The following is a 230,686-nucleotide window of genomic DNA, read 5'->3' as shown; positions in this document are numbered from 1 at the left end:
TAACTTACGGCGTAATATTTCACAAGGCTTAAGATTCTCAATCATCACCTGCATTATTTCACCTACTAGAGGCGCTGCTGGATCAAATGTATCAACACGGATTTTTTCTTTTGTTTGTTGATCAAACATAATGTGAAACAGATCGTCACCGTCGTGCCATACTCTAAATTCAGCACGTTGGCGGTAGTTAGTTGGCTCTGAGCTAAATACTTCTAATTGCTCCACACCAAAACGTTGAAACTGCGCACTAATACGCTGCTCTTTTTCACTTAACTGCGCTTGGTACTGTGTGGTATCTATTTTAATAACTGCCATTAACGCTACTACCTTATCTAAGATCTGTTTATCGGCGCTATTGTAGGGAGCGCTGCGTATTTGTCTAGTTTTGGCTAGCATTTATGCTGTTTTATTGAACATTGTACTTTAGTTTTTATTGTTATAGCCGATAATAAACTACGCACGCTTAGGAGACGAATCATGAAAATAGGTAATTATGGCTTTACGCCAAACAACAACATCAATAAATTCAATAATAAAGCTGATATACAGCAACCTACAATTACGTCTCCTCAAGATAGCTATCAACAACGAGGCCGAGAGTTGGCTGCAAAGGTGCTTGGCGATAAAATGGCTGAGCAGCTTGGATTACCTATCGCAGAAAAAAAAGCAGATAAACCACTATTTGATTTTGATGAAATAGTAAAAAACGTACTCGATTTTGTAAGTAGTGCTGTAAATAAAGCAAAAGCTAACGGCGCTGATGACGAAAAGCTCAAAGATATGCTAGGCGATGCGCGCAAAGGAGTCCAAATAGGGATTGATGACGCTGTTGATGAACTCAAAGGTACTGGCGTATTTAATGATGACATGGAAGAGGGCATTAATAAGTCCAAAGAGGGAATTTACAATGGGCTGGATAAGTTTGAAGAGTCGTTATTTAACCCACAACCTGCCAGCGTAAATATAAGCCAGGCTCAATATGTCAGTATGACTAGCAATGCAGAGTATAAATTCACTACCGCAGAAGGCGATGAGGTAAGTATTAGCTTTGCTGATGCATTTGAATCTCAATCGGCAAGTGGCTATCAGCAAAACAGTAATAGTGAGTCGTTTGCAAGCTCATCATCGCAATCTCGACAGGTATCATTTTCGATGTCGGTAAATGGTGACTTAAACGAGCAAGAGCAAGAAGCTATTAATGCGATGATGGAAGACTTACAAGATCTAAGTAAAACCTTTTTTGGTGGTGATTTAGATGAAGCATTTGAACAAGCGCAAGAGCTGAGTTTAGACAGCGATCAGCTGGTGGCTTTTTCTATGGATTTACGCCAAACAAAAACAATAGCAACAGTTAAAAGCTATGAAGAATATAAACCAGCACCAGAAAAACAAGTAGCAGAGGGGTTAGCCCCTTTTAATGACGACCTTAAAAATGCTTTTGAAAAAGCGGGTGAGCTTGGATTACAAAATCAGCTAGCTGGCATTCTCCAATGGTTAAATCAAGATCAGGAACAAATAGATAAGTTAGTAGATTATACAAAGTCTATGTTCGAAAACCTTAATCAGTTAAATTCAGCAGCCGACAGGCTTACTGATTTAGAAGCCACGCAAAGTTAAACTACTTTCTTTTATAAAAACCTCATGGCAAACTGCCGATCTTAAAGTAAAGTAGGAACGGTAGTTTGTCAGCGCATATAATGGTCTTTGATTCAGGTATTGGTGGAACTACTGTACTTGAACATATCAAGCAAAGTATCCCCAATGCTCAGTACAGCTATTTTATGGATAATGCATTACTACCTTATGGTGCTCAGTCCCAACAAACTATAATTAACCGATTATGTTCACTTATTCATTTCATCAAAGCCAACACGCTTAACGTCGATTTAATTGTAATAGCGTGTAACACCGCTTCTACATCTGCACTCAGCGCTGTTCGCCAAATTACGGATATTCCTATTGTAGGTGTTGTACCAGCAATAAAGCCTGCGGCAGAATTAACACGCTCAAATCATATTGGCTTGTTAGCCACACCGGCAACGGTCGCCAGTTCATACACAAAAACATTAATTGCTGAACATGCACGTAATGTAATCGTTAACCTTTATAGCAGTGTTGAATTAGTAACGTTAGCTGAGAAATGCTTTTTTACAGGCTCTTTCGATACAAATAAGTTGTATCAAGTACTTGATGAACTACATATAGATAAAACTATAGATGTACTTGTACTAGGGTGTACGCACTTTCCGATATTAGCAGGGCCGATTAGTCAGTACTTTGAAGGGAATGTAAAATTACTTGATTCAGGTGTAGCGATAGCAAATAGAGTCAACTTCCTACTTAACCAACTTAACTTATGTGTGGATAAACAAACAGACATAAAAAAGCCGCTGCAATATTATGCAACGGCTGATGTGTTTAGCAATAAGCTAGCGGTAAAGCTAGTTACACTGACTGATCCGTCTCAGTACGTAGAGCATTAGAATCATCTTCTTGTTTTTGTTTTGCTTCACGTACCTTTAAAGTACGTTGTTGGAACTCGCTATCGTTCAAGTTATCAATTGCATTGTCTGCATCAGCTTGCGCCATTTCAACAAAACCAAATCCACGACGTTTGCCAGTATTCTTATCCTTTAATAAACGAACATTGAATACTTTGCCTTGTTCTTCAAATAATGCACGAACCACACCTTCGTTTGCACGATAAGGAAGGTTACCAACATAAAGCGTTTTTGTTTTAACTTCAGCTTCTTCAGTCACATCAGATGATATTGCAGCAATAGCAATCGCACCTATTAATAAACCAGCACCAAATAGTAATGCAGGGTCTAAAGCTAAGCCGCCTAAAGCAAACTCAACAACAACAAAACCAACTACAGCAAGAATAACAGAGAAGATAAAAGATTTTTGATCGGGTAATTTCATTTTAGATCTACCAATAAACAGGAAATAAACATTAATTTAACATTGTGAACTTGCTATCTTAACGCCTAAATCAAACATAGCAATGATATTTGTATTAAATAATAAATAAGAGCATAAAAAAGCATCATCTTAGACGGGTTTTCATGTGGTTTTACGTGGTTTTGTTCTATTTTTGTTCGAACAGTAAAAAGATCTAAAAAAAGGGTTGATCTGTTTTCGGATCTCCCTATAATGCGACCCCACTGAGACGGGAAACGGCAACGCATAGCGAGGCACGAACTACTCAGAGAGTTAAATAAAACTTCGGTTTTAAATCTTCCAAAAGAAAGTTTAAAACTAAGTCTTGACTCGAAAAATAAAGGGTGTATTATTCGCATCCCTTGAGACGCTAAAGCGACTCAAAACGTTCTTTAACAATATAAAGCAATCATCTGTGTGGGCACTCGTACAGATTGAGTTCTAACAGCCAAGCTACTTCGTTCTTTATTGAGCAAGTAATGAGGCAAACAAATTAGAGTCTCAATTGAAACTGAGTGACCATATGTTATTAAAAGATTCAGCCTTGAGCTGTTTTGATTTCACTTTTTTAAAAGTGAAAATAATAACGCACAGTCAATTCGTTTTTGGCAACAAAAACAAAAATTCAGAATTCATTGAGCTGTCGAAAGACATAAAACTTTTTAATTGAAGAGTTTGATCATGGCTCAGATTGAACGCTGGCGGCAGGCCTAACACATGCAAGTCGAGCGGTAACAGAAAGTAGCTTGCTATTTTGCTGACGAGCGGCGGACGGGTGAGTAATGCTTGGGAACATGCCTTGAGGTGGGGGACAACAGTTGGAAACGACTGCTAATACCGCATAATGTCTACGGACCAAAGGGGGCTTCGGCTCTCGCCTTTAGATTGGCCCAAGTGGGATTAGCTAGTTGGTGAGGTAATGGCTCACCAAGGCGACGATCCCTAGCTGGTTTGAGAGGATGATCAGCCACACTGGGACTGAGACACGGCCCAGACTCCTACGGGAGGCAGCAGTGGGGAATATTGCACAATGGGCGCAAGCCTGATGCAGCCATGCCGCGTGTGTGAAGAAGGCCTTCGGGTTGTAAAGCACTTTCAGTCAGGAGGAAAGCGTGGTGGTTAATACCCATCATGTGTGACGTTACTGACAGAAGAAGCACCGGCTAACTCCGTGCCAGCAGCCGCGGTAATACGGAGGGTGCGAGCGTTAATCGGAATTACTGGGCGTAAAGCGTACGCAGGCGGTTTGTTAAGCGAGATGTGAAAGCCCCGGGCTCAACCTGGGAACTGCATTTCGAACTGGCAAACTAGAGTGTGATAGAGGGTGGTAGAATTTCAGGTGTAGCGGTGAAATGCGTAGAGATCTGAAGGAATACCGATGGCGAAGGCAGCCACCTGGGTCAACACTGACGCTCATGTACGAAAGCGTGGGGAGCAAACGGGATTAGATACCCCGGTAGTCCACGCCGTAAACGATGTCTACTAGAAGCTCGGAGCCTCGGCTCTGTTTTTCAAAGCTAACGCATTAAGTAGACCGCCTGGGGAGTACGGCCGCAAGGTTAAAACTCAAATGAATTGACGGGGGCCCGCACAAGCGGTGGAGCATGTGGTTTAATTCGATGCAACGCGAAGAACCTTACCTACACTTGACATACAGAGAACTTACCAGAGATGGTTTGGTGCCTTCGGGAACTCTGATACAGGTGCTGCATGGCTGTCGTCAGCTCGTGTTGTGAGATGTTGGGTTAAGTCCCGCAACGAGCGCAACCCCTATCCTTAGTTGCTAGCAGGTAATGCTGAGAACTCTAAGGAGACTGCCGGTGATAAACCGGAGGAAGGTGGGGACGACGTCAAGTCATCATGGCCCTTACGTGTAGGGCTACACACGTGCTACAATGGCGCATACAGAGTGCTGCGAACTCGCGAGAGTAAGCGAATCACTTAAAGTGCGTCGTAGTCCGGATTGGAGTCTGCAACTCGACTCCATGAAGTCGGAATCGCTAGTAATCGCGTATCAGAATGACGCGGTGAATACGTTCCCGGGCCTTGTACACACCGCCCGTCACACCATGGGAGTGGGTTGCTCCAGAAGTAGATAGTCTAACCCTCGGGAGGACGTTTACCACGGAGTGATTCATGACTGGGGTGAAGTCGTAACAAGGTAGCCCTAGGGGAACCTGGGGCTGGATCACCTCCTTATACGATTTAGAACTTATTTGTTCGTAGTGTCCACACAGATGATTGTTATTGTAAAGAGAACAACACTTATTGTTTTGGGTCTGTAGCTCAGCTGGTTAGAGCGCACCCCTGATAAGGGTGAGGTCGGTAGTTCAAATCTACTCAGACCCACCACTTCTTGTCTAATCAAGAAGATGGTTAAAACAGTAAGTACCAGCATATGTGGGGCTATAGCTCAGCTGGGAGAGCGCCTGCCTTGCACGCAGGAGGTCAGCAGTTCGATCCTGCTTAGCTCCACCACTTTTACTTCTTAAAAATAAATATTCTTTATCGGGCCATTAACCGCCTGAGAATAGAGTGTGTTTAATTTTGAGAGGTTTTTGTATCTCTTGCTCTTTAAAAATTTGGAAAAGCTGATAATAAAATTCTGATAGATACTTTGTATTTATCAAGAGTTTTCAAAAGTAAAAAAAGAATGGTAGCAGTACCATTCAGTGCCATTTAATTAACGTTTACGTTGATTGATTGGTATCTACTTTAGTATTCAATATTAACTTCTGGCGAAGTTAAACTGTCACACAACAAAGACCCGTTTGGGTTGTATGGTTAAGTGACTAAGCGTACACGGTGGATGCCTTGGCAGTTGGAGGCGATGAAGGACGTATTAACTTGCGATAAGCCTAGTCAAGCTAGTAAAAAGCGCTTGAGACTAGGATTTCCGAATGGGGAAACCCACCTGCTTGCAGGTATCGTTAACTGAATACATAGGTTAACGAGGCGAACGCGGAGAACTGAAACATCTAAGTACCCGTAGGAAAAGAAATCAACCGAGATTCCGAAAGTAGCGGCGAGCGAAATCGGAACAGCCCTTAAGCTTATTATGTGTTAATGGAAGGCTCTGGAAAGTGCCACGATACAGGGTGATAGTCCCGTACATGAAAAGACATTTTAAGTGAAATCGAGTAGGTCGGAGCACGTGAAACTTTGACTGAATATAGGTGGACCATCATCTAAGGCTAAATACTCCCAACTGACCGATAGTGAACCAGTACCGTGAGGGAAAGGCGAAAAGAACCCCTGTGAGGGGAGTGAAATAGAACCTGAAACCGTGTACGTACAAGCAGTAGGAGCCTACTTGTTGGGTGACTGCGTACCTTTTGTATAATGGGTCAGCGACTTATATTTTGTAGCGAGGTTAACCGAATAGGGTAGCCGTAGGGAAACCGAGTCTTAACTGGGCGACTAGTTGCAAGGTATAGACCCGAAACCCGGTGATCTAGCCATGGGCAGGTTGAAGGTTGAGTAACATCAACTGGAGGACCGAACCCACTAACGTTGAAAAGTTAGGGGATGACCTGTGGCTAGGAGTGAAAGGCTAATCAAACCGGGAGATAGCTGGTTCTCCCCGAAATCTATTTAGGTAGAGCCTCGGACGAATACTTACGGGGGTAGAGCACTGTTAAGGCTAGGGGGTCATCCCGACTTACCAACCCTTTGCAAACTCCGAATACCGTAAAGTAATATCCGGGAGACACACGGCGGGTGCTAACGTCCGTCGTGAAGAGGGAAACAACCCAGACCGCCAGCTAAGGTCCCAAAGTCATAGTTAAGTGGGAAACGATGTGGAAAGGCCCAGACAGCCAGGAGGTTGGCTTAGAAGCAGCCATCCTTTAAAGAAAGCGTAATAGCTCACTGGTCGAGTCGGTCTGCGCGGAAGATGTAACGGGGCTAAACTATGCACCGAAGCTGCGGATTCAGAATTTATTCTGAGTGGTAGGGGAGCGTTCTGTAAGCGGTTGAAGGTGTACCGGGAGGTATGCTGGACGTATCAGAAGTGCGAATGCTGACATGAGTAACGATAATGGGAGTGAAAAACTCCCACGCCGGAAGACCAAGGGTTCCTATCCCATGTTAATCAGGGTAGGGTAAGTCGACCCCTAAGGCGAGGCCGAAAGGCGTAGTCGATGGGAAACAGATTAATATTTCTGTACTCGATATAATTGCGATGGGGGGACGGAGCAGGCTAAACAAGCATGGCGTTGGTAGTCCATGTGAAAGTGAGTAGGTTGGCGACTTAGGTAAATCCGGGTTGCTATTAAGACTGAGACACGAGACGAGTCACTACGGTGATGAAGTTGTTGATGCCATACTTCCAGGAAAAGCCTCTAAGCTTCAGATTATATGGAATCGTACCCCAAACCGACACAGGTGGTCAGGTAGAGAATACTAAGGCGCTTGAGAGAACTCGGGTGAAGGAACTAGGCAAAATCGTACCGTAACTTCGGGAGAAGGTACGCTCCTATCTGTGATGAGACTTGCTCTCTAAGCGGACGGGAGCCGCAGTGACCAGGTGGCTGGGACTGTTTATTAAAAACACAGCACTGTGCAAAATCGCAAGATGACGTATACGGTGTGACACCTGCCCGGTGCCGGAAGGTTAATTGATGGGGTTATCCTTAGGGAGAAGCTCTTGATCGAAGCCCCGGTAAACGGCGGCCGTAACTATAACGGTCCTAAGGTAGCGAAATTCCTTGTCGGGTAAGTTCCGACCTGCACGAATGGTGTAACCATGGCCACGCTGTCTCCACCCGAGACTCAGTGAAATTGAAATCGCAGTGAAGATGCTGTGTACCCGCGGCTAGACGGAAAGACCCCGTGAACCTTTACTACAGCTTGGCACTGAACATTGAACCTACATGTGTAGGATAGGTGGGAGACTTTGAAGCAGCGACGCTAGTTGTTGTGGAGTCGTCCTTGAAATACCACCCTTGTAGTTTTGATGTTCTAACGTTGGCCCCTGAATCGGGGTTACGGACAGTGCCTGGTGGGTAGTTTGACTGGGGCGGTCTCCTCCTAAAGAGTAACGGAGGAGCACGAAGGTTGGCTAAGTACGGTCGGACATCGTACGGTTAGTGTAATGGTAGAAGCCAGCTTAACTGCGAGACAGACACGTCGAGCAGGTACGAAAGTAGGTCATAGTGATCCGGTGGTTCTGAATGGAAGGGCCATCGCTCAACGGATAAAAGGTACTCCGGGGATAACAGGCTGATACCGCCCAAGAGTTCATATCGACGGCGGTGTTTGGCACCTCGATGTCGGCTCATCACATCCTGGGGCTGAAGTCGGTCCCAAGGGTATGGCTGTTCGCCATTTAAAGTGGTACGCGAGCTGGGTTTAGAACGTCGTGAGACAGTTCGGTCCCTATCTGCCGTGGGCGTTTGAGAATTGAGAGGGGTTGCTCCTAGTACGAGAGGACCGGAGTGAACGAACCGCTGGTGTTCGGGTTGTCATGCCAATGGCATTGCCCGGTAGCTACGTTCGGAACTGATAAGCGCTGAAAGCATCTAAGCGCGAAGCAGGCCTCGAGATGAGTTCTCACTAGACTTTTAAAGTCTCTGAAGGGCCGTTGAAGACTACAACGTTGATAGGCAAGATGTGGAAGTGGTGTGAGCCATTAAGCTAACTTGTACTAATTACCCGTGAGGCTTAACCATACAACGCCAAACGCGTTTTATGTGATAGTGAAACAAGCGAAGAAGTTAATATAACTAAAGTAGAAATTACTTAGAAAGACTTAAAAAATATTATCAGATATTTTCCAAATTCAAGAGGTGACTCTTAGCGCGTAGCGTTAAAGTTGAGGCACCTTGCGCAAAGAAAATGGTAGCACTACGTGCTTGTCATTGATTCTTTGCACCTAATTTGCTTGGTGACAATAGCGTTTTGGACCCACCTGATTCCATGCCGAACTCAGTAGTGAAACGAAACAGCGCCGATGATAGTGTAGCATTTGCTATGTGAAAGTAGGACATTACCAGGCTTCAAATTGTAGAGAGCCCGACTAGAAATAGTCGGGCTTTTTTACGTCTGAAGAAAAGTGAAATTCGCGCAATTAATACACACTCATATCGCGACACAAAGATAGTGTAGCATTTCACTGTGACTTCCTACCGCTGTGGGCACTACGACATCCTACTGCGTAGCGCACCGACTTCAAATTGTAGAGAGCCCGACTAGAAATAGTCGGGCTTTTTTACATCTGCAGAAAAGTGATTTAGGTATTCCTCTAGAGCGAAGGACTTCTTGGTAAATAATTTATATCGATCAGCAATAATATTTAATCAATTTGAGGGATTAAATCTGACCCTAACTGCGTTAAAAACCTCAAATATGAAACAACTGAATAACGAATTTTTGCCCTTCTTTTATCGACTCCGCTTAGTTATTGCTCTAATCTCAATTTATAGTCTGTTCCATTATCTCGTTTATAAAATGTGACAGAGTTCGTTTAGGTAAAATTAGAATAATAAGGGCTTAATCATGAGTAAAGTTGAAAACCATCCGCATGGTATTTTTTGTTGGTCAGAGCTTTGTACGCACAATTGGAAAGACGGTAAGGCGTTTTATACATCATTATTTGATTGGGGGCATGACGATCAACCTATTGGAGAGAACATATACTACACCATGCTACAAAAGCAAGGTGATGATATCGCTGCAATGTACGAAATGCCTAAAGAGCAAATTAGTGCAGGTATCCCAAGTCATTGGTTGGCTTACATTGCCGTCGAGAATGTTGATGATTGTGCGCTAAAAGCAAAAGAACTGGGTGCTGAAGTTATTGCCGGCCCTCATGATGTTATGAATGCAGGTCGCATGCTTATGCTAAAAGATCCAGTAGGCGCAACTGTTGCACTATGGCAGGGGAATGAGCATACAGGTTGTAAGCACTTAGGTGAATTAAATACGCCTTATTGGCATGAGTTAGCAACAAGAGATAGTAAAGTAAGTCGAGACTTTTACTGTGCTTTACTAGGCTGGGAAAGCGAAATAAAGCCTATGGAAGGGATGGACTACATTTTATTTTTAGTCGATGGACAACCAATTGCCGGTATGCTTGAAATGACAAGTGAATGGCCCGATGATACCCCTGCTCATTGGATGATTTATTTTGCAGTAGAGAGTTGCGATGTAATTGTTAGCAAAGCCGCTAGCTTAGGTGGACAAGTATGTGTTCCTGCAACAGATATCCCCGATGTTGGTCGTTTTAGTGTTATATGCGACCCTCAAGGTGCTGCATTTTCGGTGATCGAATCTGTTATGGATGACGTTTAAACACAGTTACATTAGCTTTAGCGTTAATTTGCTCGCTAGTTTGATATAATACTCGTCAATTAAATCGTCAGAAAGTGCAGAGAACGCAATGGAATTTGAACAAGATAGTAATTTAACCCTCCCTTTATTTCTATTAGATGAATCATTAAGTAATAGAGACTTAGAGCAGCCTGATTTTGAAATATCAATTGGACTTGATGATGAGTCACTTGCTCAAATTTGCCAGAACCCAAGTGAAGATAGCAGTGTCGCTATTACTGTTAGCGGTTATGAGTTGCTTATAACTAATCCTCTGTACTTAGCTATATTAGATCAAGAGCACGATGCGCAGATAACATTAACGCATGGCCCTCTTTTAAGTATTGTTTTGAATACTGAAGGTCAGAATACATTCGTTTCTCCTCAAATGGATATGATGCCCACATTTGATTTAGGTGATGAGGACGACGAATGAGAAAAATACTAATAAGTACGATAGTACTCATTATTTTAAGTGGTTGTGCATATTTGGGAAATGCTCACTACGATGATCTTTTTGGACCTGAACAAACACAAGAGAGAATGGTGCCTCATACCACAGGTGCTGGTGCTGATTTTTTACAAAATGTAAAACCTGTACTCGATACCCGCTGCGTCGTTTGTCATGGTTGTTACGATGCACCATGTCAACTGAAGCTCTCATCCCCTGAAGGTATTGACCGGGGGGTGAGTAAAGAGCTTGTTTACGATGGAACTCGTTTATTGGCAACGACCCCAAGCCGTTTATTATTTGATGCAACTAATACTCAGCAATGGCGAGAAAAAAACTTTACGCCAGTGCTAAATGAGCGCGTGCAAAGTGAAGAAGCTAACTTAGCGGGCAGTGTGTTATTTAATAGCCTGGTGCTAAAGCAAAGCCATGAATTGCCAGTAAATGAAGTGCTAGATGATGAGTTCGACTTTTCGTTAGCGCGTTCGCAAACCTGCGCAACAATGGGTGAGTTTGATCAATTGGCAAATGATCAACCTCATGGCGGCATGCCTTATGGTTTACCTGGTGTTTCGCGTGAAGAGTTTAATCATTTACAGAACTGGCTTAAAGGTGGTGGTAAAATGTCACATATTCAGCCACCGAGTAAATATGATCAGAATAAAATAGCGGGCTGGGAAGCATTTTTAAATCAAGATAGCTTAAAGTATCAGTTATCAGCACGGTATATTTATGAGCATTGGTTTTTAGCACATATTTATTTTACTTCAGAAAACCCACAAAGCTTTTTCAAACTAGTTCGCTCAAGTACGCCTCCTGGTGAGGAAATAAAGTTAATTAACACGCGTCGCCCATACGATGACCCTAAAGTTAGCCGTGTTTATTATCGTTTTATGCAAGAGCGTACAACCATACTTTCTAAAACACATTTACCTCTTGAGCTTAATGAAGCTAAATTACTGCGTTTATATGAGCAGTTTATTGCACCAGATTATACGGTTACGCAAATGCCGAGTTATGAGGCTAAGGCAGCATCTAACCCTTTTAAAACTTTCGAAGTTATTCCAATTAATTCTAAGTATCAATTTATGCTTGATGAGGCAGAGTTAATTATTATGGGCTTTATAAAAGGGCCTGTTTGTCGTGGTCAGATTGCTTTAAATGTTATAAACGATCATTTTTGGGTGGCTTTTGCTGATCCTAATAAAGTAGCGACTCCGGCTGTAGGGGAAATGCTAATGCAACATGAAGAGGCATTAGAGCTTCCTGCCGCTGAGGAAAGTAATGCCTTACCCATTTCTAGCTGGGTTAAATATTCAGTTCGCGAGAAAAAGTATTTACAGGCGAAAGTAGAGTTGGCTAACAAAATGTTCAAAGGTGGTGAGCACCTTACAACAGACTTACTTTGGAAAGGTGATGGACATAATAAAAATGCGGCACTAACTATTTTCCGCCATTTTGATAGTGCAACTGTAGTTAAAGGTTTTATTGGTCAAGAGCCTAAAACCACCTGGATATTAGATTATGCTTTGTTTGAGCGTATTCACTATTTGCTTGTAGCAGGCTTTGATGTGTACGGAAATATAGGCCATCAATTAGTGACACGCCTATATATGGATTTTTTACGTTTAGAGGGAGAGCAAAACTTTTTAGCATTGTTACCTGAGGCTAAACGTAATCAAATCAAAAAGCAGTGGTATCGTAACTCACCACCTGACTTATCTAAGTTCTTTAAAAATAACCGAGAATTTAGTCAGCCAAGTGGTATTAACTATAAAACTGATGATCCACAGCATGAGCTATATACTTTGATGAAAGAAGCCTTAGCGCCAGTTTTAAGTGAAAGATACAACTACACTGAAGTACCAAAGCCGTTAAATGTAGTAAGTAACATGCCAGCAAAAGCGGTAAACTTGTTACCTCAGCTTTCCTTTGTACTTGTAAAGCAAAAAGATGATAGCCATAAGGGCTACACTATTATTCACCATAATGCGCACTACAATATTTCTAGTTTACTAAACGAAGATGGTCAACGTGCTTATGAAGAAGATACCGCGACTATTGTTCCTGGCTTTATCGGTGATTACCCCGCAGCTATTTGGTATTTAAATAACGAGCAGCAAGTAAATGCTTTTGCCGAGCAATTGCCTATGATGCAAATAGAAGCCGATTATGGTGCTTTGAAATCTAAGTTTGGTATTCGACGTACTCATCCACAGTTTTGGCAATACAGCGATATATTGCACGATACAGCTAAAAAGTATCGTGGGATAGAATATGGAATGTTCGATTATAATCGATTAGAGAATCGCTAATATAATTTTACTACTATGGCCCAGCTTGATGCTGGGCTTTTTTATTGGGTATTAATAATTCGCTTAATTATTTTGACTGATTCTTCGTTTTAAAAAATTAGTCTACACTTATATAAAAAACTGGTTTATACATGTTCAATATTATTAAAAGCGTGAGAACACGTTACCGATGGGCACTAATTGCAATAGCGCTATTAATAAGTGGCTCTGCTTTATTAATGCAGCATAGTTTTTCTGTTCAGAAGTTTGATGCAAAAATTATTAACATCGCTGGTAGCCAGCGTATGCTCTCACAGAAAATTGCTTGGCACAGTAATGCTATGCTTAACATCAGTAATTACTCGCCAGCTCATACTGAGTCACTTGAGAAGTCCCTCAATACATTTAAAAAGTCCCATCAAACATTATTAACTAAAAACTCTGATGACGAATACATTTACTTAAATCCAGCGTTAGTAGACTTATATTTTGGTGAAACGATAGGGTTAGATAAAGCGGTATTTGACTATATAGAACAAACAGAGCGGCTTTTGTATCAGCAAGGAGAGATAAACCACTCAGTATTTTCTATAAAGCATGTTGAAACGTTATTAACAAAGCTTGATAAGGCAGTGAGCTTATTTGAATCTCAAGCTGTTAAAAAAGTAAATTGGGTCGCCAACCTAGAGATACTATGCTGGTTATTGGCAATGACATTATTACTTATTGAGTTAAGATTTGTTTTTATACCAATGGAAAAAGAGGTTTCAGACACGCTTTTAGAGCTACAAAAACAAAAAGATTTTGTTTATCAAACAAGTCAAAATAAAGAACATTTTATTGCCAGAGCTAGTCACGAATTTAGAACACCTTTGCAGGGACTTATTATGTCTATTGAGGAGCTAGAGGTTTCTGATAAACAGCAAAGCGTTAAAACCCAAGCTAACTATTGCGCGCTTAGGTTAATAGCCATATTAGATGAATTACAAGACTTGCAGGCTTTAAGTGCAGGTAAATGGGTACCGCATTTAAATGACGAAAACCTTTTAGAGTCGTATAATAAAGTAGTAATAGCTTACAAGCATGCGTGTAAGCAAAAAGGCCTAAAACTAGTTAGCTCTTTAGATGAATCGTTAAATTGTGTATGTAAATTGGATCATCAACGTTTGCAGCACACACTTACAGAATTAATTAGTAATGCAATTAAGTTTACACAAAAAGGTGAAATTACTGTTTCAGCTAAGCTTTTAAATGATGAATTTCATTTAACAGTGAGTGACACTGGCAGTGGCTTTTCGAAGAAGATTACCAGTCTTGAATTTGACTCATTTAAACAAACCAATCACTTTCAAGGGTTAAGAACAGGCCTGACCCGGGTTCAATACGTTGTAAAAGCACTGCATGGTGAAATTACTTTTACAAATAATAAAACTCATGGTGCTTTGGTGTCTTTGTGTTTACCAGTAACAATAAGTAAAGCCCTCCTAACACCTCTTAAAGTAAACGACAAGCTAACGTGTTTAGTCGTTGAAGATAATCCATTAAACACCATGTTATTAACCCGCATACTTAGCTTATTAGGTTTAAGCTATGATTGCGCAGAAAATGGTAAAGTTGCGTGTGATATGGTGAGTGAAAATCAGTACGATATTGTTTTTATGGACCTAAACATGCCAGTAATGGATGGGTTTGAGGCTATTAAAAAAATACGTTCCGATCTTAATAAAGTAATGCCAATTATTGTTATAACAGCAAATACCTCACAAAATGATATAGAGCGAGTTTATGAATACGGAGCTAACCTCCATATTCATAAGCCAATAAGCCAGCAAGCAATTAAAGACGTATTAAATAGTATTAGCGTTGTTAGTGAAATAAATTAATTTTGCGGATAACAAGCTTGCTAAGCACTTTTAATATACGTTAACTTGCTGTTTTAAGGTTTATTAGGAAAAGTTAGTGCAGTCAATTACGCTTGAGCAATTTAATGGTTACTTACAAGGGCAAGGTAAAAGCCGTTACGATATATGCAACCTAGATTGGCAAGTAAACCTAGGAGAACATTGGTTACTTTTAGGTGCTAATGGAGCTGGTAAATCTGCACTGACAGCTGCGTTAATCGGTGAGGCTAAGTGCGAAAGTGGTAAGCGTATAAGTAGTATTAATAAGCTTATGCTCGTGTCTTCAGATTCGCATAAACAGTTACTAGCTCAAGAATTAGAGCATGAAAAGCACACCCTCGTTAAAGACCTTGTTTTTACAGGGCATAGTAATAATGATGAGTTATTAGCGCAGCTAATAGAGTTATTTAAATTTAGCTCATTACTAAATAGGCATTTTAGAGACCTTTCAACGGGTGAAACTCGTAAACTCCTACTTATAAAAGCACTCAGCTCCCATAGTGAGTTAGTCGTGCTTGATGAGCCATTTCATGGACTCGACGTACAATCTTGCCAGCAGCTCAATAAAATACTCATAGAACTTAGCCAAACTATTACTTTTGTTTTTGTACTAAACCGCCTAGACGAAATCCCTTCATTCATTACTCACTATGGCTATGTAAGCCAAGGTTGCTTGTTACATACTTTAGCAAAGCCAGACAGTGAGCAATTGAGTGATTTACTAAAACTACTTCATTTAGAACATACCTCATTGGATGTGCCATCTCCTGATACCGAACAAGAGCAAAAGGCATTCACCGGTAATACCTTAGTTAAATTGAGTAATGCTAAAGTTAGTTACAGTGATGTAAGCATATTCAAAAATCTCAATTGGACTATAGAAAAGCATCAGCATTGGCAGCTCAGTGGAGCGAACGGTTCAGGCAAAACATGCTTATTAAATTTAATAACAGGTGATAACCCACAGTGTTATAACAATGACATTGAAGTGTTCGGTTTTAAACGTGGGACAGGGGAGAGTATTTGGGATATAAAACAGCATATTGGTTTTATATCTAACGCGCTACATATGGATTACCGCGTAAGTATATCGGCTTTAAATACTGTTATTTCAGGATTTTACGATAGCATAGGTTTATATCAAAAACCGAGCGACGCACAAATTAATATTGCTCAACAGTGGCTGGCATTTATTGGTTTAAGTGATAAGCAAAATACCTCATTCACCCAGCTATCGTACGGCGATCAGCGTATGTTGTTAATTGTGCGGGCTATGGTAAAACATCCAACGTTACTTATTTTAGATGAACCTTGCTTAGGCTTAGATGAAGCAAACAGGCAACGTGTACTGCTACTAATAGAGAAAATTTGTGCTGCCAATACAAGTACAGTGATTTATGTAAATCATCATGCGGCAGACAAAATTAAAGGAATAGAGAATTACTTAAAAATGGAAGACTTTCATTAAAAGCTCAGAGAAAGGTTGAGTGGGAATTCACTCAACCCATTTTTATTTTAAAGACGAGTAACGCTAAAGCCTTTATCTCGAAGTTGTTTAAGTAACCCGTGTTTTTCAGGTAAATGCAAAGCGCCTACAGCAATAAATAGCTGCTCGTTTGCTAAACGCGGTGTGAGTTGTTTAACCCAATTATTATTACGGTTAGTTAGCATTACTTGCTCGCTAATTTCACCGTAATTACTGTCATCAAAACTCATGTTGTAGTAATCGGTTAGTGTGTCCATGTCACCGCTTTTCCACGCATTAACTAACTTGATAAAGTAAGTATTAATATCGGCTAGTTGCTCAAAGGTTTCTTCAATCATTTCATTGCTTAGTAGCGCCATACCATCAAACATTTGTAGTTGTTGCTCTAGGGTTTCAAGCTCGCCAATTTTAATATTATGCTCTTTAGCATAACTAAGCACTTGCTTGTCTATACCGGTTTTATCTGAATATCCTGCATTTTGAAATTCAATTTGCATCATAGTCACCATAACAGCCCAAGGCTTTAAGCCATTAAACATAGCAATATCAATCGACTTTTTAGCAAAGTAATCTTTTAGCTTGGTATAATTTTGCTTTGAAAGCTCAGTTTGCAGTGTTTTACCGTCACTTAGCATCATAAATGGCATTGAGCGCTGTTGCATTTCAAGTGGTGTAAGTTTGCTTATATCAACTTCAACAATCACTTCTTTGCTTGCGCTAATCGCATCGGTTACATTTTTAGGTAAGCCTTTCATGCTGGCATCACCAACGTGTACGGTGCCAAATAAGTAAGAGCTGACGCCATTTTTTTCTATTTTATATAAGGCAGGTGCTGCATAGCTGTTAAAGCTAAATGTTATAAGTAATGCCACAATAAAAAAGTGGCTAACACGGGTAAGAGCATTCATGGTTTGTCCTTAAAATCTCAAAATTAGTAGTGTAAATACTAACCTAAATTTACTTCAGAGGTAACGTTAATATAAACGTTAACGTATTGTTTTCGGTATTACTGGCCGTAATAGTAAAGCCATTTAAGTTACATAAGCTCTGTACAATTGATAATCCTAAACCATGGCGCTGATTATTAGTTCTAGATGAATCTAGCTGATAGAGCGGGTCAAAAATAGCAATTAGCTGTTCACCACTTAGTGGTTTATTTACTTTGTTACTAACAGAGATGATCATGTTTGTGCTGTTATTTACGGCAGTTAATTTAATTGGCGCCTCAGGAAGTCCATAAAATAGTGCGTTATCGATTAAGTTACACAAAATGGTATTTAAACTAAATTCGTCAGCATTAAGTGTAATCTCGTCACTTATTTCGTTATTTAAACGCGTTTTAATAGTTGGGTGTTTAAAGGTCAGCTCATCAATAATTTGATTTACTAAGTTATTTAGAATGATATTTTGCGCATTCAATTGCATTGTACTGCTACTTGAGCGCTGCAACAGTAATAGGTTGCTAACAATTGTTTTCATACGCTGTGAAATATTAAGTACATCACTGGTATAGGTGTCGCTAATACGTTTATCATCAGGGTAGCGAATAGCCACTTCTGAAAGGCTTATGAGTTCAGCTATTGGGGTTTTTAGCTCATGTGCAATATCGCTTGTTAGGCGTTTTTCATTACTATAGAGTTGCTGATTAACGGTAATAAACTTATTTAGTTCATTTCGTATGGGTTCTATTTCTTCTACTTTAAAGTCGCTTTCTATTGTTTGCGCAACACCGGTAATATCGAGTAACTTAATTTGATCGTTTAAATTGTGTAGCGGGTGTAGGCCTTTATTTACAATACGTGTCACTAAATAGCGCACCCCAAACACACCAAGCACACAGGTTAAAATAAAGACGACATCAATAATAATCAGTACTTTATTAAGTTCGGCTGTCGGCGCTGCGATTGCAAGCGTCATGGTATTAAAAACAGCAGAATGAGTGGGATTTCTATCATCTTTTTGGGCTACAAAGTGACTGATAAGTGCGCGGCCATCACGCCCGTTAGGAAGCTCGTAATCTATAATTTTAGATTCGTTTATCGGCATTTCTAAAAAAGGCAGGTTAGCATTTTCATAAAGCGCTAATGAGTCCGAGCGTTCAAACACATCACGGCCATGCCATAACTGGTAAAACTCCGTGGCATCGGCTGCTTCATACTCCGACATAAACTCACCAGCAAAATCAAATTCAACCACGTTGTTGTCATCTTCAACTAAGGTTTTTAAGTAGTTAGCTTTATTAGTTAAAGACTGATTGAACTGATCTTCCACCCAAGTATCAACACTTAAATCAACGGTTAAAAATATGGTGAATAAAATAACTGAGATCACAGCGCTAATATTATTAACGAGTTTACGTTTTATTGAGTGATTTTTATTTTGTTGTTGCGACATAACCAAATCCACGTTTATTTTTTATTGGGAGCTCGCCATCAAACTGTCTTACTTTTTTACGTATGGTTGAGATGTGTGCTTCAAGCGCATTCTTAGAGAGCATATCAAACTGACCTACCACCGCTTCACTTATAAGCTCAAGCCCCAATACTCGCTCTGGGGCGTTAAATAAGCATTCTATTATTTTATATTCATTGCGCGTGAGCTCAATGGCATGTTGCTTGTAGTGAAGAGTTTTAAGTGACAGATCTAATACGCAATCACCTACGGTAAGGGTATTTTGTTGATTTTGCAGTGAACCACGACGAAGTAATGCAAGGACACGAGCATGGAGTTCTTCAAACGAAAATGGCTTAGTTAAATAATCGTCAGCGCCTTTCATAAGGCCGTTAATTTTATCTTGAGGCTCACTTCGTGCCGATAAAATTAGCACACGGCTTTGGCTATTACTGCTGCGCAGTGCTTGTAAAATACTCATGCCATCAACGCTCGGTAACATTAAATCAAGTACGAGGAGGTCGTAGTTTCCACTTAGTGCCATACTCAGCCCTTCTGAGCCATCACCAGTTTCATCTACGGTAAAACCAAGGTTGCTAAGGCCAACTTGCAAGCTGCGTCTTAGTGCTTCAGAGTCTTCAATAACGAGGATTTTCATGTTTACTCGGTTTATAAAAATAGCCTTGTTACTTTAACAAGGCTTTATTATCAAGTCACTTGGTTAATGATACCAACCATTTGTATAAGCTAGATTACCTAAGTTCGCATGGGCCAGGGCTTTTTTTACTAATTGCTCATCGTTTTCACATGGCACAAGCTGGTTATTGCTATACGTATAGGTGGTTGCTGGTTTTTGTGGTTGTAACACCACCACTTTATTATCGTGCATGTAGGCAAAGTTTTTGTCGTATTGCATCATTGCGCGTTGTTTGTTGTCGCTAATTGGCTTTGATAAATCATGACCTATCATTGGGTGCTTACCACTTGCGCCAATTAAAGACAGTAGAGTAACAGGAATATCGAGCTGACTGGCTAGTTGGCTATCTCGTTTATGGGTAATACTTTTTCCAAAAATAACGGCCGGAATTTTAAAGTGATCAACCGGTACTAAATTTGAACCCGATACGCGCGAGTCGTGATCGGCAATAACTATAAATACAGTATCATCCCAGTAGCTCGATTTTTTAGCTTTTTCGATAAAGGTGCCTAGTGCGTAATCAGCATACTTGGCAGCATTATTACGGGTTTGTTTTTGTTTATCGTACAGCGTTATTTTATCGTCAGGAAAGTCATACGGGCTATGATTAGAGCTTGAAAATATAAGGCTAAAAAAGGGTTTGTTTTGATTTTTAAGCTTAGTAAGTTCTATATCGGCTTGGTCGTACAAGTCTTCGTCTGATGCGCCCCACGAGCCATTAAAGTCTATTTTTTTAAAGTTATTTGTATCTACGATACTTTTAAAACCGTTGCCTAAAAAGAAGCTGCGCATGTTATCAAAATGACTTTCGCCACCATAAATGAACTGCGTGTTGTAATTTTGCTTCGCTAAAAAATCAGCAATGGTAAAAAAGTCGCGTTGTGATTTATCAAGCTTAACAACTGCACGCGAAGGCGTTGGTGTAAACCCTGTAATTACTGCCTCAATTCCACGTACTGAACGTGTGCCCGTGGCGTATAAATTATCAAACCCCCAGCCTTGTTTATAAAGGGCGTCTATATTAGGTGTAAGCGGTAAACCGCCAAGCGTGCCTACATAACGAGCACCTAAACTTTCTTGTAAAATAATGACTAAATTTTTGGGTTTACCTGTATTACTTGCGCGATGAAACGTTTTTGTAGGGGCGGTTACATCGCTAAATGCGGCTTGCGTATTTTGCATGTTATTACGCACAATACTAAGTAATTCATCGGTGGGCATTTTACCGTAATAGTCTTGGCTCGATTGCTCATTAGAAAGTTGCTTAACTGCAAACGCGACGCTATAAAGTGAGTTAAGGGTTAAGTCGTTAAGTAAGTGATCAGTAGAAAACGAGACCATGGCGGGGTTAAGTGGTCTGTGCCCTAATGAGTTGCGGGCGCCAAAAATAGTTAAGCATACTAAAATAAGCGCTAAAATTGATTGATTTAAACCTGTTAGTGATGACTTGCTTTGCCATTGATTGTTAAATATTTTACTTGCAAATTTACAGCTTAAAATAAGTGCTATAACAGCAATAAATACTTCTAACTTATAGCCTGAAAAAATCATTTTTGAGACTTCTTTAGGATAAATTAAATATTCTATAAATAAGCGGTTAGGGCGTAAATCGTACTCGTTTATAAACGTAGGCGTAATCACTTCAAAAAAAACAAGTAAAGCAGACATCGTCACTAAATAAATTTTAATGAGGCCGCGTACTTTATTTTGCCACCCTACGCTTTGCATCAGTAAAGTAAGTAGTAATGCGGGCATAATAATGTAGCTTAGAGTGGCTATATCAACTCTTAAACCACCTATAAATATAGATAACCACGCATGCAATCCAAATACACGCTCCCCTTGCCATACACTTAATCCAAAGCGAGCAAGTGTTAAAAAGCTAAGTGCTAAAACAGCAAATACAACAAAAATCCATACAGGGCCAAGTGCATTTTGTATTTTAGGTATAAAAGTTAGCTTTATGCCCATAACACAGCCCACCAAATAAGAGCGGCAATTAGCATAGCTATAAACACGCTTGCAGAGGCTATATCTTTAGCTAGCCCCGAAAGCTCATGGTATTCACTGCCAATTCTATCAACTACAACCTCAACTGCCGTATTTACCAGCTCAGCAAACAATACAAAAAGCAGGCTAGCTATAAGCAGTAATTTATCCCTTAGTGCAATTTCTTGTAGCCACACAAACACACCGAGTAATGAAAACAGTGCTAGCTCTTGTTGAAACGCCGCTTCAAATCGACTCATCCATTTTAAGCCGTTAAAAGAATGGCTTAAGGTAAAAATAAGGCGCATTAAGCCTTGGCGTTTTATAACGGTTTTATTACTCATAGTTTTATTTCGCTTGGTGTTGTTTGGCAGTTAGCAAGTAAATCAAGTGATGCCTGATACGTTTTGCTTTTAATGCCAATTAAATTTAAAAGGGTGTGAAAAATATTGTTGTGTGAGCGCGCAGCGCGGGTGTCTAAATTAGCTAAACAGGTATTAGTAATGCGCTGATTATGCTCATCAGCCCACATATAAAGAGGAACGTGCGTTTGTGTGCTAGGTGCAAAGCTATACGGAAAACCATGTAAATAAGCACCGGCTTCGCCAAGTGATTCACCATGATCAGAGATATATAAAAACTGCTTATCTATGTTGTTTGGCAGCGCTTTTAATTGCTCAATTACCTGGGCGTTAACAAAGTCGCTGTACGCAATTGTGTTGTCGTAGGTATTAACTAATTCATCGAGTGAGCAGTTTTGAATGTCGCTTCTGTCGCACGTGGGCGTAAATTGCTTAAATTTTTCTGGGTAGCGTTTAAAGTAGGTTGGTCCGTGTGAGCCCATCATGTGTAGGACGATAACGGTATTAGCTTGGTTTAAATTAGCGAGTTTGCGCTTAAGTGGAGCAAGCAGTGCTTCATCAAAACAATATTTTCCATCGCAAAGCGCTGATGGGGTGGTTGGGATATCAATGTTAACAACACGGGTGCATACGTTTTTACAGCCGCTGTTGTTATCAACCCACAGTACGTCGCTGCCAGCTTGTTGTGCTAAGTCAACCAGGTTTTGTTGGTTGTCGGCTGTTAAACGATCAAAGTTATCTTGTGTTTGCAGTGAAAACATACACGGCACAGACACAGCAGTAGCGGTGCCACAAGACGCCACATTATTAAAATACGTCACATTATACTTTTGTGTATAAGGGTTGGTGTTGCGCTTATAACCTTGATAAGCAAAGTTTTCTGCTCGTGCGGTTTCGCCAACAACTATAACTGTTACACTGGTGGTATTAGGCGCAATTAGGGTAGGTGCTGCATCTATGTTTTTAAATTCCATATTGGTATACAGCAGCTGATCGCGCATATATTTATAACCGCTAGAGAGATACTGAAATGGGATGAGTTCTTTTTTCAAAATGCGGTTATTGCGGCCAGTGGCTGCGTAATCGGCGTAAAAGTTTACGACCACTAAAGCAATTAGTGAGCAGCACGCTACAATAAGTTTTATACGACTAATTGCTTCTTGGTGAGGGCGGGTAAAGTGTATTTTTACTTTGCTTAATATAAAAACAGGTAGCGCACAAAACAGTAGTAGAAAGCCTATGAGCTGCGGATTTAAATAGCTCAGTGCTTCGCTTGAATCTGTTTCGAACGTGTTTTGAATCATTGAATAGTCAAACACGACGCCGTAATTTAATGAGCCGTAAAGTACGGCACTCGAAATTATCAGTAAAAGGTAGTTAATTGGTTTTAGTAACCACCTAACCGACACTATTGAAAAGAAAATAATTAAAAGGCATAACAACAGCAGTGGCACTGAAAGTAAAAATAGCCATGAAAAAGATGCAAGGGAGGTGATGGCGCTAAACGAACCTTGAATAAAAGGAATGTTTATAACTAAACAGTAATAACAGGCAATCATCACTACAAAGGCATTTGCACTACAGTGAATGTAAAACCGCTTACTACGATTTGGCTTTTTTTGTGCTGGTGTTTGGCTAGTTATGTTCATATTTAGGCTCGTTTAAAATAACAACGCCATGCTATGCAACAACACTTAAGAGTCGCTTAAGAGAACCTACGCATTACCTGAAGGTGATAAATAATTTTATTTATAAAAATATTCTCAAAAATTAATCAAACCTTAAATAAGGGATATAAGAATAGTGAATTTCTGAGATTAAAATTAGAGCATAAAAAAACCACTACCAGCTTGTATAATGAATTTTAAAACCTGATAAATTGCCTTTTAGTCTTTTTGTTAGATTAACTTTGGTGTTGACTTAAAGGGCCTAGCGCGGTACTAATATAAAAAGAGAGCGAAGGAATAACCTTCGCGATAATTGAACAAAATTTGGTATTGATTACATGCTTACAAACGCACTTAACCTAGTCCTGATTATTATCGTGGTGATTATCCCCGCGAGGGCTTCGTAGTGCTTTAAAAACTTAAGCATTAAAAAAGCCCTCCGCACTTAACCGTTCGGAGGGCTTTTTAGTTTTAAGGGTAAAATTTGTAATTGGGTTGTCACTGAGGAATGAGGGTTTATTAATGACAGGCGCAGAACTAACAATCGACTTATTGGCCAAACACGGCGTAAATGAAGTATTTGGCTACCCGGGCGGAGCTATTATGCCAATTTACGATGCGCTGTATGGCGCGCCAGTCAAACACTACCTAACTCGCCATGAGCAAGGTGCAGGGTTTGCAGCTGTTGGTTATGCTCGTAGCACACGTAAATTAGGCGTATGTTTTGCAACATCGGGCCCAGGTGCAACTAATTTAATAACCGCTCTTGCTGATGCGATGATGGACTCAGTACCATTATTGGCGATCACCGGCCAAGTGCCTACTGCAGCTATTGGTTCAGATGCGTTTCAAGAAATAGATGTACTAGGTATGTCGCTTTCGTGTACTAAGCACAGCTACATGGTAGAACGAGCTGAAGACTTAGCAGAGATATTACAAGAAGCAATTCATTTAGCGCAAAGCGGCCGCCCAGGTCCTGTACTTGTCGATATCCCAAAAGATATTCAAATGGCTCAAGTCCCTTTTAAACCGTGGCTAGCAGCTGATGAATACTTACCAGAGTTAGATTTAAAGCAAGTTGCTATTGCTAATCAATTGTTGAGTGAGGCTAAACAGCCTGTAGCGTATGTAGGTGGTGGTGTACAAGCCGCTGATGCGCAAGACGAGCTAATGCAATTTTTAAATAAAACTCAGATGCCAGCTGTATCAACACTTAAAGCGCTGGGCAGTGTATTACCAGATTACGAACATTACTTAGGTATGTTGGGTATGCATGGTGGTCAAGCTGCTAATATCGCAGTGCAAGAATGTGATGTACTTGTATGTATAGGGGCACGCTTTGATGACCGCGTAACAGGCAACTTAGCTAAATTTGCAGCTAAAGCTAAAGTAATCCATTTAGATATAGATGCTGCTGAAGTTGGTAAGCGAAAACCTGCTAAGGCTTCATTAATTGCCGATTTAAAAACGTCGTTACCCGCACTTGAGTGCTTTGTAACACCTAAAGCTTGGTGTGACACAAATAAAGAAATGAATATTAAGCATGCGTGGCGTTACGACTACCCAGGTGAGAAGGTTTTTGCACCGTACTTATTAAACCAACTAAGCCAACGCATGCCAAAAACAGGGGTTGTGTGCTGCGATGTAGGTCAGCACCAAATGTGGGTAGCACAACACATGAAGTTTACTCATCCGAGTAATCATTTAAGCAGTGGTGGTGCAGGGACAATGGGCTTTGGTCTACCTGCGGCTATTGGTGCACAAGTAGCACGCCCTGATGACTTTGTTATCACTGTATCGGGCGATGGTTCTATAATGATGAATATTCAAGAGCTGGCCACTATTCGTCGTAACAATTTACCTGTAAAAATATTAATTTTAGATAACCAGCGTTTAGGGATGGTTCGCCAATGGCAAGAACTATTTTTTGAAGGGCGCTATTCTGAAACTAACCTGTCGGATAACCCAGACTTTGTGCAATTAGCTGCTGTATTTGGTATCCCAGGGCAAACAATTACTCACGCTAACCAAGTTGATGATGCGATAACTGCATTAGTTAACAGTAAAGGTCCGTACATAGTACATGCCTGTATTGATGATAAAGAAAATGTTTGGCCACTTGTACCACCTGGGGCTGCTAACGACGAAATGATGACGGAGAAAGCAAAATGAAACATAGCCTAACTATTGCATTAAAAAGCCAAAGTATAGCGATAGAGCGCTTTTTACGAGTGGTGCGTCATCGTGGTTTTGACCTTACGCATTTTCAGCTCAATATGGACGATGGTTTTTATAATGTAGACATGACGGTAGATAGTGATAAACCAATTCACCTTTTAACCAGCCAGTTAAATAAGCTGGTGGATGTCAAAGAAGTCACTTTACAAAATTTACAGCAACAACAGGCTGTGTAATTACGAACTGAAAAACAATTTACGAGTAACTGAATCACTCGGTTACTCACCAATTTTAGAATGAGGAATGCCCGCTTATTCTGCGGCAAAAACTGAGGTAACTATGGCTAAATTAAGAAGTGCAACAACAACTGAAGGGCGTAAACGCGCAGGCGCTCGTGCATTATGGCGCGCAACAGGTATGACCGACACCGATTTTGGTAAGCCGATTATTGCCGTAGTTAACTCGTTTACACAATTTGTACCAGGGCATGTTCACCTTAATCAGCTAAGTGAACTTATGGCTGAAACCATTACACAAGCCGGTGGCGTCCCTAAAGAATTTAATACTATTGCGATTGATGATGGTATTGCAATGGGTCACGGCGGCATGCTTTATTCGCTGCCTTCGCGCGACTTAATTGCTGACTCGGTTGAGTATATGGTAAATGGTCATTGTGCTGATGCGATGATTTGTATTTCAAACTGTGACAAAATTACTCCAGGAATGATGCTTGCAGCACTACGCTTAAATATTCCGGTAATATTTGTATCAGGCGGCCCAATGGAAGCAGGTAAAACTAAGCTTGCTAACATCGATATTAAACTTGATTTAGTAGATGCCATGGTTAAAGGCGCTGATGAATCGGTAAGTGATGCAGATTCAGAGCAAGTAGAGCGCTCTGCGTGTCCAACATGTGGCTCGTGTTCAGGCATGTTTACTGCAAACTCAATGAACTGTTTGCTAGAAGCGATTGGTTTAGCATTGCCAGGTAACGGCACGACGCTTGCGACTCATAAAGACCGTAAACAACTTTATGTTGAAGCGGGGGCTCGTATTGTTGATTTATGTCGTGAGTATTATCAAAAAGACAATCAAGATGTATTGCCACGTGCTATTGCTAACAAAACAGCCTTTATGAATGCAATGGTTGTTGATATTGCAATGGGTGGCTCGTCAAATACGGTATTGCATTTACTTGCTGCAGCGCAAGAAGCGGGCGTTGATTTTGATATGTCGCACATTGATGCGCTCTCTCGTAAAACACCATTTTTATGTAAAGTTGCACCAGCGACACCTGAATATCATATTGAAGATGTGCACCGCGCAGGCGGCATGATGGCAATCGTACGTGAACTTGGCAAAGCAGGCTTAGTTGATATGTCAGTGAATCATGTCGCTGGGTCAACTATGGCTGAGCTCGTTAAAAAATGGGATGCAACAGATCCTACTAACGAAGCAGCGCGCAAATTTTACCGTGCTGGCCCTGCGGGCATTCGTACCACTAAAGCAATGAGCCAAGAGTGTCGTTGGGACGAGGGCGATAACGACCGTGTTAATGGGTGTATCCGAAGTGTCGAACACGCTTTTCGTCAAGATGGTGGCTTAGCTGTACTTTCGGGTAATTTAGCAGTTGATGGCTGTATTGTTAAAAGCGCTGGCGTTGTTGATGAAATGCTACATTTTGAAGGTACTGCAGTCGTGTACGAGTCACAAGATGATTCTGTAGAGGGTATTTTAAACGATGAAGTAAAAGCCGGTGATATCGTGGTTATTCGTTACGAAGGCCCTAGAGGCGGCCCAGGTATGCAAGAAATGCTATACCCAACTAGCTACTTAAAATCAAAAGGACTAGCTGAAAAATGTGCACTTATTACTGATGGTCGCTTTTCTGGTGGTACTTCGGGTTTATCAATTGGTCATGTGTCACCAGAGGCGGCAAGTGGTGGTGCAATTGCTTATGTTGAAAATGGCGACAAAATCATTATTGATATCGCAACCCGTGAAATTACGTTAGCGTTAAGTGATGAAGAGCTTGAAGCACGTAAACAAAAACAATTAGCACGCGGAAAACTGGCTTACAAACCAGTTGATCGTGAGCGCTATGTATCGTCTGCTTTAAAGGCTTATGCATTACTTGCAACAAGTGCTGATAAAGGCGCAGTGCGTGACTTAGCTAAATTGGAGGCGCTTAGTTAATTATGGTCTCTCAAGAGCTCGATTATTTTCGCGCTATTATTCAAGCAAACATGGAGCCTTTGGCTAAAGTTACCGAGGTCAGCGAAATGGCTGAGCTCGGTGCTAAATTAGGTAACCATATTTGGTTAAAGCGTGAAGACCAACAGCCCGTGTATTCATTTAAATTACGCGGTGCGTATAACAAATTAAATAAATTACCTAAAGGCTCAGTGGTTATCACTGCTTCAGCGGGTAATCACGCTCAAGGGGTTGCACTAAGTGCTTCTCACTTAGGGCATCAAGCTACAATTGTAATGCCAGTAACAACGCCTGAAATAAAAGTAAGTGCGGTACGTGCGCTTGGCGGTGAAGTTGTGCTACATGGGCATCATTTTGATGCTGCAAAAGCACATGCGCTTGAGCTTACAGAGCAACGAAACGGTATATTTGTTCCACCATTTGATGACCCAGACGTCATTGTTGGTCAAGGTACTGTAGCACGTGAGCTTATGCAGCAATTAAACGAGCTCGATGCGGTGTTTATTCCTGTTGGCGGCGGCGGTTTACTTGCTGGGATGGCGGTTTATATTAAATCGCTGCGTCCAGATATAAAAGTAATTGGTGTAGAAGCCGACGAAAGTGCATGTTTACAAGCGGCACTTAAAGCAGGCAAACCGGTAGAGCTTGAGCGCGTTGGTAGTTTTGCTGATGGCGTAGCGGTTAAAATTATTGGCACTGAAACATTTCGCTTAGCGCAAAAGTTTTGTGATGAAGTTATAACCGTTACCAGCGACGAAATATGTGCTGCCATGCAGGATATTTTTGTATCTACCCGTGCAATAGCAGAGCCTTCAGGTGCACTTGCAACGGCAGGGCTTAAAAAGTGGAGCCAGCAGTCGGGGTTAAAAGGGTTACATTTAGCGGCTGTTTTATCCGGTGCTAATTTAAACTTTGATCGCCTGCGTTATGTTGCAGAGCGTACTGCGCTGGGTGAAAAAAACGAAGCGTTATTAGCGGTTACTATTAAAGAAGAAAAAGGCAGCTTTAAACAGTTTTGTGCTTCTTTAGGTGGCCGTGCTATTACTGAGTTTAACTACCGTTATGCAGGACCTGGTGAAGCACAAATATTTGTAGGTATTGCCCTGCGCCAAGGCGAGCAAGAGCTTAATGAGCTAAAGCAAGACTTAACAAATAATGACTACCAATTTTGCGATCTGTCGGATAACGAACTCGCTAAATTACATGTGCGCTATATGGTTGGCGGAAAAGCACCCGAGCAATTGCATGAGCGCTTACTTCGCTTTGAATTTCCAGAGTATCCAGGTGCGCTTGCACGCTTTTTAGATACTTTAGGTAGTAATTGGAACATTACCTTATTTCATTATCGTAATCACGGTGGTTCGATGGGGAATGTACTGGCAGCTTTTGCTATTGAGCCGAGTCAGTATGAGATGTTTAACGAGCACTTAAACCGTTTAGGTTACAGTGTACAAGATGAAACACAAAATCCGTGCTTTAGCCAATTTTTAACATCAAAACCGCAAGTAGAAAAAGTCGAAAAACTCGCCTCAGTATAATCCTTCTTTAAAGGCAGGCACCTAACTAGGGTGCTTGCTTTATCGCACGTTTTACATATAGTTACAGGTAATCGACATACTTTTTGAGGACACCTAGTTGCTATTTAAAGGATTAATCATTGGATTGTGCTTTTTTTGTAGCCATATCGCGGCGCAAGAATCAGTCACATTACAGCTAAAATGGACACATCAGTTTCAGTTTGCTGGCTACTATATGGCAAAGCAAAAAGGCTTTTATAATGAAGCGGGCCTTGATGTAACCATTAAGCAAGCTAATCCAATGCAACCTGATACCTTTGCTCCTGTCGCCAGTGGCGAAGCACAATTTGGTGTAGGGCACTCTGGTATTTTACAGCAACGTATAAATGGCCAACCTCTTGTTGCTATGGCTGCCTTATTGCAATTTTCACCTTATTGCTGGATGGTTAAAGACACGTCTGATATTTTTCATCCACGTGACTTTGTTAATAAACGTATCACTGCGGTAAGCAAAAATGATGGTACCGAACTACTTATTATGCTTAAACGCAGTGGCGTTGATGTGGATAAACTCAAAGTTTACGTTGGCGAAAATCCAGGCCAGGCTTGGATTGAAAACAAGCTAGATGCTATGCAAGTGTATGTTACTACAGAGCCTTATTATATGACTCAACAAGGCGTAGCTCATCGACTTGTTTGCCCACAGCGTTATGGTATGGACGTATATAGCGACATTTTATTTACCAGCGAAAACATGCTGAAGAAAAATCCTCAAACGGTCGAAAAATTCTACCAAGCGAGCCTAAAAGGATGGCGTTATGCAATGATGAACATGGATGAAGCCATTGCAGTCACCCAGCAAAACTATGCACCGGGTAAAAGCTTTTATCAGCTCGCTTTTGAGGCTGAAGTACTAAAAAGTTATATAACCCCACCCACCACCAGTTTAGGACATATGTCGATAGCAAAGTGGCGCTTAATTGCGGACTTATATGGCATACCGCAAAACGAATTTGACGAAGTAAAATCTCACTTTATTTATAAATACCAAGAACCTGAAAAGATGCAGTTATCGTGGATGCTCATGGCAGCTATTTTGGTAAGTATTATTTCAATACCTTTGTATTTACGGCTTATTTTTAGTAAAAATTAACTGCTTAGGTAATTCCCGAAACTGATATAATTAATTGTCTTTTTTATTTTTTAAGCTGTTATGACTTTAGCTGAGCAATTTTTAGCACTTGATTCACTTTTAATGCGTCATCGTCAGTATTGGCAGTGCACCGCATTTGATTTTGACACTATACCTTGGCCAGAGCTACAAGGCATACTTAGCGAACTAACTGATGATCAGGTAAGCGTTCTTGATAACGATCAAAACCAGCTATACCAATTTTTTAGCCAACATATAAGCCAACTTGATGAACTTGCAAAGTTATGCGAGTTACCTAGCACAGCCCACTCTCAAGCTGATTATCCATTTTGGATAAGTAACGGCATTAAAGGTCGTAAGTTTGCACAGTTACAAGATTTTGTATCTGCACTACCTAATACCAAACAACCTGTTTTAGAGTGGTGCGCGGGTAAAGGGCACTTAGGTCGAATGCTTGCGTTTAATGGCGCAAGTAATGTACATAGTATTGAACTGCAACAAAGCTTATGCGAGCAAGGACAAAAAAGTGCACAGCAACAAGGCTTAGCAATGCACTTTAGCCAAGCAGATGTATTAAAAGACGATATCACTCAATTTTTTAATACAGACATGCATGCTGTAGCGCTTCACGCATGCGGTGGCTTACACCAAGCATTTATGCGCCAAGCAAGTTTAGCGAAAGTACAGCAAATTAGCTTTTCACCTTGTTGCTACCATTTATTTACAGCTAATGAGTACCGTGCAATGAGTGAGGTTGCAAATAAAAGTGAGCTTAATCTAACGCATCGTGATTTAAAGCTCGCATTACAAGAAACTGTCACAGCGCCTTCTCGTCTGGAAAAAGTACGTAAAACAGAACTTGAGTGGCGACTTGGTTTTGATGCACTAAGAAAGTCGATCACTGGCGAGCAATATTACGTAAGCGTACCTTCGGTCAACAAAGCTATATTCTCAGATTCGTTTAAATCGTTTTGTGCATGGGCTGCAGATGAAAAGGCATTAAAATTACCTCAAGATACTGATTATATTAAGTATTTAGAGGTTGGGGTTGCTCGAAAAAAAATAACTGACCGAGTTGAACTGGTTCGACATGTGTTCAGAAGGGCAATTGAAGTTTGGCTTGTGCTCGATCGTGCTTTATATTTGCAACAGCAAGGTTATCAAGTAAGCGTTAAAACGTTTTGTGAAAAGCAGTTAACGCCTCGTAATATTTTGATTCTTGCTAATGTCCATTAAATTTCCGTCCTCGACTTAATAAGAGATGCAATGAGAAAGTTAAAAAATTTATTCGATAACAACAAACGTTGGGCTGCTCGTACAAGTGAAGCAGACCCTGAGTTTTTTAAAATTTTATCTATGCAACAAAATCCAGAGTATTTATGGATTGGTTGTTCAGACTCTCGTGTACCTGCAAATCAAATAGTTGATTTATTACCAGGCGAATTATTTGTACATCGTAACGTTGCTAACGTGGTTGTACACACTGACCATAACTGCTTATCGGTTATGCAGTACGCTGTAGAGGTTTTAAAAGTAAAACATATAATGGTAGTCGGTCACTATGGTTGTGGTGGCGTACAAGCCGTTTTAAACAATGCTAAATTTGGCTTTATTGATAATTGGCTACGCCATGTAGGAGATGTAAAAGAAAAGCATCTTGAACAACTTGACGCAATGCCAGAAAGCGAACGTTTAAGCCGCCTTATTGAGCTAAATGTAATTGAGCAAGTACGTAATGTGTGTCGTACTAACATTGTGCAAGATGCCTGGGAGCGCGGCCAAGAACTAAGCGTTCATGGTTGGGTTTATGGTTTAGAAAACGGCCATCTTCATGATTTAGAGTCTGTAGTAACGTGCGCGAGTGAGGAAACGCAAAGCTACAAAAAAGCAGTGCAACACGTATTTAAAAAAGTGGGTGAAAATAAATAAATCCATGACTAAAACGGCGGTGTTGATAGGTGCTACAGGCTTGGTCGGTAATGAGTTGCTCCATAAGTTACTTAATAGCGATCGTTATACAAAAGTAGTTACGTTAAGCCGTCGAGCTCTGCCTGTCACACATGCAAAGCTAGTTAATCACGTTATTGATTTTGAAAAATTAACTCAATATGTTGAGCTTTTTAAAGGTGATGTATTGTTTTCGTGTTTAGGCACAACCCGTAAACGAGCGGGCTCGATACACGCTCAGCGTAAAGTAGATTTTGATTATCAGTTTATAGCGGCGCAGTTAGCGGCATGTAATGGCGTTACGCATTATTGCTTAGTGTCATCAAGCGGGGCAAATACACACAGTAATAGTGCTTATTTGAAAATGAAGGGAGAGCTTGAGCAACATATTAAAGCACTCCCTTTTGATAAAATAAGTATTTTACAACCATCTTTATTATTGGGCGATCGTGAGCAATTTAGAGTGGCAGAAAAGATAGGCAGTATTATTTTTCCTGTTATTACACGATTTGCGTTTTTAAAGCGTTACAAACCAATAACTGGCGAACAAGTTGCGCAAAAAATGCTGAGTGTGAGTTTAGCTCAGCAGGCTAAGTTGTCTTATTATCTACTTGATGAGCTATTTGAATAAACTTGGTAAAACGCAAAAGGCAGCCTAAGCTGCCTTTTTTGTACATTAAATTAATTATTCAGCGTCAGTTTTAGCGCTAAGTTGTTGCTCAAGCAATGAAACTTTAGCTTCAAGTTCGGTTAACTTTTCGCGAGTACGAATAAGTACTTGGCTTTGCACATCAAATTCTTCACGGCTCACAAAGTCCATCTCAGCAAGCTTGTTTTGTAGAACTTGCTTTGTTTTACCTTCGAGTGTGTCTGCTAGGTTTTTTACGCCTTGTGGCATATTGCTAGTAATTTGCTTAGCAATTTCTTCAAGTTTTGCTGGGTTGATCATATTTGTCCCTTCGGCATTGCCTAAATGATAATAACTAATATTACCTTATACCCGCGGTATTTAACACATGATCATCTTTACCTTAATTAATTAAGGCAATTGCTATGCTCGCTGTAATGGTTACGTTAAAATTGCGCGTCTTTTAAATTTCTTTGGTCGTTATGAAACTCAATCCTAAACAAGATGAAGCCGTAAAATATATTAGTGGTCCCTGCTTAGTACTCGCGGGCGCAGGCTCTGGTAAAACCCGTGTTATTACGAATAAAATCGCTTATTTAGTGAAAAAATGTGAGTACAAAGCGCGAAATATAGCTGCCGTTACTTTTACTAATAAAGCAGCTAAAGAAATGCGTGAGCGAGTATTACAAACGCTCGGTAAACAAGACGCTAAAGGTTTATGGGTATCAACGTTTCACACGCTAGGTTTAGAAATAATAAAAAAAGAGCTAAGTACATTAGGGTTTAAACCCGGATTTTCGTTATTTGATGATCAAGATACCAATCAGCTTCTTAGTGAGCTCACCGAAGACGAACTAAAAAAAGACAAAGACTTACTTAAACTACTTAAAATGGAAATTGGTAGTTGGAAAAACGAATTAGTACTGCCAGAGCAAGCAATACGCGAAGCACGTGATGCGCAAAAAGCATTGTTTGCACAGTTGTATGCGCGATACCAAAATCAGCTACGTGCTTATAACGCACTGGATTTTGATGATTTAATTATGATCCCTACTTTGTTACTTACTAATAACGCCACATCTCGTGAGCGCTGGCAGCAACGCTTTAAATACTTGCTGGTGGATGAGTATCAAGATACCAATACAAGCCAATATCAACTTGTTAAATTGCTAGTGGGCGAGCGTGCCCGTTTTACTGTGGTAGGTGATGACGATCAATCAATTTACTCATGGCGTGGTGCTCGCCCGCAAAACTTAGTGCTACTAGGTAAAGACTACCCAGGGCTTAGACTTATAAAACTTGAGCAAAACTATCGAAGTGCAGGGCGAATACTAAAAGCGGCTAACATTTTAATTGCGAATAACCCACATGACATAGAGAAAAAGTTATTTAGTGAACTAGGTTATGGTGAGCCGATTAAAGTAATAGGGTGCCGCGATGAAGAGCATGAATCTGAGCGTGTGGTTGCTGAAATAATTTCACATAAATTTATGAAGCGTACCAGCTATAAAGACTACGCTATTTTATATCGTGGTAATCATCAAGCTCGTGGCTTTGAAAAATCACTTATGAGTAACCGTATCCCTTATAAAATTAGTGGCGGTATGTCTTTTTTCGCTCGCTCAGAAATTAAAGATATTATGGCGTATTTACGTCTGCTAGTTAATCAAGATGATGACAATGCTTTTTTACGTATCGTAAATACACCGCGACGCGAAATTGGTACGGTTACGCTTGAAAAGCTTGGCACATTAGCTAACGAAAAACATGCGAGCTTGTTTGCTACCTGTTTTGATAACGATTTAGGCTACAGACTAACAGGGCGTGGCTTTAATGCGCTTGCTGGGTTTGCACGCTGGGTGGTTGAGCTATCAGATAACGCAGTACGCGGTGATACGCTCGAAGCTGTTAAAGACTTAGTGCGTAATATTAATTACGAGGCATATTTGTACGAGTCATCACCAAGTGCTAAAGCCGCTGAAATGCGTATGAAAAACGTATCCGAGCTGTATCGTTGGATAACAGATATGTTGACCGGTGATGCCGACAACGAACCAATGACATTAGCCGAGGTTGTTAGCAAGCTAACCCTTCGCGATATGCTTGAGCGTAACGAAGAAGAAGATGAAACCGATGCAGTGCACTTATCAACATTACATGCATCAAAGGGCTTAGAGTATCCGTACGTATTTATGGTGGGTATGGAAGAGGGCTTACTTCCGCATCAGGTAAGTATTGATGAGGATAACGTAGATGAAGAACGTCGCTTAGCTTATGTTGGTATTACTCGTGCACAGCAGGAGTTAACACTTACTTATGCAAAAATACGTCGTCAATTTGGTGAAACCTCACAAACTGAATTAAGTCGATTTGTACAAGAGTTACCGCAGGATGATCTTGCGTTCGAAAACAAAAAGGCGCCAAATACCCAAGCAGAGCGCATGGAAAAAGGCCAAGCAAGAGTCGCTAACTTACGAGCGATGTTTAAAAAGCCTGAGTGATAGCTCAGGCTAATTTTATAAAGACTGGGTTGCTTGTACTTCAGGTAACTCAGAGCATACTAAAGCATGTTGTTTACCTACAAAAAATGCCAAACCGTGCTTGTCTAGTAAGGCCCTAAAATTGAGTATGGATGGGCCTTTAGCAATGACCTTCATTGCTTTGAGCTTTGTAATTGCAAGCACTCCCTGTAGCTGAAAATCGTAACTTTCTTGTTGTAAAACACGCTTACTAAAGGTCGAGCTAAGTAGTAAATAATCAAAATTAATATCGGTTAGTAAATTAAGCTCGCACCTGTCTTTAGCAAAATTGTTTAAACCAATTGAGTAACCAAGTTGTGATAGCGTTTTGAGGTTTTTTATTTGCGTTGCACATGCGTGGCGAATTTCTTGTTCATCAAATAATAAACAGAGTTGGCTTTGTCCTTGTTGTTTATTTAGCGTATCTGTAAATAAAACAAATTCGTGTTCCTCAAGTAGCAAACCAGAGCAAGGAACCAATGCCATAGCAACATTTGCAGTAATTGCTTGTGCATAGGCGCGTTGTAATAGTTGTAACTCTACTTGCAGATGCTGCTCTTTATCTGATGCAAACTTTTTCAAAATATCAAAGCTAGTAAAGCCAAGCATTGGGTGTTCACCAAATGCTTCAAATAAAGATTCAGACTGTTGTTGCTCATCAAGCGTAATTATTTCTGAGCTTCTAAAACTCATAGGTAATATATCAAGGTGATGTTGTGCTTTTAGAGTCTGCGCAGGTATTGATTGCGTTAATAGCGGATGAAATAACTCGTAACGATTTTTTCCTGAGTTTTTGGCGTGATACATGGCGGCATCGGCATCACGAATAATTTCATCTGTATGCGTATAGCTTTTCTTGGAGTAGGTTATCCCTATACTTGCGCCACTTTGTAAAGACTCACCTTTGAGATAAAAGGGTTTTTTCATTAAATCTATAATACGATTTGCAACATCTTCTGCTTGTTGAGGCTCAGTTAAATGGGTTAATAAAATAACAAATTCATCCCCGCCTAAACGTGCTAGTAAATCATGCTCGCGTATACATTGGGCAAATAACTCACTCACGTTAATTAAAAATTGATCGCCTGCATGGTGGCCAAGCTGATCGTTAATATCTTTAAATTTATCTAAATCGATAAACAAAACAGCAAAGTGGTGCTCAGGAAAACGTTGATAATGTTGTAGCGTTTTTTCGAGCTGAGTTAAAAATAGACTACGATTAGGCAAGCTCGTAAGTGAATCGTGATGTGCATCATGATAAAGCTGCAGCTCTATTTTTTTTCGCTCATCTATTTGCATTTGTAAGTGCAGATTAGTTTGACGCAATTCTTTGGTTTTTTCGTTTACTCTAAATTCGAGTTCTTGATGGCTTTTTGCAATTGCTTGATTGACGAGCTTTGTTTGTAAAACAGCTGCAATTTGATGCGATACAAAGGTAATTAACTCGCAATCATCTCGGCTGAAAATATGTTTGTTATCGTAGGCTTGGCAAACAATAAGGCCGATAACACCTTGAGCTGTTTTAAGTGGAGCGCCTAACCAGCTAGTGGCCATTTGCTCTTTTGGTACAGGTGCTGAACGTTGTACCACACCGCTTTCTATTAATTCTTTTGCTCTACATGGGTGTATTAGTTGTGTTTCTTCGGTGCTTATTACCAGTTCGCTATAACCTTTAGCAAAGCGTCTTGGCTGTGTATTTTCTTTAAATTCATCGACGCAATAAGGAAAACTAATCCACCCTGTTTCTTTATCATAAAGTGCAATATATAAGTTTTCTGCGTAGGTAATTGTTTTTATTATTTCGTGTATTTTAAAATAAGCGTCATCAAGGTTTTTAGCTTGTGTTGCTATCTCAGATATTTTAAATAGAATTTGTTGGCGTTGAAGTGCGCGTTTACGCTGCTCTATTTCAAGGTTTAGTGCATCGTTACTTTGAGTGAGTGCGCGGGTGCGAATTTTAACTTCTGACTCAAGAAGCTCTCGTTTTTTTACACGCTCTATTGCTGTTGCCAAATAAAGCGACATAAACTCAAGTAATTGTATTTGCTGTGAGCTATAGCCTTGTTTTGTATCGTAACTTTGAGCTGCTAATACACCGATAATATTGTGTTCTTGGTAAACAGGTACGCCTACCCAGTGTTCGGCAGGAGTGCCTAATGCTTTAAATAAACCTTCTGCTGCAGCATCTTGCATTTGCTGCTTGGTAAAACATGTGGTTTTACCCTGTTTAAATACATAACCCGTGGCGCCTTCATCAAAGCTATTTGATTGGTTAAGGGCGACGGCAATACCATCTTTTTCATCTGAAAAGTAAGAAAGTTCCAGTGATTGACTGTATTGATTTAGCAGCACCACATAAAAACTTTTACTAGGTACGTACTTTTGTAAAATATCATGGATGGCGGGGTATAGCAGGGTCAGCTCGGCCACAGTACTTGCCTGCTCTGATAATTGGATCAGGGCATTTTGTAAGTGATGTGATTGTTTGTATTTCTCGAGAAGCGCTCTAAGGCGTTTATTTTGATACGCCAATTTACTCGATACTGATAGTTTATCTTCCAATGATCTAACCGGCTATTTTTATTGTATAGTTATTAGCCTTATACTTTCACTTTTAGTGCTTATCGTCAAGTTGATATTCCTACTAAAGCAGTAGCTAGATACACTATTTTAGGCATTAAAAAAGGCTTACAGAAGTAAACCTTTTTTATATTTCAATCGAGCTTATTTAGATGTCATAAAGTCGATAGCAGCGCTAATCTCATCATCAGAACAATCCATACACGTGCCTTTTGGAGGCATAGCATTAAAGCCATTTAGCGCATGCTCAAGTAAAGTATCTTTACCTTTAGCAATACGTGGAGCCCAATCGTCAGCCGATTTAGGCGCGCCTAGTGCACCGGTGCCGTGACATGCAAAACATGCACCTTGATATACTTGCTCACCAGAACGAGGACCTGTAGGCACCGCTGCAACTGCAGCTTTATCGCCTTCAAGGTATACAGCACCAACCGGCGCGAGACGTGCTTTAATTGCATCTTCAGTCATAGAGTTATCATATGGCTGTGCGTATGCAGTGGTTGCTAGCAATAATAATGCTGCAGCTGTTAATTTTTTCATTTTGCCTTGCTCACTTCGATTTGAACGTGATCAATCACGATTAAAGATGACGGAAATTAAACCGATTATAACTCTCTGAGCCAATTTATAAAATGCTAAGAGCCGTTTTTATTAATAAAACTGACTACTTTTTGCGTTAACGCAATAAAATTTAATTATTTACTGTTTTTTGTTAAGCAATTTAATAAGCGTAATCAGTCATACAATTAACTTTTTAGATCCTAAGATCAAAATCAATTTATTGATAATACGCTACTAACTAGTTTTGCGATCCCTGCGTCGGCTTCAAGAATCGATTCTGCCAACATGTAAGCAGGGGTGGTAACTAACTTATTTGGTTCATCGATAACTACACCGTCAACCGCACAATCTATATGTTTAGCGCCTAATGTGCTTAGCGCTTGTGCTGTCTCTACATCGTTACCAATAGTAAGTGCGGCGTTATCGTAAATAAATGGGATCAATGCGGGTGCAATACACATATAACCTGCAGGCTTATTTGCTTTTGCAAATGATTTACAAGCATTAAGGACGTCCTGATTGATATTTGCTTTTGCGCCTTTAATTGCAAAATCGCATAAGTTTTTTGCAGCACCGAAACCGCCAGGTACAATTAATGCGTCAAACTGAGTCACGTCTAGTTCAATCAGTGATTTAATGTCACCTCGTGCAATGCGAGCAGCTTCTGTTAATACATTGCGTTTATCAGGCATTACTTCACCTGTTAAATGGTTAATGGTATGAAGTTGCTCAATATCTGGTGCAAAACACTGATACGTTGCGCCATTTTTGGCTATATGTAATAAAGTTAAAATTGCTTCATTAATTTCACTACCATCGTACACACCAGACCCTGCTAATATTACTGCTACGTTTTTCATGCTTTTGTGCCCCTAAAGTCTTTTTTATAAGTCGATCGGATGAAGTTTAACATGCTCAAAATTTCTCGCGAAAATAAATTTTTAGTACAAAAATCATTCGCAGTGCAAGTCGTCTTGCGGTTTATGCCATTTGCGATCACTTTGCCTTTAAAAAAATTATAAAGGATCGCTATGATCTTCGATCCATTGTGCTAGAATACTCCTCCGGTTATTTAAATGGACGCGAATAATCAAAGTGAATAACAACAGAAGCAGTCGTTAGAAAACCTTTTTCCACATTGGTTTAAAATAATAAAAAAAGAACCTCGTATTATCTTTTTTAAATTAAAACATATAGTTAAAGTATTTTCTAGGCATTTTATAATGCTTTGGAAGAATAGCTCGTGGCTGTTATCTACACACTTATCCACAGCTTGCTCTAGTTTTAATAACACGATAAACAGTAATTCACAGTCGTTTTATTTACTACCTTATGGCATGCTTATAATTACCTTAATTTTTTGCATTTAGGATCCAAATTCACCATGGCTCAGATCCCCGAAAACCCACTTATTTTAGTTGATGGCTCGTCATACTTATTTCGTGCTTATCATTCTCCGCCGCATTTAACTAATTCTAAAGGTGAGGCTACGGGCGCTATTTATGGCGTGATCAACATGCTTAAAAGCTTGATCAGACAATATGATCCCTCACACATGGTGGTTATATTTGATGCTAAAGGCAAAACGTTCCGTAACGATATGTATAGCGAATATAAGGCAAATCGCCCGCCGATGCCGGATGACTTACGTACGCAAATAGCACCAATACATAGCATTATCAAAGCGATGGGTTTTCCGCTAATTAGTATCGAAGGCGTTGAAGCTGATGATGTTATTGGCACATTTGCACGCATTGCAACTGAGCAAAAACGGCATGTCCTTGTCTCCACTGGTGATAAAGATATGGCGCAACTTGTAAATGAACACGTTACATTAATAAACACGATGACCGACAGTATTTCAGATCCTGTTACCGTAGTTGAAAAGTTTGGTGTAGGCCCCGAACTTATTATCGATTACTTGGCACTAATGGGCGATAAGGTCGATAATATCCCAGGTGTTGAAGGCTGTGGTCCAAAAACGGCCGTTAAGTGGTTAGAGAAATATGGCTCGTTGCAAGGTGTAATGGATCACGCAAGTGAGATTAAGGGTAAAATAGGTGAAAAGTTAGCTGCAGCTCTCGATCATCTGCCTTTAAGCTACGAGCTTGCAACAATTAAGTGCGATGTTGAAGTCGAATCAGATCTTGATACGTTCAAACTACAAGAGCCAAATAAAGACGAATTAATTGCACTATATGGTGAGTGCGAATTTCGTCGTTGGTTAGCTGAGTTACTAGATAACCCCAAAGATGCAGAAACACATTTAGCTGTACCTACCGAAGCCACTGAATTACCAAAAGTAGAAGATGCCCATTACGAAACTATTTTAACGCAAGCGCAATTTGATACGTTAATAGAGCAATTAAATAGTGCCGAGTTATTTGCATTTGATACAGAAACTACCAGCCTTGATTACATGAAAGCGCAATTAGTGGGTATGAGTTTTGCCGTAAAAGCGGGTGAAGCTGTGTATTTACCTCTAGCGCATGACTACCCGGGTGCGCCTGAGCAACTAAGTCTTGAATTTGTAATGCAAAAGCTAGGTCCAATTTTGGCCGATGAAAACAAAGCTAAAGTAGGGCAAAACCTTAAATACGACAAAAGTGTATTAGCGAATGCAGGTTTTGCGCTAAACGGTATTAAGTTTGACACCATGCTTGAGTCATACGTATTTAATAGTGTGGGTACACGCCACGATATGGACTCGCTAGCACTTAAATATCTAGGTCATAAAAATATTAGCTTTGAAGATATTGCTGGCAAAGGTAAAAAGCAACTTACCTTCAACCAAATTGAACTTGAAAAAGCTGCGCCTTACGCTGCAGAAGATGCCGATATTACTTTGCGCCTACATGAAGTGCTTTGGCCAAAAATAGCGGCTGATGAAAAGCTAAAATCGGTATTTGAAGATATAGAAATGCCACTTGTTAGTGTGATTTCTGATATTGAACGAACCGGCGTTGCAATAGATAGTAATATGCTTGCAGCACACAGTATGCGTTTAGGCGAGCGTTTAATTGAGCTTGAAAAAGAAGCATTTGAAATAGCAGGCGAACCATTTAATTTAAGCTCTCCTAAGCAACTACAAGTATTGTTGTTTGAAAAGCTTGGCCTGCCTATTATCAAAAAAACACCTAAAGGTGCACCTTCTACCGCAGAAGAAGTATTGCAAGAGCTTGCTCATGATTATCCACTACCTAAAGTAATCATAGAGCATCGTGGTTTATCAAAGCTTAAATCAACTTACACTGATAAATTACCATTAATGGTGAATGAGAAAACCCAGCGTGTACATACGTCATATCATCAGGCAATTACAGCAACGGGGCGCTTGAGTTCAACCGATCCTAATTTACAAAATATTCCTATTCGTTCAGAAGAAGGGCGTCGAATTCGTGAAGCGTTTATAGCTGCTGATGGTTATAAAATTGTCGCTGCCGATTACAGCCAAATTGAGCTGCGTATTATGGCGCATCTTTCACAAGACAAAGGTTTATTAAATGCATTTGCTAACGGCTTAGATGTACACAGTGCAACTGCCGCTGAAGTATTTGGTGTAGAGCTTGATGATGTAACTACCGATATGCGCCGCAAGGCAAAAGCAGTAAATTTTGGCTTAATTTACGGTATGTCGGCATTTGGTTTAGCACGTCAACTAGATGTGCCGCGCCAGGAAGCGCAGCATTACATAGATAAGTATTTTGAGCGTTTTCCAGGTGTATTAGAGTACATGGAAACAACACGCGAAAAAGCGGCTGAAAATGGCTATGTTGAAACAATATTTGGTCGCCGCCTACATTTGCCAGAAATAAACGCACGTAATGGCGCGCGCAGAAAAGGAGCCGAACGTGCTGCTATAAACGCACCAATGCAAGGTACTGCTGCTGATATTATTAAAAAGGCAATGCTGAGCGTTAACCGCTGGGTACACGAACAAGCGCCAAATACGATTAAGTTACTTATGCAAGTACACGATGAATTGGTATTTGAAATTAAAACAGACTGCGCACCAGAATACACAAAACATATTTGTGAGCTGATGTCGCAAGCTGCAGCGCTTGATGTGCCGCTTATTGTTGAAGCCGATGAAGGTGACAACTGGGAACAAGCTCATTAATGCAATTTGAGCATTTTAATTAAAGCGCCTTTTGGCGCTTTTTTTATGTTTAATAAAAATGGCGAATCACAGCTATTTAATTAGCTATATGCAAGCTTTAGTTAAAATAAGGTTAATTTAAGCAACTATTTGTATTAAATAGTTATATGTTCGTCAATTCGAGCTATTTTACAGGAATATGATTGTATTTTAATGCGTGCTTTTGCTAAAGTCCCGCCTGTCCTATCCTGTAGGACATCCTGTTGATGATGCATCTGAAAGGGTGCAACAAATTGATAGCTTCTCCCCAGTTTGCTATACCGGCCTACCAACTTGTTTGGTGGGCCGTTTTTTGTTTTATGCCTAAAAATCCTATCTAATTAATTCTTTTTTTGCGCTATACCAATTGTATTGTTCATTCGTCACTTCGAGGTGGTTTGGGTACATCGCAGGTGATACCATCGAAGTGCTATCATTTTTATTCTTTTCATTTTATTACTAAGGAGTGCGTTATGTTTAAAGCATTAGCTATTGCAGGTTTTTCTTTATCAAGTTTAGTTATTTCTAATGTTGCTCAGGCCAATTGGCAGCTAGTGAATGATAAAAGCCAACTAAGCTTTGTTTCAATTAAAAAAGATTCGATTGCTGAAGCTCACCATTTTACTAACCTTGAAGGTATGCTTTCTGATAAAGGTGAGTTTAGCGTTAATGTTGATTTAACATCAGCCGAAACTCTAATCCCTATTCGTAATGAGCGTTTAGCTACATTTTTATTCGAAGCGGCTAAATTCCCCAATGCTGTTTTAACTGCAAATTTAACTAAAGAGCTAAGTAATATCAAAAAGCCTGGTCAATATGTATTGAAGGGTATTAAAGCTGAGCTTGATTTTCATGGTAATAAAAAACCATTGGCAATTGATGTACTCGTTAACAGCACGCAAAGTGGTGATTTAACGGTATCATCATTAACACCTATTATTATTAATAGTGATGATTTTGGTGTAACCGAAGGCGTTAAAAAGCTGCAAGAGTTAGCGGGCTTGCCTTCAATTGCCACAGCTGTGCCTGTTACATTTGCAATAACACTTAAAAAACAGTGATTTCTTTAAGTGAGCTTAGCAAGCGATTAAGCGAGCCAAGCAAACCTTTTGATAGTTGGCAGCCTAACCATTGTGGGGAGCTGCCAATTGTTATTAATAATGAAGGGAAATGGTTTTACGATGGCAGCGAAATAACACGCCCAGCCATGGTGAAGCTGTTTGCTTCTGTATTGTGTAAAGAAGATGAGCAATTTTATTTAAAAACCCCTGTCGAAAAAATAACAATAACGGTTGAAGATGCGCCGTTTATTATTGTTGATTGGCGTTTTGAAAATACAGCGCAAGGGCAAGTGTTGTGTTGTATTGATAATTTAGCTAGGCAGTGGCTAGTGAGCGCTCAGCAGCCTTTGTATATAAAAGACTACAAAGGTTCAAAGGTGCCTTATTTAAAGCTACCGTATGGTTGTAGTGCGCGAGTTTCACGCAGTGTATTTTATCAGTGGGCTGAAAAAGCCGAGTCTGATAAGCTCGGCTATTTTATTAAATCTGCAGGAAAGCAGTTTTATTTATCGTAACGCCAGCGTTTAAGCCTCTGGGTTTGTTTCGTCAGTGATTGTTTCATCGGTAGGTGGTACAGCAATAACAGGGCCTAAAAACCATTCATCTAGCTTTTTAGCTACTTCTGGTAAACCGGTGCCTTTTAATGATGAAAACGCATGAACTGTAATATCCCCATCAAGCGTGCTTAATTCACGGCGAACTTGCAGTACTTGTGATTTACGAGGGCCTTGCTTTAGTTTGTCGGCTTTAGTTAATAGTGCCAATACTGGAATCTCACTACCAATTGCCCAGTTAATTAAATCACGGTCTAAATCTTTTAATGGATGACGAATATCCATTAAAATAACAATACCTTTTAAGCTTTGACGCTTTTGCAGATATTCACCTAACGACTTTTGCCATTTCTTTTTCATTTCGATTGGTACTTTAGCAAAGCCATAGCCTGGTAAATCGATAAGGCGCATATCGTCAACATCCGCTAAATCGAATGTATTGATTAGCTGAGTACGTCCAGGTGTTTTACTTGTACGTGCTAGCTTCTGATCGGTTAATGCATTTAATGCACTCGACTTACCTGCATTGGAGCGACCGGCAAACGCAACTTCAATTCCCGTATCAGCAGGTAATTTAGTAATGTCGGGAGCGCTTGTTACGAAAGACGCAGTATTATATTTGATACGAGATTTGAGCACAGGCTCTCCTAAAACTTAAAAAAATAACATTGAGTAAACCAAATTCACTCAGGGCGCGTATTTTATACTATAAAGGATGTATTAAAAAGCGTATTTAACCACCTAAAAACAGCACCTATGGTACATTTAAAACATGTTAAAGCTTAATCTAAGTCAAAACCCTGTAAATTATAAGCTTAATATGTGTAGAAAACGTGCCAGAGAATTTATTATCGTGTAGAATATATGTATTACAACATCACGATTGTAGATGATACAGGGTCGGAAACAGAGAATTCACCATGAAAAAAATAGCACTATCTTTAACAATATTGCTTGGTGCGTTGTCAGCAAGCAACGCAACAGCATTTGATGGCGATGTAAACGCAGGTAAAGAAAAATCAGCAACGTGTGCGGCTTGTCACGGCCCAGACGGTAATGCGCCGGTTAATATTTACCCTAAAATTGCAGGTCAACATCCAGATTATATCCTTAAGCAACTTCAGGATTTAAAATTAGGTATGACGTCAGGCGGCAAAGAAGGGCGTATGGATCCAGTAATGAGCGCTATGGCTATGCCACTTAGCGAGCAAGACATGAAAGATCTAGCTGCTTATTTTTCTTCAATGAACATGACTGAAGGTGCTACACCTAAAGATGTTGTTGAAGTTGGCGAAATGCTCTTTAAAGCAGGCGATGCGGAGCGTGGGATTCCATCATGTGCAGCATGTCATGGTCCACGTGGTAACGGTTCATCACTTGCTAAGTTTCCAAAAATTTCTTTTCAGCATCCTGGATATATCAAGTCTCAACTTGAAAAATTCCGTGATGGAACTCGTCACAATGACTTAAATGGCATGATGGGCGATATAGCGAAGAAATTAACAGATAAAGATATTGAAGTACTTTCTCAGTACTTAGGTGGTTTACACTAAAGTCGTATTTATTTAGCAATTAATAATAAATACACTACAATGTTTTACAAAAAGCAGCCCAGGCTGCTTTTTTTGTGTGCAAAATTAACGATATCACCCGTTTAAATGTAAGACATTGACCATGCGTGAGTGTGAGAAAAGTCTTCTTTTTATTTCTTATTTACCATTAACCCATTGTATTTTATTGTTTATTTTGTTTTGAAATGTAATAAGTATAATAAAAGTTATATAAACCAGTTGTAACAAAATCATTAACGAGTAAATTAACCACTGTCGCAAAAGAACAATAACAAAACGGAAACAAGCTATAAGGAAAGTGGCGCGGCATGACTACATAGCACAAGATTGGTGCTACTAAAGGAAATAATAAAAAAGTGTCAGGATGACCGAAAATAATAAATACTCATGGAAGTTTAATAACAAAAACAAAATGGAATGTAACAAGGAACGTAAAAATAATAACAATACGGACTGATAATAATAAAAATAATAAAGACTAAAAAAAGTCGAAGGGAGAAGTGTCCAGATAATGGCGCTCAGATTAGCAGGCGGTAGAGATGTTTTCTCTACCGCCTTTTTATTTGTCCTGTTACAATACCCACCGTTTAAAATTAGCGATTAATTAGCTAAGGCGCTTTTAAATGAGAAACCCAACCTCTATAGCGCAAACTGAATTCTTCTGGCTAGGCCAGCACTGCGATGCCCATTAATTTGCGCTTCGCTCAAAACCTCTTAAGTGAGATGATCAAGATATGAGTAGAACTAAAAAGTCACGCAAAAGCCCAGCAAACGGACCTGTTCGTTTAAGCCAAGATAAGCTTAAAGAAATGCGCGCATTAAAAGAGCAGCGAGTTAAAAAAACCAAAGGCGCAAAGCCGGGTTCTCGTAATGCGCCAGATTTACTAGATAGCGAAAGCCAAAATAGTAATCATGCGCCTAAAGATAAGCGTGTAGGCAGTAAAAAGCCTGTGCCGTTAATCGCAACCGCGCCTGAGCCTAAAGTTGAAATGAAACGCAACTTAAAGCCAACTATTGAGCTGAAAAAAGTAATCGAGCCTGAATTTACACCTGAACAAGAGCTAGAAGCACTTGAGAATGACGAACGTTTACTTAAACTAGTAGAGCGTCATGAAAAAGGTGAAATGCTAACAGGTAAAGATGCGAAGTACTTCAATAGTCGCATTGCCCGTCATCAGGCGTTATGTGAAATTCTTGGTATTGAAGATGAGGACGAAGACGAGTTTGAAGATGACCTTGAAAGCCAAGGCAATTCTGACTTCGATCAATACTTATCTGATGATTTAGCCAACGAATGGTTAGATGAAGACGACAAATAGTAAGGATAAATAATGAGTACCTCGGTAATTTTAGCCTTACTTTTAGGCGCTGCTATCATAGCTGGTTTGGCATTTTATGCGGGTCAGTTGCTGTATAAGTTAAATGCGCAAAAAAAGTTAATTGCTAAAACGCAGGCTGAACAAAAGCAAAAGCTTGAAAAGTCGCGTTTAAAGCGAAACGCAAAACTAGCCGATAGTATTCATTTAATCGCACGTGCAATGAATGAAGAGCAGTGTGAGTTTTCTGAAGGCTGTTTACGCATATGGGTACTTATCTCTCAGTATGCCTTTGAAAGCGAGCGTGATTTAACGACGCAGTATCCTGGTATTTATAAAATGTATCAGGTAGTTAAAGAAATGCCGACGCACGACGCACGTAAAAAATACTCTAAAAAAGAGATTTTTAAGCTGGATAAAGCTCGTTGGCAAGCTGAAAAAACACTTAAAGATGAAGTTAAAGCTGATTGCGCTAAAATTATCATCGAGTTTAAAGCCGCTCCAGGTAGCGATAAAGTCGTTTTTAATTAAAGCTACAACTTAAATACAAAAAGCAGACCTAGGTCTGTAATGCCGATCATTTAAGAATTAGTTAATAGCACTTGAACGATCTTCTAGGTATGTAAGAATCCGAATTCTTTTGTAGAATTCGGATTTTTTTATGCAACTTTCTAATGCTCTCGATATTATTAACAACATCAAACCTAATGACGTTGAAACACTCGCAGACTTACTCCCTTTATCTCTTATCGAAGAAGCCTATGCACTGACCGAAACCGTTACACTACGAAAAAGAAAACTAACCCTAGAATCGATGGCTTGGTTGTTGATCGGGATGGTTATTTATAATGACAAATCGATGGCCGATGTCGTTAATATGCTCGACATTGTTGACCGCGATGGTAAGCCATTTGTTGCGCCAAGCGCTTTAACTCAGCGTCGTAAAAACCTAGGTGAAGCCGCCATGAAAGCCTTATTTGAATGCACCCAAAGGCATTGGAATAATGACGCTAATCATCCTCATTGGAATGGGCTTACCTTGCTTGGTGTCGATGGTGTCGTTTGGCGTACGGATGACTCACCCCAAAACAATGAAGCCTTTACAAAACCGACTAATACACAATACCCACAGGTCAGAATGGTGTGTCAAATGGAGCTAAGCAGCCACCTAATCACGGGGAGTGCTTTTGATGATTACAAGGTCAATGAAATGGTGCTGGCTGAAAAGCTTATAGAAACCACACCCGATAACAGTCTCACTTTATTCGACAAAGGTTTCTATTCTTTAGGGCTTTTACATAAATGGCAAACAACTGGCAGTGAACGCCATTGGCTAATCCCCCTGAAAAAAAATGTGCAATATGAAGTTATTCAAACATTAGGGCGTAATGATAAATTAGTCCAACTTAGCAGCAACCCAAGAGCAAGAAAGATGTGGCCAACGCTGCCTAACACCTTAATCGCGAGGTTAGTGACTCGAAAAATAAAGGGGAAATCATATAGTGTGATGACATCTATGACAGATCCGATGCGATATCTATCAGCCGATATAGGTGATTTGTACAGTCACCGCTGGGAGATAGAGCTTGGTTATCGGGAACAAAAGCAATATATGCTGGGCAATCGATTAACATTAAGAAGTCGCTTACCAGCGCTTGTAAAGCAAGAGCTGTGGGGAGTGTTGCTTACTTATAATATGGTGCGATATCAGATGGTAAAAATGTGCCACACATTAAAAGGTGATTATTTACCGTACCAACTGAGTTTCAATGGTAGTTTAGCTCAAATAATGAGGTTGCTTGTTGGATTACCTTATTCAACACCTGGAGCCATACCACGTCAATTAAAATACTTTTATGCGATGGCAGAAAGCCTAATTCTAGAGCCTCGAAGGGATCGAGGTTTTCCTCGTGCAGTCAAGCCAAGACCACAGCGGTACGCTAGAAATAAAAAAGCCGCTCACCTTAAGTGAACGGCATTAGACCTAGGTCTGCTTTTTTTGTGCCGATGTATTTATTATCCATAGTTCAGGCTAAATCACTCTTGAAAAGCGCGTTGCGTTAATTTGTTTTTGTAAGTGAGCATCGAAGCACATACAAATAATACGAATGAATAAGTTACCGCGTGGTGTTACGCTAATTTTATTATCAATTATAGTTACTAGTTCATCTTTTATAAGTGGCGCCAGCGCTACTAATGCATCCTCAAAGTAGTCATTAAATATAAGCGCGTGTTTTTCACTAAATGCTTGTATATCTAACTCAAATTGACAAATGAGCTGCTTAATAGCATCAGCACGAATTACATCATCATGTGTTAAGTGCATGCCCTTATTAAGTGCACAGCCGCTTTGTGTTTCTACGCTGTGGTAATAATGCTTTAATTCTTTTTGATTTTGCAAAATGGCGGTGCCAATCTGCGAAATCGATGACACGCCTAAACCTAATAAATCACAATTTCCATGGGTTGTATAACCTTGAAAGTTACGATGTAACTTGCCTTCATTTTGCGCAACAGCTAGTTCGTTATCGGTTTTTGCAAAGTGGTCCATACCAATAAATTGATAGCCTGCCTGCGTCATCTGCTCCAGCGTATTTTTAAACATAGTGAGCTTATTATGTGCACTGGGTAAATCTACATCTTTAATTTTACGTTGTGCGGCAAAGCGCTCAGGTAAATGCGCGTAGTTAAACACTGATACACGATCAGGGCTTAGCTCAATAAGTTGCTCAATAGTTTGTTTAAAGCTTTGTGGTGTTTGCAGTGGCAGACCGTAAATCATATCTGCATTAATAGATTGAAATCCCAGCTCGCGAGCTTGTGTAATTAATTGCTTAACGGTATCTGCATTTTGCGGGCGATTAACAGCAAGTTGCACGTTATCGTTAAAGTCTTGAATCCCAAACGAGACGCGGTTAAAGCCAAGCATCCTTAAATCAACAAGCATATTATCGGCAAGTGAGCGTGGGTCTATTTCAATGCCGCGCTCTGTCGTGCGTGTAAAATTAAAGTGTTGTTCTAAAAGCTTAATTAAACGGGTCATTTGTTTTGCGGTTAAAAAGGTGGGAGTACCGCCACCTAAATGTAATTGCTCAACCGTGTAGCTTTTAAATAAAGGCGCTTGGGCAGTAATTTCTTTTGCTAAAAAGTCGAGATACGTATCTGCCTTAGATTGATGACGGGTAATTATTTTATTACAGCCACAGTAGTAGCAAAGCTGACTACAAAACGGGATGTGAATATATAAAGAAAGAGAGCGACTTGTTGACGATTCTATAGCGCTTAGTAGGTCTTGTTGCTGATATCCGTCACGCAGTGATAAAGCCGTGGGATAAGAGGTATAACGCGGACCAGACACATTATATTTGTTTATTAGGGTTTCATCCCATTGTGGAAGTTTAATCATCACGCGCACCTAAGTATTTATTTAGGAGGGATTATAAAAAAGTACTCAGGAAGGCGGTTTGATCTATAACAAAAAAGGTGCCGAAGCACCTTTTTTAATAAAATATCAATTAATACAGTCTAATTAATATGTAACAGTATGAGCATCTTTAAGGTATTGAAATAATTCTTTATAACCTTTACCTGGCTTTTCAGCTTTCGCTTCTTTTGCTGCATTACGAACTAATTGGCGCATTTGTTGACGATCAAGAGACGGAAACTGCTCAATAGTCTCATTGATAAGGTCATCACCTTGCTCAATTAAATCTGAACGTAATTGCTCAATTTTTTTGACCAATACTTCAGCTTGGTTATTTTTATTAAGCATCACATCGATAATCGCTTTAATATCATCAATGTTTTCTACAGTACGCAGTGTTTTAGCGATGTAATTTAAGTGGCGGCGATACGCGTCGCTTTTGTTACTTATTTTATCAGCAACAACCATCGCTTCTTTTAAATCGTCATTTAATGGCAGGCGTTCGCGCTGTTTTTTACCCATTTTGGCAATTTCAGTACCTAACTGATGAAACTCTTGCGCTTCGCGTTTAAGCTCCGTTCTTGATACATATTCAATTTCTTCTTCAATTTCAGCAGGCTTGCCTTTTTTCTTTGCCATGGGGTGCTCTTAAATAAAAATAACTTTTGCCATTATACATGAATATGATACTTAGGAATATTAGCTGATGTGATGCATTGAGTGTGTTAGCATTTAAATATAAGAAATGCGTGCATTATGCCTCTAAGGCTCAGGACTTAATTTATGAAAAGCCAACAAAACGATCCAATTTATTCTCAAATATCGCAAGTTAAAGATGCGGTAGCAGAAGTACTCGAACATGCTAAAAAATTAGGCGCTACAGCTGCAGAAGCTGCGATGTCTAGCACGTCTGGTTTATCGGTTAGTACACGAATGGGTGAAGTAGAAACCATTGAGTTCAACCAAGACGGCGGCTTAGGCATTAGTGTATATGTTGGTAATAATAAAGGCTCGGCGTCAACTGCTGATTTAAATCCAAAAACATTGCGCACGGTAGTCGAAAAAGCGATTGATATAGCCAAATTTACATCTGATGACCCATTTAACGGCGTTGCTGATAAAGAGTTACTTGAATTTAATCCTAAAGATTTAGATTTATATCATCCTTGGGATGTAAGTCCTGAGGAAGGCATTGAGCTTTGTCATGCTGCTGAGCAAGCTGCATTAAATGCAGATGAGCGCATTGTTAACTCTGATGGTGCGAGTTTTTCATCGCATCAGGGATTACGTGTTTATGGTAACAGCCACGGTTTAATTGCAGGCTTTCCACGTACTCGTCATAGTATTAGTACTATGGTAATAGGTAAAGATGGCGAACACATGCAGCGCGACTCTGCTTATACAGTTGCTCGCGATCAGGCTGGTTTAAATGATGCGGCGGCAGTGGGTCTTGAAGCGGCAGCTGAAACCTTAGCTAAATTAAACAGCCAAAAGTTAGGCACAATGAAAGTGCCTGTTATTTTTAGAGCAGATATTGCAAATTCATTGTTTGGTCACTTGGTGTCGGCAATTGGTGGTGGCGCGCTTTATCGTAAATCAAGTTTTTTACTTGATAGCTTAGGCACTCAGGTATTTAGTCATTGTGTGAATATTGCTGAGCGCCCACATATTTTAAAAGGGTTGGCATCGTCACCGTTTGATAGCGAAGGTGTTAAAACATTCGATAGAGAAATTATTCAAGGCGGCGAGTTACAAACCTATTTATTAGCAAGTTATGCCGCGCGTAAAATGAATATGACGCCAACAGGGCATGCAGGCGGTATACATAACTGGCTCGTTGAGCAAACTCATAACGATTTAACTGCACTATTAAAAACCATGGGTACTGGCTTATTAGTTACAGAGCTAATGGGGCAGGGCGTAAATACCGTAACGGGTGACTACTCTCGTGGTGCTGCAGGTTTTTGGGTTGAAAATGGTGAAATCCAATATCCGGTAAGTGAAATTACTATTGCTGGTAATTTAAAAGACATGTTTAAAGGTATTTCTGCCATTGGTGGTGATATAGAACGCCGTGGTGGTATTCAAACAGGCTCAGTACTAATAGAGCAAATGCAAATAGCCGGCGCGTAGTATTAATACGCAGTGTATACTTAGACCCAGAGTATTATCTCTGGGTCTAAGTGAGTTTTTACGAGGTGTAAAATGGCTAAAGATAGATATGCACCAAAACCGCTAACCGATATTATGGCGGGGTTAAATAATCGTTTATCGGCTTATGCAGGCAAAAGCCAAGCACTTGATACACAGCAAACCTTATTAAAAGATTTTTTAGGCCCTAAATTGGGTGATAAATGCCGAGTTAGTAATTACCGAGACGGCACGCTAATGATAGAGGCGGTATCTGCGCCTATCGCGCTTAGGCTTAATTATTTAAAAATGGATATGCTTTCACACTTTAGAGCAACTGGAATGGCAGAGCTTGGACAAATAAAAATAACTGCAAATCCTCAAGCAACTCAGCGATTAAGTACCGCGAATAAATCGGGCAGCCCTACAGTTACCAACTCACGGAAAATGAGTGAGCAAACCGCTAATTACTTAAATGCGATAGCGGCTTCTGCACCCCCTTCTTTAAAAGAAAAACTAGAGCGTTTAGCGCTTCACGGAAAAAATAAAAGTAAGTCTTAACTACCCACCATCTTGTTATTGGTGGGGCTAATTTGGCTGCTCACCGCATTCAAAATACTTTGTTACATATTCCATTTTATTGTTGGCTTAATGAGGTTTATGATACTGCGTGGGCTTTATATTGATCGAAAGCTCTTTGATACCCATTCCATTAAGTAAGAGCGTGTAGGCAGTGCTATTTTTACTCCTGCTATATTCAAGAATTTAATGGAGTTGGTATGTGATACCAACCTGCATAAGTCTTTGATCAATTTAACGAATTAAATTGTACTATAACGTCGTTAAAAATTTTTTATTTAGAGCAGCTAGATACAAAAACTTTTGCCTAGTTCTAGCGTGATTTTCTTAACGTTAAATAGACCCCATATATAAGCAGATTGGTATGATTCAATTCTAACTAACAAACGGAATAATTATGAATAAAGTAACAATGGCTGCTGCAAGTATCGCACTTGCGCTTGGCTTGGTAGGTTGTGGTGAAAAACAACAAGAAACTAAAGTAACCGACACTCCAGTAGTAACAGCACCCGCTGAAAAACCACTAGAGCTTGGTATTGAATTAGCTAATATGGATAGTTCAGTACGCGCACAAGACGATTTTTACTACCATGTAAATGGGCAGTGGTTAGCTAAAACTGAAATACCAGGTGATAAATCTAACTACGGTTCTTTTTCGCAGTTATATGATGAGTCGCAAAAAGCGATGAAAATAGCCCTTGAAAGTGCAGCCGCAAACAAAGCCGCTAAAAAAGGCAGTGATGAGTACAAAATTGGTGCATTTTATAAAAGCTATATGAATAAAGATGCGCGTAATGAGCTAGGTATTACGCCATTACAACCGTCATTAGATACAATTGATAGCGTTAAATCTAAAGCTGATTTAGTGGGTTTAATGGCTAAAATTCAAAAACAAGGCGGTACTTTACCGTTTGGTTGGTTTGTAAATAACGATGCTAAAAACTCGAGCGAGTATGCATTGTATTTATCTCAGTCGGGTCTTGGTTTACCAGATCGTGATTATTACTTAAATGATGACGAAAAATTCACTAAAATTCGTGCTTCTTACGAGCAATACATCACAGATGTTTTAGCAAAATCAGGCGTTAAAAATGCAGCAGAAGCTGCCAAGAGCGTACTTGCATTTGAAAAAACACTAGCTGATGCTCAGTGGAGCCGTGTGCAAAGCCGTGATGCAACTAAATCTTATAACAAGATGACAGTAGCAGACGCAAGCAAGTTGATGGGGGAGCTTGATTTAGCTGCATTCTTTAAAGATGCAGGCGTGAGTGCAAGTGATATTATTGTACGTCAACCAAGCTACTTAGAAGCACTTGCTACTATTTATAAAGATACTGATTTAGCGACGTGGAAAAACTACTTAAAATTTCATTTTGTAAGTGGTTATGCAGAGCTACTTAGCGAAGATTTAGTTAACCTTAACTTTGACTTTTACAGCACAACACTTCGTGGCGTAGAAGAACAAGCACCTCTTTGGAAGCAAGCGGTTGATGCATCTAACAGTGTACTAGGTGAGATTTTAGGTAAGGTATACGTTAAAGATAACTTCCCGCCAGAAGCTAAAGCACGCATGGAAGAGTTAGTTGATAACGTAATTAAAGGTTACGGTGTTGCTATCGAAAATCTTGAGTGGATGAGCCCTGAGACAAAGCTTGCAGCGAAAGAAAAGTTAGACAAATTTACGCCTAAGATTGGTTACCCAGACACGTGGAAAGATTACTCAGAGCTAGAGATTAACTCAGACGAGCTAGTAGGTAATTACATCCGTTATAGCGAATGGGCATACGCAGATATGATTGCTAAATTGGGTAAACCAGTTGATCGCTCTGAATGGCACATGACTCCGCAAACAGTCAATGCGTATTACAACCCAGTAAACAATGAAATTGTATTTCCAGCCGCTATATTACAACCACCATTCTTTAATTTAGAAGCGGATGATGCTGTAAACTACGGCGCAATTGGCGCGGTAATTGGGCATGAGCTTGGCCACGGTTTTGACGACCAAGGTGCTAAATACGACGGTGACGGTAACTTACGTAACTGGTGGAGTGAGACTGACCTTAAGCAATTTGAAGAGCGTACAGCGGCTCTAGTTGCACAGTATAACGAATATAAACCATTTGAAGATGCAAGTGTTAATGGTGAGCTAACGCTTGGCGAAAACATTGGTGACTTAGGTGGGTTAACCGTTGCGCATAAAGCGTATATGCTATCTTTAGGTGATAAAAAAGCACCCGTGATAGATGGTTACACAGGCGATCAACGTTTCTTTATGGGTTGGTCACAAATCTGGCGTCGTAACTACCGCGATGAAGAGTTACGTAATCGCTTATTAACAGACCCTCATTCACCAAGTCACTACCGTGTAATCGGTATCTTGTCGAACATGCCTGAGTTTTACGAAGCGTTTGACGTAAAAGAAGGTGATAAAATGTATATCAAACCAGAAGATCGCGTAAAAATCTGGTAATTGCATTGCTATAAATAACAAAAAACCAGTAAGTTTTTAGCTTACTGGTTTTTTTGTATCTTGAATTTTTTCATCGACTAAGCACGCGTGCATCCATTCTTCGTTACTCAGTATGTTTTTATAAAGCGCGAGTTGGTTTTGTGCTCGCTCTAAATTATGCTCTGCATGAGATACTTTAAAGTACACATCGTTATTTAAGTAATCAGTTAAAAAGCGCACACTTAACATGAGCGGCATTATTTTAGCGCCTAATAATAAGCTTTCTTGCTCTAGTATACTCATGCTATTTTTTAATGGCGTTACATAGCCTTTAACAATGGCTGAAAATATATCTTTTCGAATAACAACGTTGTGTAAGTTTGTTGAATCCTCGGCTTCGGGGGAGCTAAATGTACGTACCATGTCGCCAAAGTCATAAAGCCAAAATCCTGCCATGCAGGTGTCTAAATCAATAACTGCTTTTGCTTTGTGAGTTGTATTACAAAACAGCATATTATTTATTTTTGTATCGTTATGACACACTCTAAGGGGTATATGTTTAGCTACCTGACTAAGCTCAGTAATTAAATGCTGCTGCGTTAAGCAATACTCTATTTCACCATTGCAGTGCTTTACTCTATTAACTACGTTGTTAGTGATTGCGGTATTTAATTGCTCAAAGCGCATCGCTAAGTTATGAAAATCAGGAATTACAGTGTGTAGCTGTTGCGCATCAAAATCTTGTAATGCATGAGCAAATACGCCAAAGGCGTAAGCCGCTTGCTCGCTCTGCTGGGTATTTTTAACAACGTCTTCGCTGTAGCTATCGCTAATATAGTTAAGGACGCGATAATACGCATTATCAATTTTTATTAAGTGTTCGTCGCTTTGTGTCGCTATATGTTTGATTATTTCAAGCGGGTAATTATTTTGCAGTTGTTTAGCATTTAAATGCTGCTCAATTAGTTTTGCATTACTCACTAACTGAGCAGGGTTTTTAAATACCTCAGTATTTAGTTTTTGCACAATAAACTGTTTATCAATACTTGTAAGTAGCCATGTACTATTTATATGACCGCTACCAATCGCACTAACTTGAGTTAACTCAGGGGGCAGTGCTAACAGTTCGCTTAGCTTATTTTGTATTGAGATATTCATTGTGCTCACTTATGCCCTTTTTTTATGCGTATCGGGCAACTATTTTTTCGATAATTTCAGCATTCGCTTCAGGAAAATCAAAATTTTCTAATTCACTAATTGCTACCCATTCGCTAGGTTGCCCTTCAGCGCCATGTGCCTCACCGCTAAAGTTACTTACTACGTGTACATCTAATTTAACGCATTTATCGCCGTAGTCATGTTCAATCACCATCAATTGGCTAGAGCTGTGAATGGTTAGTCCAACTTCTTCAATAAGCTCGCGTTTAAGTGCAACAAACACACTTTCTCCAGCTTCAACTTTACCACCAGGAAATTCCCATAAACCGCCTTGATGTTGTTCATCTGCACGTTTACAAATGAATATAGCGTTATTTTTCTTAATAACACCAACAGCTACATGTACAATTTCTATAGTCATTACTTTAAAACTCCATAAAAAAAAGCGACGCTAGCGCCGCTTTTTAATAAGCTACTGACAATATTGGGTTATTTTAATTTACCGCAACACTGTTTGAATTTTTGACCTGATTTACAAGGACAAGGGTCATTACGACCTACTTTTGGTTCTGTACGAGCCATTACTGTCGCTGTTTCTGGCGCTTCGCCACCTACGTGCTCAGCTTCTTCATGTTGGTATTCGCGAGGAGCATTTTCACTTTTACGGTGTTGCTCTTCTACTTTTTCAACATCTTCTTCTGCGCGTACTTGTACTTTACTTAGAATGCTTACAACATCTACTTTCAAGTTTTCAAGCATTTCAGAGAACAGCTCAAACGATTCACGCTTGTACTCTTGCTTAGGATTCTTTTGCGCGTAACCACGTAAATGAATACCTTGGCGTAAATGATCCATTGCAGCAAGGTGATCTTTCCAATGCTGATCAAGGCTCTGAAGCATAATCGCTTTTTCGAATTGACGTAATACAGAATCGCCAACTTGCTCTTCTTTTTGCTTGTATGACTGCTCAACCGCCTGCTCAATACGCTCACGAAGCTTTTCTTCGTATAGTTTATTGTCATCTGCTAACCACTGAGTAATAGGTAACTCAATTAAGAAGTCTTGTTTTAAACGCTCTTCAAGGCCAGGAATATCCCACATTTCAGCAAGGCTTTGCGGTGCAATATACTGATCAATTGTATTGCTAAGTACGTCACCACGAATTGCAGTAATAGTTTCTGAAATATCGCCTTCTTCAAGTAGTTCGTTACGCTGAGAGTAAACAACACGACGTTGATCGTTTGCTACATCATCGTACTCAAGTAGTTGCTTACGTACATCAAAGTTACGTGCTTCTACTTTACGCTGTGCATTTTCAATCGCACGGTTAACCCATGGATGTTCAATTGCTTCACCGCGTTGCATACCGAGTTTACGCATCATGTTCGTCATGCGTTCACCGGCAAATATACGCATTAGCGCATCGTCCATCGATAAGTAAAAACGGCTTGAACCAGCATCACCTTGACGACCAGAACGACCACGTAATTGGTTGTCTATACGACGAGATTCGTGACGTTCAGTACCAATGATATGTAAACCGCCGGCATCAATTACTGCATCATGGCGAATTTTCCAAGCTGCTTTAATTTCAGCAATTTGCTCATCAGTTGGGTTTTCAAGTTTTTCAACTTCACTGTTCCAGTTACCACCTAACACGATATCGGTACCACGACCGGCCATGTTTGTTGCAATTGTTACTGTTCCTGGTAGGCCAGCATCTGAAACGATGTCAGCTTCTTGCGCATGAAATTTAGCATTAAGTACATTGTGCTTAATTTTTTCTTTGCGTAAAAACTGCGATAAATACTCAGAGCTTTCAATTGAAATAGTACCAACAAGCACCGGTTGTCCACGGTCTTGGCAGTCTTTAATATCAATTAAAATAGCTTCGTATTTTTCTTCTTGCGTTAGGTAAACTAAATCGGCGCGATCATCACGAATCATCGGTTTATTAGTTGGCATAACAACGGTATCAAGGCCGTAGATTGACTGAAATTCAAATGCTTCAGTATCGGCTGTACCTGTCATACCTGCTAACGTTTCGTATAAACGGAAGTAGTTTTGGAACGTAATAGAGGCAAGTGTTTGGTTCTCGTTTTGAATTTTTACACCTTCTTTTGCTTCAACAGCTTGGTGTAAACCTTCTGACCAACGACGACCTTCCATTGAACGACCAGTATGCTCATCGATAATAATTACTTCGTTTTCTTTTACAACGTAATCAACATCTTTTTGGTATAGCTTATGAGCACGAAGAGCGGCATAAACATGGCTTAGTAGCGTAATGCTTGCTGCTGAATAAAGCGAATCGCCTTCTTCAATTAAGCCGCGCTCAGTAAGTAGCTCTTCTACTTTAATTTGACCACGTTCTGTTAAATGAACTTGCTTAGATTTTTCATCGATAGTGTAATCGCCGTCACCTTCAATGCCTTCTTCGTCTTCTTTTTCTTGAAGCTCAAGTAAAGGAACGATGGTGTTTATTTCAGTGTATAGCTCAGAGCTATCCTCAGCTGGGCCTGAAATAATAAGCGGGGTACGTGCTTCATCAATTAAGATTGAATCCACTTCATCGACTACAGCATAAAATAATGGACGTTGAACTCGTTCATCAATGCTAAAAGCCATGTTGTCACGAAGGTAGTCAAAACCAAATTCGTTATTAGTACCGTATGTAATGTCAGCAGTATAAGCTAGCTTTTTTTGCTGCGGCATCATACCTGGTACGTTACAGCCTACTGTAAGGCCTAAAAATTCAAATAACGCACGGTTGGTTTCAGCATCACGTTTAGCAAGGTAGTCATTCACGGTAATTACGTGAACACCTTTGCCTGTTAAGCCGTTTAGATAAGCTGGTAGAGTAGCTGTAAGTGTTTTACCTTCACCGGTACGCATTTCTGCAATGCGACCTTGATGTAAAACCATACCACCTAATAACTGCACGTCGAAATGACGCATGCCATTTACACGCTTTGACGCTTCACGTACCACAGCAAAAGCCTCTGGTAGAATGTCGTCAAGGCTTTGTCCGTTATCGTAACGTTCTCTAAACTCAGCTGTTTTAGCTCTTAAATCTTCATCAGAAAGCGCCTCAAGTTGCGTTTCTAGTGCATTGATTAGCGCGACCGTCTTTCTTAAGTTTTTAATAGTGCGGTCATTGCGACTACCAAAAAGCTTGGTAAATAAATTAGATATCATGATAAAACCGTTACAATGTATTCTTTGTCAGCCGAGTATCGGCTAACCCATTTTTAACAATTGGTAATTAATATGTGCTTTTAAGTAACACTTAGAACATATTAATTAGCAATTTTGTATTAAACTGTTCAAAAAGCACTGTTTATTACGTGCGCTACTATACCAGACTCTGCCAAACAACAAACTATCTCAATAAAAAGATCGGTGTATAAAATCGAAAAATTTGATCTGGTTCGTAAAAATCACTTTGTATTACTCAATTACAGTAAAAATAGCAGCGAACTGTAAAGATATGGTGCTAAATAAATTAAAAACAAGGGTTATAGTTGCGCTTAAGTTTTACGCTTAAACACAACTATTAAATACATGTTTTATAATTTAAATTGATTAACCGTTTTGTTAAGCGCCGCAGCTAAATCACTTAAGTCACGAGCTTCGTCAGCGAGGGTGTGCGCATGGTCAGCGGTACTGTTCACTAAGTTATTAATTGCCGAAAGGCTCGTATTAATATCCTCAGCAACAACAGTTTGCTCCTCGGTAGATGTGGCTATTTGATGACTTTGGTCTTGTACTTTAGTAACCGACTGCGCAATATTGTGAAGTGAGCTAAGCACTTCTTTAGTTTGAAGCACTGAGCCCTCGGTTTGATCTTGTCCTTGTTGCATCATTACTGAGGCTTGTTGAGCTATTTGCTGCAAGCGCGAAATCATATTTCGAATATCGTCTGTTGATTCTTGTGTGCGACTTGCAAGTGAACGAACTTCATCAGCAACAACGGCAAAGCCTCTACCGTGTTCACCGGCACGAGCAGCCTCTATAGCCGCATTAAGTGCAAGTAAGTTGGTTTGATCAGCAATGGAATTAATTACATCGACTAATGCACCAATGTTATTACTTTCTTGCTCAAGACCTGCAACCACTTTAGATGCTTCGCCAATATGTAATGCCAGTTCAGTCATTACTGTTTGCGCCTGTGTAGAACGGCTAGCTCCTTCAGCTGTAATTGCTTGTACTTCTTCAGCTGCGTTATTTGTGTGTTGTGCGTTACGTGATATTTCAAGCACAGTAGTCGCCATTTCAGTTACCGCTGCGCTCACGCTATCAACTTGCTGCTTCTCTTGCTGAATTTCAGAATTTGTTTTCTCAGAAACACTTCTTAGCTGGGCCGCTGCATTACTCAGTTGTTCTGCTTGCGCTGCGGTATCAAGCATCATGGCGTGCAACTTATCAATAAAAGTGTTCATATGATTGGCCAGCTGTCCCACTTCATCTTGACTATTAATATCAATTTTTTGAGTAAGATCGCCTTCGCCCGATGCTATATCACGCATAATGTGCGTAAGCGTTGTAATGGGTTTTGAAATCATGTGGGTAGCCCATAAAATCATGGCTAATATAATGATTAAGATAATAATTACCGCCGTTGTTGTAGCGGTTACTGCAGCATTTACGGGCTCTTCAATCATAGTAGTTGGGATAAGTAGACCTACATACCAATCTATATAAGGCTGCTCTAGCTGCAAACGATGGTAAACCACATAAAACTGCTCACCTTTAAAAGTAACCATTTGGCTGCCTTCAAGGTTATTTCGCATTTGTGTATTTAACTCTTTAAAGCCTGCTGTATTTGTAAATTGTTGCTCAAGCGCATCGAGCCCTTCTTTACCGTTTGCACCTTCATCTGTAATTGAAAGTTTATGCCCAGTGGCCTTTGAAAAATGTACTACTTTTTGATTACCATCGAGTAAAAATCCATAACCTTGGCCGTTAAAGCGAATATTTTCGACCATATCGTTAATTTTGTTTAATTGTAAATCAACACCGCCCATACCGATGAGTTTTCGCTGAGCGTTATAAACAGGTTGTTGTACTACAGCCGATGCTACGCCTGTGGTTAAATCAACAGAGATTGGACCTACGTAAAGCTTGTTAACTTGCATGGCTTCTTGCCACCACCCACGCTTGTAGGCGTAATAAGGCTGGCCGTTGTAGTGACTTGTACGCTCGTTTTCTTTAAAGTATTCACCGGTGGTTGCTGAGGCAAAAAAGGCCGATAAAATGTTTTCGTCATTTGAGCTTAAACGCACAAAGTCTTGGTTTACTTCGTTGTAACCTGGCGCGCTTTCAAGTGCGTGATCGCGCGTATCCCAATTTTCAAAAAAGTTGATTAAATGTGGGTTATTAACAAAGGTTGATACCATTTTACCGTACATCGCGAAGTAACTTTGCATTGAAAGTTGCTCGGTCTGTAAATAACTTTGTGCTTCGTTTTCTATGTTTTCTCTAGAGAGATTGGCAATGTGTTTAACAAAAAATGTTGAGGCGATAATTAGTAAAACGGTAATTGTTCCACCAATCAATAATAATATTTTCTTCCGTAATGATAAATTATTTAGCATGAGTACACATATTTTTATTATTTATGAAATTATATCTAATCATATCTTACTTAAAATCTCTATAAAGTTAGATAGAAAGAACTAATTATGCGTTTAAAATAAAGGCTTATACAAAAATGACAAATAAAAGTAATAAATTAGTAGTATTAGGTGCAGGCTGGTTAGGACATGCTTTATGCGTAAGTGCACAAAAAGCTGACTGGCAAGTACAAGGAACGCATAGAACAGATATACACGAGTTTGACTTTGAGCGTCAGTTTACACTTGAAAATGGACAATTAAGGCATCAAGTTGATTTACAAGGTGCTTATTGGGTATGTGCTATTCCACCACGTAGCAGGCACAGTGAAAGTAATTATCCTGAAACACTCACCGCAGCGCTTAAGCTTTCAAAGGAGCTAAACGCAAAGGGCTTTTTATTGTGCTCATCAACCGGGGTGTACGATCAAGAGCCTGGTGTATATAGTGAAAGTAGCGATATTTCTTGCACAAACGAGCGCCAAATAAAGCTTTACGAAGCTGAAGAGCAAGTGCTTGAACAAGATGGCAAAATACTTCGTTTAGCTGGCTTACTAGGGCCTAATAGAGAACCGGGGCGTTTTGTGGCAGGTAAAGAGCTCAATACATCAAGTGAGCAAGTGGTAAATATGGTGCATCAACAAGATGTAATTAATGCTATTTTTGCGGTGATAGAGCACTGGCAAGTAGGGCAAAATATTTATAATGTGGTTAATCCCGCGCACCCCACAAAAGCTGAATACTACGCGATGAAGTGTCAGCAACATGGTGGTGAAATGCCAACGTTTACAGGAACTGATTCGGCTGAGCGAAAAATATTAGGCTCAGCCATTGAAGCCTTAGGGTTTAGCTATCAGCACGGTATTTAATATGCTGAAGGCAGGGGACTGCTCTCTATAAAGTCGCATAGCTTACCTTCACTTAGTAATGTGTTAGCAGCTTCGATATCGGGAGCAAAGTAGCGGTCTTTATCATAATAACTCACATGCTCGCGTAACAACGCTTTAGCGCTTTGCACTTTATTTGATGGTTCAAGCGGCTTTCTAAATTCTAGCCCTTGAATCGATGCTAACCATTCTATTGCCAAAACACCTTGGGTATTATTGGCCATTTCATCTAAGCGCCTTGCTGCAAAGGTTGCCATAGAAACATGATCTTCTTGATTTGCAGATGTAGGCAAGCTATCGACCGAAGCCGGATGCGCTAATGATTTGTTTTCTGACGCAAGCGCTGCTGCGGTAACTTGGGCAATCATAAATCCTGAATTTACCCCGCCGTTTTCAACTAAAAATGGCGGTAATTTGGATAGGTTTGAATCGATAAGTAATGCAATTCGCCTTTCTGCTAATGCGCCAATTTCGGCAATTGCGATAGCTAAGTTATCGGCGGCCATAGCAACGGGCTCTGCATGAAAGTTTCCGCCCGATATTATGTCGCCTACATCGGCAAAAACTAGCGGATTATCGGTTACACCGTTTGATTCACACAGTAGTACTTCGGCGGCTTGACGTATTTGGGTTAAACATGCACCAAGAACTTGCGGCTGGCAGCGCAGGCAATATGGGTCTTGTACTTTTTCACAATTAATATGTGAGTCACTAATTTGTGAGTGCGTATCGAGTAATTCTCTAAATACGTGCGCCGTATCAATTTGCCCTTGCTGACCACGAATGTCATGAATACGTGCATCAAATGGCGCGCGACTGCCCATGGCAGCTTCTATACTGATAGAGCCAATAACACAGCTTTGTGCGTACAAGTCTTCGGCTCTAAATAATCCCTGAAGTGCAAATGCAGTAGAGGCTTGCGTGCCATTTAATAATGCTAAGCCTTCTTTGGCTGCAAGTGTTAGGGGTTCAAGTCCCGCTATTTTTAACCCTTGTGCTGCGCTAATTATTTCTCCTTTATGTCGCATTTGACCTTCAGCTAATAAAGGTAGACACATATGCGCAAGAGGAGCTAAATCTCCCGATGCCCCCACGGAGCCTTTTTTAGGCACGCATGGATATACTTCGCTACTAAGCAGCTGCATAAAAAATTGGATTACTTGCAGGCGAATGCCCGAATAGCCACGTGAAAGCGAGTTTACTTTTAAGGTGATCATTAACCTTACTGTGCTGTCATCCATGTACTCGCCAATACCCGCAGCGTGTGAAAGCACAATGGAGCGCTGTAATAATTCAAGTTGGTCGTCGGCAATTTTAGTATTGGCTAATAATCCAAAGCCGGTGTTAATTCCATATACAGTGCGGTGTTCATTAATAACATTTTGAACGGTTTGCGCGCTGGCTGCTATTTGCGACTCGGCATGCTTTGCAAGGCTCAGCTTTACCGGTGAATTATTAATTTTTCTTAGTGTGTTTAAATCAAGTGATCCGGGTGTGAGAGTAAGTTCGAACATGATCATTCCTCGTTTAACATAGGTAGGTCTAAATTTTGTTCTTTAGCGCAGTTTTTTGCTATGTCGTATCCGGCATCAGCATGGCGCATTACACCTGTTGCAGGGTCGTTCCACAGTACGCGAGCAATACGCTCTTTAGCTTCATCAGTACCATCGGCAACAATAACTACACCAGAGTGCTGACTAAATCCCATTCCTACACCGCCACCATGATGAAGCGACACCCAAGTAGCGCCACTTGCGGTATTAAGCAGTGCGTTGAGTAATGGCCAATCTGATACTGCATCTGAGCCATCTTTCATGCTCTCTGTTTCGCGGTTAGGGCTGGCAACTGAGCCAGAGTCGAGGTGATCGCGACCAATAACTATAGGGGCTTTAAGTTCGCCATTTTTAACCATTTCATTAAAGGCCAGTGCAAGGCGTGCTCTATCTTTTAGGCCAACCCAGCAAATGCGTGCAGGTAAACCTTGGAATTGTATGCGTTCCCGCGCCATATCAAGCCAGTTATGTAAATGTGCATCATCAGGAAGAAGCTCTTTTACTTTAGCGTCGGTTTTATATATATCTTCAGGGTCGCCTGATAATGCTACCCATCTAAATGGTCCAATCCCTTCACAAAATAAAGGGCGAATATATGCAGGCACAAATCCAGGAAAATCAAACGCGTTGGTAACACCCTCATCAAACGCCATTTGACGAATATTATTACCGTAATCAGTAGTGGCGGCACCGGCTTTTTGTAGTGCTAGCATAGCTTTAACTTGGACTGCCATTGATTGTTTAGCGGCTTTTACTACGGCTTTTGGATCTTGCTCACGCATTTTTGCTGCGTACTCCATTGTCCAGCCTTGTGGTAAGTAACCATTTAATGGATCGTGAGCAGATGTTTGATCTGTGACTACATCAGGGGTAATGCCTGTTTTAACCAGTGTACTAAATACATCGGCTGCGTTACCTAGTAAACCCACTGAGAGGGCTTTACCTTTAACACATGCATCGGTTATTAATTGCAGTGCGTGTTCAAGGCTTGTTGCTTTTACATCAACGTAGCCTGTTTTTATACGAAAATCGATACGGCTTTCATCACATTCAACAACCAGTGCACTAAACCCAGCCATTGTAGCTGCAAGTGGTTGCGCACCGCCCATACCACCAAGACCACCTGTTAATACCCATTTACCACTAGCGCTACCTGCAAAATGTTGCTTTGCCATAGCTACAAAGGTTTCGTAAGTTCCTTGTACTATGCCTTGCGAGCCAATATAGATCCAAGAACCCGCCGTCATTTGCCCGTACATCATCAAGCCTTTTTTATCGAGCTCGTTAAAGTACTCCCAATTTGCCCAGTGTGGAACAAGATTTGAGTTAGCAATAAGCACGCGAGGAGCATTACTGTGGGTTTTAAATACACCAACGGGTTTTCCTGATTGTACAAGCAGGGTTTCGTCGCTTTCGAGCCTATCGAGGGTTTCTATAATTTTGTCATAACTTGGCCAATCACGAGCTGCTCGGCCAATACCACCATATACAACAAGTGCATGAGGATGCTCTGCAACTTCAGGGTCTAAGTTATTCATTAGCATGCGCTTAGCAGCTTCTGTTTGCCAGCTTTTAGCACTTATTTTATCTCCATGAGGTGCACGTATTACGCGACTTGTGTCGAGTCGGTTTTTCATGTTTTGCTCCTGTTGTATATACAAGGTGATTTGTTATAAAAAAAGCGCAGTAAGCGCTATTGTTTGTTATTTTTTAAATGTTAAGTGGCCACCTAAGCGATATTTACTGCCAGGTGATACAAGGCGCGCAAAGCTTACAATGCCTTTAACAGACCAGGTGCGTCGGATCACTTGTAAGCATGGCTCTTCATTATATAAGTTTAACCATTGGCACATTTCGCTGTTTGGCATAATGGCCTCTACTGTATGCCTTGCTTGGGTAAGTGGGGCAACACTAGATAGATATTCATGAGGTGTAAGCATGCTAAAGTCTTGTTGTAAGTAGCCAGTCGCAAGGGCAGGGTTTACAAAACGCTCTTCTAGCTGCAAAGGGCTGTCGTTTTCGTTATGCACAAGTACACTTCGATATACAACACTGTCAACCTCAACACCAAGTGCAATGGCAATAGGTGCGACTGCATTTATTGATTCGAGTATGAGTACACTACAGGTGTAGTTGCCGTTACGCTCTTTTACTTCATCAGCAATATTTTTTATTTCAAGTAACGATGACTGCGATTTAAATGTAGCTACAAATGTACCTAACCCTTGGCTGCGGGTTAAAATACCTGCCTCGGTTAATTCGCTTAGTGCTCTGCGGGCTGTCATCCTGCTTACACTAAATTGACTACTTAGTTCGTTTTCAGAGGGAACACGTTGGTTTTCTTGCCACGTACCGCTGCGAATTTTATCAACAATGAATTGTTTTATTTGCGCAAATTTAGGTGTCGTCATTAAATTTATGGTTACATTAAAAATAAACTATATAAATAAGATGACACAATTACCTTGTATATACAAGATGGGTTGTTAGACTATATTTTCATTATTCACGGTGTAAAAAGGGCTGCGATATGCAAAGCACAACACAAAATTATGAGTTAGAAGAAATCGACTTACTTTTAACTGATGCCAATATTGCCACTATGGATAGCAATATAAATGCCCCTTATGGCGCAATTGAAAATGCTGCTATAGCCATTAAAAATGGTAAAATTGCGTGGATTGGAGAGCAATCGACATTGCCTAGTTTTGATGTGTTTGCAACGCCGACATTGAGTGTAAAAGGACAGTGGTTAACGCCGGGCTTAGTAGATTGCCATACTCACTTAGTATTTGCAGGTTCAAGATCGCAAGAGTTTGAACAGCGTTTGCAAGGCGTAAGCTATGAGCAAATTGCGGCACAAGGCGGTGGCATAGCAAGTACGGTTAAAGCCACAAGAGCAGCCGACCGTGAACAATTGTTTGTTGATGCAAAAGATCGCTTAAATACGTTGTTAAAAGAAGGTGTAACCACCGTTGAAATAAAGTCTGGTTATGGGCTAGATACAGAAAACGAGATAAAAATATTAGAAGTCGCTCGTTTATTAGGTGAACATCACCCTATTGATATTAAAACTACTTTTTTAGGGGCGCATGCTCTACCGCCTGAATACAAAGGCCGTGCTGATGAATATATTGATTTAGTGTGTACTGACATGCTAGATCAGGTAGTGGCTAATAATCTTGCTGATGCAGTCGATGTATTTTGTGAAAATGTTGGGTTTAGTTATTCGCAAACCAAACGTGTTTTCCAGGCGGCTAAAAAGCATAACCTCCCAGTAAAATGCCATGCTGAGCAGTTATCTAATCAACAGGGTGCTAAGCTGGTGGCGCAGTTTAATGGCCTTTCGGCGGATCATATTGAGCATCTAGATGAAGAGGGTGTAAAAGCCATGGCAGACGCTGGGACGGTAGCGGTGTTATTGCCAGGTGCATTTTATTTTTTAAGAGAAACTAAATTCCCACCTATTGAATTACTTAATCAATATAAAGTACCTATAGCTATTGCGAGTGATTTTAACCCAGGTACTTCACCGCTGTGCTCAGTGCACTTGGTGATGAACATGGCATGCACATTGTTTAGATTAACACCCGAGCAAGCATTAGCTGGTGTTACTCGAAATGCAGCTAAAGCACTAGGTTTAGACGACCGTGGTATTTTAAAGGTTGGCGCAAGAGCTGATATTGCGCATTGGCAAATAAGTCATCCATCACAATTAAGTTACCAATTTGGCGTAAATAAACTGTTAAATTTATGGATTTTGGGTAGAATTAATTAGTTTGTATTATTTTTACCCACATATAACTTGGTTTAAACTTTTTTAGCGAATACGGATGCCGTTAATTTGAACATACTAACCGACAGTAATTTCCCAATATTTTTTAGTGGTGCACTATTAATGGCGATGATCGCCACTTTATTTGCTGTTAAAAATGCCAGTATTAAATTCAGCTATTTATGCACAGCTGCTGTTGGTTTAGCTATCTTAAGCAGCGGTGCGGCTTGGCTTGCTATTTTACTAGCCTTTGGGTTTTGTTTTCACTTATGGCAAGCATTTGAGCGAAATAATTGGAGCATGATAATTACCAGCTCAATGGCTGGTCTTTTATTTGTTGTTCTATTTTCAGCTCATTTATTATTGGAAGTTCCGCTATTTTGGGTTGTGTTAGCAATATTATTATTAGCTATTGTTGGCTTTTTAAATGATGAAAGTGCTGAAATAGAAGTCGTTATAGAGCCAGAACCTGAAGGTGATGCATTTATTGAAGAGTCTCCGCTTTCAGTTTTTGCAGATAGAAAACAGTTACGCCAAGGTTACTATGCATGGTGCGACAACAAACAAATAAGCGCAGCGTTAATCGTTATTCGCCTTGAAGGCTTTGAGCAAGTTAACCAGCATATTGGACGCGACTTTGGCGATATACTGTTAGCGCAATCGGCTAATCGAATAAAAGAGCTACTTTCAAGTGACGAAATAGTGACTTTAACTGGACAAGAAAAGCTAGCCCATTTAGGGGGTCTTAACTTTGCATTTATTTGTAGTTTCGCGAATCAAAAACACTTACATGAATTAGTTATTGACCAAATACTGGGTGCAACGCTTAAGCCATTTAATGTTGCTAACTGCACTGTAGAAGTAAAAGCGAGAGCGAGTTATGTTGATTGTAATGAGCAAGATAACAACTTTGATAATTTAATATCGTACGCATACCTAGCACTCGATAGCCACCCAGATCGCAAGGTTGTGCCTTATCATCAACAAATGATGATTGAATTGCGAGAGCAACAAGCGCGACTAAAGGAATTAGCAAATATTGATTTTTCGAGCGAGTTAGAGCTTTATTTTCAGCCTATTATTTGTAACGAAAACGGTCAAATTGAGTTTTTAGAATTACTACTGCGTTGGCAGCACCCTAAGCAAGGGATTTTATCCGCTAACAGGTTTATCGACGACATTAGAATTGCAGGGCTTGGTTATCCACTCGCTAAATTTGTAATAGAGAGAGCTGCTGAGCTTGCAATGGCGCTTAGAATAGAAGGTATTTCTATACCGCTTAGCATTAACGTATTTGGTCCTGAAATGCTTAACGAAGAGTTTATTGAATTTGTTGATGTTGTTTTAAGTGAGCATCACTTGGAAGCTGGCGATTTAATTGTTGAATGCCCTTTACATATTTTTGCGGGACTAGATGATAAAGGCAGAGGCATGATCGCAAGGCTTAATAACATAGGCTTAAAAGTATGTGTTGATGGACTTGGTGATAACCCGGTACTGCTTTCTAAGTTACCAAGTCTAGCGGTAGAGTATATTAAGGTTTCACCTTCACTTACTGCTGACTTTAGTAATCAAAACAATATACGCAGTTTAGTTAGCGGAATGGTTGAAATGCATAACCAACAAAAAACAAAAGTGATTTTTGAAGGGGTAGAAACACTTGAGCAACTTAAGTTTGTAAAAAGCTTAAAAGGTTATGCTGCCCAAGGTTATTACTTTGGTCACCCGCTAAGTAGTATCGGTTTAATGAGCTGGCTAAAAGAGTGGCGATTAGTTCAACAGCGCTAAGTGTTTTCTTTGGCTTGTAGGTAGCTATTCACAAGTGCACTGATCACTTGCCCTACATGGGCAGCACCAGCATCTAACCCGCTAGGGTGCTGGCTAGGCGCTGCTTCACATAAATGTAAGTACTTAGAGTGGCGATGGTTTGCTGCTAAGTGCACAAAGTGCTCAGTGTCATTCACACTAAATCCGCAACATGTGTACGCACTAACCGGCATGTAAGTAATACTATCTAAATCAACTTCAATACCCAGTGGTAAATCGTTAAAATTACTTAATGCGTTTTCAATTGCCTGAGTGAGTGTAATTTTTCGCTTAACTTGTATTGATTGATAGCTATCAAACGTAAAGTTAGCTTCACTCATTGCATCTATAATTGCTTGATTGTTTTTTATCTCATGTAAGCCAATAACGTGGTAATTACTTAGATGTTGCTCGTTATAAGCGTAGCGAAAGCCATTGCCGCTATGGCGACCTTCACATTCTCTAAAGTCGGCATGAGGGTCAAAGTTGATAGCATTAATAGGTGTATTTTTTGACTTACTCAGGGCACGGATAATTCCCAAGCAATTGTTATGACCTCCGCCAATAACGATTGGCTCAAGCCCCGCTTTAAAAATAAGGCTCAATACCGACTCTACGCGTTCATCAAGCTGTTGGCATAAATCTCGTAATTGAGTTAACTGCTGGCCTTGCTGATTATTAAGCTGGTTGCTTTGCGCCATTAAATCATCAGTATTAACTTCACCCAATAAAAGCACTTTTTGAGTGGCAATAAATTGATTGTGAGGTTGGTTTAAAAAGCGTTTTAAAAAAGCCGGCCATGCTTCGTTTGCACCGCCATTTCCTAAGTTTGCTTTTGGGCCGATATCTTCGCAAATACCCAGAAGTACATAGCGGATACCAAATTGAGCAGCGTCAACAAGTGCTTGTTGCAGGTTTACTTGGGTGTCGAGCAAGGCCATTGATTGCCATGCTTTTTTCTCATTTGCGCGGGTAGAGCAAAGTGTTCTAACCGCGCTTTCATCATATACTTTTAAATGGGAAGTCACGTTATACTTCTACAACTTCCAACTCTAATTCTTCTGCAGATAAAACAATGCCTGTGCTATCAGCATAAATAAAGTCGTCATCAAAAAATGATACCCCAGCAAAGTTAACGCCTATAGCATCTTCACCAGCACCTTCGCTGTCGGCTGCAACAGGGATTGAAGCAATTGCTTGAATGCCTAAATCAAGCTCTTCAAGCTCATCAACGTGGCGTACTGCGCCGTAAACAACAATACCATTCCAGTTGTTTTCAAGTGCTAGCTCAGCCAGTTCAATGTCGATTAGTGCGCGACGAGTTGAGCCGCCACCATCAATAAGAAGTACTAGGTCTGTACCATCTTGAGAAAGTAATTCGCGGATGAGTTCATTATTTTCAAAACATTTAACCGTTTTAATGCGGCCACCAAAGCTGTGTCGACCACCAAAGTTGATGAACATAGGCTCTAGCACGTCAACCACGTCAGCAAAGTGGTCGCATAAATCAGAAGTGCTGTAATCCATTATTTTATCCTCAAAAGGTACATTAATTTATATCTCAGTATACCCTCCTTATAAGCAATAACAACGACTTAATCGCAGTAAATTTAGGCAAAACAAGCGCTAAATCATTAATCGCAATAATAGTGTATTAAAAGCGTCACTCAATTGTTATTTACAACACATAAGCTAAATCGGTGTTCATATGTTATGCAATGAGGGATGGTGATGAATAATAATATGCTTAAAAAGGTAACTCAGATAGATGAGCAATTATTTTTAACTTTGTTTAATTGCAATTCACCGAGGTGGTTTAAAACAATGGCCTTTGGTTTGTCTAAAAGCGGTGATGGTGGGCTTTATATATTAATATGCTTAGCAGTGTGGTGGCTTAGTAATAATGAACAGCACCAATTATTGCCTGTCACTATATTAATTGGTTTTGCTATAGAAAGACCTATTTACCTACTAGCTAAAAATAGATTTGCTCGGATCCGTCCATGCGACTGCTTAGTAACAAATGCCTATATAGTACCAAGCGATAAATTTAGTTTACCATCGGGTCACAGTGCCGCTGCTTTTTTAGTGGCAATTATATTAAGCCATTTTTTTCCAGAATATGCATTACTACTATTTAGTTGGGCTACCGGCGTTGCTATGTCTCGTGTGGTATTGGGTGTGCACTTTCCTGCTGATATTATAATAGGCGCAACGATTGGTAGTTTTTGTGGTTTATTTGCGTTAGCACTTGTGGTGCCTGCATGAAAATATTGTATGGAGTACAAGGTACCGGTAATGGTCATATAACGCGCGCTCGGGTTATGGCAAGCTGCTTTAATAAGCTCGGTATTGATGTTGATTATGTGTTTTCAGGGCGCGCAAATAAAGATTACTTTGATATGCACGAATTCTCAGATTATAAAGCGTATCGTGGTTTGTCGTTTAGCACTGAAAATGGGCAAGTTAAAAATTTAAAAACACTTAAAAACATGCGAATTTGTAAGTTGGTGAGTGATATAAAATCGCTTGAGATAAAACAGTACGATTTTGTACTTAACGACTTTGAGCCTGTGACAGCATGGGCTGCAAAACGGGCAGGTATACCCGTTATTGGCATTAGTCACCAAGCAGCATTTTTGTCAGATAACGTACCTATGTTTGGTCGTGGCGTCCTGAGAAAATCACTTATCAAGCATTATGCACCAGCGACTACCTACTTAGGCGTGCACTGGCAACCATTTGCAAATAATATAATACCGCCTTTTATTGCTCATCATAATCACGACAACCCTGTAGCAGTAATGAACAAGGTATTGGTATATTTACCTTTCGAAAACTTAGATAGCGTTGTTGATTATTTAAAAGACTTTCCCGAAAAAGAATTTTATTGCTATCACCCAAATGCCACCAATCAATCTTTTGGACATATACATTTACGAGCCCCTTCACGCTCTGGTTTTTTAAACGACTTAGCAAACACAAGTGGCGTTATTGGTAATGCGGGATTTGAGCTTGCCAGTGAAGCGCTTAAGTTAGGTAAAAAGTTACTATTAAAGCCTTTAGATGGTCAGTTTGAGCAAGCAGCAAATGCAAAAACTTTATTTGCCATGGGCATGGCGCATGTTATGAACTATTTAAACCCACAAGCCCTTGATGATTGGAATAGCGCGCCGCAAAACAAGCAGATAAATTACCCCAGCGATCCCGCGCCTTTAATTGATTGGTTGGTTAAACAACAATGGAATAACACACAATCGTTACATAAAGGTTTGTGGGATAGTGTCGCCTTATAGCCATCACATTTAAACTGTTTAGAATTACCAATAATAAAAAGTTAAATTAATTAGTCGCTTTTGATCTATTAGCTATAATAAAAATGCATATTCAAAAAAAGCGTTAGCGATGAATTTTTTACAAAACTTAACAATTAAACGACGTTTACAACTAAACGCAGTCGTTGTTGGTTTAGCAATGGTGGTCCTTTTATGCGTGATTATTTTTGAATCACGTACAACCTTGAGCTTAAACAAGACTATTCAATTAGCAGAAGAGCTCAACGTACATGCATTAGCATTGCGTAAACATGAAAAAAACTTTTTGTTTTATAAACAAGAAGACGCGTTAACTGCATTTGAAACGGATTTTGAGCAGTTAAGTGATAAAGTAAAAAAGTTACAACAGTTAATGGCTAACCAAAGTATCGCACAGGAGCAGGTCCAGCGCTTTGAGCAACTAATAAATAGCTATAATAATGATTTTGAAACTGTTGTTAAGCTTCAAAAAGAGATTGGTTTAACCCCGACCGACGGGTTATATGGCAAGCTTAGAAGCTCGGTTCATGAAGTTGAGCAACTATTAAAAGAGCAGCAAAATTACCAACTGCTGTCGTCAATGCTGCAACTAAGACGCTCAGAAAAAGATTTCATGCTGAGATTTGATATTAAGTACCTAGGGCGTTTTAATGAGGGAATTAATACATTTAAGCAGCAGATAGCTGCAGCACAGCTGCCAAGCGACTATAAAGCACAAATTAATCCTTTGATTGATATATACCAAAGCGAATTTCAAACACTTGTGCAGGCCCAAACTAAGCTAGGGCTAGATCTTGAGTCAGGCGCACTTGGAGTAATGCGTGACAGTGTAGATAAAAGCGACGCCATTGTTTCTAAAATCGTTAAAGACACTAAGTTACAAGTAGAGCAAAGTGTAGAGCAGGCTCAATTTTTAGCTATTTTGGTATTTGTGATTGCAGGTGTGATTGTATTAGCACTCGTTTATTTTACAAGCCACTCCATTATTGTACCTATTGAGCGGGTTTATCACACCATTAACGATATTCGTCGTAATAATGATTTGAGCGTGATGATAGAGCAAACTGGTAAAGACGAAATTACCACCATGACGGTCGACTTTAATAGCTTAATAGGCGATTTTAAGAACTTAATTAACGAAGTTAATGGTGCTCTAAACACGCTTAATGTAGCAACAGAGCATTTATCACAAAGTACCGCAGCAACAAGCTCTGGTATGCAAGAGCAACTACATGAAGCCGACATGGTTGCAACGGCAGCCACCGAAATGCAGGCGACGATTCAGGATATTTCACATAATACTGAAGCGGCTGCGAAAAAAGCAGAGTCAACAAATTTAAGTGCACAACAAGGGCGTAGTGAAGTAGATTCTACCGTTAAGCACATTAGGGCCCTATCTGATTCGCTGGGGAATGCATCAAATGTAGTGTCGCAACTTGAAAAAGATGGTGAAACAATTGGTTCAGTGCTTGATGTAATTCGAGGGATTGCAGATCAAACAAATTTACTTGCACTTAATGCAGCAATAGAAGCGGCCCGTGCTGGTGAGTATGGTCGTGGTTTTGCTGTTGTTGCAGATGAGGTTCGTTCATTAGCAAAGCGTACTCAAGAGTCTACAAGTGAGATTGAAGGTATTATAAGTACCTTACAGCAGCGTACTCAAGAAGTGGTGAGTATTATGCACAAATGTCGCTCTCAAGGTGATGAAAGTGCCTCGCAAGCAATTAAAGCAGGTGAGCTATTAGGCGCAATTACTGAAGATGTACAAACAATAATGGAAATGAGCTCTCAAATAGCAGTTGCTATTGATGAGCAAAGCCAAGTGGCATCAGAGGTTAATAAAAATGTAGTAAGAATTTGCGATATTGCACAAGACGCAACTGAACATGCTGCTAACAATGCGCAAACAAGTGAAGAGGTCTCTGAGCAGGCTCGCGTTCTGTTCACTGCAATTGATAAATTTAAGGTTTAATAACGCTTAATAGAACGGGCCTATAAAGTTTAAGGAACAAATTTTATAGGCACGCTATCTTTACTTTTTTCGTGTTCAGTTACCCGCGCTAAATATTCACTCCACAATGTATCTTGTTGCTGTTGTAGTTTTTCAAAGTAGCGCCAGCTAAATAGTCCGCTGTTATGGCCATCGTCAAAATCTAAACGAAGTGCGTAATGCCCAACAGGTACAATACTTTTTATTCCTACAGCTTGCTTATTAAGTACTAGCTTCATTGGGCCAGAGCCATGGCCCTGCACTTCAGCTGAAGGGGAGTGTACACGTAAAAACTCACAGCTAAATACAGCTTTACTGTCATCATCAAAGTAAACATCTAGATTTTTACTTACACTGTGGTAATGCACTTTTGTTACGTGTTTCATTTAATATATCCCATTAAAAAGCCCCCAATCTGGAGGCTTTTAGTATAACGTTTATATTCGTTTTATAGAATAAAGCGGCTTAAGTCTTCATCTTCAACAAGTGCACCTAAGTGTTTTTCAACATAAGCGGCGTCGATTACTAATGACGAGCCTGCTTTTTCAGAAGCGTCGTATGAAATTTCTTCCATCAATCTTTCCATTACAGTGTGTAGACGACGAGCACCGATGTTTTCGGTTTTCTCGTTAACTTGCCAAGCTGCTTTGGCAATACGCTCAATTGCATCGTCGCTAAACTCAATCGATACCTGCTCAGTTTTAAGCAGCTCTCGTTGTTGCTCGGTAAGCGATGCATGAGGCTCTGTAAGGATGCGTTTAAAGTCATCTGCAGTAAGTGCTTCAAGTTCTACTCGAATCGGTAAGCGGCCCTGTAGCTCTGGGATCATATCTGATGGCTTCGCCATCTGAAACGCACCAGAGGCAATAAACAGCATATGGTCAGTTTTAACCATTCCGTGCTTAGTATTTACAGTTGAACCTTCAATTAGCGGTAGTAAGTCGCGCTGAACACCTTCACGGCTCACATCTGGACCTGAAGAATCGCCGCGCTTACAAATTTTGTCTATTTCATCAATAAACACAATACCGTTTTGCTCTACTGCAAAAATAGCTTGCTCTTTTAGCTCTTCAGGATTTACTAATTTAGCGGCTTCTTCTTCCGTTAATAGTTTGAAGGCTTCTTTGATTTTTAGTTTACGCTTAGTGCGCTTATCGCCGCCCATGTTTTGAAACATGCTTTGTAGCTGGTTGGTCATATCTTCCATACCAGGAGGCGCCATAATTTCTACGTTTGGTTGTGCTTGTGCTAAATCGATTTCAATTTCTTTATCATCTAGCTGACCTTCACGTAGCTTTTTGCGGAACGCTTGGCGAGTTGATGAGTTATCATCACGCTGCGTTTCGCCGTATTGATCTTTCGCTGGTGGTAAAAGGGCATCTAAAATGCGCTCTTCTGCAGCTTCTTCGGCGCGATGTTTAAATTTCTTAGTCTGCTGTTCGCGAGTCATTTTAATTGATACATCGACTAAATCGCGGATGATAGTCTCAACTTCTTTACCAACATAGCCAACTTCAGTGAACTTAGTCGCTTCTACTTTAATAAAGGGTGCGTTAGCAAGTTTTGCTAATCGGCGGGCAATTTCTGTTTTACCTACACCGGTTGGACCAATCATTAAAATGTTTTTTGGTGTTACTTCGCTGCGTAAATCTTCTTTGAGTTGCATGCGGCGCCAGCGGTTACGAAGTGCGATAGCCACTGCTTTTTTTGCTTTAGCCTGACCTATAATGTGCTGATCTAGCTCGTGAACAATTTCTCTTGGGGTCATATCAGACATGATAGTTCCTATTATAATTCTTCGATTGTTTGGAAGTTATTAGTAAATACGCAGATGTTGCCTGCAATAGTTAAGCTTTTCTCTACTATTTCACGAGCGCTTAAATCTGTATTTTCTAAAAGGGCGGTTGCAGCTGATTGTGCAAAGTTACCACCACTGCCAATTGCAATTAGGTCGTTTTCAGGTTGAACCACATCGCCATTACCGGTAATAATTAAAGAGGCTGTTTCGTCTGCTACAGCGAGCAGCGCTTCGAGTTTTCGAAGTGCACGGTCGCTGCGCCAATCTTTAGCCATTTCTACTGCGGCTTTAGTTAGGTTTCCTTGGTGCATTTCTAATTTGCTTTCAAAGCGTTCGAAAAGAGTGAAGGCATCAGCAGTACCGCCGGCAAAACCAGCGATTACTTTGCCATTATAAAGACGTCGAACTTTACGGGCGTTGCCCTTCATTACGGTATTACCAAGAGACACTTGGCCATCGCCGCCAATTACAACCTTGTCGCCACGGCGTACACTTACGATAGTAGTCATGTTATTCCTCATCATCGAGCTGCATAGGCAACTCGTAAAAAACGATTATGAAGAGGTTATATGGGTGAATGGTTTATTTTCAAGTCCAGCCCCAAATTCCGCAGCCGACTATTTTTACACGTTTAAGTTTGTTTTTATCACTTTCGGCTTGGCGTTTGGTTTTATAAGGGCCTAAGCGCACTTTATACCAAGTACCATTGCTGCCTTCAGCCTGTTTTATTTCAGAAATGAGGCCTGCAAATGCTATTTTAGCTTTTAGCGATTCCGCTTGTGCGTGGGTTTTAAACGAACCACACTGCATAACGTAAGGGCCTTTTTGCTCAAGTTCTTTCACTTCAACTTGAATCTCGTGGTTTCTAATTTCTTTAATAAACTCTGGTGTGCGTGGAATAACCACTTCTACTTTTGCGGGCGCAGTGGGGTTTGCTTGTTTTTCGACAAGTTTTGGATCTGCATTACTTTTAATAAACCATAATGTATAAGCAAAACCACCGACGAGTAAGATGGCTATGACAGCTAAAAGAATAGGAAATGGTTTTTTAGCGGGTGCGTTTTTTTTACTGTTTCTGCCTGCAGGCTTTTTGTTAATATAATCGTGCTGTGCCATGGTGTTATTTTGGCCTTAACCTAAATCATGTCTATAGGGTCTACGTCTAAGCTCCAGCGTACTTTTTGTGCAAGTTTACTTGAACTTAAATAATCAACCATTTGCGCAAGGTACTGATGTAATATGCGGCGATCTTGCGCTTGAATATGTAATTGAAAACGATACATACCTGCGACTTTTTCAAGTGGAGCAGGGATCGGACCGAGCAATTGTATACCAGATACCCCATTCACAGGAACCAAATCTGTCAAAAAATCGACGACTAGCTTAATGCTGTGTCCTTGTGCACGGACAATAGCCATATTTGTAATGGGTGGTAAGTCTGCATCATCGCGTTCACTCAGTGCAAAGCGAGCAAAGTCTTGGTAACCATTATTAACTAAGTCTTGTAAAAGCGGGTGTTCTGGAAAGTGTGTTTGTAATAATACTTGCCCAGGCTCCCCTGAACGCCCAGCTCGCCCCGCGACCTGAGTAACTAACTGTGCTAAATGCTCTGTCGCCCTAAAGTCGCATGAGTATAAACCGCTATCTACGTCTAAAATTATAACAAGGCTTACATCTGCAAAGTGATGGCCTTTGGCAAGCATTTGTGTGCCAACTAAAATGCGTGCACCGCCTAGGTTTATTTCATCTAGTGCTTTTTCAAGGCTGCCTTTACGGCGAGTTGAATCGCGGTCTATGCGAGTAACGGGTGTATCTGGAAACTCGGTCGATAAAAACTCTTCAATTTGCTCTGTACCTTTGCCATTTGGAAATATTTGCGTACTTCCACAATCAGGACATTGATGAGGAACAGGGTATTGATCGCCACAGTGATGACAAATCATTTGCCCAATCGCTTTATGAAATGTGGCGCTGGTACTGCAGCGTTTACATTCACTTAGCCAGCCACATTCATGGCAAATAAGAGTGGGTGAGAAACCTCGACGATTTAAAAAAACCATAACCTGTTTACCGCGATTTAAGTGTTGGCGCATAGTTGCAAGGCTTGCATGTGCAATACCTGCTTGGTCGGGTTGGCCTTTCATATCGAGTAACTTAAATTGGTTATCTGTCGCAGTTTGCGCGCGCTCGGTTAAACTTAGTAGCTGATATTTGTTATTAATTGCTTTGTGAAGTGTTTCAAGTGCGGGTGTAGCACTGCCTAATATAAGTGGTATTTTATGCTGAAAAGCTCTGTATGCAGCTAAATCACGAGCATGGTAACGAAGGGTATCTTGTTGTTTAAATGATGAATCGTGCTCTTCATCGACAACTATCATACCGAGTTTTAAAAATGGCAGAAAAATACTCGAACGTGTGCCTATAACTATTGCACAACTGCCTTTTTCGCAAAAACGCCATGTTTGCAATCGCTCGTTGTCGGTAAGGGCTGAATGCCAAAGCATAATGGGTGTATCAGGAAAGCGGCGACGAAAACGGTTTACAGTTTGTGGCGTTAAGCCTATTTCTGGCACTAATACTAATGCTTGCTCGCCACGTTTGAGTACTTCTTCTAGGCACTGTAAATACACTTCTGTTTTACCACTGCCAGTTACGCCTTCTAATAAAAAGCTGCTAAATCCATTACTTTGATTTATTGCTGTACAGGCAACCGCTTGTTCTTTATTAAGTACAGGTTTACTACCGACAGTTGGTGCAACGCTTTGCCATTGGTTATCGTGTTCAATAGTTTGCGTAATGAGTTCTTTATTTATTAGGCTATCTATTGTTTTTTTACTAAAGCCAAGAGCTTTTAATTCGGTTAACGATGATTTCCCCGATTGCGACAACTGCTTTAATAAATTGAGTTGTGTTTTGGCTTTTAATGACGATACTTTTGCGCCTTTTTCTGTCAGATCAACCATGTTAATACTGGTTTTATCTGGCGATTCACCTTGGCGAAGTGCACTCGGTAGCGCTATGTGAATAGTTTCGCCTAAGGGATAGCAATAATAGCGGGCAGTAAAGCTAAGGAGTTCTAAATGTTGGGCACTTAAAATAGGGGTATCGTCTATTACCTCTATAATATTCTTAATTTTATTTAAAGGGACGTCGGTACTGTTTTTAATGCCCAGAACAACAGCTACTTTTTTTTGATTACCAAAAGGTACTAAAACCCGCATGCCCGGAAGTATTGGGGTTGATAAGCCACTGAGCTGCTCTTCTATTTTATAATCAAAGGTGCGTGGAAGCGGGACTTTAATAGCAACTTCAACAAAACTCATAACAACTCAACCCGTAAAATTAATGCTGTAATGTACTAAAAATACCGCTAAAAACCTACTAGCAATAGTACTTGAGAAAGAGATTGTTCACTTTTTTAGCGAAAAGATAAATAAATACTTGTGCAGGGGAAGGTTGTTGGATAAAATCCGCCACCAACAAATTTGTTTTAACGACGTATGGTGCCAGACTTCGGGTTTGGAGAGCGATGCGGCCTTAACTAGAGGTTCCTATGAAAGAAGGTATTCACCCTAAGTACGAAGTAATTTCTGCAACATGTTCATGCGGAAACAAATTCGAAACTAGCTCAACTCTTTGTAAAGACATTCACTTAGACGTATGTTCTGCGTGTCACCCGTTTTACACTGGTAAGCAAAAGATTTTAGACACTGGCGGCCGTGTTGATCGCTTCAACAAGCGCTTCGGTGCACTTAGCAGCAAGAAGTAATTATTGCTGTTTAGTTAAAAAAAGCACCTTAGGGTGCTTTTTTTGTGTCTAAAATTTACCACTTCTTATCTTATTTAGCTTGCTCGAGCTACATCACACCTTGCATAACTATTTCCTATTCTTATTCTGAGTATGCATAAACCTTTACAGACAAATTGATAGATATTCTCTATATTTTAAATAGTACAAATTTTAACTAGGTTGATAAAAGTAGCTAACGTGGGCTTATCTGTTTTTAAAGTAGTGTAGTAGGCTGTTATTTTAAGTTTATGATGATGCGTTAAACATACATTTTTTTAATATTTTAATAGACATAAACGCACCTCAAAACTTACTTTTTTGGTGAATTTTTATTTATTAAATGTTTATATAATCCTGCAAAGTTACTGAAAAACCTCTTAAAATTAAAGGATATAGCATATAACAGGATAGACCTGATATTGCTTGGAATTTAAAAATAATAAGGGTATCGTACCCCAAGACTCCACCTCTCACTTTAACTTAAATTGCAGGATACCATCGCGTTATGTCTGACTTTCGTGAACAAGCACTACATTATCACTCACATCCCGTACCTGGTAAAATTAGCATTGAGCTAACAAAACCAGCTGAAACAGTTCAAGACTTAGCCCTAGCTTATAGCCCAGGTGTCGCTGAACCTGTACGTGAAATTGCCGCAGATCCTGCAAATGCATATAAATATACCGGTAAAGGTAACATGGTTGCGGTTATCACTAATGGTACTGCAATTTTGGGCTTGGGTAATTTAGGTCCTTTAGCGTCTAAGCCCGTAATGGAAGGCAAGGCGTTATTGTTTAAACGTTTTGCAGGGCTTGATTCTATTGATATTGAAGTAAAGCACAAAACAACAGAAGACTTTATTAACACGGTGGCCAATATTGCTGACACATTCGGTGGTATTAACCTTGAAGATATTAAAGCACCAGAGTGTTTTGAAATTGAAAAAGCATTAATAGAGCGTTGTAGCATTCCTGTTTTTCATGACGACCAACACGGCACCGCCATTGTTACGGCTGCCGGCATGTTAAATGCGCTAGAAGTACAAGGTAAATCAATTGAAGATGCAATAATTGTATGTTTAGGTGCAGGCGCTGCTGCAGTTGCGTGTATGGAACTGTTAATTAAGTGTGGTGCACTGCGTGAACACATTTATATGCTTGACCGCAAAGGTGTTATTCATACTCGTCGCGATGATTTAAATGAATATAAACAGCTTTTTGCTAACAATACCGATAAACGCACATTGCAAGATGTAATTGCAGATGCGGATGTGTTTGTTGGTGTTTCGGGTCCTAACTTGTTAGCTGCCGAAGATTTAAAACTAATGGCAGAAAAACCGGTCGTGTTTGCATGTTCAAACCCAGATCCAGAGATCGATCCTGCACTTGCTCACGGCGCACGCAACGATTTAATTATGGCAACAGGGCGCTCTGATTACCCTAACCAAGTAAATAATGTTTTATGTTTTCCGTTTATTTTCCGTGGTGCGCTTGATGTACGTGCAAGCGCGATTAACGATGAAATGAAAATTGCTGCAGTTGAGGCTATTCGTAGTATTGCCAAAGAGCCTGTACCTGCAGAAGTTTTAAAAGCCGCAGGCGTAGATAAGCTAGAGTTTGGTGCGCAGTACATTATTCCAAAACCAATGGATCCGCGTTTACTACCGCGTATAGCTAAAGCTGTAGCACTTGCTGCGGTAGAGTCGGGTGTTGCGCAAATTGACTTGCCTGAAAACTATATGGCGTAATATATAACGCTTAAACAAAAAAACCTCAGCAATGCTGAGGTTTTTTGATTAAAAAGGTAACGATTTATTCTTCGTTTAAAATAGGCACTTCTAAACCCATTTCTTGCATTATCTTTTTAACTTCTTCTGGTACTTTTTCGGCGTTGTCTTTACGTAGGTCATCGTCATTTGGTAAAGGTTGACCAGTAAAGGCATGCAAAAACGCCTCACATAGCAATTCACTATTTGTTGCATGGCGAAGGTTGTTGATTTGACGACGCGTACGCTCATCCGTTAAAACTTTTAATACATTTAGCGGGATCGAAACGGTGATCTTTTTAACTTGCTCTGATTTTTTCCCGTGTTCTGCGTATGGGTGAATATACTCACCATTCCATTTAGCCATAAGATGTATCGTTGCCTCAGATTATTAATTTCTCACACGGTATAAAAAGCGTGTAAATATGCGTGAAATTCTATCGATTTAAAAAAGATAGTCAAATAATAGATACCGATCTATCTTAATAAGCCTATTTGGGATGTAAAAATAAGCTCACTTTTGTGAGCTAAAATGTGATACTAGCAAACGCCTTTCCTAACTTTAGCCATCTAGAGCTTTAAAATCCTTTGACTTATTAAAACGGATAACTTACTCTTTTAGACGTCTAAACATCCAAATTAATCAGGTGACGAATATGAGCGAAAAAAACAAAGCGACCATTGCTGTACGTAACGGCGTTGATGCTGATAAACATCATGGTGCAGTGGTGCCGCCAATTTATTTATCAACGACTTATTCGTTTGCCGACTTTGATACTAAGCGTGAGTATGATTATGGCCGCAGTGGTAACCCTAATCGTGATATTTTAGCAGAGACGCTTGCTAAGCTTGAAGGCGGCGCTCGTGGCATAATTACGGCCACTGGTATGGCTGCCGTGCATTTAGCTACTCAGCTACTTAACAGTGACGACACGTTAGTAATTCCACATGATTGTTATGGTGGTAGCTATCGTTTATTTACATCGTTACAAAAACGCGGATTATTGAAGCTTGAAGTATTAGATTTAACAAAAGAAGAAAGCCTTCAACAAATTTTAGCAATTAAGCCTAAGCTTATTTGGATAGAGACTCCAAGTAACCCAGTACTTCGTTTAACCGATATTAAAGCGGTTACCGATGTTGCTAAGCAATGCGGTGCATTGGTTGCCGCAGATAACACGTTTTTGTCTCCTGCCTTACAAAACCCTATTAAGTTTGGTGTAGATATTGTGGTGCATTCAACTACTAAATATATTAACGGGCACTCAGATGTAGTGGGCGGCGCTGTTATTGCTGCAACACAAGAGCTTGGTGATGAGCTTGCTTGGTGGGCAAATAATATTGGTATTACGGGCGCTCCTTTTGATAGTTATTTAACGCTTCGTGGTCTACGTACTCTAAATGTGCGTTTAAGGCAGCACCAAGAAAATGCGCTAGCAATAGCTAAGTACCTTGAAAGTTCCAATTTTGTAAGCCAAGTTTACTATCCAGGACTTGAGTCGCATCCTCAACATGAGCTTGCTAAAGCACAACAACTTGGCTTTGGTGGCATGGTTAGTTTTGATATTAAAGGCGATATAAACGACGCTGCAGCATTTTTAACTAGTCTTAAAACGTTTAGTTTAGCTGAGTCACTAGGTGGCGTAGAGAGTTTAATTTGTCACCCTGCAACTATGACGCACGCAGGCATGGAGGCAAAGGCACGTTTAGAAGCGGGTGTGGGCGACACGCTTATTCGTATTTCGGTTGGGATTGAAGATATACACGATTTAATAGCTGACTTTGAACGAGTATTTGAACTTGTAAAACCAGGGCAAAATAAAAATGTTGGCCGTGTAGGCAAAGGTGCTGGCACTTCTGGTGGAAACGTTAAATTAAGTGCAGCCCGTCCAGCGCTTTGGTAAGTAATACCAATCCGCAATAATACCTAATCAATTTGAGGGATTAAACCGCACGATAACATCGTTAAAAATTCCTAATATAGAACAACTAAATAACGAAATTTTTGCCTTGTTATCGATACGGTTTTCTTACCTCAAAATAGACAACTTAATTAAGCGAATTGGTATAAATATGGTCAATTGTGTACATAAATTTGGTGGTTCAAGCTTAAGCTCTAGTGAGCGCTATCAAAGCGTAGCTAAAATAATTATAGGGCATACTCAGCCGGGCGACTGTGTTGTAGTGTCTGCTGCAGGTAAGACTACAGATACACTTGTGTCGTTGTGGCAAAGTTATCAGCTGCAAGACACGCAAGCTGTCGCTGATATTTTACTGCAGTTAAATAACCATCAAAGCGATTTAATTGAGCAGTTGTTACAAGCTGATTTAAAGCGCAGCGCACTTAAAACACTAAATACCGAGCTTAGTAATATTGCAGAACTTGCTCAAGCTGAGCAGCTAAAAGAGGCTGCGTTACTTGCGCATGGGGAACTGTGGTCAGCACGTTTACTCGCTACTTATTTACAGCAGTTAAATATTGAGGCGTGTGCTCAAGATGCCCGTAGTCTTTTTACCTTAAACGATGGTGAATTAATGCATGCGCAAAATGCGCAGCAATGTCGACAGTCAATTTTGCCTAATAAGATAAATGTTGTTACTGGGTTTATTGCCGCTGATACGAAAGGTGAGACCGTAACACTTGGACGCAACGGTAGCGATTATAGTGCAACACTACTTGCAAATTACTGTAATGCTAAGCAAGTATGTATTTGGACCGATACACAGGGAGTGTTTAGTACTGATCCTCGTAAGGTAAAAAAAGCGATTAAGTACGGCAAAATTTGTCGCGGGCAAGCTAATTTATTAGCTCGTTTGGGTAACCCTGTATTACATGCAAAAACACTATCACCACTTAAAAACAGCGATATTAAGCTAGCTGTTCGTAGTAGTTTTGATGTGCAAGCAAGCCCAACAGATATAGTAAAAGAAGGTTCAGCAAAGAAAAAGCGCTTTATAACCACGCTGCAAAATGTTGATTTATTAATGGTTGAAGGATTAAGTGAAGGTGAGGTCGCAAGCGTTAGTCAGCTTATTCAGCATAGCCTTCATCATTTTAACCATAATGGTGAAGTGTATTTAGTAGTACCGGCTGCACAAACATATCAAGTTATTAATTACTTTGCTGGTAGAGCTAATATTAGTGAGTCAAATTTAAATGGCTGTGCAATTGTTGCCCCTGAGCAAGACGTTAGCGTACTAAAACTGCAAGCTTTAGAGATATTAGCTGAACAGACTATAAAGCCACGTTTTGTGCATCAAGATAATGGTTATGTTTTATTACTAACAGACCAATTTATAGATAGCGATATACAAAGCGCCTTACACGATAAGCTAATCAATAAAGGCCAAGAAATAGCCGTTATAGTTGCGGGCCTTGGCAATGTAGGCGATGCTTTTATTGAACAGTTATCGGCACAATTTGAGCGTTTATCAGGCGACTTTAGTATTAAATTGGTAGCGCTGGTTCGCTCTAAACATATGTTATTTAATGCAAGTGGCATAAATATATCGCAATGGAAAACTCAATGGCAGCATGAGGCGAATAGCTATGAAGCTGCGGATTTACTTAATGCGATAAGCGAGCTTGACTACGAACATAAAGTGTTAATTGATATTACCGCAAGTGAGCAGTTTAGCTTTTTATATACAGATTTTGTAGACAGAGATTGTCATTTAATTAGTGCTAACAAATATGCAGGTACAGCACCGACTTCTTGGTATAAAGCACTTCGTAGTAACCTTGGCGAACGTAATTTACATTGGCGGTATAATACAAGTGTAGGCGCAGGCTTACCTATCAATTTTGCTTTGGCTGATTTGCAAAATAGTGGTGATAAAATTACGCGTATTGAAGGCGTATTCTCGGGTACGCTTTCGTGGTTATGTAGTAAGTATGATGGTACGACTGCTTTTTCTGAGTTGGTATTAGAAGCACAGAAAATGGGGTTCACAGAGCCTGACCCTCGCGAGGATTTATCTGGACGAGATATGCAGCGTAAGTTACTTATTTTAGCCCGAGAGTTAGGTATAGAGCTTGAGCTTGATGATATTAGCTTATCGGCATTAATGCCCGGTGAGCTTGCGCTAGGAAGCTGGGAAGACTTTCTAAACAATAAAGCCCAGCTAGATGCGTTCATTGAAGAGCATGCTGATACAGCAAAAGCTAATAACTCAGTACTGAGATACACAGGCCTATTAGATATAACAAAAACTGAAGTTATCGCTAAAGTAGGAATTACGTATGTGCCTAATGGGGATGCGTTAGCAAACCTTACACCTGGCGATAATATTTTTGTAATTAATAGCAAATGGTATAGTGATAACGCGCTTGTGATTCAGGGGCCTGGGGCTGGGAAAGAAGTAACCGCTGCGGGTGTACACTCTGATTTATATTGGCTTGTTCAAAACTTAAAATAAGCGATTATTTAAATTAAAACGGCAGCTTAAATAAGCTGCCGTTTTTGTATTACAGAGGTATTATTAAAATAGCTCTTCTTCGGTTTTTGTGTCTTCTTCAAATATATCGTTTGGCTGAGATAGCACATACTTTGTCGGTGCAGTGCCTTTTTCGAAGTATTCAAAGCGGCTGGTGTAGTCATTTTTGTGGCTTAGCAAACCAGTGGCTAAATCAATACGAATCGAAACAAGCCCTTCAGGTGGCTCAATTGGCGCTTCAGGTGTTCCCTCAAGTGCGGCTTTCATAAATTCAATCCATGCAGGCTGCGCTGTTTTAGCTCCCGATTCAGCACCAGATATTTGGCTGCTATCTAAGTTGTTATTATACGTAGAACGGCCAAGAGCGTTACCTGGGTTATCAAAGCCCACCCACACAGAAGTCATTACTTTACTATTAAAACCACTAAACCAGGTGTCTACAGAATCGTTAGTTGTGCCTGTTTTACCCGAAAGATCACGACGTTCTAAAGCTTGTGCGCGCCAACCTGTGCCACTCCAACCCGTTTTATGGGCCCAACTACCGCCGCCCCAAATACCACTGTGCATTGCATCAGCAATTAAAAATGCATTCTGCTTAGAAATAATTCTCGGTGCACATTTTTTTGTTGGTTCCACTTCATCACTACTATTATGAAGTGAGAATTCATTGCGTGTTGGTAAAGGCTCTTCATCACAGGCTAGGGCAGGGTTTGCTTTAAACAATACATTACCGTAAGCATCTTGAACTTCTGAAATAAAGTAAGGTTCAATTAAGTGGCCACCATTGGCAAATGCACTCATGCCACGAGCAAGTTCAAGTGGTGTAATGGAAGCACTACCCAGTGCTAGTGATTCACTGCGATTAATGTCTGAATCTTTAAAGCCAAACTTTAATAAATGATCAGCTGTACGTTGTAATCCAACGCCGCGTAGTAAGCGCACCGAAATAACGTTTTTAGATTGTGCTAAAGCACGGCGAATTCTTATCGGACCATTATATACAGCAGGGCTGTTTTTAGGGCGCCATGCTACGCCTTGGCTTTTATCCCATTGGTTTATAGGAGCATCGTTTAATATAGACGCAAGCGTGTAACCTTTTTCAAGTGCTGCTGAATATATAAAAGGTTTTATATTAGAACCTACTTGACGCTTTGCTTGTACCGCTCGGTTATATTGACTTTGCTCAAAGCTGTAACCACCTACAATAGCTTTAATTCTGCCATCTTGTGGGTCGAGTGACACAATAGCACTTGATGCTTCTGGTATTTGGCTTAGTAAGTAGCTGTCATCTTCATTTTTACGCACCCATATTTGCATTCCTGGCGTTAAAATATCTGTAGCTGCTTTTGGAGCAAAACTTTGGCGGTAACGAGTAATATATTTACGCGCCCATTTTAAGTTATCCCAAGTAAGAGTTGTGCGCTCGCCACTTTTAAGTAATACCGACGCTGTTTTATCATTAACACTAAGCACGGCTGCTGCTTTCAAAGTACCCAACTCATTTACGCTTTGTAATTTATTGAGTATTTGTTGCTCAGTTAAAGCAGGTTGTGTTTCAGGATCCCATAAAACATCTGTTGGTCCTCTAAAACCATGGCGCATATCGTAATTATGTAAGTTGTTTACAAGTGCGTTTTGCGCTGCTTTTTGAACTTTAGACTCTACCGAGGTGAAAATTTTAAAACCTGAGTTGTAAGCTTTATCTATTCCATAACGCGAGACCATTTCAGCGCGCACCATTTCAGAAATATACGGGGCGTATAAATTTATTTCAGCACCATGAAAATAAGCGGTGATAGGTTGGCTCGTTGCTTCGTTATATTCTTCTTGAGTAATATAATTTTCAGTTAATAAACGCCCTAAAACAACATTTCGGCGTGCTTTTGCACGCGTTGGGTTACGAATTGGGTTTAAAGCTGAAGGGGCCTTCGGTAAACCTGCAATCATCGCCATTTGTGCAAGTGTTAAATTTTTTAACTCCTTACCGTAATAAACTTGTGCTGCAGCACCAATACCAAAAGCGCGATTACCCAATTCTATTTTATTAAGGTAAAGCTCTAAAATTTCGTCTTTTGTTAATACACCTTCAATATGTAGCGCTATAAATATTTCTTTAACTTTACGAATATATGCTTTTTCGCGAGTTAAAAAGAAATTACGAGCAAGCTGCATAGTAATAGTACTTGCGCCTTGTTTTTTCTCGCCGGTAGATATAAGAACAATAGCCGAACGTACAATACCTATAGGATCTATGCCTATATGATCGTAAAATCGATTATCTTCTGTCGCTAAAAATGCATTAATGAGGGTTTGAGGAATTTCATCAATAGTCACTGGAATACGACGCTTTTCACCAAATTGATTGATTAAAAGCCCATCTTTTGTGAATACTTGCATAGGAGTTTGTAATTGCACGTCTTTTAAAACTTGCACACTGGGGATATCAGGTTTAACGTAGTAATAAAGACTGACCAAAGTGATCAGACCAATTAACACACAAATGATAAAAAATTGTAAAGTTCGTTTTAATAAAATCACTTATATTTCCCTAAATGGACTCCCAATTGCGAGTTTTGACTGCTAGTATATATTGATTAAAAAATGAATAATATTTTTTCAGATAAAAATTATAACTTGTTTATTATTAAAACAAAGGCCAAGTTGAAACATGCTAAGTCAACTATTTCAAAAACCGTCCCCGATGATGGTAGGAATTGATATTGGATCGCACTCTATCAAAGCGGTGCTTTTACGTGAAATTGAAACTGGATTTCGACTAGAAGCACTTGCAATTGAGCCGATGCCAAAAGGTGCGATGAGTGAGCGCACAATCCAAGATATTGAAGCGATTGGTAACGTTATTACAAAATTAAGAAAAAAATTACCGAAGTCGTTAAAATCTGCTGCAGTGGCTGTTTCTGGCCAAACAGTTATTACAAAAGTGATCTTCATGGATGTATCGTTAACAGATGCTGAACTTGAATCGCAAATTGAAATTGAAGCTGATAGTTTAATCCCTTACCCGCTTGATGAAGTGAGCCTCGATTTTGAGAAGCTTTCGACGAATGAGGCCGATCCTAGCAAAATGAATGTTTTGCTTTCGGCTGCTCGTACTGAGAGTGTTGAAGCACGGGTGGGCGCTTTAGAAGCCGCAAATTTAGAAGCCAAAATAGTAGATGTAGAAAGCTACGCATTGAGCCGTGCTATGGACGTTTACTATCAACAATTACCTAGCGATGCATTTAATAAGTGTGTGGCTGTGGTCGATATTGGCGCAGTTTTAATGCTTGTGAGTGTTGTGCAAGCTGGGGAAACCATTTATACCCGTGACCAAGTTTTTGGTGGCGATCAATATACAAATAGTATTGTTGCTTATTATAATAAAGGCTTTGATGAAGCCGAAATAGGCAAAACATCAGGTGATTTACCGCCAAACTATACCTTTGAAGTATTAGCCCCTTTTCAAACTTCGTTACTTCAACAAGTTCGCAGAGCTGTGCAAATGTTTTTAACAACCAGTGGTAAAGAGCAAATAGATTATATTGTATTAACGGGCGGTACATCGATGATAAAAGGTATCGACCGATTGCTTATTGAAGAACTCGGTATTCACTCTGTTGTTGCAGAGCCTTTTGTAAATATGGAAATCTCCCCAAAGGTAGATCGTAATATAATGCAGCGTCACAAAACGCAGTTTGCAATAGCGACCGGGTTGGCATTAAGGAGCTTTTCAACATGCCACATATAAATCTACTTCCTTGGCGTGAATCGCAGCGCGAAGAATCGAAAAAGAAATTTGTAACTATACTTGTTGGTGTCGTTATACTTTGTTTTGCAAGTATGTATTTATTAAGTTCTTTTTATAGCGCTTTAAAAGATGGTCAAAATTTAAAGAATAATTATTTAAGCTCAGAAATTAGCATGCTAGATAAAAAAATAAGTGAAATACGAAGCTTAGATAAAAGAAAGGAAAATTTACAACAGCGTATGAGGCTCATTGAAGAATTGCAAAGCAGCCGTAATTTGGGTACGCAAATAATGGATGAAGTTGCCAAAATAGTGCCAGGTGGCGTTTATTTAACAAAGCTGGAGCGCAAAGGCAGCCAAATACATGTTTTAGGACGTAGTGAATCTAATAATCGCCTATCAACAATGCTCCGCCAAGTACAAAGCTCATATTTACTAGAGAATCCTTCAATGCAGGGCATTGTTGCAGGCGATCAATCTTCGCGTTTACTTAGTGATTTTAATATGGAATTTTATGTAAAACCATTTGATAAAATTGGTGAGGTTAGCGATGAACCTTGATTTTAAAGCACTGAGTGAAATTGATTGGAATGAAATAGAGCTTGATAACATTGGTGATTGGCCAATTGCTGTTAAAGCAATTTGCTGCACATTTGTTGCGGGCCTTGTATTGTTTTTTAGTTATAGCCTATTAGTTTCTGATGAAATTGACAGCTACCATAGTGCCGTGGCAAAAGAAGTTGAACTACGAACAACTTATCGAACTAAGTATGCAGTAGCGAGCAACCTTGAAATATATCGTCAACAAATGATTGAAATGGAAGATAAGTTTTCACAGCTATTAAAGCGTCTACCCACTTCGAACGAAACTCCTGGTTTACTTGATGATTTATCATATGTTGGGACAACGAGTGGTCTGACTTTTTTAAAAATAGGTTGGCTGCCAGAAGTTGAAAAAGAATTTTATACCGAGCTACCTATTAAAATCGAAGTAATAGGTAGCTACCATGAGTTTGGTGAGTTTGTAGGTAAAGTGGCCCAGTTACCCCGAATTGTAAGCTTACATGACTTTTCTATTTTATCATCGGGCGATAAACAGTTAACATTCAGTGTTGTTGCAAAAACATATCGTTATGAAGAAGGGGTTAAAAAATGAAACTCCTTCGCGTAGTACCTTTAGCTATAGCGTTTGTTTTAGCTGGTTGTAATGATGACACTTCTGAGCAAAAAGAATTTATTGATCAGGTAAAAGCAAGCACCACACCAAAGGTTGAGACGATTCCTGAACTGACAAAGTTTGAAATATTTGAGTATAGTGCTGGTCAGCTACGTAGCCCGTTTGTAGCGCCTCAGCCTGAGATTATTCAAAATAAACTAACGCAAGTAAAAAACTGTTTGCACCCAGATCAAGAGCGTCGCCGCGAACCGTTAGAGAAATACCCGCTAGATAATTTAGCAATGAAAGGCACAATTGGCTCTAGTGGACAAATATGGGCATTAATTACAGCAACAGATGACACTTTGCACCGCGTAACGGTAGGGAATTATCTTGGAAGTTATGATGGCAAAGTAAAAAGAGTAAGCAACGACTATATAGAATTAGTGGAATTAATCCCTGATGGGTCTGGCTGTTGGAAAGAGCGCCTGACGAAATTAGAAATGTTAGAGGCGGCAACAGATGGCGCAAATTAATAATAAAAAAGGTAAAAATAGGATGCATAAGGATGTACTTTGGCTTCATCGTATTTCACGGACATTACTGGCTGCTGTTGCTTTAGTCACTGTAAACTCAGCCATAGCTGGGCCATTGCTTTATGATGTTCGTTATAATCCATTACTTAAAGGCGAAACTGAATTACAGCTTGTTTTTGATGAAGAGTTAACCTTTGAACCAAAAGTTCAAGTGTTTAATAGCCCAGCCCGAATCGAAATGTTTTTTGATACTGCAGAGTTAGAAGTTGGTTTAAATGATGTTGAAGTTAATCAAGCTGGAATTAGCAGTGTTACTAATGTTTTAACTAACAGTGGTTTAAAGGTAACGGTAAACTTAGATAGATTAAAAATTTATGAGACTGAAGTTCATAACAATTTAGTATCGATACGTGTCTCTGATAACCCTCTTACAGAATCTGAAAATGAAGATGTAGTGATGGACTCAGGTGATGTAAGTGGAAATTACATTAACCGTATCCAGTCAATTGATTTTAGACGTGGTGAGAAGGGTGAAGCAAAAGTACTTGTATTTTTACAAGACACTCAAGCTGCAATTGAAGTCCATGAAAGTGGCGGGAAAATTTATGCTGACTTTCATCACACCGATATTTTAGACGATCTACTTTATGAATTAGATGTATTAGATTTTGGAACTGTTGTAAGTAATATCGAGACTTTTAAAGAAGATGGTTTAAGTCGTGTTGTTATCGAACCTAATGCTCAGTTCACGTTTACGTATCAGCAAATAGATAATATTTTAACGTTGACAATAGAAAAAGATGAAACGCAAAATGCGTACTTAGATGGTGGGGTTGAGTATCAAGGTCGTCCTATGACCTTAAATTTTCAAGATATCTCTGTGCGTGCAGCACTGCAAATTATCGCGGGTTACAACGACTTTAACTTAGTAACCAGTGATTCAGTAACGGGCAATATAACGCTGCGCCTAGATGGTGTACCGTGGGATCAAGCGCTTGACGTAGTACTACGTATTAAAGGGCTAGATAAGCGCATGGATGGCTCTATATTAATGGTAGCGCCTGCAGAAGAACTTGCAGCACGTGAAGCCAAAGATTTAAAAGCTAAACAGCAAGTTGAAGACTTAGAGCCTCTATATAGTGAATACATCCGATTAAACTATGCTAAAGCCGAAAATTTTGCTGACTTATTAAAAACAGATACAAACAGTATTATAACTGCCCGTGGTAGTGTATCTGTTGATCAACGTACAAATACTTTGTTAGTAAAAGATACTGTTAAGAGTATAGAAAACATTCGCCGCATGATTGAAACGCTTGATATTCCAGTGCAGCAGGTTGTAATAGAATCTCGGATGGTAACGGTACGCGATAACGTTACTGAAGACTTAGGCGTACGTTGGGGCTTTAGTGACCAAGGCAGTAGTGTTGGTATTTCAGGCTCTCTTGAAGGCGCAGAAGGTATTTATAATGCGACATCTACTTCAGATGCACCAAGTATTTCAGACCGATTGAATGTAAATTTACCTATCACTAACCCTGCGGCTAGCATTGGCTTACACATAGCAAAACTGGCTAACGGTACGCTGATTGATTTAGAACTAAGTGCGCTTGAAGAAGAGAATAAAGGCGAGATTATTGCAAGTCCACGTATAATAGCGGCTAATCAGCAAAAAGCGCGAATAGAGCAAGGTACTGAAATTCCTTATACAGAGTCAGCTTCAAGCGGTGCTACTACCGTAAGCTTTAAAAAAGCGGTACTGAGCTTAGAAGTTACACCTCATATCACACCTGATAATAAAGTAATTCTAGATTTAATTATTACTCAAGATACACGTGGTGATACCGTACAAACAGGTACTGGTGAAGCGGTGTCTATTGATACTCAAGAAATTCAAACACAAGTGTTAGTCGAGAATGGCCAAACCGTAGTACTCGGTGGTATTTTCCAACAGCAAATCATTAATACTACGAGTAAAGTGCCAATTTTAGGTGATATTCCTTACGTAGGAAGACTATTTAAAACCACAAGTGAGTTTAATGAAAAGCGTGAATTACTTATTTTCGTGACACCGAAAATACAAATTGATTAAAATACAGTGGTTTTATGTTAACCAACGGGTGATTATTTAGATTAATTGCTCGTTATATGGCTTTTTATTCTAATTGACTTGAAATACCCCTGCAATTACTGAGATAATCCCCTCCTTAATTTTGGGGCCAGGTCGTTAGGCGGGGTTTTATTTCAAATTTTAGAGTTTGTTTGTACTAAAAGATATGGCTGAGAAACGTAATATATTTCTAGTTGGCCCCATGGGGGCTGGCAAAAGCACGATTGGTCGTCACATCGCTGACCAATTACACCTTGAATTTGTTGATTCTGATCAAGAAATCGAACGCCGCACAGGTGCAGATATTGCATGGGTATTCGATCTTGAAGGTGAAGAAGGCTTTAGACTTCGAGAAGAGTCTGTTATTGGCGATTTAACCGAGATGCAAGGTATTGTACTTGCTACCGGTGGTGGTTCAGTAATGAGCAAAGAAGTTCGAAACAAGCTTTCGGCCCGAGGTATCGTTGTATACCTAGAGACACCTATAGAAAAGCAAGTTGCACGTACGCAACGCGACAAGCGTCGCCCATTACTGCAAACTGAAGAAGCACCTCGTAACGTACTAGAGCGCTTAGCAGAAGAACGCGAGCCCCTATACAAAGAAGTTGCCGATTTTGTTGTACGTACCGATGAGCAAAGCGCTAAAGTTGTTGCTAACCAAATCATCGAGAAATTAGATTTTTAAAAACCAATAATAAGGAAATAACTAAGCATGCTTAAATTAACAGTTAATTTGGACGAGCGAAGTTATCCTATTTATATTGGGCAATCTGCACTTCAAGATAATGGCCGCCTGGTTCACCACATTGGTGATTGTCGGCCTATCATCATTACTAATGACACAATAGCGCCTTTATATTTACAAGCGTTACTTGACTCATTAGCAGATCAAAATCCGCTATCTTTTATTATTCCTGACGGTGAACAATATAAATCACTTGAATGGTTTGAAAAAATATCAGCATTTTTACTCCAAAATAACTGTGGCCGAGATACGTGCTTAATTGCGTTAGGTGGCGGTGTTATAGGTGATCTAACTGGTTTTGTAGCGGCGTGTTATCAGCGCGGCGTACCGTTTATTCAAATACCAACGACAGTGCTTTCACAGGTTGACTCATCGGTAGGTGGTAAAACGGCAGTAAATCATCCTTTAGGTAAAAATATGATAGGGGCATTTTATCAGCCTCAAGCGGTTTTTATTGATACACAAACATTACACACCCTACCAGCAAGAGAGTTTGCAGCAGGTATGGCTGAAGTAATTAAGTATGGTCTGATTTACGATACCGAATTATTTGCATACTTAGAGCGAAACGTAGCTAATTTGCAGCAACTAGATGAATCGTGCTTACAGCATATTATTTTTAGATGTTGTGAAATAAAAGCACTTATAGTTGCGCAAGATGAAAAAGAGCATGGTTTACGTGCTTTATTAAACTTAGGTCATACATTTGCCCATGCAATTGAGGCAGAAATGGGCTACGGCGTTTGGTTACATGGCGAAGCTGTTGCAACAGGCATGGTATTAGCAGCTAAACTTGCTAAGACACGCCAAGATTTAAGCGCAAGTGAAGTTGATCGAATTATTAAGCTGCTTGAGCTATATAATTTACCAACAGAAATTCCAAAGCAAATGACTAGCGAGCAGTTCCTAACGCATATGCGTAAAGACAAAAAGAATAAAAGAGGCACTATACGCTTTATTCTACCTACCCAATTTGGCCAGTGTGCATTAGTTGATGATGTCTCTGATGACCAAGTTAGAGACTTAATCGAGCAGTAAATGCAGTCACAAATTTTACCAAGCCGTGCGGCTTTGGTGGATAGAATCGCACTGCAATTTGAGTACGGACAAAATTTAATAGTTTTACTTGGCACATCGGGGCTAGGTAAAAGCTATATGCTCGAAACCTTCATTACAGATAAATACAATGACTTTAATAAAGCTTTTGTGCAAGTAAGTGCACAAATGACTGACGCTCAGCTAATGAGCGATTTATTAGAGCAAAGCTTTAATTCCCCTTTGGTTGATCATAATTTAAGTTTACCTGAAAACTATTACCAGCTGCTTGAGCAACAGCAGTGCGGACCTTGTTTATGGGTGCTTGATGGCGGTAGGCAACTATCTGAAGAGATACTAATTGAGCTTGAGCTGCTTTCTAAAAATAGCCGTAATACGTTGTATATCATAATTGCATCACAGTCTAAACTTGCTTTAAATGACGCTGTCGAAATTTACTTGGAGCCACTAACGCTTCGAGAAAGCAAGATGTTATTGCAGTGGTACTTTACTGATTTACCTTATGATGAAGACCCTGTTTTTAGTACTTTTTTAGCCGAGGCTCATGGTAACCCCAGTTTATTGCTTGCTTGGCAACCTAGCGAGCACATAGCCGATATTATCGTTAAAGATAAAGTATCTTGGCGATTACACTTATTGATTTTGATGTTGTTAATTATGCTTTTAATTATTGGTCTGCTTTATAAGTCTGATATGACGCAGTGGTGGCAACAATATTATCAGCAGGAAGAAGCACAAGTCCTAAATACAGCAATATCTGTAGAGCAAGTAAGTGAGCCGGTTATAAAGCAAAATGACTCAGTAGTTACCTTAAATGACCCTGAAGGAGTTGAGCCAGATATTGAGCCAGAGAGCGTACACATTAATGATGTGCCTGCTATCATGCAAAGTCTTACCGAACCTGCAAATACCGTCAAGGTATTAGACAATGTTATTGATAATAGCGTTAAAAACAAAAGCAGTGAAGCAGGTGACGTTGTATCTAAAGCTCTAAAAGTAGAGAAAGTAAATACAGCAGAGCAAACTCAGATCAGCCAAGATAATATTTGGTACATGCAGCAAGCAGATACAAATAGTGTTATTCAATTATTAGCGGTAACTCAGCAGGAAGTTCGCGATAATTTCATTGCTCAATTCAATCTACAGCAGCAAGCACATTCTTACCAAACGAAGCGAAATAATCAAATATGGTGGGTTGTTACATTTGGCAGCTTTGAGAGTATAAACGAGGCAAAATCAGCAATGGATACTTTACCCCCTGGGGTTAGAAAAAATAAACCTTTCTATAAAAAAATTAGTAAAATAAAGCAAGAAATAGCAGTCGTAGATCAGTAAAACACACTGCTTTAGTGTAAAATCGCGCAACACCAGATTGAAGTAAAGAGCCAATGCAGCAAAAAAGTAGAGCCTTCCTTAAATGGGCCGGCGGAAAATACAGCCTAGTTGAAAACATTAATGCGCGATTAAACCAAGCTAGCAAGCATGCTGATACTTTGGTTGAACCTTTTGTTGGTGCAGGCTCTGTGTTTTTAAATAGTGACTTTAAGCACTATATCCTCAACGATATCAATGCAGACTTAATTAACTTATATAAAGAGCTAAAAAGCTCTCCAGATGAGCTTATTAGTGACGCTAAAAAGCTATTTGTTGATTTGAATAATCACGCAGATGCGTATTACGAATATCGTGTGCAGTTTAATCAAAGCCGTGATGTATACGAACGTTCAATCTTGTTTTTATACATGAACCGCCATGGTTACAACGGACTGTGTAGGTATAATTTAAAAGGCATTTTTAATGTGCCTTTTGGTAAGTATAAAAAGCCTTACTTTCCTGAAAAAGAAATGTATTTTTTTGCTGAAAAAGCACAAAAAGCAACGTTCACTTGTTTAGATTACGATGACGTTTTTAAGTTAGTGCCTAACAATGCTGTTATTTATTGCGACCCACCTTATGTACCATTAAGTAAAACGGCTTCTTTTACGTCTTACGCAAAAGGGGGGTTTAATTTAGATGATCAGGCTAACTTAGCTAATTTGGCAGAACAAGCCGCATTTGAAAATAACACACCTGTGCTTATTTCAAACCACGATACCGTGTGGACGCGTAAAATTTATAGCCAAGCATCGCTTGAACAAATTCAAGTAAAGCGCACTATTAGCCCCAAAGGTGGCTCTAGAAATAAAGTTGACGAGTTGATGGCTATGTATTTAGCACCCAAGCAACCACTGCGTAAATTGCGATAACAAAAGCAACAAATAGTACAATCGCAATTAAAATGATGGATAAAGGGGAATGTTGTTTAAAATCGACTTGGCGTTTATTTTCAGACTGAACACCAAAAAATGCAGCTAGCACACTTTGCAACGCGCTAAAAAATTGTAGCATTATTTAAAATAAAGGTTTTAAAGAAGGAGCGTTTTTAGAATCTTCAGAACTAGTAAGTAGTTCCAGTAAATCAAGGTAATGAAACTGAGCACTACGGCTATCGCCAGTTAACCACGAAAACCATGATGACTCTTCTTCAGCTTTAATACACGCAGTTAAAGTGTTTTGAGCACTTACCACTTGTGTATTATGACAATTACTCACTGAGCTTAATTCTTGCTCAGAGCTTGAACCAAAGCTAAACGCCCCGATAAGCAGTAATGCCGACGCAATTAATATCCCAATTTTAAAAGCACGCATGATGAAATCCAATAATTTGTTACTTTTTTAATCATAGCAAATACTGGTTAAATATCAAACTTAAAGTTACCTAAAATGGGGGCTATTACGCCATATTACTTGGGTAACATCTTCAATTAAGTTACATTAACGCAATACACTATTTATTGATGGAGTTAATCATGTTTAACCCAGAGCAAAAATATTTAATAGCCCCTTCTATTTTGTCTGCTGATTTTGCAAAGCTAGGCGAAGATGTTGATAAAGTTCTCGAAGCGGGTGCTGATGTGGTTCACTTTGATGTAATGGATAATCACTATGTACCTAATCTCACAATTGGTCCTATGGTGTGTAAAGCACTAAGAGATTACGGTATTACAGCACCTATCGACGTACATTTAATGGTTAAGCCTGTAGATAGCATAATACCTTTATTTGCTGAGGCTGGTGCTTCTATTATTACTTTTCATCCTGAAGCCAGCGAGCACGTCGATCGTACAATACAGTTAATTAAAGATCATGGCTGTAAAGCAGGATTAGTGTTTAACCCAGCAACAAGCCTAAGTTATTTAGACCATGTTATTGATAAGCTAGATACCATTTTACTAATGTCGGTAAATCCTGGGTTTGGCGGGCAAAGCTTTATCCCTCATACGCTTGAAAAATTACGCCAAGCCAAACAGCGTATTATTGAATCAGGCCGAGATATTCGCTTAGAGGTTGATGGTGGTATTAAAGTCGATAATATTGCAGCAGCGGCTCGAGCGGGTGCTGATATGTTTGTTGCAGGTTCAGCTATTTTTAATCAACCTGATTACAAAGTGGTGATTGATCAAATGCGTGAGCAGCTTGGAAGTGTTAAGTAATGAAGTACGATGTCGCCTTATTTGATTTAGATGGTACTTTGGTTGATAGCGTTTACGACTTGTATATCGCTATTAATTTAACCTTGAGCGATTTTGCTTTTCCTATTGTTAGTCAACGCTTGGTTGAAAGTTGGATTGGTAATGGGGTTGAAGTCCTTGTTAAACGCGCTTTGAGTGGCGATATGCAAGTGAGTGAAAATTTAGATGAGTCACTTAGTGGCAAAGCAATATTACAGTTCTATAAGTATTATGAACAACAAGTTGGTGAGTATAGTGTTTTGTACCAACATGTAGAAACAGGGCTTGCAGCACTTCGCGGTATGCCTAAAGCATTAATCACTAATAAGTCTCGAATTTTTACAGAGAAACTACTCGATAAACTGGCACTAACGAGTCATTTTGATGTGGTTGTATGCGGTGACGACATGGCAAAAAAACCATCGCCAGAACCATTGCTATTTGCCTGCAAAAAACTAAATGCGGAACCTAATAAAGCAATAATGATAGGTGATTCTAAAAGCGATATACTTGCAGCTAAAGCCGCTAATATAGACGTAATTGCACTTAGTTATGGCTATAACCAAGGTGAAAATCTTGAGGATTATAATCCGCAGTACCTATGCGATAACTTCTTAGATATAATACCTGTTCTAACGCAGCGTTAAATATTATTCATTAAGCAAAATAAAGGAAAATCATGAGTAAACCAGTAGTTTTAAGCGGCATTCAGCCAACCGGTGGTATGACAATAGGCAACTATGTTGGCGCTATTAACCAGTGGCTAAAGTTACAGGAAGACCACGAAAGTTTCTTTATGTTAGTAGACTTACACGCTATTACGGTTCGCCAAGAGCCTGAATTACTGCGCTCTCGAGTGTTAGATGGTATTGCTCTTTATGCGGCATGTGGCATTGATCCTGAAAAATCTGCGTTATTTGTACAATCGCAAGTACCTGAGCATGCACAATTAGCGTGGGTATTAAATTGTTACGCGCAAATGGGTGAGCTTAATCGAATGACTCAGTTTAAAGACAAGTCATCTAAGCACGCAAATAACGTAAACGTGGGCTTATTTTCATATCCGGTATTGCAAGCTGCAGATATTTTATTATACCAAGCTGATCAAGTACCAGTAGGGGATGATCAAAAGCAACACTTAGAGCTGACTCGCGATATAGCCACACGCTTTAATAATTTATATGGCGACGTATTTAAATTACCAGAGCCGTACATCCCTGAGTTTGGTGCACGCGTAATGAGCTTGCAAGATCCACTTAAAAAAATGTCTAAGTCTGACGAAAACCCAAATGGTTACATCATGTTATTAGATGAGCCTAAGCAAATTGTGAAAAAGCTTAAAAAAGCAGTAACTGATTCAGATGAACAAGCACGTATTTATTTTGATCGCACAGAAAAGCCTGGCGTATCAAACTTGCTTACTTTATTGAGTGTTGCAACTAAGCGCTCAATTGAAGATCTAGTTCCTGAGTATGAAGATAAAATGTATGGCCATTTAAAGAAAGATACAGCAGATGCAGTTGTAAATATGATTGAGCCAATTCAAGCACGCTTTAAAGAGATCAGAGAAGATCAAAACCTACTTGATGGCATAATGAAGTCAGGTGCTGAAAAAGCAAGTGTACGCGCTGAGAAAACATTGAAATCGGTATACGATGCGCTTGGTTTTATTCCTCGCGGGTAAGTTTATTAAAATAAAAAAATGCCGCTTGTTAGCGGCATTTTTTATATAGCACATATCAACATGACTGACGTTACTATAAAAATATTTTATATAGAAATTTGGTAACTCACCCGACACTTTATAATTATACAACCGAGTAACACCGACTTTCCTTATCGTGAGTCAGTAAAACCTCTATTTATTTAATAGAGGTTTTAAGTAATGCCCAGTATGTGAACGCTCACACTCAGCTACTTCTTCTGGTGTACCTGCAATGAGTATTTCACCACCGCCAGCTCCGCCTTCAGGTCCTAAATCGATAACCCAATCTGCTGTTTTAATAACATCGAGGTTGTGCTCAATAACAACAATAGTATTGCCGTGGTCGCGCAAGCGATGAAGTACAACAAGCAGCTGTTCAATATCAGCAAAGTGTAAGCCTGTTGTTGGCTCATCTAATATGTAGAGTGTTTTACCGGTATCACGCTTTGATAGCTCGCGCGCTAGTTTTACACGTTGCGCTTCACCACCTGAAAGCGTGGTAGCGGCTTGACCTAAGCGGACATACGATAAACCAACGTCCATTAGGGTTTTAAGCTTACGGGCAATAGCCGGTATTTTGTCAAAATACTCATGCGCGTCTTCAACAGTCATCTCAAGTACTTGGTGTATGTTTTTACCTTTGTATTGGACTTCGAGTGTTTCACGGTTATAGCGTTTGCTCTTACACACATCACACGGTACATACACATCAGGTAAAAAGTGCATTTCAACTTTAATTAAGCCGTCACCTTGGCACGCTTCACAGCGTCCGCCTTTAACGTTAAAACTAAAGCGACCTACTTTGTAGCCACGTGAACGCGCTTCTTGTGTACCTGCAAATAACTCACGAATGCCGGTAAATATACCTGTGTAGGTTGCCGGATTTGAACGCGGAGTACGACCAATCGGGCTTTGATCAATATCGATCACTTTATCAAAATGATCTAAACCGCTAATTGATTTATACGGTGCCGCTTCGGCAGTGGTTGCGCCATTTAGCTCTGTATGAGCAAGTTTAAATAAAGTGTCGTTTATTAGCGTTGATTTACCCGAGCCCGATACACCTGTCACACAGGTCATTAAACCAAATGGGATTTTTAAATCCACATTTTTAAGGTTATTACCCGTTGCGCCAAATAGCTCTAGCCATTTGTCGTTCGTTGGGTGACGCTCTTTTGGTATTTCTATTTTACGTACGCCTGATAAAAATTGGCCCGTAACAGATTCTTTGCTTGCTAAAATATCGTCGCGCGTACCTTGAGCAATAATATGCCCACCATGAACACCCGCACCTGGGCCAATATCAATAATATGATCTGCAGCACGAATAGCATCTTCATCGTGCTCTACCACAATAACGGTGTTACCTAAGTCGCGCAAATGGACCAATGTTTGTAATAAACGGTCGTTATCGCGTTGATGTAATCCAATAGATGGCTCATCTAGTACGTACATTACACCTACAAGACCGGCACCAATTTGACTGGCTAAGCGGATACGTTGAGCCTCACCACCTGATAATGTATCGGCGCTACGTTCAAGTGATAAATAATTTAGGCCAACGTTAATTAAAAACGATAAGCGGTCGCGAATTTCTTTTAATATTTTTTCAGCTATTTGGCCTTTTTGTCCGGTTAACTCTAAACCTTCAAAAAATTCCATGGCTTCACCAATACTCATGCATGTGATTGCAGGTAAGTTGGTTTGTCCAATAAATACATTTCGAGATTCTTCGCGTAAGCGCGAGCCATGACAGCTAGGACACGCTTGGCTTGTTTGGTATTTAGCAAGCTCTTCGCGTACAGAGTTTGACTCGGTCTCACGGTAGCGGCGATTCATGTTATTTAAAACGCCTTCAAACTCATGGTTACGCGTAATTAAATCGCCACGGTCGTTACGGTAATTAAACGCAATTTTAGTGCTACCAGAGCCATCTAAAATAATTTTTTTCGATTCGCTGTCTAAATCTTGATAAGGCACGTCTAAATCAAAATTGTAATGATCCGCAACCGCTTGCAGCATTTGATAGTAATAAAAGCTGCGTTTATCCCAGCCTTTAATTGCACCGCCAGCAAGGCTTAACTCTGGGTTATGCACTACGCGATTAGGATCAAAATATTGACGTATACCTAAGCCATCACAGGTTTGACAAGCACCAGCTGGGTTATTAAACGAAAACAAACGCGGCTCAAGTTCAGTCATTGCATAGCCACAAGTAGGGCAGGCAAAATTTGCTGAAAATAGAATCTCTTCAGCGCTGCTATCGTCCATGTATGCTACATGTGCAACGCCATTAGACATTTCAAGTGCGGTTTCGAACGATTCTGCTAAGCGTTGTTGTAAGCCATCTTTTACTTTAAATCTGTCTATAACAACTTCTATTGTATGTTTTTTATGAAGCTCAAGCGTTGGAGGATCAGACAAGTCACATACTTCACCGTCTATACGGGCGCGAATATAACCTTGGCTAGATAGCTGTTCTAATAACTTAACATGCTCACCTTTACGCTCTTTTACTATTGGCGCAAGCAGCATTAATTTACTGCCCTCAGGTAGAGCCAAAACAGTATCTACCATTTGGCTAACGGTTTGCGCAGCAAGTGGTAAATCATGTGTAGGACATCGTGGTTCGCCAACGCGGGCAAACATAAGTCGTAAATAATCGTAAATTTCGGTAATAGTACCTACGGTTGAACGCGGGTTATGAGACGTTGACTTTTGCTCAATAGAAATGGCAGGAGAGAGGCCTTCGATGTGATCCACATCAGGCTTTTCCATGAGCGATAAAAATTGTCTTGCGTACGCAGAGAGTGATTCAACATATCGGCGTTGTCCTTCTGCATAAAGCGTATCAAATGCAAGTGATGACTTCCCCGAACCAGATAGACCCGTAATAACTATTAATTTATCACGTGGGATGGTTAGGCTGATGTCTTTTAAATTGTGCGTTCGGGCGCCTCGGACTTCAATGTTTTCCATGCTATCTCGTTTATTACCAAAATTATTTACTCAGTATCGCATAATACGAAGCAATATTAATCCTTGATCAATGAAAAATCCTTACTTATAGGCGATTAATTATTGCCAAGCTTATGGTAGAATCCCAACCTCAATTTTTCATAGAGTAAGATCACGCAGATAATGACCGCATCTTCACTTAATTCACGAGAAAAACGCGCCGCTGTATCACTGGCGAGTGTGTTTGCATTTAGAATGCTCGGCTTGTTTATGCTGATGCCTGTATTGGCTATTTATGGACAATCGCTTGAAGGTTTTTCGCCTATTTGGATTGGTTTTGCCATTGGTGCGTATGGTTTAACGCAAGCTGTACTACAAATACCTATGGGTCGATTATCCGATAAGATTGGTCGTAAAAAGGTTATTGTTGGTGGCTTAGTTGTATTTGCTATTGGCTCTGTCGTTGCTGCATTAGCTGACTCTATCCAAATGGTTACCGTAGGCCGTGCTTTACAAGGTATGGGCGCAATAGCCAGTGCGCTACTCGCGTTTGCTTCAGATTTAAGCCGCGATGAGCAACGACCAAAAGTAATGGCCGTTATTGGTATGAGCATAGGAATGAGCTTTGCCTTTGCTATGTTACTTGGGCCAATTGTTGCAGCTTCGTGGGGTATTGCTGGTGTATTTTGGTTGACTGCTATTTTAGCTGTCTTTGGTATATTTATAGTGACCATGCTAGTGCCAAAGGCGGTAAATAAAGCGCCCAAAGGCGATACATTAGTAAGCTTCAGCGACATTAAAAAATTAATTAAACATCCTCAGTTAGCACGATTAAATGCAGGTGTATTGTTATTGCATTTAACGCTAACCACAATTTTTGTGGTACTGCCGAGCCAATTAATTAAAGATGGCTTGGTTGCCGACCATCACTGGTATTTGTATATTCCAGTGCTATTTTTAGCATTTTTATTAATGGTACCAATAATGATTGTGGCCATTAAAAAAGAGAAAGAAAAACAAGCATTTATTGGCTCAGTAGCCTTGTTAACTATTAGTATGTTAGCAATGTCGGTATGGGTTAATAGTGTAGTAGGCATTGCTGTGTGTATGCTGCTTTATTTTGTGGCGTTTAACTTTTTAGAAGCCACTATGCCTGCGCTTGTATCGCGAATAGCACCAGCAAGCCAAAAAGGCTCAGCGATGGGTGGCTACTCATCGAGTCAGTTTTTAGGCGCCTTTTTGGGCGGTATGTTAGGTGGCTATGTAGCACAAACTACAACGACGCAAGCTGTGTTTGCGGCAGCGGCACTTGTTGGGTTAATATGGCTTATTATTGCGTGGAAAATGCAAGTCCCACCCAAAAGTAAAGTTATTAGTTTAATGACCAAATTAGATTCTGAAGAGCATGCTCAAGTACTTGCTTCTCAGTTAGTTGCTTTACCAGGTGTAATAGAAGCAACTGTAGTTCGCGATGAAAGTCGCAGCTATTTAAAGATTAATGATAAAGAATTTGACCTAGACCAAGCGCGTAAAGTCGCTGGTTTAATCTAACATTTATAGGAGATGGTTCCATGGCACGCGGTGTGAACAAAGTAATTTTGGTTGGTAATTTAGGGCAAGATCCTGAAGTTCGTTATATGCCTAACGGCAATGGTGTAGCAAATATTACCTTAGCAACTTCGGATAGCTATAAAGATAAAAACACTGGCCAAATGGTTGATAAAACTGAGTGGCATCGTGTTGTGTTCTTTGGCAAATTAGCTGAAATTGTTGGTGAATATTGTCGTAAAGGTTCACAAATTTATGTTGAAGGTAAGCTTCAAACACGTAAGTGGACCGATCAACAAGGCCAAGAAAAATACACTACAGAAATAGTTGTAGATGGCTTTACTGGTCAAATGCAAATGTTAGGCGCGCGTGGTGGCGATCAGCAAAGTGGTGGTTACCAAGGTAATCAGCCGCAAGGAGGACAACAAGGTGGTGGTTACCAAGGTAATCAGCCGCAAGGTGGTCAACAAAGCGGTGGTTACGGTCAAAATAACCAAGGCCAAAATAACCAGCAACAAGGTGGTTATGCTCCACAACAGCAAGCAGCACCTGCAGCGCAACCTCAGTCAGCGCCAGCACCACAACAAAATAATCAATACCAACAACCGCAAGGCGGCTTTGCACCACAACAAAATAGTGCACCGCAGCAGCAAGGTGGTTTCGCTCCTAAACCACAAAGTGCTCCGCAAGGTGGTGCATCAAATCCAATGGAACCAACCATTGATTTTGATGACGATATCCCGTTTTGACGATATAAAGTTATCAGTGTAAAGGTAATTAGATTCTTTACACTTTTTACTCTAAACCCAGTATTCGTACTGGGTTTTTTATGCGTATTGCGCTGTGATGATAATCAAAAAACTATCAATATAAGACCTCATTAGGCTGTAAAGTGAAATAGTATTGTTGGTAATGTTAAATTACAGTAAATTTTATCTTGTATTTAATTGATATATATCGTTAACACTTACCATTAAACTACTTTCCCCTGATTACACAATGAGAAACATGAAAACTAATATCTTATTTTTATTTCTTGTTTTTCAATTCTTGAGCCCTAGTTCACACGCTCAACCTCCTTCAGACGTTACTCATATTTTATTTATAAATTCAACAAATCAAGATATGCCTTGGTATAAAAGTGTTGAGCTTGGACTGCGTACAGAGCTTACAAAACGTTCTTTTAGTTATGAACTATTTGTCGAAAATATGGATGTAAATCGCTTTGATGAAGTTAATCAAAAACAGTTAATGAAAGACTACCTCAAACAAAAATATAAAAATAAGCACATCGATATCATCGTTACTCAGTCGCCATCTGCAGCGACGTTACTATCTCAATTAGATGATTTTTTTATAGATGCTCCACGAATATACTTAGAGCCAGGCACCCAGTTTAATCTACCAAAAAAGACTAGCGGAGCTGTGATCCAAGCTAAATTAGATTATGCGCAAGCAACAGCAAATGCTGTTAATTTAATGAAGCCTAAAAAATTGATCGTGATTTTAGATACAAAAAACGATATTGGTATGAGCTTTCATCGAGGACTATTTTCGGTTATTAACCGTGATTTTTCGTATTTAAATGTAGAAAAGTGGTTTGATCTTCCATTACCAGAATTACTCACCAGAGTAAGAAATGCCCCAGCAGATTCAATTATTTTATTAACCCCCATTTTTAGGCGTTTCGATAATAAATCACTTAGTCCTTATCAGCTAGTAGAGCGATTAACTGAAGAAAGTCCGGCGCCAGTGTTTAGCTATTGGGAAGTACTATTAGGCTCAGGTGTTGTTGGTGGGTATGTTTTGTCGGGTGAAAAAAATAGGTAAACGTATTGCCGATTCAATAGTTTTTTATAATGAAAATAAAGCGTTAAATGAAATTAGTGGTGAAGGGCTTAGTACATACTCATATGATTGGCGACAATTAAGTAAGTTTAATATTGCTCCGCAGAGCTTGCCAGAAGAGTCAATTATCTCTTATTACGAGCCAACTTACTTTGAGAAAAATAAAATATTAATTTACAGCGCTACTGCAATTATTTTTATTCTTAGCAGTTTTTTAGTTTTTGTTTTTAAACCAACGCCGCATTCAACTTTTAAAAGAGCTTGATGAAGAAAAGCAAAGATTAGAGTCGCGCGTTGAAGAGCGCACTGAAGAGCTTTTGCACGCCAAGGAGGAAGCAGAGCATCTGACATCCGCTAAGTCTGAGTTTTTAGCAAATATGAGTCATGAGATTAGAACCCCTATGAGTGGGATTATTGGTTTGACTAATATTTTGCTCGAAAAAGGTTTACCTGATGAGTATGAGCATTATTTAGATAAAATTAAATATTCCTCAGATCAACTCCTGGTGGTTATTAACAATATTTTAGACTTTTCAAAAATTGAGTCTGGAAATGTTAACCTTGAAGAATTTCCTTTTTCCGTAAATTCGGTTGTTGATTATATCAAAGCAACCTTCAATGAATTGGCCCAAAGTAAAGGGGTCACATTTGATATTAGCATTGATGAGGCAGTTAAACTGGACTTAATCGGCGATGTAGTGCGAATAAATCAGGTGCTGTTAAATTTATGCTCTAACGCAATTAAATTCACCCCTCACGGCACTGTATCGGTTTTAATTGAGTCAAGAAAGTTATTAGACGATCCGCAAAGTGTTTGCTTATATTTTACAGTTAAAGACTCAGGTATTGGCATCGCTGAGGATAATCTTAGCAATTTATTTGAATCATTTACTCAGGCAGATAGTTCTACAACTAGGAAGTTTGGTGGTACAGGGTTAGGTTTAACAATTAGTAAGCGTTTATGCCAATTGATGGGTGGTGATATAACGGTACACAGCACTCAAGTTGTGGGTAGTGAGTTTGTTGCTTCGGTGGAAGTTAAATTGAACAACCAAGCGTTGATTGATGATACGGCTAACCTAATCTTTACTGATCCGTTTGATGTATTAATTATAGATGATAATGAAGATGACCTTAAAGTAATTGAAAATCAGCTTACAGCTATGGGTTTAGTATGTACTGCGTGCTCGTCTGCTAAGCAAGCTATTGATATTATTGAACAGAATAAAGAAAAATTTAAAGTCATTATTGTCGATTGGATAATGCCAGCGATGAGTAGTGAAACATTTTTAACGCGTATTTATAATATTAATCCCCAGCTTTGCAATAATATAATTGTACTTACAAGGGATCATGAGGTTTTACTTAATGATGTGGCTAACAAAATAAATATAAACACAATTTTGCAAAAACCTGTTTATTCGAGTGTCTTGTATAAGGAGGTGAGCAGTAGAGTGTTAGGTTTTTTTAATGAAGTGCCTAAAGTAAATACTGTGAGTGAACAGTCGCTGGCGGGTATTAAAGTATTAGTTGTGGAAGATAATTCAATCAATCGACTAATAGTTACCAACATACTAGAAAATAGCGGCGCTCAGGTTTACTTAGTTGATAATGGATTAGAGTGCATCCAAACAGTAAAATTAGAGTCGTTTGATATAATTTTAATGGATATTCATATGCCTATCATGGACGGTGTTGAGGCGACTCAAATTATTCGTAATGATAGTGATGAAACTATCGCAAATATTCCAATAATTGCCTTAACAGCTAATGTTATGAAAGATGATATTACACGATACTTATCTATTGGCATGAATGCTCATGTTGCAAAACCCATTAAAACACAAAAACTACGTGAAACTATAATTCGCTGTTTAAATAAATAGTTGCGCTATACATATAATTTAATATTTTTATTAAATACCTACCGCAATCCCTTCCATTGGCTTGAGCCGATTTTTTAATAACTTAAAAAATTTATAAAATAGAATTTGACTCACGCGCTTTTGCATATGAAATTTCATATATTCGATTTTTCGTATATTCATTTGGTAAAGGTTGAGTTATAAATGTCAGAAGTTAATGGGTTACCAAATACAAATAAAACACACAGCGTTGTTCCACATACTAAAAATTTTAACGTTAGTTTTTCTGAGCACAAACCTAAAATTTTATTGTTATATGGATCATTAAGAGCGCGTTCTTATAGCTATATTGGTAATAGAGGAGAGTGCACGTTTATTAACGTATTTTGGTGCTGAGGTTAAAATTTTTAATCCTGAAGGTTTACCTCAAACTGATAGTGAAGATGAATCACACCCTAAAGTACAAGAGTTACGAGATTTAATGCTTTGTCGATGGCTTTCATCTATTTACAGAATAAAGGGCATAGCTGTTTATTTTTGTAAGCTCTCGTTTATTTGAGTGTTTTTTGTTTAGTGCTATTAATAAAAGTTTAAACTTAGTTTGCAACCTTGTGCTTCTATAGATATTGAACAACACTTTAGTTATTAATATAACGAGTGGCAGGCTATGCAAAAGAGTAAACTCTGGCTTTTAAAGTACTTCAAAGGTATCTCTTTTGTTTTGTTTTTGATGATACTTATTAGTTTTAATTTCATTTTAAATGATGCATTACATCAAAAAGCACATGTTTCTGGGCAGCAGTTTGTTAAACGCGTTTATGAATTAAATTTATCTCCTTCTATAAATAATGAAGTGTTGGTCGCATTAGCTAAAAATGAAGGCTTTAAGTTAGAGGTGCAAAATTCTTCAGATCACTTTAGGAACTTAGTAAATTTAGAACGCGAAGTTTTTACTTTTAAAACGTTAAGTTTGAGCCTTTATCACTATCCAGTGTGGGTAACACAAAGCTACTTATTTATATTTTTGAATCTGATTATATTAGGCGCTGCTAATTGGTCTTATCGCTGGTGGAGCCTGTTAAAAGTAAACCGTAAAGTAATGCTTAAAAATACAGTTATACAGCCGACTAAAATTATTCAACAAAGGCATAAAAATACTCAACTAATCGAACAGGCAAAAAAATGTGATTTAAGTTCTTTGTATGGAGTTAATACTGCATCACATAACTTATTTTTACTTATTGAGTGTGATTGTAGCTTTGATAAAAAAACGGATATAGAAGCCAATTTTAAAGTCTTAATTACTAAAAAATTAGCCGAACTTAAGGATGTGTCGGTAAAAATACTAAACTCTAATTACTTAGCGGTTACCTTACCAAACATTTCTATTAGCGAGTTGAATAGCTACGTTGAAAAGCTTCATAAAAATGTGTTTTTAATATGTCAAAATCATCAAAAAAATATTACTCATAAAAATATTAAAATAGGTGCGTGTGATTATCAATTAGGCGCTGATCAAGTGGCGGTTTATAAGTTAGCAAAATCAGCACTCGCGCTATCACAAAGCAGCCTATTGCAGCACTGTCATCGTTTAACGTTAAATCACAGCCAAGAAAAACACCTCTCTAGCAAACAGGTTATAGAAAACATTAAAAAGAATAAGTTTATATTATTCTTTCAGCCTGTATTTGAACTCTCTAGTGGAGATATCCTGCAGCATGAAGCTCTTATTCGGGTTAGGCATAGTCAACTTGGTTTACTGGCCGCTCGTTATTTTATTAAGCAGGTTTATAGTGATCAAGACGCTTTAATATTAGATAAAGCTGTAATAACACAAGTCAAAAAGCTAATGCTCAGTGAGTCTTCGGCTTTAACAGTTAGTGTAAATTTACACCCTAAAAACTGGTTTAATACTGTATTTTGGGAGTGGTTAGCCAATCAAATGGCAGGGCTTAAGTTAAATACTAAATTACAATTTGAAATAAGTGAGGCAGAATTTTTTACTCACAGAGAGTCGATAACTAATGCACTTAATGTTATTAAAAAAGGGCATTCACACATTGTGATTGATAATGTAAAAAGCAGTGAGAAAGTAGCCATGCTAGTTGATTATAACCAAGTATGTGGGCTTAAGTTATCATACGAACTGGTTCATTTATTAGATGAAAAAACTCAAAATCAAAAGAAAATAAAAAGGATAGTCGAAGCCGCTAGTCTTTTAAATCTACCCGTATACGCGGTGGGCGTAGAGACTCAAAAAGAGCTACTTACGCTTACCAAATTGGGAGTGGTAGGAGCTCAAGGTTTTTACTTTTCAGAGCCGCTTCAAGAGTTTACGCAAGCGGTATTTAATTAAGATCTAGATTAACCCTCTATATTTAAACCCATTTAATCCTTGAAGCCCGCCGGTATGAACAGCAATAATTTTACTCCCAGATGGGAAATAATCTTGCTCAATAAGCTGCCACAATGCATACATCATTTTTCCGCTATAAATAGGCTCAAGTGGCAGATTATAAGTGTGACTCATATCTTGGCAAAACTGCCATAACTCAGGTGAAAACTTACCATAACCCCCATCATGAAACTCTGTGAGTAATTGCCAGTTAGTTTGGTTATTAGCTTTAGCGCTTAGCTTTTTTATTTCTTCATTTAAATATTCAGCTTGTTTTAATACCGCTATACCAATAACTTGTGTTGTTGAAGCACTGCCTTCTATTAGTCCAGCAAGCGTGCCACCACTACCTGTAGGACAAACTAAGTAGCTATGTTCGGGTAAGCTTTGTACTAATTCTTTACACCCTAATAAAGCATGTTCATTTGTACCACCTTCAGGGATGATATAAGCGTTTGGAAAACGCTCTTGCAGAGCATTAAGGTATTCGGTGTCGTGACGTTTTCGATACTCTATACGATTAACAACATGTAGGTTCATACCACAATGTTTTGCAAACTGAATTGTTGGATTGTTGTTATCAAGTTCTGGTCCGCGGATAATCGCGTGAGTTTTTATATTAAATTCTTTTCCCGCAGCTGCGCAGGCGTGAATATGGTTTGAAAATGCACCACCAAAAGTCAGAAGTTCTGTCTTATTTATCTTTTGCATGTACGCTAAATTATATTTTAATTTACGCCATTTATTGCCACTTATTAACGGATGAAGCAAATCATCACGTTTTATACCTAAATAAATATTTCTCTTTTTTAGAAACGAGCTATCTATTTGTTGTATTTGGTTATTTTCATCTATTTTGAATGTTTCATGCATTTTATTGGGTTTCAATTTGGCAAAGTAGTTAAAATGTACGACACTTATTTCATACATAATTAACATTAGTAGCTATATGAAAGAAAAGCTGTTTTCGTGGTTAAATCGTAGTTTAGATCCAAATACAGCTATTGGTGTTGCAACTTACGCAGATACTGTTAACGCAGTATGTTTAAAAAAACAAAGCGACCGATGGATGGTTCACAGTTCTCACAGTGTTAATGTGTCTGAGCAAACTGATTATACCGCTGCAATTGTTGCTTGTACAAATGAGGTTTCTACTGATATTTGTGCCGTTAATTTAGTTATACCGCACTATTTTTATCAAATAGTGCAAATGGATAAACCAAATCTCAGCGATGAAGAAATAATTCAGTCACTCCCTTGGACTACAAAAGATTTAGTTGATATAGCCCCTGAAAATATTGTGGCTGATTTTATTGATTACCCAATAACACTCACAATGCAAAGCAGCAAAATGAATGTATTATTACGATGAGTTGCAGTTAAGTATGCTGGAAACACAATACAGAGTGACAGCGCCTACACGTATTTTTTTAAAAGACACAACCTCACTTCTATCAACTTCATTTTTGAATATAGGTAAAACAAATATAGTGGTAGAAACTGGTGCATATTTAGCTATTTATGTTGATGGAGCGGTTGCTATTGCAGCAGATGCCAATATTGCGGGCTATATTGTTGCCACTGGTGAGGTAAGAATCGCTCAAAATGTAACGTATCAGGGATCAATTACATCGGCTACTCAAATTATTACCGAAGGGAGCTCAACGTTTGACGCTCTACCAGTACCCGAAAGTATCCCTGGTTTTTGTGGTATTTATACACCAGAAACACTGGAACATTATCGTTTAACAATAAGCGATAACAATGCTCTAACGTGTGAAGCTAAAGAAATGACACTAACAGCCTGCGCTAATGATGCCTGCGATTTATTATTTGCTGAGCCGTCTAGTTTAAACCTTTCTCCAGATAATAGTGGTCAGCAAAGTTGGGTTACAGGGGAGAATATTAATTTTACAGGCTCAACAGCTGTCGAATTTGCTAAACGCACCACAGGCAGTGTTACATTTGGATATAACACTGCAGAGTCTTCTGCACCTCTTCGTTGTTATATCGGTGGTAATAATGTTGGTTTGAGTGGCTGTAAAGTTACGTTTTCTGATGCTGGATTTATTTTTAATAATGATACAGATGGAAATACTACAATTCCTACTCAGTTATCAGCAAAGCCTTCAAATACTGGATTTAATGCAAAAGCGCTATCTATCCAAGCGGTAAAAACAAATACCACTACGGGCGTATGCGAAGCTGTATTTCCCGCTGGTGGCGATGTAAGCTTAGATTTATCCTATACATGCAGTGCGGGTGCAAGTTGCTCTGATATGGTTTCACTTAGTAACAACAATAATACCTTTGCGGTCGAGCAAGCCTCTAAATCGTTCACGCTAAACTTTGATAGTGAGTCTAAAGCCCCGATTGTTATAAATTATCTCGATGCAGGAAAATTGAGTTTAAATGTAAATACCAATTTAATTTTAGACCCAGTCACTAATTTATCAGTAAATCTAACGGGGAGTTCAAATGAGTATGTTGTAAAGCCATTTGGGTTAGCGATGGAAATTGCAAGTGATGGTTATGCAGCAGACGCTGATGGAAGTTTATTTAGATTAACTGGCGAAGCATTCGATTTAAAAATGAATGCGGTGCAATGGCAAACAGGGCAAGACACTAACAACGATGGTTACCCAGATAACTACAGCAATATAATAAATAACACCATTGCTAAGCACTTTATTGCAGAGCAACCTCTTTTAGCTGTCTCTTGATCACAAGTCTGACTCAAGAGATTTTGCTAAATCGTAGCCTTCCAGGATGGCTTGTAACTTAAGCCATCCTTTCCATAACACTTTCACAGATGCACGCCCTGTGCGCTTGGTATCTTTCCAGCCTCCTAACTTTGCCAGTTCCTGATACGCCCATGACATATTTGGAGCAGTTTCAGGCAATGGTGTTTTTATTCTCTTTAACCACAATAACTTCCATGCTTTGGGAGATAACAGTTGTTCACAACTTGGAGAATCAGGCTGCTCATTGGTGAACTTTAGTTGCAATATTCGCGTCGCAATAAAGCCATTAATCGTCACCAATCTTTCCATGTTATCTTGGCTTTGAAGGCGTAAACTTTCGATATCCGTACCATCACTTTTCCAGACTTTATGGTATTCCTCTACAAGCCAACGGTGCTCATAGTAGGTGATGATAGCTAAGGCGTCTTCTTTGCTGGTGACTGGTTCACTGGTTAATAGGTGCCAGCTTAAGCCGTTCTTAGCGTTTCCTCGCTCTGTACAGCCGACATAGTAAACTGGGAGGGAGTGTCCTTTCTTATTGTAAGGCGCTTTGAGTGTCACTGGCGCATAGGTGATATCCAGTGTTGCGCTTCGGGCTTTTCTTCCTCCTTTTTGTGCAATGTGGATGTGTTTGGTGCCTGCACTCATCAGCTCGCTTGCAAACGCATAGAGCTTATCCTCACCTTCTTCAATATGACGACTTTGCATCGAGCGTACGACGAATCGTTGCTGCTCGGTCAGTTTATACTGCAAGTATTCGTAGATGTCCGCTTCGCGGTCACACACCGATATCACGATCGCCATTTGTCCTTGCAGCCGCTCTGCCATCGCTCGTGACGCTGACTCCCACTTGTAGCTTTCTTTTTCTTCGTAAGAAGTCGTCGCGTGTTTTTCTCTTTTTCCAATCGTGTTGATATCACGACTCCAGCGAGACTGTTCAATTAATCCCACAACTTGCTTTGTGTCTGGCGCAAACAGTAATACGCTATGAGCTAACAAGCCTCGTTGTTTTGCTCCTCGTCCGACATGACCCAAATCATCTCGAATGGAGGAATGCTTATAAATTAGTGTGGTCGTGTCTTCTAATGCGAGCAATAAGTTATGACTTTTTGCTTGTTCAACCGTGGCTTTAAAGCCTGACTCTGCTATAGCCGTTGCGTCAATATTCTCGTTGCGAATAAAGCGGTAGGCACCTTCCATATCGGCGGGGGATTGAGTGATGTTCACAAGTGGTTTTCCTGGTTCATTTGCAAGCGTTGATGCTAACTTTACCAGACGCGCTGTTCTTCTTGGATCACCTAAGTCCGATTTACCGAATTGTTGTTTTGCCCAATGAGTATGTTCGTTAATCATAATGTGCCCTCAAACAAGATTTGAAGATCTGATCATGACATTGAGATTTAGTTCAAAAAAATCCCCGCTAATTTCTTAGCAGGGATTTGTGTATAAGAGACAGCTTTTAGAGGTATTACTTAAAGCGCCTACGCCAGGCGTTCAAGGTACGCTTGAAGCGATGAGCACTGTTGCCTTTAGTGACACTGGTAGTTTGAGTGAATCTATATCGCAGTATAATTACGACCAAGTTGGCATTATTGATTTGACAGCAGGTCTTCAAGATGCTGATTACTTTGGTGCGGGGGATGTTAAAGGTGAATTATATAACATTGGCCGTTTTGCACCTTCACAGTTTCAAATATTAGGTTTTCAAGCTGCCGCGCAATGCATGCAATACGGCAGTAATTTAACTTACCTCGATCAACCTTTTGAACTTGGCTTTACAGTACAGGCACAAAATCAAAATGGTGAGCTAATGGCTAATTATAAAAAGGGCTTTGATAAGTCCAGTGTAGCCATTAATGCCGAAAATAATGAAGTAGCTAACTATGTACCCGCAACTAATTTTGCTAGCCGCTTAGTAAACCTAGGAAATAATAACTGGGGAGATATAAGCGACGGCCAATGGCAAATGAGCCAAATAAACACCACACTTCAAAGATTAGGTGTAGGGCAAGCAGATGGACCGTTTGCTATGGTGAGTTTAATGGCAACGCTTTCTGACATAGAAGGAGCAACGCTCATTGATGCAAATGATAAACCTAATACACAAACAGCATGTTCGGGTGGCTGTAATAGTGTACGACTAAATACATTGCCAATAGAGTTTAGGTTTGGACGTTTAGTACTTGGTAATAACGCAGGCTCCGATCTCGACCCTTTACTTATTCCTATGCAGGCTCAGTATTACAACGGCAGTGGATTTGTAAATAACGCTGAAGATAACTGTAGTGTATTTGATCATACCAAAATCACTCAAATATCACCTAGCAGCCCGCAATTAGCCTATGAATATGGAACAGGTGTATCTGGCCAGTTAGAGGCGGGAGTGTATCCTGCAAACAATGGTATTTATGCACAGCCAAATGGTTTGGGTGAATTTATCCTAGAATATAATACTTATGATTGGTTAAAGTGGGATTGGCAGGGGGATGAAACACAGCTTGATCCTCGTACTATTTTACAATTTGGACGCTTTAGAGGAAATGATCGGGTTATTTACTGGCGTGAAACACGCGAATAGTTGTAAACTAAGATAATAATTGAACAAAGCTTGTGTTTTGTGCTGCAAGTACATAGCATAAGGCTTTAATTATAATAAATAATAACGACCAAATAATTGCCGCTTTTTGGGACTGGAATATATGCGAATTACTCCTTTATCTCTGTTAATTTCAGCTAGTTTGTTAGCTAGTAGTGCATTTGCACAAGACACAGCTACAGTAACTGGAATTGAGTCAGAGATTAGTGTTAAACAGACAGAATACGATAACTCGACAAGAATACTTGAAAAACATCTTAAAGAAGAAAGTCAGTTACAAAATCAACTAGAGCTACTTCGTTCTCGTTCTACAGAGCTAGATAAAGAAAAAAACCAAGCGCTCGATGCGATGAACGAAATGTACCGTCGTTTAATTGACGATCCCACTATTAATATTAGTGCGGCTCAATCACGCTATCAAAAAGCGGTGATTGATCATAAGCAAAATAAAGATGATATTTCTATGCAGTTGGCGGCAATTGCATCCCACCGTAAAGATATAGAGCAAATTCGTGTTGCTAAGCATACGCTTTTAAATACTTTAGAAAGTTTAAAAGAGCAGTTAACTACAGCCAGAGTAGAGCGTTTACGTAACGAGTTTACACGTGAAGGCACGCTTGAAGTTAACCATACTATTAACTGTAAGCGAACAGAAACGCTAGCAGCGTGTGAGCAACGCGGTCAACAAATGGGTCTACAAAAAGCAACTAAACGCTTTGTAGATCAAATATTTGCCAACTTAACAGAAGAGCGCATTGTTGAGCCAAAACGTAATTTGGCTGGCGCTCAAGTACAAATATTAAGTAGCCATGTAGTTAACAGTGCATTTAGCGGCCAAGGTAACTACAACGTTAACTTAAGTGTAACCATGCGCGGCGAAGTAAACAGCAGCCGTTTATGTAGCTTATTAAGCATTGATAACCGTTATTGTTCTGAGTACGGCACGCCACTTACTGCTGCTTATCAACCCGCTTATGGCACAACATTTACTGATAGTCAGTTAACATTCAGTAATAGCGCGGATAATAGCAACACGGTGTCGGTTTCTCGTTTAGAAAAGCAGCCAGTACGTGATTATTCAGTTAAACCTGCATCGGTGAAAAAAGATTACCCTTCTATCCTTAATAAGAAGAAGGATCAATCAATAGAGCTGACATTACGTTCAAACGTATACGACGATGAAGTGTTTATCGATGGTGTAAGCTTTGGCTCAACACGCTTGATCACGCGTTTACCTCCGGGTATTCACAACATTGAAATACGTAAGCTTGGCTATAAGCCTTATCAAGTTCGTGTTGATTTGAATAAAGCACAAACAATTAATGCAAATTTGGTAAAAAAGCCTAAGTCGATTGCTGCACCGACCTATACTCGAGAGCAACCAGAAGTAACAACGCGTCAGGTTAGTGAAAACGTTAATGTATTAAATGCAAACGTTGAAACGCCGGTTGTCGTTATTCCTGCAGGCAAATTTAAAATGGGCGATATTAATGGCAATGGTTTAGCTAATGAACGTCCAGTAATTGAAAAAGTAATAGCAAATTCTTTCGCTATGCAAAGTAAAGAGGTAACCGTAGGTGCCTACGAGAAGTTTGTAGCAAATACAGGTTATAAAACTCAAGCGGAAAAAAATAAAGGGTGTGCGTATTATTTAAATGGCGAACCAGTATGGGAAGCAAATTTAAATTGGCGTAATCCTGGTTTTGAGCAAGGCAGTGACTTTCCTGCTGTATGTTTAACTTATAACGATGCAAAAGCTTACGCTGAGTGGTTATCGGGTCAAACAGGGCAGCAATTTCGTTTACCTAACGAAGTTGAGTGGGAATACGCAGCACGTGCAGGAACCGAAACAGAATACCCTTGGGGTAACGAAATTGGTAAAAACCTAGCTAACTGTGGTTGGTGTGGTAGTGAATGGTCAAATAGACGTGCATCACCAGTAGGTTCTTTTTCTCCAAATGCATTTGGATTATACGATACCGTAGGCAATGTATGGGAATGGACCGATAAAGAATCAGGTGAGTCTGATGTAGCAGTAAGAGGCGGAGCGTGGAACTTTGCACCAAGCCTTGCTCGTGCATCTACGCGTTTAATTTTAGCGCCTGATTTTAGATCTAACTACATTGGTTTTCGCTTAGTTCGCGAACGATAAACTCAATTAAGGAAGCTTTGCTTCCTTTTTTCACAAATTCACAAAGGCGCTGCGCTTTATATTGCTCATATAGTTGAGCATGTTAAAGTGAGGCAGCTAATATAAGAACGTATTTCAAAGGTCATCCAGCCTCATGTTTAAAAAACTCCGTGGTATTTTTTCTAACGATCTATCGATCGACTTGGGTACAGCCAATACCCTAATTTATGTAAAAGAAGAAGGTATTGTATTAAACGAACCTTCTGTTGTTGCTATTCGCCAAGAACGCGCTGGTGGACCTAAAAGTGTTGCATCTGTAGGTACAGAAGCAAAACAAATGCTAGGCCGTACACCGGGAAATATTAAAGCAATCCGTCCAATGAAAGACGGTGTAATTGCTGATTTTTATGTAACTGAAAAAATGTTACAACACTTCATTAAGCAAGTGCATAACAATAACTTTATGCGCCCAAGTCCGCGTGTACTAATTTGTGTACCGTGTGGTGCTACTCAAGTAGAAAAACGTGCAATACGTGAATCTGCAATGGGTGCTGGTGCTCGTGAAGTTTACTTAATTGAAGAACCAATGGCAGCAGCTATTGGCGCAGGTTTACCAGTATCAGAAGCAACAGGTTCTATGGTTGTTGATATTGGTGGTGGTACAACTGAAGTGGCTATTATTTCACTTAACGGTGTTGTTTACTCATCATCTGTTCGTATTGGTGGCGATAAGTTTGACGAAGCTATTATTAATTATGTACGTCGTAACTTTGGTAGCTTAATTGGTGAAGCGACAGCTGAAAATATTAAGCATCAAATTGGCTCTGCGTTCAAAACTGATGAGCCAATCGAAATTGAAGTGCGTGGTCGTAACCTTGCCGAAGGTGTTCCGCGTTCATTCACGCTTAACTCACACGAAATCCTAGAAGCTTTACAAGAGCCGTTAATGGGTATTGTGAGTGCAGTAATGGTTGCGCTTGAGCAATCACCACCAGAGCTGGCATCAGATATCTCTGCGCACGGCATGGTACTTACTGGCGGTGGTGCATTGTTAAAAGATTTAGACCGTTTATTAATGGAAGAAACGGGTATTCCGGTTGTTGTAGCTGATGATCCACTTACGTGTGTTGCGCGTGGTGGTGGTAAAGCATTAGAAATGATCGATGTTCATGGTGGTGACGTTTTTAGTTACGACTAATGAAATTAATGTTTGGACGCACAGTCTCTTTGCAACTGCGACTTTTTGTCGCAGTGCTTTTGAGTATCGTACTCATAGTTGGAGACAGATATACGCAAGGTGGTACCGTTGTTCGTACCAGCCTTAATACTCTAGTTAGCCCACTAATCTATGTTGCTAATTTACCCTACGAATTATTTAGCTTAAGTGCTAAAAGCCTGCATACGCGGGATCAACTTCTTACTGAAAACGAAGCGCTGAAAAAAAAGCAAATGCTACAAAGCGAGCAACTTCAGCAGTATCAATTTCTAGCCAGAGAAAATCAAAAACTGCGCGCCTTATTAGGCTCATCTGCAAAGCAATCAAATCGTAAAATTATTGCTCAGGTACTTTCTGTACATTCAAACCCGTATAGTCATCAGGTTGTTATTAACCGTGGTACAACTGACGAGCTTAGTGAAGGCCAAGCTGTAATTGATGAAATGGGTGTAGTAGGGCAGCTTACAAAGGTTGGTTCAACAACTTCACGCGTGCTACTAATGACCGACACCACACATGCCACACCTGTACGTATACTTCGTAACGATGTACGAACGGTTGTTGAAGGCATAGGTAAAATTAACGTCGTTAAGCTCTCTCACGTTCCACACAGTTTAGATGTGCGAATTGGCGATGTACTTGTTACATCGGGTTTAGGGGGGACATTTCCTGAAGGGTACCCGGTGGCAGTAGTAACCGAAATAAATCGTGATGAAGGGCGACCGTTTGCACAAGTTTTTGCAGAACCTATTGCGCAACTAGATCGCATTCGCTTACTGGTTATTTTATGGCGTAATCAACAGGAGCAAATCAGCGATGATTAACCGTTATTCATTGTTAATTGCGCTAAGCATCTTTTTTGCGTTAATAATGGCACTAATGCCACTTCCATTTTCGTTTGAGCCATTTAGACCTGACTGGGTTTTACTTGTACTTATGTATTGGTCGCTAGCAGTACCGCATCGTTTAAATATTGGTACTGCTTGGGTTGTTGGTTTATTAATCGATTTAGCGTCTGGCTCACCGCTGGGCGTGAACTCGCTTACATTCTCGGTATGTATTTTTGTAACCGCGAGCAACTTTCAAAAAATTCGTAACTTTTCGCTTTGGCAACAAAGCCTACTAATTGGTTTATTTTTAACGCTGTATCACTTAATGCAGTTTTGGCTAAATCACTTTTTGTTAGGTGTTTATTTTAATCCACAGTACTTATGGCCAGTAGCAACCGGAATGGTTAGCTGGTTTTGGGTCTTTTTACTACTTCGTAAATATCGCAGACATTTTAGGATCAGGTAATGACTACCGCAGTATATTTGGCATCAGCCTCTCCCCGTCGTAAAGAGTTATTAAGCCAATTAGGTGTCGAATTTACACAGTTTAGTGTTGATGCAGATGAAAGCCCACTTCCAAACGAGCAACCTAGAGCACTTGTTGAGCGTTTAGCGCGCTTGAAAGCCCAAAGCGGTGTAGAGCTTGGATATACCGATCGCCCTGTACTTGGTAGTGATACCGTGGTTGTTATAGATAACGAGTCATTGGGTAAACCTCGCGATAAAAACGATTTTACACACACGTTAAAACGCCTATCGGGTAACACGCATCAAGTTCTTACCGCAGTTGCATTTGCAACGCAAAATGATGTGCTTAGCTGTGTTGTAAGCACAGATGTTACTTTTAAAACCTTAACAGATGAAGAAATTAATGCTTATTGGGAGTCAGGTGAGCCACAAGATAAAGCCGGTGGCTACGGTATCCAAGGTTTAGGCGGCCGCTTTGTAACTCACATTGCGGGTAGCTATTTTTCTGTTGTAGGCTTACCTTTATATGAAACCGAACAATTATTAAAAACATTCTTAAGAAGGTAACATGAGTACAGAATTACTGATCAATGTCACACCGAGCGAAAGCCGTGTTGCCCTAATAGAAAACGGTGTACTGCAAGAAATACAGCTAGAGCGAATCGGTAATCTAGGTATTGTAGGCAATATTTACTTAGGAAAAATAAGCCGTGTACTTCCGGGTATGCAGGCTGCTTTTGTTGATATCGGCCTCGAAAAGGCTGCATTTTTGCATGCATCCGATATTGTAAATAGTGCCTCTATTGTTGAAGGCGTAGACGACGTACCAATAAAAAAAGTACAAGATATTAGAGAGTTAGTTCGTCAAGGCCAATACATTATGGTGCAAGTGGTAAAAGATCCGCTAGGCACTAAAGGCGCAAGGCTCACCACTGATATAACTATTCCTTCTCGCTATTTAGTGTTTATGCCTGATGCGACCCATGTAGGGGTTAGTCAGCGTATAGAAACTGAAGAAGAGCGCTCACGTCTTAAAAAAATAGTCGCAGAATATGGCGATGAAAATGGCAGCTTTATCGTACGTACAGCTGCCGAAGGTGCTAGCGAAGCTGAATTACGACACGATGCCGGCTTTTTAAGAAAATTATGGGAAAAAATAACATCACGTCGTAGAAAAACGAGTAAAGCCAGTATCCTACACGAAGATTTAACGCTTGCCTTTAGAACCCTGCGTGACTACGTAGGCGAAGATATGGAGCGCATTCGCGTTGACTCTAAACTCAGCTATGAAGAACTAAAGTTATTTACAGAAGAGTTTGTTCCACAGCTTTCTCAAGTGCTTGAATACTACCCAGGCGAGCGACCTATATTTGACTTGTTTGACGTTGAAAACGAAATTCAAAAAGCACTACATCGTAAAGTTACGCTAAAATCGGGTGGTTATATAATTATTGACCAAACAGAAGCAATGACGACTGTTGATGTTAATACAGGCGCATTTGTAGGGCATCGTAATTTAGAAGAAACGATTTTTAATACCAATGTAGAAGCAACCTCTGCAATTGCCCGCCAGCTCAGGCTGCGTAACTTAGGCGGTATTATCATTATCGACTTTATCGATATGGTAAGTGAGGATCATAAAAGGCGGGTGCTTCATTCACTTGAATCAGCCCTTGCAAAAGATCGCACTAAAACGAATATTAACGGGCTTTCAGCGCTTGGCCTTGTTGAAATGACGCGTAAACGTACACGCGAAAGCTTAGAGCATATTTTATGTGATGTATGCCCAGCATGTTCCGGTCGTGGTTCACAAAAAACAGTTGAAACGGTTTGCTACGAAATACTACGTGAAATAGTGCGTGTTAACCGAGCATACGCAGCGGACAAGTTTATGGTGTATGCAGCGCCTGCTGTAAGTGAGGCCCTACTAAACGATGAGTATCATAACCTTGCTGAGCTTGAACTATTTATTGGTAAGCAAGTCAATATTCAAACAGAGAGCTTATACAGCCAAGAACAGTTTGATGTGGTAATGATGTAATGAAAGCAAAAGCGGTCTGTTTTTTTTGTTTTAGAAAGTTATGGCAGACCTGCGCCATAATTTTGGTATTACTGGCCGTTATTGTTTCAATTTTAAAATATACCCTCCCGTATGCAAACGAGTACAAAGGTGACATAGAAAGCTATTTACACGAAAAGTTTGAAATAAGCTTATCTATTGGTGAAATATCAGCTAGTTGGCAGGGCAGTGGTCCTGCATTAGTGCTAGAAAATTTATCGTTTAAAGATAACGAAACCGCACCAATATCACTCACCATTGCTAAAACCAGCTTAGAGCTAAACCTATGGGAAAGCTTAAAAGCACTGCAACTTAGATCTAATTATTTTGTTATTAATGGTTTTCATACCAGTGTAAATATCACCAACTTATTTAAAACCGGTGATAACGACGAAGTTTCTTTTGAGCAAAAAGAGCTAATTGAAGAACTGTTTTTGGGTAAAACGGGTCATTTTGCAATAGAAAATTCCAGTATTAACTTTATTTTAGAAGACGGTAAAGAACGTAAATTACTTCTTCAAAACATTGTTTGGCAAAATGAAGATGAGCAGCACCTTGGTAGTGGAAGCCTGGCACTGCCGGGTATTTCGGTCGGAGACTTTGACGCGCGCATAGCACTTACCGGGGATACTCTAGAGCAGGTTGCGGGCGACATTTATGTACAGGCTAATAAGGTCGATGTATCTAATTGGTTAGCGCAATATATAAATACGCAAAAACAACAACTGCATAGCGATATTAATTTACAAGCATGGCTAAAACTAGATAAAGGTTTTGTAAGCGATGTGAAAATGCAGTGGTTACCAAGCTTTGTACGCTGGCAGCGAGAAGAGCAAAGCCACCAAGTTAGTTTGAGTGAAGGTGGATTCCATCTATATCCAGAACAAAATAGCTGGCACTTAAAAAGCACCGGTTTAACATTTAATAGTAACGATAAAACATGGCCAAGTTTAGAGTTTGAAGCCCAACTAGGGCTGCAGAATAAAGTGTGGCTGCATCAAGTTGATTTTGAATTACTGAGTAACCTAGCCGGGCTAAGTAATTTTAATGCACTTGAACCATTTTTAGAACGCCAACCTAGTGGGCAAATAGATCAAGCTTATTTAAGTTTTTCTAATGCACAGCAATGGCAATTATGGTTTGAGGCTAACAATATTGGCTGGCAAGAATTAAGATCGGTGCGAGCAGCGCAAGGACTTAGAGTAAATGGTTTACTTACCCAAAGTAGTGGTCGAATAAATTTATTTGGTGAAAATGGCACATTAGTTACAGGCGAAAGCTTTAGTAACGACATAAATTATAATCAGCTAAATGTAGAGCTAGATTTAGCTAAGCGAGATGATGGCTGGCATATAAGTAGTGACAATATCTGGTTTGATAATGATGAAGTTACTCTTGCTGCAGAATTACAAATTAGTCTAACAGATGATCCTCGATTAGATCTTTACGCAGAAGCATTCGCTCCAGATGCCAATATTGCAGGTCATTACTTCCCATTAAAAGCGATGAGCCCTGAACTTGTTAGCTATTTAAATGGTGCAATTAAAGGCGGAGAAGTATCTAAAGCACAGGTCTTATTTGCAGGGCCTTTGTCTGGTTTCCCATTTACTGATGGTAGTGGTCAGTTTGATGTATTAGCACAAATAGACAATGCAACCTATGAGTTTGACCCTGATTGGCCTGCGGTCACTAATGCTAATGTACAGCTAAATTTTGCTAATGAGCGGATGGACATATATAGCCAGCAAGGCAAGTTGGTTAATTTAGATATTGGTAATAGTGTACAGGTGAGCATTGCAGATTTAATGAATGCTGATGAACTTATTGTGCAAATTGATAAAAAAGCAGAGATGGAAAAGTTATATGACTTTTTTGCAGCGACACCTATTGCCAAACCTCTTGCTGAAATTTTTAAAGTTGTACAGGGCAAAGGCGAAGCCGATGCCAGTATTGAGCTTTTAGTAGGCTCTAAGTTTAAAGGCGGAGCCAGTGTTAGCGGCAAAGTTAATTTAAATGACTTGCCAGTATTTATAGCAACGCCAGGTATTGAGCTTAAAAACTTAACTGGCGAGCTTAATTTTAAAAACGACAACATCACACTTAAAAATGCGACTGCGAAGTGGTTGGGCATGCCGCTAAATATTAATTACAGCAGCAAAAGTGATGCTAAAAATTACCAAGCAAACATAGATATAAACGCCAAAATTGACGCCGATACATTAATTGACAGTGGACAAGGTATATTAAAAAATTATTTAAGCGGGCAAAGCGATGTTGATATTGGTTTAGTACTTAATTTTACCGAACAAGGCTTTAATTACCGTGCACAGGTAAACTCAGAACTACTTGGCTTAACGAGTAACTTACCCGCACCTTATAATAAAAATAGCGAACAAATGTGGGCGCTTGATGCAGTAGTTCAAGGTGATGATATTTCTAATCTCATTACAGCAAACGCTAATCAACAGTTTTACTTTAATGCTATTTTAGAAAATGGAAAATCACAGTTTAGTAATGTCCATTTTGTGCTCGGAAAACAAGACTTAGGATTAAACCAAAAAGACTTAAGCGTAAATATAAATCTTGAGCAGAGTGAATTAGTGCCTTGGTTTGATCTGATAGATCAAATAATTAAAGCAGGTAAATCAAACCCAGATAAAAAATCAAAAGGGATTATGCCACCGCTTAATGAGGTGGTCGCAAATATAGGTATGCTTGATGCGAGTAACATCATCTTTAATGATTTTGAAATGCGTTTAGCACCATCAAAAGACGATTTATACCTAAAGCTAAATGCTAAAGAACTTAGAGCTGGGGTTTTTATTCCTACATCACAACCGAGCATGCCTATACGAATTAATGCCGATTACTTAAGGCTTAATTTTGCACAGCCTAGCGAGCAATTAATTGAAATAACAGATGTACTTCCTGAGGAAGACTTGAGCTGGCTTACTAAAATACCTGCCATTGAGTTTGAATGTAGTGACTGCAAAATTGATCGCTACCAGCTTGATAAAGTGAGTGCGTCATTATTAGGTGATGGCGAGCGCTTATCGATATCAGAACTTGTAATCGATAAAGGAGATCATGTACTGCGCACTAAAGGGCAGTGGCAAAATGGTTTAACAACGCTAAGTGGTGAGCTTAAAAGTGATGATATAGGCGCATTGTTTGGCGAGTTTGATATTACCTCTGCAATTAAGGATTCTAAAGCTGATCTAAATTATGATCTTACTTGGCAAGCAGCACCTTATGATTTTGATGTGAAAACTTTAAGTGGTGAGGTTACTTGGGATTTAGGGGAAGGTCACTTAACTGAAATAAGTGATGGTGGTGCACGCGTATTTTCGCTGTTGAGCCTTGATTCACTCGTGCGCAAACTGAAACTTGATTTTAGAGATGTATTTTCAAAGGGCTTTTTTTATAACAGCATGCAAGGCTCTATGCAGTTAGAAAACGGTATCGCTTACACTAAAGATACTAAAATGGACGGTGTGCCTGCCGATTTAACAATTAAAGGCTACGCAAACTTAAATACGCTAGATATAGATTACGACCTTGCTGTAGCGCCACAAGTAACCTCAAGCATTCCGGTTATAGTGGCATGGATGGTTAATCCAGTAACAGGGCTTGCTGCTTTAGCACTTGATAAAGTTATTCATTCTGCGCGCGTCATCTCAGAGATCAATTTTAAAGTAACGGGTAAAATGAACGATCCTATTGTTCAAGAACTCGACAGAAAAAGTCGTGAAGTTACACTACCTCAAGCTGCGCAAAATCAGCCACAAGCATCAGTCGATTTAAAACTTAAAGATGCACAAGTAACAGTAACGTAATGAACAAAACAGCAAGCATAAGCACACCCACAATAGTTGCCCTACAAATGTGTTCAGGGCTAAACCCTGATGACAACATAGCAAGCTTAAAGCGCGCACTTAAAACTCTGCCAGCAACAAGACCATTACTTGTTTGCTTGCCAGAAGCTTTTTTAGTGTTTAGTAAAAGTGGTAACGATACGTTACGTGTTGCTAAGCAAGTTGATCAATACAAATTACAACTTAGTGAATTGTGCCAACACCATAATATTTGGTTAAATGCAGGCACAATGCCTGAGCTATTTAACGAACATAAGTATTACGCAGCATCGCACTTATATAATAATCAAGGCGAGCTGGTTGCAACGTATAACAAAATACATTTATTTGATGTAACCGTTGATGATAAAACAGGTAGCTATCGAGAGTCAGATTTTACCCAAGCAGGTCGCGATGTAGTGGTTGTTGATTCTCCCTTTGGTAAAATTGGCTTAACAGTATGTTATGATCTGCGCTTTAGTGGCTTATTTAACGAACTAGTACGCCAAGGCGCCGATATTATTTTAGTACCCAGTGCATTTACAGTCCCTACAGGGCAAGCGCATTGGCAACCGCTATTAGCAGCTCGCGCAATAGAAACACAATGTTATGTAGTTGCAGCTGCTCAGTACGGTACACATGAAAATGGCCGACAAACATATGGCCACAGTATTATTATTTCACCTTGGGGCAATACCCTGAGTGAATTGCCAACAGGCACCGGTTTTATAAGCTGCAACGCAGATTTAGACCAGTTACAAAAAATTAGACGAGATATGCCCGTGCAGTCTCATCAACGATTTAGAGAGCATTTATTATGAATTCGGTTGAACAGCATTTACTACAAGACAGCCAGCTAAATAGAGAAGAGCTCGAAAAAACGCTCGCTTACATACATCAGCATAAAGTGGATTACGCCGATTTATATTTTCAATCAAGCCACCACGAATCATGGGTGCTTGAAGACGGCTTAGTTAAAGAAGGCTCTTATAACGTTGAGCGTGGCGTTGGTGTACGTGCTGTAAGCGGCGAAAAAACAGGTTTTTCTTACTCTGATGCAATAAATCTTGAAGCACTTAATAAAGCGGCTACAGCGGCTCGTAGCATCGCAGATGCTGGCGAAGATAGAGCGATTAAAGTATTTAGTGATGTTAAAGCTAAAGAGCAGTTTGCAGCGCATCAGCCAATTTCGAGTATGAGCGATACCGACAAGGTGAGTTTATTACGCGAACTTGAAAACTATATTCGTGAACTAGCACCCGATGCAGAGCAAGTAATTAGCTCAATGTCAGCGGTATACGAAGAAGTATTAATCGCAGCAAGTGATGGTACGTTTGCCACCGATATTCGCCCGCTTATTCGTTTAAACTGCTCAGTGCTGCTTGAAAAAAATGGTCGCCGTGAACGCGGTGGCGCAGGTGGTGGTGCACGTTTAGATTATGGTTACTTTAAAGAGCTTGTTGATGGTAAACCACGTTGGATGGAATTTGCTGAAGAAGCTGTACGCCAAGCTAAAGTAAACCTTGAAGCTATTGATGCACCTGCAGGCACGATGGAAGTTGTACTTGGTAATGGTTGGCCTGGCGTGCTTTTACACGAAGCAGTAGGGCATGGACTTGAAGGCGACTTTAACCGCAAAGGCGCGTCTGCGTTTAGTGGTAAAGTGGGCCAAAAAGTAGCATCTGAGCTGTGTACTGTTGTTGATGATGGCACCATGGCTGATCGCCGTGGGTCACTTAATGTTGATGATGAAGGCACACCAGCCGCTTACAACGTACTTATCGAAAACGGTATTTTAAAAGGCTATATGCAAGATAAGCTAAACGCGCGTTTAATGGGTGTAAATCCTACCGGTAACGCACGTCGTGAGTCTTATGCGCATTTACCAATGCCTCGCATGACTAACACCTACATGTTAGGTGGTGAGCACAGTCAAGCAGATATTATAAGCTCAGTTAAAAAAGGGGTATTCGCGCCTAACTTTGGCGGCGGACAAGTTGATATAACCTCAGGTAAGTTTGTATTTAGCGCATCAGAAGCGTATTTAATCGAAAATGGTAAAATTACCCAACCAATTAAAGGCGCAACGCTTATTGGTAATGGACCAGAAGTAATGCAGCAAATATCTATGGTTGGTAACGACTTAGCACTTGATAAAGGTGTTGGTGTTTGTGGTAAAGATGGTCAAAGCGTACCGGTAGGCGTAGGCCAACCAAGCCTTAAAATTGATCAGTTAACGGTCGGTGGTACAGCTTAAATATTACTCAAGCGCGAAGTGAATTCCTACCTACGTGCTTGATGTTTATTGTAGGTGAGGTTTTACACCTCGCCTTTTAAATATACGCTCACGCAATAGGGCGCGAAATAAATTCGCACCTACGATTTGCATTCTTACTTTGGGTAGGTGAGGTTTTATACCTCGCTTTTTAAATACAGACTTAGAAATAGAGCGCGAAATAAATTCGCACCTACGATTTGTATTTTTACTTTGTGTAGGCGAGGTTTATGCCTCTCCTTCACCTTCTTTATTTTTTTCAGCCTCTTTGTACCATAACGCAAAAAAGCACTCTGTTAATTTGTGCTCTATCTCAAGCGCTTTTTCTGTCGGGCAAAACAAGGTAAAGCTTGCTTTAAATTCACCTAAATCGGTTGTACCAAAGTGAATTACCGGCTCTGGGCCAGATATTTTTGCATCAAGTTTACGCTCAATCATCGAATTATAACGGCTTGCTACTTCTTGAAACTCTTCGCAGTACAGTTTAGCTTGCTCAGTGAGTGTGTCGTGAATAGGGTAAGGGTTAAAGCTCTCTCTTCGGACAATAATAAAATGATGTGTAACAAAGCGTTTTACAAAATTTAAGTTTTTAATAGAGCTGGTAATCAGCTTATTATTAGGTATGTATATGGTTTTTCTTGAAAATTGATAAGTATGTATATCAATTTCATGCATGGTTGTTTTTATCCAATCCGTTTCAGCTACTTCACCAAAGTAATCACCTACTTGTATCCAATCACCCACTCTAAACGGGCGAGTTGTTACGAGGTAAAAAAAGCCTATTACACACTGAATAAACTCACGCGTTGCAAGTACAATCGCCACGGCAAAAGCAGCAATAGAAAGTGCAAAGTTTTGAATTTCGGTCGACCACACAAATAGCAGCGATATCATCATTACAAAATTAATAAAGTGCTTAATATTGTGTGCGATGTAACGGATGTCTTTTTCTTTTTTTTCTGCGCGACTTTTAGCAAGCTTATCAACAAGCACTTTTAGTACAAATGCAATTGTGATCATTACAATTGAAAGAAGAAACGGATGCAGCAATATATCTTTAGTCATGGTATCCAATTAAACGTGAGTTGATAAAAACAGGCTCAGTATATTGATTTATTAAACCAATTAGCAAATTTAGTGTAAAAAAAGTAACCAATAAAAAATTTAGCTACGTTATTGAGTTACTTGATCAGTGCAATGCTTGTGATTTTTAGCCATTCTTTTTCGGCATATGAGTACAAGCTCAATGGCTGAAATAAAAATCAAAGTATAGCCAAGCGTTTCTATACCTTCTTCAACAATGTTTTTTACCGCACGTACATAGTCATCACCCATTACTGAATGCCAAAATGCGCCTTTGCCCATCATTCGCGAAAATGCGAGTAAAGTAACCATGCCTGATAAGCAAATTCCATAACTAGGAGTGAGGCTATAGGCTTTTAAAGCGTTAAAAATACTTCCTCTGTTTGTTATTAAATAAACAAACACGCCAGCTAAAATTGAATAGACGATACTTTGCCAAGCGCCATCAAAAAAGTATAAGTCGAGGTAGGTATCAAACTCTCTCACAAACATCATTGCCGATAACGCAGCTAGTAATACAGCCGGTATTTTGAGTTGAAAGTTAATTCGCGAAGCGTAAAAAAATAAAATACAGCTTAAAAAAGTTAAAACATCTTGCATATGTTCGGTAAGAGTTTCTTCACTGTAAAGTGCATCCTGTTTTAATTCAAACCCTTCAAGTTGAATTAAATGAGCAACACCCGCTAGGCATAATAAATAAATAAAAGATCGCAGTAAAAACATAAATAACCAAGAGAAACTATAAATGCGCGGGATTCTAATCGTTAAAATGCTTTAAAGCCAAAACAAAATTTAAACTTTTAACCTTTTTATTGGTCTAAAATTTTTGCTTTTAAAATAATGGCTTAGATGTTTTTTTAATGTTGAATCGATGTTTTTAATGTGACGTTTTAAGTGGTTTATTGTGCAAAATATAACAAGCATTAAAAAGCCCTTACTAATTACTTAACAAGGGCTTTTTATAATTGAGCGCTTAGAGTTTAGCGCCTAGCGCATAGTAACAAACTCTTCAGAACCTGTTGGGTGAATCGCAACAACGGCATCAAAATCAGCTTTAGTAGCGCCCATTTTCATGGCAACTGCAAAACCTTGAATCATTTCATCAACCGCAAAACCAATACCATGTAGGCCAACTACTTTTTCGTCTGGGCCGGCACATACAAGCTTCATTTTACAAGGTTGGCGATGTTTAGTTACCGCTGTGTACATAGCTGTAAAACCAGATTGGTAAATCTTAACGTTTTCTTCGCCGTATTGAGAAATAGCTTCTTGTTCAGTAAGGCCAATAGTACCAATTGGTGGGTGACTAAATACAACAGTAGGAACTAGGCTGTAATCCATTTTTAAATCATCAGGTAGTTCTTTATTAAATAAGCGTTCTGATAAAGTACGCCCTGCTTTAACTGCTACAGGCGTAAGTTCAATACCGTTTTCGATAATATCACCAACAGCATAAACGTTTTTAGCTGTGGTATTTTGAAACTCATCAACTTTAACAAAACCATCGCTGTTAACTTCTACGTCGGCAGCAGCTACATTAATTGCATCTGTTGTTGGCTGGCGGCCAATGGCCCAAATTACTTGGTCAACGTTATGAGTTTTACCATTATCTAAATGTAGCGTTACAGAGCCATCATCTTCTTTAACTAATTTATGAGGTACAGATTCTGTATGAAGAGTAGGGCCTTCGGCAGCCATAACATCAACAAGGGTTTCAACTATGTATGGGTCAAAGTTACGAAGTGGAGAATGCTTACGAACAAATAAATGTGTTTCAGTACCTAAACCATGTAATACACCAGCAAGCTCAACGGCTATGTAGCCTGCGCCTATTACTGCAACGCGCTTAGGTTGCTCTTTTAGCTCAAAAAAGCCATTTGAATCGATACCGTGTTCAGCACCTTCAATATGCGGAATGCTTGGGCGTCCACCTACTGCAATTAATATATGGTCGGCTGTGTAGTGCTTGCCGTTTACTTCAACTGTTTTATTATCTACAAATTTAGCAAAGCCTTTGATTACAGTAACGCCATTGCTAGCAAGGCCACTGTCATAACCTTTATGAATTCGGCCTATATAGGCTTCACGGCTTTCTACTAACTTGCTCCAATCAAAGCCTTTAACTTCAACATTAAAGCCGTAATCTGGGGCATATAAATTAATTGCTTCAGCAACCTGAGCACCGTGCCACATTACTTTTTTAGGTACACAGCCCACGTTTACACACGTGCCGCCCATGTGTTTTGCTTCTATAAGTGCTACTTTAGCGCCACGCATTGCCGCTCTATTTGCAGAGGCAATACCACCACTGCCACCACCGATTGCAATATAATCAAAGTGTTGTGTCATTTTATGTCCTTAGGCGTTGAGTTTTATGCGCATTAGCATAACATTAAGTTTTAAAAATAAAGAGTGTTTAGGTGACCTATGTTTAGTAAAAAAACATTCGAATTTCTTGCTCTGCTTGATCAAAACAATAATAGAGACTGGTTTAACGACCATAAATCACAGTATGAGGAATACGTAAGAGAGCCCGCTTTAGATTTCATTAGGCAAATGCAAGCACCACTTGCTGAGGTTTCTAGCCATTTTGTCGCATCAGATAAAAAAGTCGGCGGTAGTTTAATGAGAATCCATAAAGACGCGCGTTTTAGTAAAGATAAAACCCCATATAAAATTAATGTAGGAATTCAATTTCGCCATTTTATGGGAAAAGACGTACATGCCCCTGGTTTTTATTTTCACTTAGCAAATGACGAATGTTTTGTAGGTGCTGGTATTTGGCGACCAGAATCAAAGGCGCTTAATGCAATTAGAACCTGCATAGATGAAAACCCAAATAGCTATAAAAAAGCAATTTATGATGAGCAATTTAAATCTATTTTTGAAATGTCAGGAGAGTCGCTAAAACGCCCACCAAGAGGTTTTGAAAAAGAGCACCCATTAATAAATGAGCTCAAGCGAAAAGACTTTATAGCTATTAGCCCGCTGACTCAAAAGCAAGTATGTAGCAATAATTTAGTTGATACGGTACTAGAGCGTTATAAAGTGGCTGACTCATTAATGGGTTATTTGTGTTTTGCTCTGGAGCAACCCTATTAAAATTACACAACTTAAAAGCAGTTGAGTTGTTTTTTTACTTTTAGACCCAATTTAAAACGTAATGCATTAACGCAAAGAGAGTATTTATGAGCAACCCATTAATTGGCCTTGAAGGCTTACCACCATTTTCAAAAATAAAGCCTGAGTATGTAGTACCCGCACTAAAAGACGGTATTGAGCTTTGTCGTAAAGCCATTGATGACGTGTTAGCTAAAGGTTCGTACACGTGGGATGACTTAGTATTACCCCTTGAAGAAGCTGACGATAAATTATCGCGCATGTTTTCCCCTGTATCGCATTTAAATTCAGTAATGAATAACGACGAATTACGTGAAGCTTACGAGCAGTGCTTACCGTTAATATCTGAATATTCAACATTTGTAGGTCAGCATCAAGGTTTATACAACGCGTATAATACGCTTTATAACAGCGACGAATTTAAAACGCTGACTACAGCACAGCAGAAAACAATTACTAATGCGCTGCGTGATTTTAAATTATCGGGTATTGCTTTAGCGCCAGAACAACAAAAACGCTATGGTGAAATAAGCGCACGTTTATCTGAGCTTGCCTCAAAATTTGGCAACAATGTAATGGATGCGACTTTAGCGTGGCACAAGCATATTACTGATGAGAGCGACTTAGCTGGCTTGCCAGAATCAGCTCTTGCACTTGCAGCCGACACCGCAAAAAGTAAAGAATTAGATGGCTGGTTATTTACACTCGATTTTCCATCATATTTACCAATAATGGCTTACGCAGATAACCGCGAACTACGCAGGGAAACCTACACTGCGTTTTCTACGCGCGCATCAGATCAAGGCCCTAACGCCGGTGAGTTTGATAACTCAGATATTATGAGAGAGGAGCTTGCGCTTCGTCATGAACTTGCACAGTTACTAGGATTCAACAGCTACGCTGAAAAGTCACTCGCGACTAAAATGGCAGAGTCACCAGAACAAGTATTCTCATTTTTAGAAGACCTAGCGGCTAAATCAAAACCACAAGCAGAGCAAGAAGTGGCCGAGCTAAAAGCGTATGCTGAACAAAAACACGGTATTTCTGAATTAGAAGCATGGGATTTTGGTTACTACAGCGAAAAGCTTAAGCAAGAAAAGTATGCAATTTCAGACGAAGTACTACGTCCTTACTTCCCTGCAAATAAAGTATTAAGTGGATTATTCGAAACCGTTAATCGCTTATTTGGTATTAGCGTAAAAGAAGTTACTGATTTTGATACTTATCATAAAGATGTGCGCTTTTTTGAAATTGTAGATAGTAGCAATACGCTTCGTGGGCGCTTTTATCTAGATTTATATGCACGCGACCACAAACGTGGTGGTGCGTGGATGGATGACTGTATGGGTCGTAAAGTACGTGCTAACGGCGAACTACAAACTCCAGTGGCTTATTTAGTGTGTAACTTTAATAAGGCGGTTGGCGATAAACCGGCGCTGTTTACTCATGACGAAGTAACTACTTTATTTCATGAGTTTGGTCATGGTATTCACCACATGTTGACACAAGTTGATGCAGCTCCTGTTGCGGGTATTAATGGTGTTGCATGGGATGCGGTAGAGCTTCCTAGTCAGTTTTTAGAGAACTGGTGTTATGACGAAGAAGCCCTGAGCTTTATTTCAGGTCATTATGAAACGGGTGAGCCGTTACCTAAAGAGTTACTTGATAAGTTACTTGCTGCTAAAAACTATAACTCAGGCGTACAAATGCTACGTCAAATTGAGTTTTCGTTATTCGACTTTAAAATCCATAACGATTACAAAGTGGGTGAGCAATGCCAAATTCAAGCAGTACTAAACGATGTACGTAGCCGCACATCAATCGTTAAACCGCCTGAGTTTAACCGTTTTCAAAATGGTTTTAGTCATATTTTTGCCGGCGGTTATAGTGCAGGTTACTATTCGTATAAATGGGCTGAAGTACTTTCTGCTGATGCATTTTCTAAATTTGAAGAAGAAGGTATTTTTAACGCTGAAACAGGGCAAGCCTTCATGCAAAATATTTTAGAAAAAGGCGGCAGTGAAGAGCCAATGGAATTATTTAAAAAGTTCCGTGGTCGTGAGCCAAATGTCGACGCGTTACTACGCCATAGCGGTATTGCTGTTTAAAAATTAATATTTAGCACAAATCAAATTAAAGCGCCTTAATGGCGCTTTTTTATTATTTTAAAATTATTATCTAATAATTTTTAGTAATTTCATCCTACCGTACTATGCTTTTAGCACACCTAATAAAATGGACTAAGGCATGGCAAAGTTGGTATTGGCAATTGATGACGACAAGTATGTTCATCATATAATTGAAGAGTCTTTAGCAGGGTTTTGTAAAATAATTCATGCAAAAGATGGCGATGAAGGATTAAGGCTAACCAATAAATACAACCCAGATATTATTTTACTCGATATTGAAATGCCAGGTATGTCAGGTTATGACGTATGTAAAACAATAAAGCAAAGTCAAAATACTCAGGATATTCCCGTTATGTTTCTCTCATCTAAAATAGAGCTAAGCGATCGGGTAAAAGGTTACAGCGTCGGCGCATCTGATTACATTACAAAACCTTTTAATGCAGAAGAGTTAATAGCGCGAATAAAGGTACTTTACGAATATAGGCAAAAATGCGCAAAACTAAAACTGGATATAGTCAAAGCGAATAAAACAGCTGAAATGGCAATGACAGAGTCAGGCGATATGGGGCGTATAATGCGCTACGTTGGACAAAGTTATCACGCTAATAACTTTCAATCGTTGAGTGAATACTTTTTTACCTTTTTTGCTCCTTTAAATTTAGATGTTGTGGTTGTGTTTTGGTATCAAGGAAAAGGTATTTTTTACAGCCAGCAAAGTGGTGTTTGCCCGTTAGAACAAGAGCTGCTTGAGCAACATCGAAATGCTCAACGATTTGTTGATATTGGTAGCAGCACTATCATTAATTATCCCAAAGTGTCCCTTTTGATAAAAAATATGCCAGTTGATAACGATGCTTTGTATGGGCGCTACAAAGATCTGTTCCCGCATATATTAGAAGTAACCAACGAGAAGGTTGTTACCATGGAAAGAAGCGAAAGCAGTTATGAGCAGGCAGCTCAAATAAGTACAGCCCTTCAAGATATTGTTAAGCAGTTAACTACTCAAAATGTAGAGCAAAACAAAAGTACTAAAGAGTTTATAGAGCAGCTACATGAACTTGACTGCGCTATTAAGCTACAACAAACACAAGCAAATCCTGCGGATCTCACTTTATATATATCTCAATTGGATCAAACAATGCAGTTATTTGTATCGGCTAATAGTGATTTAGCCTTTATCAAATATCAGCTTAAACAAGTTGCCGAAAGCCGCAATGAACTTATATCCAATTTACGTACTAAAGGGGAAGCCGCAAAGGTCAATGCGAATCATCATAGTGATATAGAGCTATTTTAGTGCTTTAAAGTAAAGCGGTTGATATACTACAGGCGTATTTTATCGTCGGAGTTTATTGTGGTTATTCAGTGTGCTTTTAAAGAGTTACGCCCTTATTTAAATGAATTAGAAACACGCTTTGGTTTAGCCCAATGGGCGCAAAATTGCAGTGGCTTTAGCTTACATTACGATGATAAAGGGTTAAGTCTATTTAAAACCGACGAGCCTAAACTGGGTGCAATTAACGTTGATTTTGTAACCGGTGCCGCCGCCCATAGGCGTAAGTTTGGCGGTGGTAAAGGGCAAGCAATTGCCAAAGCGGTGGGTTTAAATAAAGGCGCAACGCCTGTTGTACTTGATGCTACCGCAGGCCTTGGGCGAGACGGCTTTGTACTTGCCTCGCTAGGGTGCAAAGTCATATTACATGAACGTCATCCGGTTGTTGCAGCCCTTTTATACGATGGGTTAAAGCGAGCCTATAACGATATTGAAATTGGTGTGTGGATGAAAGAAAACATGAGCCTAATATTTGGCTCAAGCCATACTTTGCTCTCTCAATGCGAAAGCATGCCTGATGTTGTTTATTTAGATCCCATGTTCCCGCATCGCGAAAAATCAGCATTAGTTAAAAAAGAAATGCGCGTATTCCAAGAGCTAGTTGGTGCAGACAACGACGCTGACAACCTACTTGATTTTGCCTATCCACTTGCCAGTAAGCGTGTCGTTGTAAAACGCCCCGATTATGCGCCATTCTTAAACGAAAAAACCCCAAGTATGCAAATTAAAACCAAAAAGAACCGTTTTGATGTTTATGTAAAGGCGGCAATGGTTTAAGCATCAAAACAAATCGGCGTTATATCCCTAGAACTTATGTCGCTGAAACCATACTTTGACATAATACAACCATACTTCGACATAAAGCTTATTTAAAAAAATGTAACAAAAAACAAACCTATTTACTATCATGTGCTTATATTTTAATTTAAGCATAGTGTGACATAATCATTTTTTATTTGTATATTATGTATACGATAATAATAAAAACACTGGTTTAGCGCATGTATATACGTAACTTAAGAAAACCTTCCCCTAATAAAAATGTATTCAAATTTGCTAGCACTAAAGTTGGCGATGTAATTATGTGTGAAAGTACATTAGAGTTTAATGCTTGCTTTCATAATGAATATAACGATTTAATCGAAAGCTATGGTAGTCAACCAGAGGGTTTTAAGTATGGGTTCATGGGTAAAAGCTTGCCTTACACCCCTGACACGGTAGTCGTATACAAAGATAAACGTGTAAAATATCATGAGTATAAGTATGAAACAGAAACAGCTGAGCCTTTATTTAGAGAAAGGTTCTCTGCAAAAAGAGCCGCTTGTCTAAAAATGGGCGCTCAGTTGATTTTAGTAACTGAAAACCAGATTACAAAAGGACTTGCTTTGAATAACTTTAAGCTATTGCATCGATACTCGGGTGTTTACGGTATTAAAAATATTCAGAGTGAAATGCTTAATTTTATTAATAAATCAAGAGCAATAAACTTAGTTGGTGTAAAATCTCAATTTAATTTGTCAATTGGTGAAGAAGCACGGTCTTTTTTATATGCATTGCTTCATAAAGGTTTGTTGAAAGCAGATTTAGAGGATGATGATCTAAGTAATAACCCAACATTATGGGTTACACCATGACAGATTTTTTCGATGAATTTGATGAATCATTAGCGCCACTCAAACCGCAAACACCTACACGATATGTAAAATTAGATGACGCTAACTTAATCAAACGTGATTTGGATACTTTTTCAGATACTTTAAAAAACGAAGCGCTACAAAGATTTTAGAGCTTGGAGATAGCTAATCATCCAAAGCCTCAAGTTTTGGGGAGGTTTTGTGGGACTGCTTTGGAGAAACCAAGCGTTTGGGCGGTGCACCTTTAAATATGTGCTTTAGGGTAAAATCACTTGGAATTGATGCACAAATGATAAGCGCAGTTGGGGAGGATAGGTTAGGTAATGTTCTTCTTGATGAATTAAAAGAAAAACAATTGAGTACAGAGTACATTGCGGTGAGCCCACATAAAAATACGAGTACAGTCCTAGTGGCACTTGATAGTCACGGTTCTGCTAAATATGAAATTATATCGGATACCGCTTGGGATAATATTGTTTTAACGGATGAAATTATCAATAAAGTTGAATCAACAGAAATTTTTGTCTTTGGTAGTTTAATTGGCCGTACCGACACTTCATTAATGACTTTGAAGCAACTACTAGAACACGCGAAGTTTAAAGTGTTTGATGTAAATTTACGAGCTCCTCACTATCAACTTGAGAGCTTAATAGAGCTAATGAATAGCGCTGATTTTATCAAGCTAAATGATGAAGAACTATATGAAATAGCAAAAGGAATGGGGTGTAAACACCATTCACTAGAACAAAACTTAGCATTTATAGCAAAGCAAACCAACACAGAGTTTTTGTGCGTGACGAAAGGAAACCATGGTGCTTTATTATCGATTAGAGGTAAAAATTACTATAACTCAGGGTATCTAATCGATGTTGTGGATACTGTTGGCGCTGGTGATTCGTTTTTGGGGGCTTTAATTTATCAACTTTGCATTCAAAACGATCCGCAACAGGCGATTGATTTTGCTTGTGCTGCTGGAGCTATGGTGGCTCAGCAACTAGGAGCCACACCAAACATAACATATCAACAAATCCTAGAGTTTATTGAACCATGCTAGCGTATGGCGTTGTGATTAAAATTATACCTATTTTTAATAGAAAAGTTTGTTATTTATATTGAATAGATGTTTTTAAAATGTTAAAAAGACAACGTTGTTTATTTTGCTTGGTGTATTAAGCCAAGTAAAAACGATAAAGAAGATATTTTTTTACCCACAAAAGACAACGTTGTTTAATTGAACGCTGAAATCAACATCAATAAGTAAAATTAAAATGAGGACACACAATGCTCATATTTCACAAAACCAAACTGGCAGTAAGTGTAAGCACTATACTGCTGGGTTGTTCGTTGCCATTAAGTATTTTTGCCGCCGAACAGCAAAAAAATGAAATTATTCCTAATGATGGCATTGAAGTAATTGAAGTTTCATATGGTTATGGAAGTGTTAAAAAACAAGATTTAACAGGTGCAGTAAGTACAGTCGACCTTGATGATTTAGTAGACCAGCCTTCAGGTAATGTCATGCAAAATTTACAAGGAAGAATACCTGGATTACAAATCACCACCAACGGATCACCAGCGGCGACGGCAACGGTACGTATTCGCGGACAAGGGCTAGGACCTTTAGGTAATAACGACCCCCTTTATGTGATTGATGGAATTCCAACTAAATCGGGAATGCATGAACTCAATAGCCATGATATTGCAGATATACAGGTACTGAGAGACGCAGCAGCTGCAAGTATTTTTGGTGCTCGCTCTGGCAACGGGGTCATTGTTATCACCACCAAAAAAGGGAATGAGGGGCTTGATTTTAATTTTTCTTTCAATCAATCATATGATGATTTTAATTATGAGTTAAACCCATTAAATACTCAGCAAAGGGCACAAGTGGTCTGGCAGGCTGCAGTAAACGACGGGTCAAACCCAAATGCTGCAAGTTCTCTTTATACTTATGATTGGAATAATGATTTTAATAACCCTCAATTAAACAACGTTGTTTTTCCTGAGTTTACGGATGCTGCAAAGGTGCAACGCCCAGCTGACACAAACTGGTTTGATGAAGTTACGCGCTCTGCAAAAGTAACCGATCTTAACTTTTCAGTTTCAGGCGGTTCAGACAAAGCATCGATATACAGCTCACTCGGCTATTACAGCTCAGAAGGTGTCGTTGATGGCTCAGAGTTCGAACGAATAAGCTTTCGTGTTAATTCAGATTATCAATTAACAAATAAACTTAAGATTGGTGAAAACTTTATAGTGACTAACCAAGAGTCAAACTTGGTTAATGATCTGGCCGGTAACATTTTAAACTTGGCTATAGAGCAGCAATCTATCGTTCCTGTGTATAACGAGGAAGGAGGTTGGGGAGGACCTGTCCCTGGTGTAACTGACCGTGATAATCCAGTGCGATTAATTGAAATGAATCGAGACAACGTCAGTAGATTCAATAAATTAATGGGAAACATTTTTGTTGAATATGAAGCCGTAGAGGGCTTAACGTTAAAAAGCGCTATGGGTTTAGATTACGGGCAATATTATTTCAGAAACTATACCCGTGCTTTTCAAGCCGGTTCACTAAATTATGGTGATCAGCTTTCAGTCACAGATAATTGGAGTAGTAGTTTTAGTTGGACTAATACCGCCGAATATAAGCTTGATTTAGACGAAAATCACTTTACGTTTTTGCTCGGTACAGAACAAATAGATTATGAGTATGAAGGGGCTGTTGGTTTTGGTTCAGGCTTTGCATCTGATGATCGTGATTATGCCCATTTATCGCAAGCAACGGGCGATGTTCGTGTGGAAGGAGATGGTGATAAATGGTCTCTTAATTCTTATTTTGCGCGGATGGATTATAACTTTGATGACCGCTACTTAGCAGGCTTAACAATACGCCGTGATGGCTCATCTCGTTTTGGTAGTAATAACAATTATGGAAATTTCCCTGCCATTTCTGCGGGTTGGGTGATCAGCAACGAATCCTTCTATGATATTGAGTTTTTATCTACCTTGAAGCTTCGTGCTAGCTGGGGCAAAACAGGTAATCAGGAAATTCCTACCGATGCAACGTACACAACGTACTTAAGTCGTTATGCAACACAATCACTATTCACTGATCAGCAAGATGAAGGGACCGCTTATGATATAAGCGGTGCAAATGGCGGCACGCTTCCTTCTGGGTTTGTAAAAGCACAAACAGGGAATGACGACCTAAAGTGGGAAACATCAACACAAACAAACATTGGTCTTGATTTTGGTATGCGTTACGAAACCATATACGGCAGCATCGATTGGTTTGAAAAAACCACTGAAGATATTTTAACGTTAACCAATCCACTGGCAACATTAGGTGAAGGCGCTCAGCAATGGGTTAATGGTGGCACAATTGAAAACGCTGGTTTTGAGTTCCTTATTGGGTACGCCGATTACCTTACTTTTGATAGCTTAGATGGTGATATCGATGTTGATATTAGCTTTAACATTTCTTCTGCTAAAAATAAGGTGGTCTCATTACCTGAAGACGTTGTGAACTCATTTGGTGGTAATGGCGCTGATAAAACAATTGTTGGTCATTCAGTTAACTCTGTTTATGGCTATGTTGCCGATGGGTTATTTCAAAACCAAGATGAAATAGATGCTCATGCAGCACAATCGGGTGCGGGTTTAGGTCGAGTTCGTTGGAAAGACTTAGATGGTAATGGCGTGATTGATGAGAACGATCAAAGCTTTTTCGCAGATACCGATCCTGATTTTATGTATGGCTTGAATATGAATTTCAAATACAAAAATTGGGACTTCAACATGTTTTGGCAAGGTGTTGAAGGTGGTCAAATACGCAATGGTTGGCGTGGGTTTACTGACTTCACATCGTTAAATATAGGTTCTAACTATGGCGATCGCGTTCTTGATGCATGGTCGGTTAACAATACTGACAGTAATGTGCCTGCATTAACTTTAATTGATAACAATGGTGAAGGCCGTCAATCAAGTTTGTTTTGGGAAGATGGCAGCTATCTCAAGCTTCGTAACTTATCTATCGGTTATACACCTGACGAACAGTGGTTAAATCAATACGGTATTAGTTCTGCACGAATTTATTTGCAGGGAAGTAACTTATTGACCATTACGCCATCAGGGACGCTAAGCCAAGATCCTGAAACTCCAAACGGTAATTTTCCAATTCCAAAACGTATCACGTTAGGCGTGAACCTTTCTTTTTGATTTATTAAAACGACAACGATACGAGCACATTTTATGAATAAAATTAAAACACTATTTACAGCCGCTACACTCGCGCTTTCTTTAGCATCGTGTGGTGGTTCTGACCTTGATGTTGCCCCTTCAGGGGTATTAACTGAAGAGCAAGTTTCTAACAGTGAAAATGTAGATGCGTTGATTATTGCTGCCTACTCCTATCTAGGCAATGATCATTATACCGCGCCTAACTTTTTATGGCCGACAGGAAACTTACGCGCCGGAGACGCCCACAAAGGCGGTAATGGACCTGGTGATATTTTTGCTTATCATGCCTTGTCTTTATATCAGCCTATAGTGCCTGATATGGAGTCTTTCCCGCCAGATTTAATTGATTTGAACAACAAAAAGTGGGTACGAAATTACACCGGTATTTCAAGAGCAAACTCAGCATTAGCGGTAATCGCAAATGCGCCAGACGCCATTGAAAACAGTGCTGAAAAACAATCCGAACTGCGGTTTATTCGCAGTATTTTCTACTTTGATTTAAAAATACATCATAAGCATATCCCGTGGATTGATGAAACAATGACACAAGATCAAATTCTTACCACTACCAATAGTGAGCTGAGCGATCAAGAACTATGGGATAAAATTGCCGCAGATTTTGAGTTTGCTGCAAACAACTTACCACAAACCCAAGAAGATGTAGGGCGCGCGTCAGCATTATCAGCTAAGGCATATTTAGCTAAAACATTGCTCTACCAAGCGTATGAGCAGAATGAGCTACATGAAGTTATCAATATTAATAAAGATAAACTTGTAAAAGTAGTGGCCCTAGTTGATGAAATTGAAGAGGCCGGCGTCTATGGCTTATTTGATGATTACGCGAATAACTTTTTGTTTGAAAGTGAGAATGGTAAAGAGTCAGTTTTTGCTATTCAGCGCTCTCTAAATGACGGCTCTCCAGATGGACGTGGTAGCTGGCCGAGTGCATTAAATGCGCCAATGGCTGGTGGTTTTGGTTGTTGTGGTTTTCATGTACCAACAGAAAATTTCGTTAATGCGTTTAAAACAGATCAACAAGGTTTGCCGTTATTCGACTCTTTTAACGACTTTAACTACGACATGACGACAGACTCAGTTGACCCTCGCCTAGATCACACTGTGGCAATGGAAGGTAAACCATTTAAGTATGACGAAAACTTAATTCATGGCGGTGATAGTTGGGCACGTGCCCCTGGTATTTATGGCAACTTTACGGCAATGAAAGATCTTGAACACCCTGACTGTAGTTGTCGTGGTGAGAATGGCCCTTTTCCTACCTTTTCATTAAATACACCGCTCATTCGTTACGCTGAAGTATTGCTTTGGAAAGCAGAAGCATTAATTGAGTTAGATAGGTATGACGAAGCATTGCCAATCATTAACCGTATTCGTGAGCGCGCTAAACACAGCACCGATAAATTACACAACGCGAGTATTTATAACATTGGCCTGTATACAAGTTTTGATTCTAAAGAACAAGCAAGAGCGGCACTGCGTTTTGAGCGACGTTTAGAATTAGGGCTTGAAGGACATCGCTTTTTTGACTTAGTGCGTTGGGGAATAGCAAAAGAAACGATTGATAGTTACTTAGCGATTGAAGCTGTACGCAAACCTTATTTGGTCGATGCTATTTTCACTAAAGGTAAACATGAGTATTTACCTATTCCGAACCAGCAGATGATTTTAAGTGGTGGGTCGTACACACAAAACCCAGGTTATTAATAGTGGTGGGTTTCGGCCCACCTTTTAATCGTTAAGTTTTAAGAGTGATTATGAAAAAAATTATTTATTGGTCAGTCACCGTTGCCGTTGCTGGTTTTTTATTCGGCTTTGATACAGCAGTTATATCCGGTGCGGATAAACCTATTCAAGCGTTATGGAATACGAGCTCGTTATTTCATGGCTTATTTATTATGTCTTCCGCTTTATGGGGAACACTACTGGGTGCTTTAACCGGTAATTACCCATGTGATAAGTGGGGTAGAAAACCCACATTGGTTTTAGTTGGGGTGTTGTTTTTAATTTCGGCACTTGGCTCCGCCATGGCGCCTGAAGCCTATAGTTTTGCCTTATTACGGTTTATTGGTGGCGTGGGAGTAGGGATTTCTTCAATTGTTGTACCTGCTTATATTTCTGAGATTGCGCCTGCTAAGTTCCGTGGGCGTTTGGTCGCGCTTTATCAGTTTCAAATTGTATTTGGTATTTTAGTTGCGTTTGTTTCTAATTTTTTAATTGCAGGAACATCAGCAATTGACTGGCGTTTAATGTTAGGCGTGGAGGCAATACCGGCCTTAGCTTATTTATTAATGATCATTAAGGCACCTGAAAGCCCACGTTGGTTAGTGCAAAAGAAAAACGAAAAAGCTAAAGCGCGTTCAATCTTAGTGACTTTAGGTGAACAAAACCCAGACCAAGTATTAAATGACATTGAACGCGACAAGTTACAAAACAGTCAATCAAAGCTATTTGGTGGTAGTTACAATAAGGCGGCTTTATTTGCATTTTTATTTGCCGCATTTAATCAATTATCTGGCATCAACTTTATTATTTATTATGCACCGCGCGTATTTGAACTTGCAGGATTGGATGTAAATCAATCCTTACTTTCAGGCGCTGGGATTGGCGTGGTTAATTTATGTTTTACCATGCTGGGTTTATCTTTGATTGATAAGTTTGGCCGCCGTTCGCTGATGTACATTGGCTCAATTGGCTACGTTATTTCCCTTTCGGTAGTGGCGTGGGCGTTTAGTACGGATTCTGGTGGTTTAACGGTTGTAGCGTTTGTATTTGTGTTTATTGCCGCTCATGCCATTGGCCAAGGTACCGTTATTTGGGTTTTCATTGCAGAAATATTCCCTAACAAAGTACGTTCAAAAGGGCAGTCTTTGGGCTCCGGTACACATTGGTTTTTTGCCGCAGCAATTACTTTACTTATGCCATTTTTCCTAGAACGTTTTAGTGCCACTGAAGTATTCACTTTCTTTACTTTAATGATGTTGGCGCAGCTGGTTTTTGTTGCGTGGTTTATGCCAGAAACAAAAGGACGTTCTTTAGAAGCAATTTCATTAGATACCAATAATAAGCATGGAGTATTAGATGCGAACCGTTAATTTAGTAGTAATTTCATCATTTTTGGCAGCCTGTAGCATGACAAACCCAACTGAACACACGGCCCTAAAGGGGGCAGATAAACCGAGCAAAGAGGCGTTTCGACCTGCTTTTCATTTTACTCCTAAAAAGCATTGGATGAACGATCCTAATGGTATGGTTTACTACCAAGGCGAATATCATCTGTTTTACCAGCATAATCCTGACTCATCGGTATGGGGGCCAATGCATTGGGGACATGCAATTAGTAAAGATATGGTTAATTGGAAACATCAAGAAATTAAGTTGTTTCCTGATGAGCACGGTACTATCTTCTCTGGCAGTGCGGTGGTTGATTGGCAAAATAGCAGCGGCTTTGGCAGTAAAGAAAACCCACCATTAGTGGCTATATTTACCTATCATGATGATAAAAAGGCGGCACAGGGAGCGATTGATTTTCAAACGCAAGGCATAGCATATAGCACCGATAAAGGCCGTACATGGATAAAATACGCTAATAATCCGGTATTAAAAAACCCTGGGATCCGCGACTTCCGTGACCCTAAAGTAAGTTGGCATGAAGATACCCAGCAATGGGTTATGGTATTAGCGCAAGATGATCATATTGGCTTTTACAGCTCAAAAGATTTAAAAACATGGCAATTTGAAAGTAACTTTGGCGCTGATTGGGGCAGTCATGCAGGTGTATGGGAATGTCCAGATCTTATTCGCGTGCGTATTGAAGGTACCGACGAATATAAATATGTTCTATTAGTGAGTATCAACCCTGGCGCGCCAAATGGCGGCTCTGGTACACAATACTTTGTTGGCGATTTTGACGGTGAAAAATTTGTATTAGATAGCGATTATCAAAAAATGCTTACAGGTACGCCAGCTGCCTTTCCCGAGGGGCTCGACTTTTCTAACTTCAAAAATGGTTTAAAAAATTGGCAAGTATCGGGTGAAGCATTTCATATAGTAAATGATCAACCTACAAATACCATTGCCAGTTCTTTTAAAGGCTCGGATGAGGCAATTGGCACCTTAACCTCAAAATCATTTGCGATCGACCATGATTTTATTAACTTTAAAATTGCAGGCGGAAAGCATCACAATAGTACCGCAATACAGTTGTTAGTTAATGGTGAAATAGTTAAAACTGCAAGTGGTAATAATACAGGGACTATGACCGAGCGTTCATGGAACGTGAGTCAATTAAAAGGCCAGCAAGCTTATATTAAAGTGGTAGACAATGAACGAGGTGATTGGGGACATATAAAAATTGCTGATATTGTATTTTCAGACAAAGCAGCAACAGAAAAATATGAACCTTCAATATGGTTAGATTACGGCACTGATAATTATGCTGGTGTAACTTTCTCTGATGTTCAAGACGGTAGAAACTTATTTATGGGGTGGATGAGTAACTGGCAATACGCAAACCAAGTACCAACTGAGGTATGGCGCAGCGCAATGACGATTCCTAGAGAGTTAAAGTTATTGCAAACGCCAGCAGGCGTGCGTTTGGCATCTCAACCGGTTAAAGAGTTAGGTAGTTTACTGAGTAACACACAACAAAAGGCAACCTTAACTGGCGCAAATAGCTATCAGTTAGATGAGCTTTTTACTATTGAACCTGGACAATTTAAGGTGAGCTTTAGTATAGCGAACTCTGAACAAGTTACTGATATCGTGCTTAGCTCTGATACGGGTGAATATACTAAGCTGCAGCTAAACCCAGCTAAAGGACAACTAATACTTGACCGTAGACAATCAGGTTTAAAAGACTTTGAAGATGGGTTTGCATCTTTACAAACTGCGCCATTACAAAAAGGACTTGAATATTACGATGTTGATATATGGGTAGATAAAGCGTCGGTAGAAGTATTTGTAAATAAGGGGGTTAGCTCTATGACCTCGATTGTTTTTCCAACCTCTCCTTACAATAAAATACAAGTCAGTGCTGAGCAGCCTTTGTCGCTTAGTGACGTAAAGTTAAATAATATAGCAATAGAAAAATAACTTCCAAAATGACTCTATATTATTATAGAGTCATTAATCTTTCTCCAAGGCTATGCGATATATGAGTAGCAATTATCGACTCTTAAGTGTCATTTTCTTTGTCTATTTTATGGCATGGTCTTTTTCATTTTCATTTTTTCCTATTTGGCTTAGTCAGGAGGTAGGCCTCAACAGTGCTAAAGTAGGGGTTATCTTTAGTATCAATTCCATCATGGCTTTACTCGTGATGCCTTGCTATGGAATTTTGCAAGATAAACTCGGTTTACAAAAAACACTGCTTTACTTCATTGCATTTTTCATAATGTTGATTGGTCCATTTGTCAGTTATGTATACGCACCCTTACTACAAACGCAGTTTTATCTGGCTGCCATTTTTGGCGGTGCTGTTTTTTCATGTGCATTTTTGGCTGGAGTAGGGACGCTTGAAAGTTATATTGATAAACAAAGTCGGTCCACGAATTTTGAATTTGGTAAAGCTCGAATGTGGGGGTCACTAGGTTGGGCCATGGCAAGCTACTTTGCCGGTTTATCCTTTAATTTATCCCCTAGTTTAAATTATTGGTTATCAAGTATTGCGGCGGTTTGCTTAATGGGGTTATTAGCCTTTGTTAAGGTCGCAAAAAATCAGCCCGAAATAGCGCCTTCTCGAACTTTTTCTCCCGTGCAACAGCTCAAAGCATTTTTTAAAATCGCAGGATTGTGGCGTTTAAGTGTATTTGTGATCGGTGTTAGTTGTATTTATGCGGTATTTGATCAGCAATTTGCTATTTATTACACCTCTTTTTTTGACACCCGAGAGCAAGGTCGAGAGTTTTTTGGCTATTTAACTTCAGCGCAAGTTATTCTTGAAGCGGCTATTTTGTATTTAGCTGTAAAATGGGTGAATTATATGGGCGTTAAAAATTCGTTGCTGTTAAGTGGTGTATTGATGGCGATACGAATATATTGCTCTGGGATTGTTAATGACTCTATCAGCATTAGTGTATTAAAATTGTTACATGCAATTGAGTTACCGCTGATGTTAATTGCATTGTTTAAATATATAAATATGCACTTTGAAGCTCGTTATTCAGCCATGATCTATATCATTGGTTTTCAATTTACTACGCAATTGATGGCGTCAATGTTAGCCGTCGCAGTAGGCGTTGTGTATGATCATCTAGGCTTTGCGTTAGCCTACCAGTATTTGGGTTTGATTATCTGTGTGTTTATCGTATTATCGTTTTTTACATTAAAGGCAGATGCAATTAAAACGAATCACGAGCAATCAATTTAAATGGTAAGTGGTGGTGAACAATATCAGTGCGCTGCTCTATAAGATATTCCATTGCCCAACGTCCCATTGCATGATGGGGTAATGCCATGGTAGTTAAATTCGGTTGTAATAATTGTGGAATACTGCCCCAATCATCAAAACTTGCTATACCAATATCTTTACCAACGATCATTCCTTTATCATGCACAACAAAGTAAATTTCCAGCGCCATGGGGTCTTGACCACATATAATTGCATCAGGTTTAAACTCGTCTATCACTCGCGCCGCAGATTCTCTCGAAGTAGAAATATCACTACCATCGGCTTGACAAATAATAACCGATTCAATGAGTAAATCATCGAGTGGTAAGCCATGCTTTTTAAATGAATTTATAACGCCTTGTTTGCGACCTTTGGCAGCAATTATATGCTCATTTAAGTTTAAGAAAGCAATTCGGCGATAGCCTTTGCATATTAAAGCATCGGTAATATCTTCACCGGCTTGCTGTTCATCAGGTACTACACAAGGGAAATTATTCAAAGCAGGAAAACAGTTCGCTAAAATTGTTGGTATTTTTTTTAGTTCATCAGCTATGGCAACTTGGCGATGGTACATTGCCGAATAGATAACGCCCTCTACGCGATACTCTAAAAGGCTTTCTATAGCTCTGTCTATACTCGCTTGGGTTTCGTTAACATTGAGGATCAACAGTTCTTTATTTTTCTGCCACGCAATTTCTTGGGCACCACGAATAATATCAAAAGTATAAGGAACACTAAGCAGTTCATCAGCAATAATTGCGTAAATGTTTGAGTTTTTACGTCGCGTTAAACTTGCCGCACGATTAGGACGATAACCTAATTCTTTTATCGCTTTAAGAACTTTCTCGCGGTTAATATCTTTGACTGTTGGATCATTATTGACCACTCGCGATACAGTTTTGAATGAAACACCTGCGTGGACAGCGACTTGCTTAATTGTAACCATACTAGAATAAGACCCTCTCTGGATAAAAACAGTATAACAGCAGATTGCACTTTATTTATATGTTTTTGTTAAGGTTTGAGTTGTCGTTGTTATCTAAAGATAAACTTATTCAGAGGCTTACTTTTAAGTTATTGAGGCGAATTATACTCATGATGTAATAGCATTGGCTAAACCTAGTAAGCCGAAAATGTAATACCAAGCGTTGATATAATAGCTTAAAACATTAGCTCATCAGATTATAGATTGAGCAGTAATAGTTATTTTATTTTTATGTCACTCTATGGTTGTATTTTATGTCAGTGAATGATTGCAGATTATTTGTGCTATAGATATAAACTTTGTTTGCAGCGACAAATTTACCCATGTAAGAATCGTTATATTGGCTTGGATCTTAGGATCTAGCCTTTTGAATCTAGGATCTTATTACATTTTCATGTTAGAATTTGCGCAATTTTTTTGCATAGCAAAGTAGCACAGTAATGATCTTAGATGATATTCGCATTGTTTTAGTTAACACGTCACATTCGGGCAATATTGGTTCGGCGGCTCGCGCCATGAAAACCATGGGTTTATCAAAGCTTTATTTAGTTGATCCTGCTTGTGAAATAGACAGCCAAGCAAGTGCTTTAGCTGCAGGCGCAACTGATGTTTTAGGCAATGCAGTTATTGTAGGTACTGTTGAAGAAGCTATCGCTGACTGTACATTAACAATTGGCACAAGTGCGCGTTCTCGTACGCTTTCGTGGCCAATGGTTGAACCACGTGAATGTGGTGAAAAACTCGTTGCTGAAGCTGTAAATGGTCCTGTAGCGCTAGTATTTGGTCGTGAAAACAGCGGCTTAACTAATGAAGAATTACAGCTTTGTAATTACCACGTATGTATTCCTGCTAATCCAGAGTACAGCTCGCTTAATTTAGCTATGGCCGTACAAACACTTAGTTACGAAACACGTATGGCGTTTTTAAATCAACAACCTAAAAAGGTTGAAGAAGACGATGCTGTTTACCCAAGCTCAAAACAAACAGAGCTGTTTTATGAGCACCTTGAAGAGACGCTTTTCAAAACAGGCTTTATTATCAAACAGCACCCTGGTTTAGTTATGACTAAATTACGTCGTTTATTTAACCGAGCTCACCCTGAAGATGCCGAAATGAATATTTTACGCGGTATTCTCACCTCAATTAATAAGTCTATCCCTAAGTAACTTAGGTATAGCTATTAGTTATAAAAACCAATGGGTAAATAACTAGCTAATACTTGACTAAAATACTCAGGTAATTACAATGGCTGTAATACTTGACCAAAGAGGTCAAGTATTGAAAGTTTGTTAACTCTACAATTTAAAAAGTAAGAGTTTATAAATCAAATTTTTATCAAGTGATAATACTTGACTAATTTACTCTGGTAATTAAAATTTGCACTCTTTTGTGCAGGGGGCGTTATGAAGTTAACATCAAAAGGCAGATATGCCGTTACAGCTATGCTGGATGTTGCACTACACACAGGTGTAGGTCCTGTAGCCCTTGCTGATATTTCACAAAGACAAGAAATTTCTTTGTCTTACCTTGAACAATTATTTGCTCGTTTACGTAAAAATGGCCTAGTAAGTTCTGTTCGTGGACCTGGTGGTGGTTATTTACTAGGGCGTGAAGCGGGCGTTATCTCTGTTGGCGATATTATTAGCGCCGTAGACGAATCGGTCGATGCAACACGTTGCCAAGGTGCCGATACCGGCTGTCAGAGTGGTATGCGTTGTTTAACACATAATTTGTGGTCAGACTTAAGCGCACGCATAGAAGAATTTTTGAATAATATTACCCTTGCTGAATTGGTGGAAAAATCAGATGTGAAAGAAATAGCATCGCGCCAAGATAACAGTATCAATAATGCAATTAAGCAGTTGGAAAACATTCAAGTAAGCTGTCAACTTTAAGGTTGACCTGCAGCGGAGAGAGAAATGAAGTTACCGATTTATTTAGATTACGCAGCGACCACGCCTGTTGATGAACGTGTTGCTAAAGAAATGATGCAGTGCCTGACAATGGACGGTAAGTTTGGTAATCCTGCGTCACGCTCACACCGTTTTGGTTGGCAAGCAGAAGAAGCTGTTGACCAAGCGCGTACAGATATTGCTGATTTAATTAATGCAGACCCACGTGAAATTGTTTTCACATCGGGTGCAACAGAATCAAATAACCTTGCTATTAAAGGTGCAGCACAGTTTTACAAGAAAAAAGGTAAGCACGTTATTACCGCTAAAACTGAGCATAAAGCTGTAATCGACACATGTCGTGAGCTTGAGCGCCAAGGTTTTGAAGTAACTTACATGGACGTTGAAGAAAACGGCCTACTTGATTTACAAAAACTTGCCGACACAATGCGTGACGACACAGTACTTGTAAGCATCATGCACGTTAATAACGAGCTAGGTGTAATTCAAGATATCGCGACTATTGGCGAAATGTGTCGCGAACGTAAAATTATGTTCCACGTAGATGCAGCGCAAAGCGCGGGCAAAGTATTAATCGACGTGCAACAGCTTAAAGTTGATTTTATGTCGTTCTCTGCACATAAAGTGTATGGCCCTAAAGGTGTTGGTGCACTTTACGTTCGTCGTAAACCACGTGCTCGCCTTGAAGCGCAAATGCACGGTGGCGGACATGAACGCGGTATGCGCTCTGGTACACTAGCAACTCACCAATTAGTGGGTATGGGTACTGCGTTTAAAATTGCTAAGCAAGATTTCGAAAAAGATCACGCACACATCAGCGCCTTACGTAATCGTTTAATCGACGGCATTATGGCTGATATGGACGAAGTATACTTTAACGGCACACAAGACCAATCAGTACCGGGTATTGTAAACATCAGCTTTAACTTTGTTGAAGGTGAGTCGTTACTTATGGCAGTAAAAGACATTGCAGTATCGTCAGGTTCAGCCTGTACATCTGCAAGCTTAGAGCCTTCTTATGTATTACGTGCACTTGGCCGTAACGACGAATTAGCACATAGCTCAATTCGTTTTAGTATTGGTCGCTTTACTACCGAAGAAGAGATTGATTACACCGTCGAATTAATGAAAAACTCTATCGGTCGCCTACGTGAGATGTCTCCACTTTGGGAGATGCATCAAGAAGGTATTGATTTAGATTCAGTTGAATGGGCTCACCACTAATAGTGTGAGCACATACCCTAGCAGGTAATGAGGATAGAATAATGGCTTATAGTGATAAAGTAATCGACCACGTAGAAAACCCACGTAACGTAGGTACTCTAGATAAGAACGATCCGTCAGTGGCAACGGGTATGGTAGGCGCACCAGCATGTGGTGACGTAATGAAACTGCAAATTAAAGTATCTGCCACTGGCGTTATTGAAGATGCAAAATTCAAAACCTACGGTTGTGGTAGCGCAATTGCTTCTTCTTCACTTGTAACAGAGTGGGTTAAAGGCAAAACGCTAGACGAAGCAGCGACAATTAAAAACACTGATATCAGTGCAGAGCTTGAGTTGCCACCAGTGAAAATCCACTGTTCAATTTTAGCCGAAGACGCAATTCAAGCAGCAATTGCAGACTACAAAAGCAAACAAGCGAAGTAAGAAGAGAAACTCATGGCAGTGACATTGACAGATGCGGCAGCAAACCGCGTACAATCATTTTTAGCAAACCGCGGTAAAGGTTTAGGCCTGCGCGTTGGCATTAAAACGACGGGCTGTTCAGGTCTTGCTTATGTACTTGAGTTTGTTGACGATTTAAACGAAGACGATGAAACTTTTGCGGCTAAAGGTGTCACCTTAATTGTTGACGCTAAAAGCTTAGTTTACATCGATGGCACAGAGCTCGACTACACTAAAGAAGGCTTAAATGAAGGGTTTAAATTTAATAACCCGAATCAAGCAGATGAGTGTGGTTGTGGCGAAAGCTTTACCGTTTAAGCTTTAAATATCTTTGTAGTATAAATAAGCCCTGCCAGTTAATGTAGGGCTTTGTTATTTCTGAATATTATTGGTTGAAGTTATGCGTTACTTTGAATTATTTGCAGTCCCCGTTGATTACAATATTGATTTAGCAACGGTTAACAAGCACTACTTGGAATTACAGCGTACTGTACATCCCGATCGCCACGCGAATGCGAGCAGCCGCGATAAGTTAATGGCTGTGCAAAGCACCGCCGAAATTAACGATGCGCTACAAACATTAAAGCACCCAGTAAAACGTGCTGAATATATGTTGAGCGAGCTAGGCGTTGATATTCGTGCAGAGCAGCAAACCTTGCAAGATCCAATGTTTTTAATGCAGCAAATGGAACTTCGCGAAGAACTTGAAGAGCTAACATCAGCTAGCGATCCTGATACCGCCATTGCGAATTTTGAAAAACAAATTAAGCAATTAAACGCGCAATACAGTGCACAACTTGCTGAGCAATTAGCAAGTAACGATGAGCAGCAATATCAACTTGCCGCAGATAATATTCGTAAACTGAAGTTTGTTTATAAGTTACGTGAAGAACTAGAGCGTATCGAAGACAGTTTATTTGACGATTAATTACTTGCTGCAAAGCGAGCAACACGAGTTTAAAGAGCATTATGGCATTATTGCAAATTGCTGAGCCGGGGCAAAGCGCGGCACCACACGAACATAAACTAGCAATTGGTATTGACCTTGGTACAACTAATTCATTAGTTGCAACAGTGCAAAGTGGCGAAGCCCGCACGTTAACTGATGATCTTGGCGCGGCTATGTTACCGTCGGTTGTTCGTTATCAAGCAGGCGGTATTACTGTTGGCGCAGAAGCTGCACAAGCAGCAACGCAAGACCCTGCTAACACACTTATTTCGGTTAAGCGTTTTTTAGGTAAAACTCAGGCTGAAATAGAGCAAAGTTATGGGCAACTACCGTATGAATTTTGTGAGCACAATGGTGCGCTAGCAATAGAAACTGCGGCAGGTAAAATTAGTCCAATTAAAGCATCAAGCCATATTTTAGCTGCATTAAAAGCACGAGCTGAGCAAAGTTTTGGCAACCAAGAAATTTTAGGGGCTGTAATCACAGTACCAGCGTACTTTGATGACGCACAGCGCCAAAGTACTAAAGATGCCGCAGAGCTTGCTGGTATTAACGTACTACGTTTATTAAATGAACCAACAGCAGCAGCAGTCGCTTATGGTTTAGATTCAGGTCAAGAAGGTATTATTGCTGTTTATGATTTAGGCGGTGGTACGTTCGATATATCAGTACTTAGATTACACCAAGGTGTGTTTGAAGTAATGGCAACCGGTGGCGACTCTAGCCTCGGCGGCGATGACTTTGATTCGCTCCTTGTTGATTACTTTAAGCAGCAAACAGGTGTGTCAGCATTATCACCTTCAGTTTTACGTTTATTTATCAATAAAGCAAAAGCGTGTAAAGAAGCATTAAGCCAATACGCTAAAGTAAACGTGGGCCTTGAGTTTGACGATCAAAAATACACCGTTGAAGTAACGCGCGAAACGTTTGATGAAATGGCTATGCCACTAATTAAAAAAACGCTGCGCTCGTGTCGTCGTGCTGTAAAAGATGCTGGCATTGAAAATGAAGAAGTGCTGCAAGTTATTATGGTAGGCGGTTCAACCCGTATGCCATTGGTACGTAGCCAAGTACAAAGCTTTTTTGATAAAGAGCCGCTAACTTCAATCGATCCTGATCGTGTTGTAGCCTTAGGTGCCGCGCTTCAAGCCGACGTGTTAATTGGCAATAAGCCCGATTCTGACATGTTATTGCTTGATGTATTACCGTTATCGCTAGGCCTTGAAACGATGGGTGGTTTGGTTGAAAAAATCATTCCGCGTAATACAACGATTCCGGTAGCACGCGCACAAGAATTTACAACGTTTAAAGACGGTCAAACAGCCATGTCATTACATGTGCTGCAAGGTGAGCGTGAGCTTGTTGATGATTGTCGATCGCTTGCTAAGTTTAGCTTAAAAGGTATTCCACCAATGGCGGCAGGCGCTGCGCATATTCGTGTAACCTTTAAAGTTGATGCTGATGGCCTATTAAGTGTTTCAGCTATGGAAAAATCAACAGGTGTACAAGCTGAGATTCAAGTTAAGCCTTCGTTTGGTTTATCTGATGACCAAGTAGCTAACATGCTAAAAGAATCAATGAGCAACGCTAAAGGCGACATGCAAGCGCGTATGCTTAAAGAGCAGCAAGTAGAAGCGTTGCGCGTAATAGAAGCGCTTAACGCATCACTTGAAGCCGATGGTGCATTACTTGACGATATGCAACTAGCTAACTTACGCGCTGAAATTGCAGAACTGGTAAAAGTGCGCGAAAATGCACAAGAGCCTGGCGAAATTAAAGCAGCTATCGAAAAAGTCGATAATGCGAGTAGCGACTTTGCATCGCGTAGAATGGATGCATCAATTAAAAAGGCCCTTACAGGGCAGTCAGTAGACAACATTTAAGAGAGATTAGAATGCCACAAATTGTTTTTCTTCCACATCCTGAATTATGTCCTGACGGCGCTGCAATTGAAGCTCCTACAGGTCAAACGGTACTCGACGCTGCGCTTAAAAATGGTATCAGCATTGCGCACGCTTGTGAAAAATCGTGTGCATGTACTACGTGTCATTTAGTGATTCGTGAAGGATTTGACTCACTTGAAGAGAGTGATGAGCTAGAAGACGACATGCTAGATAAAGCATGGGGTTTAGAGCCTGAGTCACGCCTTGGTTGCCAAGCAATTATAAGAGATGAAGACCTAGTGGTTGAAATACCTAAGTACAATCTCAATATCGTTAATGAAGAGCATTAGTTTTTAACGATATACTTTTAAAAGCCGCTGTTTGATACAGCGGCTTTTTTGTTTGTGAATTGTAGGCGTGACGAGCAAAGCTCGTAAGTTATTTTGTAGGCAAGCAAAGCTTGCTGGCGTTATGTGTTTTAACTCTAGGTTATAAATATAGAAGCTGCGCTTCTCACGTAAGCAAAGATCCTAAAATGTTAGCCTTGGCTCTATGCCACGCATTAAAAGCTAACACCTTAAAACGTAATTTTGGAGGTTTATTTTGAGTAATCTTATTTTTTCTGACTCATTTATTAACGGCGAATTTTATAAAACTGATACGCGCTTTAGCGTTAACGATCCCGCTACCGAAAAAAGTATTGTTGAAGTAAGTGATATTGACGAGCAGGGTGTAAATAGCGCAATAAGCGCAGCTCAAGGGGCTTTTGTTAAGTTAAAAACGACAAATGCCACTGAGCGAAGCGAAACGTTGATGCGCTGGTATGACCTAGTTATAAAGCACAAGCAAACACTTGCAGAGCTGATGACCAAAGAGCAAGGTAAACCACTCAAAGAATCCCTTGGTGAGATTGATTACGGTGCAGGTTTTATCAAATGGTTTGCAGAAGAAGCCAAACGTAGTTACGGAGATGTTATTCCGCCAACAGATGACTCGCATCGTTTAACTAGCTTTAAGCAGCCTGTCGGTGTTGTAGCTGGTATTACGCCGTGGAACTTTCCTGTTGCTATGGTTACTCGTAAAGTAGCTCCAGCTTACGCTGCGGGCTGTAGCTTTATACTTAAACCTTCTGAACATACGCCACTATGCGCTATCGCACTTGCTTATCTGGCCGATCAAGCTGGTTTTGTTAAAGGTGCATTTAATGTACTGGTTTCACAAGATGCCAAAACAGTAGGTAAAATGCTGACTGACTCAGAAATCGTGCGTAAGTTTACATTTACCGGCTCTACCGGTGTAGGTAAGCAGTTGCTGTCGCAATGTGCAGACACAATTAAACGCACCTCGATGGAGCTTGGCGGCAATGCGCCTTTTATCATTTTTGATAATGCCGACTTAGATGAAGCTGTTGAAGGGCTAATGGCGGCTAAATTTAGAAATAGTGGGCAGGCATGTGTTGCTGCAAACCGTATCTTTATACAGCGTAATATTCTCGACAAAGTACTGTCAAAAATCACGCCTAAGGTTGCAGCGTTAAAAGTGGCAAATGGTTTTGAAGACGATGTTGATATTGGTCCACTCATTTACCCTAAAGCCAAAGAGAAAGTGCAACAGTTAGTACAAGACGCACTCGATAAGGGCGCGACGCTGATTGGCGATAATAGTGACTTAGGTGGCAGCTTTCAAAATCCATTAATAGTAAACAATGTCACCACAGAAATGGATATTTACCACGAAGAGGTATTTGGTCCGGTATTGACGGTTATTCCTTTTGATGAAGAAAGTGAAGTGCTTGCGCTTGCTAACGATGTACCATTTGGCCTAGCAGCCTATTTTTACAGCCAAAATATTAAGCAAATTTACCGAGTTAGTGAAGGGCTTGAATTTGGTATGGTCGGCGTTAATGAAGGTGTTATATCAAACCCAGTAGCGCCTTTCGGTGGCGTTAAACAATCTGGTTTGGGCCGAGAAGGTGGGCATCAAGGGCTGGATGAGTACCTAGAAGAAAAATACGTGTGTATTAAAATATAACGACAGTTAAGTATACGAGCGCGAATTTACTTCGCGCTCTTTTATGACGTTAATATGGCAGATATATGAACTTTACCTTTTACTGTTGCTACCCAAAGCACTAAATGCTACCTTTGGAGCCATATTTTTTGTTAATAAAACAACATAAAAAAACAAATAAAAAGTAAAAGGATTTCTATAAGTAGAAATAACCCCGTGTGTAAATGCCACCGTAAGGTGGCATTTTTTTGTTTGGATAAGTATAGGCTGTAATAAGCGTATTTTGAATAAAGGCATGGCTTTATAGGTGCTAACTTATAGGTGTGTAACCGGGTAAGTTATCAAAATCTACCTCATCTAGCTGCTCTGGGTTAGCATATTCATTGATATAATTTTTATAGACTTGCGACTCAATAAAAATAGCAAAAATGTCAGCATCAAGATGGTTTTTAGCAACCATTGAGCCTAAAATAAATAAACACTCACTGACCGGTTTTGCTTTTTTGTAGGGCCTGTCTACCGCAGATAGCGCTTCAAAAATATCCGTAATAGCCATTAACCTTGCAGGCACCGACATTTGCTCTTTGGTTAAACCTCTTGGATAACCAGTACCGTCAAGTTTTTCATGATGACCTAAAGCATATTCAGTCACATTGCTTAAGTGTTTAGGGAACGGCAGGGCATCTAAAATATTTTTAGTTACATCCATATGACGTTTCATTACTTCACGTTCGGCTTCGGTTAGCGTGCCTCTTCGTATTGTTAAGTTTTCAACTTCATCAGCTGAGAGCAATGGTGTATTAATATCATTTATAACGAGTTGGTATTTGTTTGCAATGCGTTCAATGTGCTCAAGTTCTGCATCACCTAAAAACTCGCCCCCTACATTCACACGCTGTAATAATGCACGGTCTAATGCCAACTGTTTAAGCTCGGTATCAAGTAGGCGTTCAAATTGTTGAACTTCGATAGGTTTTTGCAGCTTCATCGCACAGATGATTTTTTGCTGATACGCTATTTTTAAATCTCGGCTAATTATTTCAAATTTAGCATCTACATATTTTATTCGATCAAAAATAGTTTCTAGTTTTGTCGACTTTTCCATAATGTGATCGGGAGTCGCGATTTTCCCACAGTCATGTAACCAGCCTGCTATATCAAGCTCATGTCGGTCAGCTTCACTCATCGAAAATGAAGCCAAAGGGCCTTTATTTATATCATGCACGGCATCTGCTAGCATTAACGTGAGTGCTGGCACTCGTTTACAATGGCCACCGGTATGAGGAGACTTTTCATCTATTGCCATCGCAATTGTTTCAGCAAAGGTCGAAAAAAGATCTTCCATTCCCTTAATTAGTGTCGAGTTAGTTAGTGAAATAGCGCCTAAAGAGGCAAAAGATCGAATTAGAGTGACGAGCTCTTCACTAAAAGGGATATTTTTATTTTGCGCATCTTTTACATTTATAAGCTGGATTACACCAATAATGTCATCTTCATGATCTTTTAAAGGAATTGTTAGCATAGACTCAGAGCGGTAACCCGTGCGGGCATCCATCTTGCGAGCTGCGCTCATATCAAAGGGCAGGGCATCATACACGTCAGGAATGTTAATCACTTCGCCGGAATTTGCAGAGTGGGCAACAATAGCTGTTTCGTTTGGTTTGCCATCAATAAAAAGATCTATATTAGGAAAATCTACTGGGCTCCCTAAAGTGCCACCTACACCTAAATAAAGATTTAATGACTTATTTATTACCGTTTCAAACTTGAGTTGTTTGTTTGGGGTAATAGAGTAAATGCTGCCAGCATCAGAATTTGCTATCGACATCACAACTTGCAGTATTTCATCAAGTAACTTAGACGAGTTTTTTTCTGTTGTTAGCCTAATACTAATATCGATAAAATGCTGAAGGTTTGTTTTGTCTTTAATGTGCTGTCGCATATGTTTACTACTTTTTAGTATGTTTGAAGGCACCATTCCAATCCTTAGCTAGTGTTTGCAAATCAGTGCCCTTAATACGTTCGATAAAAATGGTATAAACGTCAGAGCTAAATACGGTCGTGCTGTGTAGTTCTTTAAATAAGCTAAGCGCTTGTGGCCAGTTTTTATTATAAAAAAGCGTCATGGCCTGCTGTGATTTTTTAACTTCATTTAACTGTTCTTCATCGAGCTTATCTGTAAAATTTATAGGCTCAAACAACTGTATAGCCGTTGTTTTTCCGACAACTTGTACTTTATCTATTAAACGAAATGAAATATGAGGGCATTCCTTCATCGTTTCTTCTGTAACAAGAATAGCTACGCCATAAAATTTGGTCAAGCTTTCTACTCTAGCACCTAAATTAACAGTATCACCAAGAACTGTATAGGCTTTACGGTAAACCGAACCCATATCACCTACATTCATATCGCCAGTACTTAAACCGATACCAATTTTTATTGCAGGCTGATTGTTTTCTGCAAATAACTGATTTATTTGCGTTAACCCGTTAATCATACCCATTGCGGCTTCAACACCATGGCGAGCGTGGTTTTCATCTTTTAGTGGAGCATTCCAAAATGCCATCACCATATCGCCTACGTACTTATCAATAGTCCCGTTATGATCAAATATGATTTTGGTAATAGCCGTAAGATATTCGTTTAAATATTCACTTAACTGATGAGGCGACATACTTTCTGATAGTGAAGTGAAACTACGAATGTCGGCAAACAAAACCGTCATATTTTTTCGCTCACTTTTTTGAGATAAACTTTTACCTTGCAGTATCATTTGGTTTATACGCTCAGGAGGAACATATTGGTCAAACATAGATTTTATTTTTCGGCTGTGTTTCATTTCAGCGATAGAGCCTACAATGATGTAATAACCGGCTAATATAATGATAAGTAAAAGAGGCATTAATAAAGGTAAACTAATTTTTTGCACTGACCATAAATAAACGTTTAAAAATATAACGACACTTGTGACTGTAAGAGACAAAACAATAATAAAACGTGCGCTCTTAGCGTGGCTAAAAAACGACAGTACGCAACCGGTCAATGCAATGATGAGTAAGCTTGCTCCCTGTGACCAATTAGGTTTAGAGGGAAGTAGCTCTGGATGCATTAACCCTTCAAATATATTGGCATGAACCTCCACACCGGGGTACTGCAAACCAACAGGTGTTGACCTTAAATCAGCAAGCCCTACGGCGGAAGTACCAATAAAGGCTACTGTGCCTTCTAATTCCTCTAACCCAATTTTTTTTGTCAAAATATCGGTAGCCGAATAATAGGGAAAGCTATGCGCACGCCCTTTGTAAGGAATTAATATTTGCCCATACTCATCAGTTTGAATCCACTTATCTTGAAACTTTATACCTCCGAATAAGGTTATACCATCTAACCTATTGGAACGGGTTTCTATGTTTTCAGCAAGGGTATAAAGTCGAGCAACTTCAAGTGCTAAAGAAGGATAAAGCTTATCGCCAACTCGATTTATAAGAGCTGCTTTACGTATAAAACCATCTTCGTCAATATGTGCATTAATAAAGCCGGTGCCCGTTGCAGCATTTTGTAACTGTGGAATATTTACAATAGCACCAGGAAACTGGTTTATTTGTGAATTAGTGTGCTCTTCGCTTGCCCATACAACACTGTTTTTAGCTGGCAAGTTTTGATTAGTCAGTTGTTCATCAATTAATAAAAAACCAAGAACAGTATCATTTTTAGATAATGCGCTTGCTAGTTTTGTGTCTGCATCGACTTGTTTAGTAATTTCAGCAAAGGGGATGGTGTACTTTTTTGATAAATCAGGAATTTCAGACATAATTTTTGTAACAGGGTTTTCTTCCTGTTCAGAAAAAAATATATCGAATGCAATAACAATAACACCTGCATCAGTAAGCTTTGTAACAAGGTCGGCTACTTTTGATCGACTCCAAGGAAAGCGTCCTTGTTCTTGCATGCTCTTTTCATCGATATCAATTATTACAACGGTTTCATCAATACGCCTAGGCGTCTCTGAAAGTGTTAGTAACAACCGAGAGTCGTATATTATACCTTCTACGCGGTTCACTAATTTTGCAAGCGACCCAGTTGAAAATAGCTCTATTGATGCAATTAATAATATAATAACAGCGCCAATGAAAAAGTGCTTTGAAGTAATTGGTTTTAAGGAGCTAATGAGTAACGCTCCTTGATAGACTAAAAATCAAAAACTCGTCCTTCTCGGCCGCACTCTATTTTTACCTGTTGAGCGTACTGCGTGTGTAAATATTTTTCTATAGCTAATAACTGTTCATCGGTTCTTGATGGATCGTGGCTAATAATAACCACATTTTTAATACTCGCTCTTATCGCAAGCTCAGCCACCTGATCTATGGTGCTATGCCCCCAACCATGTTTAAGAGGCAAGTCTGCATCTATAAATTGAGCATCATGAATTAGTAAATCAGCGCCTTCAATAAAATTGACCCACTCGCTAATACTTGTGTTTGCTTTTTCTGGCGGATTTAGCTCATTGTCGGTAACGTAAGCCACCTTTTTTTCATCTGCTTTAATACAATAAGCAGTACCACCACCAGGGTGATTTAGTGGAGCAGTCGAAACCAAAAAACCATTAAGTGTAAATTGCTTTTGAGACGATAAATCAGTATTAAGCGTAATGCTGGCAGGTAAATCTTGATAACACACCGGAAAGTACGAACCACTCATTTGCTTTAATATGGCATCTTCACTTTTTTTATCATCAACGTTACCCACAGTAATAGTTATATCGCGGTTAGGTTGGTAAATAGGTTTAAAAAAAGGAAACCCTTGAATATGGTCCCAATGGTTATGCGTTAGCAAAATATTGATAGGACTTTGTGTTCCTAGTAAACGTGTACCGAGTTCTACAATACCGGTACCAGAGTCTAAAATAAGATCTTTACCGTTACTTTGTTCAATGTACACACATGAGGTATTTCCCCCAAAAATGTGCGTATTACTTCCTGCTGAAGCCATTGAGCCTCTAACACCAAAAAATTCAACTTTCATAATTTAAGGCTAAGCTCCATCTTCTACAAAATTGAATTTAGAAATACTAACATTGTTAGAGTTAGTGTCATTACAGGTGCTGCTTACAACAACTTGGGTGTCATTTTGTAAGATGATTGAAGTAAATACATGTGTACTGACACATTGGCTTGCTTCATAAAATCCGGCACCACTGGCTCCAAACGTATTATCTAAAGTACCGTCAGTTAAAATACGCGCTAACATTCCTTTATTATTGCCCATACCAACTAAAACAATATTGTTGTTGCTATCAAAAACGGCACTTTTTACTTCGGTATCTCCCGTTGAAGCTAACGCGTATTGGCCTAACGGATAGCTGTCATCAATTACTCCGGATGCAAGTAATCGCGTAATACTGGCTTTATTAGGTGTATCTACAACGTTTGCAATTAAATATAATTTATTTGATTCGTCGACTAAAACTTTTACCATTTTATTCTCGGTATCAGTGGTTGTTTCACCTGTGTATTTGTAGGTTTGCTCGCCGTCGGAGTCGAGCTTTAATGCTACTAATTCTGAACTGGCACCTGATACAGATTTACCACCAATAAAAATATTATCATCATTAATAAAAACACTTTCATAATATTCAAAAGGTATTCCTATAATTGTTCCATTACTACCAAAGTTATCGTCAAGTGTACCGTCAGAATCTAGCATCATGATAAACGAGCTAGGGGTATCAGCTATAACTACAGAGCCAACTGCAACAATGTCGCCATCATGAAGTGCTAAATCAGTTAAGTTAAGCTTTTCAGCACCTGAAATAGTAGTATAGTAAATACCATCACTGGCGAATGAGGTATCTAAATCACCATTTTGATCAACTTTAGCTATAAAGCCCTCTTCACCGTCAGTTTTGCTTTTAGATCCCGCAATAAATAAGCTTCCGCTATTGTGTTCAACCAACGCTATATTAGATGCGCTTAAATCTATGGCAATTTCTTTATGGCCACTTTCGCTAAAGCTAGTATCGATAGCACCCGCACTCGTAAAGCGTGTTAATACTAACTTAGTAATTGAGTCCGATTTAGCCGTTGATGCAAGAATATACTTACCGGCATGAGGGTCATTGCTAAGTTGTAAAACGTGCATTGATTGATCGTCAGATTCTGCGCTTATAGTATCAAAAGCAAGATAACCAACGTCTGCAAAGTTGGTAAATAATGTGGCTTGCTCGTCAACTGCAGCAACAAATGGTTTGGTGGTTGAGTCGTCAACAACACCCGATATCCATACAGTATCATTAGCATCTATAGTTGCTGATTTGGCAAATTGTTTTCCATTGATATCTGAAATGATATTAATACCTGATGCACCATAAGTACTATCAAGTGAGCCGTCTGAAGTTAAAATACGGGCAGAAAATAACTTTTCGTTAGCTGAAACACCGGTAGTGCCAGATAAAGTAATTCCATTTTTAATTGGCTCGTATTTTACGCCTGTTACGTTCGCGCCACCATTACCTGCACCACCGTTACCATCAATATCGTAAATAGCAGTACCTGCATCACCAAAACTCGTTATAAGAGTACCCGTTTTATCAATAGCCAAAACCACGGCTTCTTTTTCACCACTGTTACGAGTTATGTAACCACCTGCAAAAGCTGTAAATTCGGTGTTTTTAGCGCCGCCAATTGCAAATAATTCGTCATCTTTATTATTCTCAGACAAGTCGAACGATAATGCTGCGCTACCATTAAAACTTCCGTTGTTTTCACCATCAGAAATTAAATAACGAATAAGTACGTCTTTATCGCCAGTTGCACTTGTTACACTGCCGGCAACCATAAGATCAGAGCTATTAAAGTTTTTAATAGCAAACGCTTCGTCATCTCTATTAGCACCGCTCACATCGACAATTTTAGGGCTTCCGGCTTCATAAGCGAGTGTAGATATATCGTATTTTATCCATAAGCTATCGTCGTCGTTACCATTAAATGACTTACCAACAGCTTGAATTTTATTGTCGCTAAACTCAAGGTCATTAATAACGAGAGTGCTTGCTAATGCGGTACAGTGAATACCTGAATTATTATCTCCAGAGTTATTACTTAATACGCCAGCGGTATTCATTTTCAACAAACATGCTTCGGTATTTGTGCCATCAAAACTAGTGTAAGCAACAAAGAGGCTTGTACCATCAGAGATAATAGCAGTTGCTTCTTCATCATTTTCTAAATCTAATACCTTAACGCCATCACTGTTAAATGCTGTATTTATCACACCACTCGTTGTATAGGATGCAATAACAATATCTTTGTCGCTGTTATTACTAAAACCTACAAAGTAAAGGTTATTATTTAGCTCAATACTGTCATTAAATTCACCACTTGAAAAAACACCCGAAAGCTCAAGTTCACCTGTTATAGGGCGACCAAATGTTTCATCTTCAACAGGAACTAGAGGCTCCGCATCATCAGTGACATCAATTATTATATCAATAGTAGTTGTTTCGTTAGGCGTACCATCGTCAGTAATAGCTAGGCTCAATATGTACTGAGGAGTTGTTTCAAAATCAAACGGGCTTTCACCTTTTACAGTTAATAAGCCAGAATCATTATTTATTTCGAATATGGGGGCACCACTGAGCAGGGTGTAACTTAAATTTTGGTTCTCAATGTCTGAGGCACTAACAGTCCCAATAGTGTCACCATCGGTTGCGTTTTCGCTAATATTAAAACCTTGGTTTGACGCAACTGGAGCATCGTTAATAGGAGTAATCGTAATTGATAAACTACCAGTATCTGTAGCGTTATTCCCATCATTTACAGTATAACTGACAACAACAATACCGTTGGTATTTGCAGCCGGTGTGTACTGTAGTTTGTTATCGACAACGGATACTGAACCGCTATCGACTGACGCTGCGCTTATGGCAAGGCTGTCGCCATCCACGTCTGAGTCATTTGCTAATACGTTTATTAGCATTGGCGCTGCATCTTCCGCCATAGTTGCCGTGTCAGCATTTGCTATTGGAGCATCATTTACAGGTGTAATAGTGATAGTTAACGTTGCTGTACTGGCGCCGCCGTTGCTATCAATTGCCGTATAAACAACAGTTACGAGTCCATTTGCATTGGCTGCCGGTGTATATTGAATTTGATTGCCAACCACTGATACAGAGCCAATATTAGCTGATGCTGCGCTTATGGTAAGGCTGTCGCCATCCACGTCTGAGTCATTGGCTAATACGTTTATTAGTATTGGTGCTGCATCTTCCGCCATAGTTGCCGTGTCAGCATTTGCTATTGGAGCATCATTTACAGGTGTAATAGTGATAGTTAACGTTGCTGTACTGGCACCGCCGTTGCTATCGCTTACAGTATAAGTAACTGTTGCGAAGCCGATGTCGTCGGCTGCCGGTGTGTATTGAATTTGATTGCCAACCACTGATACAGAGCCAATATTAGCTGATGCTGCGCTTATGGTAAGGCTGTCGCCATCCACGTCTGAGTCATTGGCTAATACGTTTATTAGTATTGGTGCTGCATCTTCCGCCATAGTTGCCGTGTCAGCATTTGCTATTGGAGCATCATTTACAGGTGTAATAGTGATAGTTAACGTTGCTGTACTGGCACCGCCGTTGCTATCGCTTACAGTATAAGTAACTGTTGCGAAGCCGATGTCGTCGGCTGCCGGTGTGTATTGAATTTGATTGCCAACCACTGATACAGAGCCAATATCAGCTGATGCTGCGCTTATGGTAAGGCTGTCGCCATCCACGTCTGAGTCATTGGCTAATACGTTTATTAGTATTGGCGCTGCATCTTCGTTCATCGTTGCCGTGTCAGCATTTGCAGTAGGGGCATCATTAACGGGTGTAACAGTAATCGTCACACTTGCTGTTCTGTCGTTTATACCTTCATTACCAGTGCTATAACCATCGGTAATGGTGTAAGTCAGTACTATTTCACCTGAAAAATTTGCTGGTGGAGTAAACTGTATTTTTCCGGCGACAATAGTCGCTTCACCAGCAGTATTTTCTATATTAGAAATAGTAATTGTATCGCCATCTGCATCAGTGTCGTTAGCTAGCACATCTAAAAAAGATGCAGAGCTGTCTTCGTCTAACGTATATTGATCGTCATTGGCTTGTGGAAAAGTATTAACGCCGCTTTCACTTAAGGTTACTAGAGCTGTTGCAGTTAAGCCTTGCTCATTTGAAATTGAATAGGTAAAGCTATCTACACCAATAAAACCTAAGTCTGGCTGATAGGTAAATGAGCCATCAGCATTTAATGTAAGTTCGCCATTTTGAGTTGTATTAATTGCCGTGGTATTAACCGATAAATCACCAGCCTCAATATTAAAGTCGTTAATTAATAAGCCATTTTGTACTGTTACTTCAAATAGTTTATTTTTGCTAAATTGATAGGCATCATTTTGTGCAACAGGGTTATCGGGTTCGCTGTTTATTACTAAAGTTACTGTGGCTGTAGAGGTTGCACCTAATGAGTCTATAGCTTGGTATTGAAATTGATCAACACCATTAAAATTAGCATCCGGCACATAACTAAAGCTGCCATCAGTTGCTAATAATAGTTGGCCATGTGTGGGTGCCACCATAAACGTTTCATCAACTGAAAAACTGTCATTATTTGGGTCAGTATCGTTACTAAGCACACCATTGGCAGCTGTAACCACAAGTGTTTCATCTTCGCTTAAACTATAGCTATCATTTTTTGTTACAGGGGCTACGTTAGTGTTTGAGCTTACAATAGTTACATTTGCAATAGCCTGAGCACCTTGTGCATCAACAACTCTGTACTGAAAACTGTCTTGGCCTTGCATATTTTGCTCGCCTTGGTATTCAAAGCCACCATTATCAAAAAGGGTTAATTGTCCTCTTGTTGGTTCGCTAACCGGCGTTGTATCAACAGTTAAGTCATCTAAGTCTATATCGCTATCGTTTATAAGTAAGCCTGGCGATAGGACAACTAAGGTTCCATTGTTTGTAACGCTGTAAGTATTATCAAGCGCTATAGGAGCGTCGTTAACAGCTAAAATGGTTATCTCTACAACTGCGGTGTCTGTCATACCTAGCTCGTTAGCAACTTGATAGCTAAAGGCATCTTCACCATTAAAGTTTGCAATAGGGATATAAGTAAAATCCCCATTTTCATTTATATTAAGAGTGCCATGCTGCGGTAGAATTAATGCATCTGCATTTACACGTAAATCGCCACTGTATTGATTCGTATCATTTGTTAGTACGTTACCTTGCAGAGTTTGATCTTCACTTATCTGAAACTGATCGGCATTTGCCTCTGGTGCAAATGCAAGCTCTCCACCCACTGGCGCTATGTTTATTATATTAGCAAAACCACTTTCACCACTGCCATCAACACCGGTAATAAGTACTTGGTAACTTTTATTAGTAAGTGACTCGGTAATGCTTAATGCAGTATCTTGAATACTTAAAAATTGTTGCCCATTCTCTAATTCATTAATATTAGTAGATGAGACTCCAGCTTGAGTTGCAATATAAACGTTGTAACGATTAAGTTCGGGGTTGGCTTGCCACGAAAGATTAATATTATCTTCGTCTCGTTGTGCTGTAACACCTTCAATTTGATATGGTTGCCAGTTAAAAGTGATTGCATCAGCAAGTGCTTGATTATTTAAAGTGTCAGTTATCCATATTTCAAGGCGTATTTCCCCTGGAGTTGCGCCATAAAGCGCAGGGCTGAGGCCTATAATTGACTTTTCGTAGTCAACACCACAATCAGAAGAACAAAGTGATATGCTTTTATTAACGCTAGGGAGTACTAAATTAACTTCAGCAATGCCATCAGTATCCGAAGCTTCAAGTAAAAAAGAAACATTACCTAGTACGGTGTCGTTTGTTTGTGAAAAAACAATATTAGCGCGAGTATTAGCTAAACTTGCTCCAACAACCCCTCTACTTGAAGTGACAGCACCTAAAACTTTTGTACTCTTGGTTTGATTACTCGCTATAACACCAGCCAAATTTATATAGCTAGTCACCGTTGGCATTACTTCAGCCGTAGGTGATTGTATTGCCTCTTGAGTGGGACTTTCTTCTGAGCCTCCACAGGCACTTAACAAAAACACCACAGAACCAAGCAAAAATATATTTTTTGCTGTCATTTTAAATACTCCATAATAAAAGCTTTGTATCCAATGTGTTTATGGTTCTAATTTAAAAGAACCGCTAGCATTTACATCAGGATTATTTATTTCATTAAGATTAAAGTTGCCAGTAATATTGTCTAAGTCATTCAAAAATATTGCATCAACATCGCCCTCGGCTTTATTGTTACCATGGGATGCAAATGTAACGGCCAGCTCAAGTTCGCTTAAATTTATTAAGCCGCTGTAAGCTGCATACCAATTTCCACCGGCGTCATTAAAACTAATTTCGCCATCAGGCACGGTGCCATTATCAAAATCAACTGCCATAGTCATAGCAAAGTCAGTAACAGCACCCACACTCGAATTTACATTAAAGCTTGATACCTCATAGTTAAATACACCTTGGCGCTGAGCTATTTGATCGACTAAAGATGCGCTGCTAACAGTTTGAAATTGTTGTTCAGAATATATATCCATAACACCTGTATCAGCTTCAAAAGCATTTACTTCAACTTCAGTTACCGATGCTTGCTCAGTTTCTTCTTCGTTGTCGTCTTTAGGATCAATTGCTACTATATTTTGATCAAACACGCGTGCCGCACGTGTTGTTTTAAAGACTTCACCAGTGGCTGTAATTTGTGCAAACGAAAATGCCTCGTTATCACCCAAAGAAACCACGTTATTATTTTCTAACGTTAAATCTATTGCGCCATCCCATACCGCTAAAAATACATCGCCTTTAACCAGTTGAACTTCAAAATGCGTTCCGCGTATACCAATAGAGCCTACGGGAGTTTTTACACTATAAGAGCCGCCATTTTTTTTAATTACGCCGGAAATAGAGCGCAAACCGCCTTTAAGTAACTCAATAGAAGCAGAGCCTTGTTGGGTATTGTCATTAAATTCGTAGTTAGCAATATTTAATTCTGAGTTTTCTTTTAAGGCTATTAAACCACCATCCAACATCGAAAATTGCGCTTTGCTTTTCTCTCCAGTCGTAATGCGATCTACGCCAAAAACAGTATCTCTGCGCTGCAACTGTCGTTGTTGTTCATTGCTTCCATCAACCGCGAGTACAGAGCCTCGTGCTAAAATAGTTTTACCAGCAGGGTCGTTTGCTTGTGTATAAAAACTTACACAAAGTAAAGTGGTAATTACAGGGAGTAAATGTTTCATAAATACCTTAAATTAAAATGAGTAAGAAGCGCTTAAATTTATATCTAAACGGTCATATTCGAATAAAGAAATATTACTGGATTTATCTTGATAGTTGGCAGCCAACTGTATGGCTAAATCGCGATTAACTAAGTAGCGAACAGAAGTTGAGAACATAAAGAGGTTATCGGCACGTTCTTGTAAAAATAAAGGGTGATCATCTTTATAATTAATCCATTGGTATCCAGCAAGAGATAACAACTGCCAATGTTGAGCCAACTGAGTGTTCACTTGGTAGTACAAGCTCGTAATATTACGGCTATTAAATTCACCCTCAGTAATGTCAGCTTCCTCGCTTTTAGCGTTAATGCTTAAGCTTTGAAACCAATTTTTAGCTGCATAGCTAGCACCTGTATTTATCGCATAAAATGAGTTATCGAGCTTTTCATCAAATCTATTGTTTAAAACACCTGCAGTCAAAGAGCTAAATAAATTAACTTGTTTATTTAGCGTAAAATTAGCTCCGGCCGTTAAAGCTGATTCAGTACGATAAAGTTCGCCATCAAGCATCAACGGAGTGGTAGCAACTCGTGCAAACCAACTTATGTCATTTTGTTTATATTGATAGGCGGCATTAATGTGCGCATTTATACGATCGTATTGACTGAGTTCTTCAAACTTGTACCACCTGGTATCAATACTTAAAGTGATTAAGCTTTTTTTATCAATAGGGTGAGAGTACTTTCCTCTGTAATTAAGTCGTGCATAGTTGTCCTGCGTACTCTTACTTTCTGGCGATAACAAAAACTCACCAATATTAGGAATTATAATCGTATTTTCTGCAGTACCTGCGTTTACGTTGCCATCAACGCCAAGGGCAAGCTCAATATTTTGTTTATAAGAGCGTCCAGCCTCTTGTTGCTTAAGTGCTGCAGTTTCTAGCAATGACTGTGCTGAAGACTTTATATTATTAGGTGTGTCAGGTGAGTTGATTAGTATTAAAGCTTGAGTATCGGCAGCAGGTAAGTTATTAACTGTTAAATAAGCGCGAACTAAGTACAAGCGAGCTTCATACCATCTAGGATTATTTTCAACCACGCGTTCAAAAGCAAATACAGCTGGCGCCGCATGCCCTGTTTTAAGTGCACTGACCCCTAATAAAAAGTCGTATACGGGTTCGCCCAGGTACTGGTATTCGCTATTACTTTTTTGATAAGCCTGAGTGTATTTTTTTTCAGAAACTAATTTTTGAAGCTCAATCAATAGCTTATTATATTCATCATTGCTTTGAGCCAATGAGTTAAAGCTCATTACAGCTAAACAACTACACAGTAAATTTCCTAAAACCTGTTTAATCATGCTTAATTTTATATCCCAGTAGAAGTTTGATGTTTTGTAATAAAATGATGTTAGTACTAGAAACCTAGCACTTTTTGTATTGAAGTACAGCCAGTACAATCACATTGGTTAAATAAATGTAATTTAATTGCAGGCTGGATACTTGTTTAATAAATCTTCGCGCTAAACTAATTTAAATAGGGAAGGTTGCTGAAAAACTGTTTTAGTTTAAAATATTAATTAATTCAGGTGATAAAGCTTTGGTTTGCTGTACGGGATATTAAAAGAGATAAGTAAGGGAGATTATTCAATATAAAGATAGGATATTACTAAGATAAAAAAGTGGGGCGATTGACGGGGCTTGAACCCGCGACAACCGGAATCACAATCCGGGGCTCTACCAACTGAGCTACAACCGCCACTACACACACCTTGTTTGGTGTGGCGCGCATAATACATAAAATAATAATTGTTGTGAAGCCCAAAAGTGAAATAAATTAAAATAATTTAAATCAGGCAAATATAATTAGTATTTAGTCGTTAATATTTTTTCAAAGTAGGCTATGTTTTATCGCATAAATGCCTCTAAAAAATAGAATATACTTGCATTTAATAGTATTAATTCATTATTTCATGAGAGTAAATTGTAAATTAATGTATAATAATGCCCGAAAACGCTTAATAAAAAACATTTGGAGTAAATATGGATTCAGTACTTAATTGGCTTAACGATAACTCAGGCCTAATTTTACACTACGGTATACAAGCTGTTGTTGCGCTTGTTATCTTTTTACTTGGTAGTCGTGTTGCTAAGTTTTGTTCTAACTTAACTGAAAAAGGTTTTGCTAAAAAGAAAGTAGATAAAGCTGTCGCTTCATTTGTTTCAAGTATTGTGTACACACTTGTATTTGCTGTAACTATTTTAATGGCACTTTCGCAAATTGGCATTGAAACAACTTCGTTCATTGCTATTTTAGGTGCTGCCGGTTTAGCTGTTGGTTTAGCATTACAAGGTTCATTATCTAACTTCGCATCAGGCGTACTTATTATTTTACTTCGCCCATTCAAGTCTGGTGACTTTGTTGAAGCCGGTAATAAAATGGGTACTGTTAAGAAAATCGAAATATTCTCAACTGAACTTCGTACTCCAGATAATAAAGTAATCATCGTACCAAACTCTCAAATAATGTCAGGCGCTATTACTAACTTCTCGCGTGAGTCTACTCGCCGTATCGACTTAGTTATTGGCGTTGGTTACGATGCTGATTTACGTCAAGCTAAAGAAGTATTGAAGTCTGTATTAGATGCAGAAACACGCATACTTAAAGATCCAGCTTATACCGTAGCTGTAAATGAGTTAGGGGATTCTAGCGTAAACTTTGTTGTTCGTCCTTGGGTTAACGCTGCAGATTACTGGCCTACTTACTGGTCATTAATGGAAAACATTAAAATTGCATTAGATGATGCAAATATTGCAATCCCATTTCCACAAATGGATGTTCATTTTCACAAGCAAGACTAATTTTAAATACCTATTTAATTAAAGCTCGTCTTAATTGTTGCAGTAGTAAAGCTACTCAAAAATATAAAATTTTCATGTGGAGTTCTCTGCATGAAAATTTTTAACGTAATTAATGAGTTGTTTTGCTTGCTCTTACAAGTAGCGGTTTAATAAAATAGATACACATTTTATACAAAGGTTATTTTTTAATGAAATTAAAGCTTTTATCAATTTTAGTTGCAGCCTCTGCTGCAACTAACGCATTTGCTGCAGACGTAGACACAGAACAAAAAACGTGGGAAGTTACCAGTGAGCTTGGCGCTATTATCACAAGCGGTAATACAGAAACAACCACGCTTAAAGGTGGTATTAAGGTTCAGCACAACCTTGAACAATGGAACAATGAATATAAACTAGATGGCATTTACAAAGAAGATGAAGTTGAAGATGCTAACGGCGACAAAAACAAGCAGCGTACTAATGAAAAGTACTCTATTTCTGCGCAAGGTAATTACAAATTAAATGAAGATCATTCTCATCTATTCATTTATGGTTCACACGTTTCAGATTATTTTGGAGCATATAGAAGTGAGTCAGTAATTTCTGCAGGTTATGGTCTACGTTTATTAAACGAAAAAACAATGTGGTTAAGTGCCGAAGTTGGTCCTGGTTATAAATATTTTGAATACCCAGATGACAGCACTGAAATAGATGATAACGGTAACTCTCTTGCTGGTGAATTTGAAGGCGAAGTAATTGCCTTAGGTAAATTAGATTACAACTGGCAAATTTCTGAAAATGCACGTTTTACGCAATTAGTTGCTGTTGAATATGGTGAAACAAACACTAAAACTCGCTCTGAAACTGCATTACTTGCAAAAATAAACGGCTCATTACAAATGAAAGTCGCTTTTAATGTCACTAACAACTCAGATGTTGCTGACGACAAAGAAAGCACTGACACAGAAACATCATTTACTCTGGTTTACAGTTTTTAACCAATGTAACTAAGTTAATGACACTAAAGTGACAAAAGGGACGAAAGTCCCTTTTTTATTTGCTCAAAATTAATGTATTATAGCCATCAATTTTGGTTGTAGACCTAGGGATATACCTACTCGTGAAAGTTTTTACGCAATTTATTAGTGCTTTTATTCTACTTTGTAGTTTTAGTACTTTGGCTTTTACGCCAACACCTTCTCAAATAGAGCAATTTAAAAAGTTACCCAAAGCCCAGCAAGAAGCTCTAGCTGAGCAATATGGTGTTGATATATCTACGATCACCGGGACAAATCAATCTAACAATCAAAATAGTACGCAGCAGCAAAATAGTATTGGTGAGCGCACAGAGCCAGAAAAAGAAGAGCTTACAGACGAAGAACGTTTTAAGCCTAAAACAGATGAATTAAAACCATTTGGTTACGAGCTGTTTGCTGGTGAACCAACAACATTTATGCCAAACGAAAACGCGGCAGTTCCCGACACATATATTGTAGGTCCAGGCGATCAGTTAAAAATCAACTTATATGGGAAAGAAAGCAATAGCTATGAAGTAATAGTTGATCGTGAAGGGCGATTAAGTATCCCTGATTTAAGCCCTGTTGAGATCGCGGGTTTAACTTTTGCAGAAATTAAAGAGTTAGTGAAAGCAAAAGTAGAACAAGAAGTGATAGGGGTAAAAGCCTTCGTATCGCTTGGGCAGCTTCGTAGTATGCGTATATTGGTATTAGGTGAAGCATACAAACCTGGTAGTTATAGCGTGTCTTCTTTAACAACTGTTTCGCACGCATTATTTGTAAGTGGTGGTGTTTCTGATATTGCATCGTTACGTAATATTCAAGTTAAGCGAGCAGGAAAAGTAATTGCAAACTTCGATCTATACGACCTACTTATTAATGGCGATAGCAGCAACGACATAGTACTAAAGCCTGGTGATGCTGTATTTATACCATCGGTTGGTGCTCAAGTCAGAGTTGAAGGCGCGGTTAAACGCCCTGCTATATTCGAACTTAAAAAAGGTGAGTCTGCCAAGCAATTACTAGCTATGGCTGGGGGTCTTAAACCAAATGCGTACGCTAAGAGCGTAATTGTAGAGCGCTTTAATTTCGATCGTAAAGAAGTGCTGTCGGTAGATTTCTCAAAACCACAAATTAACTATATTCCACAAGATGGCGATCGCATTCGTTTTAATTCAGTTAGCTCTCAATACCAAAATTCAGTTAGCTTAATTGGTGCTGCTGCTCGCCCTGGTAATTATCAATGGCATGAAGGTAAGCGTATTTCAGATATCCTTAAATCAGTGCGAGGTGACTTACTACCGCAAGCCGATTTAAGCTACGGACTCGTAATCCGTGAAATCAATATTAATGGCGATATTGAAGCGCATCAGTTTGATGTAGCCCAAGCTATTATCAAAAATCCAGAAAATAACTTACAGCTTCAGAGTAATGATAAAATTGTTATATTTAGTCGTTTTGAAGAAAAAGAAGCTGAGTTATCTGCATTAGCAAATATGGCTCTCAGCCAAGAGCAGCAAGAGCAGCAACAAAAAGCAGAGCAGTGGCATAAGTTTGAGCAAAAAGAGTTTGAAAAATATATTGGTATTAATCAAGAAGACGAAGAACTTGTTCTTGAAGACAACAAAATACTAACGATTGCTGAAATTTCTAAACGCAAAGCAAAAGAAGAAGAAGACCAAGAACTCAAACCTGAAGATTACGCGTTATTTAGTCGCCATAATTTATTAGCTCCAATTATTGCTAAATTTAAGCAGCAAGCATCAGTGCAGCAAGCTATGCAATTAGTTGAGATTAGCGGGAGCGTTACTTTTCCTGGTATTTATCCACTAATGATTGGTGGTGAGGTAAGTGATTTAATAACAGCAGCAGGTGGATTGCTTGAATCTGCATACATAAAACAAGCTGAAATTACACGTATTGTTGCGAGTGATGGTTCTAAAATAGAACACTTACGATTTGATCTTGAAAGTGCGATGAAAGAGGACCTTCAAAGTAATATTACATTACAAAGTAAAGACAGCATAAACGTTTTTGCAATTCCAAATTGGCAAGAAAATGTAAAAGTTGAGCTAAAGGGTGAGCTTAAGTTCCCGGGTACTTACACAATACGCCGAGGTGAAACGCTCACTGAATTACTTGAGCGTGCAGGTGGTTTTTCACAATTTGCAGAGAAAAAGGCAGCAATATTTACTCGTTCTTCAATTAAAAAGCAGGAAGAACAGCAATTAGCTCGCCTTTCAACAGAGCTTCGTCGTGATATAGCTTCTAAAAGCTTTCAAAACTCGGTAAGCAGTAACACATTATCGTATGAAGAAATGAATAAACTATTAAATGACTTAGCAAGCATAGAAGCTGTTGGGCGTTTAGTAATAGATTTACCACTAATTGTTGAAGATAAACAAAATTTAGTCCTACAAGATGGTGATGTGCTTTACGTACCGAGTAAGCGAGACTCTATTAGCGTAATTGGTGAAGTTAACTATTCAACATCGCACTTATATAAAGCTGGCGTCAGTGTTGATGATTATATTGACTTAAGTGGCGGGCTTAAGGAGCGTGCAGCTGAAGATCGTATTTATATAATTAAAGCAAATGGCTCTGTAAAAATACCAAATACAGGTGGCTGGTTTGCTGTAAATAATGCTGATCAATTAGAGCCTGGTGACACTATTGTTATTCCTATGAATGCAGATCACATGGATCGACTCACACTTTGGAGCACCGCAACTCAGATCCTTTATCAGCTTGGTGTAGCAGTTGCCGCTATTAGTGGTATATAGGCTAACACGATCAAAATTAACCATATTTTTATTCAGTAATAGATTAAGTGAAAAATGCGAAATGACTAAACAAAGTGGTAAAGCTGGAAATGAGACCGATGTCTCATACAACCAAGATGATGAGTTGGACATACGTGAGCTAATAACGAGCATATGGGCTGGAAAGCTACTTATATTTATAGTGACCGGTTGTTTTGCTGTAGCTTCTGTAATTTATGCACTTAATCTACCTAATATATATAAGGCTGAAGCAGTACTGATAGCAGCAGAATCAAAAGAGTCAAATGGGTTGGCTGGTTTAGCTAGTCAATTTGGTGGTTTAGCAGGATTAGCTGGGGTTGATATTGGTGGTGGCAGTGATGATAAAACTCAATTAGCACTTGAAATACTAAAATCACGTAAATTTACCAGTAACTTTATAGAAAAACACGAAATATTACCCGACTTAATGGCAGCTAAAAGTTGGGATATATCGAATAACTCAATATCATATAACAAAAATTTATATCTACCTTCAGAAGATAAGTGGATTCGAGACGTTAAGGCCCCAAAGCATGCTAAACCATCAATGCAAGAAGCCTATAAAGTATTTTCGAAAATAGTTATAGCCACTTCGGGAGCAGAAAGCTCCACTATTACATTTTCTGTTGAGCATATTTCACCCGTAATAGCCCAGCAATGGGTTAACTGGCTAATAGAAGATATAAATATTGAAGTGAAGCAGCGTGATGTAACTGAGGCCATTAAAAGTACTCAATTTCTAACTGAACAACTAGAAAAAACAAAAGTATCAGATATTAGAAGTATCCTTTATAACTTAGTTGAGGAGCAAACTAAAACTATTATGTTTGCTAATGTGCGTGATGAATATGTATTTAAGACTATAGATCCTGCAATAATCCCAGAAGAAAAATTTAAACCAAGAAGAGCAATTATTTGTATTGCAGGTACATTTCTAGGAATTATTTTAAGTTTTTTCTTTTTAGTTTTACGTTTTTTTTTAAAGCGAAATTAAAGAGCTAATCAAAGCTTAAGACTATATTTATATGAGTGTTTGGATAAAGCGCTTGTAAAATTGTGTATTATTGTGGGTAAAAGTTATGAGCACTAAAGAATCATTAGTAAGCGTAGTAATTCCAACGTTGAATAGAAGTAAAATGCTTACACGAGCTATAGAGTCTGTTTGCCAGCAAACTTATAAAACTATAGAAATTATAGTTATAGATGATTACTCAGATATCCCTGTTCAGCTAGATGACTACAATGGTAGTCGCTCACTAACTATTTCGAGAAATAAAGAAAGACTCGGTGGGGCGGCTTCCCGTAACCGGGGGGCAGAATTAGCCAATGGAACTTACATCTCTTTTCTAGATGATGATGATTACTACTTCGAAGATAAAATTGATTTTTTAATGCATAAGCTATTAGAGCAGCCTAAACTGATAGCTGCTTTTGGTCATGTAAAAGGGAGTGGGATAAAGCCTAAGCTGTTACAAGACAATACATTTATTACGAGTTTTGATGCAATTGGTGGGCTACATACTAATGGTTCATTAATAAAAAAAGCAGAATTTGATAAAATAAAGTTTTTAGAATCACTACCAAAATATCAAGATACTCAGTTACATATGGAAGTGATTAAGTCTCAAAAAGTAAAATACTTTAATCACCCAGTCGCTTTTTGGAATAAGGATCATGGTGAAGGACAGATAACTGATCTAAAAACTACAAAGCAACATATTAAGGGATTGAAGGCTTTTACTGTTCTTGAAGGGTACATGAAAAGTACTTACATGCTTTCCCTGTCGGAGCGCTTATATTTACTTAAAAATAAGATTTACCTATTAAGTAAATGTAATAAAAAAATGTTAGCTGAAAATAATATTCCATATACATGGTCTGAAAGTATCTTATTATTTTTGGCAGGTATCTATGCTAAATTCAAACATTAAAAGCTTCTTTCTATATGTATTATTTATAGTCGGGAGTTTTTATTATCCGGTTTTCTCTTTTATTTTAGTCTCATGTACGATCCCTTTTTTAATAAATAAGAAAAACTATTTATTAGTTTCCTTTATATTTTCATTATTTTTTATTTTTTATGGAATGGCAATGGACCCCGTTTCGTATATTGGAGATTACTCTAGATACTATTTATCTTTTTACAAACCAGATATTCACATTCTTGCAACAGGAAAACTGTATCGCTACAGCGTATTTAGCATATTAAAATACTTTGAAATGGGGCCGCAATTCTATACAGGCTTATCTCTTTTTTTAAACTACTTTATAATGCTGGCTGTAAGTTTGAAGTTTACTGTTTTATTTTCATTTAACAACAATAAAAAATTATTGCTGTTTTTTCTTCTTACAATAGTAGCGTTACCAAGTACAGCCATTGGTAATTTTGAGTCTATGTTATCTTTTTCTTTTAGCTATATAGCCTTATACTTGTTATGTACACAACGAAGAAAGTCTGCATTAATGTTTATAATTTTAGCGCCTCTTATACATCCCGCGGCTATACTTTTTTCTATTATGTTTATTCCGATACTTTTATTTAAAAAACGTTTTTATAAATACAAAGTATTGTTCTCTGTATTGTTGGTGGTTGGTATTATCGGCTTTTTGTTAATCCCATTGGCTACTATTTTACCTTTTTTAGATCATATTCAAAGAAAGCTAATAACATTTTTAACAGGCCCTTGGAGTGAGTATATAGAGCGAAGAGATTTTGAATTTATTTTAATTGCACTCATTAAATTAATTGTTTTTATCTTTGCAATGTATAGGGTTCGACAAGTTTTCATACGTAAATTTAAACTTAAATATGGTAATGAAGAACTCGTAGACAAAAAAGAATATGCAATAAAAATGCTATACAACGTCAGTCTATATATGTTTCCCGTATTATTTTTGGCTGTTTTTTCAAGAACGTTAGCAGAACGCTATATTTATTTTGGTATGTTCTTCTTTTTACCAATAGTAATACTTGCAGCTGAGCATATGAGAATTTTCGTTAATCGATTTTTTGTTTACTCAATGGTATTCACAATATTTTTGTTACCACAAAATGTAATTGTATTTGGCGTGCTTGTTACTAAGTCAACCACGCAAGAATCTTTGTCTAATAATATGTACGAATTATTGTATGAAGAATATAAAAAAGCTCCACCACCTGTTGGCAGGCTTTAAAAGGATCTGAAATGATAGTTATTTATGTTGATAACTTCGATAGAGCTACATTTTTCTATCGATTAGCAAAGGGTATAAAAGAAAAAAAGTTTCTCTTTTATACAACGAAGTACTCTGTTTACCGCTTTTTAAAAAAAGACTTTAAAGTTGTTTTATTTAATGCAAACGAAAAGCATGCCAGTAATTACAATGATACTCCTTCAGAAACTGATTTTTTGAATCTGACTTATGTTTACCGTGGTAGTCAATCAGTAGAGAAAGCAAAAAAAGTTTATACGATGGTAAGAGATAACCTTGCTTTGGTTCAATTAGACTATCAAAAGGTTGAAGTTGCTATTGTATTTAATGGTAATTCAGCCTCACAAAAAGCATTTATAGATCATTTTTCTAATAAAAGTGTAAAAACTCTGTTTTGTGAAATAAGTAATTTACCAGGAAAAGTCATTTTTGACCAGTTAGGTGTAAATGCAAAATCAAGCTTATTTTTTAATGCGCAAAAGCTAGATACATTTGATCCTGTAGATATAGAAGAGCATAAGCGTTGGGTCAAAGTGTACGAAAATTATAAAAATAATCCTATCCCACAAGGCAAGCTAGAACCCAAGTTTATTAAAGCTTATGTATTAGATTATTTTAGTAGTCTGCTAGGTAGAGGAACTAGAGAAGAAGATAAGGTATCGCTAATAAAAAAAATCATCTCTGTTTTAAAGCTATTTAAATCTAAATCTAGTTCAGAGCTTATTTTCGATGATATAGATTTGAGCTGTGATTATATTTTTTTTCCTACGCAAGTAAGGTACGACTCACAGTTAATTTTAAATAGTGATATTAACAACCAGCAAGCTATCGAAAAAGCAGTTAAGTTAGCTAAAGAGCGCAATTACAAACTATATGTTAAAATTCATCCTGCGGAAACTGATCCCGAAATTTTAAAAGATTATATACTTCTTAAAGATAAATATAATTTTTTAATCGTAGATAGTAATACGACCGAGTTAATAAAACAGGCTAAAGTGGTAGTGACTATAAATTCAACTGTTGGACTAGAAGCACTTATCTACGATAAGGAGCTAAAAGTTTACGGCCGAGCAATTTATAGCGATTTCGATTTTTCAAGGGTACTTAGCTACATACATAATTACCTCGTTGATTTTGACTATTTTTCAGATGAGTTAATTAGTGAAAAAGAATTCAATAAACTGCTGGCGTTAACTAGTAAGTAAAAGTTCACAGTGCGCTCTTTATTGTATTCTGCCCACTGTGTATTAATAGGAAAAATGAATGACTGACTTTTCGGTTTTAATGTCAATTTATGACAAAGAAAACCCTACATATTTAAATGCATGTCTTGAGAGTTTACATAGTCAAACTGCCAGATCATCAGAGGTTATACTTGTACTCGATGGCCCTATTAAGCAAAGCTTGATGGATGTAATAAATAAATGGAAACTACAACTTAATATGGTGTTGGTCCCTTTACAAGTAAACGTGGGGCTTGGGAATGCTTTAAACGAAGGGTTAAAGGCGTGCTCTTACGAGCTTGTTGCAAGAATGGATACTGATGACTTATGTTTGCCAGAGCGTTTTGAAAAACAATTAGCAGTATTTAAAGCAAAGCCATTACTTGCTTTTTGCGGATCGTTTATTGATGAAATAGAATGTGAAAGCACAAATTATATAGCAACTCGCTATGTAAAAGAGTTTAACGATGACATTATTAAAAGCGGAATCTCACGAAATCCTTTTAACCACATAAGCGTTATGTTTAAAAAAAGCGTTGTTATGTCTGTTGGTAGTTATAAACACATGATATCCATGGAAGATTGGTATTTATGGTTACGCCTACTTAGTAGCGGATACCAAGGATACAATATTCAACAAACACTGGTGAAGGCACGCGCAGGCAAAGAGATGGTTTCGCGTCGTACTGGCTTTAAATATGTGACTTACGAGGCTAAACTTGCTAAGCAAAAAGCTAAATTATTTCCTCAGTACGCTTTAAAATCGTATTTTTATTTTATAGTACGATCATTACCAAGGTTGCTACCGCAAAAACTACTTTACTTGGTTTATCTTTTTTCTCGAAAAATAAAGTAGTGATTAATGTTATTAAAAATAGAGAGTTAATATGAAAGTAGCAATTACAGGTGCAACTGGTTTTATAGGGAAAGAGCTACTCATAAATTGCCCTAAAGACATTGAACTATTAGCACTAACAAGAAAAAGCATAGCAGCAAAAAAACACATTAAATATGATGACTTGTTTGATGTTAAGGCTGAGCACTTAGTTGGATGTGAATCATTCGTTCATTTAGCCGGTGTGGCCCATACAGCCGCTGCAGACCCTGAAACATATACTCAATATAATACTGAGTTAGTGTCGTATTTAGCTAATGAAGCCGTTAAAGCAAATGTAAAGCGTTTTATATTCATTAGTACTATAGGCGTAAATGGCTTAAATTCTGGCGAAGAGCCCTTTAAACCTGCAGACTTAGCCAATCCACATAATGATTATGCTATATCAAAGTACAATGCTGAGCAAGAGTTGCAAAGTATTGCTAAAAAGACCGGCTTAGAAGTTGTAATAATTAGACCCGTTTTAGTATACGGAAAGGATGCTCCGGGTAGCTTCAGCTTGTTATTAAAAATGATCAGTAAATTAGGTGTATTACCTTTTGGTTTTGTGAAAAATAAGCGAAGCTTTATTGCAGTGCAAAACTTAGTCGATTTTATTGTTTTGTGTTTAAAGCACGAAAAAGCTGCGGGACAAATATTTTTAGCATCAGATAATCAAGTTATATCGACTAAAGCGTTTTCGAATTCAATTGCAAAAGGTATTAATAAAACGCTTTGGCATCTTCCTGTCCCTGTATCTTTAATGAAATTAACTATTAATTTGTTGGGAAAACCAACTTTAAGTAAACAATTATTTAATGATTTAGAAGTAGACTCGAGCAATATGTTTCAATTACTAAATTGGACACCGCCTTATACAATGAATGCAGCTATGCGCCAGCTAACTAGAGAAACACATGATTAGAGCACTCGATTTTATTTTTGCATTGTTTGGTTTAGCATTAGCAATGCCATTTTTAATAATTTTATACGTAATAGGTTTATTTGATACTGGCTCTCCAATTTTTGTGCAAGAACGAGTAGGGAGATACAAAAAACCTTTTACTTTAGTTAAGTTTAGGACAATGAAGGTAGATACCGCATCGGTAGCAAGTCATTTAGCAAGTACATCATCTATAACTCCTTTTGGTGGTTTTTTACGTAAAACAAAATTGGATGAACTACCACAGTTGTGGAATGTTTTAAAAGGCGAGATGAGCTTAGTAGGTCCACGCCCTGGTTTGTTTAATCAAGGCGAATTAACAAAAGCCCGCGATATTAAAGGTATATATAATGTTCGCCCGGGAATTACTGGTTTAGCTCAAGTTAATGAGATTGATATGTCTACACCTGAGTTGCTGGCTGAAACTGATTATAAAATGATTAGTACATTGAATTTAAAAGACTACTTTAGCTATATATTGCAAACTGTAACAGGTAAAGGGAGTGGAGACAGAGTTAAGTAGTAAGCCAAAGTAATACAAAAACTTACAAAAAATAACCAAATACATAAAGACTATATAAATATTTGCATATAGTCTTTAACTATTAAGTGCATTAGCTGTTCATCTTGTAGTAAAATTGTAACCTATAGAATAGTAGTCTTACTGCTAACTTCAGGGAATCGTACTGTGTTTTTAAAGTTTTTAGTTAATTTACCCCGCCCTCAAAAAAGAGTTGTCTCTCTTGTTATAGATAGTATTTTTATTATTACTGCTTTTTGGCTCGCTTTTTTACTAAGACTGGATAGTGCTGCAGTACTAAAAAATATACATACTTGGATATTACTTACAGCTTTATTGCCTCTAAGCTTATTAAGCTTTGTAAAACTTGGCCTTTATAGAGCTGTGTTACGTTACATGAATACCCAAGCAATGTGGACTATTATTGCAGGAGTAGTACTTTCAACTGTTTATTTAACAGTTTTATCCTTCTTTTTAAGCGCCCCAGTACCTAGAACAGTTCCGTTTATTTATGCTAGTTTTTGCATTTTATTTGTTGGTGGTGCGAGGCTTACAGTGCGGGCTATTGTTGGGCAAGTAACTATGCGCCGTAAAAAAGGAGTAATTATATACGGAGCAGGTTCTGCAGGCCGTCAGCTTGCAACTGCCTTAGCAAATGGTCCTGAATATTCTCCTATCGCCTTTATAGATGACGATCCAAAAAAACACTTATCTTTCATACAAGGTGTTTGCGTACATGCACCATCACAAATTGCTGAGGTTGCAAAACAAAAGTGCGCGAATAAAATTTTGCTGGCACTTCCTAGCGCTTCAAGAAGTCGCCGAAAAGAAATTTTAAACGCGATAGAGAAATTTAAGTTACAAGTTATGACCATACCAGGAATGGCTGATATTGTATCGGGAACAACTAATCTTGATGAAGTAAAAGATGTTGAGATTGATGACTTGTTAGGTCGTGATTCAGTTCAGCCAAGACAAGATCTTATGTCTGCAAATATAGCTAATAAAGTCGTAATGGTTACTGGCGCGGGCGGTTCAATAGGTTCAGAGTTGTGTAGGCAAATAGTTAAAAATAAACCTGTCAAATTAGTATTGTTTGAGCAGTCTGAGTTTGCGTTATATGCAATTGAAAAAGAGTTATCAGAGTATAATATTGCTAATAATCTAAATATTGAAGTACTGCCGATTTTAGGCTCAGTTCAAAATAAAAAACTAGTTGAGTCAACGTTCACAACGTTTTGTGTTCAAACGGTATACCATGCAGCGGCCTATAAGCATGTCCCATTAGTAGAGCATAATGTTGTTGAAGGTGTGCGCAATAATGTTTTTGGCACTTATAATTTAGCGACCGCTGCGATTAATACAAATGTGGAAACATTTGTATTAATCTCTACAGATAAAGCTGTTCGCCCAACTAATATTATGGGCACTACAAAGCGTATGGCAGAGCTTGTATTGCAGGGACTATCTGAAATTCAAAATACCACTCGTTTTACTATGGTGAGATTTGGTAATGTTTTGGGGTCGTCAGGATCTGTTGTACCCCTGTTTAGAAAGCAAATTAAAGCGGGTGGTCCAATAACACTAACCCACCAAGACATAACCCGTTACTTTATGACAATTCCAGAAGCAGCTCAGCTAGTTATTCAAGCAGGAGCAATGGGAGTTGGTAGTGACGTATTTGTACTCGATATGGGAGAGCCTGTAAAAATAAAAGATTTAGCAACTAAAATGGTTCACTTATCTGGACTTGAGGTTAAACACGAAAAACGCCCTAATGGTGATATAGAAATAAAATGTACTGGCCTGCGACCAGGTGAAAAACTCTTTGAAGAGCTTTTAATTGGCGATAATGTAATTGGCACAGATCACCCAAGAATTTTAAGTGCTCAAGAAATTAAAATGCCATGGAGTGAGCTTGAGCCATTTTTAGATAAACTCAAATTAGCGTGTGATGAGTCTGATCATATTCAAATACGTAAGCTGTTACTGCAATCGCCTACCGCATTTTCTCCAACAGACGGTATATGCGACCTAAACTGGAAAGCGATAAATGCTAATAGTACTAATGTAAGTCTTCTTCCTGTTGTAAATAGTAATTAATAAAATGTTATTTACTGAGAATTCTTTTTAAAGGTGTAATGAGTATTTTAAACTTTATATTTTTTTCTATCGCGAGTGATTTTAAATCTTTTCATAGGAAAAGAGAAATCGAAGCAGTTATTAAGGTCGGAGATGTAAAAGCTGTTTATTACAAACCCCCTGAGTCTTTTTTAAAAGGACTCCGTCGAATATTTTCTTTTAGAAAAGATGAACAAGAGTTTGATAATCTCAAAATACTCAGTTTATATGTATTAATTCCAATGACATGGGCCTTAAAGTCTAAGGCTTTAATGTGCTTGTTTGTAGAGCTACCTATCAAGCTGCAAGTTAGTTACGCGAGGCGTAATTACTTGAATACTAAAGACGTAATAAGTTGGTTCTATAAACCTAATCAATACCTTTATCTTAAAAACTTAAAGCCTTATATATATCTACATTATGATAATTATAAAGATGATATTAGTTATAAATTTAGCTCCAGCGAACAATTCGATAAAACTTTAATAGATTGCATAAGCAATAGTTTATTTACCCTAGTCTCTAGCTCTAAGCTTTATGAAACGTATAAAACCATTAGATCCAATGGGATTTATTATTATCCAAACGCTATTTCAAGAGAGTTGATACCTAGTAATGTTGATAAACTAAATAAGCAAAATGTAAGTAAGGTCATTGGGTTTGTTGGGCAGTTAGATAATAGTCTTGATGTTGAGTTGGTAAAAAAAATATCTAAAGCTTTTAAGGGGTATTCTATTAGGCTAATCGGAGGGTATTCCAAGGTTGTTTTTGAAGCATTAGACGGGTGTGAAAATGTTGAGCTATTAGGTTACATGAAATATGAGCTTTTAGGCGAAGAGATAAAAAACTTTTCTATAGGCATATGCCCATATAAGGATAATTCATTTAATAAGTTTAGAAACCCATTAAAAATTACTGAATATTATTCTTACGGTTTACCTGTCGTCTCTGTTAATTGTGATATTGATGATAAGGCGAAAGAGTTTATGGGTATTGCCAACACACATGATGAATTTATTAAGTCAATAAAAACTCAGCTGGCTGAAAATACTTTATCCAAAAATATTCAAAGAAGAAAATATGCAGAGAAAAATTGCTGGGATAATAGAATTAGCTTCTTAATGAATAAAATTTCAGATAATAAAACACAATAATTCTCCCTTCTAAGCTTAAAGCTACTGATAACTTCATATTAAATTAAGAGAATAAGCTTAAATGCAAAATAGTGAAAAAAATAAAAGAGTAATAAAAAATACATTATTTTTGTATATTAGAATGATATTAGTTTTAGGTATAAGTCTTTACACATCACGTCTGGTCCTTGATGCATTAGGTATAGAAGATTACGGTATTTATAATGTTGTGGCAGGTATAGTGACAATGATGTCATTTATGACAGGCGCAATGTCTGCGTCAACACAACGATTCCTATCATACGAGCATGGTAGTGCAACAAATAGAGTCAAAGATATATTCAAGATGAGTGTAAATATTCATGCAGTCATTTTTATTTTGGTTGTTGTCTTGATGGAATCAATCGGTCTTTGGTTTTTAAATAATAAGTTAAATATTCCTGCTGAGCGACTTTATGCTGCTAACTGGGCCTATCAATGTGCACTCATTTCTTTTGGGTTCTCGATTATGGGCATACCATATATCGCATCTATAATATCTAATGAGAAAATGGGTGCCTTCGCTTATATAGGTGTTTTAGAGGTTTCTCTAAAGTTAATTGTAGCTTTTACGCTTTATCTAAGCCTAGGCGATAACTTGGTTGTATATTCGATATTAATAGTGTTTTCATCTGCCTTTATTTGGTCTTTATATTTCTTATTTTGCAAATATAAAATAGAGGACACTAAGTACGCATTATTTTGGGACATGGACTTATTTAAAAAACTGCTAGGTTTTACTGGTTGGAACCTAATTGGTAATATTGCAGTTGTAACCATGAATCAAGGACTGAATGTACTATTAAATATATTTTTTGGTCCCGCGCTTAATGCTTCTCGAGCCATTTCTAATCAAGTTAATATGGCTATTCGAAGCTTTTCATCAAATTTACAAATGTCCATGAACCCCTTAATAACGAAGTCATATGCTTCTGGTGAACATGAATATATGCAGTCTTTAATTTTAAAAGGCTCAAAGTATTCTTTCTTCCTGCTATTAATACTTACTTTGCCAGTCTTACTACAGACAGAACAAATTTTAAGCATTTGGCTTGGTCAGCTACCTGAAAAAGTCATTATTTTCTGTCAATTGTCCTTAGTAGATTCTCTAGTTATTAGTTTGTCAGGTGCATTGATTGTGGGCGCTCAGGCAAATGGCAATATTAAAATTTACCAAATTGTTACAGGGGGGGTATTACTTTTGAATCTTCCTCTATCTTATTTATTGTTCGTCTATGGAGCAAAGCCAGAAGCGGCAATGGCATTAATGGTCGTAATTTCTACAATTGCATTTTCTGTTCGGTTGTTATTTATGCGTAAAATGATTGGCTTATCTATCAGAGTATATTGCAGAGTGGTTTTAAGTAGGGTTTTTTTAGTGGCGCTATTTAGTTTTCTGATTATGTGGTATCTGGATAGCTTGATGGGCGATACATTTTTATATCTAATAGTAGAGAGTTTTACGTCTATGTTTGTAGTAATATCTACTATTTGGCTTTTAGGTTTAGAGCACGCAGAGCGTAAATTTATTTTAAATAAATTAAGTGCTTTTTATAGTAAATTAAAAGCTAAATCTAGCTCTTAATTTATTTTTTAATGTGTTTTGTTCGAGAGTTGTTATGTGTGTTTTAAATAGATTGGTGATGAATGAATTCGTGTAAAGTAATAGAGCAGGTGGTTGATAAGGGTCTCTGTATTGGTTGTGGCTTATGTGTATCTGCGTGTGGTGACAATACTTTAAAAATGGAATTGAGCGAGTATGGCTTCTTAGAGCCTCGTCAGGTTAATTCGTGCGGTTCTAGCTGCAAAGGTAATTGCCTTTCTGTTTGCCCATTTAATCCTGAACCAAATAATGATGTAAGAACAGAAACTGAACTCGCTAAAACATTTTTAAAAGATTCAAAAAAGCATAATGACTCTATCGGAAAGTATATAAACACATATGCAGGTTTTTCTAACGAGCACAGAGCAAACTCGTCATCGGGTGGCATTGCTACTTATACCCTGATCGAATTGTTAACACGAAAAGAAATTGATTATGTTATTTCAGTGAAAGATGTAACTGCCTCTAACGCACACTATGAATATGCTATTAGTAGTACCAGGGAGGAACTTTTACAAGGAGCAAAAACTCGATATTACCCCGTAACACTTGCGGGTGTATTTGATAAAGTTAAAGAGCTAGAGGGTAAATTTGCAATTGTAGGTGTTCCTTGTTTTATAAAAAGCGTTCGTTTAGCCCAAAAGATAGATCCTATTCTAAAAGACAAAATTAAATTTTTAGTAGGTATTATTTGTGGTGGCGTTAAAAGCACTTTTTTTGCAGAGTATTTAGCTAGTAAAACAGGTGTATCAGTATCTGAATATAGTAAACCAGAATTTCGTATAAAAGATGAAAGTAGTAGCGCAAGTGATTATTCATTCGGTTGTTTGGATAAAAACAACCATCAAAATACAATAAAAATGAAGATGGTTGGAGATATGTGGGGGACGGGGCTATTTAAATCGAATGCCTGTGATTTTTGTGATGACGTGTCTGTTGAGTTAGCAGATATATCATTAGGTGACGCATGGATAGACCCTTATAGATCTGAAGGCTTGGGTACTAATGTTATCGTGACTCGTTCTTTACTAGCTGAAGGTATTATTCAAAAAGGGATAGAGTCTAATACATTAACTATCGAAGACTTGTCTTTGACTAGATTCATTGATTCGCAACGTGGTGGGTTTAACCATAGACATAACGGTCTAGGTTTTCGCGTTAAAAAAAGGCGGAACGAAGGCTTAAGTGTCCCACCTAAACGTTTTGAAAGGGATGAACTAACTTTTCTGCTAAAGCTCATACATCTAATGAGAATGAGAATAAGGCAGAAAAGTTTAAAAGTTTGGAAAGAGACTAAAAACGCAGAGCAGTTCGATAAAGAAATGCAATTTAGTTTAAATGTATTAAAAAAATTAACGAAATTAAACCAGTATCAAAAACGATATTCTGAATCAGGTGCTATAAGAGCTTTAATAATGCGAAAAGTAAATAAGGTATTCAAATAATGAAGATAGGTATATTAACTCAGCACCTTCATAATAATTATGGTGGTCTGTTGCAGGCGTTTGCTTTACAACGTTATTTATCAAATCAAGGCCATGATGTACTTACCATAGATTTCACTTCCGACAATATTGGTGCCACGCTGAACAAAAAATCGCGCACAAGTGAAGTGAAAAATATTATTTATTATTATATCCGCAAATATATTTTAAGACGAAATATTAAGTCTATATTTCCTGTATCTGATGAGGTGAAGGCTAGTATTGGTAAAGAAACAAGACGTTTCGTGGCTGAAAATATTCGAACAACGCAAAAGCTAACATCAATAGATCAATTAAAATATTTAGATTCATATAAATTTGATGCCTATGTAGTTGGTAGTGATCAGGTTTGGAGGCCAAGGTATTCACCCGGTCTTCCAGCCTTTTTCCTGGATTTTTTAAATGACGATAAAAAAACTAAACGACTTTCTTATGCAGCTTCTTTTGGTACTGATAATTGCAACGAATATTCGCCATCTGAACTAACAAAATTTAGTAATTTACTTAAAAAATTTAATGGTATAAGTGTCAGAGAAGACTCTGCAGTGGAGCTATGTAAAAGACACTTTGATGTATCAGTGGAGCAAGTTTTAGATCCTACAATGTTACTAACAAAAGAAGATTATATTGAGTTGGTGGACAAAGATGAGATCGCTGTAAGTGATGGTAATATGATGGTCTATGTTTTAGATCAATCAGTAGAAAAAGTGGAGATGATAGATAGGGTAGCTAATTTTAAAAATCTAACACCTTTTACAGTAATGCCTTCAGATGAAACAGGCATATATCCACCAGTAACAAAGTGGTTACGCGGTTTTATGGACGCAGAGTACATTGTTACTGACTCTTTTCACGGTGTAGCTTTTTCAATTTTATTTAATAAGCAATTTATTGCAATTGGTAATAAAAGTCGTGGCATAGCACGCTTTACTTCTATATTGAAAAAATTTGGACTGGAGAGTCGCTTATTAATTAATAAGAGTGACTTAAGAGAATCAACTTTAGATGAAACGATCGACTATAGCTTAGTAAATGAGTTACTAGCTAAAGAGCAAAGCTATGCTTTTAATTTTTTAAAAAAGAATTTAAGTAATTAAAACCGAATCTAAGTTATACGATTAAAAAACTAAATTTAGGAATAATAGTGCTGAAAAAAATTATAAACTTTTTAAAAAACATTAAAAAAGTTACAGAAACCTTTGAAAATAAACTAGAAGTCTCTCATAGAACTAATTACCTTCTAAATTCAGCACTTACCTCAAATGCAAAGATTATTTCAAGTGAAGATAATCATAAGGAATTGATTGTAAGCTTAACAACTTACAGTAAAAGAATTCATGATGTGCATCTAATTATAGAGTCTATTGCGCATCAAACTTTGAAGCCTAACCGAATCATTCTGTGGTTAGATGAAGACGAATTCACATTAAATACGATTCCTCTAATATTAAAGAAACAGATAGCACGGGGGTTAGAGGTCAGATTCTGCCCTAACTATAAATCGTACAAAAAATTAATACCAACTCTAAAAATTAGCCCAAAGGCAAATGTTGTTACAATAGACGATGACATTTTATACCCATACGATATGCTTGAGCTTCTCTATAAAGAACACCTACTAAATCCAGATTGTGTAGTGGGTCATAGAGTACATAAAATAACACTTGATGCGCAAAAAAACATACTGCCATATAGTGAGTGGGAACAAGAAGCAACGGATCAATCAAAGAGCAATTTGATTATGGCTATAGGTATTGGTGGTATTTTTTATCCTTCAGGCATCCTAAGTGAAGAGTGTTTAAATATAGAGAACTTCACACTCTTAGCACCTAATGCTGATGATATTTGGTTTAAAGCTATGTCTTTATTAAACAATGCTGCACATAAGAAAGTTTCAGATGAAAGAAACTTTTGGGAGCGTTTCTTAGTGGTTGAGTCTTCACAAGATATTGCCTTGTTTCATAATAATCAGATTGAGCATGGTAATGACTCTCAGTTCAAAGCTGTGTTCGAAAAATACAACTTATATAAAAATTTAAAGTGATAAGTTCATCATACTAAACAATGCTATATAACGTTTTACCTATCTAATCCGAGTATCAAATTATGAAAAATATAGAGCTAATACTTTTTGACGTAGATGGTGTAATGACAGATGGCAGTATTTATATTGATAAAAATGGCGAATCATTTAAAAAGTTTAATGTAAAAGATGGCTTAGCAATAGAGCTTTTACGTAGCCATAATATAAAAACGGGTGTGGTATCAGGTAAGGCAAGTGAAGCGTTAACACTTAGGAGCGAAAAGCTTGGGTTTGATTTTATAGTCACAGGTTGCAAGAACAAACTACCACGTGTTAATGCTATTTGTGCTGAGCTAAATATAGGTTTAGATAAAGTTGTATTTGTAGGTGATGACGTACTCGACCTACCTGTTATGCAAAAGTGTGGTGCTAGCTTTGCGCCAAGTGATGCGCACGAGTTAGTGCTAAATTATGCGCAATACATAACTAATGCAGCAGGTGGTTGCGGTGTGGTTAGGGAAGTCGCCGATAAAATTTTATTAGAACGGTTTGAGACTTTAGATGATATGTACAACGTACTATTAGATAAAATAATCTCAGATGACGTAAAAAGTATGGAACAGTAAAATGAGTGCTTTTAGTAGTTTTAAGGTTGTTATACCAGCAAGGTACGGCTCAACTCGTTTACCAGCAAAGCCTTTACTTGAAATTAATAACAAACCTATATTTTGGCATGTTACTCAACGAGTATTAGAAGCAGGTGTAAATATAGGTGACATTGTTATAGCCACTGACGATCAACGTATAGAAGCCAAAGCTATTGAGTTAAAGCTCCCTGTGGCAATGACTAAAAGTACTCATGTAAGTGGCACTGATCGAGTGAATGAAGTTGCGGCCCAACTAAGTTGGCATGAAAATACATTTGTATTAAATGTTCAGGGCGACGAACCATTAATCCCCTCTGCACTAATAAAGACTTTAATTAAATTTAGTCAGAATAATAACGCTCACTTTGACATGTTTACGGCTTCTGTAAATATAAAAAATTATGAAGACTTTATTAACCCAAATGTTGTTAAAGCAATCGTTACAGAAAGTAGCCAAGCCCTTTATTTTAGTCGAAGCGCAGCCCCCGTAAATAGAGATAAGCCAAATGATTTAACAAATGCTAATCGACACATTGGTATTTATCTTTACAGTGTCAAAATATTACAACAGCTATGTGGGTTAAATGAGTCAACGCTTGAAAGTACTGAAAAGCTTGAGCAATTACGTGCTTTGAGTAACGGTATTACTATTGGTGTAATGAAATACAGTGGGGATATTCCGCACGGTATCGATACTGAAAAAGATTACTTAAACGTAAAAGCTATAATGGAATTAATATGAGCAGTTATGATGTAGCTAAACGCGTAATTAATATAGAAATTGAAGCGTTAAAAGCGTTAGAGAAGCTATTAGATGAACAGTTTAATAGTGCGGTGCAACTTATATTGAATACAAGTGGCCGAACAATTATTTGTGGCATGGGTAAATCGGGAATTATAGGCAAAAAAATAGCTGCCTCTTTTGCAAGTACAGGCACTCCTAGTTTTTTTATGCACCCTGGTGAAGCGTTTCATGGTGATTTAGGAATGGTCACCCCCGAAGATGTTTTTATTGCAATATCTAACTCTGGTGAAACACTCGAAGTTTTAAAGTTATTACCATTCTTAAAAGATAATAATAATAAAATTATAGCAATAACGGGCAATCCAGATTCAACCCTAGCAAATAATGCACACTACCATTTAAATATATCTGTGCCTGAGGAAGCATGCCCATTACAGTTAGCACCAACATCTTCCACAACTGCAACGTTAGTAATGGGGGACGCATTAACAGTAGCACTAATGGAGTCACGCTCCTTTCAGCCTGAAAATTTCGCTCGTTTCCATCCAGGAGGTAGTTTGGGGCGTAAGTTACTCAGTAAAGTTAGTGATGAAATGGTTTCTAAAAACTTACCCTTAGTTGATGAAGATGCACCACTAACAGAAGTTATAAACATTATGTCTCAAGGGTCATTAGGACTCACTTTGGTAATGTGTGACGATGAAGCTAAATCCTTGATAACTGATGGCGATTTACGTCGTTCAATTGAAAAGTATGGTAAAGATTTGTTTGACTTAAAAGCTAAGCATATCGCTAATGGAAATCCTATATCAATAATACCAGATGCATCTATAGCAGCAGCATATGAAGTAATGCAAAATAATAAAATAAATAGCTTAATAGTTTGTGATAACAAAAAAGTTGTTGGTATTTTAAAAAAATAATCTTTGTATGAGCAAGCTTTAGACTTGCATGGAAACATTAAATCTTAGATGTTAATTACTCATCAATCTCAATTTTAACTTCACTACTTAGCACCTCTTTGTATTTTGCCGCCAATGCACTTTTCGCATTTTCATCCCCATGTACAATTTTTATATGGCTTGGCTTTTTATGCATGCCTGTTACAAATTTAATTAATCCGTTTTGATCGGCATGGGCGCTGTACCCACTAATTGTATGTACTTTTGCATTTATAGTAATACGAGCATCATTTATAAAAACATACCCGTTACGTGGGCCATATTTTTGTATATCGCGCCCTAGAGTACCGCGCCCTTGGTAACCTACAAAAAGTACATCGGTGGTTCCATCACTTAAAAACCGCTCTAAGTAATTAACGATTCTGCCACCACTACACATACCGCTCGCCGCTAATATAATCGCTGGCGTTTGCCGCGAACTTAAATAGTTAATAATAGCCATATGTTCTTTATGCGAATCAACCGTTGTTAGGTTTTTAAAATCGAGCGGGTGCCTACCGTTTGCAATTTTGCGTTTGGCCTCGCTATCCCAAAGGTGCTTAAATTTTTTATATTGCTCGGTAAAGTTAGCTGCCATGGGGGAATCGAGTATTACGTGAATGTCTCGCCACTTAGACTTTTTAGATGAGCTATGTATGAGTTGCTCAAGCTCATATAGCAGCTCTTGTGTGCGGCCAATACTAAAAGCAGGTACTAAAACAATACCATTGTCGGCAACAGCGCGTTCAATCACATTTTTTAAAGTTTGAGTTCGCTCTTTTCGGCCTTGATGATTTTTATCACCGTAGGTTGATTCAATAACTAGGGTGTCGGCTTTGTAGGGCGGCTTAGGCGAAGGGAGTAGCGGGGTATATGGCGCGCCTAAGTCTCCTGAAAATACAACGCGATGTTTGTTGTTATCGCTATTAGTAATATCAATTTCTACGTAGGCAGAACCTAATATATGGCCAGCCCGCTGAAACCGTGCTTTGGCAGTTTGTTCACCTCTACTTGGTAGTTCAAACCATGTTTTATAATCAACGGCAACTATGCGTTTGTTTAGCAGGCTTAAACACGCTTTTATAATTTTAGGGTCGCGAGTTACACCTACTTTTAAAGCATCTTCTATTACTAAGGGTAGTAAGCTGGCCGATGCAATACTTGTAAAAATAGGGCCTTTAAAACCTGCAGCTAATAAGTAAGGAATACGACCAACATGATCAATATGGCAATGGGTAACAATAAGCGCAGTAACACAGGCTATATCAAACTCAATAGATAGGTCGGCTTTAGAGTCTTCGCCTTGAAACAACCCGCAATCAATAAGCACGCTTGTTTGCTCGTTAATTACTAGCTCGTGGCACGAACCTGTAACTCCATTAACCGCTCCGTGGTGAAGTATTTGCATGATGGCTCACAGTAATTAGTCGTTTTTGTAATGATATTTACAGTAGAAGTTAAATTACAAAGATTCAAGGTAGGCTATAGCCGCAGTGTTTTAATAATAAAGAAAGCATATTTTCTTTATTAAAACTTAATTCCTAATTTATTTATAATTTAGCTGTCGTAGGTCAACGTTCAGGCTAGATTTAACCATATTTATTTACCATACTGTCGATTGCACCCTATGGGTCGGTTATCGAGAGATAGAATTAAAGCTGTAATAGTATTTAAGTACTTTAAATAACTATTTGTGGTATTATTTTTAACATTGAAAAAATAAATCATTACAAAACTAGTGATAAATCATGTGTTTTAAGTGCTTTGTCTTGATAATATAGTTGTAATTAGCCATGCATAAATGTAAAGGTTTTGTATACTTATGAGAAGTACATATTCGTTGCGCTTTAGCTATACTTTTACACATATGGATACATAATGGATTTTTGGTTCCCTCTCTCAATTACGTTTATTATCTCACTTGTTGCCATAAAAGTGATCAACCCTATAGCTATAAAAACAGGGTTGGTTGACCTCCCATGCGATCGTAAAATACATAAAGGAAATATTCCTTTAGTTGGCGGAATTGCAATATATTTAGCAGTCTTAATTGCCTCCATGCTATTTATAGGTAACAGTCGAAATTTAAACATTTATTTAATTGCATCTGCTTTGGTACTTTTTTTAGGTACTCTTGACGATCGTTACCAATTATCAGTTAGAGTTCGCCTTGTCTCACAGGTGCTTGTAGCCTCATTAGTTATATTTGGAACAGAGATATACTTACACAGCTTAGGGAATATTTTAGGTTGGTTTGAGCTAAAACTTGGTGCGTTCGGTGTTATATTAACAATAGTGGCAATTATAGCGGGAATAAATGCTATTAACATGATGGATGGCATGGATGGATTGGTTGGCTTGCTCAGCCTGGTTGCATTTACAGCTTTAGCGTTTTTACTAAGTCGAGTAACTAATGCATGGTATTTGCTACCTTTTTTATTTATTGCCGCCTTATTAGGTTACTTAATATTTAATCTCAAACTACATAACTCACTAACAAAAATATTTATGGGTGACTCAGGTAATATGCTCATAGGTTTAACGCTTGTTTGGCTTATGGTAATAGGAATAGAGTTAGACGCGCCCGCATTAAAACCTGTAACCGCTTTGTATATAGTCGCAGTGCCTTTAATGGATATGGCTACAGTAATAATGCGTAGAGTTAAATCAGGAGTATCACCTTTTCAGGCCGACAGACAGCATTTGCACCACTTGCTTGAAGCTGCAGGTTACAGCCAGAGGTTTTCGCTTATTGTTATTTCGTCTGGTGCAAGTATACTAGCCGCACTAGGTTGTTTAGCTGAAGTTTATGCTGTAGCTGAGTGGATAATGCTAGTGTCTTTTTTATTGTTTTTTATGTGCTATTCGGCACTTACTAGACAAGCATGGAAAAAGTTAACGTAAATTTAGCTGCATCAAAGGAATTTTATTTTGTTACCTACTAATAGATTAGAAAATAAATAATGAAAAAAAATAAAGTTATACTATCACTTATCCCTTTTCTTATTTTAACAGGCTGTGCTACGCCACCTCCTGTTCTTCACGCAACACGCGCATTAATAGACGAGCCAATAAAATCTATGGGTACTAGCGCATTACCAAAGCAGTTAAGCGAAATATTAGAGTCTCAAACGCAAGGCTATACAGGCCAATATAATAATATTGAGTTTACATTAGGTAAACAGTATACCTCGGCACTCGGCGAATCTTGTAAAGTAGTATACCTAAATAAAACAGAGCAATTAGCCAAACAAGAGCGCAGAACCGCCTGTAAAAATGCTAACCAGCAATGGGTAATTACACCTCAGGTAATTGAAAATAAAAACAATCAAATTAGCTTTGGAGCTTAATTCGCATATGAATACATTAAGCAAATTTTTTACAGCCTTTTTACTATTAAGCTGTTTTTCAGCGAGCTTATTATTTAGCAATAATGCAGCTGCGGCAGAGCAAATATCTTTAAGCCAGCTTGAAAGCGCTGGCACCTCACAAACACAGCTTCCAAATGCTTCATTGCAAAATTCAACTTACAACAAACAAGGTCGTTCAGGTGCCTTATTACCCGGTGAAATGTCAGCAGCCGAATTGCTACCTACTCCTGAACTAGGCTTGCCACCTCCATACGGTGCAAACTTATTTGCAGGTGGTTACGAAAGCGAGCGTCAAGATGGCCTAAACGACGATTACACAATAGCGCCTGGCGATAAAGTTTCTATTTGGTTATGGGGAGCAATAAACCAATCAGAAGTTATTACTGTTGATAACCAAGGTAATTTATTCATAACTAATGTTGGCCCAGTGTATGTGGCCGATGTTAAAGCAAGCCAGCTAAACAGTTACGTAAGTAATAAAATTAAAGAAGTATATAAAAGTAGCGTACAAATATACGTAAACCTGCTTACTGCAACACCTGTAAGTGTTTACATAAGCGGCAGTATTATTCGCCCTGGTCAATACGCAGGTATAGCATCCGACAGTATTTTATATTACCTAAAGCGCGCCGGCGGAATAGACTCTGAACGTGGTAGCTACCGTGCTATAAAAGTATTACGCAACAATAAAGTAATTCAAAATATAGACCTATACGACTTTATATTAAGTGGTTACCTCCCTAAGTTTAACTTTAAAGATGACGACGTAATTTTAGTTGAGCGACAAAAAGCAACCGTTGTTGTATCAGGAAGTGTAAGAGCGCCATTTAGGTTCGAATTTAAAGATAACCAAGCAACGGGTGAACAACTTGCAAAATTTGCCCTGCCACTTGCTAAAGTAAGCCACGTAGGAATAGTGGGCGACCGAACAACGGGTCCATTCTCAGTTTACTTACCTTATAACGAGTTTAAAAGTTTTACACTTAAAGATGGTGACCGCCTTATTTTTAACGACGATATACGAGCACAAGTACTCGATATTCAAGTTGCGGGTAGCTATTTAGGACCTTCGTATTTTGCGGTAAAAAACAATACACGCTTACACGACTTACTTGCCAATATACAAATTGACAAAGACCTTGCCGATTATCAGTCAATTTATATTCAACGACAAAGCGTAGCAAAAAAACAAAAAGAGATGATTGACCAATCGTTAGACCGATTAGAGCGAAGTATTTTTACAGCACCTGCATCATCCGACGGAGAAGCTAAAATAAGAGCCGAAGAAGGTAAAATGATTTTAGAATTTACCGAGCGTGCACGTAAAGCGATTCCACTTGGTAAAGTTGTAATTTCAGATCAAGGTCAAGTTGCTAACATTAGGTTAGAGCAAGGGGATGTAGTTTATATTCCCGCTAAAACAGACCTAATTCAAATAGGTGGTGAAGTGCTTATGCCACAGGCATTAGTGTACAACCCAAATGCAACAGTAACCGACTATATAGCATGGGCAGGTGGTTACAGCGAACGTGCCAACTACGAGCAAATAATGGTTATACACCCTAATGGAATGATAGATCTAGACGCTAACGGAACGCTAAAACCAGGGGATCAAATTTTAGTATTACCTAAAGTAGACACCAAGTTTTTGCAATCGGTTAAAGATATAACGCAAATAATTTATCAAATTGCTATTGCGGCAAATGTGGCCACCTAAATGACCACAGTACTTAAACGTAATAACTGGGCAATATGGCGCGACGTTATATTTGCCCTGTTTGTACGCGAAATTCGCACAGGTTTTAACGATAGGCTAGGCCTTGCTTGGGCAATATTTCAGCCGCTTAGTTTTATTTTTTTACTGTCGTATTTGCGAAGAATGATTGCTGGTAGTGAGTCGCATACAGTGCCTACATTTGAATTTATGATGTATGGCATGCTACTCATTCAGCTTTTTTTAGACACATTAATGAATTCGTCGAATTCGATAAAAAAAAATAAAGCCTTATTTGCTTTTAGGCAGGTTCAGCCAATTAGTAGTGTGATAGCGACAGGGGGCTTTTATTTTTTAGTAAAGCTAGCCGTATTTATTCTGCTTATATTAATAATGTATTTATTAGGTATTGATTTTAGAATTGATGACCCTCTTTTTCTGCTTTTTAATGCAGTGGCTGTTTGGTTAATTGCTATTTCGTTAGGGTTATTATTTGCAATAGGGCAGTGCTATGTACCAGAGATAAGTAAAATGCAGTCGGTATTAATGCGACCTTTATTTTTTATTTCGGGCGTATTTTTTTCGATGCAAGATATACCTAAAGAATACTGGGGATATTTAGATTGGAACCCTATTTTGCATGCAATAGAGTTGTCGCGCCATGCAGCTTACAGTACCTATAGCGTAGATGCGGTAAGTGAATTTTATTTATTTTCAGTGACGTTAGTTTTATTGTTTTTTTCGTTAGCGACTTATCATGTGTCGTGGAAGCAGGCAATTAGCCGATGATAATTAATAATAAGGCTAATTGATGATAAAGCTGCAAAATATTACAAAGTACTATCCTTCAGCATTAGGTAAGCAATACATTTTTAAAAATGTAAGTTTTGAAATACCATCGGGGCATAACATTGCTATTTTAGGATCAAATGGTGCAGGTAAATCTACATTATTTAAAATGCTTGCGGGCAGTGAATATCCTAACAAAGGTAAAATAGAAACTAATCTTAACTTATCGTGGCCGGTGGCGCTTACTACAGGTATACACCCGCAAATGAGTGGGGCCGAAAACGCACGATTTATAGGTACTATTAATGGTGTAGCCGATATAGATTTGTACGTACGAAGAGTAAGGCAGTTTGCCGAGCTAGGGCCTAAGTTTGATTTACCTGTAAATACTTATTCTAGCGGTATGAAACCGCGTTTAGCTTTTGCTTGTTCAATAGGTATAGACTTTGATGTATACCTAATAGACGAAGTAACCTCTGTGGGCGACGCAAACTTTAGAAATAAAACCCGCCAAGCACTTACACAAAAAAGTAAAAACGCCAACGTTATTATGGTAAGCCACGAAATGGATGAACTACGACACTTTTGCGACAGCGCCATTGTATTACATAAAGGCGAACTTACTTTTTACAACGATTTAGAGCAAGGAATTGCTCATTACCAGGCACTATAATTATGAGTCAACAAGCGGTAGAAAAAATAGAACAACGCTTTATTGAGCTAGGTTTAAAAACCGATAAAGCCATTTGGGATAATGGTGAAAAACTAATAAATTTAGCCAAGGAGGTAGAGCAAAATGATGTATACCTTGCAAGGCGTATTATACAGCGCGCGCGTAACTTAAAGCCAAATAGTGATCAAATAAATAATGAGCTAGCTAGGCTTACTAAAAAAATCAATGAAAAAGCAAAGCAAACGCAAACAAGCTCATCTACCGAGCAATCAAATAAGCCATCAATAGCACAAGCCGCAATAGCAAAGTTAAATAATAAACAAGGGTTACACTTACTAACTAAGCCATGGTTTTTACTTTTGGTTATACCTTTTATATTGTTTGCGTTTTATCAGTTGATATTGGCTGCTCCAAGGTATGAGAGCCGGGCGCAATTAATTATTCAGCAACCTGATGGCATGACTACAATGGACCCGTCAATGGCGCTACTTAGTGGCTTAGGTGTGGGTGGAAACTCAACAACCGATACCGAAATTGCTAAAACGTATATTCACTCAAAAGACATGCTAAATTATTTGCAAACGCATAATAACTTAAAAGAGCATTATCAAAACGGTGGCGATATATTTTCACGTTTAAGTAGTAACGCAAGCAGTGAAGATTTACTACAATATTATGTTGACCATACCGAAGTAGAAATAGACGAAGACTCAGGCGTACTAAAAATATTAGCCCAGGGCTTTACGCCTGAATTTGCTAACACGCTAACACAAACGATAGTTAACCGCGCAGAGTGGTATATAAACTCAATAGGCCACCAATTAGCTGATGCACAATTAAAATTTATACGTTTAGAGCATGCAAAAGTGGAGCAGCGCTTGCGCGATGCACAAAAAAGGACCCTTGCATTTCAGCAAAAAAATAACTTGCTCGACCCTGAAGCCGAAGGCATGGCGCTGCAACAAATTACCTACGGGCTTGAAGGGCAAATAGCAATAAAAAGCGCACAGTTAAAAGGGCTGCGTTCAACCATGACCGAAAAAGCCCCGCAAGTAGTTGTGTTGGCGTCGGAGTTAAATGCACTCAAAACTCAATTAGAGCTTGAGCGCGATAGGCTTTCTACTCAGCAAGGCAGCAGTAGTAATATTAAAAATAATGGAACCTCAGTAAGCGAAGTGTTAGCGCAATTTTCTGATTTAAAAATTGAGTTAGAGCTAGCACTTAAAGGCTATACGTCGTCGGAGGTATCGCTCGATAAAGCACGTATAGAGGCTTACAGGCAGTTAAAGTATTTAGTTGTTGTGGAGTCGGCAACAACCCCGCAAGAGAATAAATATCCAACTACCTTATACAATATTTTATTATTTGCGGTGTTACAGCTAATGTTTTTTGGTATTGGTAAAATAGTTTTAGCCACAGTAAAAGAGCTAAGGTAAACTTTAGGTTAAAGTTTTGTAAGCTAATTAAAGTTAATAGATAGGATTCTAAATGCACTCTTTAAAAGCACCGGCCAAAAAATCGGCACGTAAAGGTATAGTTCTAGCTGGTGGGTCAGGCACTCGTTTATACCCACTTACTAAAGTAGTAAGTAAACAACTCATGGCTGTGTACGACAAACCAATGATTTTTTATCCGGTATCTACATTAATGATGGCGGGTATTACCGAAATATTAATTATATCTACCCCTGCTGAGCTACCGCGCTTTAAAGAGCTACTTGGTGATGGTAGTGCATGGGGTATTAGCTTTGAATATAAAGAACAAGCAAGTCCAGACGGCCTAGCACAAGCGTTTTTATTAGCCGAAGACTTTTTACAAGACCAAGGAGCGGCTTTAGTGCTTGGCGATAATATGTTTTATGGTCATGACTTATCGGCATCACTGCAAAATGCCACCGGGTGTGAACAAGGAGCTACAGTATTTGGTTATCATGTATCAAACCCTAAATCGTATGGTGTGGTAGAGTTTGACCAAAATGGTAAAGCTATTTCAATAGAAGAAAAACCAGACAAACCTAAATCAAATTATGCCGTACCAGGGTTATACTTTTTTGATAGCCGTGTGGTCGAATTTGCTAAAAACGTAAAACCATCGGAGCGTGGTGAGCTTGAAATAACCGACGTAATAGAGCAATACCTAGCTAAAAAAGAGCTAAACGTAGAAATAATGGGCCGCGGTACTGCTTGGTTAGATACAGGCACACTAGATGATTTACTAGACGCAGCTAACTTTATTCGCGCAATAGAAAAACGCCAAGGTTTAAAAATTAATTGCCCCGAAGAAATAGCCTACCGCATGGGTTATATAAATGCCGAGCAACTTAAAAAGCTAGCTAAGCCACTTAAAAAATCGGGCTATGGCAAATACTTACTAGGGCTTTTAGAGCAAACTGTATTTTAATAGGCAATAACAATGAAATTTATTGAAACCAGCATCCCCGATGTAAAAATAATAGAGCCACAAGTATTTGGTGACGAACGAGGTTTTTTTATGGAGACCTTTCGCACAGAGTTATTTAACCAGCATTGTGGCGAGCGCACTTTCGTGCAAGAAAATCACAGTAAGTCGGCGCATGGCATACTGCGTGGTTTACATTACCAAACACAAAACACCCAAGGTAAGCTTGTACGTGTTACTCAAGGGGAAGTATTTGATGTAGCGGTAGATATGCGCAAAAGCTCGCCAACATTTGGGCAGTGGGTAGGCGTGTTGCTTTCGGCTGAAAATAAACGCCAATTGTGGGTGCCTGAAGGTTTTGCTCATGGTTTTTATGTAACGACTGAAAGCGCCGAGTTTGTTTATAAATGCACCGACGTTTATAACCCAAATGTTGAAGTATCAATAAAATGGGACGACCCAACTCTAAATATTGATTGGCCACTAGTTAACGCTAAATTTCCACAGTTATCAGCTAAAGACGAAGCCGGCCTTAGTTTTAATAACGCGCCAACATTTTAATAGCCAATAAATTAGGTGTCATTATGAAAGTATTAGTTACAGGTAAAAATGGCCAATTAGGCTCTGAGCTACAAAAAACATGCCCAAGCAATGTTGAGCTGGTATGTTTTGGCTCAAAAGAGCTTGATATTAGTAATGCCGAACAGGTAAACGAATTACTAATAACACATTCGCCAGATATAGTTATTAATGCGGCAGCCTATACTGCGGTTGATAAGGCTGAAACTGATATTAACCAAGCATACGCAGTAAATAAGCAAGGTGCAGCTAATTTAGCAAATGTGTGCAAGCATATTAACGCTAAGCTTATACATATATCGACCGACTTTGTGTTTGACGGCACTAGCACTATGCCTTATACCGCAAGCGATGCAACAAACCCCTTGGGCGTTTATGGCGCGTCTAAACTAGCTGGTGAGCAGGCTATTAATGAAATTTTAGGCTCGCAAGCAACTATAGTACGTACAGCATGGGTTTATTCTGTTTTTGGTAATAACTTTGTAAAAACAATGTTACGATTAATGGCAGAAAAAGAACAGTTAGGTATAGTAGGCGACCAAGTTGGTACGCCAACGTGGGCGGCAGGTTTGGCGAGTATGCTATGGGCTTTAGTAGCTAAAGCAAGCAGCGAGCAAGTTTTAAATGCTGAAAATACAGCAACTATTTTAAATTGGACCGATGCGGGGGTAGCTTCGTGGTACGATTTTGCAGTAGCAATACAAGAGCTTGCAATAGAGCAAGGGCTATTAACTAAATCAATACTTATTAGTACAATACCAGCAGCAAGCTACCCAACACCAGCTAAACGCCCAGCATTTAGCGTGTTAAATAAAGCTCAGACTGAAGAAATAAGTGGCGTAAAAACAGTTCACTGGCGCACACAGTTAAAAGAAATGCTAACAGAGCTAAAACTTAACCAATAGGTTAATTTTGTAGGTGAGGCTTCTACCTCCTAATAAAGTGATTAAGTGATTAAGTGATTATTATCACCACAGAGAACACAGAGAAGTGAAGGAGAAGAGCTAGTAACTTTTCAGTGTAGCGCGCAGCGCCTCGGTGCTCTCGGTGGTAAAGTTGTTTTGTAGGTGAGGTTTTATACCTCGCTCATAAAGTGATTAATCACCACAGAGAACACCGAGAAGTGATGGAGAAGAGCTAGTAGCTTCTCCGTGTAGCGCGAAGCGGCTCTGTGCCCTCGGTGGTAAAAATGTTTTGCAAGTGAGGTTTTATACCTCGCTAATTAAGTGATTAATCACCACAGAGAACACAGAGAAGTGAAGGAGAAGATCTAGTTACTTCTTCGTGTAGCGCGACGCGTCTCTGTGCCCTCGGTGGTAAAATTGTTTTGTAGGTGAGGTTTTATACCTCGCTAATAAAGTGATTAAGAGATTATTATCACCACAGAGAACACAGAGAAATGATGGAGAAGAGCTAATAACTTCTCTGTGTAGCGCGACGCGCCTCTGTGCCCTCGGTGGTAAAATTGTTTTGTAGGTGAGGTTTTATACCTCGCTAATTAAGTGATTAATCACCACAGAGAACACAGAGAAGTGAAGGAGAAGATCTAGTTACTTCTTCGTGTAGCGCGACGCGTCTCTGTGCCCTCGGTGGTAAAATTGTTTTGTAGGTGAGGTTTTATACCTCGCTAATAAAGTGATTAAGAGATTATTATCACCACAGAGAACACCGAGAAGTGAAGGAGAAGATCTAGTTACTTCTTCGTGTAGCGCGACGCGTCTCTGTGCCCTCGGTGGTAAAATTGTTTTGTAGGTGAGGTTTTATACCTCGCTAATAAAGTGATTAAGAGATTATTATCACCACAGAGAACACAGAGAAATGATGGAGAAGAGCTAATAACTTCTCTGTGTAGCGCGACGCGCCTCTGTGCCCTCGGTGGTAAAATTGTTTTGTAGGTGAGGTTTTATACCTCGCTAATTAAGTGATTAATCACCACAGAGAACACAGAGAAGTGAAGGAGAAGATCTAGTTACTTCTTCGTGTAGCGCGACGCGTCTCTGTGCCCTCGGTGGTAAAATTGTTTTGTAGGTGAGGTTTTATACCTCGCTAATAAAGTGATTAAGAGATTATTATCACCACAGAGAACACAGAGAAATGATGGAGAAGAGCTAATAACTTCTCTGTGTAGCGCGACGCGCCTCTGTGCCCTCGGTGGTAAAATTGTTTTGTAGGTGAGGTTTTATACCTCGCTAATTAAGTGATTAATCACCACAGAGAACACAGAGAAGTGAAGGAGAAGATCTAGTTACTTCTTCGTGTAGCGCGACGCGTCTCTGTGCCCTCGGTGGTAAAATTGTTTTGTAGGTGAGGTTTTATACCTCGCTAATAAAGTGATTAAGAGATTACTATCACCACAGATAAATGATGGAGAATAGCTAATAACTTCTTCGTGTAGCGTGACGCGCCTCAGTGTTCTCGGTGGTAAAATACAGGTTTATAATTATTTAGGTGCTAAATAGATTCTAAGGATCGCTATTTATGGAAGACTTGGTAACTCAAACGGTGATTGGTTGCGCTATTGAAGTACATAAAACACTTGGCCCTGGTTTATTAGAATCTAGTTATGAAAATTGCTTACTTTATGAGTTACAACAAGCTGGTTTGTTACCTATGAATCAAGTTGCATTACCGATTAGCTATAAAAGTATAAGTATAGATGCAGGGTATAGGTTAGACATATTGATACCTGAAAAATTGATTATTGAATTAAAAGCTGTTGATAAACTGCTGCCTATTCATTCAGCTCAGCTTATAACTTATTTAAAGTTAACAGGCATAAAAACTGGGCTATTAATTAATTTTAATCAGGTCCGTTTGCTTGACGGGTTGAAACGTATTAGTGTGTAAAATCCGCTCTCCAGCCGGTAAGCTAGGAGAAGTGAAGGTGAAGAGCTAATAACTTCTCTGTGTAGCGCGAAGCGCCTCGGTGCTCTCGGTGGTAAAATTTTTTTGGGCTAAAGCTCATAAAGTGATTAAGAGACTATTATCACCACAGAGAACGCAGAGAAATGAAGGAGAAGAGCTAGTAAGTTCTCCGTGTAGCGCGCAGCGCCTCGGTGCCCTCGGTGGTAAAATTGTTTTGTAGGTGAGGTTTTATACCTCGCTTATAGAGTAAGTAATTAAGACATTATTATCACCACCGAGAAGACAAGGTGAAGTGAAAGAGAAGATCTAATAACTTCTCCGTGTAGCGCGAATCGCTTCTGTGCCCTCGGTGGTAAAATTGTTTTGGGCTAAAGCTCATAAAGTGATTAAGAGATTATTATCACCACAGAGAACACAGAGAAATGAAGGAGAAGAGCTAATAACTTCTCTGTGTAGCGCGAAGCGCCTCGGTGCCCTCGGTGGTAAAATTGTTTTGTAGGTGAGGTTTTATACCTCGCTTATAGAGTAAGTAATTAAGACATTATTATCACCACCGAAAAGACAAGGTGAAGTGAAAGAGAAGATCTAATAACTTCTCCGTGTAGCGCGCAGCGCCTCGGTGCTCTCGGTGGTAAAATTGCTTTGGGCTAAAACTCATAAAGTGATTAAGAGATTAAGAGATTATTATTACCACCGAGAAGACAAAGAGAAGTGAAGGAGAAGAGCTAGTAACTTCTCAGTGTAGCGCGAAGCGCCTCTGTGTTCTCGGTGGTAAAAATGTTTTGTAGGTGAGGTTTTATACCTCGCTCATAAAGTGATTAATCACCACAGAGAATACACAAAACAAAGAGAAGTGATTGCAGGCGCTTAGCTTGCTGGTGTTATTAAGCTTCTTGGTTATAAAAATATTTTGTAAGTGAGGTATAAACCTTACTTTTTAGGCGAGTAAAGTAATTATTATTACTAAATAAAATACATAAAAGGTCAAAATAAATAACCTTTTATTACCTTACTAATTAGTAAACAACAATTTGTAGTCTTACGGCTTAGAGTTTACAGCTTATGACTTGTAACGATGACATAAGGCGTAAAGCCAAAATTTATAAAATGGAATAGCAGATGACAGTTAAAAATCTATTAGTAACAGGCGGAGCCGGTTTTATAGGCGCAAACTTTGTGCACTACTGGTTAGCACAACACCCACAAGACAAAGTAATAGTGCTAGACGCACTTACCTACGCAGGCAACAAAGCCAACCTAGACTCTGTAGCAAACAACCCAAACATGACCTTTGTACATGGCGATATTTGCGACACAGCACTAATAGAAAACCTAATCGACACTCACCAGCTTAATACCATTGTACACTTTGCAGCAGAGTCGCATGTTGACCGCTCAATAACAGGGCCTGATGCCTTTATTGAAACAAATATACTGGGCACATATAGCTTATTAAAAGCGGCTAAAAAAAAGTGGATAGACGAGCCAAAAGTTGCAGGCAATGAGCCATTAGAACATCGCTTTCATCATGTAAGCACCGACGAAGTATACGGTACTCTAAGCGCAACTGATCCTGCCTTTACCGAAGAAACCGCATACGCACCAAACTCACCATATTCTGCGTCAAAAGCGGCAAGCGACCACTTAGTGCGCGCATACCATCATACTTATGGGCTTGAGGTTACTACATCAAACTGCTCAAACAATTACGGGCCGTACCATTTTCCTGAAAAACTAATACCGCTTATTGTTACTAATATCTTAAACGATAAGCCATTGCCTGTGTATGGTGATGGCCAGCAAATTCGTGATTGGCTATACGTAGAAGATCACGCGCGTGGCATAGAGCTAGTACTTAAAAAAGGTCGCACAGGTGAAAACTATAACATTGGTGGCAACAACGAATGGGCCAACATTGATATAGTAAAACTAGTATGTAAAGTAATGGGCGAAAAGTTTGCAAACAATCCTGAGCTTGCAGAGCGCTTCCCTAATGCAAAATCGGCTATTGCTAATAAAGTAGAGCAGCTAATTACTTACGTTACAGACCGTGCAGGGCACGACCGACGCTATGCTATTGATGCAACCAAAACAAATAATGAATTAGGCTATAAACCAGCAGAAAGCTTTGAAAGTGGCTTCGCTAAAACGCTCGACTGGTATTTAACCAATGATAATTGGTGGAAAGGAGTATTAGATGGAACATATCAATCAAAATAAATTAGGAATTAAAATGAAAATTGTACCTGTAATTATGGCTGGCGGTTCTGGTAGTCGTTTATGGCCGATGTCGCGTGCACTCCACCCTAAGCAATTTTTAAAGCTAACTAGCTCAAACAGCATGTTGCAAGAAACAGTACTACGTACTTTGTCTTTTGCTGATAGTAAAAATATTGTTATTTGTAATGAAGACCATCGTTTTTTAGCGGCAGAGCAATTAAGGGAAATTAATCAACTAGGGCAAATAATCTTAGAGCCAGTTGGTCGAAACACTGCCCCAGCAATTGCATTAGCAGCACTTGAACTACAAAAACAAAATAATGAAGCGTTGATGCTGGTTTTAGCAGCTGATCATGTCATTAAAGATGTGGCTGCATTTGAAGAAAGTGTAAAAAAAGCAACTGTTGCCGCACAGCAAGGTAAAATGGTGACTTTTGGTATTGTGCCTACTCATGCCGAAACGGGATACGGATATATTAAACGTGGTGATTCACAACTTTCTGGCTTTACCGTTAATCAATTTGTAGAAAAACCAGACTTAGCAACCGCACAAGAATACATAAATAGTGGTGATTACTATTGGAATAGTGGCATGTTTTTGTTTAAGGCTTCTGATTATTTAAAAGAGCTGCAAAAACATCGCCCAGATATCTACCAAGCATGTTTAAAAGCTATTGATCATACCACTTCAGATCTAGATTTTATTCGCGTAAATGAGCAAGAATTTTTAAAATGTCCATCAGAATCCATCGATTATGCGGTAATGGAAAAAACAGATAATGCAGTAGTTATTCCATTAGATGCCAAGTGGAGTGATGTGGGGGCCTGGTCTGCACTTTGGGATATTTCTGACAAAGATTTAAATAACAATGTTATGCAAGGTGATGTATTAACGCATAATAGCAGTAATAGCTATTTTAACGCAGAACATAAAATGATTGCTGCTGTAGGCGTTGATAATATAGTTGTTATTGAAACAAAAGATGCTGTTTTAGTTGCCCACAAAGACAAAGTACAAGATGTAAAAGCAATTGTTGAACAGCTTAAGTCACAAAATAGAACAGAGCATCATCTACATCGTGAAGTTTATCGCCCTTGGGGTAAATATGATTCAATCGATTTTGGTGAGCGTGACCAGGTTAAACGCATTACCGTAAAACCGGGTGAAAAGTTATCAATTCAAATGCATCATCATCGCAGTGAGCATTGGATTGTCGTTTCTGGCACAGCAAAAGTGACCAATGGTGAGCAAACCATTATTGTTACAGAAGACCAATCAACTTACATTCCGCTGGGTACGATTCATGCTTTAGAAAACCCAGGTAAAATTCCATTAGAAATGATTGAAGTTCAAACCGGAAGCTACTTAGGCGAAGATGACATTGTTCGTTTTGAAGATCGTTATGGGCGCGTAAAAGGGTAATAACAGATGGTTAATATGTTAAATAGTCACCATATATTAAAAAATAGTCAAATTGCCTTTGGAACCAGTGGTGCCAGAGGGCTCGTTAGCGATTTTACAAATAATGTGTGTGGTGCTTTTACCCATGCTTTTATCGACGTAATAAAACCTGAGTTTCGGTTTGATACCATTGCTATAGCAATTGATAATCGACCAAGTAGCCATAGTATGGCAATGGCATGTGCTAAAGCAGCCCAACAGGCCAATATAAAGGTTATTTACTATGGTGTTGTGCCAACGCCAGCTTTAGCTTATGTGTCGATGCAACAAAATCTACCTTGTATTATGGTCACGGGGAGTCATATTCCATTTGACCGTAACGGATTAAAATTTTATCGACCTGATGGTGAAATCACCAAACAAGATGAAGTCGGTATCTTAAATGCACAAATTGAATTTGAAGCTATTACAAATACAACTGAAATTGAAGTTAATCGAGATGCAGTAAATCAGTATATTTCTCGGTATACCTCACTCTTTGCAAATCAACCATTACTGGGTAAACGTATTGGGATTTATGAGCACTCAAGTGCGGGTAGAGACTTATATCATACTATTTTTAATCAATTAGGCGCAGATGTTATTCGTCTAGAGCGTAGCGATGTTTTTGTACCAATAGATACCGAAGCCGTTGCAGAAGAAGACAGAGTAAAAGCGCGTAATTGGACTCAGCAATATCAATTAGATGCCTTGTTCTCGACTGATGGCGATGGCGACAGGCCATTACTTGCAGATGAGCATGGCGAATGGTTACGAGGAGATATTTTAGGCTTACTGTGCGCCCAAGCATTAAATATTGAAGCGTTGGCCGTACCAGTTAGCTGTAATACAGCCATTGAGTTAACACAGAGCTTTAAGCAAGTAATAAGAACAAAAATTGGTTCGCCTTATGTTATTGCCGCATTTGACACGTTAAAAAATCAATATCGTTCTTTTGCTGGTTTTGAGGCCAATGGTGGCTTTTTGTTAGGTAGTGATATTGCAATAGGTGACAAGGTATTAAAAAGCTTACCGACTCGAGACGCAATTTTACCCGCTATTATTGCCTTAACCGCAAACATGACAGAGCCGTTATCAAAATCAGTTAATGCTTTACCTAAACGCATTACAGCTAGCGATCGTATTAAAAATTTTGCAACCGAGCGCAGTAACGCTATTATTGCTAATGCGATAAAAGCCCCACAACAATTTGTTTTAGCATTGGGTTATACTCAAAAAATAATCTCAAATATTAACCAAACAGATGGATTAAGAATTACCTTTAATGATGGTGATATTATCCATTTACGACCATCTGGTAATGCGCCAGAGCTTCGTTGTTATGCAGAATCAGATGTTGAGCAACATGCACTCGATTATGTTAGTAACACCCTATTAAAAGTTCAAACATTATAATGAATACTAAACTTAGCAGTTTTAGTCGCAACATACACTAAAGGATCTATCATGAAATTACTGGTATTTTGCGGTCTAATTAGTTTAGAAAGCAAACAAGCTATAGTTGATCAATTTGTTGGTCGCAATACAATAAACGTAAATAGTTCGGCGGCAGGTAATGATATTACCCAGCTAAATGAATGCTTACTAGAACTGCAGCAAGTTAAAGCAGCATCAGAGCATCAAAGCCAAGTTGGTTTGTACTTTTATGATGGTGATATTGAGGAATTTAGCTCAACACCAATAATGTGTGATAACTACCATATTATTTCGTTTTATTCCTCGCCTGAATTTAGTGTTTTGTCTTCACAGGCTTTAGATGAGTGGTTTAGTCATTCAAATGCAATACTCAATTTGCATTTTTCGAGTTTGCCTAACTCATCGTTAGTCAATCAAGCTGACTTGACTGAATATGCAGATCAATTTTTAACATTACTTGCAAACGTTTCTGGTTTAAACCTTGAGGCGCTAAACTTAGTAGCCAAACCTATAGATTTATTAAAAATCACTCAAATTATTCAGGTTTTTAACAACTTAAGTAATAAGCCTTTACTGCAACAATTATATGAACAACTTGAGGGCTCTACTGATATCGTTAAATTTGAATTTGGCCGATCAGTTAATTCAAGACAAGAATATTGGTTTGAGCAGTTATCTACTATCGCTACAGCTAACGAACAACGTGTAAGGCAACTAGAAGCAAATCAACAGGATCTGCAACATCAACTTGATTCTTTCGATAAGCAGCAAAACTTATTAAATAGCGAAAATGAATTAGCCTTATTGCAAATCAGTCAGCTACAAGAAGAGCTAGAGCAAACTTTTACCAAAAGTGAAATAGATAACATTAAGAATAAAGCCCTTCTTGAACAAAAAGAGCAACAGTTTACAGCTGAGAAAGCATCACACGATGAGCAATTAGTGCTATTAAATACTCAGCAAACAACGTTCAACGATGAAAACAAATTAGCCTTACTGCAAATCAATCAGTTACAACAAGAGCTGGAAGCAACCTATTTAAATTATGAGAAACTTCAAAAACAATTTAATGAAAAAAATAAAGAATTACAGCAGCTTAAAGATGAGAACTATAAAAAAATGAGTAATAGTATTTCAGTTGAAAAATACAACGCTAATAGTAAAGAGCATCAAGCTAAAATTCAGCAACTAGAATTAAAAGTTACTGATTTAGAAGCTGAAAATGAACTTGGCTTATTACAAATCAACCAACTTCAGGAAGAGCTAGAGTTTTACTATATTAAACACCAACAATCGCAAATTTGGAACCTATTAGAGCTAAAGAGTGTTGATGTGCCAAGTCATCTGCAAAGTAGCTTAGTGTTACTTGCTTTATAAATGCGACTGGTAATGGAATCGCATTATAAAAGTCTTGTTATACTGGATCCAGGCTTAAGAGAACTCGGGGGGCACCATCCGGCCACTATGTTAGCAATAGCAGATGCTTTATTAGAGACTAGTAACATCAATATTGAGTTACTGTGTCATAAAGAATGCCCTGTAGAGTTTACGGGCAAATTAAACTGCAAAGTTAAAGTAACACGCCATTTTACAACAGGTTTTTATCGATATTTTTATAAAACGCCCAGCAATATCGAATTACAAAAATATTGTAATTATTTAGCATTAGAATACATAAGAGCTATTAAATTAAGCCTCGAACTCAATGTTTACAACAATAAAGTAGTTTTTTGGTGTCACACGTTAAACTGGCAGCATGCAAAAGCATTAGCTTTAGCGCTAGACGTATTAAATAAACAGCTATTATTAGAAGACTATTCAAAAATAAAGCTATTAATAGGCTTAATGTATAGTCCCAAGGATTCTGCTAATACCGTTAAACGCAAAATGCACTATGAGTTGGCATTTAGGCACTTGGCTAAACATAATAATGTTACTTTTTTAGCTGTGGATTACGAGCTACAAAGGAGTTATTCGAAGCTGCTAAACAAAAATATTGATATACAACCATGTTTGCTTTTTGGGAATAAAAAGTTAAATAAAAATAAAATTAGTAAAAACAATGCCATTGAAAGTGTAAATGCTACAGGTAATGCAATTAAAAAAAATAATAAAAGCATAATTTTATATACTGGCGATGCAAAAATAAACAAAGGCTTTTTAGAACTGCCAAAAATAGCAGAGGCATTATTATCGAAGCTTGGTGATTATAAGTTTGTTATTCAATATTCTATTACCAATGATTCTATCGAATTGAGTGATACTGATTCGAGGTTAAGTGCACTGGCAGAAAAATACAGTAACTTAATATTAAAAAATAAGTTTATAGAACATCATGATTTAATGAATTTATTTGAAGTAAGTGATGCAATATTTTTTAATTATGATGCTGATATATACCAACACCAAAGCTCAGGGGTGTTGTGGTTAGCTGCATACCATCATCTTAGTATTATTAACTATACAGAAAACTGGATTAGTCGAGAGTCAGCTAGGCTCAATTTAAGTCAGCTCCAATGTAAGAGTGTTGATGGGGTACAAAATGCCATATTTAATGTTAAGCCTAAGCAGACCCATCTAGAGAGTGAACATACAGCAAAGTCAGTTAGTCATTTTTCTAATGATTATCGTCAACAGCTGTTTGCTAATGTATTAAGCTGGATTGAACGTGTTATATAAAATACTAATTAATATAAGTTGTAATTAAAATAATGTGGCTTAAAAGCGCTTTTAAAGGGACCGTATTATGAATAGTAACCAAGAATCTAAACCAAGCTTGAATGTTGATAAAATAAAACAGTCAACTGTGGATATAGTTGTGCACCTAGGTGCTGGTTCAGGCGCAGATGTAGATTATTACCAAACATTATCGCCTACAAGTATTTTTTTGTTTGAGGCGATGTTAAGTCAGTGCAAATTACTAAAACAGAATTTCGATACTGTTAAAAATATTTCGGTTTATCATAAAGCTATAAACCCTTTTGGAAAAAAAGTAGGCTTTCAGCATACTCAACCTGCACAATTTAGCGGTACAGGAAGTGCCGAAAAATTCTTAATTAAATTTAAAAACTTAAAAGTTATTGACGAGTCACCTATAGAACCTTTTTCATTAAATAATGTAGTCGAACTCATTTCAGCACAGCATAAAATGACAAAAGACGCTAAACACTCTATGTTAGTGATTCAACTTAATGGTATAGAGTTTGACTTAATCAATAATTGTCAACATCAAGATTTGGTATTGTTTGAACGAGTTATTATACAGTCAGTAAAAGATTCTTCATCTTTAACTTATGAAGCAGGTAAGAGTAAAGCGCTCAATAGTTTATTTTGTTTAGGTTATGAGCTTGTATCAATAAATTCAGATGCTGCCTTCACTACTTATGAGCTACTTTTGAACAGCAATGATCCGGCATTGGAATCAAATGAAACTGAGCTTTCAAGTTCGATATTGAGTATTAAAAAACAGAACGAGCAACTAAATAGCGAAGTTGAGTGTTTAAAAACCGAATTACAAAACAGTCAAAGTTTACTTGTTGAAAACGAAAATAAAGCAAAATCAGAACTAGAAGAATATCAAATTAGCGTAAGCGAAGAGTTTTTAAATTTAACAAACGGCTTTAGCCAGCTAGAAGAAGAAAAAGCGCAGACGGTAGAGCAGTGTAACAAGTTACGAGTAGAAAGAGACCAGTTAAAAGTTGAAAGTAACAAGGCTGAAGCTGAAAAAGCACAGGTGGTAGAGCTGAGTAACAAGCTAAGAGTAGAAAACGATAAGCTAAAAGTAACAAGTGACAAGTTTGAGGCTGAAAGAGTTCAGGCAGCAGAGCAACGTGAGCAGTTGCAAACTGAAAAAGCGAAGGTAGTAGAGGAACGTAATAAGTTACAATCAGAAAGAGACAGGATTGAGGCTGAAAAAGCGCAAGCGGTAGAGCAACGTGACCAGTTAAAAACTGAAAAAGCGAAGGCAGTAGAGGAACGCAATAAGTTACAAGCAGAAACAGATAAGGTTGAGGCTGAAAAGGCGCAAGCGGTAGAGCAACGTGACCAGTTGAAAACTGAAAAAGCGAAGGTAATAGAGGAACGTAACAAGTTACAAGCAGAAAAAGACAAGGCTGAGGCTGAAAAAGCACAAACTATTGAGCTGCTTAACAAATTACAAGTTGAAAAAACGCAGATGCTAGAGCAGCGAAACAAGTTAGAGGCTGAGAGTGACAAGGTCAAAGCTGGGAAGGCACAAGCGGTAGAGGAAAGGAATAAGCTACAAGTAGACCGAGATAAAATTGAAGCTGAAAAAACGCTAATAAAAAACCAATTAGAACAACTTCAACATGATTCACAGGCTAAAAGTGATGAGTCCTCATCACACATTAAAAAACTACAATCTAAAGTTACCGAATTAGAAGCAGAGTTAATAGAAAGAACTACACAGCGCGACAATGAGAATAAATGGCATTTAGAGCATAAAAGCAGGGCTGAATCATTAAATAACCAACTTGAAGAACATAAGCAAGAAATAAAAGAAATGAGTCGTAGCAGTCATTTAAGTCAAAAGATACTGACTAAGTCCCAAGTGGACTTAGAGCATCTTCGTAAAAGCTATACTGAAAAGGTGGAATCTGAGCAAGAGTTGATTGAGCTAGTTAAAGAGTTACGGGATAAGTTGACCACAGCATCTAAGTATTATTTTAATTTACAGCAAGCGCATCCTGAAATATTGTCTGATACTTCCTTGATCAAACAAGAGAGTGAGGGATAGATCATGGCTAGTGATTTCGAGCGTTTTACCCAATCACTTAATGAATCAATAGATTTGATTGAGCAGAATCCACAAATCGAATCTGGCACCTCAAGTCTATTACACAGTTTAGACGAGGTATTAGATACACCTTCTTTGCTCGCTCGTTGTGATGAAATTTGTCAGCGATATGAGAAAAAGAAGCCGAAATTACGAATTATTCATCATCTTGCCTGCAGTGGTGGATCATTGCTTTCTAAATGTTTAGCCGCATTGCCAAATGTGTATTTATTAAGCGAGGTTCATCCATTTACTGATTTAGCCCTTGGCAGGGGAAAGCCTAAGTATTCACCGACTGATTTGATAGCATTAAGCCATTATGCAGGTGTGCCTAATCACCAAGATCTAGCGGGAAAATTATTTAAACAAGCGGTGATGTCTACTTACCAGCATGTTGAGAAGTTAGGGGGAATCTTAGTACTAAGAGACCACACTCACTCTGACTATTGTACTTCAGCTAAACTGCCAGAAAAAAGTAGAGTACACCAACTATTAGAAGAAGATTTTGAGATTAAGTCAATATTAACGATTCGGGATCCAATTGATTCTTATGCTTCTTTAGTCAAAAACGGTTGGGTGCACTTTTCTCCAGATAGCTTTGATGAATATTGCCGTCGTATATTAGTCATGCTTGACAAGTTTCAGACAGAGCAGATTTTTAAATATGAAGACTTTGTTGATGAGCCACAGGATGTAATGGGTAAGATTTGCCAAAAGCTTGATCTACCATTTGATGATAATTTTGAAGAAATTTTTGGTGCTTTTCAAGTAACTGGGGATAGTGGGAGAAGTAGTGATGAAATTAAAAAAAGAAATAAGACTGATATGGTGAATATGAGGGGCGAATATGCTCAGGGATTTAATTCTCTATTTGTGGATTTAAAATATTAAACTAACTATGGGTTTTTGAAAATGCTTTACAAGAGATTTTATGAGATTGTTAAGGTAATTAAAGGGATTGATCCTGACCAAAAAACAATTCACACTAGTGTAGATGAAATTATTCGTGAGTTAACTATCGGAAATGCAACGGAGTCATCATTAAGGCTAATTAAATATTTATTTTTTAAGCTTAGGTGGGGTCACACTTCCTACACTTTTTTTAGCGATTTTACTAGAGAGTATCTCGAGTCGAACTTCAAAAGAGATCCCTCGAATTTAGTGTCCACTTTTCTTTATGGTCTCTCGGTTTACGAGCAAACATCAAATGTTTATTTGTTAGAGAAAATAACTTATTCAGCCTGGAAATTTAAAAAAGTAGTAGATGAATCGATAAGGGAGAGTAAGATTTATGGATAGGTTTGATGTGATTACTTCGTTTGCTTTTTTTGATGGTGTTATGAAAGAACCTATCGAAAAAGCTTTAAAAAGTCATATTTATAATAAAAACATAAATTTAATTTATATTGTTACGGAATCAGATGCTCAAGAAATTACTGATAATTTCAATCATATTGACCACAAAAAAGTACGGATAGTAGAAAATAAAACACGACCTACTTTTCAAACACTTATTGATTTCAGTAATATGTTGCTAGTTGAGAATAAAACTGATTTTGCTGCAATTATTAACGGCGATGTGAGTTTTAATAGTGACCTGGATGTTCAGAATGCCATCGATTTCTTTGTCTATGAGCAATTTCCAGCTAATGGTATGTTGGCATTAAGTCGACACGAAGTTATTGATGGAAAGCTGAAGATGTATTTAAAGCTTGATAATGGTTTGCCAAATTATGTTTCTGCAGATGCGTGGGTGCTAAATAAACCATGTTTGCTCAAACAAAATGCTTTTTACTTTATGGGGCAAATGAATTGCGACTTAATGCTGGCTTCGGACTTGATTGACTCTGGTTACCAGCCATTAAACCCGTGTTTAGATATTATTATTGTTCATCACGAAGATGAGTTGAAATCAGATGAATTCTATTATTCTGAAAATGGAAAAGAAAAAAATATTAATGCAAAATATTATTTTATCGCATCTCGTTTAAATCCAGCGGGGAGTGTGCGAGGCGTTCCTTGGATATCTTGCTCATGGCTAAAAAACAACTACAGTGGTAAAAACTACTTTTTTAATACGAGGAAGACTGTTTGGGTTGTACTAAGTGATAATGAGGAGATGTTTGATTCGTACTTGCAGGCGCTAAAAAGTTTGGAAGCTATTGCCGAAAAAAATGATATGCAAATCAATATTGTCGTTGAAGGGGGCGTTATCGGTAAATTCGTAAACTCTTTTTCTGATATTCTTTTTTTGAATGAAAATATCTATTTTCATAGTGTTGATAGTATTTCAGGCTTTATTGACAGCGCTCTAAATGGAGATATAACCTGGGCTGATTCGTTTGTTATTGTAAATGACACAAGTCGACTCACTCGTAATATTGTAAATAGGGTAGATGAGCTTATTTTAGACCTCAGAGACCTAAAGGAAATGAAATTCTGTGACCCTGATACCTTAGGGGTTAACGTTAAGTGGTTCCAAGACAGCAGGTATGAAGAAGAGTTTAGAGGTGAAATAGTCTACACCGAGTATGATAAGCGCAAGTGCTCATTCGTAACATCGATGTTTAAAACTGATGAGTTCATTGATACCTTTATCGATAATTGTCAATCTTTAAGTAATTACAATGATATAGATCATTTCTATCTCATTACAACTCCGACAGAAGTTGAAATACAGAGTATAAAACGGGTGCTCCGAGAGCAGAGAAATGCGATATTCGTTTGGAACAGGCAAGACCCTGGATTGTATGAGTGTTGGAATATCGGTATCCGAATGGCTTCTACCGAATTTGTATCCAATGCTAATGTGGATGACTTACGCGACCCTGAGCACGTGAGCACGCTTGTGTACGATCTAGCAAGTAAAAAAGGGTTTACGTTTGCAGCCAGTGCACTTCATCCTTTTTATACTTTTTCAGGCGACATAGATGCTCACAAAATAGAATACCCATGGTATAGTGACCAAGAGGGCTCTATTGACTTTCTTACTCTGGGTAATTTAGATAAAAATGAGAGTGGGAGTTACACCCTGAACCCACATAACATCCCCCATTGTATGCCTATTTGGCGACGTGATTTACATGACAAGCACGGTTTTTTTGATGAGGACCGATATGGTACCTTTGCCGATTGGGCATTTTGGCTAAAAGTTACCAACGACGGCGAAGTGGGCTACTTAAATGGTAAAGGCCTTGGGTACTACTATGTAAACCTTGAATCACACAACCGACGTGGCGATAAATTGGCAGCATTTCACAAAAGAGTGGAAGACGATTTTGTGCCTTTCTACCTATACAAGCAAATGGAAATGAAGCAAGCAGCCCCTAAAAAGCTAAACATCTTCGGTTCCAATTTGCATTATGGTGAGCATCGAAACAGTTTTAACAAAATAGCCGAATCGCTTCTTCCTTTAGAAACCGATGGTAGTGGCGTATTACTTCTTCCTTTTATAGAGCGTTATTTTGTGTGGGGTGATGAGCCTGGAGAGGCAGCTTCAGCCACGCCGACACCCATAGAAAGGCCATGGGTGGGAATTATTCATGTCCCGTTTTTTGCACCGAACTGGTTCCATACGCACGTGTCACCTGAAGTCATTTTTGAATCGGAATTATGGAAGGCATCTTTACCTCATTGTAAAGGTCTCATTACGTTAAGTGACGACCTTAAAAGAGATTTGGAGTATCATTTACCAGGTATTCCGGTTGTTTCCTTATTGCATCCAACCGATTTCGATAACCTCAAACCATTCGATTATGAACGGTATACAAACACGCCAACATTGGTACAGGCAGGAGATTGGCTTCGTAAGTTACAGGCAATTCATCAGATTAAGGCTAATGGTCATAGACGGGTAATGTTGAAGAAAACACATACCGATGAATATCTACAAAAAGAGATAAACGTCTTTGGTAACAGTATCGATCCCGATGTTGAAGTGTTTACCATGGTGTCTAATGAAGAATACGATGACTTGCTAAGCGGTTCAGTTGTGGTGTGTTGGTTATACGCAACTGCGGCAAATAATTTAGTATTGGAATGTATTGCCCGTAAAACGCCGTTACTGATTAACCCTTTACCAAGTGTTGTGGAATATTTGGGTCAAGATTATCCGTTGTACATAAACGATATTGCTGAGGCGGAAGTGTTGCTGGCAAACAAGCAGCGTATTAAAGCGGCTCATGACTATTTAAGTAACAGACAATTTAGCATAGAGTTGTCTTACCAAACATTCTTTGAGAGATTCAGAGATTCAGAGTTTTATCAAGAACTTTAATTTTTTGCTATGTACGGCATAGTCATTGTTAATAGGACGAATAATGAAAAATATATTACTAGTGCACCTTGGCCGAAGTGGCTCAACCGTATTAGGTAATCTTGTTGACCAGTACCCTAGTATGAACTGGATGGGTGAAGTATTTACACTGGCAGAACAAAAAGGTGAGATATTTAAGTCCGAAAATGACTTAAATAACTTTTTTGGCGAGTTACAGCCAAACGATCTCAGTTCATTTGGCGCTGAAGTAAAGCTAATCAATATTTTGGGAGCAGTTTCTGAAAACGAAGACACTTCAAATGCAGTAAAAAAATATCTGCAGTTTGTGCATCGTTTGTCTAAAAGCTATTCACTTACTCCTGTATTATTGCTTAGAAATAATGTTCTTAAGCGCTTAGTTTCATGCCACTCAGCGGCAAAAACTGGAGTATGGCATGTTCAAAATGGCGAAAAAAACCCACAAAAATCGACGCTTAATTTCCCCGTCAACGAACTAAAAGATTGGGATACAGGCTTTACAGGTTCTCTTAATGAAGTACTTCATAATGGCGCTTGGGTAAACTCACTGCTTGAAAATTACTTTCGAGCTCATAACTGGGAAACTCTTTATTACGAAAAAGATATCGAAAAAGACCCAGTCTACAGCGCAAACAAGTTAATAGATTTAGCCGTTGAGAGAGAAGAAAAAGTAGATGTAGCTTTTCAGGTCAAGTTCGGTAGAACCAACCCCACTAGTTTGGAAGAAAAATTAGCAAACTATGAAGAGATTTCAAATTCAATCGACTCAGATTTTCGATGGATGTTAGCTGAATGATAAGGTAATGATTTATATGGAAAAGTCACTATTTACCGATAGCGATATAACTAATATCAAAAATGCTGGTTATTTGTTAAAGAAAAGTAACCCTGTTCTTTCATATAAACTCCTTTCTTTAGCATCGAAAAAAACTCCTAACGATGCTAGCCTAAGAAAGTCATTAGTTGAAATAAAGGAATTAATAGGAATAACAACTTTTTTTGTTATTGGTAATTGCCAGGCTGCTGTTGTTTCAGATATTTTAGAGTCTAAGAGTAATAAGCTCATCTCATACGGAAGTATCGCTGTACACTTGTTCGACCATGATGAATCTATATTTGATATTTTAGATGATGTTGATTTTATCATTACTCAGAATGTCGGGGCTTACTATAAAGGTATAAATACCGAGAATTTACTCTCCCTTTATCCTGAAAAGGTTATACGCATTCATAATCTTCACTTTGAAGGCTATCATCCAGATTGGTGTTATATCCCAAAAGTCAATGGAGTAAGGTTGCAAAGTCCTTTAGGTGATTATCACAACCTAACTGTGCTAGAAAGTTATATAGATAAGCTCCCCCCTGAACAAGCTTTTGAAAGATTTATGGATGTTGAATATAATAAATTTCGATATGGAGGTGCAGCGGAGAAATCCTTGAATTCTCTTAGGGTAAGAGAAAAAAATGTTGATATAAAAATGAAGGATGTTATTAAGAGTGGATTTGATAACGGTGAGGTCTTATTTCACACTTTTAATCACCCCACGAAAAAGTTGCTAGATACTCAAGTCCAAAAACTAATGACATTCTTAAATATTGATCATAACATACAGTATGGTGACGGAGAAGTTTTAAATAACTTGGTTATGAGAACGAATCCTTATTTTAGGTCTAGTTTCGCTATCAGAGATACAATTAGAAAAGGAACTCCAGTAAATATGCATAAATTCATACAAGAAAGCTATGATATTTATGATAATAATCAATGCTTTATCGATGAGTTTAGAGATAAGGTGATGGTATGATATGAAAAGTTATAGGGTCAGAATGATGAGGGGAAATCTTGCATTTTGCTAACTTAATAAATTCATTTGAGGAGGTTTCCTAAAGGCTTGTTTACTGTTGTATAGGGTGTTTGCCACATTTTCTAATAAGGCTGGTTTATAGCGTTCTAGATGCGATAAAAAAGTTTCAAAAAAGAGAGGAAGATGTCGTCCACTAAATATAAAACACTTTGTATGGTCATTATTATTAATTAACTAGAGTTAAAAAATGAAAAAAGCGTTAATCACCGGTGTAACCGGCCAGGATGGCTCTTATTTAGCAGAGCTTTTATTAGAAAAAGGATATGAAGTTCACGGTATTAAACGTCGTGCTTCATCGCTAAACACTGAACGAGTTGATCATATTTATCAGGATCGTCATGCCGCTAACCCTAAGTTTTTCTTACACTATGGGGATTTAACCGATTCATCTAACTTAACCCGTATTATTAAAGATGTGCAACCAGATGAGGTGTACAATCTTGGTGCGCAATCGCATGTGGCTGTATCATTTGAATGCCCAGAATATACCGCTGATGTTGATGCTATGGGTACGCTACGTTTATTAGAAGCGATTCGCTTTTTAGGCTTGGAGGAAAAGACCAAGTTTTACCAGGCATCTACCTCTGAGCTTTATGGTGAAGTACAAGAAATTCCGCAAACAGAAACTACGCCGTTTCACCCGCGCTCGCCCTATGCTGTAGCGAAAATGTATGCCTACTGGATTGTGGTTAACTATCGTGAGTCTTACGGTATGTATGCATGTAACGGTATTTTGTTTAATCATGAATCTCCACGTCGCGGTGAAACCTTTGTAACCCGTAAAATCACCCGTGCGATTGCCAATATTGCCCAAGGGTTAGAGCCATGCTTGTACCTCGGTAATATGGATGCATTACGTGATTGGGGTCATGCTAAAGATTACGTGCGTATGCAGTGGATGATGTTACAACAAGATGTAGCAGATGACTTTGTTATTGCGACAGGTAAGCAAATTTCAGTGCGTGAATTTGTTAAAATGTCAGCACTAGAGGCTGGCATTGAGCTTGAGTTTAGTGGCCAAGGTATCAATGAGATTGCAACGGTTACTGCTGTAAGCGGCGATAATGCACCTGGTGTTAGCGTTGGTGATGTTATTGTTAAGGTTGATCCGCGTTATTTCCGCCCTGCAGAAGTTGAGACCTTATTGGGTGACCCTGCTAAAGCAAAAGCTAAGCTGGGCTGGACGCCAGAAATTACCGTAGAGCAAATGTGTGCTGAAATGGTTCAACACGATTTAGGTAAAGCTAAACAACATGCTATTTTAAAACAGCATGGCTATGATGTGTCTGTGGCTAAAGAGTAAATACTTTAAGCTTTTTACCTCGAAGGCGAGATCAAGAGCTATCTACCACCGAGTACACCGAGGTGCTTCACACTGCACAGAGTCAAGACTAAAGAATTTCTTTTGATTATCTTTCTCGGTGTTCTCTGTGTCCTCAGTGGTGATTATTGAATCTTTAGGCTTGGTCCTTTTTAGGAAATAAGAGCGATTAACCACCGAGAACACCGAGGCGCTTCGCGCTACACAGAGTAAAGGTCAGATATTTTATTTAGTTTTGCTCTGACTCCGAGTTTTTCTCTGTGATGATTATTGAAGCTTTAGGCTTGGTCCTTTTGGGGAAATAAGAGCGATTAACCACCGAGGTGCTATGCGCTACACAGAGTCAAGATTAATAATTTCTTTTGATTATCTTTCTCGGTGCTCTCTGTGTCCTCAGTGGTGATTATTGAATCTTTAGGCTTGGTCCTTTTGGGGAAATAAGAGCGATTAACCACCGAGGTGCTATGCGCTACACAGAGTCAAGATTAATAATTTCTTTTGATTATCTTTCTCGGTGCTCTCTGTGTCCTCAGTGGTGATTATTGAATCTTTAGGCTTGGTCCTTTTGGGGAAATAAGAGCGATTAACCACCGAGGTGCTATGCGCTACACAGAGTCAAGATTAATAATTTCTTTTGATTATCTTTCTCGGTGCTCTCTGTGTCCTCAGTGGTGATTATTGAATCTTTAGGCTTGGTCCTTTTGAGGAAATAAGAGCGATTAACCACCGAGTACACAGAGGTGCTTCGCACTGCACAGAGTAAAGATCAGATATTTTATTTGTTTTTGCTCTGACTCCGAGTTTTCTCTGTGTTCTCTGTTGTGATAATGGAATCTTTTTACTACTGTGTTTCTCAGTGTTTTCTTTATATGAAATTAATTAAGTGATTTGAGATGAAAAAAATATTTGTTGCTGGCCACAATGGTATGGTTGGTTCAGCCATTGTAAGACAACTTCAAGCACTAGGTGATGTTGAAATAATCACTCGTAGCCGTACAGAGCTTGATTTAACTAATCAGCAAGCCGTAGCCGATTTTTTTGCCGGTTCGGGCATTGAGCAGGTTTATTTGGCGGCCGCAAAGGTTGGGGGCATTCATGCTAACAATACTTACCCTGCTGAGTTTATTTACCAAAACCTAATGATTGAATGCAATATCATTCATGGTGCCTATAAAGCTGGTGTGCAAAAATTATTATTTTTAGGCTCATCGTGCATTTACCCTAAGTTAGCGCCACAGCCAATGCAAGAAACGGCCTTATTAACAGGTACATTAGAAGAAACCAATGAGCCGTATGCCATTGCTAAAATTGCCGGTATTAAGTTATGTGAATCGTATAATCGTCAATATGGGGTTGACTACCGCAGTGTTATGCCAACCAATTTATATGGCCCACACGATAACTTTCACCCAGAAAACTCTCATGTTATCCCTGCATTATTGCGCCGTTTTCATGAAGCGGCACTTCGTGGTGACAATGAAGTGATTGCTTGGGGCAGTGGCAAGCCGATGCGCGAGTTTTTACATGTTGACGACATGGCGGCAGCCTCTATTCACGTTATGGAACTGGATAAGGCGATTTACGATGCCAACACTGAACCAATGCTAAGCCATATTAATGTTGGTACTGGTGTTGATTGCACCATCAGGGAGTTAGTTGAAACGGTAGCTAAAGTCACAGGGTTTAATGGCAACATCGTTTGGGATACCACGAAACCCGATGGTGCTCCACGTAAATTAATGAATGTTGATAGACTGGCAGCATTAGGCTGGCAATATTCGTATAGCCTTGAAGCTGGATTAAAAAATGCCTATCAATGGTTTTTAGCCAATCAAGATAACTTTCGTGGGTAATCGATACTGTGTTTCTTGTTAATGCCGTAATTGATTAATCAATTACGGCATTATTGATCGTGAATACCCCAAGATGTTGGATACTGTATGTTCTTAGATAAAAGTACTTTTACGACTGTTATTGATTCAACGCCACTGATATCAATTGACCTTTTGATAGAAAACAGTCAAGGCCAATTTTTATTGGGCTTGCGAAATAACAAGCCTGCCCAATGTTTTTGGTTTGTTCCTGGTGGGCGAGTGCAAAAAAATGAGACGCTTGATGCCGCCTTTACTCGGCTTGGGCAACAAGAGCTGGGTGTAACAATAAACCGAAGCCAGGCTTTATGTCTTGGGCCGTTTGAGCACTTTTATACTGATAGTGTATTTGGCGATGAGGTTTCGACCCATTATATTGTGCTAGGTTATAAAATAGTGTTAGATATCGATTTAAATACATTACCAGCAGAGCAGCATCACCAATATCGCTGGTTTACCCGCGAGGAAATGATCAATCGTGACGATGTTCATAAACACAGTTCATGGTATATTGACTAACATTGAGTGATTTAACACATTAGATAAGAGCTAAGATAATCATGCTAAAAAAAATCGAAAAAAAAATAAAACAACAAATGGCCACACCTGCTCCGTTACAGCAATACCAGTTTCATATTGATGTTGTTTCAGCTGACATGATTTCTGGCTGGGCGTTGAATAAAAATGCCAAACAAACACCCGTAAAAATCGAAGTTTTCTCTGGCTCTACTTTGTTATGGCAAACGGTTGCCGATATAGCTAGAGAAGATCTTGCTGCAGCAGGCTTTGGAGATTCAGCATTTGCGTTAGTGCCAAATGCATCTGTTTTAACAGCAAATATTGACCATGTTGATGTGTATATTGACGGACATAAAGTTAATGAGCAAGCATATCCATTGGCATTAAACGCGCCTAGTGTTGATGATTATACTTGTTATGTTGATGCAGTAGACAATGACAAAGTCATTGGTTGGTGTCGTCATGTTAATCAAGCTGATCGTCGTGTTGTTGTAGAGCTTAAGCACAATGACGACGTATTAGCTCATGGCGTTGCTGATGTGTTTCGTGAAGACTTACAACAAGCTAACATTGGTGATGGTCATTACGGTTTTAGTTTATCGCTTAATAAAGCTAATTTTCCTGCCGAAGTAGTCAGCTGTAATGTTTATTTAGATGGTTTACTAAGTCAAACAGAGCCAGTTGAGTTAAAAATCAGTACACAAGAGATAGAAAAAGCTAAATTTTTAGCTAAGTTTGCTAATGAATTAGGTGACTTTCAGCAATTAGTGGCTGTTGAAGCGACTCGGATTGCTGAGCAAATTGAATCAGCTACACCTACGAATGAACAAACATCAATGAATACGGTTGTTAACGTAGTCGTTCACAACATTGCTGAACTTTCGGCTCGTATGAATGTGTTGGAAAAAGTATTAACAGCCCATTTCGGTAAATAACGGCTTATTTATTTCAGTGCAGTGGTGGAACCGTAATGTTAGAAACTCAACAAAGCTCAGTAATGGGCCATATAGATGTGCTTGATTCGGGCAAATTACTGGGTTGGATTTTTAACCCTGACACACCAGATAAACCCGTTAATTTTTATGTTTGTCTTAATGATAATATCATTACTCAAGGTGTGGCAAACTTGTTTCGTGACGACCTTAAACAAGCCGGTTTTGGCACTGGTCATTGCAGTTTTTCTGTTTCAATTGATTTACCTCTGCATGCCATGGCAGGTAAAACTTTAACGTTAATTGTCGAGCAGGGGTTACCGGTTGTAAACACAAGTTATCTCATTCCTGCAGATAAGCAGTCTGTTTCAATCCAGTTTATGGCATGTCAACCAAGGCAATTTCAGTTTACTTGTCATAGTCTCGAAGATCGTGAACTTGAGCTGACCTTATATTGTAACGAACAGCTTATAACGACAAAAAAAATTCAAGTCGCTGTAGGCGAAACA

The 230,686-nt window shown here is 38.9% G+C and carries 178 protein-coding genes, 3 tRNA genes, 3 rRNA genes and 1 pseudogene (2 of these 185 only partly in view); 137 read left to right on the top strand and 48 right to left on the bottom strand.

Going from position 1 to position 230,686, the window contains the following annotated elements:
- Positions 1-315 carry the 5' end (the start) of a tRNA (uridine(54)-C5)-methyltransferase TrmA gene (trmA, locus tag ABX891_RS16800; RefSeq protein WP_294120299.1) on the bottom strand. Its footprint begins 783 nt before the window's first position, so only the first 315 of its 1,098 coding nucleotides appear in the window; its start codon is at positions 313-315; its stop codon lies beyond the left edge, outside the window.
- A gap of 162 nt (positions 316-477) precedes the next feature.
- On the opposite strand from trmA, the gene ABX891_RS16795 reads away from it, so the two are divergent.
- A complete protein-coding gene (locus ABX891_RS16795) occupies positions 478-1,617 on the top strand; it encodes a DUF5610 domain-containing protein (protein ID WP_182197436.1) in 1,140 nt (379 codons plus the stop codon).
- Between the two features lie 65 nt (positions 1,618-1,682).
- Complete coding sequence (murI, locus tag ABX891_RS16790; RefSeq protein ID WP_294120296.1) at positions 1,683-2,483, top strand: glutamate racemase; 801 nt, start codon at positions 1,683-1,685, stop codon at positions 2,481-2,483.
- On the opposite strand, the gene ABX891_RS16785 is transcribed toward murI, so the two are convergent.
- A complete protein-coding gene (locus tag ABX891_RS16785; protein WP_354628688.1) occupies positions 2,446-2,925 on the bottom strand; it encodes an RNA recognition motif domain-containing protein in 480 nt (159 codons plus the stop codon). The two genes, murI and ABX891_RS16785, sit on opposite strands and share 38 nt — an antisense overlap.
- A gap of 681 nt (positions 2,926-3,606) precedes the next feature.
- On the opposite strand from ABX891_RS16785, the gene ABX891_RS16780 reads away from it, so the two are divergent.
- The 10 genes from ABX891_RS16780 to ABX891_RS16735 all read left to right on the top strand — a co-directional run bounded on the left by ABX891_RS16780 (position 3,607) and on the right by ABX891_RS16735 (position 16,368).
- Positions 3,607-5,142 (top strand): 16S ribosomal RNA (locus ABX891_RS16780).
- A 76-nt stretch (positions 5,143-5,218) separates the two neighbouring features.
- Positions 5,219-5,295 (top strand) — tRNA-Ile (locus ABX891_RS16775).
- Between the two features lie 50 nt (positions 5,296-5,345).
- Positions 5,346-5,421, top strand: a tRNA-Ala gene (locus ABX891_RS16770).
- Between the two features lie 304 nt (positions 5,422-5,725).
- Positions 5,726-8,615: ribosomal RNA gene (locus ABX891_RS16765) — 23S ribosomal RNA — on the top strand.
- 211 nt (positions 8,616-8,826) lie between these two features.
- Positions 8,827-8,941, top strand: a 5S ribosomal RNA gene (gene rrf / locus ABX891_RS16760).
- The 16S, 23S and 5S rRNA genes sit together here with 2 tRNA genes alongside, the layout of an rRNA operon.
- Before the next feature lie 500 nt (positions 8,942-9,441).
- The gene (locus ABX891_RS16755; RefSeq protein ID WP_354630082.1) at positions 9,442-10,236 is read left to right on the top strand and encodes a VOC family protein; all 795 of its coding nucleotides are present in this window, start codon (positions 9,442-9,444) and stop codon (positions 10,234-10,236) included.
- An 88-nt stretch (positions 10,237-10,324) separates the two neighbouring features.
- Positions 10,325-10,690 (top strand): hypothetical protein, encoded by a 366-nt coding sequence (locus ABX891_RS16750; RefSeq protein WP_354630080.1) that lies wholly within the window; start codon positions 10,325-10,327, stop codon positions 10,688-10,690.
- On the top strand, positions 10,687-13,020 hold the full coding sequence (locus tag ABX891_RS16745; RefSeq protein ID WP_354630078.1) for a fatty acid cis/trans isomerase: 2,334 nt from the start codon (positions 10,687-10,689) through the stop codon (positions 13,018-13,020). Before ABX891_RS16750 ends, ABX891_RS16745 begins: the two co-directional genes overlap by 4 nt.
- A gap of 131 nt (positions 13,021-13,151) precedes the next feature.
- Positions 13,152-14,882 carry a response regulator gene (locus tag ABX891_RS16740; protein WP_354630076.1) on the top strand — a complete coding sequence of 577 codons (1,731 nt, stop codon included), beginning with the start codon at positions 13,152-13,154 and terminating at the stop codon, positions 14,880-14,882.
- Positions 14,883-14,958: 76 nt separating this feature from the next.
- Positions 14,959-16,368, top strand: a complete 1,410-nt coding sequence (locus ABX891_RS16735) for an ATP-binding cassette domain-containing protein (RefSeq protein ID WP_294120993.1) — start codon at positions 14,959-14,961, stop codon at positions 16,366-16,368.
- Between the two features lie 47 nt (positions 16,369-16,415).
- On the opposite strand, the gene ABX891_RS16730 is transcribed toward ABX891_RS16735, so the two are convergent.
- The 6 genes from ABX891_RS16730 to ABX891_RS16705 all read right to left on the bottom strand — a co-directional run bounded on the left by ABX891_RS16730 (position 16,416) and on the right by ABX891_RS16705 (position 23,474).
- A complete protein-coding gene (locus ABX891_RS16730; protein WP_182672745.1) occupies positions 16,416-17,294 on the bottom strand; it encodes a TraB/GumN family protein in 879 nt (292 codons plus the stop codon).
- A 49-nt stretch (positions 17,295-17,343) separates the two neighbouring features.
- Positions 17,344-18,780 carry a sensor histidine kinase gene (locus tag ABX891_RS16725; protein ID WP_294120978.1) on the bottom strand — a complete coding sequence of 479 codons (1,437 nt, stop codon included), beginning with the start codon at positions 18,778-18,780 and terminating at the stop codon, positions 17,344-17,346.
- A complete protein-coding gene (locus ABX891_RS16720; protein WP_007377292.1) occupies positions 18,761-19,435 on the bottom strand; it encodes a response regulator transcription factor in 675 nt (224 codons plus the stop codon). The genes ABX891_RS16725 and ABX891_RS16720 overlap by 20 nt, the downstream gene beginning before the upstream one ends.
- Before the next feature lie 63 nt (positions 19,436-19,498).
- Positions 19,499-21,445, bottom strand: coding sequence for an LTA synthase family protein (locus ABX891_RS16715; protein WP_354630073.1), 1,947 nt, complete (start codon positions 21,443-21,445; stop codon positions 19,499-19,501).
- Positions 21,436-21,807 (bottom strand): diacylglycerol kinase, encoded by a 372-nt coding sequence (locus tag ABX891_RS16710; protein ID WP_007582120.1) that lies wholly within the window; start codon positions 21,805-21,807, stop codon positions 21,436-21,438. Before ABX891_RS16710 ends, ABX891_RS16715 begins: the two co-directional genes overlap by 10 nt.
- Positions 21,804-23,474, bottom strand: a complete 1,671-nt coding sequence (locus ABX891_RS16705) for a phosphoethanolamine transferase (RefSeq protein ID WP_354630070.1) — start codon at positions 23,472-23,474, stop codon at positions 21,804-21,806. The genes ABX891_RS16710 and ABX891_RS16705 overlap by 4 nt, the downstream gene beginning before the upstream one ends.
- Before the next feature lie 540 nt (positions 23,475-24,014).
- Here ABX891_RS16705 and ilvG point away from each other — a divergent pair.
- The 8 genes from ilvG to ABX891_RS16665 all read left to right on the top strand — a co-directional run bounded on the left by ilvG (position 24,015) and on the right by ABX891_RS16665 (position 33,132).
- Entirely contained in the window at positions 24,015-25,664 is a 1,650-nt protein-coding gene (gene ilvG, locus ABX891_RS16700) for an acetolactate synthase 2 catalytic subunit (RefSeq protein WP_002959891.1), read from the top strand.
- On the top strand, positions 25,661-25,906 hold the full coding sequence (gene ilvM, locus ABX891_RS16695; protein WP_182674163.1) for an acetolactate synthase 2 small subunit: 246 nt from the start codon (positions 25,661-25,663) through the stop codon (positions 25,904-25,906). The genes ilvG and ilvM overlap by 4 nt, the downstream gene beginning before the upstream one ends.
- A 103-nt stretch (positions 25,907-26,009) precedes the next feature.
- Entirely contained in the window at positions 26,010-27,866 is a 1,857-nt protein-coding gene (gene ilvD, locus ABX891_RS16690) for a dihydroxy-acid dehydratase (RefSeq protein ID WP_024596945.1), read from the top strand.
- Positions 27,867-27,868: 2 nt separating this feature from the next.
- Positions 27,869-29,422, top strand: a complete 1,554-nt coding sequence (gene ilvA / locus ABX891_RS16685) for a threonine ammonia-lyase, biosynthetic (protein WP_354630068.1) — start codon at positions 27,869-27,871, stop codon at positions 29,420-29,422.
- 97 nt (positions 29,423-29,519) lie between these two features.
- Positions 29,520-30,554 (top strand): ABC transporter substrate-binding protein, encoded by a 1,035-nt coding sequence (locus ABX891_RS16680; protein ID WP_354630066.1) that lies wholly within the window; start codon positions 29,520-29,522, stop codon positions 30,552-30,554.
- A gap of 60 nt (positions 30,555-30,614) precedes the next feature.
- Positions 30,615-31,790: a methyltransferase gene (locus tag ABX891_RS16675; RefSeq protein WP_354630064.1), complete on the top strand. Its 1,176-nt coding sequence runs from the start codon at positions 30,615-30,617 to the stop codon at positions 31,788-31,790.
- 30 nt (positions 31,791-31,820) lie between these two features.
- Entirely contained in the window at positions 31,821-32,483 is a 663-nt protein-coding gene (can, locus tag ABX891_RS16670; protein WP_002959903.1) for a carbonate dehydratase, read from the top strand.
- A 4-nt stretch (positions 32,484-32,487) separates the two neighbouring features.
- Positions 32,488-33,132: an NAD(P)H-binding protein gene (locus tag ABX891_RS16665; RefSeq protein ID WP_354630062.1), complete on the top strand. Its 645-nt coding sequence runs from the start codon at positions 32,488-32,490 to the stop codon at positions 33,130-33,132.
- A gap of 54 nt (positions 33,133-33,186) precedes the next feature.
- Here ABX891_RS16665 and ubiK read toward each other — a convergent pair whose 3' ends face one another.
- A complete protein-coding gene (gene ubiK / locus ABX891_RS16660; RefSeq protein WP_002959905.1) occupies positions 33,187-33,450 on the bottom strand; it encodes a ubiquinone biosynthesis accessory factor UbiK in 264 nt (87 codons plus the stop codon).
- Between the two features lie 161 nt (positions 33,451-33,611).
- Between ubiK and rep the strand changes: the two genes are divergently transcribed.
- Positions 33,612-35,630, top strand: coding sequence for a DNA helicase Rep (gene rep, locus ABX891_RS16655; RefSeq protein WP_354630060.1), 2,019 nt, complete (start codon positions 33,612-33,614; stop codon positions 35,628-35,630).
- A 15-nt stretch (positions 35,631-35,645) separates the two neighbouring features.
- Here the strand turns inward: rep and ABX891_RS16650 are convergent, their stop codons facing one another.
- The 3 genes from ABX891_RS16650 to elbB all read right to left on the bottom strand — a co-directional run bounded on the left by ABX891_RS16650 (position 35,646) and on the right by elbB (position 39,649).
- Complete coding sequence (locus ABX891_RS16650) at positions 35,646-38,210, bottom strand: diguanylate cyclase domain-containing protein (protein WP_354630058.1); 2,565 nt, start codon at positions 38,208-38,210, stop codon at positions 35,646-35,648.
- A gap of 162 nt (positions 38,211-38,372) precedes the next feature.
- A complete protein-coding gene (locus tag ABX891_RS16645; protein WP_165742840.1) occupies positions 38,373-38,768 on the bottom strand; it encodes a c-type cytochrome in 396 nt (131 codons plus the stop codon).
- A 233-nt stretch (positions 38,769-39,001) separates the two neighbouring features.
- Positions 39,002-39,649: an isoprenoid biosynthesis glyoxalase ElbB gene (gene elbB, locus ABX891_RS16640; RefSeq protein WP_182696384.1), complete on the bottom strand. Its 648-nt coding sequence runs from the start codon at positions 39,647-39,649 to the stop codon at positions 39,002-39,004.
- Between the two features lie 524 nt (positions 39,650-40,173).
- On the opposite strand from elbB, the gene polA reads away from it, so the two are divergent.
- The 3 genes from polA to ABX891_RS16625 all read left to right on the top strand — a co-directional run bounded on the left by polA (position 40,174) and on the right by ABX891_RS16625 (position 44,503).
- A complete protein-coding gene (gene polA / locus ABX891_RS16635) occupies positions 40,174-42,909 on the top strand; it encodes a DNA polymerase I (protein WP_354630056.1) in 2,736 nt (911 codons plus the stop codon).
- 491 nt (positions 42,910-43,400) lie between these two features.
- Positions 43,401-43,988: a YceI family protein gene (locus ABX891_RS16630; protein ID WP_024605301.1), complete on the top strand. Its 588-nt coding sequence runs from the start codon at positions 43,401-43,403 to the stop codon at positions 43,986-43,988.
- Entirely contained in the window at positions 43,985-44,503 is a 519-nt protein-coding gene (locus tag ABX891_RS16625; protein ID WP_024605300.1) for a DUF1285 domain-containing protein, read from the top strand. Before ABX891_RS16630 ends, ABX891_RS16625 begins: the two co-directional genes overlap by 4 nt.
- 9 nt (positions 44,504-44,512) lie before the next feature.
- Here the strand turns inward: ABX891_RS16625 and yihA are convergent, their stop codons facing one another.
- Positions 44,513-45,181 carry a ribosome biogenesis GTP-binding protein YihA/YsxC gene (gene yihA / locus ABX891_RS16620; RefSeq protein WP_007377272.1) on the bottom strand — a complete coding sequence of 223 codons (669 nt, stop codon included), beginning with the start codon at positions 45,179-45,181 and terminating at the stop codon, positions 44,513-44,515.
- A gap of 281 nt (positions 45,182-45,462) precedes the next feature.
- Here yihA and ABX891_RS16615 point away from each other — a divergent pair, with 281 nt between their 5' ends.
- The 4 genes from ABX891_RS16615 to ABX891_RS16600 all read left to right on the top strand — a co-directional run bounded on the left by ABX891_RS16615 (position 45,463) and on the right by ABX891_RS16600 (position 49,401).
- Positions 45,463-46,095, top strand: a complete 633-nt coding sequence (locus ABX891_RS16615) for a c-type cytochrome (RefSeq protein WP_024596955.1) — start codon at positions 45,463-45,465, stop codon at positions 46,093-46,095.
- 752 nt (positions 46,096-46,847) lie between these two features.
- A complete protein-coding gene (gene yihI / locus ABX891_RS16610) occupies positions 46,848-47,432 on the top strand; it encodes a Der GTPase-activating protein YihI (protein WP_002959924.1) in 585 nt (194 codons plus the stop codon).
- Positions 47,433-47,444: 12 nt separating this feature from the next.
- Positions 47,445-47,960 carry a DUF2489 domain-containing protein gene (locus tag ABX891_RS16605; protein ID WP_149593325.1) on the top strand — a complete coding sequence of 172 codons (516 nt, stop codon included), beginning with the start codon at positions 47,445-47,447 and terminating at the stop codon, positions 47,958-47,960.
- Between the two features lie 130 nt (positions 47,961-48,090).
- Complete coding sequence (locus ABX891_RS16600; protein WP_309167426.1) at positions 48,091-49,401, top strand: IS4 family transposase; 1,311 nt, start codon at positions 48,091-48,093, stop codon at positions 49,399-49,401.
- Between the two features lie 60 nt (positions 49,402-49,461).
- Here ABX891_RS16600 and hemN read toward each other — a convergent pair whose 3' ends face one another.
- Positions 49,462-50,835: an oxygen-independent coproporphyrinogen III oxidase gene (hemN, locus tag ABX891_RS16595; RefSeq protein ID WP_354630053.1), complete on the bottom strand. Its 1,374-nt coding sequence runs from the start codon at positions 50,833-50,835 to the stop codon at positions 49,462-49,464.
- A 123-nt stretch (positions 50,836-50,958) separates the two neighbouring features.
- A complete protein-coding gene (yjgA, locus tag ABX891_RS16590) occupies positions 50,959-51,492 on the bottom strand; it encodes a ribosome biogenesis factor YjgA (protein ID WP_008137688.1) in 534 nt (177 codons plus the stop codon).
- A gap of 144 nt (positions 51,493-51,636) precedes the next feature.
- Between yjgA and pmbA the strand changes: the two genes are divergently transcribed.
- The 3 genes from pmbA to ABX891_RS16575 all read left to right on the top strand — a co-directional run bounded on the left by pmbA (position 51,637) and on the right by ABX891_RS16575 (position 56,035).
- Positions 51,637-52,986: a metalloprotease PmbA gene (gene pmbA, locus ABX891_RS16585; RefSeq protein ID WP_165742846.1), complete on the top strand. Its 1,350-nt coding sequence runs from the start codon at positions 51,637-51,639 to the stop codon at positions 52,984-52,986.
- A 72-nt stretch (positions 52,987-53,058) separates the two neighbouring features.
- Entirely contained in the window at positions 53,059-53,544 is a 486-nt protein-coding gene (locus tag ABX891_RS16580) for a DUF721 domain-containing protein (protein WP_354630051.1), read from the top strand.
- Between the two features lie 415 nt (positions 53,545-53,959).
- Positions 53,960-56,035, top strand: a complete 2,076-nt coding sequence (locus ABX891_RS16575) for a M13 family metallopeptidase (protein WP_354630049.1) — start codon at positions 53,960-53,962, stop codon at positions 56,033-56,035.
- Positions 56,036-56,071: 36 nt separating this feature from the next.
- Here ABX891_RS16575 and ABX891_RS16570 read toward each other — a convergent pair whose 3' ends face one another.
- The 4 genes from ABX891_RS16570 to ABX891_RS16555 form a co-directional block, all read right to left on the bottom strand.
- A complete protein-coding gene (locus ABX891_RS16570) occupies positions 56,072-57,172 on the bottom strand; it encodes a phosphotransferase enzyme family protein (protein WP_354630047.1) in 1,101 nt (366 codons plus the stop codon).
- A 22-nt stretch (positions 57,173-57,194) separates the two neighbouring features.
- Positions 57,195-57,593 carry an 8-oxo-dGTP diphosphatase MutT gene (gene mutT, locus ABX891_RS16565; protein ID WP_354630045.1) on the bottom strand — a complete coding sequence of 133 codons (399 nt, stop codon included), beginning with the start codon at positions 57,591-57,593 and terminating at the stop codon, positions 57,195-57,197.
- 68 nt (positions 57,594-57,661) lie between these two features.
- Positions 57,662-60,370 (bottom strand): preprotein translocase subunit SecA, encoded by a 2,709-nt coding sequence (gene secA / locus ABX891_RS16560; protein WP_039485905.1) that lies wholly within the window; start codon positions 60,368-60,370, stop codon positions 57,662-57,664.
- 371 nt (positions 60,371-60,741) lie between these two features.
- The gene (locus ABX891_RS16555; RefSeq protein ID WP_033021078.1) at positions 60,742-62,769 is read right to left on the bottom strand and encodes a methyl-accepting chemotaxis protein; all 2,028 of its coding nucleotides are present in this window, start codon (positions 62,767-62,769) and stop codon (positions 60,742-60,744) included.
- 116 nt (positions 62,770-62,885) lie between these two features.
- Between ABX891_RS16555 and ABX891_RS16550 the strand changes: the two genes are divergently transcribed.
- Positions 62,886-63,656, top strand: a complete 771-nt coding sequence (locus ABX891_RS16550; RefSeq protein ID WP_002959943.1) for a Rossmann-fold NAD(P)-binding domain-containing protein — start codon at positions 62,886-62,888, stop codon at positions 63,654-63,656.
- Here the strand turns inward: ABX891_RS16550 and hutH are convergent.
- The 3 genes from hutH to hutC form a co-directional block, all read right to left on the bottom strand.
- Positions 63,653-65,188 carry a histidine ammonia-lyase gene (hutH, locus tag ABX891_RS16545; RefSeq protein ID WP_002959944.1) on the bottom strand — a complete coding sequence of 512 codons (1,536 nt, stop codon included), beginning with the start codon at positions 65,186-65,188 and terminating at the stop codon, positions 63,653-63,655. The two genes, ABX891_RS16550 and hutH, sit on opposite strands and share 4 nt — an antisense overlap.
- Positions 65,189-65,190: 2 nt before the next feature.
- Positions 65,191-66,864, bottom strand: a complete 1,674-nt coding sequence (gene hutU, locus ABX891_RS16540; protein WP_002959945.1) for a urocanate hydratase — start codon at positions 66,862-66,864, stop codon at positions 65,191-65,193.
- Positions 66,865-66,930: 66 nt separating this feature from the next.
- Positions 66,931-67,638 (bottom strand): histidine utilization transcriptional repressor HutC, encoded by a 708-nt coding sequence (hutC, locus tag ABX891_RS16535; protein WP_002959947.1) that lies wholly within the window; start codon positions 67,636-67,638, stop codon positions 66,931-66,933.
- A 119-nt stretch (positions 67,639-67,757) separates the two neighbouring features.
- Here hutC and hutI point away from each other — a divergent pair, with 119 nt between their 5' ends.
- Entirely contained in the window at positions 67,758-69,005 is a 1,248-nt protein-coding gene (gene hutI, locus ABX891_RS16530) for an imidazolonepropionase (RefSeq protein ID WP_002959948.1), read from the top strand.
- A 120-nt stretch (positions 69,006-69,125) separates the two neighbouring features.
- Positions 69,126-70,790 carry an EAL domain-containing protein gene (locus tag ABX891_RS16525; RefSeq protein ID WP_002959950.1) on the top strand — a complete coding sequence of 555 codons (1,665 nt, stop codon included), beginning with the start codon at positions 69,126-69,128 and terminating at the stop codon, positions 70,788-70,790.
- Here ABX891_RS16525 and ABX891_RS16520 read toward each other — a convergent pair.
- Together ABX891_RS16520 and rraA are read right to left on the bottom strand one after the other, a co-directional pair.
- Entirely contained in the window at positions 70,787-71,836 is a 1,050-nt protein-coding gene (locus tag ABX891_RS16520) for a formimidoylglutamase (protein ID WP_002959953.1), read from the bottom strand. The genes ABX891_RS16525 and ABX891_RS16520 overlap by 4 nt on opposite strands.
- 1 nt (position 71,837) lies before the next feature.
- On the bottom strand, positions 71,838-72,335 hold the full coding sequence (gene rraA / locus ABX891_RS16515) for a ribonuclease E activity regulator RraA (protein WP_002959955.1): 498 nt from the start codon (positions 72,333-72,335) through the stop codon (positions 71,838-71,840).
- Between the two features lie 201 nt (positions 72,336-72,536).
- Here rraA and ABX891_RS16510 point away from each other — a divergent pair, with 201 nt between their 5' ends.
- The 3 genes from ABX891_RS16510 (at position 72,537) to ABX891_RS16500 (ending at position 76,094) form a co-directional block, all read left to right on the top strand.
- Positions 72,537-73,076 carry a phosphatase PAP2 family protein gene (locus ABX891_RS16510; protein ID WP_024596307.1) on the top strand — a complete coding sequence of 180 codons (540 nt, stop codon included), beginning with the start codon at positions 72,537-72,539 and terminating at the stop codon, positions 73,074-73,076.
- Positions 73,073-74,104: an MJ1255/VC2487 family glycosyltransferase gene (locus ABX891_RS16505; RefSeq protein WP_165742857.1), complete on the top strand. Its 1,032-nt coding sequence runs from the start codon at positions 73,073-73,075 to the stop codon at positions 74,102-74,104. The genes ABX891_RS16510 and ABX891_RS16505 overlap by 4 nt, the downstream gene beginning before the upstream one ends.
- Before the next feature lie 109 nt (positions 74,105-74,213).
- The gene (locus tag ABX891_RS16500; protein ID WP_309168136.1) at positions 74,214-76,094 is read left to right on the top strand and encodes a methyl-accepting chemotaxis protein; all 1,881 of its coding nucleotides are present in this window, start codon (positions 74,214-74,216) and stop codon (positions 76,092-76,094) included.
- Between the two features lie 29 nt (positions 76,095-76,123).
- Here ABX891_RS16500 and ABX891_RS16495 read toward each other — a convergent pair whose 3' ends face one another.
- The 5 genes from ABX891_RS16495 to priA all read right to left on the bottom strand — a co-directional run bounded on the left by ABX891_RS16495 (position 76,124) and on the right by priA (position 81,233).
- A complete protein-coding gene (locus ABX891_RS16495) occupies positions 76,124-76,498 on the bottom strand; it encodes a gamma-butyrobetaine hydroxylase family protein (protein WP_002958364.1) in 375 nt (124 codons plus the stop codon).
- Positions 76,499-76,560: 62 nt separating this feature from the next.
- A complete protein-coding gene (gene hslU, locus ABX891_RS16490) occupies positions 76,561-77,889 on the bottom strand; it encodes an ATP-dependent protease ATPase subunit HslU (protein WP_002958365.1) in 1,329 nt (442 codons plus the stop codon).
- 11 nt (positions 77,890-77,900) lie between these two features.
- Positions 77,901-78,419, bottom strand: a complete 519-nt coding sequence (hslV, locus tag ABX891_RS16485) for an ATP-dependent protease subunit HslV (RefSeq protein WP_002958366.1) — start codon at positions 78,417-78,419, stop codon at positions 77,901-77,903.
- A gap of 79 nt (positions 78,420-78,498) precedes the next feature.
- Complete coding sequence (locus tag ABX891_RS16480; RefSeq protein WP_024596311.1) at positions 78,499-79,026, bottom strand: SPOR domain-containing protein; 528 nt, start codon at positions 79,024-79,026, stop codon at positions 78,499-78,501.
- 20 nt (positions 79,027-79,046) lie between these two features.
- The gene (priA, locus tag ABX891_RS16475) at positions 79,047-81,233 is read right to left on the bottom strand and encodes a primosomal protein N' (RefSeq protein ID WP_354630039.1); all 2,187 of its coding nucleotides are present in this window, start codon (positions 81,231-81,233) and stop codon (positions 79,047-79,049) included.
- 230 nt (positions 81,234-81,463) lie between these two features.
- Here priA and rpmE point away from each other — a divergent pair, with 230 nt between their 5' ends.
- Together rpmE and ABX891_RS16465 are read left to right on the top strand one after the other, a co-directional pair.
- Positions 81,464-81,679 carry a 50S ribosomal protein L31 gene (gene rpmE / locus ABX891_RS16470; protein ID WP_002958369.1) on the top strand — a complete coding sequence of 72 codons (216 nt, stop codon included), beginning with the start codon at positions 81,464-81,466 and terminating at the stop codon, positions 81,677-81,679.
- A 526-nt stretch (positions 81,680-82,205) separates the two neighbouring features.
- Entirely contained in the window at positions 82,206-83,447 is a 1,242-nt protein-coding gene (locus ABX891_RS16465; RefSeq protein ID WP_002958370.1) for a malic enzyme-like NAD(P)-binding protein, read from the top strand.
- Between the two features lie 64 nt (positions 83,448-83,511).
- Here the strand turns inward: ABX891_RS16465 and metJ are convergent, their stop codons facing one another.
- Positions 83,512-83,832, bottom strand: coding sequence for a met regulon transcriptional regulator MetJ (gene metJ / locus ABX891_RS16460; RefSeq protein ID WP_002958371.1), 321 nt, complete (start codon positions 83,830-83,832; stop codon positions 83,512-83,514).
- Between the two features lie 289 nt (positions 83,833-84,121).
- Here metJ and metB point away from each other — a divergent pair, with 289 nt between their 5' ends.
- A complete protein-coding gene (gene metB / locus ABX891_RS16455; protein WP_039485856.1) occupies positions 84,122-85,369 on the top strand; it encodes a cystathionine gamma-synthase in 1,248 nt (415 codons plus the stop codon).
- 169 nt (positions 85,370-85,538) lie between these two features.
- Complete coding sequence (gene metL / locus ABX891_RS16450; protein WP_354630037.1) at positions 85,539-87,884, top strand: bifunctional aspartate kinase/homoserine dehydrogenase II; 2,346 nt, start codon at positions 85,539-85,541, stop codon at positions 87,882-87,884.
- A 63-nt stretch (positions 87,885-87,947) separates the two neighbouring features.
- Here metL and ABX891_RS16445 read toward each other — a convergent pair whose 3' ends face one another.
- Entirely contained in the window at positions 87,948-90,440 is a 2,493-nt protein-coding gene (locus ABX891_RS16445; RefSeq protein WP_354630035.1) for a penicillin-binding protein 1A, read from the bottom strand.
- A gap of 130 nt (positions 90,441-90,570) precedes the next feature.
- Here ABX891_RS16445 and ABX891_RS16440 point away from each other — a divergent pair, with 130 nt between their 5' ends.
- The 9 genes from ABX891_RS16440 to ABX891_RS16400 all read left to right on the top strand — a co-directional run bounded on the left by ABX891_RS16440 (position 90,571) and on the right by ABX891_RS16400 (position 99,498).
- Positions 90,571-91,650 (top strand): pilus assembly protein PilM, encoded by a 1,080-nt coding sequence (locus ABX891_RS16440; RefSeq protein WP_024596029.1) that lies wholly within the window; start codon positions 90,571-90,573, stop codon positions 91,648-91,650.
- Positions 91,638-92,210: a PilN domain-containing protein gene (locus ABX891_RS16435; RefSeq protein ID WP_002958376.1), complete on the top strand. Its 573-nt coding sequence runs from the start codon at positions 91,638-91,640 to the stop codon at positions 92,208-92,210. The genes ABX891_RS16440 and ABX891_RS16435 overlap by 13 nt, the downstream gene beginning before the upstream one ends.
- A complete protein-coding gene (locus ABX891_RS16430) occupies positions 92,200-92,805 on the top strand; it encodes a type IV pilus inner membrane component PilO (RefSeq protein ID WP_002958377.1) in 606 nt (201 codons plus the stop codon). Before ABX891_RS16435 ends, ABX891_RS16430 begins: the two co-directional genes overlap by 11 nt.
- Positions 92,802-93,341 (top strand): pilus assembly protein PilP, encoded by a 540-nt coding sequence (locus tag ABX891_RS16425; protein ID WP_002958378.1) that lies wholly within the window; start codon positions 92,802-92,804, stop codon positions 93,339-93,341. Before ABX891_RS16430 ends, ABX891_RS16425 begins: the two co-directional genes overlap by 4 nt.
- A complete protein-coding gene (locus ABX891_RS16420; protein WP_002958379.1) occupies positions 93,328-95,433 on the top strand; it encodes a type IV pilus secretin PilQ in 2,106 nt (701 codons plus the stop codon). Before ABX891_RS16425 ends, ABX891_RS16420 begins: the two co-directional genes overlap by 14 nt.
- 184 nt (positions 95,434-95,617) lie before the next feature.
- A complete protein-coding gene (gene aroK / locus ABX891_RS16415; RefSeq protein ID WP_004589350.1) occupies positions 95,618-96,136 on the top strand; it encodes a shikimate kinase AroK in 519 nt (172 codons plus the stop codon).
- Positions 96,137-96,163: 27 nt separating this feature from the next.
- Positions 96,164-97,234 carry a 3-dehydroquinate synthase gene (aroB, locus tag ABX891_RS16410; RefSeq protein ID WP_002958381.1) on the top strand — a complete coding sequence of 357 codons (1,071 nt, stop codon included), beginning with the start codon at positions 96,164-96,166 and terminating at the stop codon, positions 97,232-97,234.
- Complete coding sequence (locus ABX891_RS16405; protein WP_002958382.1) at positions 97,235-98,587, top strand: SPOR domain-containing protein; 1,353 nt, start codon at positions 97,235-97,237, stop codon at positions 98,585-98,587. It begins immediately after the preceding gene.
- Between the two features lie 53 nt (positions 98,588-98,640).
- The gene (locus ABX891_RS16400; RefSeq protein ID WP_002958383.1) at positions 98,641-99,498 is read left to right on the top strand and encodes a Dam family site-specific DNA-(adenine-N6)-methyltransferase; all 858 of its coding nucleotides are present in this window, start codon (positions 98,641-98,643) and stop codon (positions 99,496-99,498) included.
- On the opposite strand, the gene ABX891_RS16395 is transcribed toward ABX891_RS16400, so the two are convergent.
- A complete protein-coding gene (locus ABX891_RS16395) occupies positions 99,455-99,640 on the bottom strand; it encodes a DUF2970 domain-containing protein (protein WP_002958384.1) in 186 nt (61 codons plus the stop codon). The genes ABX891_RS16400 and ABX891_RS16395 overlap by 44 nt on opposite strands.
- Before the next feature lie 3 nt (positions 99,641-99,643).
- Positions 99,644-99,940, bottom strand: a complete 297-nt coding sequence (locus tag ABX891_RS16390) for a hypothetical protein (RefSeq protein WP_002958385.1) — start codon at positions 99,938-99,940, stop codon at positions 99,644-99,646.
- Between the two features lie 161 nt (positions 99,941-100,101).
- Between ABX891_RS16390 and rpe the strand changes: the two genes are divergently transcribed.
- From rpe to trpS, 3 genes are read left to right on the top strand one after another with little or no spacing between them, the layout of a single operon-like run.
- Positions 100,102-100,785, top strand: a complete 684-nt coding sequence (rpe, locus tag ABX891_RS16385) for a ribulose-phosphate 3-epimerase (protein ID WP_002958386.1) — start codon at positions 100,102-100,104, stop codon at positions 100,783-100,785.
- Positions 100,785-101,450, top strand: coding sequence for a phosphoglycolate phosphatase (locus ABX891_RS16380; RefSeq protein ID WP_002958387.1), 666 nt, complete (start codon positions 100,785-100,787; stop codon positions 101,448-101,450). Before rpe ends, ABX891_RS16380 begins: the two co-directional genes overlap by 1 nt.
- Positions 101,451-101,482: 32 nt before the next feature.
- Positions 101,483-102,487 (top strand): tryptophan--tRNA ligase, encoded by a 1,005-nt coding sequence (gene trpS / locus ABX891_RS16375; protein ID WP_002958388.1) that lies wholly within the window; start codon positions 101,483-101,485, stop codon positions 102,485-102,487.
- Positions 102,488-102,661: 174 nt separating this feature from the next.
- Here the strand turns inward: trpS and uvrA are convergent, their stop codons facing one another.
- Positions 102,662-105,487, bottom strand: coding sequence for an excinuclease ABC subunit UvrA (uvrA, locus tag ABX891_RS16370; protein ID WP_354630031.1), 2,826 nt, complete (start codon positions 105,485-105,487; stop codon positions 102,662-102,664).
- 162 nt (positions 105,488-105,649) lie between these two features.
- On the opposite strand from uvrA, the gene ABX891_RS16365 reads away from it, so the two are divergent.
- The 7 genes and pseudogenes from ABX891_RS16365 to ABX891_RS16335 all read left to right on the top strand — a co-directional run bounded on the left by ABX891_RS16365 (position 105,650) and on the right by ABX891_RS16335 (position 113,083).
- Positions 105,650-107,017 (top strand): MFS transporter, encoded by a 1,368-nt coding sequence (locus tag ABX891_RS16365; protein ID WP_354630030.1) that lies wholly within the window; start codon positions 105,650-105,652, stop codon positions 107,015-107,017.
- Positions 107,018-107,037: 20 nt separating this feature from the next.
- Positions 107,038-107,763: a single-stranded DNA-binding protein gene (ssb, locus tag ABX891_RS16360; RefSeq protein WP_354630028.1), complete on the top strand. Its 726-nt coding sequence runs from the start codon at positions 107,038-107,040 to the stop codon at positions 107,761-107,763.
- A 259-nt stretch (positions 107,764-108,022) separates the two neighbouring features.
- Positions 108,023-108,844, top strand: coding sequence for a diguanylate cyclase (locus ABX891_RS16355; RefSeq protein WP_354630026.1), 822 nt, complete (start codon positions 108,023-108,025; stop codon positions 108,842-108,844).
- On the top strand, positions 108,828-109,127 hold the full coding sequence (locus tag ABX891_RS16350; protein ID WP_242601967.1) for a hypothetical protein: 300 nt from the start codon (positions 108,828-108,830) through the stop codon (positions 109,125-109,127). The genes ABX891_RS16355 and ABX891_RS16350 overlap by 17 nt, the downstream gene beginning before the upstream one ends.
- Positions 109,084-110,748 carry a response regulator gene (locus ABX891_RS16345; protein ID WP_354630024.1) on the top strand — a complete coding sequence of 555 codons (1,665 nt, stop codon included), beginning with the start codon at positions 109,084-109,086 and terminating at the stop codon, positions 110,746-110,748. The genes ABX891_RS16350 and ABX891_RS16345 overlap by 44 nt, the downstream gene beginning before the upstream one ends.
- 183 nt (positions 110,749-110,931) lie before the next feature.
- A pseudogene (locus tag ABX891_RS16340) lies at positions 110,932-111,214 on the top strand (NADPH-dependent FMN reductase); the annotation flags it as partial.
- Between the two features lie 243 nt (positions 111,215-111,457).
- A complete protein-coding gene (locus tag ABX891_RS16335; protein WP_354630022.1) occupies positions 111,458-113,083 on the top strand; it encodes an EAL domain-containing protein in 1,626 nt (541 codons plus the stop codon).
- A gap of 3 nt (positions 113,084-113,086) precedes the next feature.
- Here ABX891_RS16335 and ABX891_RS16330 read toward each other — a convergent pair whose 3' ends face one another.
- Positions 113,087-113,995 carry a 1-aminocyclopropane-1-carboxylate deaminase/D-cysteine desulfhydrase gene (locus ABX891_RS16330; RefSeq protein ID WP_354630020.1) on the bottom strand — a complete coding sequence of 303 codons (909 nt, stop codon included), beginning with the start codon at positions 113,993-113,995 and terminating at the stop codon, positions 113,087-113,089.
- Positions 113,996-114,071: 76 nt separating this feature from the next.
- Here ABX891_RS16330 and ABX891_RS16325 point away from each other — a divergent pair, with 76 nt between their 5' ends.
- Positions 114,072-114,494, top strand: a complete 423-nt coding sequence (locus ABX891_RS16325) for a hypothetical protein (RefSeq protein ID WP_197098874.1) — start codon at positions 114,072-114,074, stop codon at positions 114,492-114,494.
- Positions 114,478-115,845 (top strand): DUF6701 domain-containing protein, encoded by a 1,368-nt coding sequence (locus tag ABX891_RS16320; protein ID WP_354630018.1) that lies wholly within the window; start codon positions 114,478-114,480, stop codon positions 115,843-115,845. Before ABX891_RS16325 ends, ABX891_RS16320 begins: the two co-directional genes overlap by 17 nt.
- Here the strand turns inward: ABX891_RS16320 and ABX891_RS16315 are convergent, their stop codons facing one another.
- Complete coding sequence (locus ABX891_RS16315) at positions 115,846-117,219, bottom strand: IS4 family transposase (RefSeq protein WP_354630017.1); 1,374 nt, start codon at positions 117,217-117,219, stop codon at positions 115,846-115,848.
- Positions 117,220-117,307: 88 nt separating this feature from the next.
- Between ABX891_RS16315 and ABX891_RS16310 the strand changes: the two genes are divergently transcribed.
- From ABX891_RS16310 to tldD, 10 genes are all read left to right on the top strand, one after another.
- On the top strand, positions 117,308-118,444 hold the full coding sequence (locus ABX891_RS16310) for a DUF6701 domain-containing protein (protein WP_354630015.1): 1,137 nt from the start codon (positions 117,308-117,310) through the stop codon (positions 118,442-118,444).
- Between the two features lie 121 nt (positions 118,445-118,565).
- Positions 118,566-120,614, top strand: coding sequence for an SUMF1/EgtB/PvdO family nonheme iron enzyme (locus ABX891_RS16305; protein ID WP_149593385.1), 2,049 nt, complete (start codon positions 118,566-118,568; stop codon positions 120,612-120,614).
- Positions 120,615-120,747: 133 nt separating this feature from the next.
- The gene (locus ABX891_RS16300; RefSeq protein ID WP_002958401.1) at positions 120,748-121,791 is read left to right on the top strand and encodes a rod shape-determining protein; all 1,044 of its coding nucleotides are present in this window, start codon (positions 120,748-120,750) and stop codon (positions 121,789-121,791) included.
- Positions 121,791-122,633: a rod shape-determining protein MreC gene (mreC, locus tag ABX891_RS16295; protein WP_309168188.1), complete on the top strand. Its 843-nt coding sequence runs from the start codon at positions 121,791-121,793 to the stop codon at positions 122,631-122,633. Before ABX891_RS16300 ends, mreC begins: the two co-directional genes overlap by 1 nt.
- Positions 122,626-123,105, top strand: coding sequence for a rod shape-determining protein MreD (mreD, locus tag ABX891_RS16290; protein ID WP_002958403.1), 480 nt, complete (start codon positions 122,626-122,628; stop codon positions 123,103-123,105). Before mreC ends, mreD begins: the two co-directional genes overlap by 8 nt.
- Positions 123,105-123,674, top strand: coding sequence for a Maf family protein (locus ABX891_RS16285; protein WP_002958404.1), 570 nt, complete (start codon positions 123,105-123,107; stop codon positions 123,672-123,674). Before mreD ends, ABX891_RS16285 begins: the two co-directional genes overlap by 1 nt.
- Before the next feature lies 1 nt (position 123,675).
- Complete coding sequence (gene rng, locus ABX891_RS16280) at positions 123,676-125,148, top strand: ribonuclease G (protein WP_002958405.1); 1,473 nt, start codon at positions 123,676-123,678, stop codon at positions 125,146-125,148.
- Complete coding sequence (locus tag ABX891_RS16275) at positions 125,148-129,002, top strand: YhdP family protein (protein WP_309168192.1); 3,855 nt, start codon at positions 125,148-125,150, stop codon at positions 129,000-129,002. Before rng ends, ABX891_RS16275 begins: the two co-directional genes overlap by 1 nt.
- Positions 129,002-129,841, top strand: coding sequence for a carbon-nitrogen hydrolase family protein (locus ABX891_RS16270; protein ID WP_309168193.1), 840 nt, complete (start codon positions 129,002-129,004; stop codon positions 129,839-129,841). Before ABX891_RS16275 ends, ABX891_RS16270 begins: the two co-directional genes overlap by 1 nt.
- Entirely contained in the window at positions 129,838-131,277 is a 1,440-nt protein-coding gene (gene tldD, locus ABX891_RS16265; protein WP_024597409.1) for a metalloprotease TldD, read from the top strand. The genes ABX891_RS16270 and tldD overlap by 4 nt, the downstream gene beginning before the upstream one ends.
- A 246-nt stretch (positions 131,278-131,523) precedes the next feature.
- Here the strand turns inward: tldD and ABX891_RS16260 are convergent, their stop codons facing one another.
- The 3 genes from ABX891_RS16260 to gorA all read right to left on the bottom strand — a co-directional run bounded on the left by ABX891_RS16260 (position 131,524) and on the right by gorA (position 134,727).
- On the bottom strand, positions 131,524-132,360 hold the full coding sequence (locus ABX891_RS16260) for a mechanosensitive ion channel family protein (protein WP_024597410.1): 837 nt from the start codon (positions 132,358-132,360) through the stop codon (positions 131,524-131,526).
- 108 nt (positions 132,361-132,468) lie between these two features.
- Entirely contained in the window at positions 132,469-133,101 is a 633-nt protein-coding gene (locus ABX891_RS16255) for a hypothetical protein (protein ID WP_165742883.1), read from the bottom strand.
- Positions 133,102-133,365: 264 nt separating this feature from the next.
- The gene (gorA, locus tag ABX891_RS16250) at positions 133,366-134,727 is read right to left on the bottom strand and encodes a glutathione-disulfide reductase (RefSeq protein WP_165742884.1); all 1,362 of its coding nucleotides are present in this window, start codon (positions 134,725-134,727) and stop codon (positions 133,366-133,368) included.
- A gap of 78 nt (positions 134,728-134,805) precedes the next feature.
- Between gorA and ABX891_RS16245 the strand changes: the two genes are divergently transcribed.
- The 12 genes from ABX891_RS16245 to ABX891_RS16190 all read left to right on the top strand — a co-directional run bounded on the left by ABX891_RS16245 (position 134,806) and on the right by ABX891_RS16190 (position 151,221).
- Entirely contained in the window at positions 134,806-135,480 is a 675-nt protein-coding gene (locus ABX891_RS16245; protein WP_165742885.1) for a DUF2461 domain-containing protein, read from the top strand.
- 86 nt (positions 135,481-135,566) lie between these two features.
- A complete protein-coding gene (gene prlC, locus ABX891_RS16240) occupies positions 135,567-137,606 on the top strand; it encodes an oligopeptidase A (RefSeq protein WP_165742886.1) in 2,040 nt (679 codons plus the stop codon).
- 139 nt (positions 137,607-137,745) lie between these two features.
- Positions 137,746-138,924 carry a response regulator transcription factor gene (locus ABX891_RS16235; RefSeq protein ID WP_309168198.1) on the top strand — a complete coding sequence of 393 codons (1,179 nt, stop codon included), beginning with the start codon at positions 137,746-137,748 and terminating at the stop codon, positions 138,922-138,924.
- Between the two features lie 57 nt (positions 138,925-138,981).
- Positions 138,982-139,737 (top strand): class I SAM-dependent methyltransferase, encoded by a 756-nt coding sequence (locus ABX891_RS16230; RefSeq protein WP_354630010.1) that lies wholly within the window; start codon positions 138,982-138,984, stop codon positions 139,735-139,737.
- A 224-nt stretch (positions 139,738-139,961) separates the two neighbouring features.
- Positions 139,962-140,594 (top strand): TnsA endonuclease N-terminal domain-containing protein, encoded by a 633-nt coding sequence (locus ABX891_RS16225; protein ID WP_354630008.1) that lies wholly within the window; start codon positions 139,962-139,964, stop codon positions 140,592-140,594.
- On the top strand, positions 140,591-140,746 hold the full coding sequence (locus ABX891_RS16220) for a hypothetical protein (RefSeq protein ID WP_354630006.1): 156 nt from the start codon (positions 140,591-140,593) through the stop codon (positions 140,744-140,746). The genes ABX891_RS16225 and ABX891_RS16220 overlap by 4 nt, the downstream gene beginning before the upstream one ends.
- Positions 140,747-140,793: 47 nt before the next feature.
- Complete coding sequence (locus ABX891_RS16215) at positions 140,794-141,648, top strand: carbohydrate kinase family protein (RefSeq protein WP_354630004.1); 855 nt, start codon at positions 140,794-140,796, stop codon at positions 141,646-141,648.
- A 227-nt stretch (positions 141,649-141,875) separates the two neighbouring features.
- Complete coding sequence (locus ABX891_RS16210) at positions 141,876-144,815, top strand: SusC/RagA family TonB-linked outer membrane protein (protein ID WP_354630002.1); 2,940 nt, start codon at positions 141,876-141,878, stop codon at positions 144,813-144,815.
- A 33-nt stretch (positions 144,816-144,848) separates the two neighbouring features.
- The gene (locus tag ABX891_RS16205) at positions 144,849-146,558 is read left to right on the top strand and encodes a RagB/SusD family nutrient uptake outer membrane protein (RefSeq protein ID WP_354630000.1); all 1,710 of its coding nucleotides are present in this window, start codon (positions 144,849-144,851) and stop codon (positions 146,556-146,558) included.
- 50 nt (positions 146,559-146,608) lie between these two features.
- Positions 146,609-147,946 carry a sugar porter family MFS transporter gene (locus ABX891_RS16200; protein WP_354629998.1) on the top strand — a complete coding sequence of 446 codons (1,338 nt, stop codon included), beginning with the start codon at positions 146,609-146,611 and terminating at the stop codon, positions 147,944-147,946.
- Positions 147,933-149,945, top strand: coding sequence for a glycoside hydrolase family 32 protein (locus ABX891_RS16195; RefSeq protein ID WP_354629996.1), 2,013 nt, complete (start codon positions 147,933-147,935; stop codon positions 149,943-149,945). Before ABX891_RS16200 ends, ABX891_RS16195 begins: the two co-directional genes overlap by 14 nt.
- Before the next feature lie 52 nt (positions 149,946-149,997).
- Positions 149,998-151,221 carry an oligosaccharide MFS transporter gene (locus ABX891_RS16190; RefSeq protein ID WP_354629994.1) on the top strand — a complete coding sequence of 408 codons (1,224 nt, stop codon included), beginning with the start codon at positions 149,998-150,000 and terminating at the stop codon, positions 151,219-151,221.
- On the opposite strand, the gene ABX891_RS16185 is transcribed toward ABX891_RS16190, so the two are convergent.
- The gene (locus ABX891_RS16185; protein ID WP_354629993.1) at positions 151,193-152,188 is read right to left on the bottom strand and encodes a LacI family DNA-binding transcriptional regulator; all 996 of its coding nucleotides are present in this window, start codon (positions 152,186-152,188) and stop codon (positions 151,193-151,195) included. The genes ABX891_RS16190 and ABX891_RS16185 overlap by 29 nt on opposite strands.
- A gap of 479 nt (positions 152,189-152,667) precedes the next feature.
- Here ABX891_RS16185 and trmJ point away from each other — a divergent pair, with 479 nt between their 5' ends.
- The 9 genes from trmJ (at position 152,668) to ABX891_RS16140 (ending at position 160,670) form a co-directional block, all read left to right on the top strand.
- Positions 152,668-153,393 (top strand): tRNA (cytosine(32)/uridine(32)-2'-O)-methyltransferase TrmJ, encoded by a 726-nt coding sequence (trmJ, locus tag ABX891_RS16180; protein ID WP_002958423.1) that lies wholly within the window; start codon positions 152,668-152,670, stop codon positions 153,391-153,393.
- Between the two features lie 237 nt (positions 153,394-153,630).
- Positions 153,631-154,122: a Fe-S cluster assembly transcriptional regulator IscR gene (gene iscR / locus ABX891_RS16175; protein ID WP_002958424.1), complete on the top strand. Its 492-nt coding sequence runs from the start codon at positions 153,631-153,633 to the stop codon at positions 154,120-154,122.
- Positions 154,123-154,146: 24 nt separating this feature from the next.
- A complete protein-coding gene (locus tag ABX891_RS16170) occupies positions 154,147-155,364 on the top strand; it encodes an IscS subfamily cysteine desulfurase (RefSeq protein WP_002958425.1) in 1,218 nt (405 codons plus the stop codon).
- Positions 155,365-155,405: 41 nt separating this feature from the next.
- Positions 155,406-155,789: a Fe-S cluster assembly scaffold IscU gene (gene iscU, locus ABX891_RS16165; RefSeq protein ID WP_002958426.1), complete on the top strand. Its 384-nt coding sequence runs from the start codon at positions 155,406-155,408 to the stop codon at positions 155,787-155,789.
- A 12-nt stretch (positions 155,790-155,801) separates the two neighbouring features.
- On the top strand, positions 155,802-156,125 hold the full coding sequence (gene iscA, locus ABX891_RS16160) for an iron-sulfur cluster assembly protein IscA (protein WP_002958427.1): 324 nt from the start codon (positions 155,802-155,804) through the stop codon (positions 156,123-156,125).
- Between the two features lie 82 nt (positions 156,126-156,207).
- A complete protein-coding gene (gene hscB / locus ABX891_RS16155; RefSeq protein ID WP_002958428.1) occupies positions 156,208-156,735 on the top strand; it encodes a co-chaperone HscB in 528 nt (175 codons plus the stop codon).
- 41 nt (positions 156,736-156,776) lie between these two features.
- Positions 156,777-158,639: a Fe-S protein assembly chaperone HscA gene (gene hscA / locus ABX891_RS16150; protein WP_002958429.1), complete on the top strand. Its 1,863-nt coding sequence runs from the start codon at positions 156,777-156,779 to the stop codon at positions 158,637-158,639.
- 11 nt (positions 158,640-158,650) lie between these two features.
- Complete coding sequence (fdx, locus tag ABX891_RS16145; protein WP_002958430.1) at positions 158,651-158,989, top strand: ISC system 2Fe-2S type ferredoxin; 339 nt, start codon at positions 158,651-158,653, stop codon at positions 158,987-158,989.
- 253 nt (positions 158,990-159,242) lie between these two features.
- On the top strand, positions 159,243-160,670 hold the full coding sequence (locus ABX891_RS16140; RefSeq protein ID WP_354629989.1) for an NAD-dependent succinate-semialdehyde dehydrogenase: 1,428 nt from the start codon (positions 159,243-159,245) through the stop codon (positions 160,668-160,670).
- 289 nt (positions 160,671-160,959) lie between these two features.
- Here ABX891_RS16140 and ABX891_RS16135 read toward each other — a convergent pair whose 3' ends face one another.
- From ABX891_RS16135 to ABX891_RS16105, 7 genes are all read right to left on the bottom strand, one after another.
- Complete coding sequence (locus ABX891_RS16135) at positions 160,960-162,627, bottom strand: HD family phosphohydrolase (protein ID WP_024597119.1); 1,668 nt, start codon at positions 162,625-162,627, stop codon at positions 160,960-160,962.
- Entirely contained in the window at positions 162,599-164,818 is a 2,220-nt protein-coding gene (locus ABX891_RS16130; protein ID WP_502936056.1) for a CHASE2 domain-containing protein, read from the bottom strand. The genes ABX891_RS16135 and ABX891_RS16130 overlap by 29 nt, the downstream gene beginning before the upstream one ends.
- Positions 164,819-164,838: 20 nt before the next feature.
- On the bottom strand, positions 164,839-165,672 hold the full coding sequence (locus ABX891_RS16125) for an MBL fold metallo-hydrolase (protein ID WP_354629984.1): 834 nt from the start codon (positions 165,670-165,672) through the stop codon (positions 164,839-164,841).
- 9 nt (positions 165,673-165,681) lie between these two features.
- A complete protein-coding gene (locus tag ABX891_RS16120; RefSeq protein ID WP_354629983.1) occupies positions 165,682-171,807 on the bottom strand; it encodes an Ig-like domain-containing protein in 6,126 nt (2,041 codons plus the stop codon).
- Positions 171,808-171,846: 39 nt separating this feature from the next.
- Positions 171,847-172,968 (bottom strand): FecR family protein, encoded by a 1,122-nt coding sequence (locus tag ABX891_RS16115; protein ID WP_182752335.1) that lies wholly within the window; start codon positions 172,966-172,968, stop codon positions 171,847-171,849.
- Positions 172,969-172,980: 12 nt separating this feature from the next.
- Positions 172,981-174,306: a hypothetical protein gene (locus ABX891_RS16110; RefSeq protein WP_354629981.1), complete on the bottom strand. Its 1,326-nt coding sequence runs from the start codon at positions 174,304-174,306 to the stop codon at positions 172,981-172,983.
- A gap of 322 nt (positions 174,307-174,628) precedes the next feature.
- Positions 174,629-174,704 (bottom strand) — tRNA-His (locus ABX891_RS16105).
- Positions 174,705-174,988: 284 nt separating this feature from the next.
- Here ABX891_RS16105 and ABX891_RS16100 point away from each other — a divergent pair.
- From ABX891_RS16100 to ABX891_RS16010, 19 genes are all read left to right on the top strand, one after another.
- Entirely contained in the window at positions 174,989-175,807 is an 819-nt protein-coding gene (locus ABX891_RS16100) for a mechanosensitive ion channel family protein (RefSeq protein ID WP_354629979.1), read from the top strand.
- A gap of 188 nt (positions 175,808-175,995) precedes the next feature.
- Positions 175,996-176,784 (top strand): DUF481 domain-containing protein, encoded by a 789-nt coding sequence (locus tag ABX891_RS16095; protein ID WP_010554134.1) that lies wholly within the window; start codon positions 175,996-175,998, stop codon positions 176,782-176,784.
- A gap of 122 nt (positions 176,785-176,906) precedes the next feature.
- Positions 176,907-179,585, top strand: a complete 2,679-nt coding sequence (locus ABX891_RS16090; RefSeq protein WP_354629977.1) for an SLBB domain-containing protein — start codon at positions 176,907-176,909, stop codon at positions 179,583-179,585.
- Between the two features lie 61 nt (positions 179,586-179,646).
- A complete protein-coding gene (locus ABX891_RS16085) occupies positions 179,647-180,600 on the top strand; it encodes a Wzz/FepE/Etk N-terminal domain-containing protein (RefSeq protein ID WP_354629975.1) in 954 nt (317 codons plus the stop codon).
- Between the two features lie 85 nt (positions 180,601-180,685).
- Positions 180,686-181,537 (top strand): glycosyltransferase family A protein, encoded by an 852-nt coding sequence (locus tag ABX891_RS16080; RefSeq protein ID WP_354629973.1) that lies wholly within the window; start codon positions 180,686-180,688, stop codon positions 181,535-181,537.
- Between the two features lie 160 nt (positions 181,538-181,697).
- The gene (locus ABX891_RS16075; protein ID WP_354629971.1) at positions 181,698-182,780 is read left to right on the top strand and encodes a hypothetical protein; all 1,083 of its coding nucleotides are present in this window, start codon (positions 181,698-181,700) and stop codon (positions 182,778-182,780) included.
- 11 nt (positions 182,781-182,791) lie between these two features.
- The gene (locus tag ABX891_RS16070) at positions 182,792-184,003 is read left to right on the top strand and encodes a capsular polysaccharide export protein, LipB/KpsS family (RefSeq protein WP_354629969.1); all 1,212 of its coding nucleotides are present in this window, start codon (positions 182,792-182,794) and stop codon (positions 184,001-184,003) included.
- 58 nt (positions 184,004-184,061) lie between these two features.
- Entirely contained in the window at positions 184,062-184,877 is an 816-nt protein-coding gene (locus ABX891_RS16065) for a glycosyltransferase (protein WP_354629967.1), read from the top strand.
- Between the two features lie 31 nt (positions 184,878-184,908).
- A complete protein-coding gene (locus ABX891_RS16060; protein ID WP_354629965.1) occupies positions 184,909-185,820 on the top strand; it encodes an NAD-dependent epimerase/dehydratase family protein in 912 nt (303 codons plus the stop codon).
- Positions 185,813-186,361, top strand: coding sequence for a sugar transferase (locus ABX891_RS16055; protein WP_354629964.1), 549 nt, complete (start codon positions 185,813-185,815; stop codon positions 186,359-186,361). Before ABX891_RS16060 ends, ABX891_RS16055 begins: the two co-directional genes overlap by 8 nt.
- Before the next feature lie 165 nt (positions 186,362-186,526).
- The gene (locus tag ABX891_RS16050) at positions 186,527-188,461 is read left to right on the top strand and encodes a polysaccharide biosynthesis protein (protein WP_354629962.1); all 1,935 of its coding nucleotides are present in this window, start codon (positions 186,527-186,529) and stop codon (positions 188,459-188,461) included.
- A gap of 38 nt (positions 188,462-188,499) precedes the next feature.
- Positions 188,500-189,633 (top strand): glycosyltransferase, encoded by a 1,134-nt coding sequence (locus tag ABX891_RS16045; protein WP_354629960.1) that lies wholly within the window; start codon positions 188,500-188,502, stop codon positions 189,631-189,633.
- A 61-nt stretch (positions 189,634-189,694) separates the two neighbouring features.
- The gene (locus ABX891_RS16040) at positions 189,695-191,236 is read left to right on the top strand and encodes an MATE family efflux transporter (protein ID WP_354629958.1); all 1,542 of its coding nucleotides are present in this window, start codon (positions 189,695-189,697) and stop codon (positions 191,234-191,236) included.
- Positions 191,237-191,298: 62 nt separating this feature from the next.
- Complete coding sequence (locus ABX891_RS16035; protein WP_354629956.1) at positions 191,299-192,699, top strand: Coenzyme F420 hydrogenase/dehydrogenase, beta subunit C-terminal domain; 1,401 nt, start codon at positions 191,299-191,301, stop codon at positions 192,697-192,699.
- The gene (locus tag ABX891_RS16030) at positions 192,699-193,835 is read left to right on the top strand and encodes a polysaccharide pyruvyl transferase family protein (protein ID WP_354629955.1); all 1,137 of its coding nucleotides are present in this window, start codon (positions 192,699-192,701) and stop codon (positions 193,833-193,835) included. The genes ABX891_RS16035 and ABX891_RS16030 overlap by 1 nt, the downstream gene beginning before the upstream one ends.
- 47 nt (positions 193,836-193,882) lie before the next feature.
- The gene (locus ABX891_RS16025) at positions 193,883-194,782 is read left to right on the top strand and encodes a glycosyl transferase (RefSeq protein WP_354629953.1); all 900 of its coding nucleotides are present in this window, start codon (positions 193,883-193,885) and stop codon (positions 194,780-194,782) included.
- A gap of 62 nt (positions 194,783-194,844) precedes the next feature.
- Positions 194,845-195,387: a KdsC family phosphatase gene (locus tag ABX891_RS16020; protein ID WP_354629951.1), complete on the top strand. Its 543-nt coding sequence runs from the start codon at positions 194,845-194,847 to the stop codon at positions 195,385-195,387.
- Between the two features lies 1 nt (position 195,388).
- Positions 195,389-196,150 (top strand): 3-deoxy-manno-octulosonate cytidylyltransferase, encoded by a 762-nt coding sequence (gene kdsB, locus ABX891_RS16015; protein WP_354629949.1) that lies wholly within the window; start codon positions 195,389-195,391, stop codon positions 196,148-196,150.
- Positions 196,147-197,076, top strand: coding sequence for a KpsF/GutQ family sugar-phosphate isomerase (locus ABX891_RS16010; RefSeq protein ID WP_354629947.1), 930 nt, complete (start codon positions 196,147-196,149; stop codon positions 197,074-197,076). Before kdsB ends, ABX891_RS16010 begins: the two co-directional genes overlap by 4 nt.
- 55 nt (positions 197,077-197,131) lie before the next feature.
- Here ABX891_RS16010 and ABX891_RS16005 read toward each other — a convergent pair whose 3' ends face one another.
- Entirely contained in the window at positions 197,132-198,502 is a 1,371-nt protein-coding gene (locus ABX891_RS16005; protein ID WP_354629946.1) for an MBL fold metallo-hydrolase RNA specificity domain-containing protein, read from the bottom strand.
- Between the two features lie 470 nt (positions 198,503-198,972).
- Here ABX891_RS16005 and wecA point away from each other — a divergent pair, with 470 nt between their 5' ends.
- From wecA to ABX891_RS15880, 25 genes are all read left to right on the top strand, one after another.
- Positions 198,973-199,998 (top strand): UDP-N-acetylglucosamine--undecaprenyl-phosphate N-acetylglucosaminephosphotransferase, encoded by a 1,026-nt coding sequence (wecA, locus tag ABX891_RS16000; RefSeq protein WP_354629944.1) that lies wholly within the window; start codon positions 198,973-198,975, stop codon positions 199,996-199,998.
- Between the two features lie 59 nt (positions 199,999-200,057).
- Positions 200,058-200,444, top strand: a complete 387-nt coding sequence (locus tag ABX891_RS15995; protein ID WP_354629942.1) for an RT0821/Lpp0805 family surface protein — start codon at positions 200,058-200,060, stop codon at positions 200,442-200,444.
- A 7-nt stretch (positions 200,445-200,451) separates the two neighbouring features.
- On the top strand, positions 200,452-202,182 hold the full coding sequence (locus ABX891_RS15990) for a polysaccharide biosynthesis/export family protein (RefSeq protein ID WP_354629940.1): 1,731 nt from the start codon (positions 200,452-200,454) through the stop codon (positions 202,180-202,182).
- On the top strand, positions 202,183-202,968 hold the full coding sequence (locus ABX891_RS15985; protein WP_354629938.1) for an ABC transporter permease: 786 nt from the start codon (positions 202,183-202,185) through the stop codon (positions 202,966-202,968).
- Positions 202,969-202,990: 22 nt separating this feature from the next.
- The gene (locus ABX891_RS15980; protein ID WP_354629936.1) at positions 202,991-203,641 is read left to right on the top strand and encodes an ABC transporter ATP-binding protein; all 651 of its coding nucleotides are present in this window, start codon (positions 202,991-202,993) and stop codon (positions 203,639-203,641) included.
- 2 nt (positions 203,642-203,643) lie between these two features.
- The gene (locus ABX891_RS15975) at positions 203,644-205,077 is read left to right on the top strand and encodes a KpsE/RkpR family capsule polysaccharide export protein (RefSeq protein ID WP_354629934.1); all 1,434 of its coding nucleotides are present in this window, start codon (positions 203,644-203,646) and stop codon (positions 205,075-205,077) included.
- 52 nt (positions 205,078-205,129) lie between these two features.
- Positions 205,130-206,041 carry a glucose-1-phosphate thymidylyltransferase RfbA gene (gene rfbA / locus ABX891_RS15970; protein WP_354629932.1) on the top strand — a complete coding sequence of 304 codons (912 nt, stop codon included), beginning with the start codon at positions 205,130-205,132 and terminating at the stop codon, positions 206,039-206,041.
- 12 nt (positions 206,042-206,053) lie between these two features.
- Positions 206,054-206,599 carry a dTDP-4-dehydrorhamnose 3,5-epimerase gene (rfbC, locus tag ABX891_RS15965; RefSeq protein ID WP_354629930.1) on the top strand — a complete coding sequence of 182 codons (546 nt, stop codon included), beginning with the start codon at positions 206,054-206,056 and terminating at the stop codon, positions 206,597-206,599.
- A gap of 23 nt (positions 206,600-206,622) precedes the next feature.
- Complete coding sequence (gene rfbD / locus ABX891_RS15960) at positions 206,623-207,522, top strand: dTDP-4-dehydrorhamnose reductase (protein WP_354629928.1); 900 nt, start codon at positions 206,623-206,625, stop codon at positions 207,520-207,522.
- 1,573 nt (positions 207,523-209,095) lie between these two features.
- Entirely contained in the window at positions 209,096-209,464 is a 369-nt protein-coding gene (locus tag ABX891_RS15955) for a GxxExxY protein (RefSeq protein WP_024597632.1), read from the top strand.
- A gap of 1,137 nt (positions 209,465-210,601) precedes the next feature.
- Positions 210,602-211,702: a dTDP-glucose 4,6-dehydratase gene (rfbB, locus tag ABX891_RS15950; RefSeq protein WP_354629926.1), complete on the top strand. Its 1,101-nt coding sequence runs from the start codon at positions 210,602-210,604 to the stop codon at positions 211,700-211,702.
- A complete protein-coding gene (locus ABX891_RS15945; RefSeq protein ID WP_354629924.1) occupies positions 211,680-213,125 on the top strand; it encodes a mannose-1-phosphate guanylyltransferase/mannose-6-phosphate isomerase in 1,446 nt (481 codons plus the stop codon). The genes rfbB and ABX891_RS15945 overlap by 23 nt, the downstream gene beginning before the upstream one ends.
- A gap of 6 nt (positions 213,126-213,131) precedes the next feature.
- Positions 213,132-214,559: a phosphomannomutase gene (locus ABX891_RS15940; protein WP_354629922.1), complete on the top strand. Its 1,428-nt coding sequence runs from the start codon at positions 213,132-213,134 to the stop codon at positions 214,557-214,559.
- Between the two features lie 51 nt (positions 214,560-214,610).
- Positions 214,611-215,957, top strand: coding sequence for a coiled-coil domain-containing protein (locus ABX891_RS15935; RefSeq protein ID WP_354629920.1), 1,347 nt, complete (start codon positions 214,611-214,613; stop codon positions 215,955-215,957).
- A gap of 12 nt (positions 215,958-215,969) precedes the next feature.
- On the top strand, positions 215,970-217,259 hold the full coding sequence (locus tag ABX891_RS15930) for a hypothetical protein (protein WP_354629918.1): 1,290 nt from the start codon (positions 215,970-215,972) through the stop codon (positions 217,257-217,259).
- Positions 217,260-217,326: 67 nt separating this feature from the next.
- Positions 217,327-219,336 (top strand): coiled-coil domain-containing protein, encoded by a 2,010-nt coding sequence (locus tag ABX891_RS15925; protein WP_354629916.1) that lies wholly within the window; start codon positions 217,327-217,329, stop codon positions 219,334-219,336.
- Between the two features lie 3 nt (positions 219,337-219,339).
- Positions 219,340-220,266, top strand: coding sequence for a sulfotransferase (locus ABX891_RS15920; RefSeq protein ID WP_354629914.1), 927 nt, complete (start codon positions 219,340-219,342; stop codon positions 220,264-220,266).
- A 400-nt stretch (positions 220,267-220,666) separates the two neighbouring features.
- The gene (locus tag ABX891_RS15915; RefSeq protein WP_354629912.1) at positions 220,667-223,651 is read left to right on the top strand and encodes a glycosyltransferase family protein; all 2,985 of its coding nucleotides are present in this window, start codon (positions 220,667-220,669) and stop codon (positions 223,649-223,651) included.
- Between the two features lie 43 nt (positions 223,652-223,694).
- Complete coding sequence (locus tag ABX891_RS15910; protein ID WP_354629910.1) at positions 223,695-224,465, top strand: hypothetical protein; 771 nt, start codon at positions 223,695-223,697, stop codon at positions 224,463-224,465.
- A gap of 16 nt (positions 224,466-224,481) precedes the next feature.
- Entirely contained in the window at positions 224,482-225,474 is a 993-nt protein-coding gene (locus tag ABX891_RS15905; RefSeq protein WP_354629908.1) for a WcbI family polysaccharide biosynthesis putative acetyltransferase, read from the top strand.
- Positions 225,475-225,721: 247 nt separating this feature from the next.
- Positions 225,722-226,837: a GDP-mannose 4,6-dehydratase gene (gene gmd / locus ABX891_RS15900; RefSeq protein ID WP_354629906.1), complete on the top strand. Its 1,116-nt coding sequence runs from the start codon at positions 225,722-225,724 to the stop codon at positions 226,835-226,837.
- Between the two features lie 911 nt (positions 226,838-227,748).
- Positions 227,749-228,708, top strand: coding sequence for a GDP-L-fucose synthase (gene fcl, locus ABX891_RS15895; protein ID WP_354629904.1), 960 nt, complete (start codon positions 227,749-227,751; stop codon positions 228,706-228,708).
- Positions 228,709-228,795: 87 nt separating this feature from the next.
- Complete coding sequence (locus ABX891_RS15890) at positions 228,796-229,245, top strand: GDP-mannose mannosyl hydrolase (RefSeq protein ID WP_354629902.1); 450 nt, start codon at positions 228,796-228,798, stop codon at positions 229,243-229,245.
- A gap of 41 nt (positions 229,246-229,286) precedes the next feature.
- Complete coding sequence (locus ABX891_RS15885) at positions 229,287-230,180, top strand: hypothetical protein (protein WP_354629900.1); 894 nt, start codon at positions 229,287-229,289, stop codon at positions 230,178-230,180.
- A 35-nt stretch (positions 230,181-230,215) separates the two neighbouring features.
- Positions 230,216-230,686: the beginning of a glycosyltransferase gene (locus tag ABX891_RS15880; protein ID WP_354629898.1), read on the top strand. Its footprint extends 2,211 nt past the window's final position; 471 of the gene's 2,682 nt are visible here — the first part of the coding sequence; it begins with the start codon at positions 230,216-230,218; the stop codon falls past the right edge of the window.

It is taken from the genome of Pseudoalteromonas sp. NCIMB 1079 (assembly GCF_040567695.1).
In the GTDB taxonomy this organism is placed as follows: domain Bacteria; phylum Pseudomonadota; class Gammaproteobacteria; order Enterobacterales; family Alteromonadaceae; genus Pseudoalteromonas; species Pseudoalteromonas distincta.
The sequence above is the reverse complement of the archived record's forward strand: the minus strand, read 5'-3'. Positions and strand labels throughout refer to the sequence as shown.

Excerpts from the sequence above, each read along its gene's own strand:
- ABX891_RS16795 (WP_182197436.1), top strand. The coding sequence starts at position 478 with ATGAAAATAGGTAATTATGGCTTTACGCCAAACAACAACATCAATAAA.
- ABX891_RS16785 (WP_354628688.1), bottom strand. The coding sequence starts at position 2,925 with ATGAAATTACCCGATCAAAAATCTTTTATCTTCTCTGTTATTCTTGCT.
- ABX891_RS16755 (WP_354630082.1), top strand. The coding sequence starts at position 9,442 with ATGAGTAAAGTTGAAAACCATCCGCATGGTATTTTTTGTTGGTCAGAG.
- ABX891_RS16750 (WP_354630080.1), top strand. The coding sequence starts at position 10,325 with ATGGAATTTGAACAAGATAGTAATTTAACCCTCCCTTTATTTCTATTA.
- ABX891_RS16745 (WP_354630078.1), top strand. The coding sequence starts at position 10,687 with ATGAGAAAAATACTAATAAGTACGATAGTACTCATTATTTTAAGTGGT.
- ABX891_RS16740 (WP_354630076.1), top strand. The coding sequence starts at position 13,152 with ATGTTCAATATTATTAAAAGCGTGAGAACACGTTACCGATGGGCACTA.
- ABX891_RS16730 (WP_182672745.1), bottom strand. The coding sequence starts at position 17,294 with ATGAATGCTCTTACCCGTGTTAGCCACTTTTTTATTGTGGCATTACTT.
- ABX891_RS16725 (WP_294120978.1), bottom strand. The coding sequence starts at position 18,780 with ATGTCGCAACAACAAAATAAAAATCACTCAATAAAACGTAAACTCGTT.
- ABX891_RS16720 (WP_007377292.1), bottom strand. The coding sequence starts at position 19,435 with ATGAAAATCCTCGTTATTGAAGACTCTGAAGCACTAAGACGCAGCTTG.
- ABX891_RS16715 (WP_354630073.1), bottom strand. The coding sequence starts at position 21,445 with ATGGGCATAAAGCTAACTTTTATACCTAAAATACAAAATGCACTTGGC.
- ABX891_RS16710 (WP_007582120.1), bottom strand. The coding sequence starts at position 21,807 with ATGAGTAATAAAACCGTTATAAAACGCCAAGGCTTAATGCGCCTTATT.
- ABX891_RS16705 (WP_354630070.1), bottom strand. The coding sequence starts at position 23,474 with ATGAACATAACTAGCCAAACACCAGCACAAAAAAAGCCAAATCGTAGT.
- ilvG (WP_002959891.1), top strand. The coding sequence starts at position 24,015 with ATGACAGGCGCAGAACTAACAATCGACTTATTGGCCAAACACGGCGTA.
- ilvM (WP_182674163.1), top strand. The coding sequence starts at position 25,661 with ATGAAACATAGCCTAACTATTGCATTAAAAAGCCAAAGTATAGCGATA.
- ilvD (WP_024596945.1), top strand. The coding sequence starts at position 26,010 with ATGGCTAAATTAAGAAGTGCAACAACAACTGAAGGGCGTAAACGCGCA.
- ilvA (WP_354630068.1), top strand. The coding sequence starts at position 27,869 with ATGGTCTCTCAAGAGCTCGATTATTTTCGCGCTATTATTCAAGCAAAC.
- ABX891_RS16675 (WP_354630064.1), top strand. The coding sequence starts at position 30,615 with ATGACTTTAGCTGAGCAATTTTTAGCACTTGATTCACTTTTAATGCGT.
- can (WP_002959903.1), top strand. The coding sequence starts at position 31,821 with ATGAGAAAGTTAAAAAATTTATTCGATAACAACAAACGTTGGGCTGCT.
- ABX891_RS16665 (WP_354630062.1), top strand. The coding sequence starts at position 32,488 with ATGACTAAAACGGCGGTGTTGATAGGTGCTACAGGCTTGGTCGGTAAT.
- ubiK (WP_002959905.1), bottom strand. The coding sequence starts at position 33,450 with ATGATCAACCCAGCAAAACTTGAAGAAATTGCTAAGCAAATTACTAGC.
- rep (WP_354630060.1), top strand. The coding sequence starts at position 33,612 with ATGAAACTCAATCCTAAACAAGATGAAGCCGTAAAATATATTAGTGGT.
- ABX891_RS16645 (WP_165742840.1), bottom strand. The coding sequence starts at position 38,768 with ATGAAAAAATTAACAGCTGCAGCATTATTATTGCTAGCAACCACTGCA.
- elbB (WP_182696384.1), bottom strand. The coding sequence starts at position 39,649 with ATGAAAAACGTAGCAGTAATATTAGCAGGGTCTGGTGTGTACGATGGT.
- polA (WP_354630056.1), top strand. The coding sequence starts at position 40,174 with ATGGCTCAGATCCCCGAAAACCCACTTATTTTAGTTGATGGCTCGTCA.
- ABX891_RS16630 (WP_024605301.1), top strand. The coding sequence starts at position 43,401 with ATGTTTAAAGCATTAGCTATTGCAGGTTTTTCTTTATCAAGTTTAGTT.
- ABX891_RS16615 (WP_024596955.1), top strand. The coding sequence starts at position 45,463 with ATGAAAAAAATAGCACTATCTTTAACAATATTGCTTGGTGCGTTGTCA.
- yihI (WP_002959924.1), top strand. The coding sequence starts at position 46,848 with ATGAGTAGAACTAAAAAGTCACGCAAAAGCCCAGCAAACGGACCTGTT.
- ABX891_RS16605 (WP_149593325.1), top strand. The coding sequence starts at position 47,445 with ATGAGTACCTCGGTAATTTTAGCCTTACTTTTAGGCGCTGCTATCATA.
- ABX891_RS16600 (WP_309167426.1), top strand. The coding sequence starts at position 48,091 with ATGCAACTTTCTAATGCTCTCGATATTATTAACAACATCAAACCTAAT.
- hemN (WP_354630053.1), bottom strand. The coding sequence starts at position 50,835 with ATGATTAAACTTCCACAATGGGATGAAACCCTAATAAACAAATATAAT.
- yjgA (WP_008137688.1), bottom strand. The coding sequence starts at position 51,492 with ATGGCAAAGAAAAAAGGCAAGCCTGCTGAAATTGAAGAAGAAATTGAA.
- pmbA (WP_165742846.1), top strand. The coding sequence starts at position 51,637 with ATGAAAAGCCAACAAAACGATCCAATTTATTCTCAAATATCGCAAGTT.
- ABX891_RS16580 (WP_354630051.1), top strand. The coding sequence starts at position 53,059 with ATGGCTAAAGATAGATATGCACCAAAACCGCTAACCGATATTATGGCG.
- ABX891_RS16575 (WP_354630049.1), top strand. The coding sequence starts at position 53,960 with ATGAATAAAGTAACAATGGCTGCTGCAAGTATCGCACTTGCGCTTGGC.
- ABX891_RS16570 (WP_354630047.1), bottom strand. The coding sequence starts at position 57,172 with ATGAATATCTCAATACAAAATAAGCTAAGCGAACTGTTAGCACTGCCC.
- mutT (WP_354630045.1), bottom strand. The coding sequence starts at position 57,593 with ATGACTATAGAAATTGTACATGTAGCTGTTGGTGTTATTAAGAAAAAT.
- secA (WP_039485905.1), bottom strand. The coding sequence starts at position 60,370 with ATGATATCTAATTTATTTACCAAGCTTTTTGGTAGTCGCAATGACCGC.
- ABX891_RS16555 (WP_033021078.1), bottom strand. The coding sequence starts at position 62,769 with ATGCTAAATAATTTATCATTACGGAAGAAAATATTATTATTGATTGGT.
- ABX891_RS16550 (WP_002959943.1), top strand. The coding sequence starts at position 62,886 with ATGACAAATAAAAGTAATAAATTAGTAGTATTAGGTGCAGGCTGGTTA.
- hutH (WP_002959944.1), bottom strand. The coding sequence starts at position 65,188 with ATGTTCGAACTTACTCTCACACCCGGATCACTTGATTTAAACACACTA.
- hutU (WP_002959945.1), bottom strand. The coding sequence starts at position 66,864 with ATGAAAAACCGACTCGACACAAGTCGCGTAATACGTGCACCTCATGGA.
- hutC (WP_002959947.1), bottom strand. The coding sequence starts at position 67,638 with ATGACGACACCTAAATTTGCGCAAATAAAACAATTCATTGTTGATAAA.
- hutI (WP_002959948.1), top strand. The coding sequence starts at position 67,758 with ATGCAAAGCACAACACAAAATTATGAGTTAGAAGAAATCGACTTACTT.
- ABX891_RS16525 (WP_002959950.1), top strand. The coding sequence starts at position 69,126 with ATGGCGATGATCGCCACTTTATTTGCTGTTAAAAATGCCAGTATTAAA.
- rraA (WP_002959955.1), bottom strand. The coding sequence starts at position 72,335 with ATGGATTACAGCACTTCTGATTTATGCGACCACTTTGCTGACGTGGTT.
- ABX891_RS16505 (WP_165742857.1), top strand. The coding sequence starts at position 73,073 with ATGAAAATATTGTATGGAGTACAAGGTACCGGTAATGGTCATATAACG.
- ABX891_RS16500 (WP_309168136.1), top strand. The coding sequence starts at position 74,214 with ATGAATTTTTTACAAAACTTAACAATTAAACGACGTTTACAACTAAAC.
- ABX891_RS16495 (WP_002958364.1), bottom strand. The coding sequence starts at position 76,498 with ATGAAACACGTAACAAAAGTGCATTACCACAGTGTAAGTAAAAATCTA.
- hslU (WP_002958365.1), bottom strand. The coding sequence starts at position 77,889 with ATGTCTGATATGACCCCAAGAGAAATTGTTCACGAGCTAGATCAGCAC.
- hslV (WP_002958366.1), bottom strand. The coding sequence starts at position 78,419 with ATGACTACTATCGTAAGTGTACGCCGTGGCGACAAGGTTGTAATTGGC.
- ABX891_RS16480 (WP_024596311.1), bottom strand. The coding sequence starts at position 79,026 with ATGGCACAGCACGATTATATTAACAAAAAGCCTGCAGGCAGAAACAGT.
- priA (WP_354630039.1), bottom strand. The coding sequence starts at position 81,233 with ATGAGTTTTGTTGAAGTTGCTATTAAAGTCCCGCTTCCACGCACCTTT.
- rpmE (WP_002958369.1), top strand. The coding sequence starts at position 81,464 with ATGAAAGAAGGTATTCACCCTAAGTACGAAGTAATTTCTGCAACATGT.
- ABX891_RS16465 (WP_002958370.1), top strand. The coding sequence starts at position 82,206 with ATGTCTGACTTTCGTGAACAAGCACTACATTATCACTCACATCCCGTA.
- metJ (WP_002958371.1), bottom strand. The coding sequence starts at position 83,832 with ATGGCTAAATGGAATGGTGAGTATATTCACCCATACGCAGAACACGGG.
- metB (WP_039485856.1), top strand. The coding sequence starts at position 84,122 with ATGAGCGAAAAAAACAAAGCGACCATTGCTGTACGTAACGGCGTTGAT.
- metL (WP_354630037.1), top strand. The coding sequence starts at position 85,539 with ATGGTCAATTGTGTACATAAATTTGGTGGTTCAAGCTTAAGCTCTAGT.
- ABX891_RS16440 (WP_024596029.1), top strand. The coding sequence starts at position 90,571 with ATGCTAAGTCAACTATTTCAAAAACCGTCCCCGATGATGGTAGGAATT.
- ABX891_RS16435 (WP_002958376.1), top strand. The coding sequence starts at position 91,638 with ATGCCACATATAAATCTACTTCCTTGGCGTGAATCGCAGCGCGAAGAA.
- ABX891_RS16430 (WP_002958377.1), top strand. The coding sequence starts at position 92,200 with ATGAACCTTGATTTTAAAGCACTGAGTGAAATTGATTGGAATGAAATA.
- ABX891_RS16425 (WP_002958378.1), top strand. The coding sequence starts at position 92,802 with ATGAAACTCCTTCGCGTAGTACCTTTAGCTATAGCGTTTGTTTTAGCT.
- ABX891_RS16420 (WP_002958379.1), top strand. The coding sequence starts at position 93,328 with ATGGCGCAAATTAATAATAAAAAAGGTAAAAATAGGATGCATAAGGAT.
- aroK (WP_004589350.1), top strand. The coding sequence starts at position 95,618 with ATGGCTGAGAAACGTAATATATTTCTAGTTGGCCCCATGGGGGCTGGC.
- aroB (WP_002958381.1), top strand. The coding sequence starts at position 96,164 with ATGCTTAAATTAACAGTTAATTTGGACGAGCGAAGTTATCCTATTTAT.
- ABX891_RS16405 (WP_002958382.1), top strand. The coding sequence starts at position 97,235 with ATGCAGTCACAAATTTTACCAAGCCGTGCGGCTTTGGTGGATAGAATC.
- ABX891_RS16400 (WP_002958383.1), top strand. The coding sequence starts at position 98,641 with ATGCAGCAAAAAAGTAGAGCCTTCCTTAAATGGGCCGGCGGAAAATAC.
- ABX891_RS16395 (WP_002958384.1), bottom strand. The coding sequence starts at position 99,640 with ATGCTACAATTTTTTAGCGCGTTGCAAAGTGTGCTAGCTGCATTTTTT.
- ABX891_RS16390 (WP_002958385.1), bottom strand. The coding sequence starts at position 99,940 with ATGCGTGCTTTTAAAATTGGGATATTAATTGCGTCGGCATTACTGCTT.
- rpe (WP_002958386.1), top strand. The coding sequence starts at position 100,102 with ATGTTTAACCCAGAGCAAAAATATTTAATAGCCCCTTCTATTTTGTCT.
- ABX891_RS16380 (WP_002958387.1), top strand. The coding sequence starts at position 100,785 with ATGAAGTACGATGTCGCCTTATTTGATTTAGATGGTACTTTGGTTGAT.
- trpS (WP_002958388.1), top strand. The coding sequence starts at position 101,483 with ATGAGTAAACCAGTAGTTTTAAGCGGCATTCAGCCAACCGGTGGTATG.
- uvrA (WP_354630031.1), bottom strand. The coding sequence starts at position 105,487 with ATGGAAAACATTGAAGTCCGAGGCGCCCGAACGCACAATTTAAAAGAC.
- ABX891_RS16365 (WP_354630030.1), top strand. The coding sequence starts at position 105,650 with ATGACCGCATCTTCACTTAATTCACGAGAAAAACGCGCCGCTGTATCA.
- ssb (WP_354630028.1), top strand. The coding sequence starts at position 107,038 with ATGGCACGCGGTGTGAACAAAGTAATTTTGGTTGGTAATTTAGGGCAA.
- ABX891_RS16355 (WP_354630026.1), top strand. The coding sequence starts at position 108,023 with ATGAAAACTAATATCTTATTTTTATTTCTTGTTTTTCAATTCTTGAGC.
- ABX891_RS16335 (WP_354630022.1), top strand. The coding sequence starts at position 111,458 with ATGATACTTATTAGTTTTAATTTCATTTTAAATGATGCATTACATCAA.
- ABX891_RS16330 (WP_354630020.1), bottom strand. The coding sequence starts at position 113,995 with ATGCATGAAACATTCAAAATAGATGAAAATAACCAAATACAACAAATA.
- ABX891_RS16325 (WP_197098874.1), top strand. The coding sequence starts at position 114,072 with ATGAAAGAAAAGCTGTTTTCGTGGTTAAATCGTAGTTTAGATCCAAAT.
- ABX891_RS16320 (WP_354630018.1), top strand. The coding sequence starts at position 114,478 with ATGTATTATTACGATGAGTTGCAGTTAAGTATGCTGGAAACACAATAC.
- ABX891_RS16315 (WP_354630017.1), bottom strand. The coding sequence starts at position 117,219 with ATGATTAACGAACATACTCATTGGGCAAAACAACAATTCGGTAAATCG.
- ABX891_RS16305 (WP_149593385.1), top strand. The coding sequence starts at position 118,566 with ATGCGAATTACTCCTTTATCTCTGTTAATTTCAGCTAGTTTGTTAGCT.
- ABX891_RS16300 (WP_002958401.1), top strand. The coding sequence starts at position 120,748 with ATGTTTAAAAAACTCCGTGGTATTTTTTCTAACGATCTATCGATCGAC.
- mreC (WP_309168188.1), top strand. The coding sequence starts at position 121,791 with ATGAAATTAATGTTTGGACGCACAGTCTCTTTGCAACTGCGACTTTTT.
- mreD (WP_002958403.1), top strand. The coding sequence starts at position 122,626 with ATGATTAACCGTTATTCATTGTTAATTGCGCTAAGCATCTTTTTTGCG.
- ABX891_RS16285 (WP_002958404.1), top strand. The coding sequence starts at position 123,105 with ATGACTACCGCAGTATATTTGGCATCAGCCTCTCCCCGTCGTAAAGAG.
- rng (WP_002958405.1), top strand. The coding sequence starts at position 123,676 with ATGAGTACAGAATTACTGATCAATGTCACACCGAGCGAAAGCCGTGTT.
- ABX891_RS16275 (WP_309168192.1), top strand. The coding sequence starts at position 125,148 with ATGAAAGCAAAAGCGGTCTGTTTTTTTTGTTTTAGAAAGTTATGGCAG.
- ABX891_RS16270 (WP_309168193.1), top strand. The coding sequence starts at position 129,002 with ATGAACAAAACAGCAAGCATAAGCACACCCACAATAGTTGCCCTACAA.
- tldD (WP_024597409.1), top strand. The coding sequence starts at position 129,838 with ATGAATTCGGTTGAACAGCATTTACTACAAGACAGCCAGCTAAATAGA.
- ABX891_RS16260 (WP_024597410.1), bottom strand. The coding sequence starts at position 132,360 with ATGACTAAAGATATATTGCTGCATCCGTTTCTTCTTTCAATTGTAATG.
- ABX891_RS16255 (WP_165742883.1), bottom strand. The coding sequence starts at position 133,101 with ATGTTTTTACTGCGATCTTTTATTTATTTATTATGCCTAGCGGGTGTT.
- gorA (WP_165742884.1), bottom strand. The coding sequence starts at position 134,727 with ATGACACAACACTTTGATTATATTGCAATCGGTGGTGGCAGTGGTGGT.
- ABX891_RS16245 (WP_165742885.1), top strand. The coding sequence starts at position 134,806 with ATGTTTAGTAAAAAAACATTCGAATTTCTTGCTCTGCTTGATCAAAAC.
- prlC (WP_165742886.1), top strand. The coding sequence starts at position 135,567 with ATGAGCAACCCATTAATTGGCCTTGAAGGCTTACCACCATTTTCAAAA.
- ABX891_RS16235 (WP_309168198.1), top strand. The coding sequence starts at position 137,746 with ATGGCAAAGTTGGTATTGGCAATTGATGACGACAAGTATGTTCATCAT.
- ABX891_RS16225 (WP_354630008.1), top strand. The coding sequence starts at position 139,962 with ATGTATATACGTAACTTAAGAAAACCTTCCCCTAATAAAAATGTATTC.
- ABX891_RS16220 (WP_354630006.1), top strand. The coding sequence starts at position 140,591 with ATGACAGATTTTTTCGATGAATTTGATGAATCATTAGCGCCACTCAAA.
- ABX891_RS16210 (WP_354630002.1), top strand. The coding sequence starts at position 141,876 with ATGCTCATATTTCACAAAACCAAACTGGCAGTAAGTGTAAGCACTATA.
- ABX891_RS16205 (WP_354630000.1), top strand. The coding sequence starts at position 144,849 with ATGAATAAAATTAAAACACTATTTACAGCCGCTACACTCGCGCTTTCT.
- ABX891_RS16200 (WP_354629998.1), top strand. The coding sequence starts at position 146,609 with ATGAAAAAAATTATTTATTGGTCAGTCACCGTTGCCGTTGCTGGTTTT.
- ABX891_RS16195 (WP_354629996.1), top strand. The coding sequence starts at position 147,933 with ATGCGAACCGTTAATTTAGTAGTAATTTCATCATTTTTGGCAGCCTGT.
- ABX891_RS16190 (WP_354629994.1), top strand. The coding sequence starts at position 149,998 with ATGCGATATATGAGTAGCAATTATCGACTCTTAAGTGTCATTTTCTTT.
- ABX891_RS16185 (WP_354629993.1), bottom strand. The coding sequence starts at position 152,188 with ATGGTTACAATTAAGCAAGTCGCTGTCCACGCAGGTGTTTCATTCAAA.
- trmJ (WP_002958423.1), top strand. The coding sequence starts at position 152,668 with ATGATCTTAGATGATATTCGCATTGTTTTAGTTAACACGTCACATTCG.
- iscR (WP_002958424.1), top strand. The coding sequence starts at position 153,631 with ATGAAGTTAACATCAAAAGGCAGATATGCCGTTACAGCTATGCTGGAT.
- ABX891_RS16170 (WP_002958425.1), top strand. The coding sequence starts at position 154,147 with ATGAAGTTACCGATTTATTTAGATTACGCAGCGACCACGCCTGTTGAT.
- iscU (WP_002958426.1), top strand. The coding sequence starts at position 155,406 with ATGGCTTATAGTGATAAAGTAATCGACCACGTAGAAAACCCACGTAAC.
- iscA (WP_002958427.1), top strand. The coding sequence starts at position 155,802 with ATGGCAGTGACATTGACAGATGCGGCAGCAAACCGCGTACAATCATTT.
- hscB (WP_002958428.1), top strand. The coding sequence starts at position 156,208 with ATGCGTTACTTTGAATTATTTGCAGTCCCCGTTGATTACAATATTGAT.
- hscA (WP_002958429.1), top strand. The coding sequence starts at position 156,777 with ATGGCATTATTGCAAATTGCTGAGCCGGGGCAAAGCGCGGCACCACAC.
- fdx (WP_002958430.1), top strand. The coding sequence starts at position 158,651 with ATGCCACAAATTGTTTTTCTTCCACATCCTGAATTATGTCCTGACGGC.
- ABX891_RS16135 (WP_024597119.1), bottom strand. The coding sequence starts at position 162,627 with ATGGTGCCTTCAAACATACTAAAAAGTAGTAAACATATGCGACAGCAC.
- ABX891_RS16125 (WP_354629984.1), bottom strand. The coding sequence starts at position 165,672 with ATGAAAGTTGAATTTTTTGGTGTTAGAGGCTCAATGGCTTCAGCAGGA.
- ABX891_RS16120 (WP_354629983.1), bottom strand. The coding sequence starts at position 171,807 with ATGACAGCAAAAAATATATTTTTGCTTGGTTCTGTGGTGTTTTTGTTA.
- ABX891_RS16115 (WP_182752335.1), bottom strand. The coding sequence starts at position 172,968 with ATGAAACATTTACTCCCTGTAATTACCACTTTACTTTGTGTAAGTTTT.
- ABX891_RS16110 (WP_354629981.1), bottom strand. The coding sequence starts at position 174,306 with ATGATTAAACAGGTTTTAGGAAATTTACTGTGTAGTTGTTTAGCTGTA.
- ABX891_RS16100 (WP_354629979.1), top strand. The coding sequence starts at position 174,989 with ATGGATTCAGTACTTAATTGGCTTAACGATAACTCAGGCCTAATTTTA.
- ABX891_RS16095 (WP_010554134.1), top strand. The coding sequence starts at position 175,996 with ATGAAATTAAAGCTTTTATCAATTTTAGTTGCAGCCTCTGCTGCAACT.
- ABX891_RS16085 (WP_354629975.1), top strand. The coding sequence starts at position 179,647 with ATGACTAAACAAAGTGGTAAAGCTGGAAATGAGACCGATGTCTCATAC.
- ABX891_RS16080 (WP_354629973.1), top strand. The coding sequence starts at position 180,686 with ATGAGCACTAAAGAATCATTAGTAAGCGTAGTAATTCCAACGTTGAAT.
- ABX891_RS16075 (WP_354629971.1), top strand. The coding sequence starts at position 181,698 with ATGGACCCCGTTTCGTATATTGGAGATTACTCTAGATACTATTTATCT.
- ABX891_RS16070 (WP_354629969.1), top strand. The coding sequence starts at position 182,792 with ATGATAGTTATTTATGTTGATAACTTCGATAGAGCTACATTTTTCTAT.
- ABX891_RS16065 (WP_354629967.1), top strand. The coding sequence starts at position 184,062 with ATGACTGACTTTTCGGTTTTAATGTCAATTTATGACAAAGAAAACCCT.
- ABX891_RS16060 (WP_354629965.1), top strand. The coding sequence starts at position 184,909 with ATGAAAGTAGCAATTACAGGTGCAACTGGTTTTATAGGGAAAGAGCTA.
- ABX891_RS16055 (WP_354629964.1), top strand. The coding sequence starts at position 185,813 with ATGATTAGAGCACTCGATTTTATTTTTGCATTGTTTGGTTTAGCATTA.
- ABX891_RS16045 (WP_354629960.1), top strand. The coding sequence starts at position 188,500 with ATGAGTATTTTAAACTTTATATTTTTTTCTATCGCGAGTGATTTTAAA.
- ABX891_RS16040 (WP_354629958.1), top strand. The coding sequence starts at position 189,695 with ATGCAAAATAGTGAAAAAAATAAAAGAGTAATAAAAAATACATTATTT.
- ABX891_RS16035 (WP_354629956.1), top strand. The coding sequence starts at position 191,299 with ATGAATTCGTGTAAAGTAATAGAGCAGGTGGTTGATAAGGGTCTCTGT.
- ABX891_RS16030 (WP_354629955.1), top strand. The coding sequence starts at position 192,699 with ATGAAGATAGGTATATTAACTCAGCACCTTCATAATAATTATGGTGGT.
- ABX891_RS16020 (WP_354629951.1), top strand. The coding sequence starts at position 194,845 with ATGAAAAATATAGAGCTAATACTTTTTGACGTAGATGGTGTAATGACA.
- kdsB (WP_354629949.1), top strand. The coding sequence starts at position 195,389 with ATGAGTGCTTTTAGTAGTTTTAAGGTTGTTATACCAGCAAGGTACGGC.
- ABX891_RS16010 (WP_354629947.1), top strand. The coding sequence starts at position 196,147 with ATGAGCAGTTATGATGTAGCTAAACGCGTAATTAATATAGAAATTGAA.
- ABX891_RS16005 (WP_354629946.1), bottom strand. The coding sequence starts at position 198,502 with ATGCAAATACTTCACCACGGAGCGGTTAATGGAGTTACAGGTTCGTGC.
- wecA (WP_354629944.1), top strand. The coding sequence starts at position 198,973 with ATGGATTTTTGGTTCCCTCTCTCAATTACGTTTATTATCTCACTTGTT.
- ABX891_RS15995 (WP_354629942.1), top strand. The coding sequence starts at position 200,058 with ATGAAAAAAAATAAAGTTATACTATCACTTATCCCTTTTCTTATTTTA.
- ABX891_RS15990 (WP_354629940.1), top strand. The coding sequence starts at position 200,452 with ATGAATACATTAAGCAAATTTTTTACAGCCTTTTTACTATTAAGCTGT.
- ABX891_RS15985 (WP_354629938.1), top strand. The coding sequence starts at position 202,183 with ATGACCACAGTACTTAAACGTAATAACTGGGCAATATGGCGCGACGTT.
- ABX891_RS15980 (WP_354629936.1), top strand. The coding sequence starts at position 202,991 with ATGATAAAGCTGCAAAATATTACAAAGTACTATCCTTCAGCATTAGGT.
- ABX891_RS15975 (WP_354629934.1), top strand. The coding sequence starts at position 203,644 with ATGAGTCAACAAGCGGTAGAAAAAATAGAACAACGCTTTATTGAGCTA.
- rfbA (WP_354629932.1), top strand. The coding sequence starts at position 205,130 with ATGCACTCTTTAAAAGCACCGGCCAAAAAATCGGCACGTAAAGGTATA.
- rfbC (WP_354629930.1), top strand. The coding sequence starts at position 206,054 with ATGAAATTTATTGAAACCAGCATCCCCGATGTAAAAATAATAGAGCCA.
- rfbD (WP_354629928.1), top strand. The coding sequence starts at position 206,623 with ATGAAAGTATTAGTTACAGGTAAAAATGGCCAATTAGGCTCTGAGCTA.
- ABX891_RS15955 (WP_024597632.1), top strand. The coding sequence starts at position 209,096 with ATGGAAGACTTGGTAACTCAAACGGTGATTGGTTGCGCTATTGAAGTA.
- rfbB (WP_354629926.1), top strand. The coding sequence starts at position 210,602 with ATGACAGTTAAAAATCTATTAGTAACAGGCGGAGCCGGTTTTATAGGC.
- ABX891_RS15945 (WP_354629924.1), top strand. The coding sequence starts at position 211,680 with ATGGAACATATCAATCAAAATAAATTAGGAATTAAAATGAAAATTGTA.
- ABX891_RS15940 (WP_354629922.1), top strand. The coding sequence starts at position 213,132 with ATGGTTAATATGTTAAATAGTCACCATATATTAAAAAATAGTCAAATT.
- ABX891_RS15935 (WP_354629920.1), top strand. The coding sequence starts at position 214,611 with ATGAAATTACTGGTATTTTGCGGTCTAATTAGTTTAGAAAGCAAACAA.
- ABX891_RS15930 (WP_354629918.1), top strand. The coding sequence starts at position 215,970 with ATGGAATCGCATTATAAAAGTCTTGTTATACTGGATCCAGGCTTAAGA.
- ABX891_RS15925 (WP_354629916.1), top strand. The coding sequence starts at position 217,327 with ATGAATAGTAACCAAGAATCTAAACCAAGCTTGAATGTTGATAAAATA.
- ABX891_RS15920 (WP_354629914.1), top strand. The coding sequence starts at position 219,340 with ATGGCTAGTGATTTCGAGCGTTTTACCCAATCACTTAATGAATCAATA.
- ABX891_RS15915 (WP_354629912.1), top strand. The coding sequence starts at position 220,667 with ATGGATAGGTTTGATGTGATTACTTCGTTTGCTTTTTTTGATGGTGTT.
- ABX891_RS15910 (WP_354629910.1), top strand. The coding sequence starts at position 223,695 with ATGAAAAATATATTACTAGTGCACCTTGGCCGAAGTGGCTCAACCGTA.
- ABX891_RS15905 (WP_354629908.1), top strand. The coding sequence starts at position 224,482 with ATGGAAAAGTCACTATTTACCGATAGCGATATAACTAATATCAAAAAT.
- gmd (WP_354629906.1), top strand. The coding sequence starts at position 225,722 with ATGAAAAAAGCGTTAATCACCGGTGTAACCGGCCAGGATGGCTCTTAT.
- fcl (WP_354629904.1), top strand. The coding sequence starts at position 227,749 with ATGAAAAAAATATTTGTTGCTGGCCACAATGGTATGGTTGGTTCAGCC.
- ABX891_RS15890 (WP_354629902.1), top strand. The coding sequence starts at position 228,796 with ATGTTCTTAGATAAAAGTACTTTTACGACTGTTATTGATTCAACGCCA.
- ABX891_RS15885 (WP_354629900.1), top strand. The coding sequence starts at position 229,287 with ATGCTAAAAAAAATCGAAAAAAAAATAAAACAACAAATGGCCACACCT.